This is a genomic window from Marivivens marinus (assembly GCF_035969385.1).
Taxonomy (GTDB): Bacteria; Pseudomonadota; Alphaproteobacteria; order Rhodobacterales; family Rhodobacteraceae; genus SELP01.
On record NZ_JAYKKJ010000002.1, the window covers coordinates 226864 to 439236 of the forward strand.

Annotated in this window: 202 protein-coding genes, 2 tRNA genes and 2 riboswitches (1 of these 206 only partly in view); of the genes, 99 read left to right on the forward strand and 105 right to left on the reverse strand. The window is 62.5% G+C overall.

What is annotated here, in order from left to right; translation table 11 throughout:
- The 4 genes in view from U3648_RS03750 to U3648_RS03765 are tightly spaced (at most 4 nt apart) and all read left to right on the forward strand, a layout consistent with a single transcriptional unit that may run on beyond the window.
- A protein-coding gene (locus tag U3648_RS03750) for a GNAT family N-acetyltransferase (protein WP_420857903.1) crosses the window boundary here: on the forward strand, window positions 1–353 show its end. 373 nt of this gene lie to the left of the window's left edge; the window shows 353 of its 726 coding nt (coding positions 374–726); its start codon lies off the left edge, out of view; the stop codon is at window positions 351–353.
- A 4-nt stretch (window positions 354–357) separates the two neighbouring features.
- Window positions 358–930 carry a peroxidase-related enzyme gene (locus U3648_RS03755; protein ID WP_420857904.1) on the forward strand — a complete coding sequence of 191 codons (573 nt, stop codon included), beginning with the start codon at window positions 358–360 and terminating at the stop codon, window positions 928–930.
- A complete protein-coding gene (locus U3648_RS03760; RefSeq protein ID WP_420857905.1) occupies window positions 927–1853 on the forward strand; it encodes an OmpA family protein in 927 nt (308 codons plus the stop codon). The genes U3648_RS03755 and U3648_RS03760 overlap by 4 nt, the downstream gene beginning before the upstream one ends.
- Window positions 1854–1856: 3 nt before the next feature.
- On the forward strand, window positions 1857–2027 hold the full coding sequence (locus U3648_RS03765; RefSeq protein ID WP_420857906.1) for a hypothetical protein: 171 nt from the start codon (window positions 1857–1859) through the stop codon (window positions 2025–2027).
- Window positions 2028–2072: 45 nt separating this feature from the next.
- On the opposite strand, the gene U3648_RS03770 is transcribed toward U3648_RS03765, so the two are convergent.
- On the reverse strand, window positions 2073–2726 hold the full coding sequence (locus U3648_RS03770; protein WP_420857907.1) for an outer membrane protein: 654 nt from the start codon (window positions 2724–2726) through the stop codon (window positions 2073–2075).
- 249 nt (window positions 2727–2975) lie between these two features.
- On the opposite strand from U3648_RS03770, the gene petA reads away from it, so the two are divergent.
- The 3 genes from petA to U3648_RS03785 are packed head-to-tail and all read left to right on the forward strand — an operon-like array spanning window position 2976 to window position 5749.
- Entirely contained in the window at window positions 2976–3536 is a 561-nt protein-coding gene (gene petA, locus U3648_RS03775; RefSeq protein WP_420857908.1) for a ubiquinol-cytochrome c reductase iron-sulfur subunit, read from the forward strand.
- 12 nt (window positions 3537–3548) lie between these two features.
- On the forward strand, window positions 3549–4880 hold the full coding sequence (locus tag U3648_RS03780) for a cytochrome b (protein WP_420857909.1): 1332 nt from the start codon (window positions 3549–3551) through the stop codon (window positions 4878–4880).
- Window positions 4881–4897: 17 nt separating this feature from the next.
- Window positions 4898–5749 carry a cytochrome c1 gene (locus U3648_RS03785; RefSeq protein ID WP_420857910.1) on the forward strand — a complete coding sequence of 284 codons (852 nt, stop codon included), beginning with the start codon at window positions 4898–4900 and terminating at the stop codon, window positions 5747–5749.
- A gap of 58 nt (window positions 5750–5807) precedes the next feature.
- Here U3648_RS03785 and U3648_RS03790 read toward each other — a convergent pair whose 3' ends face one another.
- From U3648_RS03790 to thiB, 3 genes are read right to left on the reverse strand one after another with little or no spacing between them, the layout of a single operon-like run.
- Window positions 5808–6494: a thiamine ABC transporter ATP-binding protein gene (locus tag U3648_RS03790; protein WP_420857911.1), complete on the reverse strand. Its 687-nt coding sequence runs from the start codon at window positions 6492–6494 to the stop codon at window positions 5808–5810.
- Window positions 6481–8022 (reverse strand): thiamine/thiamine pyrophosphate ABC transporter permease ThiP, encoded by a 1542-nt coding sequence (locus U3648_RS03795; protein ID WP_420857912.1) that lies wholly within the window; start codon window positions 8020–8022, stop codon window positions 6481–6483. Before U3648_RS03795 ends, U3648_RS03790 begins: the two co-directional genes overlap by 14 nt.
- Window positions 7998–8984: a thiamine ABC transporter substrate binding subunit gene (gene thiB / locus U3648_RS03800; protein WP_420857913.1), complete on the reverse strand. Its 987-nt coding sequence runs from the start codon at window positions 8982–8984 to the stop codon at window positions 7998–8000. Before thiB ends, U3648_RS03795 begins: the two co-directional genes overlap by 25 nt.
- A gap of 40 nt (window positions 8985–9024) precedes the next feature.
- A riboswitch (TPP riboswitch) is annotated at window positions 9025–9121 on the reverse strand.
- A gap of 90 nt (window positions 9122–9211) precedes the next feature.
- On the opposite strand from thiB, the gene aroC reads away from it, so the two are divergent.
- The gene (gene aroC, locus U3648_RS03805) at window positions 9212–10318 is read left to right on the forward strand and encodes a chorismate synthase (RefSeq protein ID WP_420857914.1); all 1107 of its coding nucleotides are present in this window, start codon (window positions 9212–9214) and stop codon (window positions 10316–10318) included.
- Here the strand turns inward: aroC and U3648_RS03810 are convergent.
- The 6 genes from U3648_RS03810 to U3648_RS03835 form a co-directional block, all read right to left on the reverse strand.
- The gene (locus U3648_RS03810; RefSeq protein ID WP_420857915.1) at window positions 10315–10728 is read right to left on the reverse strand and encodes a thioredoxin family protein; all 414 of its coding nucleotides are present in this window, start codon (window positions 10726–10728) and stop codon (window positions 10315–10317) included. The genes aroC and U3648_RS03810 overlap by 4 nt on opposite strands.
- 14 nt (window positions 10729–10742) lie before the next feature.
- Window positions 10743–11456: a cytochrome c biogenesis CcdA family protein gene (locus U3648_RS03815; RefSeq protein ID WP_420857916.1), complete on the reverse strand. Its 714-nt coding sequence runs from the start codon at window positions 11454–11456 to the stop codon at window positions 10743–10745.
- Between the two features lie 56 nt (window positions 11457–11512).
- Window positions 11513–12409 (reverse strand): DMT family transporter, encoded by an 897-nt coding sequence (locus U3648_RS03820; protein ID WP_420857917.1) that lies wholly within the window; start codon window positions 12407–12409, stop codon window positions 11513–11515.
- Window positions 12410–12488: 79 nt separating this feature from the next.
- On the reverse strand, window positions 12489–12776 hold the full coding sequence (locus tag U3648_RS03825; RefSeq protein ID WP_420857918.1) for an HU family DNA-binding protein: 288 nt from the start codon (window positions 12774–12776) through the stop codon (window positions 12489–12491).
- A 134-nt stretch (window positions 12777–12910) separates the two neighbouring features.
- Entirely contained in the window at window positions 12911–14392 is a 1482-nt protein-coding gene (locus tag U3648_RS03830; protein ID WP_420857919.1) for an AMP nucleosidase, read from the reverse strand.
- Between the two features lie 168 nt (window positions 14393–14560).
- The gene (locus tag U3648_RS03835) at window positions 14561–15514 is read right to left on the reverse strand and encodes a GlxA family transcriptional regulator (protein ID WP_420857920.1); all 954 of its coding nucleotides are present in this window, start codon (window positions 15512–15514) and stop codon (window positions 14561–14563) included.
- A gap of 73 nt (window positions 15515–15587) precedes the next feature.
- Between U3648_RS03835 and U3648_RS03840 the strand changes: the two genes are divergently transcribed.
- From U3648_RS03840 to U3648_RS03850, 3 genes are read left to right on the forward strand one after another with little or no spacing between them, the layout of a single operon-like run.
- Complete coding sequence (locus U3648_RS03840; protein WP_420857921.1) at window positions 15588–16748, forward strand: acyl-CoA dehydrogenase family protein; 1161 nt, start codon at window positions 15588–15590, stop codon at window positions 16746–16748.
- Window positions 16745–18754, forward strand: a complete 2010-nt coding sequence (locus U3648_RS03845; protein ID WP_420857922.1) for an acetate--CoA ligase family protein — start codon at window positions 16745–16747, stop codon at window positions 18752–18754. The genes U3648_RS03840 and U3648_RS03845 overlap by 4 nt, the downstream gene beginning before the upstream one ends.
- The gene (locus U3648_RS03850) at window positions 18755–19537 is read left to right on the forward strand and encodes a carnitinyl-CoA dehydratase (protein WP_420857923.1); all 783 of its coding nucleotides are present in this window, start codon (window positions 18755–18757) and stop codon (window positions 19535–19537) included. It begins immediately after the preceding gene.
- Here the strand turns inward: U3648_RS03850 and U3648_RS03855 are convergent.
- Complete coding sequence (locus U3648_RS03855; protein ID WP_420857924.1) at window positions 19534–20160, reverse strand: class I SAM-dependent DNA methyltransferase; 627 nt, start codon at window positions 20158–20160, stop codon at window positions 19534–19536. The genes U3648_RS03850 and U3648_RS03855 overlap by 4 nt on opposite strands.
- 64 nt (window positions 20161–20224) lie before the next feature.
- Here U3648_RS03855 and U3648_RS03860 point away from each other — a divergent pair, with 64 nt between their 5' ends.
- On the forward strand, window positions 20225–21085 hold the full coding sequence (locus U3648_RS03860) for an SDR family oxidoreductase (protein WP_420857925.1): 861 nt from the start codon (window positions 20225–20227) through the stop codon (window positions 21083–21085).
- On the opposite strand, the gene U3648_RS03865 is transcribed toward U3648_RS03860, so the two are convergent.
- Genes U3648_RS03865 through U3648_RS03885 form a run of 5 tightly spaced genes read right to left on the reverse strand, consistent with a single transcriptional unit; the run spans window position 21051 to window position 25646 of the window.
- The gene (locus tag U3648_RS03865; RefSeq protein ID WP_420857926.1) at window positions 21051–21689 is read right to left on the reverse strand and encodes an androgen-induced gene 1 family protein; all 639 of its coding nucleotides are present in this window, start codon (window positions 21687–21689) and stop codon (window positions 21051–21053) included. The genes U3648_RS03860 and U3648_RS03865 overlap by 35 nt on opposite strands.
- Entirely contained in the window at window positions 21686–23614 is a 1929-nt protein-coding gene (gene dxs, locus U3648_RS03870; protein WP_420857927.1) for a 1-deoxy-D-xylulose-5-phosphate synthase, read from the reverse strand. The genes U3648_RS03865 and dxs overlap by 4 nt, the downstream gene beginning before the upstream one ends.
- Window positions 23614–24471, reverse strand: a complete 858-nt coding sequence (locus U3648_RS03875; protein ID WP_420858100.1) for a polyprenyl synthetase family protein — start codon at window positions 24469–24471, stop codon at window positions 23614–23616. Before U3648_RS03875 ends, dxs begins: the two co-directional genes overlap by 1 nt.
- A 9-nt stretch (window positions 24472–24480) precedes the next feature.
- Window positions 24481–24723: an exodeoxyribonuclease VII small subunit gene (locus U3648_RS03880; RefSeq protein ID WP_129682010.1), complete on the reverse strand. Its 243-nt coding sequence runs from the start codon at window positions 24721–24723 to the stop codon at window positions 24481–24483.
- Window positions 24720–25646: a histone deacetylase family protein gene (locus tag U3648_RS03885; RefSeq protein ID WP_420857928.1), complete on the reverse strand. Its 927-nt coding sequence runs from the start codon at window positions 25644–25646 to the stop codon at window positions 24720–24722. The genes U3648_RS03880 and U3648_RS03885 overlap by 4 nt, the downstream gene beginning before the upstream one ends.
- A 47-nt stretch (window positions 25647–25693) precedes the next feature.
- On the opposite strand from U3648_RS03885, the gene U3648_RS03890 reads away from it, so the two are divergent.
- Window positions 25694–26245: a hypothetical protein gene (locus U3648_RS03890; RefSeq protein WP_420857929.1), complete on the forward strand. Its 552-nt coding sequence runs from the start codon at window positions 25694–25696 to the stop codon at window positions 26243–26245.
- A gap of 9 nt (window positions 26246–26254) precedes the next feature.
- Here U3648_RS03890 and U3648_RS03895 read toward each other — a convergent pair whose 3' ends face one another.
- Both U3648_RS03895 and U3648_RS03900 read right to left on the reverse strand, forming a co-directional pair.
- Window positions 26255–26956, reverse strand: a complete 702-nt coding sequence (locus U3648_RS03895) for a response regulator (RefSeq protein ID WP_129682004.1) — start codon at window positions 26954–26956, stop codon at window positions 26255–26257.
- Entirely contained in the window at window positions 26953–27459 is a 507-nt protein-coding gene (locus U3648_RS03900) for a MarR family winged helix-turn-helix transcriptional regulator (protein WP_420857930.1), read from the reverse strand. The genes U3648_RS03895 and U3648_RS03900 overlap by 4 nt, the downstream gene beginning before the upstream one ends.
- 152 nt (window positions 27460–27611) lie before the next feature.
- Here U3648_RS03900 and U3648_RS03905 point away from each other — a divergent pair, with 152 nt between their 5' ends.
- Window positions 27612–28481, forward strand: coding sequence for a branched-chain amino acid aminotransferase (locus U3648_RS03905; protein ID WP_420857931.1), 870 nt, complete (start codon window positions 27612–27614; stop codon window positions 28479–28481).
- A 25-nt stretch (window positions 28482–28506) separates the two neighbouring features.
- Here the strand turns inward: U3648_RS03905 and U3648_RS03910 are convergent, their stop codons facing one another.
- The 13 genes from U3648_RS03910 to U3648_RS03970 all read right to left on the reverse strand — a co-directional run bounded on the left by U3648_RS03910 (window position 28507) and on the right by U3648_RS03970 (window position 43600).
- Window positions 28507–29190, reverse strand: coding sequence for a hypothetical protein (locus tag U3648_RS03910; RefSeq protein ID WP_420857932.1), 684 nt, complete (start codon window positions 29188–29190; stop codon window positions 28507–28509).
- Window positions 29191–29243: 53 nt separating this feature from the next.
- Window positions 29244–29798, reverse strand: coding sequence for a hypothetical protein (locus U3648_RS03915; protein WP_420857933.1), 555 nt, complete (start codon window positions 29796–29798; stop codon window positions 29244–29246).
- 185 nt (window positions 29799–29983) lie between these two features.
- Window positions 29984–30907, reverse strand: a complete 924-nt coding sequence (locus U3648_RS03920; RefSeq protein ID WP_420857934.1) for a DMT family transporter — start codon at window positions 30905–30907, stop codon at window positions 29984–29986.
- A gap of 70 nt (window positions 30908–30977) precedes the next feature.
- Window positions 30978–31166 (reverse strand): hypothetical protein, encoded by a 189-nt coding sequence (locus tag U3648_RS03925; protein ID WP_129681993.1) that lies wholly within the window; start codon window positions 31164–31166, stop codon window positions 30978–30980.
- Window positions 31167–31220: 54 nt separating this feature from the next.
- Complete coding sequence (gene queG, locus U3648_RS03930) at window positions 31221–32255, reverse strand: tRNA epoxyqueuosine(34) reductase QueG (protein ID WP_420857935.1); 1035 nt, start codon at window positions 32253–32255, stop codon at window positions 31221–31223.
- A gap of 54 nt (window positions 32256–32309) precedes the next feature.
- Window positions 32310–32975, reverse strand: coding sequence for an FtsZ-binding protein FzlA (fzlA, locus tag U3648_RS03935; RefSeq protein ID WP_129682742.1), 666 nt, complete (start codon window positions 32973–32975; stop codon window positions 32310–32312).
- Between the two features lie 58 nt (window positions 32976–33033).
- Window positions 33034–33792, reverse strand: a complete 759-nt coding sequence (gene mtgA / locus U3648_RS03940; protein ID WP_420857936.1) for a monofunctional biosynthetic peptidoglycan transglycosylase — start codon at window positions 33790–33792, stop codon at window positions 33034–33036.
- Between the two features lie 41 nt (window positions 33793–33833).
- Complete coding sequence (locus tag U3648_RS03945) at window positions 33834–34754, reverse strand: Hint domain-containing protein (RefSeq protein ID WP_420857937.1); 921 nt, start codon at window positions 34752–34754, stop codon at window positions 33834–33836.
- Window positions 34755–34911: 157 nt separating this feature from the next.
- Window positions 34912–39450, reverse strand: coding sequence for a glutamate synthase large subunit (gene gltB / locus U3648_RS03950; RefSeq protein ID WP_420857938.1), 4539 nt, complete (start codon window positions 39448–39450; stop codon window positions 34912–34914).
- A complete protein-coding gene (locus U3648_RS03955) occupies window positions 39437–40180 on the reverse strand; it encodes a hypothetical protein (protein ID WP_420857939.1) in 744 nt (247 codons plus the stop codon). The genes gltB and U3648_RS03955 overlap by 14 nt, the downstream gene beginning before the upstream one ends.
- Before the next feature lie 20 nt (window positions 40181–40200).
- On the reverse strand, window positions 40201–41634 hold the full coding sequence (locus U3648_RS03960) for an NAD(P)-dependent oxidoreductase (RefSeq protein WP_420857940.1): 1434 nt from the start codon (window positions 41632–41634) through the stop codon (window positions 40201–40203).
- A gap of 154 nt (window positions 41635–41788) precedes the next feature.
- Complete coding sequence (locus U3648_RS03965) at window positions 41789–42592, reverse strand: undecaprenyl-diphosphate phosphatase (protein ID WP_420857941.1); 804 nt, start codon at window positions 42590–42592, stop codon at window positions 41789–41791.
- 24 nt (window positions 42593–42616) lie between these two features.
- On the reverse strand, window positions 42617–43600 hold the full coding sequence (locus tag U3648_RS03970) for a complex I NDUFA9 subunit family protein (protein ID WP_420857942.1): 984 nt from the start codon (window positions 43598–43600) through the stop codon (window positions 42617–42619).
- A 146-nt stretch (window positions 43601–43746) separates the two neighbouring features.
- Here U3648_RS03970 and U3648_RS03975 point away from each other — a divergent pair.
- The 9 genes from U3648_RS03975 (at window position 43747) to U3648_RS04015 (ending at window position 53080) form a co-directional block, all read left to right on the forward strand.
- Window positions 43747–43833, forward strand: a tRNA-Leu gene (locus tag U3648_RS03975).
- Window positions 43834–44007: 174 nt separating this feature from the next.
- Window positions 44008–45303 carry a tyrosine-type recombinase/integrase gene (locus tag U3648_RS03980; protein ID WP_420857943.1) on the forward strand — a complete coding sequence of 432 codons (1296 nt, stop codon included), beginning with the start codon at window positions 44008–44010 and terminating at the stop codon, window positions 45301–45303.
- A gap of 83 nt (window positions 45304–45386) precedes the next feature.
- On the forward strand, window positions 45387–46340 hold the full coding sequence (locus U3648_RS03985) for a beta/alpha barrel domain-containing protein (RefSeq protein ID WP_420857944.1): 954 nt from the start codon (window positions 45387–45389) through the stop codon (window positions 46338–46340).
- Window positions 46341–46753: 413 nt separating this feature from the next.
- The gene (locus U3648_RS03990) at window positions 46754–46957 is read left to right on the forward strand and encodes a hypothetical protein (RefSeq protein ID WP_420857945.1); all 204 of its coding nucleotides are present in this window, start codon (window positions 46754–46756) and stop codon (window positions 46955–46957) included.
- A 100-nt stretch (window positions 46958–47057) separates the two neighbouring features.
- On the forward strand, window positions 47058–48302 hold the full coding sequence (locus tag U3648_RS03995; protein ID WP_420857946.1) for a tyrosine-type recombinase/integrase: 1245 nt from the start codon (window positions 47058–47060) through the stop codon (window positions 48300–48302).
- Between the two features lie 422 nt (window positions 48303–48724).
- Window positions 48725–49183: a hypothetical protein gene (locus U3648_RS04000; RefSeq protein WP_420857947.1), complete on the forward strand. Its 459-nt coding sequence runs from the start codon at window positions 48725–48727 to the stop codon at window positions 49181–49183.
- A complete protein-coding gene (locus U3648_RS04005) occupies window positions 49180–50031 on the forward strand; it encodes a TerB family tellurite resistance protein (protein ID WP_420857948.1) in 852 nt (283 codons plus the stop codon). Before U3648_RS04000 ends, U3648_RS04005 begins: the two co-directional genes overlap by 4 nt.
- 236 nt (window positions 50032–50267) lie before the next feature.
- Window positions 50268–51683, forward strand: a complete 1416-nt coding sequence (locus U3648_RS04010) for a DUF6538 domain-containing protein (RefSeq protein WP_420857949.1) — start codon at window positions 50268–50270, stop codon at window positions 51681–51683.
- Window positions 51680–53080 carry a hypothetical protein gene (locus tag U3648_RS04015; RefSeq protein ID WP_420857950.1) on the forward strand — a complete coding sequence of 467 codons (1401 nt, stop codon included), beginning with the start codon at window positions 51680–51682 and terminating at the stop codon, window positions 53078–53080. Before U3648_RS04010 ends, U3648_RS04015 begins: the two co-directional genes overlap by 4 nt.
- A 393-nt stretch (window positions 53081–53473) precedes the next feature.
- On the opposite strand, the gene U3648_RS04020 is transcribed toward U3648_RS04015, so the two are convergent.
- Complete coding sequence (locus tag U3648_RS04020; RefSeq protein WP_420857951.1) at window positions 53474–54547, reverse strand: M48 family metalloprotease; 1074 nt, start codon at window positions 54545–54547, stop codon at window positions 53474–53476.
- Between the two features lie 310 nt (window positions 54548–54857).
- A complete protein-coding gene (locus U3648_RS04025; protein WP_420857952.1) occupies window positions 54858–57104 on the reverse strand; it encodes a hypothetical protein in 2247 nt (748 codons plus the stop codon).
- Between the two features lie 642 nt (window positions 57105–57746).
- Here U3648_RS04025 and U3648_RS04030 point away from each other — a divergent pair.
- The gene (locus U3648_RS04030; RefSeq protein ID WP_420857953.1) at window positions 57747–58352 is read left to right on the forward strand and encodes a recombinase family protein; all 606 of its coding nucleotides are present in this window, start codon (window positions 57747–57749) and stop codon (window positions 58350–58352) included.
- An 873-nt stretch (window positions 58353–59225) separates the two neighbouring features.
- Here the strand turns inward: U3648_RS04030 and U3648_RS04035 are convergent.
- Window positions 59226–59474, reverse strand: a complete 249-nt coding sequence (locus U3648_RS04035) for a hypothetical protein (protein ID WP_420857954.1) — start codon at window positions 59472–59474, stop codon at window positions 59226–59228.
- A gap of 218 nt (window positions 59475–59692) precedes the next feature.
- On the opposite strand from U3648_RS04035, the gene U3648_RS04040 reads away from it, so the two are divergent.
- Together U3648_RS04040 and U3648_RS04045 are read left to right on the forward strand one after the other, a co-directional pair.
- Window positions 59693–60778, forward strand: coding sequence for a PqqD family peptide modification chaperone (locus U3648_RS04040; protein WP_420857955.1), 1086 nt, complete (start codon window positions 59693–59695; stop codon window positions 60776–60778).
- A gap of 11 nt (window positions 60779–60789) precedes the next feature.
- Entirely contained in the window at window positions 60790–61374 is a 585-nt protein-coding gene (locus U3648_RS04045) for a PepSY domain-containing protein (RefSeq protein WP_420857956.1), read from the forward strand.
- Here the strand turns inward: U3648_RS04045 and U3648_RS04050 are convergent.
- From U3648_RS04050 to rbfA, 4 genes are all read right to left on the reverse strand, one after another.
- On the reverse strand, window positions 61371–62474 hold the full coding sequence (locus tag U3648_RS04050; protein ID WP_420857957.1) for a Gfo/Idh/MocA family protein: 1104 nt from the start codon (window positions 62472–62474) through the stop codon (window positions 61371–61373). The two genes, U3648_RS04045 and U3648_RS04050, sit on opposite strands and share 4 nt — an antisense overlap.
- The gene (locus U3648_RS04055) at window positions 62471–63526 is read right to left on the reverse strand and encodes a sugar phosphate isomerase/epimerase family protein (RefSeq protein WP_420857958.1); all 1056 of its coding nucleotides are present in this window, start codon (window positions 63524–63526) and stop codon (window positions 62471–62473) included. The genes U3648_RS04050 and U3648_RS04055 overlap by 4 nt, the downstream gene beginning before the upstream one ends.
- 146 nt (window positions 63527–63672) lie before the next feature.
- Complete coding sequence (truB, locus tag U3648_RS04060) at window positions 63673–64584, reverse strand: tRNA pseudouridine(55) synthase TruB (RefSeq protein ID WP_420857960.1); 912 nt, start codon at window positions 64582–64584, stop codon at window positions 63673–63675.
- Window positions 64585–64648: 64 nt separating this feature from the next.
- Window positions 64649–65044 (reverse strand): 30S ribosome-binding factor RbfA, encoded by a 396-nt coding sequence (gene rbfA / locus U3648_RS04065; protein WP_129681965.1) that lies wholly within the window; start codon window positions 65042–65044, stop codon window positions 64649–64651.
- A gap of 93 nt (window positions 65045–65137) precedes the next feature.
- Here rbfA and dapB point away from each other — a divergent pair, with 93 nt between their 5' ends.
- Both dapB and U3648_RS04075 read left to right on the forward strand, forming a co-directional pair.
- A complete protein-coding gene (dapB, locus tag U3648_RS04070; protein ID WP_420857961.1) occupies window positions 65138–65950 on the forward strand; it encodes a 4-hydroxy-tetrahydrodipicolinate reductase in 813 nt (270 codons plus the stop codon).
- 61 nt (window positions 65951–66011) lie between these two features.
- A complete protein-coding gene (locus tag U3648_RS04075) occupies window positions 66012–66365 on the forward strand; it encodes a dihydrodipicolinate reductase (protein ID WP_420857962.1) in 354 nt (117 codons plus the stop codon).
- On the opposite strand, the gene U3648_RS04080 is transcribed toward U3648_RS04075, so the two are convergent.
- Window positions 66362–66538 (reverse strand): DUF1674 domain-containing protein, encoded by a 177-nt coding sequence (locus tag U3648_RS04080; protein ID WP_420857963.1) that lies wholly within the window; start codon window positions 66536–66538, stop codon window positions 66362–66364. The two genes, U3648_RS04075 and U3648_RS04080, sit on opposite strands and share 4 nt — an antisense overlap.
- A gap of 68 nt (window positions 66539–66606) precedes the next feature.
- Here U3648_RS04080 and U3648_RS04085 point away from each other — a divergent pair, with 68 nt between their 5' ends.
- From U3648_RS04085 to U3648_RS04125, 9 genes are all read left to right on the forward strand, one after another.
- Complete coding sequence (locus U3648_RS04085; RefSeq protein ID WP_420857964.1) at window positions 66607–67893, forward strand: RsmB/NOP family class I SAM-dependent RNA methyltransferase; 1287 nt, start codon at window positions 66607–66609, stop codon at window positions 67891–67893.
- A 120-nt stretch (window positions 67894–68013) separates the two neighbouring features.
- A complete protein-coding gene (locus U3648_RS04090) occupies window positions 68014–69726 on the forward strand; it encodes a heparinase II/III family protein (RefSeq protein WP_420857965.1) in 1713 nt (570 codons plus the stop codon).
- A gap of 15 nt (window positions 69727–69741) precedes the next feature.
- Entirely contained in the window at window positions 69742–71331 is a 1590-nt protein-coding gene (gene purH / locus U3648_RS04095; RefSeq protein ID WP_420857967.1) for a bifunctional phosphoribosylaminoimidazolecarboxamide formyltransferase/IMP cyclohydrolase, read from the forward strand.
- Window positions 71332–71350: 19 nt separating this feature from the next.
- Entirely contained in the window at window positions 71351–71830 is a 480-nt protein-coding gene (lspA, locus tag U3648_RS04100; protein ID WP_420857968.1) for a signal peptidase II, read from the forward strand.
- Between the two features lie 64 nt (window positions 71831–71894).
- Window positions 71895–72407 (forward strand): DUF3035 domain-containing protein, encoded by a 513-nt coding sequence (locus U3648_RS04105; RefSeq protein ID WP_420857969.1) that lies wholly within the window; start codon window positions 71895–71897, stop codon window positions 72405–72407.
- Between the two features lie 90 nt (window positions 72408–72497).
- Window positions 72498–73829 (forward strand): M16 family metallopeptidase, encoded by a 1332-nt coding sequence (locus U3648_RS04110; RefSeq protein WP_420857970.1) that lies wholly within the window; start codon window positions 72498–72500, stop codon window positions 73827–73829.
- Window positions 73829–75136, forward strand: a complete 1308-nt coding sequence (locus tag U3648_RS04115; RefSeq protein WP_420857971.1) for a M16 family metallopeptidase — start codon at window positions 73829–73831, stop codon at window positions 75134–75136. Before U3648_RS04110 ends, U3648_RS04115 begins: the two co-directional genes overlap by 1 nt.
- 41 nt (window positions 75137–75177) lie before the next feature.
- On the forward strand, window positions 75178–77025 hold the full coding sequence (gene mutL, locus U3648_RS04120) for a DNA mismatch repair endonuclease MutL (protein WP_420857972.1): 1848 nt from the start codon (window positions 75178–75180) through the stop codon (window positions 77023–77025).
- Window positions 77022–78197 carry a DNA recombination protein RmuC gene (locus tag U3648_RS04125; protein WP_420857973.1) on the forward strand — a complete coding sequence of 392 codons (1176 nt, stop codon included), beginning with the start codon at window positions 77022–77024 and terminating at the stop codon, window positions 78195–78197. The genes mutL and U3648_RS04125 overlap by 4 nt, the downstream gene beginning before the upstream one ends.
- Before the next feature lie 9 nt (window positions 78198–78206).
- Here U3648_RS04125 and U3648_RS04130 read toward each other — a convergent pair whose 3' ends face one another.
- Both U3648_RS04130 and U3648_RS04135 read right to left on the reverse strand, forming a co-directional pair.
- On the reverse strand, window positions 78207–78860 hold the full coding sequence (locus tag U3648_RS04130; RefSeq protein ID WP_420857974.1) for a ChrR family anti-sigma-E factor: 654 nt from the start codon (window positions 78858–78860) through the stop codon (window positions 78207–78209).
- 8 nt (window positions 78861–78868) lie between these two features.
- Window positions 78869–79420 (reverse strand): sigma-70 family RNA polymerase sigma factor, encoded by a 552-nt coding sequence (locus tag U3648_RS04135; RefSeq protein ID WP_420857975.1) that lies wholly within the window; start codon window positions 79418–79420, stop codon window positions 78869–78871.
- A 218-nt stretch (window positions 79421–79638) separates the two neighbouring features.
- Between U3648_RS04135 and U3648_RS04140 the strand changes: the two genes are divergently transcribed.
- The 6 genes from U3648_RS04140 to U3648_RS04165 all read left to right on the forward strand — a co-directional run bounded on the left by U3648_RS04140 (window position 79639) and on the right by U3648_RS04165 (window position 84648).
- On the forward strand, window positions 79639–80940 hold the full coding sequence (locus U3648_RS04140; protein WP_420857976.1) for an NAD(P)/FAD-dependent oxidoreductase: 1302 nt from the start codon (window positions 79639–79641) through the stop codon (window positions 80938–80940).
- Window positions 80937–81695: a DUF1365 domain-containing protein gene (locus tag U3648_RS04145; RefSeq protein WP_420857978.1), complete on the forward strand. Its 759-nt coding sequence runs from the start codon at window positions 80937–80939 to the stop codon at window positions 81693–81695. The genes U3648_RS04140 and U3648_RS04145 overlap by 4 nt, the downstream gene beginning before the upstream one ends.
- Window positions 81692–82939: an MFS transporter gene (locus U3648_RS04150; RefSeq protein ID WP_420857979.1), complete on the forward strand. Its 1248-nt coding sequence runs from the start codon at window positions 81692–81694 to the stop codon at window positions 82937–82939. Before U3648_RS04145 ends, U3648_RS04150 begins: the two co-directional genes overlap by 4 nt.
- Entirely contained in the window at window positions 82936–83499 is a 564-nt protein-coding gene (locus U3648_RS04155; RefSeq protein ID WP_420857980.1) for a DUF3833 domain-containing protein, read from the forward strand. Before U3648_RS04150 ends, U3648_RS04155 begins: the two co-directional genes overlap by 4 nt.
- Window positions 83496–84233 carry an SDR family NAD(P)-dependent oxidoreductase gene (locus tag U3648_RS04160; protein WP_420858101.1) on the forward strand — a complete coding sequence of 246 codons (738 nt, stop codon included), beginning with the start codon at window positions 83496–83498 and terminating at the stop codon, window positions 84231–84233. Before U3648_RS04155 ends, U3648_RS04160 begins: the two co-directional genes overlap by 4 nt.
- A gap of 88 nt (window positions 84234–84321) precedes the next feature.
- Window positions 84322–84648: a DUF3775 domain-containing protein gene (locus U3648_RS04165; RefSeq protein ID WP_420857981.1), complete on the forward strand. Its 327-nt coding sequence runs from the start codon at window positions 84322–84324 to the stop codon at window positions 84646–84648.
- A 32-nt stretch (window positions 84649–84680) separates the two neighbouring features.
- Here U3648_RS04165 and U3648_RS04170 read toward each other — a convergent pair whose 3' ends face one another.
- Window positions 84681–85730 carry a saccharopine dehydrogenase gene (locus U3648_RS04170; protein ID WP_420857982.1) on the reverse strand — a complete coding sequence of 350 codons (1050 nt, stop codon included), beginning with the start codon at window positions 85728–85730 and terminating at the stop codon, window positions 84681–84683.
- Window positions 85731–85742: 12 nt separating this feature from the next.
- Window positions 85743–86387, reverse strand: a complete 645-nt coding sequence (locus U3648_RS04175; RefSeq protein WP_420857983.1) for a histidine phosphatase family protein — start codon at window positions 86385–86387, stop codon at window positions 85743–85745.
- A gap of 284 nt (window positions 86388–86671) precedes the next feature.
- Between U3648_RS04175 and U3648_RS04180 the strand changes: the two genes are divergently transcribed.
- From U3648_RS04180 to U3648_RS04190, 3 genes are all read left to right on the forward strand, one after another.
- A complete protein-coding gene (locus tag U3648_RS04180) occupies window positions 86672–88348 on the forward strand; it encodes a peptidoglycan-binding domain-containing protein (protein ID WP_420857984.1) in 1677 nt (558 codons plus the stop codon).
- Window positions 88345–88821 (forward strand): GNAT family N-acetyltransferase, encoded by a 477-nt coding sequence (locus U3648_RS04185; protein ID WP_420857985.1) that lies wholly within the window; start codon window positions 88345–88347, stop codon window positions 88819–88821. Before U3648_RS04180 ends, U3648_RS04185 begins: the two co-directional genes overlap by 4 nt.
- Window positions 88822–88891: 70 nt before the next feature.
- A complete protein-coding gene (locus U3648_RS04190) occupies window positions 88892–89362 on the forward strand; it encodes a GNAT family N-acetyltransferase (RefSeq protein WP_420857986.1) in 471 nt (156 codons plus the stop codon).
- Here U3648_RS04190 and U3648_RS04195 read toward each other — a convergent pair.
- Window positions 89359–91500 carry a transglycosylase domain-containing protein gene (locus U3648_RS04195; protein WP_420857987.1) on the reverse strand — a complete coding sequence of 714 codons (2142 nt, stop codon included), beginning with the start codon at window positions 91498–91500 and terminating at the stop codon, window positions 89359–89361. The two genes, U3648_RS04190 and U3648_RS04195, sit on opposite strands and share 4 nt — an antisense overlap.
- 281 nt (window positions 91501–91781) lie before the next feature.
- Here U3648_RS04195 and U3648_RS04200 point away from each other — a divergent pair, with 281 nt between their 5' ends.
- The gene (locus U3648_RS04200) at window positions 91782–92120 is read left to right on the forward strand and encodes a P-II family nitrogen regulator (RefSeq protein ID WP_129681914.1); all 339 of its coding nucleotides are present in this window, start codon (window positions 91782–91784) and stop codon (window positions 92118–92120) included.
- Window positions 92121–92145: 25 nt separating this feature from the next.
- Window positions 92146–93501: an ammonium transporter gene (locus U3648_RS04205; protein WP_420857988.1), complete on the forward strand. Its 1356-nt coding sequence runs from the start codon at window positions 92146–92148 to the stop codon at window positions 93499–93501.
- Between the two features lie 71 nt (window positions 93502–93572).
- On the opposite strand, the gene U3648_RS04210 is transcribed toward U3648_RS04205, so the two are convergent.
- The 8 genes from U3648_RS04210 to U3648_RS04245 all read right to left on the reverse strand — a co-directional run bounded on the left by U3648_RS04210 (window position 93573) and on the right by U3648_RS04245 (window position 99211).
- Entirely contained in the window at window positions 93573–93947 is a 375-nt protein-coding gene (locus U3648_RS04210) for a rhodanese-like domain-containing protein (protein ID WP_420857989.1), read from the reverse strand.
- 61 nt (window positions 93948–94008) lie between these two features.
- Entirely contained in the window at window positions 94009–94734 is a 726-nt protein-coding gene (arsH, locus tag U3648_RS04215; RefSeq protein WP_420857990.1) for an arsenical resistance protein ArsH, read from the reverse strand.
- A gap of 12 nt (window positions 94735–94746) precedes the next feature.
- Entirely contained in the window at window positions 94747–95076 is a 330-nt protein-coding gene (locus tag U3648_RS04220) for an ArsR/SmtB family transcription factor (RefSeq protein ID WP_420857991.1), read from the reverse strand.
- A 69-nt stretch (window positions 95077–95145) separates the two neighbouring features.
- Window positions 95146–96327, reverse strand: coding sequence for an amino acid aminotransferase (locus U3648_RS04225; RefSeq protein ID WP_420857992.1), 1182 nt, complete (start codon window positions 96325–96327; stop codon window positions 95146–95148).
- Window positions 96327–97193, reverse strand: a complete 867-nt coding sequence (gene sseA / locus U3648_RS04230) for a 3-mercaptopyruvate sulfurtransferase (protein WP_420857993.1) — start codon at window positions 97191–97193, stop codon at window positions 96327–96329. Before sseA ends, U3648_RS04225 begins: the two co-directional genes overlap by 1 nt.
- 130 nt (window positions 97194–97323) lie before the next feature.
- Window positions 97324–97605, reverse strand: coding sequence for a hypothetical protein (locus U3648_RS04235; RefSeq protein WP_420857994.1), 282 nt, complete (start codon window positions 97603–97605; stop codon window positions 97324–97326).
- A gap of 118 nt (window positions 97606–97723) precedes the next feature.
- A complete protein-coding gene (gene smpB / locus U3648_RS04240) occupies window positions 97724–98203 on the reverse strand; it encodes an SsrA-binding protein SmpB (RefSeq protein ID WP_420857995.1) in 480 nt (159 codons plus the stop codon).
- Between the two features lie 57 nt (window positions 98204–98260).
- Window positions 98261–99211, reverse strand: coding sequence for an asparaginase (locus tag U3648_RS04245; RefSeq protein ID WP_420857996.1), 951 nt, complete (start codon window positions 99209–99211; stop codon window positions 98261–98263).
- A gap of 105 nt (window positions 99212–99316) precedes the next feature.
- On the opposite strand from U3648_RS04245, the gene U3648_RS04250 reads away from it, so the two are divergent.
- Both U3648_RS04250 and U3648_RS04255 read left to right on the forward strand, forming a co-directional pair.
- Complete coding sequence (locus U3648_RS04250) at window positions 99317–100528, forward strand: winged helix-turn-helix domain-containing protein (RefSeq protein WP_420857997.1); 1212 nt, start codon at window positions 99317–99319, stop codon at window positions 100526–100528.
- Window positions 100529–100576: 48 nt separating this feature from the next.
- Window positions 100577–101185: a LysE family translocator gene (locus tag U3648_RS04255; RefSeq protein ID WP_420857998.1), complete on the forward strand. Its 609-nt coding sequence runs from the start codon at window positions 100577–100579 to the stop codon at window positions 101183–101185.
- A 3-nt stretch (window positions 101186–101188) separates the two neighbouring features.
- Here the strand turns inward: U3648_RS04255 and U3648_RS04260 are convergent, their stop codons facing one another.
- From U3648_RS04260 to dapA, 3 genes are read right to left on the reverse strand one after another with little or no spacing between them, the layout of a single operon-like run.
- Entirely contained in the window at window positions 101189–102049 is an 861-nt protein-coding gene (locus tag U3648_RS04260) for a DMT family transporter (protein ID WP_420857999.1), read from the reverse strand.
- A complete protein-coding gene (locus U3648_RS04265) occupies window positions 102039–103700 on the reverse strand; it encodes an amidohydrolase (RefSeq protein WP_420858000.1) in 1662 nt (553 codons plus the stop codon). Before U3648_RS04265 ends, U3648_RS04260 begins: the two co-directional genes overlap by 11 nt.
- Window position 103701: 1 nt before the next feature.
- Complete coding sequence (dapA, locus tag U3648_RS04270; protein WP_420858001.1) at window positions 103702–104574, reverse strand: 4-hydroxy-tetrahydrodipicolinate synthase; 873 nt, start codon at window positions 104572–104574, stop codon at window positions 103702–103704.
- Between the two features lie 151 nt (window positions 104575–104725).
- Here dapA and U3648_RS04275 point away from each other — a divergent pair, with 151 nt between their 5' ends.
- The gene (locus U3648_RS04275) at window positions 104726–106822 is read left to right on the forward strand and encodes a lytic transglycosylase domain-containing protein (RefSeq protein ID WP_420858002.1); all 2097 of its coding nucleotides are present in this window, start codon (window positions 104726–104728) and stop codon (window positions 106820–106822) included.
- On the opposite strand, the gene U3648_RS04280 is transcribed toward U3648_RS04275, so the two are convergent.
- Window positions 106819–107682 carry a DMT family transporter gene (locus U3648_RS04280; RefSeq protein WP_420858003.1) on the reverse strand — a complete coding sequence of 288 codons (864 nt, stop codon included), beginning with the start codon at window positions 107680–107682 and terminating at the stop codon, window positions 106819–106821. The genes U3648_RS04275 and U3648_RS04280 overlap by 4 nt on opposite strands.
- Entirely contained in the window at window positions 107682–108356 is a 675-nt protein-coding gene (gene mnmC2 / locus U3648_RS04285) for a tRNA (5-methylaminomethyl-2-thiouridine)(34)-methyltransferase MnmC2 (protein WP_420858004.1), read from the reverse strand. Before mnmC2 ends, U3648_RS04280 begins: the two co-directional genes overlap by 1 nt.
- A gap of 48 nt (window positions 108357–108404) precedes the next feature.
- Here mnmC2 and U3648_RS04290 point away from each other — a divergent pair, with 48 nt between their 5' ends.
- Window positions 108405–109454 carry an NAD(P)/FAD-dependent oxidoreductase gene (locus U3648_RS04290; RefSeq protein ID WP_420858005.1) on the forward strand — a complete coding sequence of 350 codons (1050 nt, stop codon included), beginning with the start codon at window positions 108405–108407 and terminating at the stop codon, window positions 109452–109454.
- On the opposite strand, the gene U3648_RS04295 is transcribed toward U3648_RS04290, so the two are convergent.
- Together U3648_RS04295 and U3648_RS04300 are read right to left on the reverse strand one after the other, a co-directional pair.
- Complete coding sequence (locus U3648_RS04295; RefSeq protein WP_420858006.1) at window positions 109451–110236, reverse strand: HTD2 family dehydratase; 786 nt, start codon at window positions 110234–110236, stop codon at window positions 109451–109453. The genes U3648_RS04290 and U3648_RS04295 overlap by 4 nt on opposite strands.
- 21 nt (window positions 110237–110257) lie before the next feature.
- A complete protein-coding gene (locus U3648_RS04300) occupies window positions 110258–110794 on the reverse strand; it encodes an NADPH-dependent FMN reductase (RefSeq protein WP_420858007.1) in 537 nt (178 codons plus the stop codon).
- A 132-nt stretch (window positions 110795–110926) separates the two neighbouring features.
- On the opposite strand from U3648_RS04300, the gene U3648_RS04305 reads away from it, so the two are divergent.
- The gene (locus tag U3648_RS04305) at window positions 110927–112585 is read left to right on the forward strand and encodes a thiamine pyrophosphate-binding protein (protein WP_420858008.1); all 1659 of its coding nucleotides are present in this window, start codon (window positions 110927–110929) and stop codon (window positions 112583–112585) included.
- 62 nt (window positions 112586–112647) lie between these two features.
- Entirely contained in the window at window positions 112648–113766 is a 1119-nt protein-coding gene (locus U3648_RS04310) for an endonuclease/exonuclease/phosphatase family protein (RefSeq protein ID WP_420858009.1), read from the forward strand.
- Window positions 113767–113819: 53 nt separating this feature from the next.
- Here U3648_RS04310 and U3648_RS04315 read toward each other — a convergent pair whose 3' ends face one another.
- The gene (locus U3648_RS04315; protein WP_420858010.1) at window positions 113820–115037 is read right to left on the reverse strand and encodes a TsoY family (seleno)protein; all 1218 of its coding nucleotides are present in this window, start codon (window positions 115035–115037) and stop codon (window positions 113820–113822) included.
- 276 nt (window positions 115038–115313) lie between these two features.
- Here U3648_RS04315 and U3648_RS04320 point away from each other — a divergent pair, with 276 nt between their 5' ends.
- The gene (locus tag U3648_RS04320; RefSeq protein WP_420858011.1) at window positions 115314–115919 is read left to right on the forward strand and encodes a DUF2585 family protein; all 606 of its coding nucleotides are present in this window, start codon (window positions 115314–115316) and stop codon (window positions 115917–115919) included.
- A gap of 67 nt (window positions 115920–115986) precedes the next feature.
- Entirely contained in the window at window positions 115987–117279 is a 1293-nt protein-coding gene (gene pncB, locus U3648_RS04325) for a nicotinate phosphoribosyltransferase (protein WP_420858012.1), read from the forward strand.
- Window positions 117280–117513: 234 nt separating this feature from the next.
- Here pncB and U3648_RS04330 read toward each other — a convergent pair whose 3' ends face one another.
- From U3648_RS04330 to U3648_RS04365, 8 genes are all read right to left on the reverse strand, one after another.
- Window positions 117514–118389: a hypothetical protein gene (locus U3648_RS04330; RefSeq protein WP_420858013.1), complete on the reverse strand. Its 876-nt coding sequence runs from the start codon at window positions 118387–118389 to the stop codon at window positions 117514–117516.
- Window positions 118390–118517: 128 nt separating this feature from the next.
- Window positions 118518–118859, reverse strand: a complete 342-nt coding sequence (locus U3648_RS04335) for a cupin domain-containing protein (protein ID WP_129681863.1) — start codon at window positions 118857–118859, stop codon at window positions 118518–118520.
- A gap of 9 nt (window positions 118860–118868) precedes the next feature.
- Window positions 118869–119300: an alternative ribosome rescue aminoacyl-tRNA hydrolase ArfB gene (gene arfB, locus U3648_RS04340; RefSeq protein ID WP_420858014.1), complete on the reverse strand. Its 432-nt coding sequence runs from the start codon at window positions 119298–119300 to the stop codon at window positions 118869–118871.
- A 322-nt stretch (window positions 119301–119622) separates the two neighbouring features.
- Complete coding sequence (locus U3648_RS04345) at window positions 119623–120258, reverse strand: queuosine precursor transporter (protein ID WP_420858015.1); 636 nt, start codon at window positions 120256–120258, stop codon at window positions 119623–119625.
- 85 nt (window positions 120259–120343) lie between these two features.
- Window positions 120344–121201 carry an esterase-like activity of phytase family protein gene (locus tag U3648_RS04350; protein WP_420858016.1) on the reverse strand — a complete coding sequence of 286 codons (858 nt, stop codon included), beginning with the start codon at window positions 121199–121201 and terminating at the stop codon, window positions 120344–120346.
- The gene (gene mepA / locus U3648_RS04355; protein ID WP_420858017.1) at window positions 121202–122110 is read right to left on the reverse strand and encodes a penicillin-insensitive murein endopeptidase; all 909 of its coding nucleotides are present in this window, start codon (window positions 122108–122110) and stop codon (window positions 121202–121204) included.
- Complete coding sequence (locus U3648_RS04360) at window positions 122089–123519, reverse strand: MFS transporter (RefSeq protein WP_420858018.1); 1431 nt, start codon at window positions 123517–123519, stop codon at window positions 122089–122091. The genes mepA and U3648_RS04360 overlap by 22 nt, the downstream gene beginning before the upstream one ends.
- A 96-nt stretch (window positions 123520–123615) precedes the next feature.
- A complete protein-coding gene (locus U3648_RS04365; protein ID WP_420858019.1) occupies window positions 123616–124152 on the reverse strand; it encodes an acyl-CoA thioesterase in 537 nt (178 codons plus the stop codon).
- A 133-nt stretch (window positions 124153–124285) separates the two neighbouring features.
- Between U3648_RS04365 and U3648_RS04370 the strand changes: the two genes are divergently transcribed.
- Window positions 124286–124567: a YggT family protein gene (locus U3648_RS04370; RefSeq protein WP_129681851.1), complete on the forward strand. Its 282-nt coding sequence runs from the start codon at window positions 124286–124288 to the stop codon at window positions 124565–124567.
- A gap of 84 nt (window positions 124568–124651) precedes the next feature.
- Window positions 124652–126691 (forward strand): DNA helicase RecQ, encoded by a 2040-nt coding sequence (recQ, locus tag U3648_RS04375; RefSeq protein WP_420858020.1) that lies wholly within the window; start codon window positions 124652–124654, stop codon window positions 126689–126691.
- Here the strand turns inward: recQ and pbpC are convergent.
- The 4 genes from pbpC to U3648_RS04395 all read right to left on the reverse strand — a co-directional run bounded on the left by pbpC (window position 126688) and on the right by U3648_RS04395 (window position 136280).
- Complete coding sequence (pbpC, locus tag U3648_RS04380) at window positions 126688–128724, reverse strand: penicillin-binding protein 1C (protein WP_420858021.1); 2037 nt, start codon at window positions 128722–128724, stop codon at window positions 126688–126690. The two genes, recQ and pbpC, sit on opposite strands and share 4 nt — an antisense overlap.
- The gene (locus U3648_RS04385) at window positions 128721–134153 is read right to left on the reverse strand and encodes an alpha-2-macroglobulin family protein (RefSeq protein ID WP_420858022.1); all 5433 of its coding nucleotides are present in this window, start codon (window positions 134151–134153) and stop codon (window positions 128721–128723) included. Before U3648_RS04385 ends, pbpC begins: the two co-directional genes overlap by 4 nt.
- A gap of 71 nt (window positions 134154–134224) precedes the next feature.
- On the reverse strand, window positions 134225–135007 hold the full coding sequence (gene yaaA / locus U3648_RS04390; RefSeq protein WP_420858023.1) for a peroxide stress protein YaaA: 783 nt from the start codon (window positions 135005–135007) through the stop codon (window positions 134225–134227).
- Window positions 135008–135104: 97 nt separating this feature from the next.
- Window positions 135105–136280: an acetyl-CoA C-acyltransferase family protein gene (locus U3648_RS04395; RefSeq protein WP_420858024.1), complete on the reverse strand. Its 1176-nt coding sequence runs from the start codon at window positions 136278–136280 to the stop codon at window positions 135105–135107.
- A 112-nt stretch (window positions 136281–136392) separates the two neighbouring features.
- Between U3648_RS04395 and U3648_RS04400 the strand changes: the two genes are divergently transcribed.
- From U3648_RS04400 to tdh, 3 genes are all read left to right on the forward strand, one after another.
- Window positions 136393–136962 carry a helix-turn-helix domain-containing protein gene (locus tag U3648_RS04400; RefSeq protein WP_129681839.1) on the forward strand — a complete coding sequence of 190 codons (570 nt, stop codon included), beginning with the start codon at window positions 136393–136395 and terminating at the stop codon, window positions 136960–136962.
- 91 nt (window positions 136963–137053) lie between these two features.
- Window positions 137054–138241 carry a glycine C-acetyltransferase gene (locus U3648_RS04405; protein ID WP_420858025.1) on the forward strand — a complete coding sequence of 396 codons (1188 nt, stop codon included), beginning with the start codon at window positions 137054–137056 and terminating at the stop codon, window positions 138239–138241.
- Window positions 138238–139275 (forward strand): L-threonine 3-dehydrogenase, encoded by a 1038-nt coding sequence (gene tdh, locus U3648_RS04410; protein WP_420858026.1) that lies wholly within the window; start codon window positions 138238–138240, stop codon window positions 139273–139275. Before U3648_RS04405 ends, tdh begins: the two co-directional genes overlap by 4 nt.
- Before the next feature lie 4 nt (window positions 139276–139279).
- Here the strand turns inward: tdh and U3648_RS04415 are convergent, their stop codons facing one another.
- The gene (locus U3648_RS04415; RefSeq protein WP_420858027.1) at window positions 139280–140026 is read right to left on the reverse strand and encodes a sulfite exporter TauE/SafE family protein; all 747 of its coding nucleotides are present in this window, start codon (window positions 140024–140026) and stop codon (window positions 139280–139282) included.
- 148 nt (window positions 140027–140174) lie between these two features.
- On the opposite strand from U3648_RS04415, the gene mdh reads away from it, so the two are divergent.
- Complete coding sequence (gene mdh / locus U3648_RS04420) at window positions 140175–141137, forward strand: malate dehydrogenase (protein ID WP_420858028.1); 963 nt, start codon at window positions 140175–140177, stop codon at window positions 141135–141137.
- 60 nt (window positions 141138–141197) lie between these two features.
- Here mdh and U3648_RS04425 read toward each other — a convergent pair whose 3' ends face one another.
- Window positions 141198–141833: an SGNH/GDSL hydrolase family protein gene (locus U3648_RS04425; RefSeq protein WP_420858029.1), complete on the reverse strand. Its 636-nt coding sequence runs from the start codon at window positions 141831–141833 to the stop codon at window positions 141198–141200.
- A 131-nt stretch (window positions 141834–141964) separates the two neighbouring features.
- Here U3648_RS04425 and U3648_RS04430 point away from each other — a divergent pair, with 131 nt between their 5' ends.
- The 3 genes from U3648_RS04430 to U3648_RS04440 are packed head-to-tail and all read left to right on the forward strand — an operon-like array spanning window position 141965 to window position 143723.
- On the forward strand, window positions 141965–142885 hold the full coding sequence (locus tag U3648_RS04430; RefSeq protein ID WP_420858030.1) for a tetratricopeptide repeat protein: 921 nt from the start codon (window positions 141965–141967) through the stop codon (window positions 142883–142885).
- 26 nt (window positions 142886–142911) lie between these two features.
- Window positions 142912–143544: an LON peptidase substrate-binding domain-containing protein gene (locus U3648_RS04435; protein WP_420858031.1), complete on the forward strand. Its 633-nt coding sequence runs from the start codon at window positions 142912–142914 to the stop codon at window positions 143542–143544.
- Window positions 143541–143723: a Trm112 family protein gene (locus U3648_RS04440; RefSeq protein ID WP_129681823.1), complete on the forward strand. Its 183-nt coding sequence runs from the start codon at window positions 143541–143543 to the stop codon at window positions 143721–143723. Before U3648_RS04435 ends, U3648_RS04440 begins: the two co-directional genes overlap by 4 nt.
- An 84-nt stretch (window positions 143724–143807) precedes the next feature.
- On the opposite strand, the gene U3648_RS04445 is transcribed toward U3648_RS04440, so the two are convergent.
- Window positions 143808–145058: a UbiH/UbiF/VisC/COQ6 family ubiquinone biosynthesis hydroxylase gene (locus U3648_RS04445; protein WP_420858032.1), complete on the reverse strand. Its 1251-nt coding sequence runs from the start codon at window positions 145056–145058 to the stop codon at window positions 143808–143810.
- A 48-nt stretch (window positions 145059–145106) separates the two neighbouring features.
- On the opposite strand from U3648_RS04445, the gene U3648_RS04450 reads away from it, so the two are divergent.
- The 5 genes from U3648_RS04450 (at window position 145107) to U3648_RS04470 (ending at window position 152077) form a co-directional block, all read left to right on the forward strand.
- Complete coding sequence (locus U3648_RS04450; RefSeq protein ID WP_420858033.1) at window positions 145107–146435, forward strand: amidase; 1329 nt, start codon at window positions 145107–145109, stop codon at window positions 146433–146435.
- A gap of 140 nt (window positions 146436–146575) precedes the next feature.
- Complete coding sequence (locus tag U3648_RS04455; protein WP_420858034.1) at window positions 146576–147757, forward strand: aminotransferase class I/II-fold pyridoxal phosphate-dependent enzyme; 1182 nt, start codon at window positions 146576–146578, stop codon at window positions 147755–147757.
- Between the two features lie 11 nt (window positions 147758–147768).
- Window positions 147769–150786, forward strand: a complete 3018-nt coding sequence (locus tag U3648_RS04460) for a DNA translocase FtsK (RefSeq protein WP_420858035.1) — start codon at window positions 147769–147771, stop codon at window positions 150784–150786.
- A 124-nt stretch (window positions 150787–150910) separates the two neighbouring features.
- Window positions 150911–151354 carry a GNAT family N-acetyltransferase gene (locus U3648_RS04465; protein ID WP_420858036.1) on the forward strand — a complete coding sequence of 148 codons (444 nt, stop codon included), beginning with the start codon at window positions 150911–150913 and terminating at the stop codon, window positions 151352–151354.
- 111 nt (window positions 151355–151465) lie between these two features.
- A complete protein-coding gene (locus U3648_RS04470) occupies window positions 151466–152077 on the forward strand; it encodes a LolA family protein (RefSeq protein ID WP_420858037.1) in 612 nt (203 codons plus the stop codon).
- Between the two features lie 46 nt (window positions 152078–152123).
- Here U3648_RS04470 and U3648_RS04475 read toward each other — a convergent pair whose 3' ends face one another.
- Window positions 152124–152714 (reverse strand): transglycosylase SLT domain-containing protein, encoded by a 591-nt coding sequence (locus U3648_RS04475; RefSeq protein WP_420858038.1) that lies wholly within the window; start codon window positions 152712–152714, stop codon window positions 152124–152126.
- A gap of 222 nt (window positions 152715–152936) precedes the next feature.
- Between U3648_RS04475 and hspQ the strand changes: the two genes are divergently transcribed.
- From hspQ to U3648_RS04515, 8 genes are all read left to right on the forward strand, one after another.
- Window positions 152937–153263: a heat shock protein HspQ gene (hspQ, locus tag U3648_RS04480; protein ID WP_420858039.1), complete on the forward strand. Its 327-nt coding sequence runs from the start codon at window positions 152937–152939 to the stop codon at window positions 153261–153263.
- Window positions 153264–153533: 270 nt separating this feature from the next.
- On the forward strand, window positions 153534–154688 hold the full coding sequence (locus U3648_RS04485; protein ID WP_420858040.1) for a thiolase family protein: 1155 nt from the start codon (window positions 153534–153536) through the stop codon (window positions 154686–154688).
- 4 nt (window positions 154689–154692) lie between these two features.
- Entirely contained in the window at window positions 154693–155145 is a 453-nt protein-coding gene (locus U3648_RS04490) for a GAF domain-containing protein (protein ID WP_420858041.1), read from the forward strand.
- 99 nt (window positions 155146–155244) lie between these two features.
- On the forward strand, window positions 155245–155805 hold the full coding sequence (locus U3648_RS04495; RefSeq protein WP_420858042.1) for a helix-turn-helix domain-containing protein: 561 nt from the start codon (window positions 155245–155247) through the stop codon (window positions 155803–155805).
- Between the two features lie 14 nt (window positions 155806–155819).
- Complete coding sequence (locus U3648_RS04500; protein WP_420858043.1) at window positions 155820–156206, forward strand: GFA family protein; 387 nt, start codon at window positions 155820–155822, stop codon at window positions 156204–156206.
- Between the two features lie 10 nt (window positions 156207–156216).
- Window positions 156217–158664: a GcvT family protein gene (locus tag U3648_RS04505; RefSeq protein WP_420858044.1), complete on the forward strand. Its 2448-nt coding sequence runs from the start codon at window positions 156217–156219 to the stop codon at window positions 158662–158664.
- Window positions 158665–158711: 47 nt separating this feature from the next.
- Window positions 158712–161159 carry a GcvT family protein gene (locus U3648_RS04510; RefSeq protein ID WP_420858045.1) on the forward strand — a complete coding sequence of 816 codons (2448 nt, stop codon included), beginning with the start codon at window positions 158712–158714 and terminating at the stop codon, window positions 161157–161159.
- 72 nt (window positions 161160–161231) lie between these two features.
- Window positions 161232–161879, forward strand: coding sequence for an RluA family pseudouridine synthase (locus U3648_RS04515; RefSeq protein WP_420858046.1), 648 nt, complete (start codon window positions 161232–161234; stop codon window positions 161877–161879).
- Window positions 161880–161918: 39 nt separating this feature from the next.
- Here U3648_RS04515 and U3648_RS04520 read toward each other — a convergent pair whose 3' ends face one another.
- Window positions 161919–163364 carry an aldehyde dehydrogenase family protein gene (locus U3648_RS04520; RefSeq protein ID WP_420858047.1) on the reverse strand — a complete coding sequence of 482 codons (1446 nt, stop codon included), beginning with the start codon at window positions 163362–163364 and terminating at the stop codon, window positions 161919–161921.
- Between the two features lie 124 nt (window positions 163365–163488).
- On the opposite strand from U3648_RS04520, the gene U3648_RS04525 reads away from it, so the two are divergent.
- Window positions 163489–164142, forward strand: a complete 654-nt coding sequence (locus tag U3648_RS04525) for a redoxin domain-containing protein (protein WP_420858048.1) — start codon at window positions 163489–163491, stop codon at window positions 164140–164142.
- Between the two features lie 68 nt (window positions 164143–164210).
- On the opposite strand, the gene pnp is transcribed toward U3648_RS04525, so the two are convergent.
- The 9 genes from pnp to U3648_RS04570 form a co-directional block, all read right to left on the reverse strand.
- Window positions 164211–166340 carry a polyribonucleotide nucleotidyltransferase gene (pnp, locus tag U3648_RS04530; RefSeq protein WP_420858049.1) on the reverse strand — a complete coding sequence of 710 codons (2130 nt, stop codon included), beginning with the start codon at window positions 166338–166340 and terminating at the stop codon, window positions 164211–164213.
- A 176-nt stretch (window positions 166341–166516) separates the two neighbouring features.
- Window positions 166517–168097, reverse strand: coding sequence for a thiamine pyrophosphate-binding protein (locus U3648_RS04535; RefSeq protein WP_420858050.1), 1581 nt, complete (start codon window positions 168095–168097; stop codon window positions 166517–166519).
- A 3-nt stretch (window positions 168098–168100) separates the two neighbouring features.
- Window positions 168101–169549 (reverse strand): TrkH family potassium uptake protein, encoded by a 1449-nt coding sequence (locus U3648_RS04540; protein ID WP_420858051.1) that lies wholly within the window; start codon window positions 169547–169549, stop codon window positions 168101–168103.
- 32 nt (window positions 169550–169581) lie between these two features.
- Window positions 169582–170061, reverse strand: coding sequence for a GNAT family N-acetyltransferase (locus U3648_RS04545; protein ID WP_420858052.1), 480 nt, complete (start codon window positions 170059–170061; stop codon window positions 169582–169584).
- Window positions 170054–171157: a GTP cyclohydrolase FolE2 gene (gene folE2 / locus U3648_RS04550; RefSeq protein ID WP_420858053.1), complete on the reverse strand. Its 1104-nt coding sequence runs from the start codon at window positions 171155–171157 to the stop codon at window positions 170054–170056. The genes U3648_RS04545 and folE2 overlap by 8 nt, the downstream gene beginning before the upstream one ends.
- Window positions 171158–171257: 100 nt before the next feature.
- Window positions 171258–172436, reverse strand: coding sequence for an O-succinylhomoserine sulfhydrylase (gene metZ, locus U3648_RS04555; protein WP_420858054.1), 1179 nt, complete (start codon window positions 172434–172436; stop codon window positions 171258–171260).
- Between the two features lie 53 nt (window positions 172437–172489).
- Window positions 172490–172566: riboswitch (SAM riboswitch) on the reverse strand.
- Between the two features lie 103 nt (window positions 172567–172669).
- Window positions 172670–172939 (reverse strand): 30S ribosomal protein S15, encoded by a 270-nt coding sequence (gene rpsO / locus U3648_RS04560; protein WP_420858055.1) that lies wholly within the window; start codon window positions 172937–172939, stop codon window positions 172670–172672.
- Window positions 172940–173097: 158 nt separating this feature from the next.
- A complete protein-coding gene (locus U3648_RS04565) occupies window positions 173098–173898 on the reverse strand; it encodes a calcium-binding protein (RefSeq protein ID WP_420858056.1) in 801 nt (266 codons plus the stop codon).
- Window positions 173899–174064: 166 nt separating this feature from the next.
- Entirely contained in the window at window positions 174065–174589 is a 525-nt protein-coding gene (locus U3648_RS04570) for a DUF1643 domain-containing protein (RefSeq protein ID WP_420858057.1), read from the reverse strand.
- Window positions 174590–174697: 108 nt separating this feature from the next.
- Between U3648_RS04570 and U3648_RS04575 the strand changes: the two genes are divergently transcribed.
- The 8 genes from U3648_RS04575 to U3648_RS04610 all read left to right on the forward strand — a co-directional run bounded on the left by U3648_RS04575 (window position 174698) and on the right by U3648_RS04610 (window position 182873).
- On the forward strand, window positions 174698–175366 hold the full coding sequence (locus tag U3648_RS04575) for an HAD family hydrolase (protein ID WP_420858058.1): 669 nt from the start codon (window positions 174698–174700) through the stop codon (window positions 175364–175366).
- Window positions 175363–176328, forward strand: a complete 966-nt coding sequence (locus U3648_RS04580; RefSeq protein WP_420858059.1) for a sugar-binding transcriptional regulator — start codon at window positions 175363–175365, stop codon at window positions 176326–176328. The genes U3648_RS04575 and U3648_RS04580 overlap by 4 nt, the downstream gene beginning before the upstream one ends.
- Before the next feature lie 136 nt (window positions 176329–176464).
- Entirely contained in the window at window positions 176465–177769 is a 1305-nt protein-coding gene (locus tag U3648_RS04585) for an ABC transporter substrate-binding protein (protein WP_420858060.1), read from the forward strand.
- A gap of 125 nt (window positions 177770–177894) precedes the next feature.
- Window positions 177895–178761 (forward strand): carbohydrate ABC transporter permease, encoded by an 867-nt coding sequence (locus tag U3648_RS04590; protein ID WP_420858061.1) that lies wholly within the window; start codon window positions 177895–177897, stop codon window positions 178759–178761.
- Window positions 178762–178763: 2 nt separating this feature from the next.
- Window positions 178764–179594, forward strand: a complete 831-nt coding sequence (locus U3648_RS04595) for a carbohydrate ABC transporter permease (protein ID WP_420858062.1) — start codon at window positions 178764–178766, stop codon at window positions 179592–179594.
- Between the two features lie 11 nt (window positions 179595–179605).
- Entirely contained in the window at window positions 179606–180610 is a 1005-nt protein-coding gene (locus U3648_RS04600; protein ID WP_420858063.1) for an ABC transporter ATP-binding protein, read from the forward strand.
- Window positions 180607–181380 (forward strand): L-iditol 2-dehydrogenase, encoded by a 774-nt coding sequence (locus U3648_RS04605; RefSeq protein ID WP_420858064.1) that lies wholly within the window; start codon window positions 180607–180609, stop codon window positions 181378–181380. Before U3648_RS04600 ends, U3648_RS04605 begins: the two co-directional genes overlap by 4 nt.
- Window positions 181380–182873, forward strand: coding sequence for a mannitol dehydrogenase family protein (locus U3648_RS04610; RefSeq protein WP_420858065.1), 1494 nt, complete (start codon window positions 181380–181382; stop codon window positions 182871–182873). Before U3648_RS04605 ends, U3648_RS04610 begins: the two co-directional genes overlap by 1 nt.
- Here U3648_RS04610 and U3648_RS04615 read toward each other — a convergent pair.
- From U3648_RS04615 to U3648_RS04630, 4 genes are all read right to left on the reverse strand, one after another.
- The gene (locus U3648_RS04615) at window positions 182861–183664 is read right to left on the reverse strand and encodes an inositol monophosphatase family protein (protein ID WP_420858066.1); all 804 of its coding nucleotides are present in this window, start codon (window positions 183662–183664) and stop codon (window positions 182861–182863) included. The two genes, U3648_RS04610 and U3648_RS04615, sit on opposite strands and share 13 nt — an antisense overlap.
- Window positions 183651–184997, reverse strand: coding sequence for a TldD/PmbA family protein (locus U3648_RS04620; RefSeq protein WP_420858067.1), 1347 nt, complete (start codon window positions 184995–184997; stop codon window positions 183651–183653). The genes U3648_RS04615 and U3648_RS04620 overlap by 14 nt, the downstream gene beginning before the upstream one ends.
- A 56-nt stretch (window positions 184998–185053) precedes the next feature.
- Entirely contained in the window at window positions 185054–186529 is a 1476-nt protein-coding gene (locus U3648_RS04625; RefSeq protein WP_420858068.1) for a DUF2125 domain-containing protein, read from the reverse strand.
- Window positions 186530–186647: 118 nt separating this feature from the next.
- Window positions 186648–188153 carry a DUF2125 domain-containing protein gene (locus tag U3648_RS04630; RefSeq protein WP_420858069.1) on the reverse strand — a complete coding sequence of 502 codons (1506 nt, stop codon included), beginning with the start codon at window positions 188151–188153 and terminating at the stop codon, window positions 186648–186650.
- 123 nt (window positions 188154–188276) lie between these two features.
- Here U3648_RS04630 and U3648_RS04635 point away from each other — a divergent pair, with 123 nt between their 5' ends.
- Both U3648_RS04635 and U3648_RS04640 read left to right on the forward strand, forming a co-directional pair.
- Window positions 188277–189026: an SDR family oxidoreductase gene (locus U3648_RS04635; protein ID WP_420858070.1), complete on the forward strand. Its 750-nt coding sequence runs from the start codon at window positions 188277–188279 to the stop codon at window positions 189024–189026.
- Window positions 189023–189628: an enoyl-CoA hydratase/isomerase family protein gene (locus tag U3648_RS04640; protein WP_420858071.1), complete on the forward strand. Its 606-nt coding sequence runs from the start codon at window positions 189023–189025 to the stop codon at window positions 189626–189628. Before U3648_RS04635 ends, U3648_RS04640 begins: the two co-directional genes overlap by 4 nt.
- On the opposite strand, the gene U3648_RS04645 is transcribed toward U3648_RS04640, so the two are convergent.
- Window positions 189625–189948 carry an HNH endonuclease gene (locus tag U3648_RS04645; RefSeq protein WP_420858072.1) on the reverse strand — a complete coding sequence of 108 codons (324 nt, stop codon included), beginning with the start codon at window positions 189946–189948 and terminating at the stop codon, window positions 189625–189627. The two genes, U3648_RS04640 and U3648_RS04645, sit on opposite strands and share 4 nt — an antisense overlap.
- Window positions 189949–189992: 44 nt before the next feature.
- On the opposite strand from U3648_RS04645, the gene U3648_RS04650 reads away from it, so the two are divergent.
- From U3648_RS04650 to lpxK, 4 genes are all read left to right on the forward strand, one after another.
- On the forward strand, window positions 189993–191303 hold the full coding sequence (locus U3648_RS04650; protein ID WP_420858073.1) for a mechanosensitive ion channel family protein: 1311 nt from the start codon (window positions 189993–189995) through the stop codon (window positions 191301–191303).
- Window positions 191300–192490 carry a TIGR03862 family flavoprotein gene (locus U3648_RS04655; RefSeq protein ID WP_420858074.1) on the forward strand — a complete coding sequence of 397 codons (1191 nt, stop codon included), beginning with the start codon at window positions 191300–191302 and terminating at the stop codon, window positions 192488–192490. The genes U3648_RS04650 and U3648_RS04655 overlap by 4 nt, the downstream gene beginning before the upstream one ends.
- Window positions 192491–192591: 101 nt before the next feature.
- Window positions 192592–193818 carry a 3-deoxy-D-manno-octulosonic acid transferase gene (locus tag U3648_RS04660; protein ID WP_420858075.1) on the forward strand — a complete coding sequence of 409 codons (1227 nt, stop codon included), beginning with the start codon at window positions 192592–192594 and terminating at the stop codon, window positions 193816–193818.
- On the forward strand, window positions 193815–194825 hold the full coding sequence (gene lpxK / locus U3648_RS04665) for a tetraacyldisaccharide 4'-kinase (RefSeq protein ID WP_420858076.1): 1011 nt from the start codon (window positions 193815–193817) through the stop codon (window positions 194823–194825). Before U3648_RS04660 ends, lpxK begins: the two co-directional genes overlap by 4 nt.
- On the opposite strand, the gene U3648_RS04670 is transcribed toward lpxK, so the two are convergent.
- The 3 genes from U3648_RS04670 to U3648_RS04680 are packed head-to-tail and all read right to left on the reverse strand — an operon-like array spanning window position 194822 to window position 197106.
- The gene (locus tag U3648_RS04670; RefSeq protein ID WP_420858077.1) at window positions 194822–195946 is read right to left on the reverse strand and encodes a CaiB/BaiF CoA transferase family protein; all 1125 of its coding nucleotides are present in this window, start codon (window positions 195944–195946) and stop codon (window positions 194822–194824) included. The genes lpxK and U3648_RS04670 overlap by 4 nt on opposite strands.
- Window positions 195943–196566: a thioredoxin domain-containing protein gene (locus U3648_RS04675; protein ID WP_420858078.1), complete on the reverse strand. Its 624-nt coding sequence runs from the start codon at window positions 196564–196566 to the stop codon at window positions 195943–195945. Before U3648_RS04675 ends, U3648_RS04670 begins: the two co-directional genes overlap by 4 nt.
- Before the next feature lie 9 nt (window positions 196567–196575).
- Complete coding sequence (locus U3648_RS04680; protein WP_420858079.1) at window positions 196576–197106, reverse strand: DUF721 domain-containing protein; 531 nt, start codon at window positions 197104–197106, stop codon at window positions 196576–196578.
- A 65-nt stretch (window positions 197107–197171) separates the two neighbouring features.
- On the opposite strand from U3648_RS04680, the gene mutY reads away from it, so the two are divergent.
- Together mutY and U3648_RS04690 are read left to right on the forward strand one after the other, a co-directional pair.
- The gene (gene mutY / locus U3648_RS04685; protein ID WP_420858080.1) at window positions 197172–198230 is read left to right on the forward strand and encodes an A/G-specific adenine glycosylase; all 1059 of its coding nucleotides are present in this window, start codon (window positions 197172–197174) and stop codon (window positions 198228–198230) included.
- 64 nt (window positions 198231–198294) lie between these two features.
- Window positions 198295–199431 carry an alkane 1-monooxygenase gene (locus tag U3648_RS04690; protein ID WP_420858081.1) on the forward strand — a complete coding sequence of 379 codons (1137 nt, stop codon included), beginning with the start codon at window positions 198295–198297 and terminating at the stop codon, window positions 199429–199431.
- Between the two features lie 94 nt (window positions 199432–199525).
- On the opposite strand, the gene U3648_RS04695 is transcribed toward U3648_RS04690, so the two are convergent.
- From U3648_RS04695 to U3648_RS04705, 3 genes are all read right to left on the reverse strand, one after another.
- The gene (locus U3648_RS04695; RefSeq protein ID WP_420858082.1) at window positions 199526–200635 is read right to left on the reverse strand and encodes a site-specific DNA-methyltransferase; all 1110 of its coding nucleotides are present in this window, start codon (window positions 200633–200635) and stop codon (window positions 199526–199528) included.
- Between the two features lie 89 nt (window positions 200636–200724).
- Window positions 200725–201363, reverse strand: coding sequence for a ribonuclease HII (locus U3648_RS04700; RefSeq protein WP_420858083.1), 639 nt, complete (start codon window positions 201361–201363; stop codon window positions 200725–200727).
- A 127-nt stretch (window positions 201364–201490) separates the two neighbouring features.
- On the reverse strand, window positions 201491–201940 hold the full coding sequence (locus tag U3648_RS04705) for a hypothetical protein (RefSeq protein WP_420858084.1): 450 nt from the start codon (window positions 201938–201940) through the stop codon (window positions 201491–201493).
- 169 nt (window positions 201941–202109) lie between these two features.
- Here U3648_RS04705 and U3648_RS04710 point away from each other — a divergent pair, with 169 nt between their 5' ends.
- Both U3648_RS04710 and U3648_RS04715 read left to right on the forward strand, forming a co-directional pair.
- Complete coding sequence (locus U3648_RS04710; protein ID WP_420858085.1) at window positions 202110–202391, forward strand: hypothetical protein; 282 nt, start codon at window positions 202110–202112, stop codon at window positions 202389–202391.
- Window positions 202363–203067, forward strand: coding sequence for a winged helix-turn-helix domain-containing protein (locus tag U3648_RS04715; protein ID WP_420858086.1), 705 nt, complete (start codon window positions 202363–202365; stop codon window positions 203065–203067). Before U3648_RS04710 ends, U3648_RS04715 begins: the two co-directional genes overlap by 29 nt.
- A 3-nt stretch (window positions 203068–203070) precedes the next feature.
- Here the strand turns inward: U3648_RS04715 and U3648_RS04720 are convergent, their stop codons facing one another.
- Window positions 203071–203526 carry a hypothetical protein gene (locus tag U3648_RS04720; protein WP_420858087.1) on the reverse strand — a complete coding sequence of 152 codons (456 nt, stop codon included), beginning with the start codon at window positions 203524–203526 and terminating at the stop codon, window positions 203071–203073.
- On the opposite strand from U3648_RS04720, the gene U3648_RS04725 reads away from it, so the two are divergent.
- Window positions 203516–204028 (forward strand): hypothetical protein, encoded by a 513-nt coding sequence (locus tag U3648_RS04725; protein WP_420858088.1) that lies wholly within the window; start codon window positions 203516–203518, stop codon window positions 204026–204028. The genes U3648_RS04720 and U3648_RS04725 overlap by 11 nt on opposite strands.
- A gap of 5 nt (window positions 204029–204033) precedes the next feature.
- On the opposite strand, the gene U3648_RS04730 is transcribed toward U3648_RS04725, so the two are convergent.
- Window positions 204034–204110, reverse strand: a tRNA-Arg gene (locus U3648_RS04730).
- 119 nt (window positions 204111–204229) lie between these two features.
- Between U3648_RS04730 and U3648_RS04735 the strand changes: the two genes are divergently transcribed.
- Window positions 204230–205255 carry a LacI family DNA-binding transcriptional regulator gene (locus tag U3648_RS04735; protein ID WP_420858089.1) on the forward strand — a complete coding sequence of 342 codons (1026 nt, stop codon included), beginning with the start codon at window positions 204230–204232 and terminating at the stop codon, window positions 205253–205255.
- Here U3648_RS04735 and U3648_RS04740 read toward each other — a convergent pair.
- Genes U3648_RS04740 through U3648_RS04765 form a run of 6 tightly spaced genes read right to left on the reverse strand, consistent with a single transcriptional unit; the run spans window position 205252 to window position 211813 of the window.
- Window positions 205252–206184, reverse strand: a complete 933-nt coding sequence (locus tag U3648_RS04740) for a 2-hydroxyacid dehydrogenase (RefSeq protein WP_420858090.1) — start codon at window positions 206182–206184, stop codon at window positions 205252–205254. The two genes, U3648_RS04735 and U3648_RS04740, sit on opposite strands and share 4 nt — an antisense overlap.
- 3 nt (window positions 206185–206187) lie before the next feature.
- On the reverse strand, window positions 206188–207327 hold the full coding sequence (rodA, locus tag U3648_RS04745; protein WP_129681670.1) for a rod shape-determining protein RodA: 1140 nt from the start codon (window positions 207325–207327) through the stop codon (window positions 206188–206190).
- A gap of 12 nt (window positions 207328–207339) precedes the next feature.
- Window positions 207340–209280 carry a penicillin-binding protein 2 gene (mrdA, locus tag U3648_RS04750; RefSeq protein ID WP_420858092.1) on the reverse strand — a complete coding sequence of 647 codons (1941 nt, stop codon included), beginning with the start codon at window positions 209278–209280 and terminating at the stop codon, window positions 207340–207342.
- Window positions 209277–209816 (reverse strand): rod shape-determining protein MreD, encoded by a 540-nt coding sequence (locus U3648_RS04755; protein ID WP_420858093.1) that lies wholly within the window; start codon window positions 209814–209816, stop codon window positions 209277–209279. Before U3648_RS04755 ends, mrdA begins: the two co-directional genes overlap by 4 nt.
- The gene (gene mreC, locus U3648_RS04760) at window positions 209809–210726 is read right to left on the reverse strand and encodes a rod shape-determining protein MreC (protein WP_420858094.1); all 918 of its coding nucleotides are present in this window, start codon (window positions 210724–210726) and stop codon (window positions 209809–209811) included. Before mreC ends, U3648_RS04755 begins: the two co-directional genes overlap by 8 nt.
- Window positions 210727–210775: 49 nt before the next feature.
- Window positions 210776–211813: a rod shape-determining protein gene (locus U3648_RS04765; RefSeq protein ID WP_420858095.1), complete on the reverse strand. Its 1038-nt coding sequence runs from the start codon at window positions 211811–211813 to the stop codon at window positions 210776–210778.
- Window positions 211814–212373: the final 560 nt, after the last annotated feature.

Sequence of the window (212373 nt, forward strand, 5' to 3'; positions counted from 1 at the left end):
CCGAGGTCTGGGCCGAAGGCGGGATCGGGCCGGGACGACTGGCGGTGATGGATCGCGCGCCCTTTCCCAAAACGACGATCCTTGGGCGGGTCGACAACAGCCCGACCGGGGCGGCCTATGCGGGCATATACGACGGCGTTGCCATGTTTCACGCGGTCGAGGTGTCAAACGCCTTTCGGCGGCGCGGATTGGGCGCCAACATGATCCGCGCCATTGCACGCTGGGCGTTGACCGAAGGCGCCGACTGGATCGCGCTGGTGGTGACGCAGGCGAATTCCGGCGCAAACGCGCTCTATGCTTCCATGGGCTTCCGGCTTGTGGGACAGTATCACTACCGCATCCTGCCAGAGTAAGACCATGACCCAGCCAGACACACCTACCGCCCTGAACCTGCCGATGGTGGACCCGCTACCCGAGGCGACGCAGAAATATTTCGACGTCTGTCAGGACAAGCTGGGGATGGTGCCGAATGTGCTGCGGGCCTACGCCTTCGACATCGAAAAGTTGAACGCCTTCACGGCGATGTACAACGACCTGATGCTGGGTGCCTCGGGCCTGACCAAGCTGGAGCGCGAGATGATCGCGGTCTGCGTCTCGTCGATCAACAAATGCTACTATTGCCTGACAGCCCACGGGGCAGCGGTTCGGCAGCTTTCAGGCGATCCGAAGCTGGGCGAAATGCTGGTGATGAACTGGAGGGTGGCCGATCTGGATGCCCGGCAAACGGCGATGCTGGAGTTTTCCGAAAAGCTGACAATCGCAAGCGCCAAGATCACCGAGGCTGACAGGAACGACCTTCGGGCGGTCGGGTTCAGCGACCGGGACATCTGGGACATCGCCTCGGTCGCGGCCTTCTACAACATGACCAACCGGGTTGCATCGGCAACGGATATGCGCCCGAACGATGGCTACCACACACAAGCACGATGATCCGCCGTTGGCTTCCCTTTCTGTTGGCGATCTGGCCGGGGGTTGGCGCGGCCATCACCCTTGATCTGCCTGCAAATGCGATCCTTCAGAAAGAGGAAGGGCCGGTGGGGTCAAGCCTTGACCTGCCGATCGGGTCCTGGGTGGAGGGATATATCCCAACGCGCCGGGCCGAAGGGCAGGTGATCCGGCAGGTCTGGCGCATCGATGGGTCCGGGCTGACAACCCTCCAGATCCTTGCGCCACTGCGCGAGCAGATTTCTGACGCCGGATACGACCTTTTGTACAACTGCCAGACCGAACAATGCGGCGGATTCGATTTCCGATTCGGGGTCGAAATTGCGCCGCCCCCAGCAATGCAGGTCGATCTGTCCGATTTCCGATACCTTGCGGCCCAGCGGGCCACCGATGGCGACCCTGAATTTGTCATGATCGTGGTCAGCCGGACAGCGCGTGCGGGGTTTGTCCAGATTACCCAGGTATCCGGTTCGCCGGATGCGGTGGTGCGGATGAACACCGTTGCGCCTATCCCGCAGTCAACACCGTTGTCGGATATCGGTCTGCAACTGGAACAGACCGGGCGGGTCGTTTTGTCTGACCTCAGCTTTGAAACCGGATCGGCGACGCTTGGCCCCGGGCCGTTCGACACGCTGGACCGGCTGGCGACCTACCTGCGCGATCACCCGGACCGCACGATCGCTCTGGTCGGTCACACCGATGCCTCTGGATCGTTGGAAACCAACGTGGCCTTGTCCCGCAGGCGTGCGGCATCGGTGCTGGAACGGTTGGTGTCCGACTATGGGGTTGACCGCGCCCAGACAGAGGCAGAAGGAATGGGATATCTTGCGCCGATTGCCAGCAACCTGACCGAGGAAGGCCGCGAAGCAAACCGCCGCGTCGAAGCCATCCTGACATCTACGGATTAGAACATGGACTACAGCAAATCCGGGGCGCCCAAGGGCCCCAAGAACAAGCCGCGCCACAAGGAACACAATCAAAAGGGTTCGACCAAGAATCCCTTTGGGGGAAAGTCTGACAAATCCGCCCTGCTTGAGCGGATGAAGGCCGCGGCACAGGCGAAGGACGACAAGTCGACCTAACGGAACCGCCGGGCCGGATCACCGGCCCGGTGTCCACATTGCCGATTAGAATTTGTATGCGACGCCGATGTTCAGGGCGTTCGTCGGGATATTCGTCTCGAACGTGCCGCCGGTATCCAGCTTGGCCGTGTTCATCGAGAAGGTGAATTTGTATTCCGCGAAGACCGACCAGGTGTCGTTGATATCATAGCTGGTCCCGGCCATCAGCGCGATCGCGGGCCCGGTGTACTGATAGCCCCAGGTCTCGGTGCCTTCGTCGATCAGTTCGAAATGCGGCACGGCAATGCCAAGGCCGGCCCCGACATAGGGGGTGAAATTGTTCCAGCGACCTGGCCAACGGCGGTAGGCGTTCACCGTCAGGATGTTCAGCCCGTCGCTGAATTCCAGATGGTCATAGCCGGTTTCCGCCAGCGTTTCGTCGTCGGCATAGACCTTGGCGTGGTTGATGTCGAAACCCCAGCCCCAGGTATCCGTCCGCCACCATGTCGCACGGACGCCATAGTAGGGTGGCATCGCCAATGACCGGCCATCCCAGCCTGCGGTGAATTCCAGATCGGGAAGGACACTATCGCCCGAGACCGTCACATTGGTATGCGGCGCACTTTGAGCACCACCGTAGAAGCTCAGTTCCATTTCGGCCGATGCGGCGGCCGGAAGGGTGGCAATTGCGATCGCGGAAAGAAGGCGGGACAGGGACATCTGGGTTACCATTCGGTTTGGGTTTTCGCCTCTATACGCCCGCGACGGCAGGCAAACAAGCGAGGCAGGATGACGCGACCTTTTGGGACCAAAGGGCAATTTGTTGGGTCTTCGATGCCCCTGCGCCCGATTGTCCGCTGGACGTAGGGGATTTTGATAGCTAAACAGCGCCCGAACGGACGGCGGGAAACCGCCGTCTGTCCCTGTTCGCATGGGCCATCTGGCCCGGAAATTTCGGAGATGCACCCCGTGTCACAAGCAGAAGAACACCAGGGCACCCGCCGCGACTTCATCTACTACGCCACCGCTGGGGCCGGCGCAGTGGTGACCGGCGCCGCTGTCTGGCCGCTCGTCAACCAGATGAACCCCTCCGCCGACGTGCAGGCGCTTGCCTCGATCCGCGTCGACGTCAGCGGGGTCACCCCCGGGTCGCAGCTGACTGTGCTGTGGCAGGGCAAACCGGTTTTCATCCGGGCCCGCACGCAAGATGAAATTGACGCGGCCCGCGCCGTGGACATTGCCGACCTGCCCGATCAGGGCGCTGAAAACCGCAACCTCACCGGCGAGGCCGATGCGTCCGACGAAAACCGCGCGTTGTCCGAAGACGGTGTCTGGCTGGTCCAGATGGGCGTCTGCACCCACCTCGGCTGTGTGCCGCTGGGAGAACAGGGCGATTTCGGCGGCTGGTACTGCCCGTGCCACGGGTCGCACTACGACACCGCAGGCCGGATCCGCAAAGGGCCCGCGCCGCGTAACCTCGAAGTCCCCGTCGCCGCCTTCGTCGACGAAACGACGATCAAGCTCGGTTAAGGAGAACGCCCGATGTCCGGTATTCCGCACGATCATTACGAGCCCAAAGGCGCGTTTACAAAGGGTCTGGAACGGCGCCTCCCGGTGCTTGGCCTTCTCTACGACACCCTGATGATCCCCACCCCGAAGAACCTCAACTGGATGTGGATCTGGGGGATCGTTCTGGTTTTCGCGCTGGTGCTGCAAATCGCAACCGGCGTTGTGCTGGTGATGCACTACACCCCGCATGTCGATCTGGCCTTTGCCAGCGTTGAACACATCATGCGTGACGTGAATGGCGGCCATATGATCCGCTATTTTCACATGAACGGCGCGTCGCTGTTCTTCATCGCCGTCTATGCCCACATCTTCCGGGGTCTCTACTACGGGTCGTACAAGGCCCCGCGCGAAGTGACCTGGATCATCGGCATGCTGATCTACCTGCTGATGATGGCAACCGGCTTCCTTGGCTACGTTCTGCCCTGGGGTCAGATGTCGTTCCACGGCACCGCGGTGATCACCGGCCTGTTCGGCGCCATCCCCTTTGTTGGTGACGAAATCCAGGTCTGGCTGCTTGGCACACCGAACGGCTCTGTTGGCCAGCCGGCGCTGAACCGCTTCTTCTCGCTGCACTACCTGCTGCCCTTCGTGATTGCGGGCCTTGTGATCGTCCACGTCTGGGCGTTCCACACCACCGGCAACAACAACCCGACCGGCGTCGAAGTGCGCCGCGGTTCGAAGGAAGAAGCCCAGAAAGACACCCTGCCCTTCTGGCCCTACTTCGTGATCAAGGACCTGTTCGCGCTGGCCGTGATCCTCGTGGTCTTCATGGCGATTGTCGGCTTCATGCCCAACTACCTTGGCCACCCGGACAACTACATCCCGGCCGACCCGCTGGTCACGCCGTCGCACATCGTGCCCGAATGGTACTTCCTGCCGTTCTACGCGATCCTGCGGTCGTTCACCGCCGACGTCTGGGCGGTTCAGTTCGCGAACTGGATTTCCTTCGGTATCATCGACGCGAAGTTCTTCGGCGTGCTGGCCATGTTCGGTGCGATCATCGTGATCGCCCTGGCACCCTGGCTGGATACCTCCTCGGTGCGCTCGGGCCGCTATCGTCCGATGTTCAAATGGTGGTTCGCCCTGCTCGTGGTCGACTTCTTCGTCCTGATGTGGGTCGGGGCCATGCCGGCAGAAGGGATCTACCCGATCATCGCTCTGATTGGCGCCTCCTACTGGTTCGCCTACTTCCTCATCATCCTGCCGCTGCTGGGCATTATCGAAAAGCCGCTGCCGCAGCCCGCGACGATCGAGGACGACTTTAACGCCCATTACGGCAAATCGTCCGGCACCCCGGCCGAGTGAGAAAGGAACGAAGAAAGATGCTCCGCAAACTCACCATTACCGCCGCGGTCGCCCTTGGCCTGAGCGCCACGGGTGCCCTTGCCGCCGGTGAAGCCCATGTCGAAGACTTCGCCTTCTCCTTCGAAGGCCCCTTCGGCGCCTATGACCAGATGCAGTTGCAGCGCGGTCTTCAGATCTACACCGAGGTCTGCTCTGCCTGCCACGGCATGGAACGCGTCCGTATCGGCACCCTGCATGACGAAGGCGGCCCGGCGCTTCCGGAAGATCAGGTGCGCGCCTATGCCGAAATGATCGAGGTCTACGACCCCGCGATCGAGGACTATCGCGCGGCGACCCCGGCGGACAAGTTCCCGCCGTCGGCCCTGCCCGAAGCCCCGGACCTGTCGCTGATGGCCAAGGCCCGCGCCGGGTTCCACGGCCCCTATGGCACCGGTCTGAACCAGTTGTTCCGGGGGATGGGCGGCGCCGAATACATCGCGTCGATCCTGACCGGCTATGAAGAAGCGCCCGAATGTGCACCCGAGGATTTCCCGGGTAGTTACAACACGGCCTTCGCTGCGGGCGGTTTCCCGGAAGAATGCATCGACGACCACGGGCATCACATGGTTCCGGGCTCCTGGATCGCCATGGGTCAGCCGCTGTGGGGCGACGACGTCGAATTCGCCGATGGCCATTCGACCGACCTGCACCACGAAGCCGAAGACGTTGCTGCCTTCCTGATGTGGGCCGCCGAGCCCAAGATGATGGCCCGCAAGCAGGCCGGTCTGACCGGCGTGATCTTCCTGACCATCCTTGCCGCGCTGCTTTACGCCACGAACAAGCGTCTGTGGGCACCGCACAAGGCCGCCGCCAAGCGCAAGGACGACTGATCAGGTTGGTCCGATAGAGCTTCCAGAAGGCCCGCCCCTCCGGCGGGCCTTTTGCGTTTCATCCCAGATAGCTGCGCAGGGCGTCTGGCGGGTTTTCAAAGACCGACAGGGTCGGTTGCGGTGACGTGGCCGTATGGTCCGCCACGACTGAAACCCTGTCGGCGATCCGCTTTGCATCGGACGGGTCATGGGTCACCATCAGGACCAATCGCCGCCCAAGCTTCTCTTTCACAAGGTCCAGCATCTCGGCCTTCAGGGCCGGCCCAAGGGCGGAAAAGGGTTCGTCCAGAAGGACAATCGGGCGGTCCTGCAACAAGACGCGCGCCAATGCTGCCCGACCCTGTTGTCCGCCGGACAGCTGGGCGGGCTTTCGGCCTTCCATCCCGTCCAGCCCGACGCTGTGAAGAACCTTTTCGACGCGCCGCGCCGTTTCCTGCTTGGCAAGGCGTTGTCCGTGCAGGGCAAGGGCGATGTTCTGGGATACCGTCAAATGGGGAAACAGGTTGTTGTCCTGAAACAGCGTTGCAGTTGGGCGCTGCCCCGGGGTGTGTGCGGTAATATCCTGACCGTCCCAGACGATACGCCCGGTTTCAGGGGTCAGGAACCCCCCAACCGCCGAAAGAAGGGTCGATTTTCCGGCTCCAGACGGCCCGATCAGGGCAATGATCCCCGGCCCTTGCGGCGCCCAGTCGGCGCAAATCTCAAACCCACCCTGGGCGACACGGATGTCTTCAATCGTCAGCACCGCTGCGACCTCCTTTGTCAAAGATCCAGAACACCGCAAGGCTGACCAGAAGAAGCAAAAGCGCGACACCGGCTGCGTCCGCCATCCGGTAGGCCCCCATCAGCCGATACATCAAGAGCGGCAGGGTCTGCCCGGTTTCGGTTGCAAACAGGGTTACGACCCCAAGGTCGCCAATGGAAAAGGCGGCGGTCAGCCCCGCCGCAAACCCAATTGCCGGCCGAAGTCGCGGCAGTAAGACCCAACGCAGGCGACGCCAGCCGGTTAGGCCGAGTTCATCCGCAAGGCGGCCATAGGCGGATTCGGTGGCCGCGATGGCAGGCCCAAGCGCCCGCAGCGCAAAGGGCACCCCGACCAGTGCATTCAGAAGGGCGGTTACAGGCAGCGCCACGGTGGCGGGGCTGACCACGGGATAGACCATCAAGAACAACCCCGTTCCCAGCACCATCCCCGAAACCGCAAGCGGGGCCGCACCGGACAGAAGTGCTGGCCAGCCGCCCCGTAGCGCGATGAACAACGACAGGACCACCGTCAACACCGACGCGGAAAGTGCGACAAAGACGGACCGGCCCAACGCGGGCCAGACCTCGGGCGGCAAGCCCGGCAGGGCAGGTATGCCGCGAAGGACGATCATGATGACCGGCAAGGCAAGAAGGACAAGCACGAGGCCGATCCATCCAGCATCCAGCATCCGGGGCAGGGTGCCCGTCGCGTCCCACCGGGGAACCACCCGATCCATCCCACCGCCAAACGTCGTAACCGCCGCCAGTCGCCATGCGAGGATCGCAGCACAGAGGCCCACTGCCAGTTGGACCAATGCAAGGGTTGCGGCCCGCCCCAGATCGAAATCGAACCGGACTGCCTGATAAATCGCCACTTCCAGCGTCGTGGCCCCGGGCCCTCCGCCCAGAGTCAGCGCTACAGCAAAGCTGGTCAGGCAAATAAGAAAGATCACGGCAAACGCGCCGGGCACCATGGCCCGCAGCATCGGCCATTCCAGAAGCCGCCAAATCGGAAGACCCATCGACGCGGCAAGGCGGAAAGGCTCCGCAGGGATCAGCGCCCAGCCTTGCACCAGAAGTCGGACGGCAAGGGGTAGGTTCAAAAAGACATGGGCAAGAACCACGCCCCAAAGCCCGTAGATCGAAATCACCGGCAGACCCAGCCCGCCCAGCACGGCGTTGACCAACCCATTCCTGCCAAAGACGGCCAGCAGCCCCATAACGGCCACGATCACCGGCAGGATGAACGGCGCCCCAAGAAGGGTGATCAGCGTCTGCCGACCCGGAAACCGGCGCCGCGCAAGGGCCCGTGCGACCGGGATCGCCAGTAGGACGCTGAACAGCGCCGACAGGGCGGCCTGCAGAACCGTAAACCACAGCGCGGCCCAGTCCGCCGCGCCGAACGACAGGTTGACCGACCCTGCACGAAACACAGCAATGACCGGCCCAAGAACGATGCCAAGGACGAGCACCGCACAAACGGTGCCCGCCCCGCGCATTGTCATTATCGGGACAGCGCCGCGCGCCATTCTTCAATCGCTTCGGCGCGGAGGGCCTCTGCCTCAGTCGCCTCCAAGAGCAGGCTCTGTTCAGGCTGAATCAGGGTCTCGAACCCTTGGGGAAGCCCCTCGGCAGGGAGCTTGGCAGGATACATCCAGTTCGTTGTGGGGATCACCGACTGGAACCCGTCGGACACCATGAACGCGAGGAATTGGTCAGCGAGGTCCCGCTGATCCGTGCCCGCAAGCTTGGCGGCCACTTCGATCTGCATGTAATGGCCCTCGGCAAATGGCCAAGCGACCTTGGAGCCGTCCTCCTCGGCGATCAGGTGGTAAGCGGGTGAGGTCGTGTAGGACAAAACCGCATCCGCCTCGCCCTCAAGGAACATGCCATAGGCTTCGGACCAGCCGGGGGTGACCGTGACGATATTGTCCGCCAGATCGGCCCAAAGCGCCGCCGCTTCCTCGCCATAGGCGGCCTTCACCCACATCAACAGGCCAAGGCCCGGCGTGGAGGACCGGGGATCCTGAATCACGATCTTGAGGTCACTATCGGCAAGAGCGCGCAGGGAGGTCGGGGCCTCTGCGCCCGCGTTCCCAACAAAGGCAAACCAGCCCCAATCGAATGGCACGAACGTCTCGTCGGTCCAGTCGATCGGCAGATCAAAATCCGCCTCTACCGAATGTGGCGCGAAAAGGCGCGAGTCGGTGGCCGCGGCCAGCAAGCTGGTATCGAGGCCGAGAACGATGTCGGCTTCGGTCCGGGTACCTTCCAACCGCAGGCGCGACAGAAGGGCGGCCCCATCACCGGTTCCGACGAATTGCAGGTCGCAGCCGCAGGTCTCCTCAAAGGCCGCCTCGACCGCCGGGCCGGGGCCCCATTCGCTGGTAAAACTGTCGTAGGTATAGACCGTCAACACGGGGGTATCCGCCATGGCCGCAGAGGCCAAAAGGGACAGTCCCGCGCTTTGGATCAGATGTCTTGCTTTCATCGTGTCATCCTTTCATGCGCCGGACGGATGGGGGCATTGAGGATGTTCTCACTACCTTCCCTCCGCCGGTTCTAACCGGTTCAGGTTCAACGGGTCCGCATTCGCGTCTCAGCCATCTGGCACCCCGAGGTAGGGCGGAACCTAGGGCGATGTCGCGGAAATGGCAAGGGAAAGCACTTGAGCCAGCCGCGACCCGCCGCTAGACGGATCAGGCAAAGGAGCCCGCCATGAGCCTGAACACCTTCGGACATCTGTTTCGCGTGACAACCTGGGGCGAAAGCCACGGTCCTGCCCTAGGCGCGACCGTTGATGGCTGCCCGCCGGGCGTGCCGCTGACCGAGGCGGATATTCAGCCGTGGCTGGACAAAAGACGCCCGGGCCAGAACAAGAACACGACCCAGCGGCAAGAGCCGGATCAGGTGGAAATCCTGTCGGGAGTTTTCGAAGGGCAGACCACCGGGACGCCGATCCAACTGATGATCCGCAACACCGACCAGCGGTCGAAGGATTATGGCGATATCGCCGCGACCTTCCGCCCCGGACATGCCGACATCACCTATCACCAGAAATACGGTCTGCGCGATTATCGCGGTGGCGGGCGGTCTTCGGCGCGGGAGACGGCGGCGCGCGTTGCCGCTGCCGGCGTGGCGCGGCAGGCGCTGTCAAAGCTGGCGCCGCTGGTCGAGATCAAAGGCTACATGGTCCAGATGGGGGAGAAGACCATCGACCGGAGCCGGTTCGACTGGAACGCCATCGACCAGAACGATTTCTGGTGCCCTGACGCGGGCGCGGTGCAGGAATGGGAAGACTACCTGCAGTGGCTGCGCAAAGACGATCACAACTCTGTCGGGGCGATGATTGAGGTGGTTGCACGTGGCGTGCCCGCTGGGCTGGGCGCCCCGATTTATGGTAAGCTAGACACTGATATCGCCGCCGCGATGATGTCGATCAATGCGGTTAAAGGCGTAGAGATCGGTGAAGGTATGGCCGCGGCCCGTCTGACCGGGCGCGAAAACGCCGACGAGATCTACATGGGGAACGACGGGCAGCCTGTCTATTCCTCCAACCATGCGGGCGGCATCCTTGGCGGGATCAGCAGCGGGCAGGACATTGTCTGCCGCTTCGCGGTCAAACCGACGTCGTCGATCCTGTCGCCGCGCAAATCAATCCGTATTGACGGCAGCCCGACCGAGGTGGTGACCAAGGGACGGCACGATCCTTGCGTCGGCATCCGTGCCGTTCCGGTGGGCGAGGCGATGATGGCCTGTGTAATCCTTGACCACCTGCTTTTGGATCGCGGCCAAACCGGCGGCATCCGCGGCCAGATCGGCTAGGCCCCGGTCGCGGCGGCAAGGGCCGCATCCAACAGCGCCTTGATGTCCGCCTCGGCGGTTCCGGCGACAATCCGGCCAAGCTGCATGTTTCCTTGCAGGACAACAAGTGTGGACCGGCGCGGAATTTCCAGCCGCCGCGACAGTTCCTCGTCCTTATAGGTGTCCCAATCCACCTGAATGAAGGTGATGTTCTCCTCGTAGGCCGGGTTTTCCGATTTCAGACGGTCGATCACGCGGCTTTGCGCCCGGCAGGTGGAACACCACGGCGCATAGAAATCCACGAAAACGGTCTCGCCGGCGGCCAGTCGGTCGTCCACAAGGCCGGGCGTGTAGGCGAGCGGCTCTGCCTTGAGCGACAGCGGCAGGACCGCGGCAGCTGCGGCGGCAATCATCAGGGTTCGGCGGTGCATGGAATGTCTCCTGTTCAGAAGCGGACCGAGAGGTCCTGTAGCCAATAGGGTAGGGTATCAAGAAGCCAGATTTCGGCCATGCGGAACCACCCGAGAAGGATGGCGAGGCCGGTGAGGATGAACACAGCGCCCATCAGTGGGCGGGCAGAGGTGGCGAAAGTCCGAAGCCTGTTGCGGCGGGCGAGAATGGCCTTTTGCGCACCATAGCCGAGCAGCACGATGACCGTGGAAATGCCAAGGGCAAAGCTGGCCATGGTCGCGGCGGCCCAGCCAAGGTTTTCGCCGGCCGAGGCAAGCGCAATCGCGCCGCCCAGCGTCGGCCCCACACAGGGCACCCAGACCGCGCCCAGCAGGGCGCCGCCCAAGAACTGACCCTTCACCGACCCGCGGTCGATCCGGTCAAAACCAGTGTCTGCATTAGCTGAAATGCCCGAAGTTGCCAGCGCAAATCGGGTCGAAAACCGGGGGACAAGAAGGACAATGCCAAACAGGATCATGGCCACAGCCCCGGCCGCGGCAATCGACTCGTCATCGATTCCCAATGCACGGCCGAAGACGGCAACGGACATTCCGACCGCGACGAAAGACGCTGACATGCCGGCCGCAAGGGCAAGCGGCCCCCAGCGGCTGGCTTGCAGGGCGGTGGCCAGAACGATCGGCAGCACCGGTAGAACGCAGGGGTTGATCAGGGTCAACAGCCCCGCAAGATATCCAAGGATCAGGTCCATGCTGCATCATTGCCGCAGAACCGGCGCGTGTCAGCGGGCAAAGCCCTGACGCGGGATCAAGCTTTCGTGGGGTTCGTTGCAGCGGCGCGGGATTGCACCCGGGACAATTGGACCGCCAGAATGCCCGCCGCGATGATCGCAACGCCGATCACATCGATCAGGCCAAGGCTTTCCCCCAGAAGCGCCGCCGCGATGGCGACCCCGAAAAACGGATTGAGGAAGTGGAAGGTTGCGGCGCGAACCGCGCCGATCCGACCAACCAGCACGAACCAGACCCATGTCGCCAAAAGGCCGGGAACCAGCGTGGTATAGGCAAAAGCCACAATCAGCTGCCAGTTCCATGTGATGTCGAAGCTTTCCAGTGTCAGCGCGGGCACCCAAAGGATCGCGCTGCCGATCAACATTTGAAGTCCGACGATCATCAGGACGTTTCCGCCCGACGATGCCCCACGCACGGCCAGCGTCGCGATGGCAAGGGACAGCACCCCAATCCCGCAGAAGACGACCCCCATCAAATCAACTCCGCCCGAAAACCGCGCGCCCATGATCAGCGTCACCCCGACCACCCCGGCCAACAGGCCCGCCATGGCCAGCGGGGCCAGCTTTTCGCGGAACACCAGCCAACCGGCCAGGGCCACGACCAATGGCATCGTCGAGGCGATGATCGCGGCGAGCGACGCCTCGATCCACTGCATGGCGACGAAGTTCAGACCAAGATAGAGTGCGTTCTGGCACAGCCCGAACAGAAGGGTCGCCTTCCACTGCGCCCGGCTGAGACGCGCCGACTGACCCAGCGCATAGGCAAGCGCGACACCGATCAGCCCGGAAATCAGGAAGCGCAGGGCAAGCGCCGTCATTGGTGGGGCGAATTCAACGATGACCCGCGCCGAGGTAAAGGCCGAAGACCACATCAGGGCAAAGGCCAGCCCCATCCCGATTGCGCGCAGGTCCATTGGTGTCTCCGTAAAATCAGAAAGGGCCGCCAGTGCGGCGACCCTTTCGAAAAACCTGTCGGGTGTAAACCCGAAAGCCTTAGCCGTTCACGCTGTCCTTCAGCGCTTTGGCGATGGTCATTTTCACGACCTTGTCGGCTTCTTTCTTGATCTGCTCGCCGGTGGCGGGGTTGCGGACCATGCGCTCGGGGCGCTCGCGGCAATAGATTTTGCCAACGCCGGGCAGGGTCACGGCGCCACCGCCGGTCACTTCGCGGGAAATGATCGCGGTCAGCGCGTCAAGCGCGGCACCAGCGGATTTCTTGTCGGCGCCGGTTTCTTCGGCGAGAGCAGCAACGAGTTGCGCTTTGGTCATCGGTTTTGCCATCTTCGTGGTCTCCCTTTTGTCTGCCCGTATTCTGGGCCTCATGTGGCGTCATTAAACGGTATGTTGTGCATCACCACAACGAATTGTGTGCATTTGCAAGAAGAAAACGCCCATTTTAGTCGATTTCCCGCACGTCAGAGGAAGGCGGTCTCTTCAAAGCTGCGCAATTTTCGGCTGTGGATGCGTTCAAGCGGCATTTCCCGCAGTGTTTCCATGGCGTGGATGCCGATCATCAGGTGCCGGGCAACCTGGGTCTTGTAAAAGTCTGAGGCCATGCCGGGCAGTTTCAGTTCGCCATGAAGCGGTTTGTCCGAAACACAGAGAAGCGTCCCATAGGGAACCCGGAACCGGAACCCGTTTGCCGCGATCGTGGCGCTTTCCATGTCCAGCGCGATGGCCCGCGATTGGGACAGGCGCTGGACCGGGCCGGACTGGTCGCGCAGTTCCCAGTTGCGGTTGTCGATGGTGGCCACGGTCCCCGTCCGCATGATCCGCTTGAGCTCGTATCCCTCCAGTTCGGTCACCTTGGCCACGGCGGTTTCAAGGGCAATCTGGATTTCCGCCAGCGCCGGGATCGGCACCCAGACGGGAAGATCGTCATCCAAGACGTGGTCTTCCCGCAGATAGCCGTGGGCCAGCACGAAATCGCCCAGCCGCTGCGAATTTCGAAGACCCGCGCAGTGTCCGACCATCAGCCAGGCATGGGGTCGCAGCACGGCGATGTGGTCCGTTGCGGTTTTTGCGTTGGACGGGCCGACCCCGATATTGACCAATGTGATCCCGCCGCCGCCCTTCCGCTTCAGGTGGTAGGTGGGCATCTGCGGCAATTTCTCCGGCACCGGCATCGGCGTGTCTGCGTCGGTGATCTCGATATTGCCGGGGCCGACAAAGGCGGTATAGCCGCTGCCTTCACTGGCCAGCATATGCCGGGCATAGCTTTCGAATTCCTCGACGTAGAACTGGTAGTTGGTGAACAGCACGTGGTTCTGGAAATGCTCGGCCCGCGTCGCGGTATAGTGGGACAGCCGCGCTAGCGAATAATCGACCCGCTGCGCCGTGAAGGGCGCAAGTGGCCGCGCCCCGTCGGCATAGGTGAACCCATAGCCGTTGACGATGTCGTCATGGGTCGTGGACAGGTCCGGCACGTCAAAGACATCGCGCAGGGTAAAATCGGTCGCGCCCTCTTGTGGGACGGTGACGGTTGAATCCCCCGACATGGCAAAGTGAACGGGCATCGGCGTCGCCGACGGGCCGACCCAGACGGAAACCCCATGGTTCTTGATCAGCAGACCGATCTGCTGTTCGAGGTATTGGGCAAACAGATCGGGCCGGGTGATGGTTGCCGCATAGGTTCCCGGCTCGGCCACATGGCCGAACGACAGGCGGCTGTCGATCGTTGCAAAGCTTGAGGTGGCGATCCGGACCTCGGGATAGACCGCGCGGTAGCGGACCGCCGGTGCGCCATCCGCCAGAATGCGCGAAAAGTTTTCCCGTAGAAAGCTGGTTGAAAGATCGTACAGCTCGTGCAGCCGGGCGACGGCGGCCGCCGGATCTGAAAAGGACTCGGACGCAGGATAATCCGGCGAAAGAACCGTGACCGGGTTTTGATCGTTCATCTATGCACCTCGTCGCGCCTGCAATTGCCCAAAATCATGGCCCAACACACCGCGGGCCGCTTCGGATCATTATCATTCGTTTGTGGGGCCGAGTGTGACATTGAAACCAACCCGGTCGCAAGCGGGATCGCCAAGTGTGAAACAGCCGCATTTATGCCAGAATAGACACTAGATGGGCGCATCCTTGCCCGAGCGCAGTTGGCGCGGTGTGACGCCGAACTCTTGTCGAAAGGCCCGGGTCAGCGCGCTTGGGTCTTCATATCCCGTGCGCAGGGCGACCTCTGATATGGCCAGTTCGGTTTCAAGGATGATCTTGCGGGCTTCGATCAGGCGCAGCCGACGATAGACGGTTTGCGGTGGCGCGCCGACCTCTGTCTGCATCCGTTTTTCAAGATCGCGCAGCGGCCGCCCGATCCGGCGCGCAAGGTCCGGCAGTCGAAGCGGCGCTTCAAGGTTTTCCTGCATCAGGGCAATCGCCCGCGCGACGCTGCGCGACCGGGCTGTCGGCGCGGCCTGTGGGCCGGTTGCCTGTGGTGACATGAAGAGGGTCGCAACCTCCAGCCGCAGCGCCGCGCCGTGCCGGTTCTCGATCAGTTCAAGGACAAGATCAAAGGCAGCCAGCGCCCCACCGCATGTGATCCTGTCCCTGTCGATGACATGACGCGCACGGGTTGCCTCCAGCTCTGGAAAGGTTTCGGAAAACGCGCCCAACTCCTCCCAATGGATCGTTGCGCGATAACCGTCCAGCAACCCCGCCGCCGCCATCAGCCAGCTTCCCGTGTCCAGACCCGCGAGAGTCGGAAACCGCCGTGTTGCACTGCGCAACGCCCGCGCGGTGTGATTGGTGGCGTGATCGCGAAACCGATAGCTAGGCAAAATGAACAGCACATCGCCACCGGCATCCGTCAGGGCGCCATGGACCCTGACCTCCAACCCGCTTGACGATGTCACCGATTGCCCATCCAGCGACAGGAACGACCAAACGTAAAGCTCGCGACCGGACAGGGTATTGGCGGCCCGAAAGGGCTCTACCGTGTTGGCGAGACAATGCATCGAGAAATCGTCAAAGAGCAGAAGCCCGATGCGCTGCGGCGCGGCGTTTGTATTCATCCAACTTCGCATGAAAAACACTAATCCTGCACGAATGCCCGGATCAACCCCCCTAAAGTTCCGGCCAATCAGACAGGGGACCGCCATGCAGTATGGGCTGAACGAAGAACAGGAAATGATCGCGGCGACCGTCCGCAGTTTCGTTGAAAAGGAAATCTATCCACACGAAGACTTCGTGGAACGAACCGGCGAAGTTCCCGAAGAGATCGCACAAGAGATCAAGCGCAAGACAATCGAACTTGGGTTCTATGCCTGCAATTTCCCTGAATCCGTCGGCTGTGCGGGTCTCAATCACCTTGAATTCGCTCTGGTCGAACGCGAACTTGGCCGGGGGTCGATGGCGCTCAACCATTTCTTTGGGCGGCCGCAGAATATCCTAATGGCTTGTGAGGGCGAGCAGGTCGAACGCTACCTGATGCCAGCGGTGCGCGGCGAGCGAATGGACGCGCTGGCCATGACGGAACCCGGTGCGGGGTCGGACGTGCGCGGCATGAAATGTGCCGCCCGCCGCGACGGCGGCGATTGGGTCGTGAACGGGACCAAGCATTTCATCTCGGGCGCCGATCATGCCGATTTCATCATCGTCTTCATCGCCACCGGCGAAGACCAGACCCCGAAAGGCCCGAAGAAACGGATCACCGCCTTCCTCGTGGATCGCGGGACGCCTGGGTTCACCATCCGCGACGGGTATAAATCGGTCAGTCATCGCGGCTACAAGAACATGATCCTTGAATTCGACGATTGCCGCCTGCCCGACGCGCAGGTTCTGGGCGAGGTCGATGGCGGGTTCGAAGTGATGAACACCTGGTTGTATGCAACCCGGATCACGGTTGCCACGATGAGCGTTGGCCGTGCCCGCCGTGTCTTCGACTATGCGCTGGACTATGCCGCGACCCGCGAACAGTTCGGCCAGAAGATCGGAAAATTCCAGGGCGTCAGCTTTCAGCTTGCCGATATGATCACCGAGATCGACGCGGCCGATCTGCTGACCCTCGCAGCCGCCGACCGGCTCGACAAAGGGCTGCCCGCGAACCGCGAGATTGCATCGGCCAAGCTCTACGCCTCTGAAATGCTGGGCCGGGTCACTGACGCCGCGATTCAGGTGCATGGTGGGATGGGCCTGATGGATGATTATCCGTTGGAACGGTTCTGGCGCGATGCGCGGGTCGAACGGATCTGGGACGGCACGTCCGAGATTCAGCGCCACATCATCAGCCGCGAAATGCTGCGTGCGCTGGGGGCATGATGCGGGATCTGTCGCGGCTGCTGCGGCCGGCATCGGTCGCCGTGATCGGGGGTGGTGCCTGGTGCCGCTCCGTTCTCGAACAACTTGACAAGGCGGGCTACGACGGACTGGTCTGGCCGGTTCATCCGAAAGGCGGCGAGATTGGAAAAAACAGGGTCTATACAAGCCTGAATGACCTTCCACAGCCCCCCGACGCCGCCTTTGTCGGGATCAACAGGGATGCCACGATCGATGCGGTCGGACAGCTTTCCGCGATGGCGGCGGGGGGCGCTGTGTGTTTTGCCAGCGGCTTTGCCGAGGTCGGGGATGGGGCAGGGCGGAACGCGGCGCTGCTTGCCGCTGCAGGGAATATGCCGATCCTTGGGCCCAACTGCTACGGGATGATCAATGCGGTGGACGGCGCGCTCCTCTGGCCGGATCAGCATGGCTGCACCCGCGTCGAAAGCGGCGTCGCCATCCTGACCCAGTCGTCGAACATCGCCATCAACCTGACCATGCAGAACCGGGGCCTGCCCATTGCCTATGTGGTGACATGCGGCAATCAGGCCCAGACGACGCAGGCCGAAATCGCCGCCGGGCTTCTGGACGATCCGCGCGTGACCGCCATCGGGCTGCATATCGAAGGGTTCGGCGATCTGCCTGCGTGGCAGGCCCTGGCGCAGAAGGCGCAGGCGCGGAATGTCCCGATTGTCGCGCTCAAGGTCGGCAGATCGGCCGAAGCGCAGGCGGCGACTGTCTCGCATACGGCGTCACTTGCAGGGAAAGACGCGGGGGCGCAGGCGCTTCTGGACCGGCTTGGCTTTGCGCGGGTCGATGAATTGCCTGTCCTGCTGGAAACGCTGAAGCTGCTGCATGTCGGGGGTCCGCTGACGGGAAGCCGCATCGCGACGATCAGCTGTTCGGGGGGAGAGGCAAGCCTTGCCGCCGATATGGCCTTGTCCACGTCTCTGGTCTTTCCACCCCTGAACCCGCGCCAAACCTCGGACCTCTTCGATGCGTTGGGGCCCCGGGTCGCCCTCGCCAATCCCTTGGATTATCACACTTATATCTGGCGTGATGTTGATGCGATGACCCGGGCCTTTTCGGCCATGGTCGATCCGAACCTTGATCTGACCCTTCTAATCGTGGACTTCCCGCGCTCCGACAGATGCGACCCGTCCGACTGGGACCACGTGGTTGAGGCCGCAATCCGCACCCGCTTGTCGACCGGTGGGCGGGTTGGAATGGTCGCCACCCTGCCGGAACTGATGCCCGAAGACGTGGCGCAAACGCTGATCGCCGGCGGGGTCATCCCCTTCAGTGGGCTGAGAGAAGCGCTTGCCGCCGCGGACGCCGCCCAGGTGCGGATGCCGGACCCCGAGGAACTTCTCTTGCCCGGGGCGGAAAGGCAGGCACAGACGGTGACCGAGGCCCAGGCAAAGGCCGAACTGTCGGCCTTTGGCCTGCCCAGCCCAAAGGCCGTCCCGACAACACGCGGGGGTATCGCGGACGTTGCCGGGGGACTGACCTATCCGGTCGTCCTCAAAGCCGTCGGCCTCGCCCACAAGTCCGACGCGGGCGGGGTCGTCCTTGGCCTGACCGACCCTGGCGAGCTGATCGAGGCGGCGGGCCGGATGCCAACCGAAGATCTGCTGATCGAAGAAATGATTACCGGAACGGTTGGAGAGCTTTTGGTCGGCGTCGTTCGCGATCCCGCCCATGGTTTCGTCCTGACATTGGGAGCTGGCGGTGTCCTGACGGAACTTCTTGAAGACAGCGCGTCAGTCCTCATCCCAGCCAGTCGTGGCGCGATAGAACAGATACTATCAAAGCTAAAATACCGGAAGATCCTCGAAGGATACCGGGGCGCCGCCACCGCCGACATGCCCAAGATCATCGACGCAGTCATAGCGGTTCAGGCCTATGTCCTTGCCAATGCCGACCGGGTCGAAGAGGTTGAGGTCAACCCGCTTATTTGCACACAGACTGCGGCGATTGCCGCCGACGCACTCATCCGGAGGGCCTGAATGACACAACCAATCAAGACACGCCGGGACGGCGCAATCCTAGAGGTGACACTGGACCGCCCCAAGGCGAATGCCATCGACCTGACAACCAGCCGGATCATGGGCGAGGTGTTCCGCGATTTCCGCGATGACCCGGACCTGCGGGTTGCGATCTTGACCGGTGGCGGCGAGAAATTCTTTTGCCCCGGCTGGGATCTGAAGGCCGCTGCGGACGGTGATGCGGTCGACGGGGACTATGGCGTCGGCGGGTTTGGCGGGTTGCAGGAGCTGCGGGACATGAACAAGCCCGTGATCGCCGCCGTCAACGGGATATGCTGTGGCGGCGGGCTCGAACTGGCGCTTTCTGCCGACATCATCCTCGCCGCTGAGCATGCGAGTTTTGCGCTGCCGGAAATCCGGTCCGGGACTGTCGCCGATGCGGCCAGCGTGAAGCTGCCCAAGCGGATACCTTATCACATCGCAATGGAGCTTTTGCTGACCGGCCGCTGGTTCGATGCGGAGGAGGCGCACCGCTGGGGCATCGTGAACCGGATCGTCCCCTCTAGCGACCTCATGGCGCAGGCTTGGGACATGGCGCGCCTTCTCGCCTCCGGCCCGCCACTTGTCTACGCAGCGATCAAGGAAATCGTGCGCGACGCGGAAGATTCCAAGTTTCAGGACGCGATGAACCGGATCACCAAACGGCAGTTGCGCTCGGTCGACGTGCTCTATTCCTCCGAGGATCAGCTCGAGGGGGCCAAGGCCTTTGCCGAGAAGCGGGATCCGGTCTGGAAGGGGCGTTAGCGTTTTCGAAAGGTGACAATCAGGGCGCGGTCCGTGGCGTGTTCCCCGGTCGCGCCCGGCCCGTAGATCGCGACCTCTGGCATGGCCAAATATTCGATTTGCGCCTTTATAGACTCTAGTTTCGCCGCAAATCCACTGCCGTCCCAGTGGCGCGCGCTAACTGAAATCACCATGACCCCGCCCGGCGCAAGCACGCGCAGCAATTCGTCAATCGCTTCGGGACCGACATGGCCAATGGTGAAGGTTCCCGCGCTGATCACGCCGCGATAGGCCGCGTCGGCAACGTCCAGCCTGTCCGTAACGTCGCCGGTGAACAGCCGGGAATAGAGCGCTTTTCCACGCGCGATCCCAAGCATTTCGGCGGAAATATCGGTGCCGTCAACCGGACCGACGCCCAGCTTGGACAGATGCAGGGCCACCGCCCCCGTGCCCGCACCGATATCCAGAACCGGCCCCTCGCCCCCGACCGTGGCAAACTGCCGGGCCACCTCGAACGGTAGCCGGTAGTCCATCTCGTCAACGAAATCGCTGTCGTAGGTCTCTGCCCAATCGGCATAGAGCCTGCGATTGTCGTCCTTCGATCGCAGCGCATAAGCGCTGTCCAGTCCGGGTTTCTCGGTCATGAAACGATGCTGGCCGATCCAACGCATTCTTGCAACTTCGGATCAGGCGGGCCATGTCAGGCGTATGACTGGAACACTTATTTCCTTCGGCCACGGCTACTCCGCCTCGGCGCTTGCCAATCTTCTGGGTCCAGAGGGCTGGCGTGTCATTGGCACGACCAGATCGGACGACCGGATCGGCAGCCTTCTGGCGCAGGGGGTGGAGCCGCGCCTTTGGCCGGGCGCAAACATGGGTCCGGCGCTGGATGCGGCGACCCATATCCTGATTTCGGCCGCCCCCGGTCCCGAGGGCGATCCGGTGCTGGCCGAACTGCGGGACGAGATTGCGGCCCGCGCCGACAGGTTGCGCTGGGTCGGCTATCTGTCCACCACTGGCGTCTATGGTGACCATCAGGGCGGCTGGGTTGATGAGACCACCCCATTGTCCCCCACGACGGAACGTGGACGGGCGCGGATGGAGGCAGAAGCCGCCTGGGCTGCCATTCCCGGACTGCCCCTGCACATTTTCCGTTTGGCTGGCATCTATGGGCCGAGGCGCGGACCCTTCGCCAAAGTCCGCAATGGCACGGCGCGTCGGATCATTAAACCGGGACAGGTGTTCAGCCGGACCCATGTCGACGATATCGCGCAGGTTTTGCGTGCCTCGATGCAGCGGCCAAACCCCGGGGCGATCTACAACGTCTGCGACGACGATCCCGCCCCGCCGGAAGAGGTGATCGGCTACGCGGCGGAATTGCTGGGTCTGCCTCTGCCTCCGGCAGAGGATTTCGACATGGTCGAAATGTCGCCAATGGCCCGCAGCTTCTACGCCGAATCGAAACGGGTCCGGAACGACCGGATCAAGGACGAGTTGGGCGTCACCCTGCGCTACCCGGATTACCGTGCGGGCCTCAGGGCTTTGCTTGCGGAAGAGACCGGCGAATAAGGGCGGCGATCAGGACGAACCCGGCCACGAAGATCAGCGCCACTACGAAATTCATCCCGTAGAAACTCGCCCGACCGGCAAACTCAAGATTGTTGAGGAAGGGGTAGGGCAGGCCGTTCGTCACCGTGCCCGACGGTTCGGTCGCGAAGCGTTGGACCAGAAGCTCCGCCCAGACGATATAGGCCGTCACGATTCCGGCCATCCACCCGACACTGCGCAGCGGCCGCCGGAACCCGCGATAGACGAACAGGGCGTTGATCCACAGGAAATGCGGCCCGACGGCGTGCAAGTAGAACTCCAGCCACCAGACGCCCAGCTGGCCATTGGCGGTGACAGAGGCCGGGTCCGCGAAAAACAATCGCCAATAGAGCAGGACAACCATCGCGTTTTGCACCGAGGCCGCGCCGATGAACCCGTCCCACCGGGCCGGATCACGGGAGAAGATGGTCAGGCCATGAGCAATGGTCGCAAGGAACAGCCCCCAGACCGTGAAGAACCGGAATGGGCCAGCGAACTGGGTATATTCGCTGAAGAACACCATCCGCAGGCAATACCCGACCGCGATGACGAATGCGGCGATCTGGAAGGCCCGGCCCAACGTCATGCGCGTTTGGTCGAGATGCTGGAGATGCCAAGCACGTCCAAAACCCGTTTTTCAATGGACTCCGCGTCCAGCGCGGCAACTTCGTACATTTGCGCCGGGCTGGCCTGATCGATGAAGATATCGGGCAGGACCATGCTGCGGAACTTCAGCCCGTGGTCGAACCGGCCTTCATCCGACAAAAGCTGGGCCACATGGCTGCCAAAGCCGCCAACCGCGCCCTCTTCGATCGTGATCAGCGCCTCGTGCCGGTCGGCAAGATCCAGGATCAGATCCCGGTCAAGCGGTTTGGCAAAGCGGGCATCGGCGACGGTGGGGGTGATACCGCGCGCAGAGAGTGCCTCGGCGGCCTTCAACGTTTCCTGAAGCCGTGTGCCAAAGGACAAAAGCGCGATGCCCTTGCCCTCCTGAATGATCCGACCTTTGCCGATCTCCAGCGGTTCAGCATCGGTCGGAATCTCAACACCGACCCCCTCGCCACGCGGGAACCGGAAGGCAATCGGCCCGTCGTCATGCCGGGCGGCGGTGACGACCATGCGCACCAGCTCTGCTTCGTCCGCGGCGGCCATCACTACAAAGCCGGGCAGGTTGGCAAGGAAGGCAATATCGTAGCTGCCGGCATGGGTGGCGCCGTCAGCCCCGACAAGGCCCGCGCGATCAATCGGAAAGCGGACCGGCAGACGCTGGATCGCCACGTCATGCACGACCTGATCATAGCCACGCTGAAGGAAGGTCGAATACAGCGCGCAGAAGGGGCGCAGCCCCCCGGCGGCAAGGCCCGCGCTGAAGGTCACGGCATGTTGTTCGGCAATGCCCACGTCGAAACAGCGGCTGGCATAGCGTTCCATGAACCGGTCAAGGCCGGTGCCATCCGGCATGGCGGCGGTGACGGCGCAAATCTTCGGATCCTTCGCCGCCTCGGCCAGCAGGGTTTCAGCAAAGACGCTGGTATAACTGGGGGCGTTCGATTTCGCCTTGGCCTGCTTGCCGGTCATCACGTCGAACTTGGCCGTGGCATGGCCCTTGTCGCGGGCCATCTCTGCCGGGGCATAGCCTTTGCCCTTTTTCGTGACCGCATGGATCAGAACCGGGCCGGTCGCGCGGGCCTTGACCGTGCGCAGGACCGACAAAAGCTGCTCCATGTCATGCCCGTCGATCGGACCGACGTAGGAAAACCCCAGTTCTTCAAACAGGGTGCCGCCCACGGTCATGTGCTTGAGCATGTCCTTGGCCCGCTTGGCCCCTTCGCGGAAGGGTTCCGGCAGCAGGCTGACCGCGCCTTTGGCGGCGGCCTTCAGCTCCTGAAATGGTTCGCCTGCATAAAGACGCGACAGGTACGACGACAGCGCTCCGACAGGCTCTGCAATCGACATTTCGTTGTCGTTCAGGATGACAAACAGGCGTTTTTTCAGGTGGCCCGCGTTGTTCATCGCCTCGAACGCCATCCCGGCACTCATCGCCCCGTCGCCGATCACGGCAATGGCGTCACCCAGGCCTTCGTCGGTCGTGCCACCCAGATCGCGGGCGACGGCAAACCCCAAGGCCGCGCTGATTGAGGTAGAGCTATGCGCCGCGCCGAATGGGTCGTAGGGGGATTCAGAGCGCTTGGTGAACCCCGAAAGCCCGTCTTTCTGGCGCAGGGTGCGGATACGGTCGCGCCGCCCGGTCAGGATCTTGTGCGGATAGCATTGGTGGGACACGTCCCAGATGATCTTGTCCTTCGGGGCATCGAACACGGCATGAAGCGCAACGGTCAGTTCCACAACACCCAGACCCGCGCCAAGATGCCCGCCGGTTTCGGATACAGCACTGATGGTTTCCGCCCGCAATTCGCCCGCCAATTGCGTCAATTGCCCATCCGACAGGCCCTTCATGTCGGCGGGCGTCTGGACCTTGTCCAGCAGCGGGGTATGGGGTGTCTGGCTCATCACTTGTCCCGGGCGATCACGAAGCGGGCAAGATCCCGCAGCAGTCGCGCGTCTTCACCATAGATAGATAGGGCATCGCAAGCCTCTGTCACCAGATTGGCGGCGCGGCGCTTGGCCTCATCCAGACCCAGAAGTGAAACAAAGGTCGCCTTTCCGGCCTCGGCATCCTTGCCGACGGCCTTGCCCACGGTGTCAGCATCGCCTTCCACATCCAACACATCATCCCAGATCTGAAAGGCCAGACCGATGGCCTTGCCGTAGCGGCCCATCGGGCCGGGATCGGCCTCGGCCATCCAGGGGCCCGCCATCGCCGCCCATTCAATCAGGGCGCCCGTTTTTTCGGCCTGAAGCGTCTCTATCTCGGCCAAAGTCAACGGTTTCTCGGAAGTCTCTGCCGCGATATCCAGCGCCTGACCGCCCACCATGCCGCGCACACCGGCGGCACGTGCCAAGGTCCGGGCAAGCGTCACCTGAGCATTCGCCGATACCCCGGACTGCAGAACCAGTTCAAAGGCGAGCGATTGCAGGGCATCGCCTGCCAGAACGGCCGTCGCCTCGTCCCACTTGCGATGCACCGTCGGCTGTCCCCGGCGCAGATCGTCGTCATCCATGCAAGGCAGATCATCGTGGATCAGGCTATAGGCATGGATCGCCTCGATCGCGGCGGCGGCTGGCGCGGCCTGTGATTCCCCATGCCCGTGAATGCGGGCGCCTTCAAGCACCAGAAACCCGCGCAGCCCCTTACCGCCCTGCGCCGCATAGCGCATCGCCTCGGCCACCGGCAGGTCGACCCCGGTTAGGGCCTCGGTGATCCGGGCCTCGACAATGCTGCGGGCCGTGGCAAGGGCGTCGTTCAGGGGCACGGGTCAGCCCGCGTCCAGCGGTGTCGTGCCCGTCGGTGCGCCGGTTTCGTCAAAGGTGATCTTGGCGACCTTCTCTTCGGCCTCTTTCAGCTTGGCGTCGCAGCGGGCTTTCAGCTTTGCGCCCCGTTCATACAGCGCGATGGAATCCTCCAGCGCCACGTCGCCCCGTTCAAGCTGGCCCACCACGGTTTCAAGCTCGCGGATCGCCTCTTCAAAGCTCATTTCTTCCACGGGTTTCCCGGTCATCGGCCTCTTTCCTTTAGAACATTCACATGGGCGAAGGCGCATGCCCCCAGTGCCTCCAGATCATAGCCGCCTTCCTGTGCAGATACCACGCGGCCAGCGCAGAGTTTTTCAGCAAGATCGCAGATACGGCCGGTGACCCAGGCAAAATCTTCGGTTTCCAGATTGATCCCGGCCAGCGGGTCGGCCCGATGCGCGTCAAACCCGGCAGATACAAGGATCAGCTCGGGCGCGAAGGCTTCGATCCTTGGGAAGATCTGCGTCTCGTAGATCTGGCGAAACTCCGGCCCCTCGGTCCCGTCGCGCAGCGCGATATTCAGCACCGTGTCATGGTCGCCCGTATCGGACGGATCGCCGGTGCCGGGATACAGCGGCATCTGGTGGGACGAGACGAACAGGATGCGCGGGTCTTCCTGCACAAGGTCTTGGGTTCCGTTGCCGTGGTGCACGTCGAAATCGACGATGGCGACGCGGGACAGCCCGTGATGGTCCAGCGCATATTTCGCGGCAATCGCGACATTCCCGAACAGGCAGAACCCCATCGGGGTTTCCTTTTCCGCGTGATGGCCCGGCGGGCGAATGGCGCAATAGGCGTTGGTCACCTCGCCGCCCAGAACCAAATCCACCGCGCGGGTAACGGCGCCCACGCCCCGCCATGCGGCGGCAAGCGACCCGGGGCTCATCCATGTGTCGGGATCAAGCTGAACGATCCCCTGCTCGGGGTCGGCGGCGCGCAGGGCGTCGAAATGGGCCTTCGGATGGGCGCGCAGCACGTCCGTCTCTGCCCCCATCGGGGCCGAAACCCGCAACAGGTCCAGCGGTTCAAGGGCGGTCAGGATCGCGTCCAGCCGCGCCACCTGTTCCGGGTGGCCGGGCGGCGTAATATGGCTTGTGCAGTCGGGGTGGGTGATCAAAGCGGTTGTCATGTCGCCAAGGAACAGAAATCCTGACCAAAGAACAAGAGAGGGAATTGATGCGCATCATCCTGTCGATCATGGCCGCCCTGCTGACCGGTGCCGCTGTCGCCCAAGAGGCGGCGGAAGACCCGCCGCTTCGCGAACTGTCGCACGACCTGAATGGTGACGGGCGGGCCGAGGTGTTCACCTTGATCGAGCAGGACGCCGGTTCAACCGATCTGCGGGTTTCGGGGACGGGCGGGCTGGATGTGACCGGCCCGGCGCTGGGCACATCGGGCGAAGGCGCGCAGGCCCCGATCCTGGCGCTGGATGGGCAGGGGCGGGTTCAGGTCACCTCTTTCCACGATGCCGAGGGCCAGACACGCTGGACCGTCACACTGACCATCGATTTTCCCGACGGCAGCTACCGGGTCGCGGGCTACCGGTTCGTCTGGTGGGATCAATATGATCCAACGATCTTCGGCTTCTGTGACCTCGACCTGCGGGCCGGGACAGGAACGATCCAGCAGGGGGCAGAGCGGACCCATCGGATCGACACGGAAATCCCGACCCTGCCGATCACCCTCTGGGCAGAGACCGACAAGATCTTTCCTGTCGACTGTTCTTAAAAACAGGCTCTAATCAGGCGCAAGCATGTATCCCGCGCCCCGCACGGTTTGCAGGTATCGCGGCTGCTTCGGGTCTTGTTCCAGCTTGCGGCGTAGCCGGGTGATCTGAACATCCACCGCCCGTTCCTGGGTCTGCCCGCCGGACCGGTTCAGCTCTTCCACCAGCTTTGCGCGCGAAATAGGTTCGCCCGGACGGGCCGAGAAAATGCGCATCAACTGGGCCTCGGTCGCGGTCAGGCGCACCAGATCCTCGCCCTGCCACATCTCTCCACGCTCGATGTCATAGCGGATCGGGCCAAGGGTCAGGGCCTTGGGGCGCACGATGGTCGGCTCGGACGCTGGAACCCGTCGCAGGATCGCGTTGATCCGCAGCAGCAACTCTTTCGGCTCGAAGGGTTTGGCAAGGTAGTCGTCCGCGCCCGCCTCCAGCCCGGCAATCCGGTCGGCGGTTTCCCCTTTTGCGGTCAAAAGCATGATCGGGGTGCCGATCTGCTGTCGCAGGTCGCGACACAGGCTGATCCCGTCCTCGCCCGGCATCATCACGTCCAGCACGATCAGGTCAAATTCCAGCCCCGACAGGATGCGGCGGGCATGGGCGGCATCACGCGCGGCGCTGACAAGGAACCCGTTGCGCACGAGAAACTTCTGCAACAAGCCGCGAATGCGTTCATCGTCATCGACGATCAGCAGATGGGCATCATCATTACTCATACTTGCCTGTCCTTCAGCGTCGCGTAGTGGCGCCGCATGTCTTCGTCCATCATCGCCTCAAGCACATGCCGAAAGCCGGCAACCGCGTCTGGCCCCGCCGCCCGATAGGCGGCCCGCATCCGCTCCCGCTGGGCGTCGGACAATTCGCGTTCCAACAGGGCGCCCTTTTCCGTCAGGAACAGATGGCGTTCGCGCTTGTCCTTCTTGCCCACGCGGGATTCCACCAGACCGTCCTCGATCAGGCTGCGCAACACACGATTAAGCGACTGTTTTGTAACACCAAGGATCGACAACAGGTTATTGACCGTGGTGCCCGGACTGCGGTTGATGAAATGGATGGCCCGGTGATGGGCCCGGCCATAGGCCATTCCCTCCAGAATCCTGTCCGGATCGGCGGTAAAACCGCGATAGGCAAAGAACATCGCTTCGATGCCCTTGCGCAGCTGGTCATCGGTGAGAAAAAGAAGCGCCTGTCCCCCTTGCCCACTCTGGCTGTCCACCATCCCGGTCTCCCTTGTTTTATTGGTTCAGGATAAGTCAGCCTTGTTGACATTCCAAGGCTTGACTGCTAGCCGATTCCGGAAATTTCGCAAGATTATGTCCGAACCGGACCTTCTTGCGAAACAAATGAAATCTTTCGGGAAAGGTCTTCAGGATGGCTGGGTCTTACGACGATCGCGACGGGAAAATCTGGCTGGATGGCAATCTGGTCGAATGGCGGGATGCCAAGGTGCATATCCTGACCCATGCGCTTCACTATGCCTCCAGCGTGTTCGAAGGCGAACGGGCCTATGGCGGCAAGATCTTCAAATCGGTCGAACATTCGCAGCGCTTGCTGAAGTCCGGCGAACTGCTGGACATGCCGATCCCCTATACCGTCGAGCAAATTGAAGAGGCGAAATACGCCGCCCTCAAGGCCAACAACCTCTCCGATGCCTATGTCCGCGCGGTCGCCTGGCGCGGCGCGGGCGAAGACATGGGCGTGGCCTCGGCCCGGAACCCGGTGCGGATGGCTGTCGCTGTCTGGGAATGGGGCGCTTACTACGGCGACGCCAAGATGAAGGGCGCCAAGCTCGATATCGCGAAATGGAAACGGCCAAGCCCGGAAACCATCCCGACCGCGGCGAAAGCGGCAGGCCTCTACATGATCTGCACCATGTCCAAGCACGCGGCCGAGGCGAAAGGCTGTTCCGACGCCATGTTCATGGATTACCGCGGCTACGTCGCCGAAGCGACCGGCGCCAACGTCTTCTTTGTCAAGGATGGCGAAGTGCACACCCCACTGGCCGATGCCTTCCTGAACGGGATCACCCGGCAGACCATCATTGCGATGCTGCGGGACAAGGGCATCACTGTGCACGAACGCCATATCATGCCGGAAGAGATGGAAGGCTTCGAACAGTGCTGGCTGACCGGCACCGCCGCCGAAGTGACCCCAGTTGGTCAGATCGGCGACTACACCTTCGAGGTTGGCGCGCTAACCCGCGATGTGGCGGAAAGCTACGAAAAGCTGGTGCGCGCCTGACAATCATCTTTGGGTTGAGCTTAACTTAGCCCGATCCGCCCCAGATCCTTGCCGGCAGCTGTGCCGGCAAGAGCCCCCCTTGCAGGTGGACAAGGGCCGTTTCCGAATACCCCGAGAACGGAATGGTCAGCCCGTCGTCGAAGATGATTGCGGTCGTCGGCACATAGACTGTTGCATCGGCCCCGTTCACAGATCCCTCGACCGAGATCGTGCCGTTCAAGGTTAGGGCCGTAACCTCTGCCCTGCGCACCGCATTCAGAACGGGAATCTGCTTGTCCGGTCCCGGGCTGGCGTGAAAACCGACATTCTCGCCGGTTGGGGCCTTGCCCCCGAAAAAGACCTCGCCGAACAGAACGCTGGCATAGGCGGCCATCTTGCTATCCGGCGGCGGTGGTGGTGCGGGGCCAATTCCGGCCCCGGCGGCGATCATGTCTTCGGGGATGTCGGATGGTAGCAGCACGGAAAGTGACTGTCGCAAGGCGGCGAAGGCAGAGGAGGACACGCTTGGCACCGACAGGTCGAAGGTCAGGTCGATCTTGCCCGGCGCGCCTGGGGCAATAGTTGCGGTCACGCTGGTATGGCCGTTGTGGATGACGCCGTTGAATTGCTGTGCCGGGCTTTGGACAACTGGCGAAGAACCCGATCCAAGGATTTCCAGATTTCTGGAGATTAGGCCGGGTGGCAGGGTGATCGGGTTTAGTTCAGCCATATTAGACACTGATATGTGCTGGCGGAGACGGGTGTCCCCGCCAGTAATCCGGCTTACAGCGTGATCGTGCTGTTGTTGTCCTGCGTCGGCAGGGCGGTTCCGCTGCCGTCCTGCGCACCGGTGTCCGCGGCCGGGTCGCCGTTCGACGCGATGTTGAACGTGTTGCCCTGGTCGTCCTCGACTTGCAGTACAAGGACATAGGCCGAGGCATCAACCTGAACGTTCGGATAGATGCCGCTGACCATCATATCGACGGCGACCGTCCCTTCGACCTTCTGGGTCTGGGTCACTTCCTTGAACACCTGTTGCAGTTGTTCCTTGTGGGTCGAGGCATGTGCGCCAAGGCCAAGCCAGCCCCAGAATCCGCTGACACCGCCGCCGATGTCATAGGACGACTTCATCTCGTTGTAGGTCTTCGAGGAGTTGAGCGAGTAGATCTCGAACGACATGCTTCCGTTCAGTTTCACCCAGGCCCCGGCGCCCGAAACACTGGCACCAACGCCGGAGATGGTTCCGCGCTTCTGGGTGACCTTATAGGTCGCGGCGCTGGAGCTGGACCCGGCGACGGCGATCTGGGCGTGCGGGGTGATTGCGGTCAATGCATTCATTTTCTTTCTCCTTGTCGAAATATGTTCTGGACCCGGCGAAACTGCCGAATGACGACAACTTGCGCCGATCCTGTGCAGCTTTCTGTGCGGATTCACACGCAATCACAGGTTGTTTTTTAACCCGTTGAATTCGGCAGAGACTTTCCTGCCTTCCCCCCTCCGATTGACCAGTAGAAGGCGCCGACTCAGGTCCCGACGTTGCCTGTCGCCTTGCGTTGCCGCGACCGTTCCAGCCCAAGTTGCCGCTCGCGCCAGATGATCAGGACCCCCGCCGCGATGATCAGCAGCGCCCCAAGAAGCATCACGCTGGTCGGCACCTCGTCAAAGATGAAGTAGCCGACGCCAAGCGCCAGCAACATGGAGGTGTATTCGAATGGCGCGATCAAGGATGCGTCCGCGTAGCGATAGCCGGAGGTCAGAAGAATCTGTCCGAAGCCGCCAAGGACCCCCGCAACGATCAGAAGCCCGGCATCGAGCGGTGATGGCACAACCCACCCCCAGGGCAGGGTGATCAGCGACAGGGTCGCGGCGGTGACGGAGAACCAGAACACGATTGCCGCAGTGCGTTCGGTCTGGACCAGCTTGCGCACAAAGACCTGCGCAAGGGCGGCAAAGACCGCGCCCCCAAGGACGACAACCGCGCCCAGCGTTTCCGACACGTCGATGGCCGCCGCATTGATCGACAATCGCGGGGACAGGACAATCAGCACGCCGACCAACCCGATGGCCACCGCCGTCAGACGGAACGCCCGGACGTTTTCACCGAGAAACATCGCGGCGAAGATGACCACAAGCAGCGGCGCGGCATAGCCGATCGCCGTAACCTCGGGCAGGGGCAGCAGCCCAAGCCCCGCAAATCCCAACCCCATGGCGGAGGTGCCGACCACACCGCGCCAGACATGGCCCATAGGATTGGCCGTGCGCAGGCCGGTCGACAGCTCGTGCCGCCACATCAGCCAGACAACGATGACGGGGATCGCAAAGAAGGACCGGAAAAAGACCGCCTCACCCGGCGGAATCCGCGGCGCGGTGGTCTTGATCAACGAAGCCATGCCCACGAAAACGCAGACCGACAGGATTTTCAAAAGGATGCCGCGCAAGGGGTGCATGGGGCCCTCGGGTCAGGAATACCCCATCGCTATACCGGTCCGGCGCCGACGGAAAGAGAGAAGCTCTGCCCTAGGCCGTCTGTCCACGCTCGATCCGAAGGAATTCCTTCACCTGACGCGCGGAGCGTTCGGCCCTTGGCTTCTGCTGAAGCGTGCGGCTCGCCGCGCTTGGGGCGGACTCCCGTTCCATCCGGACATATTCCCGCAGGCGCGGTCCGTCCTGTAGGTCGCGATGCTTGTCGATGATATGGCGTTCCATGGTCCATCCTCCTCCGACTGGACCTGTATCCTAGCACGGCCTCGCGCGATTTTCCTAATCCTGAAGGTCGGACAGGCGGGCAAGCGCCCATTCGGCCGCGTCAACCACCGTCGCATCCGTGTCTGACAGAAGTGGAAAAACAGTCTCTGACAAGGCCGGATCGCCGGAATTTCCAATCGCGTAAAGGACATTTCGGACAAAGCGGTTGCGCCCGATCCGTTTCATTGGACTGCCCGAGAATTTCTCTCGAAACCCGGCATCATCTAACGCGGCAAGCTCCGCCAGCTTGGGCTCCAACAGGTCCTCGCGCCCGGCATAGCGCATCTCACTCGCCGCCGCCGCGAACTTGTTCCACGGACAAATCGCAAGGCAATCATCGCAGCCGTAGATGCGGTTGCCCATCAAGGGCCGCAGCTCCTCTGCCACGGGGCCGTGATGTTCGATGGTGAGGTAGGAAATGCAGCGCCGCGCGTCGATCTGCCGGGGGGCTGGAAAGGCGCGGGTCGGGCAGATGTCCAGACAGGCGGTGCAACTGCCGCAGTGATCCCTTTCAGGGGCATCCGGCTCGATCTCCAGCGTGGTGAAGATCGCGCCCAAAAAGAACCAACTGCCCAGATCGCGCGACACAAGGTTGGTATGCTTGCCTTGCCAGCCAAGTCCCGCCGCCTCGGCCAGCGGCTTTTCCATTACCGGGGCGGTATCGACGAAAACCTTGATCTCATGCCCCGGTGCCTGCTCCAGCAGCCAGCGCCCGACCCGTTTCAGCCGCTTTTTGACGATATCGTGGTAGTCCCGGTTCTGGGCATAAACGGAAATCGCCGCCCGGTCGGGCCGGTCAAGGATCTCCAGCGGGTCATGGTCGGGGGTGTAGGGTTCGGCCAACATGATCACCGATCGCGCCTCGGGCCACAGCGCGGAAGGATTGCCGCGCCAGTGCATCCGTTCGGCCATCCAGCCCATCTGCCCATGCCGGCCCTTGTCGACAAAGTCCTGCAAGCGCCCGGCGATCTGCGGAACGGAATCGGGCCGGCAAATTCCCATTGCGGCAAACCCGGCCTCTCGGGCGTAGTCCTGAAGACGTGCTTTCATGGCGCCAGAAGACAGCAGACCGGCATCCTGTTGCAAGGTGCGACCCGGTCGCGCCTAGAAATCAAGGTCGGCGTAATGCGCGGGCTGGGGAAAGCCGGGGATCTGGTCGGCGAGAATTCCGCGGAACGCGGGGCGCGATTTGATCTTGGCATACCAATCCTTGACCACCTCGGACCGGTTCCAGTCCACGTCCGAGATATAGTCGAGGCAGCTCAGATGCGCGGCGGCTGCGAAATCCGCCAGTGTCATACTGTCCCCGGCCAGCCAGCGGCGCTTTTCCAGCAGCCAGTGCATATAGTCCAGGTGGAACTTGATCGCCTTGGCCCCGGATTTGACATTGGCACTGTCAGGATAACCAGTGCCCATCACCTTGCGGAACACCCGTTCGCCGACCAGCTTGGATGTCACCTCGGCGTTGAACTTGTCATCGAACCAGGCGCACAACCGGCGCACCTCATAGCGGCCTTCGGCATCGCGGGGCATCAGCGGCGGGGTCGGGACCGTCTCTTCGAAGAACTCGCAGATCGCCTGACTTTCCGACATCGTTTGGTTGCCGTGCCGCAGAACCGGCACCTTGCCCGCCGGGTTACGACGCATGAATTCCGGCGACTGGTCCCAATACCGCTCCTCAACCAGCTCGACCTCGACCTTCTTCTCGGCAAGAGTCAGGCGCACTTTGCGGGAAAAGGGAGAAAGCGGGTAATGGTAAAGGCGGTTCATTATTGTCTGGTCCAATGCGCGGCTGTGCGACACTCAATGCCGCAAGGGTGCAGGCGGATCAATCCCTGCCTTGTCGATCAAAGCAATCTGCGCGGCCATCCACCCGTATCGTCTCGGCCCCGTCCATGATCGAGGCCGTGCGGCTGCGGACGAAACTGCTGGGGTTCGAGGCGGACCGGCCTTTGGGATCGGGAAGGATCGCGGCAAGCCGGGCGGCTTGCGTCGGTGACAGCGCGTCGGCATCGACGCCGAAGTAATGCTGCGCCGCCGCCTGTACGCCAAAAACGCCCTCGTCGAACTCTGCGACGTTCAGATAGACCTCGATGATCCGCTCCTTGCTCCAGACCGCCTCGACCACCGGCGTCAGCATCGCTTCGAGCGATTTTCGAACCCAGCTGCGGCCATGCCAAAGATAGACGTTCTTCACCACTTGCTGTGAAATAGTGGAGGCGCCCCTGTTGCCCCCACTTTCCATGGCGGCGCGAATGGCGTTCAGGTCCAGCCCCCAATGCAGGCAGAAATTCGCGTCCTCCGCCGCAACGACAGAGCGGGCCATGACCGGCGCAATATCTTCCAGATCGCGCCAGTCTTGTTCGACCCCACCCAGACGCCGGGATTCGGCGAATATATAGGGGGTCGTCGGCGGGTTGAGGATTGCGAACAGCACCACCATGACCGCAACAAACGCCACGGCCAGAAGAACCGCCCGCACGACCCAGCGGCGTAGTCGCTGCCGCAGGGTCCGGTGGGGCGGGGCCTCTGTCTTTCGGGTTCGCCGTTTCTTGCTGCCCGGCGTCTTGCTGCTCTGTCTTGCCATGGGACAGCTATAAAGGTCGGGCGGCGCCCTGAAAAGCGGCTCTAGGCGACAAGGGCGAGCGCCTCATATCCCCGAATGACCGGGCGCGCGGTCTGTCCCCGGCGCCCCTTGTCCTGAATCAGGCCGGGATAGCGGGTCTCGACCTCGGCCTGGACGGTTGGATCATACAGGGCAAAGTCCCCGCCGGGATCAAAGCTTTCGGTCAGCGCGCCCTCGGACCAGATCAGGTGATGACCGTCCAGAAGCAGGTGGATGTATTCCACCGCTCGCCGCCGGTCGACATGCACCTGATCGTGGACACCGACCAGATGCTTCGCCGCGACAAGAACCTCGTCCTGGCCATAGAAAAGTTCTGCCCGCCAGCCGTCGATCAATACCCGGTGTTGGGGGCTGACGATCAGATCGCGGTCGTTCCCGATGACACCCTTGCCGATGCGGATCGGGGCATGATCTCCGTTTCCGTCGGCGTGACGGCGGCTGATCCACAGGATCGGCTGTGGCCCGGTATCGCGGGTGAGGACAAGGTCACCTTCGTTCAGGGTTTCGATCGGTTTCGGGCCGTGCGGGGTGTCGATCAGGGTTCCGGGTGTGAAACAGGCCGGGCCAAGGTCACTGACTGGCATCTGGGTGTTGGGGCTAACCCAGGTGGTGCTCAGAAGGACGGACCCGTTTTCCAGGATTGTGCCATCCTTTGGCGTAAAGACACGCTGTCCGTTCGCCAGATAAAAAGTAACGCCGCTAATGGTTACGACGGCCCCACTGGGAAGCTCGACCGTTACCGTGTCACCATTATAGGTGCCGGTGATGTCAACTCCATTGATCGTGTCATTGCCAGCAGTCCCGACATCTCCGTCATCGTCCTGATCGGTCAGGGTCATCACGGTGAAATTGAGAACCGTCCCAGACGGCGGAGGCGAATAGGGATCAATAAAGAAGAACTGGTCTGTATAGGTCGTCGGCATTGTTAAAGTCCCGAACTGCTCACTTGGAAACAGTTCGAAAAATGCACGTCGATTTGGGTTAAATTTTGAAACAAACCCCGGGAACCGTGTCGGCCCCGGGGTCTTTTTGTGGCGTATCTGTCAACAATACGGCAGGTTGGCCGTGGATTGGAAACAGTTACTCCGCAGGGATTGCCGCATCTTCGATCGAGAGCGGCTGCGGCAGGTGGACCAACATTTCCTTCGGGCAGACCTGAAGGAAATTGCCTTTTTCCATGTCCCAATGCTGCAGGATATCCGCGGCCTTGCGGCTTCCGGTCTCGGCAAGGTGCCGTTCGATCAGCCCTTTCAGCTCGGCTTCCCAATGGGCGACCGTGACGGGGCAGGTGACAAGGCTTTCCATGTTGATCAGCGGCGCAGAGGTGCCGTTCGGATCATAGAGGTAGGCCATGCCGCCGGTCATCCCGGCGCCAAAGTTGGCCCCGATCGCCCCGAGGATCACCGCGACACCGCCGGTCATGTATTCGCACCCGTTCGATCCGCAGCCCTCGACCACGACCTTCGCGCCAGAGTTCCGCACGGCAAACCGTTCACCCGCGCGACCGGCGGCGAACAGATAGCCATCGGTGGCCCCATAGAGAACCGTGTTGCCGACGATCGTATTCTCGGCAGCAACCAGCGGGCTGGCCATCGGCGGACGCACCACGATGGTCGCGCCCGACAGGCCCTTGCCGACATAGTCGTTGGCGTCGCCTGACACTTCGATCTTCAGGCCCGGCGCGCCAAAGGCGCCCAGTGACTGGCCGGCAGACCCCTTGAGCTTGACCGTCAGGTGATCGGGCTGCAGCGCGTTGCGCATCCCGAAGTTCTTGACGATATGGCTCGACGTGCGGGTGCCGATGGTCCGCAGCGTGTTCTGCACCGCGTATTCCAGCTGCATCTTTTCACCCTCTTCAAGGAAGCGGGCGGCGTCCTGCACGATCTGCGCATCCAGCGTATCGGGCACAACATTGCGCGGCTTGGACCGGTCATAGACGATGTCGCGGGCGCCATCGACAGTGATCAGAAGCGGGTTCAGGTCCAGATCGTCCAGATGGTCCGACCCACGGCTGACCTGGGTCAGAAGGTCGGCCCGGCCGATCACGTCATCCAGCGACCGCGCGCCGATTTCCGCAAGGATCTCGCGCACCTCGGTGGCGTAGAAGGTGATCAGATTAACGACCTTGTCCGCGTTGCCGGTGAACTTGGCCCGCAGGCGTTCATCCTGCGTGCAAACGCCGACGGGGCAGGTGTTCGACTGGCACTGACGCACCATGATACAGCCCATGGCGATCAGGGCGGCGGTGCCGATCCCGTATTCCTCGGCCCCCATCATCGCGGCCATGACAATGTCACGCCCGGTCCGCAGGCCGCCATCGGTCCGCAGGGTGATCCGGTCACGCAGGTTGTTCATCGCCAGAACCTGATGCGCCTCGGTCAGGCCCATTTCCCACGGCAGACCCGCGTACTTGATCGAGGTCGCGGGCGAGGCCCCGGTGCCACCGTTATGGCCCGAGATCAGGATGATGTCGGCCTTGGCCTTGGCCACACCGGCGGCAATCGTGCCGACGCCGCTGGAGGCCACCAGTTTCACCGTCACCTTGCAGCGCGGGTTGATCTGCTTGAGGTCATAGATCAGCTGCGCAAGGTCTTCGATCGAATAGATGTCGTGGTGCGGCGGCGGCGAGATCAGCGTCACGCCGGGCGTCGAATGCCGCAGCCGGGCGATCAGCTTGGTCACCTTCATGCCGGGCAGCTGGCCGCCTTCGCCGGGCTTGGCACCCTGCGCGACCTTGATCTCCAGTTCTTCGCACTGGTTCAGGTATTCGGCGGTGACACCGAAGCGGCCCGAGGCCACCTGCTTGATCTTGGCCGACGGGTTGTCGCCGTTCGGTTCCGGCACGAAGTGCGCCGGGTCTTCGCCACCTTCGCCACTGTCGGATTTCGCGCCGATCCGGTTCATCGCAACGTTCAGGGTCTTGTGCGCCTCGGGCGACAGGGCGCCCAGCGACATGCCCGGCGTCACGAACCGTTTGCGGATCGAGGTGATGCTTTCCACCTCTTCAATCGGAACCGGCTTGCCCAGCGGCTTGATCGCCAGAAGGTCGCGCAAGTGGATCGGCGGGTTTGCTTGCATCGCGCCCGAATACTGCTTCCACAGTTCATAGGACGCGCGGTCGCAGGCCGACTGCAACAGGTGCATGGTCTGCGCTTCCCAGGCGTGCTTTTCGCCGGACCGGCGGGCCTTGTAGAAGCCGCCGATGGGCAGGACGGTGCCGCCCTGCGCCCAGCCACGGGCATGCACCTCTTCCAGCTTGCGCTGAATGCCGTGCAGGCCGATGCCGGAAATCCGGCTGTGCATTCCAGGGAAATATTCGGCACACAGCGCGCGGGACAGGCCCACCGCTTCAAAGTTCAAACCGCCGCGATAGGAGGACAGGACCGAGATGCCCATCTTCGACATGATCTTCAGAAGGCCCGCGTCGATCGCATCGCGGTAGCGGCGCATCGCGTCGGTCAGGTTGCCTTCGATCAGCCCGCGTTCGATCCGGTCTGCAACCGAATCCTGCGCCAGATAGGCGTTCACCGTGGTCGCGCCACAGCCGATCAGCACCGCAAAGTAATGTGGGTCGATGCATTCGGCCGACCGCACGTTGACCGAACAGAAAGTACGAAGGCCCTTCTTGGTCAGCCCGCTGTGAACGGCGCTGGTGGCAAGGATCATCGGCATCGCGATCTTGTCAGCCGACTGATGTTCATCGGTCAGGACAAGGTGCCCGGCGCCAGACCGTACGGCATCTTCCGCCTCGGACCGGACCCGTTCCAGACCGCGCTGCAGCGCGTCCTGATCCTCGCCCGCCGGGAAGGTGCAGTCGATGAAGACCACGCTGTCGCCGAACTGCTTTACCATCTGGGTGAATTCGGCATTGGCGATGAACGGGCTTTCCAGAACTAGGATTTCAGTCTGGGAACTATCTTCGTCCAGCACGTTCTTCAGGTTGCCGAACCGGGTCTTGAGGCTCATCACCCGGCTTTCACGAAGCGAGTCAATGGGCGGGTTGGTCACCTGGCTGAAGTTCTGGCGGAAGAAATGCGACAGCGGGCGGTATTGCTTGGACAAGACGGCGCTGGGCGTGTCGTCGCCCATCGAAGCGAGCGTTTCCTTCCCGTCCTCGGCCATCGGCGACAGGATATGTTCCAGTTCTTCGATGCTGTATCCGGCTGCGGCCTGACGACGACGCAGGTCATCGCCCACAAACAGGGCGGTTTCCGGCACGTCGCGCATGACCTCGTTCAGGTCGACGACCTTCTCGATCCAGTCGCCGAAGGGCTGGCTGGCGGCCAGCTTGTCCTTCATCTCGGTGTCGTGGAACAGGCGGCCTTCGGCCATGTCGACGGCGATCATCTGGCCCGGGCCAAGCGCGCCCTTCTCGACAACGGTCTTTTCGTCGACAGCGACCATGCCTGCCTCGGACCCGGCGATCAGCAGGTTGTCCCCGGTCACGACATAGCGCAAAGGACGCAGCCCGTTGCGGTCCAGCCCGCCACAGACCCAGCGGCCATCAGTCATTGCCAGCGCGGCAGGGCCGTCCCACGGCTCCATGACAGAGTTGCAGTAGGCGTACATATCGCTCCAGGCCTTGGGCATTTCCACGGCCTGCTTGGACCAGCTTTCGGGAACCAGCATGGTCTTTGCCATCGGCGCGTTGCGCCCCGCACGAACCAGCACCTCGAACACCGAATCCAGCGCGGCAGAGTCCGACACGCCCGCCGGGACGATCGGCTTGATATCATCGGCCATGTCACCGAACGCGCCCGAGGCCATGCGGATCTCGTGGCTTTTCATCCAGTTGACGTTGCCCTTAAGCGTGTTGATCTCGCCGTTGTGGGCCAGCATGCGGAACGGCTGGGCCAGCGACCACTGCGGGAAGGTGTTAGTCGAATAGCGCTGGTGATAGATCGCAAAGGCGCTTTCAAACCGCTCGTCCATCAGGTCGGGATAAAAATCCGCAACCTGCTCGGCCAGCATCATGCCCTTGTAGATGATCGACCGGCAGGACAGGGACGCGAAATACAGGCTGCCGACCTGCGCGGCGATGGCCGCCTTCTCGATCCGGCGACGGATGATGTACAGCTCGCGCTCGAACTCTTCCTCGTTGATCCCCTTGTCGTTGCGGATCAGGATCTGTTCGATCTCGGGGCGGGTCGCGTTGGCCTTTTCGCCGAGCACCTCTGTGTTCACCGGAACATGACGCCAGCCATAAATGTAGTGGCCCATGCGCAGAACTTCGGTTTCCACGATTGTGCGGCAGCGTTCCTGCGCCCCGAAATCCGTGCGCGGCAGGAACACCTGACCCACCGCGATCAGCTTGGTCGGGTCGGGTTCGTGGCCGGTGCGACGAACTTGATCATAGAAGAAGCGAACCGGGATCTGCACGTGGATGCCCGCGCCATCGCCGGTTTTGCCATCGGCATCGACAGCGCCACGGTGCCAGACCGCCTTTAGCGCGTCGATCCCGTTTTCCACCACCTTGCGCGACGGGGTCCCGTCGATGGACACGACAAGGCCAACCCCGCAAGAGGCATGCTCATCATCCTCGCGGAACAGGCTGTTCTCGGCCATCCACTTGCGCTTGGCTTCCTCGGCGGCGGCCCATGCGGCGTCATAGGTGGTCATTGGCGGTCTCCTTCATGAAAGAGCGGGGCAGGCTGGACAACATCGCGCCACAACCGTGCTTGGGATTGATCGACATAAAGCCGGGCTCGCCCGGAAAGATAAACTCGACAGGGGTATCGTCGGTCTCGAACGCCCCGTCCGAGGTCACAAGTGTACCCGTGCCGGAAAGGAACATCCGCCAGTCGCGGTGGATGAATTCGTTCCCGGCGCTGCGCCACAGTTCGACGCCTTCGGCGCTATAGGCGGTGATCTGGTATTCGGTTTCGTCCAGCGTGACACCGTCGATGGTCACCTGACGGCCGGTCAGCCGGTCCTGACCCACGAAATGATAGATGCCCGACCGCTCGGTCTCGGTGCGAAAATCATAGGTATCGACGCCATCGGCCAGCAGGGCAGAGAAAGAGGCCGGATCGACCTCGCCCTGCAACAGGCGCTCGCCCTCTCCGGCCAGAACGTGAAAGCTCTCGATCCAACGGGTCTCTTCGTCGATCCGTCCGACATAGGTCATGCCGCGTTCGTCGAAATCGGCGCGGCGCTGGTGGCCCTGCGGGTCGAAGTCACAGGTGAAGTGGTTGCTGACGCTGCAATCGCGCTTCTGCACCGTCACGAACCCCTCGCAACCCTCGGGCAGCTGAAAGGACTGCGGCCCCGGCTCCTGCGCGGCCACGGGCAGGCCGCTGGTCAGGACCAGCAGCGCGGCTATGGCGGAAATCGCGGGGCGGAGGGGCATCGTAAACTCCTGGCGGCGGCCTATTCGGCGGCGACGGTTGCGGATTGGCCAAGATAGTCGAGCATTGCGGCGGCACAATCGCGGCCATCGCGGATCGCCCAGACGACAAGGCTGGCGCCGCGCACGATGTCACCCACGGCAAACACGCCATCAAGACTGGTCTGGCCGGTGCCAAACGCCGCCTTCACGGTGCCCCAGCGGGTCACTTCCAACCCGTCGGTGTTCCACAGCTTCGGCAGGTCCTCGGGTTCAAAGCCAAGCGCCTTGATGACAAGGTCGGCCTCTTCCACGTAATCCGCGCCCTCGATCAACTCGGGCATCTGGCGGCCCGTGGCATCCGGTGCGCCAAGGCGCATCTTCTGCACCTGAACGCCGGTGACGGCATCGCCTTCGAAACCCTTCGGGGCCGAAAGCCAGACAAATTCAACGCCCTCCTCCTCGGCGTTCTGCACTTCGCGCTGGGACCCCGGCATGTTGGCCCGGTCCCGGCGGTACAGACATTTGACGCTTTCAGCCCCTTGGCGGATGGCTGTGCGTACACAGTCCATCGCGGTATCCCCGCCGCCGATCACGACGACCTTCTTGCCAGCGGCGTTCAACTCGCCGCTGTCGTATTCCGGCACATCGTCGCCAAAGCTTTTGCGGTTCGACGCGGTCAGATAGTCGATGGCCCGGACGATCCCGTCGGCATCACCCCCCGGCGCGGCCAGATCGCGGGTCTTGTAGACCCCGGTGGCGATCAACACGGCATCATGCTTGCCCCGGATCGCGTCGAACGACAGGTCTTCGCCGACGTTGCAGTTCAGGACAAATTCGACCCCGCCCTTGGCGAGTTGGTCGATGCGGTTCATCACCACGTCCTTTTCCAGCTTGAACCCCGGAATGCCATAGGTCAGCAGGCCACCGGCGCGGTCATAGCGGTCATAGACGGTGACCTGCACCCCGGCGCGGCGCAGCACGTCCGCGGCGGCAAGCCCACCGGGCCCGGCACCGATGATGCCGACGCTTTCGCTCCGCTCGACCGCGGGGCGGATCGGCTGGACCCAGCCTTCTTCCCAGGCCGTGTCGGTGATGTATTTCTCGACCGAGCCGATGGTCACGGTGCCGTGGCCCGATTGTTCGATCACGCAGTTGCCTTCGCACAGGCGGTCCTGTGGGCAGATGCGGCCACAGATTTCCGGGAAGGTGTTGGTGGCTTGGCTGATCTCGTAGGCCTCCTTCAGGCGGCCCTCTGCGGTCAGGCGCAGCCAATCCGGAATGTTGTTGTGCAGCGGGCAATGGGACTGGCAATAGGGAACGCCGCATTGGCTGCACCGGCTGGCCTGTTCGGCTGCCTTCTCGGCCGCGAATTCCGCATAGATCTCGTTAAAGTCGGTGCGGCGCACATCGGCTGACCGCTTGCGCGGCATCTCCCGCGAGACATCGACGAATTTGAGCATCTTCTGAACAGCCATAGGTCCCTCCGCAGACTTTCGGAGCCCCCAATTACGCCGGGTCAGAAAAAATGAAAAGTCAATTATGCTGACCTAAATGTGCGAAAGTGAAGAAAACCCGCAGCGGAGTGCGAAAAATCACGCCAAATTAGGTCAGCATAATTTCCCTATTAGATCAAAACCCCAATGAAAGCGCGGCCAGCGCGGCAGAGCCGACAATGATTCGCCACCACCCAAACAGGGCGTAGCCATGCCGCGACACGTAGCCAAGCAGCCAGCGCACCACCAGAACGGCGGTGATGAAGGCAATGACAAAGCCCACAGCAATCTCGCCAAGGGCGCTCGTGTCCAGCACATCCCGGTTCTTCCACAGGTCATAGGCAAAGGCCCCGGCCATCGTCGGCATGGACAGGAAGAAGGAAAATTCCGCCGCTGCCCGCTTGGACGCACCTAGCGCCAGCGCCCCGACGATGGTCGCGCCCGACCGGCTGACACCGGGGATCATGGCAAGGCACTGAATCACCCCGATCTTGAACGACATTCCAAGCGGCAAACGCATCGCATCTTCGTGGCGCGGGTCCGGGGCAAGCCTGTCGATGAACAACAGGAAAAACCCACCAAGGATCAGCATCACGGCAATCAGGACCGGCGTTTCGAACAAAACCGTCTTGATGAAGTCATGCGCCAGAACACCCACCACCACGGCGGGGGCAAAGGCAACGAGGATGGAGACGATGAACCTGCGCGCCTCCGGGTCAGAGGGGGCGGCCCGCAGCACCCCGATAAGCTTTGCCGCGTAGACCGACAGGATCGCAAGGACCGCGCCAAGCTGGATCACCACCTCGAACGTCTTGCCCGCACTTTCGAAGCCAAGGAAATGCCCGGCCAGCAGGATATGACCCGTGGACGAGACCGGAATGAACTCGGTCAGCCCCTCAAGAAGTCCAAGAAAGGCGGCAACAAGGGTCGTATCGGCCATCCGCCGCCCTCCGCTGGGTCAGGATCAGGCCTTGCGCAGGTTCTTTGCGGATTCCTTGATCGCGTCATATTGGCCTGACGGGCGGAAGCGCCACAGGTAGTCCGGCAAGATCGCTTCCATCGCGACAGGCTCGATGCCAAGGTCGGCAAAGCCGCGCGCGCCCTCGGACACGACGTTCGGCACCTTCAGCGCTTCGATCTGATCTGCGCTGATCGGCTGCTTGACGATGCCGAGTGACAGGAACTCTGCCGCGCCGCCCAGCGTCGCGACGACGCGGGCAATCGGGTTTGGCAGGTTGATAATCAGGCGGCGGCGACGGATCACCACCAACATTTGTTCCATCAATTCGCGGAAGCTATGCACGTCCGGCCCGCCAAGCTCATAAACACCCGGCGCGGCGGTGCCCAGCACCCCGGCGACAGCGGCCTGCGCCACGTCGTCCACATGCACCGGCTGGAACATTGTTTCGGCGCCAACGACCGGCAGGACCGGGCTGAAGCGGGCCATCCCGGCGAAGCGGTTAAAGAACCCATCCTCGGACCCGAAAATCACCGACGGGCGCAGGATGACCGCAGCGGGGAAATGGGCCACGATACCGGCTTCACCTTCCGCCTTCGTGCGCAGGTAGTCGCTGGTCGATTCCGCATCCGCCCCGATGGCCGAGATATGGACAAGCCGTTCAACGCCCGTATCCGCGGCCAGCCGCGCAATCCGGGTCGCCCCTTCGGCCTGCACGGCGTCAAAGTTGTTCTTGCCCGACTTGTCGAAGGTGCCGACGCAGTTCACCGCCGCATCCGCGCCGCGCAGGGCGTTCGCAACACTGGCATCATCGCGGATATTGCAGAAGATCGGCTCCACCTGTCCGACAACGCCATAGGGCTTTACGTGCAACGCAAGGTTCGGATCGCGAACAGCCACGCGAACTCGCCAACCTTCCTTGGCCATGCGGCGGGCGATGTAGCGGCCGACGAATCCGGATCCGCCGAAAATGGTCACGAGTTTCGACATGAGGCGCCTCTGACTTCCTGAAAACTTGCCCCGGTTTACCCCCCGGTCCCCTGCCAGACAAGGCGAATTGCAGGAGAATGCAAATCGCCGCAGGAATCGCGTTGACACTGTCGCGCGGCGGCCTTAAACGCCCCGTCACGACACCTGCCCAGGTGGCGGAATTGGTAGACGCGCTGGTTTCAGGTACCAGTGACTTAACGGTCGTGGAGGTTCGAGTCCTCTCCTGGGCACCACAATCCCCCTCATATGTTGAAGAAAAGCCAAGAAGAATTGGCGATACGGGAATTGTGGGACCATTTTCGGGACCGCTTTCGGGACCACTTTCGTCAGTTTCCGTACGCAAATAGTCAGCTCTGGCGGGCCGTTTATGGTTGCGCCGGGCGATCCTCCACCTGAGATTACTCAGCATGGATCAGAAGATGCCCCTCAAGTTACCTCGCTATGTGTTCCGCAGGCCCAACGGCTCATTCCGGTATAAGAGGAACGTTCCCAAAGACCTACGTCCCGTGATTCAGAGGACCACTGTCTATCGGCAATTGGGACAGACCTACGACGAAGCGATGTCCGCCCTGCCAAAAGTCCATTCGGAAATAGAAGCACTCTTCAATCGCGAACGACGAACCACAGATGCCGACCGCGCTAGAGCACTCATACGCGAGCGTCTAGGTGACGTCGCTGAGTCGATGTTCATGGGCGACGGAGCAGATCCAGAGTGGCCTGACTACGATGACTTCCAAGAACTTGCTGAAGACATCGAATATTACGTGCCGAAAGGCGTCGCTGAGCAGATAAGAGCGACAAGATACAAAGCTCCACCCATGAACCTCGATCGCGTCCTCGACGAGTATGCGGCCTATAAGGATGTAGAAGGGGACGTTGGCCTTAGGACACGTCTGGAGCGCCTCCGCAAAGACCTCAAGACCAGTATGGGGAAGCACCGCTATGAGTGGACACCCCTTGCTGAAGTTACCCGTGCCGATGCCAATGCCTTCCGTGATCTACTCTTGGCGCGAATGTCGCCCAACTCGGTGCAGAGAAACCTTGGGGTGATCAAGGCCGCGATAAACCATGTGTTGCTCGAGCATGACCTCGATATCCGGAACGTGTTCCAAGCGGTGAAGATCAAAGGTGCGGGTAGTAGCAAGAATGACCGCCTGCCCATGTCTGAAGAGCAACTTGCTGAGATCATGCCTGCCTTCGAGACGAGCGAGATCGCCAAAACGATCTTCATCCTGTTGACCGATACCGGTGCCCGATTGGCAGAAATCACAGGTCTGGAAACAAGGGACGCAGACCTCGATCAGGGACTGCTCCATATACGCCCGAATGGCCGAAGAGGCCTCAAGACAAAAAACTCAACCCGTAGCATCCCGCTGTCACCCAGAGCCACGGAGTGCCTCAAGAAGCTAGCATCCGCCCGTTCCGATGGGGAACCTTTCTTCCCGCAATACGCCGCTCCTAGGGGTAGCGATAAGGCCTCTGCGATGCTCATGAAGCGACTAAGAAGCGTGATATCGGACAAGAAAATCACAATGCACTCCCTCCGTCACCGGATGAAGGACAAACTTCGCAATACCGGATGCCCAGAGGCAGTATCACAGGCGATTCTGGGTCATAGTTCGAATACTGTCGCTGCGAACTACGGGGTCGGCTACGCCCACAAAACGATGCGCGAGCACATGAAAAAGGTCTGGGATTTCTAGCCAGCTCGGGCCTCACCGTCCAAGACAGAAAATTACCGCCGCCTAGTGGTAGACGCATACAGTGCTTTCGCTGTGGCGAACCAATGTATGATGCAATCAACATGCAAGAAGGTTTGTCCCCCAAACCCTTATTTATTACTTCTTACTTATTATTAGTTGTTACTTATCAATACATTATACAGAGAAAGATCATAATGAAGATTTTTATCCACGAAGACTTTACCCTAGCCAAGTTGCCCTCCTTTGTTGGCTACCACTTGCAGATATTCACCTCTGGGCGTGTCAAGATCAGCCTTCAACACACCGGGACACGGAAGACAGACTATTTTGCCTCGGCACCGAAGCGAGATCGCGAAGGCTACCTCCGTCAGAAAGCTAGGTCGCAAGACTTGGCCCAACGCCACTTCGAGATTGTCGATAACTTGCTTGCCTCATTTCCCGACGCTCGGGTCTTCCGCGTCCACGGAAAGGGAGATGCGAACGACACAGCCGACAATGCGCATGTCGTCGCATCCATCAGAGAAGAAAGTGTGTGGGTTGTCATGTCGACCGTGGTCCATAAGTGGCGTGTCCCCAAGGACCACATTTGCGAGTTGCTGCAAGGAACAGGTCCAAGATCCGGACATCCGAGCGTCTTCAATCAATACATGTCCTGCATCGAGCATGACTGGGACGATGCCGAATTTGACCAATCGGACTATCGCACTCGCCCGAGAAGTTATTACCCAACAGAACGGCAAACGTCTCACCGCAACCGCCCTACATCCGTAGCTTCGCCAAGAGCGTTTCGAGCGCCGAGTCTTGGCCTATCTATTGCCGAAGACGACTGCGTAATTGACGATCTAGATGAAGATCCGTTGATGTTCACAGATCCTCCAGCCTCTGAACGCTTCGGCAAGCAGGATCTTGGGTTTCCAAGAGATGGCGACCAATTGCCTGTGAGCGTCAGTGATGAAGTGCCGTCGAGCCAGCCAACGGTGTCGATGGGAAAGAGCAGTTTGTATGGAAAGGAAGGTCTCTGGGCGCAATTGCAGTAACAAGGCTTGGGTCGTGAGGTCCTGCCCATATCTCCACGTAAATTCACATAATAACAATACATTACTGGATTATTCGAGGTTCGCGCTGGGCAAGACTTCGCTTCCCGACTGAAAAGCTATCCAGCGATAAACTGCGAAACTGAGCGCATCTATGATGGTAACAAACTATCATGGAGATCGACAATGTTTGCCAACTTCACGCTGCTCGTCTTTACGGGCGGCGCAATCCGATTTGGTGCAAACCATATCCTATACCGAAGATTTGGGGTTGTGCTCTCGGCACCGCAATTCTTGGCCGGTGTTCTGGTCTTGGTATCAGCGATGCCCGACTTCCTACAGCCGTTCCGTTTTCCATTACCAACTGGGCTGACGCTTGGGTTGTTCCTGCCTGACCTTCTACTTGCGAGGCAGAGATGACTGATCGGCACACACGCATTGCACCGGGCGACCTAGTCATCATTCGGGCGCTGGACGATATTCCGGAACACCTATTCCGGGTTGCAGTTGCCTACGAAGACTGTGTCGGAGGGTATGCAATTTCCGGACCGCTTGCCGGGGAATATGGCGAGCCTGAATACGAATTGATCCTTCGGGTCCATTCACCTTCGGATGAATAGGCGCATCAGGGAATAACTTAGTCCCTGCATCGCGCTGATTTTCCACACAAAACCACCCTTCCTTACAGAAAATGGGGCCTTTGCCCCTATTGGAGACGTTATGTCTACACACATCAAGTATGCCTACAAGCGGCACAACACATGGTTCTATCGTCGAGCCTATCCAGTAAAGCTTCAGCCACTTCTGGGATCGTCGCTCAAGCGGTCCCTCCACACCAACGAGGCGAGAGTCGCTGCCCAGAGAGTCGCAGACCTCAACGCGACTTTCACGGCCATCGTGACGGAGGCCAGCCACAAGATTGCTTCTGGCGATTCTGGTCAAGTGCCGATCGAGATTGCAGTCACACTGCCCAACTTCCATCGGGCAAGATTGTTGGGTGATCAGAAGGCGGCTGATGCGGCATCTGCGTATCTCTCTGAGGCCTCACAGCGCTTGCGTCCTGGAAGCTACAAGTCTGTCCGATATGCGTTGTCCCTACTCACCTCACACCTTGGGACACGGCAGCTCCGTGATCTCTCTGCCCCCATTGGTAAGGAGGTTCTGGGCTATGTGGGGCGGCTCTCACCCAATGTCCGCAAGTATAGCGATGCGGAAGGGGCGACACTGGCAGAGTTAGCGACCTTGGCAGAGAAGGCGGAAGGCATCACGCTGACCGCCCAGACGCAGAGACGGATCTGGCGACAAATGCTCCACTTCCTTGACTGGTGCGTTCAGTCAGGGCGTCTGAAGTGCAATCCTTGGGATGGTCTGCAAGTAAAGGAGCAGGTGGTGGTCAGCCCCCATCAGGTCCTGACTGACGATCAGGTCGTCCGACTTCTCAACTCGAAGGACAGGGTGCTTCACAGCGCCCTTCTTTTTTGCCTGCTCACAGGTCTGCGCTCAGGTGAGGTCTGTGGGCTTCTGGCGGAGGATATTCTCTCCAAGGGGAACCTCGGTCGCTTTGTCAGGGTCCAGCCCAACACGGTGCGACAGCTGAAGTCCCGGGCTGCTGAGCGGGAGGTGCCACTGCACCCAATTCTCGAGCAGCAGTTGGATCGCAATCAGAGTGCTGGGGGGAGGCTCTTTCCCTCCCTGAACGTGGATCGGGTTGTCAGGCGATATGCCTATCTGCGTAGTCAGCACCCGCAGCTCAGGGGCACCGTGTTCCATTCCACACGGAAGTGGTTCATCACCCAGTGTGAGCGCACAGGGGCGCCGGAGCACTTCACTGCCTCTCTGGTGGGGCATCAGTCAGCCCGGTCTCAGAACCGGTTGACCTATGGGCTCTACTCGGCTGGGATCAGTGACACCCAGAAACGGGAAATCATTGATCAGATCAGGTTGCCGCAGGGGGTGAAGCTATGACCTCCGTTCGTATCCCTGACATTGAGACGTTCGAGGAGCGCGCTGCAATAGCTGAGTATGACGGTGGGCTGACACGGCTGCAGGCTGAGAGCCTAGCTGCTCAGGAGCAGGGCTTCCCCTCCGCTGGGGAATACTGGCGGTGGCTTGCTGACTATGTGGTCAACAGGAAGATCGGCTAGTTCGCGATTGACTCCCCTGTCCGGCTGTCCTCAGTGGTGGTCGGGCGGGGGAATGAGGCTAGATATTTTTTGTTACCAAGTTCGGCATCACTTAACACAGCACCAAGCCGAACCCTGAGCAATTATGGGTTGCACTTACACGCAAAAGCCTCAAAATCAGTTAGTTGCTGCGACAGGAAAGCCCACTCTGGGAGGCACCGATGCTTGACGCTGTTCAGATACAACTGAAAGGATTGTTGCTGAATGAATATGACTAACCCACCAGTCTTCCAGACAAAAAACGACTTAGAGAGCGTCCTGGTGGCGGTCAACGACTCGCTTCCCTTACGAAAGATTGAGGCGATGCTGGAACGCACAGACCTTTCCGCTGATGCAAAGTCTATTGCTCTAGAAGTGGCAAGCCAAACAATCGTAGTGGCCGGGCAGATTGTCCAGATTGGGCGGAAAATAGTCAGCTTTGCGCTGGAACTAGCTAGAACGATTCCGAACACATTGTTTGGTGTTGCATTGGCACTTGTTATTACAGCGCTTGTTGCTGGAATTCCGGTTGTTGGAGCGCTTCTTGCGGGTCTCCTCAAGTCCATATTGCTCATCTTTGGTATTGCTCAAGGGGCGCTAGCAGACATGAGAAGCGGCGAACTTGGGGCCCGTCTTGAGAATTTGATAGCGCAGCTGATGCCCCTTAAAGACTTGAGTGCATGAGCAAACTCCACACAGATCAAGAACTGAGGTCCAGCTTCGGTAAGGTTGAACACGTCATAGCAGACAGTCTGCGGTTTAAGCGCAAGCTCTCGATTGGCGGCGATGCCTACAAGTCAATCAGGCTTGGAAAGAGCCTTCAGCAGCTTTGGGATGTTGGTGGCGTAGCAGCTACTGGTGGGACTTTTGCAGCTTCGTCTACTGTCGCCTCAACGTTCTTCAAAACAACTGGCTTCTTAGGGTGGGGAGCCACAGCGATAACTCCTGTTGGGTGGGTAATCACAGCGGCTGTCGGCTCTGGAGCTGCTTACTATGGGGTCACGCGACTATTCCGCAAATTTGGGCAAGACCGCGTAGAAGCCATCCCAAAGTTCATCAATACACCAATTGATTTGCTGGGTGCATCATTGATGGACTTGCTCGGAGCATTGGCATTCAAGGTTACGGCGATCGACGGCAATGTTGACCCGAGCGAGATCCAGGTCATTCAAGAATACTTCGTGACCGAGTGGGGCTATGACCCGCTATATACAGAAAAGGCGCTTACAGTTCTCTTAGAGAATTCAGAGCAGAGCCGAATAGCTGACATGATCGAGGAATTTGCATCCTTCATCCACTCAAACCCTGACTGCAACTCCGACGCAATCCACAAGGAGCTACTGTCCCTCGTTGTACAAGTGGCAGAAGCTGATGGTAAGCTCGACGAACGGGAACAACTGGCGATAGACAAGATGGAACTACTGCTCAAAGAGCATCGATCAGCGCTTTTGCCTGTAGGTCGGGTGGTCTCAGCTCCAACCAAGACGCTCAGATGGGTATTGCAAAAACTGTCTAGGCGGAACTCTCGTTAGGTAACGCCAAGCTAACCATTGGTCTACTTACGAAAACGCATTGACCATCCCAAAATCGGGACCACTTTTGGGACCAGTCCTGATCAATTGGCATGACGTAAGTAACTATTATTCAATGGTTATTCAGGTTGATAGATTGCCTCTCCTGGGCACCAAAAAACAGTAAGCATTCTGTATAAGATCAATGACTTACATGTTGCTCCGTTGCTGTAGAGGTAACACAAGGGGTAACACGTATGTCCGTTGTCGTGATGGAGCTAGGAGCTTTGAGGCTCGTGGCTAAATACGTCTTCCAGAAACAACCTGGTGGCACCTACTACTTTCGCCGCCGCATCCCTGACGATGTTCTCAAGCTTTACCCAGACAAACCGAACGGGATGTTGGTGTTTTCGCTCAAGACAAGGGATCTGAAGAAGGCGGCAAGGCTCGCAAACCAACACGCCACTCGACAAGATGCACTTTGGCTGTCCCATCGTGAAGGCACAGCAAAACATAGCCCGGACCAACTGAGGGCTGCAGAAGAGTTGCTGCGTGCTTACCACCTCAAGCCAGGTGACGGTCAAAGAAGCGATATTGAGTTCGCCATATCGCTCTTCGTCGATCACTTGCACGAGGTTGCAATCACACATGGCGCACCTTCAGATTCGTCTGAGGCCGAGCGTGATGACTCGCATTGGCGCGACTATCTTCCTCCCGTCCACAGGGCAGCAGGGGATATGCTCTATGGTTCTAAGCGTGTTCCCTTCCTCTCTGAGGCGTTGGTTGATTTCCAACTCCGTCGCCAAGAAGAACTCTCCTCGAAGGCGGGGAAGGACCGCGCTCGTGTGGTCAACACGTTCATCGAGGGGTTTGGAGACAGACCAATTGATCAATATTCCCGCCAAGACGCAAACGACTTTGTCGCCAAGCTACACGAGAGAGGGAACTCATCCGAGACCATAAGACGGAGACTCAACTCCATCCGCCCAGTCTTCAAAGATGCCGCGAGGGAGAGTGAGAGACCCGACAGAGGTATCTTTGAATCTTTGCTGATCCCCGAACGACCCGATGGCTACAAGGCACGTCTGCCGTTCACAGTCGACGAGATTCGGATGCTCCAAGAAGGTTGTCGTGAGAAAGATGACGATTTGAGATGGATCGTTGCCATACTCTCTGACACTGGGGCTCGCCTTGCCGAAATCATTGGTTTGCAGATGATCGATGTAGTTCTGGATGGGCCAGTCCCACACATCAAGATTCGGCCCAATCAGGCACGGTCACTGAAGACAAGTAGTTCAGTACGAGATGTCCCCCTCGTCGGAGAAAGCCTTTGGGGAGCTGCACGAGCGGTCAAGTATGCCCGCGGGGACTTCCTGTTCCCACGCTACATCGATTTGTCGAGCACTCCTCCGACCAACAAGGCAACACACGCCTCCAACACACTCGTCAAATGGATCAAGACGTTCCCGCTTGCAGACAAGGACAGGAAGGTCCCTCATTCCTTCAGACACAGCCTGAGAGATCGCTTGAGGGCGGTCGAGACTCCGAAAGAGATTTCAGACGCGATCGGCGGCTGGAAGACGAAGGGCGTCGGAGAAGGATATGGCATGGGCTATCAGCTTGAAGTCCTGAGCAAGTATATGAACATGATCGTCCTCGAGAGTGGTCAATGAACGAGAAGTCACAAACTAATCCCGGAGAACTGGACGGCATTTCCGTTGCAGAAGCAGCCAATCTTCATGGGCATCAGTCGACAGACCTCGGGACGATCTTGAGACAAGCACCAATGGCTACCCTCAATTGGCGTCCTAATTCGGAGGGTGCTCAGGCTCTCGAAGGAGCGCTACTCGAGAAAACATTGGAGATTGAGAAGCATCTGCAACCAAGACAGCGGGCAAGATCAAAGGATGCAATTACCAACCTCAAAGCGACTATCAGCGCCTTTGCAGCTGATCTTGTTCGATGGAGCACCTACGGGCCATCAGAAGGCTTCTGTTTCCACAGCAAGCGCATAGACAGCTTCAAGGATAGTTTGGTGCAGACTCGGCAGTTCAATGCAGTAGTCAAGTTCTGGCAGGCGGAGGAACTGATTGAGGTCGTCAACGGTTTCCAAGGCAAAACGGATTTCGACGGAGAAATGATCAATGCCAGAGGCTGGGCAACACGATACCGTGCCAAGTCCGGTTTACTCCTCTTGGCCTCCGAGAATGGGATCACGTCGGAGACCGTCGCCGACCATTATATCGAAGTCACAGAGGCGATGTTCCCCATCGTCCTTCGCGCCAAGAAGAAGTCCTCTGGAGGGCTAAGATCACAAGGCCGGAAGTTGAAGGTAGATCAGTCCTGCCCAGTGGTTCGACGACTTGCCTCTGAGGTGATGGAAATCAACGCGTTTCTGAGAGGATACAGCTTCAACCTCGAGGCGCAGCCAAGTTTTAGACGGATTTTCAACAACGGGGATCAGGAAGACTTCGCTTGGGACCAAGGTGGACGACTATATGCGAACGGCAAGGATAACTTTCAGCAGTTCCCCTCAGATGATCGAAGCAAGATCACGATCAACGGAGAGAGAACAGTTGAGCTCGACATCCGTTCCAGTCAACTCACGATAGCCTATGGATTGGCCAAAGAAGACCTGCCATCTGGCGACCTTTACGAGATCGAAGGAATGCCAAGAGAGGTCGTGAAAGGTCTTGTGACAGCTATGATCGGCAAAGGCTCACTCCCCCTCCGCTGGCCCAGCGCAATAGCCAAAGACTACCTGGAAGAACGAGGGCGAAAGATCAGCTCTGATTTCAAGCTGAAGCATTGTGTAGAACAGTTGCTCCGGAAACACCCTCTCCTTGCTCGCCTAGAAGCAACCGGATTGGACGTGTATCGTTTGCAGTATGTGGAGTGCGAAATACTCCTCAGGGCTATGCTGAGGCTATTGAGGGAACACCAGATCCCCTCCCTGCCAGTTCATGACTGTCTGATCGTTCGAGAGAAGGAGAGGTCCGAGGTATTGACGGTCTTGAAAGCAGAGTTCTTTGAGAGAGTTGGCATCAAGCCTACGGTCACCGAGAAGTAGCTTTGGCCTACTCTGGACTAATCCAAGGGAAAGCCATGGTTAGGCAATAGCTACCATCTCTACCCACCAACTCCATCAAGTTAACTCTAGTATCCTAAGTGATCTAGAGAGGCGGTCGAGAGCATTACTGTATACGATAAGTTCGATAAATGACAGGACGGCCCAAACCTGCCATTCCGATAACACATTCGTCGGTGCGGCGCGGCCCTCCAAAGCCGCCGTTCGCTGCCATCGCTGAATCTGAAGGACCATGGAGGACTGGACTGCGGGACAAAAGGTAAATTTGCTGCGGCTGCTCCAAGGTCCGCTTCGGTGCAACTGAAACCGGTAAGGACCCCCTCTCTAGCCCCCGCCGACAACATCGAGTTTTGTCGTTTCGATCAGCCCGCCTAACTAACTTTGCCGCCACTCAAGAAGACCATCTGTCAACCAAACGTTGGAGGAGCTCCGTTTAGCAATCTCCCTGCTTATGCCCGGTCTTAACTGCGCGAAGACCGCCATTGATTGAGCGGTCAAATTCTCAATAACCTTCTTAAAGTCCGATCCAAGCCATTCAATGAATTTTCCTGTACCTACTTCCAACGTAGCCTCTTCGAGAATATCATCAAATTTGGAGAGCAGGTGAGCCATGCGTCTTTGACAAGATGGGTGAGTGCTAGAATCTTCATTTCCCAGAAGCGAAATTATCGCCAACCCGAAAAATGGGCCTAATAGTGAGTATAAAGAGAAGTAATTATCATCGAGCGTTACACCACCGACCACAGACGTCCAGACACAACATCGAAACGCAAAATCATCGGCATCATATTCCATTCTATGATTGTGATCATGCGAGGCTGTGTATCCCTTGTGGTTATGAAAAATATGACCAATTTCATGAGCTAGTATGAACCTCATGACGGAATACGAAAGGAATTCGCTCAGCTCCCAAAATTCTTCCGTTCTTGGAAAAGCTTGAGGTCTATTCTGGAAATGCGAATCCGAGAACCAAACGGCCAAAAAATACCGCTCCATCTCCTTGTTCATTTCAGGAGGGACGCTTTTACCCTTGCTTGCCTGTTCTTGCGCAAAAAGCAGCCAATGTGAAAAGATCGCAACAACGTGTGTCAATGCTTCATGTATCACAACAATTCTATCGCCACGAGGGATTGTGCCTGCGTACGCGTTTATTTCGTTTGTTGGCATTAAGATGAACTGTTCCGCCAAAATACTAAAATCATCAACAAGCTTCCTTGGTATCACTAGGCTAGCAAGATACTGCATCATTTGTTCTTCGTGGATGTCAGAGAGAGGAGAGCCTATCCGGGTGCGCCACGTCTTTTCCGCCTCGTGTCTTTGACCCTGAGGCATGCTTGCAAGCAAGGTTGACATCGCCCGATCGTCCCATTCAAATGCGAGGTCCATTCCAAGATTTTCGCGTTGTTTTTGCGCCCACTGTTTGGGCGACAATTTACTTAGGTCCGTCACGTCTTATTCCAATATCTCAATGGCTCTAGCCTTGGCGTAATCTCAGTAGCATAGTTACAATTCTGGTCTGTTATGTCATCTTTCTTGTCACAACACAAAAAGCATCCGCTCGTACTTTGCACAGCATCGAACACAATGGGCTCACTCCAACCGTTAACAGCTTCGCGACATCATTGGGGATTGGCCCAGATACCGCCGACAGGGACAGCCCAAAGCCGCCTTTGACCACATTCACTGAATGCTGCATTCGCATCCGAGAAAGCAGACGGCGTACTAGCTGATCCAGGCAGTTTTATCCACTACAATCATATCAAACCTTCTGGAAGAATGATGAGTCTTCATATCTCTTGATGAAGTCCGACTGTAGCTGTGTGGATGCTTTGGCAAGAAGAACCTTGGCGCGTGATTCGTCAATGTTGTCATGCACTTCCCGGGCCTTCGAAATGATCTTTTTGAACGCGGTTTCATCCATACGGTTGCCAAGTTTTACACCGAGGATTGTCGGGAAAATGCTCTCAAAACTATCTTGAACCGCTTTGGCAGAGGGGACACTTGCAAGGAAGTGAAGAACGAATTCGGGACGCATCATGTACCTCGTTCCGTTCTTTGCGACTAGTTGACTGGTTGCGCTATGAACACGTGTTTGCTGAGTGAGCCACCAGGTTTTGAAGCCGTATGGATTCCCGCCGCTTCGTTCACCTTGTGATTTTCTGGCTTGATAGACCCGAAGAATGGTCAGTGCCGCGTTCCGGCAGAGAATTTCTTCACTGGCACTTTCTCGATCAACTTTGTTGCGGCTCTCCATAATCCTTTGCGTCAAAGTGACGAGGTCCTCGTCAACTATCCCTTCGAGCATTTGGTCTTCAGTCTCAAAACTGAACCCAAATTCGTTCACAAGGTATTCGCGTAACTCATCTCTGCCTGCGTCTCTCGCAATGTCGCTCAAAGAGATGAATTGACCTAGATAGTTGCCCCAGGTGAGCGGGCCTTTTTTCAAGGCTGACCTTTCAAGCTTAGCATAGAAATAGGCGGGGATCAGAATACGATCAATTTGCTTTGCCAACTCAAAAGTCATATAATTTTGGACATCTTGGTAGTTGTTCACAAACTCAAGGTGGGTGGTTCGAAAATGATGCCAGACTTCGTCCAGAGTCTTGTCGGTCAAGATAAGCTTTGATCCTGCCGCTTTGAGCAGTCGCAACGCATTCTTGGTCATTTGATCGTTCTTCGGCAACATGTGCTCAGAAAGAGACCTGACCACTAGATCGGCCCCAACATACAAGTTGAAGTTGGCGCTCATGCTTCGGAAATACTCGACCACTCGCGGCTCATTCTTGAGCATAAATAGTAGTACATATGTTCGCGAAAGTTTCCTAAGGTAACGGCGCTCGACCTTTGAACTCTTGTAGTACGTTCCCCGCAGGATTGACAAACACAACCGCGCCAACAATCCAGCGTCAGTTCCCGACATCCCTCGGTCGGAGATGGCCTGATCCAATGTGTCATTGATGGACGGGAGATTGGTATCGCTTCCGTTTTCGCTCTCTAAGAACATAGCCATCTCAAGGCCTTGAGCATGGAACGAACGGTGGATCACGTCATGGCAAGTATCGACCGCCAATTCGATCAAGGCAGAATTATCGTTCGCGGTCGATACATCCGTCGACGCCCGATTACGAAAGACCTCACTTACCTCGAGCTTCAGTGCTTCATCGGCCACATTCTCTTCGGCGATTTTTTTGCGCGTCTCGTACGGTAGGCAGTAGCCCCTACTCTTCTTGTGGAAGTTGACTTTTCGGCCGCCGTCACCTTTCGACACCAACTGATCCAACCGATGTTGTAGCACTCCCTTTATGAATGTTTTTGCTGTTGGGAGCGCGCTGATAACCTTTGCTTCGATTTCCTCGATGGTTAGGAACTTGTCTTTGGATGGATCAGTCCCTTCCAGGGACCACAAAATGAGGCTATCGGAAACTGCCTCAAGGAGATCGCTTTTGCCACGACGACGATCTAATTCCTGGCCGAGAAACACACAAAGTGTTTTTGCTGGTAACCCTTGAGATAGTTGCAAAGTGTCCGCGGCGCCTATCCCGCCCAGATAGGAAGCGGCACTTGCGACATACGCCTTGTATGACTGCAATGCACCAGGCGTGGCATTGATCTGGTGCTGGAAGTAGTGCGCGTCGCGAATGACGATCCTGCAGTCTAGCTCGTCGCTCAGTTCTTCCTGCAACTGATCGATCAAGGTCAGTTTTCGGCTGGTTGCGTACATCAGGCTGCGCGGTTCTCGTCCAAACTCCCGGAGCCGTCTGACTGTTTGCCGGATTTTTGGCTTGGGTTCACCTGTGATGGATGCTTGCATGAACTTCTGGGTGCCTGCTGCTTCATACACACGGTCATCTAATGCGCCATCAGCGCCACCGTCATGAAAGCCTCCCATCGGTACATAGTCGGCACCCAAAGTTGCTGCAAAAAAACCTTGTGAGAAATTCTCGAAGTCGGTTCCACCTACTCTGGATAGGGCTATTTCGATAATCCTGGGATCGACGGTTTCCATGAGTAACTCCGAGAAATGGGTGCTGTTCTTGAATGCGTCTAGACCAACGAAAACACATTGGTGCTTTGCCTGCAATCCTAGGGTAGCTGGCATTTTGCAGCCGGCAAAGTCCGCTTTCGGTTTGGTCAATGCTTCGGGCTGCGTTGCCGCGAAGTTCCGGAATCCGCCCTGAGGCTCGCGACAACCGGCAGGCTAATAACAACAATAACCCTTTACCGACTTTTTTGAACTGACTGCTCAGGACCCCCCACTCCCTTCCGAATGGCAAAGAGATTTTCAACACTGTCGCCTTCGATACGGACTGCCATTAGGCCTTGGTCCGACGTCAGGGGATGCCTCACCTACTGCCGCTACCGACGCCCTAACTGACTAAGCGCTTCCTTCAAATCGATTCTGGACCTAGTTCCTTGCTTTTCAAGGAGATGAAGCATGTTGGCTCCGTTTAGTAGTGCGATAGGTTTGTCGGCTGCAAACTTGTGTGCGTCTCCTTCCAGCCCGTGCTCGAAGACATGACACTAGACCACGGTCATGTGTCAGTCTCTGAGTCGTGGAGGAATTGCTGCCAGATGGATGGGTTTGGCCTTTTGGCAGACAGCCTGTCCCTGAGTCTTAAACTTCAATGGCAGACAGGAGGACACCAACATGCTCATTGGATATGCACGGACCTCAACTCTGGAACAGAAAGCGGGTCTGGAAGCGCAGATAGCGTCACTTAGGGCCGTCGGATGTGAGAAAGTCTATCAGGAGCAGACGAGCTCAGTTGCCTTCAGAAAGGCCCTGAGAGGCGCTCTAGAGTTCTCTCGCGACGGCGACATTGTTGTGGTCACGAAGCTCGACCGCTTGGCTCGCTCCGTGAGGAATCTCGGAGAGATAGTGGACGAGTTGGAAGGCAAAGGAGTTGGTCTCAGGGTCTTGGACCTTGGCCTGGACACCTCCAACGCCACGGGGAAGCTAATGCTGAACGTTCTGGGCTCCGTGGCACAGTTCGAACGAGAGATAATGTTGGAACGTCAGAGAGAGGGCATCGCCAAGGCGAAAGCCGAAGGCCGATACAAGGGAAGGAAACCCACAGCCAGAGCGAAGGCGTCAGAGGTGCACGAGCTGCTTGAGTTGGGGGTCAGCAAGCGAGAAGCTGCATTGCGCCTCGGGCTATCGGAAAGGTCCGTATATAGGATTGCGGCTTCCCAAAGAGCCGAGCCTACACTTCGACGGGGTCAGCAAGGTTTTCACTCCATGAGCAAGCGGTAGATGGCCAGAACCTTCATGGGATCGTGCTTCTAAAGTTGCATTGATCTCATGGATGGCGTGGCCGCTCCTCGAGGCATCCCGAAGTCACTTGCACCGAAGTTCAGTTGGAAGCATCGAAACCCCCAAAATCCAACAGACAAAGAGTCTTGTTTTCGGGATGCACCCTACACAGTCTTGGCGACGATGCACCATCGACACCGAGAACTAGGGTCATAAGACCCAAAGAAAGGTGACACAAAAGGTATCACGAGAAAATATCATCTTGAGATAAAGTATATTTTTCAATATCTTGTAGACTCAACTGGAGCTGCAACACACCTCTCCTGGGCACCAAAACTTTCGATAATGTATAGAAGTTTTGCCCGCAGACATCCTGACATGGTTGGACGCAAACGAGGGCGGATCGGATTGATCCGCCCTTGTTGCATTTCGGCATGGTCCGGTCGGTCGCCAACCGGGAATCGGGAGGGCAATAATGGCTCGGCAACCTCCGGTAGAGGCCATGCGAGCCAGCGGATGGCCGCCTCTCATGATAAACCGAAGACATAATCGCCCCATCCGGGTCACGATTGTGTCAGATTTTCATGAAATGGAAGGCCGCGCAGAATTGGTGCCAACCCCTTAAAAACAAGGCCTTCTGCCCATATGCCTGAGGTTTATGAAAAGGAAAATGCCGACCTAGACCCCGGGTTTATTTTCGAGGGAAACTTTTTGAACAATCCTGCGATCAGTCAACCGGGCCCAGTCCACCGGGCCAAATATCCGGAACAAGACTAAGAGAACCAGAAAGGAAGAAACCATGAGCAACACCGAAGAAAAGCGCCTGTCTCGCCGCGCTGCCCTTGCCCGCATCGGCACTGTCGCCGCTGCCGCCTACACCATCCCGGCCTTTACCACGATGTCGATGGCCCATGCCTCCAGCGGTGCAAGCGCGCCGAGCGCCCCCAGCGCGCCGAGCGCACCGAGCGCGCCCAGCGCCCCGAGCACGCCGAGCGCCGCAAGCGCGCCGAGCGCCGCAAGTGGCCCGAGCAGCTCCAGCAGCTCGACCGGCACCGGTGCTACGACCGAAGCCGACTGCACCACCGCGGGCGGGACTTGGGATGCCGTGAACAACGTCTGCATCCTGCCGTAAGTCGCGGTGCGAGTTTCCGGGCGGCGTTTCCTTTGCCGCCCGGAGCCAAGCAAGAAGGCCCAACATGGTCCCCAGCGGTCACATTCTGCGTTTTGCCGACCTTGACTCGGGGATGTGCCTTGAAGGACCCGACGTTTTGGACCTGGTCCAAAGTGTCATGCATGGCTGGCCGTATGCGCCATGCGACGCGGCGACCCAAAACCCCTTTGTGAATGTTGCACCGTCGGGTCCCAACGAATGGATCATCCGCGCGCCGCATGCCGCCGATCCAGAACAGATCCTCGACCCGGTCAACGCCGTCTGCGACCTGATCGTTGAAATATCCTGGGAACAGTTGCGCTCCCGGTCCGACCTTCTTTGCCTTCACGCCGCGGCGGTCGAATTCGGCGGGCGGCTTGTTGTCATGCCCAACGCCCGGCGGGCAGGCAAGTCGACCCTCGCGGTCGCACTTGCGCAGCTTGGGCACCGAATGTTCACCGATGATTTCCTTCCGATTTTCAGGGACGAAGACACCGGCGCCCTGTCAGGGCTTGCCAATGGCATAGCGCCTAGGTTGCGCGTGCCCCTGCCCGCGGGAGTGTCGGACAAGTTTCGGGGTTATGTCGACGCGGACAACGGCCCGCAGAACCGCCAATACAAATACCTGACCGATTGTCCGATTCCGGCGCACGGCACGGCGGCGCCGATTGGGGCGATCGTCCTTCTTGACCGACAGGAAACGCCACAGGTGTCCCGGCTGGAGCCGCTTGCCGACGCTGATGCGATTTCCTCGCTGATCCTGCAGAACTTCGCCAGGCACCTGAATGGCGGGGCAATTCTAAAGGCGCTTGCCGCCCTGGCGGAACAGTTGCCCTGCTATCGACTTGTCTATTCCGACGTTGAACAGGCCGCGGCGATGCTCTCCGCCAGCGATGAACTCGCATCCTTGCCAACTGCCACCGTAGGCGAGGCGCTGAATGGTCGACCGTCGCCCCTCGACGCCCCCGCCCCTATCGCCGGGCCGCTCGACGAACAGGCGGCCGCCCAGCGGGTCGAGGGCTGCGAAGAGGTGATCAGCGGAGCCGAGACATTCGTCGCCACACCGGACGGCGGGGCGATCCACCGGCTCAATCCGGGCCTGGGTCTGTACTGGCGGCTCTTGTCCGTGCCCACCACCCGCGCCGAGGCAACCGACATCCTGTCCGAGATCTATTCGGACGTTAATATCGCGCAATTGCGGGCCGATGCTGGCGCCGCCTTTGACCAGCTTCACCATCTGGGCCTGATCCGGCCCGCTGACACCCATCCCGACTGACGGAGCCCGCCATGACCAAGGCCCATGTTCTCAAGTATCTGCGGACCATCCACGGCTGGCTTGGCGTGATCATCGTGCCATGGATCATCATCATCGGGGCGACCGGGTTCTACCTGAACCATTCGCGCATGGTTCTGGGTTGGTTTCAGGGGCCGGACTACAGCGAAGAACAGCTGCTGACATGGGAGGGTGCGCATCAGGTCGATAGCGTCGCGGCAGCTGCGATCGCGGCGCAATATTGGCCGGACGAGCCGCTTCCCGCGCCCGAGGCTGTCACCTACCATGATTTCGTCGCTTATCAGTTCGACCGGCCTTCGGGGCTGGTGATCGTGGTGCGCGAAAGCGGCCACTACTACGTCAAGACGGACTATTCCCGCCGCACCTACGCGCCGGATGGCACCCTTGTCGACAATGAGCGGTATTGGTCGCGGATCTTCAAGGAATTGCACACGCGCGGCTGGCTTGGCGGCACGCTTGGCCGCTGGCTGGCCGACATCACCGCCCTGTCGATGGTGATGTTCGGAATGACCGGGATCGTGCTTTGGTGGTTGCCGCGCGCCCGAAAATTCAGGCGCGCGCTGGGCTTGGGGAATTAGGCGCGGGGAATCCAGGCGCCATCCTTGGCCGAAGACTCCTGACAGGCGCGGATGAACCACATTCCGTCCAGACCTTCACCGATTCCGGGCAGCAGCGCCCCGTCGGCCTTGCCCTCGATCAGGTCCGCAGCGTCGTCGTAGATCGTGGCAAACCCTTCAAGATATCCTTCCGGGTGGCCGGGCGGCACGCGGGTCCAATCGGCTCCGGTTCCGGCGCCGCCACGGGTCAGAATCTGCTTGGGCTCGCCAAAGCGGGCATAGGTCATCACGTTGGGGTTTTCCTGCCCCCATTCGATCCCGCCCTTGTCGCCATAGACCCGCAGTCGCAAGCCGTTTTCATGACCGATCGCAACCTGGCTGGCCCAGACCATGGCCCGGGCGCCCTGTTCCATCCGCAGAAGGATATGCGCGTTGTCATCGACAAGCCGGCCGTCGACCATGCTGTGCAATTCGGCCGACAGTGCCTCGGTCTTCAATCCGGTGACAAAGGACAGAAGGTTGAAGGCGTGGGTGCCGATATCGCCAATCGCACCGGCGCCCGATTGCTTGGGGTCGGTGCGCCAATCGGCCTGTTTGTTGTGAGTGTCCTCGGCCAGCCAATCCTGCGCGTATTCCGCCTGAACGATCCGGATCTTGCCCAGATCACCCCGGGCAATCATCGCGCGGGCCTGCCGCATCAGTGGATAGCCGGTGTAGTTGTGGGTTAGGATGAACTTGGCGTCAGCCGCCGCGACGGCGGCCTCGATCTCGGCGGCCTGTTCCTGCGTCGCGGCCAGCGGCTTGTCGCAGATCACGTGGATACCGGCCTTTAGGAAAGCAATCGCTGGCCCGGCGTGCATATGGTTCGGGGTGACGATGGCCACCGCCTGAATGCCGTCCTCGCGGGCCGCCTCGGTCACGGCCATATCCTCGTAAGAGGCATAGGACCGGTCCGCCGCGATCCCCAGATCGGCGGCGCTGGCCGCGGCCCGTTCCGGGTTTGACGACAAGGCGCCCGCGACCAGATCGAACCGGCCATCGATACGGGCGGCAATGCGATGCACGCCCCCGATGAACCCGCCTTGGCCGCCGCCGACCATTCCCAGCCTGATCCGTGTCATAGTCCCAACATCTCCTTGATGGCTTTGTCGTCGCGTTCCGCCCCTGCGAAATCGTCGAACGCCTTTTCTGTTACCTCGATAAGGTGGCTTTCAATGAAGGGGGCACCTTCCGCCGCGCCCTGTTCCGGCGATTTGATGCAGCATTCCCATTCCAGGACCGCCCAGCTGTCGTATCCATATTGGGTGAGTTTGGAAAAGATACCTGAAAAATCGACCTGCCCGTCACCCAGGCTACGGAATCGCCCGGCCCGGCTGGTCCAGCCCTGATAGCCGGAATAAACGCCCTGCCGCCCGTCGGGATTGAATTCGGCGTCCTTGACGTGGAAGGCGTTGATCCGGTCGTGGTAGAGGTCGATGAAGGCCAGATAATCGAGCTGCTGAAGCAGGAAGTGCGAGGGATCATAGTTGATCCGCGCCGCCTCGTGTTCTTTGACCCGGCCAAGGAACATCTCCCAGGTTGCGCCGTCGAACAGGTCCTCGCCCGGGTGCAGTTCAAACCCGATGTCCACCCCGTGATCCGCGTAATAATCGAAAATCGGCAGCCAGCGGCGCGCCAGTTCATCGAATGCCTCGTCGATCAGGCCAGCCGGGCGCTGCGGCCAGGGGTAGAGATAGGGGAAAGCGAGCGACCCCGAGAAGCTGACCGTGTGATCCAGCCCCAGCTTGCGGCTCGCAATCGCGGCCTTTTTCATCTGCTCCGTGGCCCACTCCTGCCGGGCCTTCGGGTTGCCATGCACCGCCGCCGGGGCGAATGCGTCAAAGGCGCGGTCATAGGCCGGGTTCACCGCCACCAGCTGCCCCTGCAGATGGGTGGACAGCTCGGTAATCGCAACGCCCGCGTCGGCACAGACACCCTTCACCTCGTCGCAATAGGTGTCGCTTTCGGCGGCCTTGTCCAGATCGAACAGGCGTCCGTCGAAGGTCGGGATCTGGACGCCCTTATAACCAAGGCCAGCGGCCCATTTGGTGATGTTCTCAAGACTGTCAAACGGGGCTGCATCCCCGGCAAACTGGGCAAGGAACAGCGCGGGGCCTTTGATCTGCGTGGGCATGGTCGGGTCTCCAATTATCTGGCAAAGATCACAACTCCGCTGACGATGGAACCCCGTCAAACGGTGTTTTCACCTTCCTAAATCGTTATAGTTAGCGCTACAATGGCAAAAATTCGCCGCACTTGCGAAGGCGCCGGGTGAGGGATTCAGGATTTCGCGGTGTTGAAAACGCGGGCGGGATGCAGTTCGCCGGCCTTGAAGACACCGACCGCGACCGCCTGCCCGTCATGGCTGGCCCAGCATTCCTCGCCATAGTCGACATCATGGGCGATCACCATCGCCGGATTGCCGTTCAACAGCCTCCCAAGGCTCTCGGGCGGGCAGTGGACCTCGGGCAGATCGGCAAGCCCTTCTTCCAGAGGACGCAGGTAAGCATCCAGCGCCGGGTCTTTCGCCAGCTTTTCGACTGTGTCCATGTCGATCCCGTCCTTCGCCTCGAACGGGCCGGACCAGATCCGGCGCAGCTTCAGGACATGGCCGTAGCAGCCCAGCGCCGCCCCCAGATCGCGGGCAATGGACCGGACATAGCCGCCCTTGCCACAGGTCATTTCCAGAACGACATGATCTGCATCCGGCCGGTCGACCAACAGAAGTTCTTCGACCCAAAGTGGCCGGGCGGCAATTTCAAAGTCCTCGTCATCGCGGGCACGTTTATAGGCGCGCTCCCCGTCGATCTTCACCGCTGAAAACTTCGGCGGAACCTGCATGATGTCGCCAATGAACCCCGACAGCGCGGCCTTGATCTCGTCATCCGTGGGGCGGGCGTCCGAGGTGGCGATCACCTCGCCCTCGGCGTCGTCGGTATTCGTGGCCGCGCCAAGACGAACCGTGAATTCATATGCCTTCAGACTGTCGGTGATATAAGGCACGGTCTTTGTCGCCTCGCCCAGCGCAACGGCCAGAACCCCGGTCGCCTCTGGGTCCAGCGTCCCGGCATGCCCGGCCTTCTGGGCGCCAAAGGCCCAGCGGACCTTGTTCACAACGGCGGTCGATGTGATCCCCGCCGGCTTGTCCACGACCAGCCACCCGGAAATGTCACGTCCCTTGCGCTTGCCCATCTGTGCCTCGCATCAATTCTGGAAGGGGCCTGCTAAAGGGCGCAGGCGGGGCGGTCAACCGGACCTAGTCCTCAAGATCCTTGCGCACCCGGTCCTCGGACAGCAGGCGGCGGGTCTCGTCCATCTGGTCAAAGGTTTCATCCGGGAAGAACGCCAGGTCCGGCGAATGCTTCATCTTGATTTCGCGGGTGACAAGACGGCGGATCTCGCCCTTGTTGCGGTTCAGGGCCTCCATCGCCTCGTCCTTGCCCTTGCCGCCCAGCGGCAGAACAAAGACGCGGGCCTGACGCAGGTCGGGGGTGACCCGGACCTCACCCACGGTGATGGACATGCGTTGCAGGTCGGGGTCATGGACCTCGCCCCGCATCAACAGGTCGGACAGCGCCCGGCGGATCAATTCGCCCACGCGAAGTTGCCGGTTCGACGGGCCGGCGCCCTGAAAGGAACGGTTCTTTGCCATGGGCCTGCACATAAGGGGCATCCGCCCCCTTGCCAAGCGGCGCTTTGATGTGCAGGCAAGAACCAACGCAGTCGCAAGGCCAAGGGGCAACGCATGATCGACATACCCGGAATCGTGATCACCGGCGGATCTGGCCGGATGGGGCAGATGCTGATCCAGACCGTTCTGGCCTCGGACGCTTGCAAACTGGTTGGCGTTCTCGAACGCGAAGGCCACGCCTGGATCGGCCGCGACGTGGGCGAGGCGATGGGCGGGCAGCCCGTCGGCGTGACCGTGTCCGACGACCCGCTGGATACCTTCGCCAAGGCACAGGCGATCATTGATTTCACCGCCCCCGCCGCCACCGTCGAATTTGCCGGTCTGGCCGCGCAGGCCCGCGCCGTTCATGTGATCGGCACCACCGGCTTGTCCAAGGAAGACCTTGCCGCGGTTTCCGCCGCCGCCCGCCACGCGACGATCGTCCGCGCCGGGAACATGTCGCTGGGTGTGAACCTTTTGGTGCAATTGACGAAAAAGGTTGCCGCCGCGCTGGACGAGGATTTCGACATCGAAGTGATCGAGGCGCACCACAACAAGAAGGTCGATGCCCCCTCGGGCACCGCGCTGATGCTGGGCGAGGCCGCCGCCGAAGGGCGCGGTGTGTCGCTGGACGATGTGAAGGACAGCGGCCGGGACGGGATCACCGGCGCGCGCAAGCGGGGCGACATCGGGTTCACCGCCATCCGGGGCGGCGACATCGTGGGCGAACATGACGTCCTCTTCGCTGCGCCGGGCGAACGGATCGTGCTGCGTCACGTGGCCACCGACCGGGCGATCTTCGCGCGCGGCGCGCTCAAGGCCGCGCTCTGGGGGCAGGGGAAAAAGCCGGGCGAATACGACATGATGGACGTGCTTGGCCTGTCCTGAGTGATCCGGCGGGGCCTTATGCGCGTATCAGGCAGGATTTCCGAAACAACGGAACCCTGTCATGCGCGCGCTTCTCTTCGCCCTCCTTCTCCCGACAACTGCTTTGGCCGATGGATTCGTCCCGATCACCGACCGGGAGACCTTCTTGTCCTATGTGCAGGATCGTGACCTTCGGCTTGGCGTCCTAGGCATTACCCTGAACGTGGACCCGGACGGGACAATTGCAGGCACCGCCGTTCGCTGGGAGGTGACCGGAACATGGGACTGGAAAGACGGCTTCTTCTGCCGCGAGATGGACTGGTCCGGGATGCCCATCGACTACAATTGCCAATTGGTCGAGGTGCGCGACGGGTCCGAGATGCGCTTTACCGTCGATCAGGGGGCAGGGGACAGCGCGACCTTCCGCCTGCGCTAGAAATCGACGGCGATCCCTTTCTTTTCCCAATCGCCAAACCGCACCGGTTCCGGTCCGTCGCGGCCACCCAGTTCAGTGGGTAGATCCTGCGCCTTGGCGGCCTTGCGGCGCTCTTCGGCCTCTTGCAGGGCGCGAACGGCGGCGGCGGGCAGGTCTTTCTTCGGGTCGGACATGGCGCGTTTCCTTGTGGGATTGCCTTTGGTGATATACGGGCCTTGGGCAATATCTCAAGAGGACCCCGATGACCAAGCCCGACAAATCCGGCCTTGCGCCGCGCTATGCGGCCTATCAACTGATCGAAGCGGTAACCGGCGAGGGCCGCCTTTTGCCGGAATTGATCGGGGCCGGAGCGTTGGCGCGGCTGGACCCGCAGGACCGCGCCCGTGCCCAGCGGATCGCGATGGAGACGCTGCGGGCGCTGGACCGGGCCGACCGGATGCTGAAACCCTTCATGGCCAAACGCCCGCCGCTGCCGGTGCGCAACGCGCTGCGCATGGGCACCGTGGAAATCTGGGCCTTTGGCGAGGCGCCGCATGGGGTCGTCAATGCCTGTGTCGAAATCATCGGCCGCGACCCGAAGCACCGGGGCATGAAGGGGCTGGTCAACGCGGTCCTGCGCAAGGTGGCCGAGGAACGGCCCGGCGCATGGGACAGGCTGCCCACCCCGCGCCTGCCCGATTGGCTGCGCGACCCGATGATCGCTGCCTGGGGCAAACCCGCCGTCGCCGCGATGGAAGAGGCGCATTACAAAGGGGCAGCCTTGGACCTGACCCCGAAGGGCGACGCCGAAACCCTTGCCGCGCAACTGGGCGGAGCCGTCCTGCCGACCGGTTCTGTCCGACTGGCCGACGCCGGGCAGGTGTCGCAGCTTCCCGGCTATGACGCGGGCCACTGGTGGGTGCAGGACGCTGCTGCCGCACTTCCGGCCCGTATTCTGAATGCAACACCGGGTGAAAAGGTGCTCGACCTTTGCGCCGCGCCGGGCGGCAAGACCATGCAACTGGCGGCAGCGGGCGCGGATGTGACCGCTGTTGATGTGTCGGACGGGCGGATGACGCGAGTCGGGCAGAACCTTGCACGCACCGGCCTTAATGCCCGCACGGTCGTGGCCGACGCCTTTGACTTTGACGAAGCGGGCTGGGACGCAATCCTCTTGGACGCGCCCTGTTCCGCCACTGGCACCATCCGCCGCCACCCGGACCTGCCCCGGGCCAAAGACGGGTCCGAATTCGGCGCCCTGATCGACCAGCAAGAGGCGCTGATCGACCACGCGCTGTCCCTGTTGAAACCGGGCGGGCGGCTGATGTTCTGCACCTGCTCGCTTCTGCCGGATGAAGGCGAGGTGCAGGTAGAAGAGGCGCTATCGAGGCATCCCGGCCTGACGGTCGAGGGTATCGACACCGGCGCGCTTGGGGTCGATCCGGCATGGATCACCGAAGAAGGCGGGCTGCGTCTGCGCCCCGACTACTGGCCCGAACTGGGTGGCATGGACGGGTTCTATATGGCGCTTCTGCGAAAGCCCGCGTGACTTGGCCCAGGATTGGCCCTATGCTGCCGCACGAAAACAAGACGCGACCTTTACGCGCAACACAGGCAGGGCACCCCAGTGGCCAAGGATCAGACATGGGCTTTCCGCCGAAAGCGTTTCATGCATCGTCTGCATGCACGTCTTGCCGCGCGCGCCCGTGTTCCCACCGGATTCGTTTCCCAGCCTGAGCCACGATCCATCGGGCGCTATGCCCGTGGTCGGCAGCTGACCGCCGGGAATTTCCTTTTCTCAGGTCATTTGTTCGAAGCGCCCGACAGCTCCATCTGGGACATCGGGCAGGACGAACCCCATATCGTCGAGGAACTGCAGGGTTGCACCTGGCTGGATGATCTGGCCGCCGTCGGCGACGCCAAGGCACGCGGCAAGGCCCAGGCCTGGGTTCATGACTGGATCGACCGCTTCGGCAACGGCAGCGGCCCGGGCTGGACCCCGGAACTAACCGGGCGGCGTCTGATCCGCTGGATCAACCACGGGTTCTTTCTGTTGCGGGGCCGGGACAAGGCCGCCTCGGATATCTACTACCGGTCGCTTGCGCGGCAGGCCTTGTTTCTGTCCCGGCGCTGGACCGCTGCCCGGCCCGGACTGCCCCGGGTCGAGGCGCTGACTGGCATGATCTATGCGGGGCTGTCGCTGGAAGGGATGGGCGACCATGTCGCCCCGGCGGTGCGGGCGCTGGCCCGCGATTGCAAGGCGCAGGTCGATGCCGAAGGCGGCATTCCCACCCGCAACCCGGAAGAGTTGCTGGAGGTCTTTACCCTGTTCACATGGGCGCGGCAGGCATTGGACGAATCCGAACACGCCGTCCCCGAGGAACTGGAAGCCGCCTTGGCCCGGATCGCGCCGACACTGCGGTTCCTGCGCCATTCCGATGGCGGGCTTGCCCGGTTCCACGGTGGCGGGCGCGGGATCGAAGGCCGGCTGGATCAGGCCCTGTCCGAATCCGGGATCAGCGACACCGCCGGGCCCGGCCGGCGCATGGGGTTCGCTCGGATGCAGGCGGGCCGGACCAGCGTCATCGTGGACGCCGCGCCGCCACCTTCGGGCGAGGCCTCCTATGACGCCCACGCCTCGACCCTTGCGTTCGAGCTGACTTCCGGCCGCCGGTCGGTCATCGTCAACTGCGGATCGGGCCGCGCCTTCGGGCCCGAATGGCGCCGGGCCGGGCGGGCCACGGCCAGCCATTCGACCTTGGGTCTGGACGGCTATTCCTCGTCCCGGCTTGGGGTGCCCAGCCGGTTGAACGGTCTGCGGCAAGAGCTTTTGGTCGATCTGCCTCAGGACGTGCCGATTGAACAGTCGGACCTTGACGACGGAATGCGGCTGGAAATGGGGCACGACGGCTATCGCAAGACCCACGGGCTGACACATGCCCGCACGCTGGACCTGACATGGGACGGGCGCGGGCTGGTAGGCGAGGATCTGATCACCACGCTCAGCGATGGGGACAAGGCCCGGTTCGACCGGGCGATGGACCGGGAAGGGCTGGACGGCATCCCCTATTCCGTCCGGTTTCACCTGCACCCCGAGGTCGATGCGAACGTGGATCTGGGCGGGGCAGCAATCAGCCTGACCCTCAAAAGCGGCGAGATCTGGGTCTTCCGGCATGACGGAGTTTCCGAAATGCGCCTTGAGCCCTCAGTTTACCTTGAAAACGGGCGATTGAAGCCGCGTGCGACACAACAAGTGGTTTTAACCGGGCGCGCAATGTCCTATGCGACGCGCGTCCGCTGGTCGCTGGCCAAGGCGCAGGAAACGCCGACCGCACTACGCGACTTTGTCGAGGATGGCATCGCGGACAAGGATCAAGACTGATTTCCGGGGGACCCGATGACCGACCTGCAGCCCATCCGCCGCGCACTGCTTTCCGTTTCCGACAAGACCGGGTTGATCGACCTGGCCCGGGCGCTTGCCGACCGCGGTGTCGAACTTCTGTCCACCGGCGGCTCTGCCAAGGCGCTGCGCGACGCTGGCCTGCCCGTGCGGGACGTGGCCGATGTGACGGGCTTTCCGGAAATGATGGATGGGCGGGTCAAAACGCTGCACCCCAAGGTGCATGGCGGGCTATTGGCGCTGCGCGACAATGCCGACCACCGCGCCGCGATGAAAACCCATGACATCGGCGGCATCGACCTGCTGGTGGTGAACCTCTACCCGTTCGAAGCGACCGTCGCCATGGGCGCCGCATATGATGACTGCATCGAAAACATCGACATCGGCGGCCCCGCGATGATCCGCGCCGCGGCCAAGAACCATGCCTTCGTCAACGTCGTGGTGGATGTCGAGGACTACGACGCGCTTTTGGCGGAACTTGCGGCGAACGACGGGCAGACCACCTATGCCTTCCGTCAGACGCTGGCCCAAACCGCCTATGCCCGCACCGCCGCCTATGATGCCGCGGTGTCCAGCTGGATGGCGGGCGCGATCGGTCAGGCCACGCCGCGCCGTCGCGCCTTTGCCGGGACGCTGGCGCAGGGGTTGCGCTATGGCGAAAACCCGCACCAGTCGGCGGCCTTCTACACCGATGGCAGCGGGCGTCAGGGCGTGGCCACCGCGACCCAGCATCAGGGCAAGGAACTGTCCTACAACAACATCAACGACACCGACGCCGCCTTTGAACTGGTCGCCGAATTCAACCCCGCCGATGGGGCCGCCTGCGCGATCATCAAGCACGCCAACCCCTGTGGTGTCGCCACCGGCGCGACCCTTCTGGACGCCTATAAGGCGGCCTTCGACTGTGACCGGACGAGCGCGTTCGGCGGCATCGTCGCCCTGAACCAGCCGCTGGATGCCGACACCGCCCGCGAAATCACCGGCATCTTCACCGAGGTCGTGATCGCCCCCGGTGCCTCGGATGAGGCCCGCGAGATTTTTGCCGCGAAAAAGAATCTGCGCCTTCTGACGACCGATGGCCTGCCCGATCCGAAATCCGGTGGGCTGACCTACCGGCAGGTCGCGGGCGGGATGCTGGTGCAGGACAAGGACAATGGCCACATCGCGCTGGACGATCTGAAGGTCGTCACGAAAAAGGCTCCGACGCCCGAGCAAATGACCGATCTTCTGTTCGCCTGGAAAGTCGCCAAACACGTCAAGTCCAACGCCATCGTCTATGTGAAGGACGGGGCCACCGTCGGTGTCGGCGCGGGCCAGATGAGCCGGGTCGACAGCGCCCTGATCGCCGCGAAAAAGGCGGAACGCATGGCCGAGGCGCTGGGCCTTCCGCAACCGCTGACCATCGGCTCCGCCGTGGCGTCCGACGCGTTCTTCCCTTTCCCTGACGGGCTGATGGAGGCCGCCGCTGCCGGGGCGACCTGCGTGATCCAGCCGGGCGGGTCGATGCGTGACGACGAGGTGATCGCCGCCGCCGATGAGGCCGGGCTTGCCATGGTGTTCACCGGCATGCGCCACTTCCGGCACTGACCTGACGAAAGGACCGCCCATGCGTCTGACACTCTGGACCAGCTTCTGGGTCTTCCTAGCGGACCAGCTTTCCAAATATGTCGTGGTGCATGGGATGGACCTGTTCACCCTACAACGGATCGTGGTCTGGCCCGGCTATCTGGAATTCCGCATGGCGTGGAACCGGGGGGTCAACTTCGGCCTGTTTTCCGGGCTGGACATGCGCTGGGCCCTGATCGGCATCGCTTTTGTCGTCAGCGGGTTCGTCCTGTGGTGGGTCCGCAAGGAAGGCGGCAGCCGGTGGATGGATCTGTCGGCAGGCCTGCTGGTTGGCGGGGCGCTGGGCAATGTGATTGACCGGGTGCTTTACGGCGCGGTTGCGGACTTTCTTAACATGTCCTGCTGCGGCATCGAAAACCCCTATGCCTTCAACATCGCGGATATCGCGATCTTCGTCGGGGCGCTGGGGCTTGTGGTCTTTGGCGGCGGGTCGGACAAGGCGAAACCCGCTAAAGGGTAACAACCCCCGTGACGACCGGCAAAACAGCGGTTAAAGATTGGCGGAACGACCGGAAGGGGAACCAATGCGCGGAACGATACTGGCAGTTCTGGCACTACTGACGCTCGCGGCCTGTGGCGGCGGCGACCGTGGCCTGCGGCAACTGGACAACCCCGGTGGTGGTCCGGATGAATTTTCGATTCTGCCCTCCCGTCCGCTCGAAATGCCCGAAACACTCGCTACGCTGCCGCAACCGACACCGGGCGGTGCCAACCGGACAGATCCCAACCCGCTGGGCGACGGGATCGCAGCCTTGGGCGGCAACCAGAACGCCGGTCGGGCTGGCGGCATTCCCGCCGCCGATGCCGGGCTGATCGGCGCGGTCAACCGCTATGGCACAGACCCTGCAATCCGCGACACGCTCGCGGCCGAGGACGAAGCGTTCCGCCGCCGCCGGGGACGGCTGTCGGCCTTCGGAATGGGGCGGGTGGACCGCTATTTCGCCGCCTATGCCGGAATGGCCTTGGACGCCTATGCCGAATTCATCCGGTTCCGGAACCTTGGTGTGCAGGTGCCGTCGGCCCCGCCGGCAAACTGATCCGCTCACAACACCGGGAACAGGGCTTGATACCCCCGAAACGCACCGTAGGTTGATCGTGACGGAACAACCGCCACAAAAGGATCACCCATGCGCCGACTGATCGCCGCGCTGTGCATTTCCGCAACGCCCTTTGCTGCATCCGCCGAAGAGGTGACGACCTACACGCTCGACAACGGAATGGATGTGGTCGTGATCGAAGACCACCGTGCCCCGGTGGTTGTGCACATGGTCTGGTATCGCAGCGGATCAGCCGATGAACCGCCCGGATCGTCGGGCGTGGCGCATTTCCTTGAACACCTGTTGTTTAAGGCAACCGATACGATGGAATCGGGCGAACTGTCCGAAGTCGTCGCCGCTAACGGGGGCAGCGACAACGCCTTCACCAGCTATGACTACACCGCATATTATCAGCGGGTCGCGGCAGACCGGCTCGAACTGATGATGCGGATGGAATCGGACCGCATGAACAACCTTCGGCTGACCGAAGAGGACATCGTCACCGAACGCAACGTGATCCTTGAAGAGCGCAACCAACGCACCGACAACAACGCCGGTGCGCTGGCGCGTGAACAACTCCGGGCGGCACAATACCTCAACCATCGCTACGGGGTTCCCATCATCGGCTGGCGGCACGAGATGGAAAGTCTCGACATGCAGGACGCGCTGTCCTTCTATGATCTCTACTATTCGCCCAACAACGCGATCCTCGTGGTCGCCGGGGATGTAGAGCCCGAAGAGGTTCTGGCCCTAGCCGAAACTTACTATGGCGTCATCCCGCCCGAAGAACACCTGCCCGAACGATTCCGGCCCGAAGAACCGCCGCAAACGGCGGAACGGCGGTTGACCTACGTCGATCCGCGAGTGTCGCAACCCTACCTGACCCGAAGCTATATCGCCCCTGAACGGGATTCTGGCGCACAGAAAGAGGCCGCCGCGCTGGTCTATCTTGCAGAGCTTCTGGGCGGCTCGCCCTTTACCTCCGCCCTAGGGATCGCCCTGCAATTCGACAGCCAGACGGCGGTCTATTCCGGCGCGGGCTATGACGCGATGAACCTAGACGACACGACCTTCGGGCTGACGGTCGTGCCCGCCCAAGGCGTCACCCTGTCCGAGGCCGAAGCCGCGATGGATCAGGTGATCGCCGATTTTCTGGCCAACCCCATCGACGCCGATCAAATGGAACGGCTCCGGACCCAGTTCCGGGCCTCTGAAATCTACGCCCGCGACGATGTCGAAGGGATCGCCAACCGCTATGGCGCGGCGCTGACACAGGGGCTGACCATCGAAGACGTTCAGGCCTGGCCCCAAATCCTGCAACAGGTCACCGCCGAGGACGTGAAGGCCGTGGCAGAAAAAGTCCTGCAACGGCAGCAGTCCGTCACCGGCTGGATCGTGCCTAGCCAAGAGGAGGCCCTCTGATGATCCGGTTTGCAATCGCCTTCGCGCTCGCCTTTGCCACCTCTGCGCGGGCCGAGGTTGAGATACAGGAAATCACCTCTCCCGGTGGGATCGACGCCTGGCTGGTCGAGGAACATTCGATCCCCTTCGTTGCCATCGAGATTCATTTCGAAGGCGGCAGCGCGCTGGACCTGCCGGGCAAACGCGGGGCAACCAACCTGATGACCGGCCTGATCGAGGAAGGATCGGGCGACATGGATGCCCGCGCCTTCCAATCCGCGCGCGAGGCGCTTGCCGCCAGCTACGAATTCGACGTCTACGATGACGGGCTGACCGTGTCGGCCCGGTTCCTGACCGAAAACCGGGATCAGGCGGTCGCGCTTCTCCGGCAGGCGCTGATCGATCCGCGGTTCGATCAGGACGCGCTGGACCGGGTCCGGGCGCAGGTTCTGTCCGGCATCGCGTCGGACGAAAAGAACCCCAACCGGATTGCAGGTCGGGCCTTCTACAGTGCGGCCTTTGGCGATCACCCCTATGGCACCGCCGACAGCGGCACGGTCGAAACCGTCACCGTCCTGACCCGCGAAGACATGTTCGATGCGCACCGCAATGTGCTCGTCCGCGACCGGGCGATGGTATCCGCTGTGGGTGACATCACCGCCGAGGAACTGGGCGCGTTGATTGACACGCTGCTGGGCGACCTGCCCGAAGGCGGCGCACCGTTGCCCGACCGGGTCGATTTTGGCCTGACCGGCGGGATAACCGTCGTGCCCTATGACACCCCGCAATCCGTCGCCCTGTTCGGCCACTCCGGAATGGAACGCGACGACGAGGACTTCTTCGCCGCCTACATCCTCAACACCATTCTGGGCGGCAATGGTCCCCAGTCGATCCTGATGGAGGAGGTTCGCGAAAAACGCGGGCTGACCTATGGGATCTACACCTACCTTGTCCCTAAGGATCACACCGAAATGTGGCTTGGCTCGGTCGCGTCGGCCAATGACCGGATGGCCGAAACCGTCGCGCTGGTGCAGGCGGAATGGCAGCGGATCGCCGAGGGCGGGATCACCCAGGACCAGCTCGATGCCGCCAAGACCTATCTGACCGGAGCCTATCCGCTGCGGTTCGATGGCAACGGGCCGATTGCCTCGATCATGGTGGGGATGCAGGTGCAGGGGCTGCCGACCGACTACGTCATCCACCGCAACGATTACATCAACGCGGTGACGCTTGAGGACGTGAACCGGGTTGCCGCCGAATACCTGCGGCCCGAGGCGCTGCATTTCACCATCGTGGGGCAGCCTGTGGGCCTTGAAAGCACGCAATAGCCCCTCGCAGAATCGGACATGGCCGTGCTATCCCTTGTGGCATGGCCATTCCTGACCCCAAGATAAGCGCAAATCGCCCTGTCATTCGCCAATTGGACGAGGCCGCGATCAACCGGATCGCGGCGGGCGAGGTCGTGGAGCGTCCCGCCAGCGCGGTCAAGGAATTGGTGGAAAACGCCATCGACGCCGGGGCCACCCGGATCGAGGTGACCATCGCCGACGGCGGCAAGACCCTGATCCGGGTCACCGACAATGGCTGCGGCATCGCCGCCGGCGACCTGCCGCTCGCCCTGTCCCGCCACGCCACCTCCAAGATCGACGGATCGGACCTTCTGAACATCCACTCCTTCGGTTTCCGGGGCGAGGCGCTGCCCTCGCTCGGCGCCGTGGGCCGCCTCACCATCACCAGCCGCGTCCCCGGCGAAGATGCCGCCAGCATCGCCGTCGCGGGTGGCCGGACAGACCCGGTCCGCCCCGCCGCCCTGTCTGGCGGCACCGTGGTCGAGCTGAAAGACCTGTTCTACGCCACCCCCGCGCGGTTGAAATTCCTGCGCACCGACCGCGCCGAAACCCAGGCCGTCACCGATGTGGTCAAACGGCTGGCCATGGCCGAACCCTTCATCGGATTTACCCTGCGGGACGCCTCAGGCGGGGACAGCCGCACCCTGTTCCGGGCCGACGCCGAAACCGGCGATATGTTCGACGCGCTGCATGGTCGGCTTGGGCAGGTTCTGGGCCGCGATTTTGCCGACAACGCACTCCAGATCGACGCCGAACGGGACGGGTTCCACCTCACCGGATATGCCGCCCTGCCGACCTATTCGCGCGGTTCGGCTGTTGCGCAGTTCCTCTTCGTCAACGGCCGCCCGGTCAAGGACAAGCTGCTGCTGGGCGCGCTGCGCGGCGCCTATATGGATTTCCTCAGCCGCGACAGGCACCCGGCGGCGGCGCTGTTCGTCGATTGCGACCCGCAGCTTGTCGATGTGAACGTCCACCCGGCCAAGTCCGAGGTCCGGTTCCGCGAACCCGGCGTGGTGCGCGGGCTGCTGGTGTCCGGCGTCCGGCACGCGCTGGCCAATGCGGGGCACCGGGCCTCGTCTACCGTGGCCTCGGCGACGCTTGGGGCCATGCGCCCGGAACCGTCAGGCCCCGCGCGCATCTACCAGATGGACCGCCCCTCGCAAAACGCACGCAGCCTGTCCTACCAGATGCAGACCCCGGCCCCGACGGGCCCCGGCTTTGCCGAAATGTCCATGCCGTCGGCCCGCGTGGAAGAGGTGATCGACCCGCCGGAAACCCCGGCAGAAGCGCTGCCCCTTGGCGCGGCCCGCGCGCAGGTCCATGAAAACTACATCATCGCCCAGACCGAAACCGGCATGGTCATCGTCGACCAGCACGCCGCCCACGAACGTCTGGTCTATGAGAAACTGAAACGGCAGATGGCCGAAAACGGGGTCGCGGCGCAGGCGCTTCTGATCCCCGAAATCGTGGAACTGTCATCGGGCGAAGCCGGGCGGCTGCTGGAGGTGGCGGATGACCTGTCCCGCCTCGGACTGACCATCGAACCCTTTGGTGGCGGCGCGGTCGCCGTGCGCGAAACCCCCGCGATTCTGGGAGAGGTGAACGCCGACACGATGATCCGCGACATCCTTGACGAACTGGCCGACCTTGGCGACAGCAGCACCCTTCAGGCCCGGATAGAGGCAATCCTGTCACGTGTTGCCTGCCACGGGTCGATCCGTTCGGGCCGCCGGATGCGCGGCGAAGAGATGAACGCGCTCCTGCGCGAGATGGAGGCCACGCCCCATTCCGGCCAGTGCAACCACGGGCGGCCAACCTATGTCGAATTGAAACTGTCGGATATCGAAAGACTGTTCGGGCGCACATGATCCAGATTGGCGAAACCAGCTATTCCTTGTCCGACCCGGCGGTTCTGTTGACCCTAGGTGCGGGCGCCCTCGTGTTGTTTGCCATGATCCTTCTGGTCGTGTCAGTGAAACGGGCCGGGCAATCGGCGGCGATGACCCAGATGCTTGCCAGCCAGATGGGTGGGGTGACACAGCGGGTGCAGATGCTGTCGGACGGGCAGCAGCAGCTGTTCGGCGGGTTGAATTCCGTGACCGAGGCGCAGGCCCAGCAGCAGGCCAAAACCCTGCACCTTATGGAACAGCGGCTGGCCGCCGTGACCGAGGCCATGAACCAGAATCTGTCGTCCTCGGCCCGCAACACTGCCCAAAGCCTTGGGGAATTGCAGCAGCGGCTCAAGACCATCGACAAGGCACAGGAAAACATCACCAAACTGTCCGGCGATGTGCTGTCGCTTCAGGACATCCTGTCGAACAAGCAGACCCGCGGCGCCTTCGGGGAAATTCAGCTCAATGATATCGTGTCCAAGGCCCTGCCATCGGACAGCTATGCGCTGCAGCATACCCTGTCGAACGGCAAACGGGCTGACTGCCTGATCCACCTGCCCAACCCGCCCGGGCCCATCGTGATCGACAGCAAATTCCCGCTGGAACCCTACGAACGGCTGCGCAACGCCACCACAGACTGGGAGGTGAACGAGGCCGCACGTCAATTGCGGACAGCGGTCAAGACCCACATCAAGGCCATATCAGACCGCTACATCATCGAGGGCGAAACCGCTGACGGCGCACTGATGTTCCTCCCGTCCGAGGCGGTCTATGCCGAATTGCACGCCAACTTCCCCGAACTGGTGCGCGAAGGCTTTGCCGCGCGGGTCTGGATCGTGTCGCCGACAACCTGCATGGCCACGCTGAACACCATGCGGGCGATCCTGAAAGACGCCCGGATGCGCGAACAGGCGGGGGCGATCCGCAAGGAACTGGCGATGCTTTATGCCGATGTGGACCGGCTTGGCACGCGGGTCGAAAACCTCGACCGGCACTTTGGCCAGGCGGCCAAGGACATCGCCGATATCAAGATCAGCGCCGACAAGGCCGGGCGGCGGGCCAAGCGGCTCGACAATTTCGATTTCGAAGAACTTGCGCCCGATGACGATGCCCCGCGCGTCGTTCCACTGACACGCGGTGATGGCTAGGGCCGTGCCCTAGATCCCGACGAACCGCTGCGCGATGCGCGGCAACAGGCCATTGAACCGCAAGGGCGCGTCCGTCGCGGCAAGGCAGATACAATCCTCACCCGGCTCCGCAACGGGTGTATGTTCCAGATCATCGTTCGCAACTTCGATGTCCCCTACGCCGAAACGGGCGGTTTCATCGCGGAACGCGCCTTGCAGGACAAGCGTCAGTTCGGTGCCGCTGTGGCCGTGGTCAGGCACCGCAACACCCGCCGGGATATGCAACAGGCGAACGGTCGACGCGCCATCGGTCTTCAGAACCATCTGCCTAACGCCACCGCCAACCCGGCGCCAGCGCACGGCCTCCTTGTCGCCACCGACATAATCGCGCAGCGGGGCAGGGAAGATCCCAGCCGTCCGGGCGGCCTTGCGCACCGGGGCGGCGGCGGGCATTCCCGCGATCAGGGCCAGCGTCGCCTCAAGGCTGCCGTCGGTCAATTCGGCCTCGCCCGCGTCCATCATCACCTCGCCGCCCAGCGCCTCGTATTCCGCCAGACGCGCGCGGCAGTCGTCGCACAGCGACACATGGGTGGCCACGACCAGCGAAAAGCCCTCGGGCAATGTGCCCGCGGCATAGCCCATCAAGAGGGCATCGGTCAGGTGATGTTTGATCTGTGTCGTCATTGTCTCGTTCACCGCATCTGATGGCGCAACCGTTCAAGCGCCAATCTAATCCTCGATTTGATCGTGCCCAGAGGCAGGCCGGTTTCTTCTGCAATCTCGCTATGGCTCAGATCGCCGAAATAGGCGCGTTCGATCAGTATTCTCTGTTTCTCGGGCAGGGCCTGAAGGGCTGCGCCCAGTTGTTCCGTTTCCTGTTGCAGGGCGATGGCATCATCCTGATCCGGTTCCGGCTCCGGCCCCCAGTCAAGCTCTTCCGGCTCTGGCCGGCGCTGTTTGCGGATCATGTCGATCTGGCGATTCCGGGCGATCGTGAAGATCCATGTCGATACGCTCGCTTTCGCCGGGTCGAACATTCCTGCCTTCCGCCACAGGGTCGCCATCACATCCTGCGTACATTCCTCTGCCATGTCGGGGCTGGCCCCGGATTTCATCAAGAATGCCTTCACGCGCGGGGCGAAATGCCGGAACACCGCGGCAAAGGCCGCCTGATCCGCATGGTCCCGGATGGCCGTAATTTCCGCCACCCATTCCGCACGTTTAGACACTGCTTCTTCGTTCATTCCTGCCCCGATCCGGGTCCCGTTCAATACCAGCCCCGCCCCAGCATACGCAGGTGCCGTGGGGGCTGCATCATCTTTTGGATCCGCCAAGGTTTCGATGAACATAAACCTACTACGTCCATCGGATGAAACTGGATCAGCGAAAAACTTTCCATCCGGTCGGCGCTGTCCCGCGTATCCCTTCCAGCAACAACGAATACGGCGGAGACGGACAGACAATGCCATTTGAAGCAAGCCGGGGACTACCCCGAAAGATCGCGGTAATCGGCGGGGGAATTTCCGGAATGGGCGCGGCCCATCTTCTGGCACAGGATCACCGGGTGGTCCTGTTTGAATCCGAACATCGGCTGGGCGGGCATGCCCGGACCCGGATGGCCGGGCCCTATGGCACCGATCCGGTTGATACCGGGTTCATCGTCTTCAACTATGCCAACTATCCGCACCTGACCAAGCTGTTCGAAGATTTGGATGTGCCGGTCGTGGAATCCGATATGTCTTTCGGTGCTTCGATTGACGGCGGGCGGGTCGAATACGGGCTGGCCAGCCTTGGCGCCCTCTTCGCGCAGCGGCGCAATCTGGCCCGGCCGCAGTTCCTGCGCATGGTCCGCGATCTGTTCCACTTCAACGCCAACGCGCTTGACGCCTCCCGTGATCCGTCACTGACCATCGGACAGTTGATGGACAAGCTGGGCATGGGGGACTGGTTCCGCAACTACTACCTTCTCCCGATCTCTGGCGCGATCTGGTCCACCCCGGTTCAGAAGATCATGGAATTTCCGGCCTATGCCATGATGACCTTCTTCGAAAATCACGCGCTTCTGCACCATACCGGTCAGCACCAGTGGTTCACGGTCGAGGGCGGATCGGTGGCCTATGTCTCGCGCCTTGCCAACGCCATGGAAAAACAGGGGGTCGATATCCGCTTGTCCGCGCCTGTCGCCGGTGTCCGGCGTGGCCCGCAGGGCGTGGAGGTTCGGGCGCAGGATGGCGAATGGGAACTGTTCGACGAAATCGTCATGGCGACCCATTCCGACGATACGCTGTCGATGCTGTCGGACGCCACGCCGCAGGAACGCGACGTGCTGTCCAACATCCGCTATCAACCCAACACCGCGATCCTGCATTCCGATCCGTCGATCATGCCAAAGCGGCGGCAGGTCTGGTCATCCTGGGTCTATACCGAGGCCACGGGCCAGCAGAAGGACCGGATCGACCTGACTTATTGGATGAATTCGCTTCAGCCCTGGCTGCGGGGCGGTACCGACTATTTCGTGACGCTCAACACGACCCACCCGATCCGTGAAGACCTGATCTGGGATCAGGCGACCTTCCGGCATCCGGTCTATGACCACGCCGCGCTCGAGGCGCAGCGCAAGGCCGTCGTGATGAACGGGTCGAACCGGACGTGGTTCTGCGGGGCATGGATGAAGAACGGCTTCCACGAAGACGGTCTGTCCAGCGCGGTCGATGTGGTCACCGCCCTGAACGCGGTCGAAGGGATGAAGCTGGCAGCGGAATGATGGCAACCGTCGATCATATCGCGGCCCAGACCTATCACGGGCGACGCGGCGGAACGAAGAACGCGTTCCGCTACTCGCTCGACTATGTCCTTCTGGATGCCGAGGCGGCGTTGAAAACGCCGCTTCTGTTCTCGCGGAACGGGCGCAACCTGATGTCCCTGTGGGATACTGACCACGGCGGCGCACCGGGGCAGGGCAGCGGCCCGGTCTGGGTGCGGCGGGTCCTGTCGGATCGGGGGCTCGACCTGCCCGGGCCGCTCCTCCTCCTCGCGCAGCCGCGTATCCTTGGGCATGTCTTCAACCCGGTCAGTTTCTGGCTCTGCCATGATGCAGGCGGCACCCTGCGCGCGGTGATCGCCGAGGTGACGAACACCTTCGGTGATCGGCATTCTTACCTGTGTCACCACGACGATCTGCGCCCGCTGGACTGGGACGAAACCGTCAGCGCCCGCAAGATCTTTCACGTCTCGCCATTTCAGGACGTGACCGGCGACTATGCCTTCCGGTTCCGGATCGACGACGACCGGATCGATGTCCGCATCGACTATCTTGCCGGGAACGGCGGGCTGGTCGCGACACTCACGGGGGAACGCGTCCCGGTGTCCAACCTGTCGATCCTGCGCAGTCTTCTGCGGCGACCCTTCGGGTCGCGGCGGGTGCTGGCGCTGATCCATTGGCAGGCCCTTAAACTCTGGTGGAAAGGGGTCGCCTACCGGACCCGACCCGAACCGCCGCATCAGGACGTCAGCCAGTGACCGTGCAAGCCGCATATGGGCAGCCTGCCCGGCTGCCGGCCTATGCGCTTTACGGCGCGGTCCTCTCTGGGGCCGGGCTGCCGATCTATATCTACGCGCCGAAATTCTTTGCCGAAACCTACGGGGTCAGCCTCGCCGCGCTGGGCGCGGTGCTGTTCGGGTTGCGGTTGTTCGATGTGGTCCAAGACCCTGTCCTTGGCTGGATCAGCGAACGGTTGCGGGGTCTGCGGGCAGTCGCGATGGCGCTTGCCGCTTTGCTGCTTGCCGTATCGATGCTGGGGCTGTTCGCAGCCACGCCGCCGGTCGGTCCACTTCTGTGGTTTGGTCTGACGATCACCGGGCTGTTTACCGCCTTCAGCTTTCTGTCGATCAACTTCTACGCCCGCGGCGTGACCAAGGCCGCCCACCTGCCCGGCGGACATGTGCAACTCGCGGCCTGGCGGGAAAGCGGCGCGCTTCTTGGCGTCTGCCTTGCCGCAATCGCGCCGACACTTCTCATGGGGCTGACCGACACGCCTTTCGGGGTCTTCGCGCTCGGCTTTGCGGTCGTGACGGCGCTTGCCGCCATCCTCATGGCGCCTGAATGGGGAAAGGACATCCATCACGACCCGACCCCGATCAGCGCGATCCTGTCCGACCCGCTGGCCCGGCGGCTTCTGCTTCTGGCGCTGGTCAATGCAACCCCGGTGGCCGTCTCTTCGACCCTGTTCCTGTTCTTCGTCGAAAGCAGACTGGAGGCGTCCGGCTGGGAAGGGCCTCTCCTAGTGCTGTTCTTCCTCTCGGCGGCCCTGTCCGCCCCCCTGTGGTCGCGGCTGGCCCAGACGTTTGGCACGCGGCGCGTGCTTCTCTCGGCCATGGGGCTGGCGATTGCCAGTTTCGGGGGCACGCTGCTTCTTGGGCCGGGCGATGCGCCCGCCTTCGGGCTGATCTGCATCCTGTCGGGGGCGACGATAGGCGCCGACCTGACCCTGCTTCCGGCGGCCTTTGCCCGGCGCATGGCGGCGATCTCGCCACGCGGCGGTCAGGGGTTCGGGCTTTGGTCGCTGGTCAACAAATTCACACTCGCTTTTGCGGCGGTGGCCTTGCTGCCGCTTCTTGAATGGTCCGGGTTTCAGGCGGGGGCATCGGCCCAGCCTGACGCGGCCCTTACCCTTCTGACGGTGCTCTACGCCCTTGTGCCGTCCTTGCTCAAACTTCTGGCCATCGCGCTTTTGCTGGCCACCAGACTGGAGGATACTCCATGACCCCACTTCTCGGTTTCATTCTTGGTGCGGGCCTCGTTCTTGCCCTCGTCCTTCTTGCCCAACGCAGCCTCTCATTCGTGGCGCAAAAGCCCGGCGATTACGCGGGCAGCGAACCGGCCTTCGACATCCGGCAGTTCCTGAACGGCCCGATGGACTGCGAAGGCGTGATCTACGGACCGACCGGTCGGGTCACCTCGCGCTTTGTCGCGGAAATGGATGCCACATGGACTGGCAACACCGGCCGCATGACCGAGGCGTTCCGCTATGCAACCGGCATGACGCAGGACAGGGAATGGACCCTGACGCTGGGCAATGACGGGTCGATCCGGGCCGAGGCGCCGGACCTTGTCGGCACCGGCCACGGCCAGCAGGAAGGCGCCTCTGTCCTGCTGCGCTATCGCATCCGCCTGCCGGAAGAGGCCGGGGGCCATGTCCTGAACGTCACCGACTGGCTCTACCTCGCCCCCAATGGGCACATCATCAACCGTAGCCAGTTCCGAAAATTCGGGATCAAGGTGGCCGAACTGGTCGCCACCATGCGGCCAAGGGCGGTCGCCTGATGGAGTGGCAGGGCAAACGATACTGGCTGGTCGGGGCGAGCGAGGGGCTGGGCCGCGCACTTGCCATGACACTCAGCCGGGCAGGGGCCGAGGTGATCGTCTCGGCCCGGTCGCAGGACCGGCTTGATGCTCTGGTGGAGGAGCTTCCGGGCAAGGCGCGGGCCGTGGCCGTGGACGTCACCGACCGTCAGGCCGTCGAACAGGCCGCGCAGGACATCGGCCCGATCGACGGCATGATCTACCTTGCCGGGGTCTACTGGCCCATGGCCGCACAGGACTGGAACCCCGAACAGGCCGAGGCGATGGCCGAGATCAACTTTCTGGGCGGTATCCGCGCGGTGGGCGCGGTCCTGCCCGGGATGATCGACCGGGGGCAGGGGCATATCGTACTGACCGGGTCGCTGTCAGGCTTCCGCGGGCTGCCGGGGGCCATCGGCTATTCCGCGTCCAAGGCGGGGCTGATCGCGCTGGGCGAATCCATGCAGGCGGACCTGCGCAAGACGCCGATCCGCGTGCAACTGGCCAACCCCGGCTTCATCAAGACCAGGCTGACCGAAAAGAACGACTTCCGGATGCCCTTCATCATGACCCCGGAAGAAGCGGCGCAGGACATGTTCGAACTGATGAACTCGGACGCCTTCAAACGGTCGTTCCCGATGCTGTTTTCATGGGTCTTCCGCCTGTCGCAATTCCTGCCCGACTGGGCCTACTACCGGCTGTTCGGCGCGCGCTGACGCGAAAATGACTTTGCGCAGGATCAAGGCGGGCGCATGATACCCCTGTCAGTCTGCCCTTAATCAAGACCGATCCGGAGCAAGAACGATGATCCATATTTCCGCAGACAAGGTGGCCGAGGTCATCATCATGGCCCGCGAGCTGGGCCGGGCCGAGGCCGAACTGGACGCCTTCATCGACCGGCTGAACGAGGAAGAGCAGGCGGCGCTGGTTGCGGTGTTCTGGATCGGACGCGGCAGTTTCGAACCCGAGGAATACGCCGACGCCTATCGGACCGCACAGGCCGAGGCGACGACGCCGACCGCCGAATACCTCAAAGGGTCGCCGCATCTGGCCGATCACCTCGAAAGCGGGCTTGATGCGCTGGGCATCTCTGCCTCGGACGAGGAGGACGAGCTGTATCGCGGCGGCTAAAGCGTCTGACGACATACCTCAAGCATGACGCCTTAACCTGGAAGCTGCGCCGCGAATTCCGCCCGTGCCCGCGCCCAGACCCCATCCGGGTCGGTTCCAAGCGCCAGAAGATGCGGCAAAAGCTGGCCCGCGAAATCCTCTGAACTTTCGCGCGGCAGAAGCGACGGCAAGTTGTCGATCGCCATGACATCCAGCACCGGATCGTCCTGCACCCGCAACACCGGGGCCTGCCAGTCGGTCGCCCGGTCATAGACCTTGATCGGGGAAAATTCGCTGTCCGGGTCACAGGCAATGTCCCCGATCACGCGCAGAGCGCGGGCCGAGGTTTTTGCATCGGCGGGCACGAAAACCGGCGTGCCAGGCCGGGCAAGGATGCAGTTCAGGAAGATCCCATGTTCCAGCACTTCGGGGAAGGGACCGCCATGGGCGGTTTCGGCCATATCCCATTTCGTCACGTCGATCCCGACGGCACTGCACAGGTCCGCCGCCCCGGTGCCGACGCGCCCCAGCGCCCCGATCACCAGCGCCGCGGGCCTGTCGCCGCCTGCGTCCAGCGCCCGGCGCACGTCGTCGGTCAAGGCCTCTGCGCTGGCATAGGTCGACACCGGGCCAAGCTGCCCACCCCCGGCCTGCGCCGCCCAGTCCAGCGCCGAAAGCGCGGCCCCCGCGAACCCGGCCCAATAGCCGAATGCGGCAACACGCCGCCCATCCGCGTGGGTCAGGTATTCAAGGTCCAGAAGCGTCCCGCCCCCTGCCTTGAATCGGGCCAGCAAACGCTGACCCGCCGGTTGCCCCTTGTAGGCGTGGCCAAACATGATGTGGGTATGGCCCAGCGGGGTGCCATCTTCGGGCAGCTCCTTCAGCCCGAAAATCACGGCATCCGCCGGGGCATCGGGCCAGCTTCCCTCGGGCGCGATCTCGCAGCCAGCCGCCCTGTATCCTGCCAATTCGATCATTCGCTGGCGGCTGTCCTCGACCGTCACGCGATAGCCCGCCGCGATCAGGGCGCCCGCGCCCTCCGGGGTCAGCCCGACCCGTTCCTCGTTTGGCCGCTGTTCGGCGCGAACCCAAAGATGCAGCATTGTATCGGTCCTTCAGAAATGGGTGCGGGCGTGGATGCGGTCCGCCGGATCAAGATGCGGGGTGGCGTTGAACCCGGCAAGGATCGGCCCGACCGGTGTCACATGCACCCGATGCAGCGAGGTATTGTGGATCGGCAAAAGGACATGGGCCATCCGGCGCGGATCAAGGTCCAGAAGGTGGCGCAGGATCATCCCGATCACCCCGCCCGAGGTCACGCACAGAACATGGCGGCCCGGCTGCGCGGCCTCTTGCAACACGGCGGCGACACGGGCCTCGAAGGCATCAAAGCTTTCGTTTCCCATGATCTCGGCGCGGTGCCAGGCCTCCATCAGAACCGGGATATGTTCGGCAAAGCCTTCGCCATCGGGGCGCGGGATGCCATGGACCTGTTCCAGCGCGTCGGACAGGTTGAAATAATCCAGCTCGTTCAGGCGCGGGTCCGTCACCGGATCGGGAAATCCCATCGCGGCGGCGGTCTGCTCATGGCGGGTCAGCGTGCCGCACAGGACGCTGTCAAACTGTTCGTCCTGATCGCGCAGCCAATCGCCCAGCCATTCCGCCTGCTGGAACCCAAGCGGCGACAGCCGGTCATAAGAATATTCGTCCGTAGCCGTCGAATTTGCCTGCCCGTGACGGACCAATGTGACCGTGCCCATGGTGTTCCCCCTGTTTGAACCAAAGGGGTAGGGGACGCGGACAGGAAAGACAACCGGCTGTGGCAAGCCCCCCGGAGACTGATCCCCGGGGGGGAAACCGCCGGCCGGATGGGGGCCGGAAATCGCAATCACACCGGCCCACAATCCACGATCTTCCTGAATCTTTCGTGAATGCCGAATGGGCGCATAAACGCCAGTTCATGGGCCCTTCCCAGCCTGCTATTGAATAACCCCGACCAAGCGGGCGTGATGGGTCCAAGACCGAAGTCAGGAAAGGCCCCGTCATGCGTCATGCTTTGTGTTTCGCCTCGCTATTCGCCCTTCTCGCCTCGCCCGCGCTGGCAGAGGATGCCGCGCTGATCCTCGGGTCTGAACGATACGAACGGCTCGACCGCGTGTCGCGCGCCGACGATCTGCTTCAGGCGCGCGCGGGTTTGGAAGACCTTGGGTTTGCCGTTTCGGCCCTGCGCAACGGTCGGTCGGGCCCGACCGCCGAGGCGGTTGCAGAGTTCGTCGATACCAGCGCCGATGCCGACCGGATTGTCGTGCTTCTGTCCGGTCACTTCGCGACCGACGGGGCGCGGACATGGTTCCTGACCGCCGACGCTAATGCCCCCGGCCTGATGAACGTTGACGCGGCCGGGGTCTCCGTCGACAGCCTGCTAAAGGTTCTGGCCCAGACCCCCGGTCAGGCCATTCTGGTCCTTGGACCAAGCAGCCTGTCCGGCCCGGACCTTGACCCTTGGCTACGGATCGGGGTCGGCGATCTGGACATTCCCCAAGGGGTCACCGTTCTGCGCGGGCTGCCCCGCGATGTGGCCGATTTCGCAGAAGACGCGCTTGTCACGCCGGGCCTTGATCTGGCCGAGGAGTTGCAGGATTTGACGGCAATCCGCGCCTCGGGCTACCTGCCCGCCACATGGACGCCAATGCCCGCCGACGAGGTCGCGGCACAGCCAGAACTGACGCCAGAGCCGGAACCCGCCACGGACCCAGCCCGCGAAGACAGCGCATGGCGCGCGGCGGCAGAGGCGGACACGCTGAACGCCTACCGCGCCTATCTCGCCGCCTATCCCGACGGGCGCTACACCGCCGAGGCCGAGGCGATGATTGAAGAAATCCTCACCGAACCGAACCGCGACGCCCGCAAGGCCGAAGAGGCGCTGTCCCTGACCCGCGACCAACGGCGCGAGATTCAGCGCGACCTGACCATCCTTGATTATGACACGCGCGGCATCGACGGGATCTTCGGACCGGGCACGCGGCGGGCCATCACCAACTGGCAACAGCAGACCGGCTATTCTCAGACTTCCTACATGACCCGCGAACAGATCAACCGGCTGGACGCACAGGCCGCCCGCCGCGCCGCTGAACTGGAAGCCGAGGCGGAACGCCAGCGGGAAGAAGAACTGCGCCTTGACCGGGCCTATTGGGAAGAAACCGGCGCCAAGGGGGACGAGGCGGGCTACCGCGCCTATCTCGGCCGTTATCCTGACGGGGTCTATTCCGAAATCGCGTCCAGCCGCCTTGCCCAGATTGAAGAGGAAAACCGCGCCGCGGCAGAGGCCGACGACCGCGAAGCTTGGGACCGGGCGGTTGCCGCCAACACGGTCGCCTCCTACCGTGACTACCTTGAAATTTGGCCCAACGGGGTCTTCCGGGACGAGGCGCAAGCCCGGATCAACGCGATGATCTCGCAACAAAACAGCGCCGCCGACGTGGAAGCCGCCGAGGCCGCGGAACGCCGCCTTGGGCTGAATCCAATCACCGCGCGTCTGGTCGAGGCGCGTCTGGCTCAGCTTGGCCTGAACCCGGGCGTTGTGGATGGCCGGTTTGACGATGACACCCGCAGGGCCTTGCGCCGCTATCAACGGGCACGCAATCTGACCGTGACCGGCTACCTGAACGAGGCGACGGTGGTCCGGCTTCTTGCAGACAACGTAAGAGTCGACAGCAGATGAGCCAATACTACCGCCTGATGCGGCTTGCCGAACGGCCCGATGCCATTGGTCCCCTGTCTGAGCTGATGGAACAGATCTGGCCGGACCATTATGGCGAGTCTGGCGAAGGGGATGCGCGGGCCGATCTGGAGCGGCGCTGCGGACAGGGGCAGGTGCCCTTTGGCGTCGTGGTGCTGGACGACCGGGATCAGCCGGTCGGCGGCGGCGCGGTCGAACCCACCTCTTTCGGGGCGCTGGATGACGAAGGCCCTTGGGTGGTCGGGCTGTGTGTCGACGGGCGGCACCGGGGCATCGGCCTTGCCAGCCAGATCGTCGCCATGCTCGAGGCCGAGGCCGCGCGCCTTGGCCTGACCCGGTTGCACACGACGGTCGCCGAGGCGCAGGGTCTGATGGCACGGCGCGGCTGGTGCGGGCTGCGCGACGTCGCGGACCAAACCAAAACCTGGAAGATCATGGTCAAGGACCTGGGCTAGGTTTCGGCTTGCACCCGCCGGGCCGGTTTCGCAGGATCGCGCCGACCGTACCATCCAGAAGGCGCCCAGCGTGCAAGACACCATGACATCGGCGGTGACCATCGAAAGATGCAGCCCCCGCGACCCCGAAGCCACCGCCCTGATCACGGCAAGCCACGCCTTTCTTCTGTCGAAATACCCGCCAGAGTTTTCCTTTGCCCTGTCCATCGACGACCTTTGCGTGCCGTCGATCCGGTTCTGGACCGCGCGGATTGGCGGGGCTGCACGGGGCTGCGTGGCCCTTGCCGACAAGGGCGACTATGGCGAATTGAAGTCGATGTATGTGGACCCCGCCGCGCGCGGGGCCGGGATCGGTGCGCTGCTGGTGTCGACGGTGATCGAGGCCGCGCGGGACGCGGGCCTGCCGATGCTGCGGCTGGAAACCGGCGATGACCTCTACGATGCGCACCGGCTGTATCGGCGGTCCGCTTTTGTCGATTGCGGACCGTTCGGCGACTACACCGAAGGCCCGCATTCGATCTTCATGGAGCGCCCGGTCTAGTTTCCGCCACCCAGAATCGCATTCAGCAGGTCGACGATCGGGTCGCTCTCCCGTTCGGGACGGACAGGCTCGGGCGGGGCCTGCATCGGCAACGGTATGGGCTGCATCCCCGCAAGGACCCGGGTCATTGTTTCATGCCAGATTTCGGCCGGAAGGCCCGATCCCGTCACATTTCTGAGTGGGGTATTGTTGTCGTTACCCATCCAGACCCCGACGACATAGTCGCCGGTAAAGCCGATGAACCAGGCGTCGCGGGCCGCTTGCGTGGTGCCGGTCTTGCCCGCGATCTGCCAGCCGTCGATCCGGGCGCGCTGCCCGGTGCCGTTTTCGACGACATTGTGCATCATCCACGTCAGCTGCCGGGCGGCATCTTCGCGGATCACGCGCTCGCCAATCCCGCCGCCTGTGCCCATAAGGGGCGCGTCGTCGCCCAACAGGCGCAGTTCCACCAGACCGTATGGGGTCACCGACGACCCGCCGTTTAGGATGCCGGCATAGGCGCCTGTCATCTCGATCAGGGTCGATTCCGACACCCCCAGCGCAAGCGACGGCCCAGCGGCCAGATCGCTTTCCACGCCAAACCCTTCGGCGATGGTCCGGACATTGTCGCGGCCCACCTGTTCGGACACCTTCACCGCCGGGATGTTCAGCGACCGGGTCAAAGCCTCGGTCAGGGTCACGGGGCCGGAATATTCGCGGCTGTAGTTTGCCGGGCACCATTCACCGGACCCGGGAACGGTCATGCAGAACGGTTCGTCCACCACCGTGTCATAGGGGGACATTCCCAGCTCCAGCGCGGTGGCAAAGACGAACGGCTTGAATAGTGACCCGGTCTGGCGCAGCGCGGTGGTCGCGCGGTTGAAGGCCCCCGTTGCCTGCGTGTTGCGGCCACCCACCATTGCGCGGACAGCGCCATCGGCGGACATCACGACAATCGCCGCCTGCGCTTCGGACCCTTCGCGGACCTTGTTTTCAAACACCCATGTCAGGGCCTCCTCGGCAGCGGTCTGGATGTCCTGGTCAAGCGTGGTGCGGATAATCACGTCTTCGGTGGTGTTCCGGGTGAAGAATTCCGGTCCGGACTCCATCACCCAATCGGCGAAATAGCCACCCGACCGCCGTCGTGCCGCCTCGGAAAGGGTTGCCGGGCTCGCCTGTGCCACGGCCTCTTCCTGGGGGCTCAGGTATCCCTGTTCGCGCATCAGGCGCAGAACGGTCGCGCCACGGTCCTGTGCCCGTTGCAGGTTGCTGGTCGGCGAAGTCGCGGACGGGGCCTGTAGAAGCCCGGCCAGCATGGCCGCCTGCGGCGCGGTCACTTCCGCCGCGGAAACACCGAAATACCGTTGCGCGGCGGCCTCGAACCCCCGGCTGCCAGCCCCCAAATAGGCGCGGTTCATATAGATCGTCAGGATCTCGTCCTTGGTATAGCGGGTCTCCATCGCCATGGCATAGGTCATCTCGACGATCTTCCGCCAAAGCGTCGTTTCGCGGCAGTCCTGCTCGTAGGCGGCCTCGCTTTCCCATTTGTCGGGGTCAAACGGGCGGCCGAAGCACAACAGCTTTGCCGTTTGTTGGGTGATCGAAGACCCCCCAGCCCCGGACAGCGGGTTGCCGTTGGTGCGATAGTTGCGGACCATCGCCGCGCCGGTCGCGTAGAAATCGACGCCGACGTGGTAGAACGCATAGAACCGTTTATCTTCCGTGGCGACAATCGCGTTGCGCAAATGCGGGCTGACCGTATCGGTCGTGACAACGCCGCCAAACTGGTCGCCCCGCCACGCAAAAACCTCCCCTTCGGAATCGAGAAGCGTGACAGAGCCGCGCATACGCCCATCGACAAGATCAGAGGCCGGGGGCAGGGTTGTCGCGGTATAGAGGACCGCCCCGCCGACGATCAGCCCGACAACCAGCGCGATCCGCCAGCCGATCCCCCAGATTACCCGGATGACCCAGCCCACCATCGCCCTCAGCCAGCCCAGCGGCCCGTGCGGTGCGGCCCGTTTGCGCGCGGGCCCGCGCTTGCGTCCGCCTCCGCCGCCCGACGGTTTGCGGCGGGGTTTCGGCGTCGCGGTCTTTGGCTGGCCGGAATAGCGTTTTTCGGCCACCAGCGTGGGTCTGGATCGGTTCGGTCCGGTCATCTGCTCTGCTCGTTTGGCATGTGTCTTTTGTCTGACCATACCCCCATTGAAACGGGATGTAGAGCGGATTGAGTCGCAGCTTGGCAGGGTATTTCGCTTAGCTGTTCGCACAAAAAATAACCAGACAGGGCATTTTGTGCAAAAATTGTGCACCTTGTCCTGAGTCTGCCATTTTGCAGGTGCAGCATTTCTTGTCTCCAGCGGGCTGTCGCGCACCCTTTGCCCTGTCAGGCGTCACCTGCCGTGGCGTCCGCAGCATCGAAATCTGCAAGGGGAAGACCGTGAAACTCATCATTGCGACAATCAAACCGTTCAAGCTCGAGGAGGTCCGCGAGGCGGTTACCGCCACGGGCGTGCGCGGCATGATGGTGTCCGAGATCAAGGGGTTCGGATCGCAGTCCGGCCATACCGAGATCTACCGTGGCGCCGAATACGCCGTGAACTTCGTGCCGAAGGTGCGGCTCGACATCGTCGTGCCGGATGCCATGGCCGACGAGGTCGTGGCGACCATCGCCAAAACCGCCCGCACCGAAAAGATCGGTGACGGCAAGATTTTCGTTCTCGACGTCGAAAGCGCCATGCGCGTTCGGACCGGTGAAACCGGCGACGACGCGCTCTAGGCAACCTCACAAGGGACAAGGACACATGAAACTGAACCGTATTCTCCCCCTCGCCGCCGCGGTTGCCGCGATCCCGGCGCTGGGCTTCGCGCAAGAGGCCGAAGTGGCCGTTGCCCCCGACATCAACCCCTATATCTTCACAACGCTACTGTTCCTGATCGGCGGGTTCCTCGTCTTCTGGATGGCAGCCGGCTTTGCCATGCTTGAGGCTGGTCTGGTGCGGTCCAAGAACGTGACCATGCAGCTGACCAAGAACATCGCGCTCTTCTCTATCGCCGCGATCATGTATTGGCTGGTGGGCTTCAACCTGATGTATCCGGGCGATGGCTGGACCATCGCCGGTTGGCTCGGCGCGTTCGGCACAACCTCGCTTGAACCGGTCGGTCTTGCCGCCGAAGATGCGGCGCTCGACTATGCTTCCGTCGGGTCGGACTTCTTCTTCCAGCTGATGTTCTGTGCCACCACCGCCTCCATCGTGTCCGGCACGCTGGCCGAACGGATCAAGCTGTGGCCATTCCTGATCTTCACTGTCGTGCTGACGGGTATCTTCTACCCGATCGAAGCCTCCTGGCAGTGGGGCGGCGGCTGGCTGTCGGACGCAGGGTTCTCCGACTTCGCCGGTTCGACCCTTGTGCACGCTGCCGGTGGCTTCGCCGCGCTGGCCGGTGCCCTGATCCTTGGGCCGCGGATTGGCAAATACAAGGACGGGCGCACCATCCCGATGCCGGGTTCGAACCTTGCCCTTGCCACACTTGGGACGTTCATCCTGTGGCTTGGCTGGTTCGGGTTCAATGGCGGTTCGCAGCTTGCCATGGGCACCGTGGGTGACGTGACCGACGTGTCCCGCATCTTCGCCAACACCAACATGGCCGCCGCGGCCGGGGCCGTCACCGCGCTGATCTTGACGCAGGTGATGTACAAGAAGCCGGACCTGACCATGGTACTGAACGGCGCGCTGGCTGGCCTCGTCTCGATCACCGCCGAACCGCTTGCCCCGTCGCTCTTTGGGGCGCTGTGGATCGGCGCCGTGGGCGGGCTTATCGTGGTCATCGCCGTCCCGATGCTCGACAAGTTCAAAATCGACGACGTCGTCGGTGCCATCCCGGTCCACCTGATTGCCGGTGTCTGGGGCACGCTCGTGGTTGCCGTTCACACCCGGACGGAAATCGCAGAAGGGATCGAACGGACCTTCATGCAGCAGCTTGGCGTGCAGGCGCTGGGTGTGCTGGCCATTGGCGCCTTCACCTTTGTCGCCTCGGCCGTGCTTTGGTTCATCCTGAAGGGGACCATGGGCATCCGGGTGTCCGAAGAGGACGAAATCAACGGGCTCGACATGGCCGAACTGGGGATGGAAGCCTACCCCGAATTCTCGAAAGGCTGACCATCCTTCCAGTCAGCTGATTAGGCAAACTGCCCGGGCGGGACACCGCCCGGGTTTTTTGTTGGCTGGGGCTATTCGACCCGCTTCGGCGCGCCGGTGGCCATGTCCGTCCCGATATAGGGCAGCTTCGCGGCCTTCCACGCGCCAAAGCCCCCGCCCATATGGGCCACGGTCTCCTGCCCGGCGGCCAGGGTTGCCCGCGCCACCCGCTCGGACCGCATCCCCGATCCGCAGTGGAACACGATCTTCTTCGGGCCGCCAAACGGGATCGTTTCAGGGCGGAAGAAGGACATCGGCATCAGCATCGCGCCGTGGATGTGTTCGAACATGAACTCCTGCGTCGTGCGCACGTCGATCAGGGCGATCTCGCCCGCCTCCAGCGCGGCGGCCACTTCCTCCGGCGTCCAGGTTTCAAGGGTTCCGGCGTCGGTCTGTTCGGTTTGCATGATGTTCTCCCATCTGTGTTCACCAAGGATGTGGCCGCTTGCCACGTGAATGCAAGGCCCGCTACAGCGCCTTGGTCAGAGAAACCCGTTTGGTCAGTTCGGCGGCGCTTTCCTTGCGTTCGGAATAGCGGTCGACCAGATGCTCGCGGATGTCGCGGGTCAGAAGGGTGAACCGGACCAGTTCCTCCATCACGTCGACGATCCGGTCATATAGTGCCGAAGGCTTCATCCGGTCGTCCGGGCCGAACTCTTGCCAGGCCTTCGGGACCGACGACTGGTTCGGGATCGTCAACAGCCGCATCCAACGGCCCAAAATGCGTAGCTGGCCCACCGTGTTGAAACTTTGTGACCCGCCAGACACCTGCATCACAGCCAGCGTCTTGCCCTGCGTCGGACGAACCGACCCCAGCGACAGCGGGATCCAGTCGATCTGCGCCTTCATGATCCCGGTCATTGCCCCGTGCCGTTCGGGCGAGGACCACACCATCCCGTCGCACCAGTTCACCAGATCGCGCAGTTCCGCGACCTTGGGGTGATCCGTGCCCGCCGAATTGGCCGGGTCATCGGGCAGCGGCAGGCCAGAGGGGTGAAAGAACCGCACGTCTGCCCCCAGCTTGGTCAGGATGCGCCCGGCCTCTTCGGCGGCAAGGCGGCTGAACGACCGATCCCGCAGCGACCCATACAGCAACAGGATGCGCGGCGGATCGCTGCGCCGTTCGCTGGGGAACAGGGCCCCCGGGTCGGGCAGGTGGAACAGATCATCGACAATATTCGGGGTATCGGACATGGGGCCGACCTTTCAGCAGCAGGTAACTTCGGAAATGACGGGATCGCACAGCGCCGGACTGGCGCCGCAGCAATCCTCCATCAGATAGGCCAGCAATGCGGCCATGCCGGACATATCCGCGCGATAGCGGATCGACCGGCCTTCGCGCGTGGCGGTGACAAGCCCCGCGCGGGCAAGGATTGACAGATTGGTGGACAGGGTGCTGGGCGGCATCTCCAGCCGCTCGGCGATGTCGCCCGCGGGCAGCCCGTCCGGCGCATGTTTGACCAGCAGACGAAAAGCGGCCAGCCGCCCCTCCTGGGCCAGGGCGGCAAGCGCCTCTATAGCATTCTTTGATTCCATATTTCGAGAAATATAGAAATAATGGGCAAAGTCAAGGCCCGCGCAATGGCGGGCCGAAACTTTGCCGGGTCAGACCCCGGCGTCGATGATCGCCTTGGCAAGGATCGGCACGGTCTCGCTGTTCAGACCGGCGATGTTCATCCGGCTGTCCGACACCATGTAAATCCCGCTGTCGGCCCGCATCTTTTCCACCTTCTCGGCGGTGGTGCCGATGCGGCTGAACATGCCCCGGTGATGGGCGATGAAATCGAACCGGTCGGAATTCGACAGGCGGCGCAGCTCATCGGCCAGTTGGGTCCGCAGGCCCAGCATGGTGTTGCGGACCTCTTCCAGTTCCGCCTCCCAATCGGCGCGCAGCGCAGCGTCATTCAGGATGGTCGACACGATCCGCGCCCCGTGGTCCGGCGGGAAGGAATAGTTCTGACGGTTCAGGAAATTCAGCGTGCCTTGCGTGGTCTTGCCCCGTGCGGCATCGCCAATCGCCATCAAGATACCGGTGCGTTCGCGGTAGATCCCGAAGTTCTTTGAACAGGAGGCCGCGATCAGGCATTCGTCCATCGCACCGGCCACCGCGCGGGTCGCTGCGGCATCGGCGGCCAGCCCGTCGCCAAAACCCTGATAGGCGATGTCGATCAGCGGCACCGCGCCCTTGGCCTTCAGGTGGGCGATGACCTCGGCCCACTGGTCACCGGTCAGGTTGGCGCCGGTCGGGTTGTGGCAGCAGCCGTGCAGCAGGACCACGTCGCCGGACTTAAGCCCGGCCAGATCGGACATCATGCCGCCGAAATCGACACCGCGGGTCGCCTCGTCGAAATAGCGGTATTCGGCCATCTTCATGCCGAGGTATTTGATGATCGACGGATGGTTGGGCCAGGTCGGGGCAGACAACCAGACGGTCGCCTCGGGCGCGGCCATACGGATCAGTTCCAGCGCCTGACGGATCGCGCCGGTGCCGCCCGGGGTGGCCACGGCCGACACGCGGTCGCGGGCCACGGCATCGCCCAGCACCAGACCGACCATCGCATCGGCATAGGCCGGATCGCCCGCCAGCCCGGTATAGGCCTTGCTGTCCTGGCTTTCCCAGATCCGCTGTTCGGCGGCCTTCACCGCCCGCATCACCGGGGTCAGCCCGGTCGGATCCTTGTAGACCCCGACCCCAAGGTCGATCTTGTCGGCCCGCGGGTCCTCGCGGTAGGCCTGCATCAGCATCAGGATCTTGTCAGCGGGTTGGTCTTTGAGATGCTCCAGCATCATGCGTCTCCGGTGGCTATGGGAAGATCGGGGTACATGCCCCATTCGGACCACGACCCGTCATAGATCGCATGGTCCCGCTTGCCCTGACGTTCCAGGGCCAGCGCGAGGATCGCGGCGGTAACGCCGGACCCACAAGAGGTGATCGCCGGTTTCGACAGGTCAACGCCCGCTGCCTCGAAAATGGCGCGGGTCTGGTCGGGCGATTTCATCGTGCCGTCCGCGTTCAGCAATTCCTTGAAGAACACGTTGCGCGCGCCGGGAATATGGCCCGACCGCAGCCCCTCGCGCGGTTCGGCCACCTCGCCCCGGAACCGTTCGGGCGCGCGGGCGTCGATGATGGCATAGTCGCCCAGCTTCGCGGCGCGGGCGACCTGGGTCACGTCCTTCACCATCTGGTTCTGGCGCATCACGGTCATATGGCGGTCGCGGATATGGGGCGGCTCGTCGGTCAGGGGGCGGCCCTCGGCCCTCCACTTGGGCAGGCCGCCGTCGAGAACAGCGATGTCGGTCTTGCCCATCAGGCGGAACAGCCACCAGACGCGGGCCGCCGAAAACAGGCCGGTGCCGTCATAAACGACAACCTGATGGCCATCGCCGATGCCCATCGCCCGCATCCGGGCCATGAACTTTTCCACCGGCGGCACCATATGCGGCAGGTCCGACCGCAGGTCGGCGATCTCGTCGATGTCAAAGAAACGGGCGCCGGGGATATGCGCGGCCTCGTATTCGGCCTTCGGGTCGCGGTTGTCGGCAGGCATATACCAGGATGCGTCCAGAATGCGCAGGTCCGGGTCTTTCAGGTGCGCCGCCAGCCATTCGGTGGACACCAGCGTTTTCGGGTCGTTTTCCAACTGCGCGGACATGGGCCTCTCCCCTTGATCTCTCGCCTGAAGGTCTAGGGGTGACTAACGCGCGGAACCCAGCCGTGCAAGGGCGTTGGCGCAAACGAAAAAGGGCGCCCAAAGGCGCCCCGTTACTCGTCAAGCAAACAGGCTACTTACCCATCGCACTCTTGACAGCACCAACAACGGCCAGCAGCACACCGCCACCAACACCACCACCGGCGACCTGGGTCAGGATGCCGCCGATGCCGCTTGCGGCCTCGCCGTCAATCGCGCCGCCGGTCAGCATTCCCAGAATCTGGCCACCGATGCCGCCACCCAGAATGCCGACAAGCGAGTTTCCAAGCGTCCCCAGCGACAGGTTCTTCAGCACGCCGCCAGCCACATTGCCGCCGATCGCACCCGACACCAGTTGAATAATCAGTTGTTCCATCGTCCCCAATCTCCCTATTTGCCCGACCATGGGTCAGGCGTTACCGGACCCTAGCCAAAGGGGCAGAGGTGGAAACAGAGGGAGAAATCAGTGGTTTTTCCCCGAAACAGGGCGCGGCTCAGCTGTTCTGCCGCAGCAACCGCTGCTTCTGGCGGTCCCAGTCGCGCTTGGCGTCGGTGGCCCGCTTGTCGTGCAGCTTCTTGCCCTTGGCCACGCCGATCTTCAGTTTCACAAGACCCTTGTGATTGAAATACATGACCATCGGGACAAGGGTCATGCCCTGCCGCTGGGTTGCATTCCACAACCGCGACAGTTCCTTGCGGCTCACAAGCAGCTTGCGCTTGCGCCGCTCCTCATGACCCCAGGTCTTGGCCTGTTCATAGGGCGCGATATAGGCGTTGGTCAGCCAAAGCTCCCCATTGTCGACCGAGGCATAGCTTTCCGCGATATTCGACTGCCCGGACCGCAGCGATTTCACCTCGGACCCCAAAAGGATGATCCCCACCTCAAGATCCGACTCGATGGCATAGTCGTACCGGGCACGCCGGTTCTCGGCGATCACCTTGTAGTTCGGGTCTGTCTTCGGTTTCTTGGCCATGGTCCGCCCGAGATAGGGGATCGGCCCATGCCACACAAGGGCATCAATGCCTTATGGCTACAGGCTTGCCTCGCCGCACTGCAGCCGCGTCAACTCGGCCCGGGACTGGTCCGGGGTCAATCCGCGCGACAGGACATGGGCCAGTTTCACATAGGCCGCCTCGACCGTGATATCGGCACCATCCACTACGCCCGCATCGACAAGAACCGCCCCGGCGGCATAGGTGCCAAGGGCAATCCGGCCTTCCGGGCATTGGCTGACCGCGATGACCAGCGTGCCCTTGTCGCGCGCCGCCGTCAGCGCGTCGCGCAACGCCGGGCTGTCCGGCACCGTCCCCGACCCATAGCAGCGCAGCACAACGCCGTCGCATTCGGTCAGGGCCGCGCGGATCACATGGGCCGACACCCCCGGCGCCACCGACAGGATCGCGATGTCGTGGGTGCCGAAATCATGCACCCGGCGCTGGGCGGACGCCACCCGTGGCGGGGTCGACTCCTCTGCCGCCTCAAAGGCATCCGGGGCCGAGGAATGGGATTTGCGCACCCGCGCCCCATGCAGGCGGTTGCCCGCAAATTTCACCCAGACTCCTGCCGGGGCCATCGTCGCGGCGTCCAGCGCATTCGACAGGTTGGCCCAGCCATCGCTGCCCGGCTGGGTCAGGGGCAGCATCGACCCGGTCAGGATCACCGGGCGGTTCAGCCCTTCAAGGGCAAAACACAGCGCCGCGGCGGTATAGGCCAGCGTGTCGGTGCCGTGGGTCACGACAAACCCGTCATAGGCATCAAGATTGTCGAAAACTGCCCGCGCCACGCGGGTCCAGTCGGCAGGCGTGGCATTGGCGCTGTCGATCAGCGGATCGAGGCGCAGGATATCCACCACTTCGCGCAGCTCGCCCTGCGCCCGCAACTCTGCGATGGCGTCTTCCACCACACCGGCGCGGGGGGCATAGCCCCTCTCGGTCCGGTCCATGCCAATCGTTCCACCCGTGTGAATCAGAAGTATGGGCATTTGACGCCACCTGTTCCGTTTGACCCTACCTGACCCAAGGATAGGGCAACCGCAAGGGGACTTGATCGGGCTGGCGCCCCTCCGCGCAGCTGCTAATGTGCCCGCATGACCGCCCGCCCGATCCTGTCCAATGACACCGCCCGCCGCCTGTTTCTGGACCGGCACGGGTTGCTGTCCACAATTGGCGGGCCGGGACGCGGGGCCGATCTGGCCGATGTGATCACCGACCTTGGCTTCGTTCAGGTGGACAGCGTCAACACGCTGGCCCGGGCGCATGACCTGATCCTATGGTCGCGGCGCGGGCAATATCGGCCCCCCGCCCTGCAATCGCTTCTGCACCGGGACCGGGCGGTCTTCGAACACTGGACCCACGATGCATCGGTCATCCCGGTCGCTTTCTTCCACCATTGGCGGCACCGGTTCGAAACCGACCGGCAACACCTGCACCGCCGCTGGCAGGAATGGCGGCGTGACGGGTTTCTGGACAAGATCGAAGAAGTCCGCCGCCAGATCGAAACCCAGGGTGAATGCACCTCCGGAACCGTCGGCGAAGGCGAAGAACGCAAATCCGGCGGCTGGTGGGATTGGCACCCGTCGAAAACCGCGCTCGAATACCTTTGGCGCACGGGCGAGGTGTCGGTGGTGCGCCGTGACGGGTTCCAGAAGGTCTATGACCTGACCGAACGGGTCATCCCCCCGGCGCATCTGTCCGCCCGGACCGACCGAGACGAAAGCGTCGATTGGGCGATGCGGGCCGCGCTGGACCGGCTGGGGTTCGCCACCAGCACCGAGCTTTCCGCCTTCTGGGAACTCGCCACCAAGGAAGAGGCCCGCGCGTGGTGCCAATCCGCCCTGTCACGCGGCGAGATCATCGAGGTCGAAGTGGAAGGTGCGACCGGCGAGCGGCGACGGGCCTTCGCCCGCCCCGGTGCTTGGGAAACCTCGCTGCCCGATCCATCGACCCGCGTACGCATCCTCTCCCCCTTCGACCCGGCGCTGCGCGACCGGGCCCGCGCCGAACGGCTGTTCGGCTTCCACTACCGGATCGAAATCTTCGTGCCCGCGCCAAAGCGAACCTATGGCTACTACGTCTTCCCGGTGATGGAAGGGACCCGGCTGATCGGCCGGATCGACATGAAGGCGGACCGGCCCGCCGGGGCTGTCGACATCACCGCCTTCTGGCCCGAGGCCGGGGTGCGGATGGGCAAGGGGCGGCTGGCCCGGCTCGAGGCCGAGATTGAACGGATCGCTCGGTTTGCCGGCTGTCCGGACCTTCGTTTCGCCCCCGGCTGGCTGCGTGATCCCATGGCGCGATAGCGCAGGTTCCGGGTCGCCTGCCGTCCAGCGCGGCTGGATACTGCCCGCATGACCCAGACTGTGCTGCCCCTTCTGATCTTCCTTTTCCCGCTGGCCTACAGCCCGGGACCCGGAAACCTATTCTTCGCCGCCAATGGCGCGCGCTTTGGTCTGCGGGCGACCCTGCCTGCGAATGCCGGGTACCACGTCGCGACCTGGGTGGTGACGGTCGGGATCGGTCTGGGCTTTTCAGCCATGTTAGACACTGTTCCGGCCCTGTTTCGGTGGATTGGGGTCTTCGGCGCTCTCTATGTCCTGTGGCTGGCGCTGGGCATCCTTCGGGCGGGGATTACGCCAGACAAGGTCGCGGCCCGGTCGGCGGGGTGGTGGGACGGGGCGATCCTGCTGCTGCTCAACCCCAAGGCCTATGTGATCATCGGCCTGATGTTCAGCCAGTTCCTCGCCTCCGACGCTGACCACCGGTTCGGGCTGGTCCTGCTCATCGCGAGTGTCTTTACACTCAACAACCTGCTGGCTTTTCTGCTTTGGACCATCGCGGGCGACAGGCTGGCGCGCGGCTTTCGCAACCCGGCGCAAGCGCGATGGCTGACACTCGCCATTGGCGGCGTGCTGGCCCTGGTCGGGGTCTGGATGTTGCGGAACGGTCTGGTGGGATAGATCTCACCCCACCTTTCTTGCCCGAAGCAGTGCAAAGACCCCGCTGCCCACCACCAGAACGGACCCCGCGATCATCAGCGTATCGGGGCGTTCCCCGAACACCGTCGCGCCCAGCACGATACCAAAGACCAGTCTTGTATAGCGCCACGGGGTCACCGCCCCCACCTCGCCCGTCCGCATGGCGATGGTTAGGCTGTTATAGGCGAAGACGCCGAAAACCGTGGCCGCCGCGATCAGCCCGGTGGTGGGCAGGTCCGGCAGGTGCAGCCCGCCTTCAACAGCGGCAAGGATCGCCCCGGCAAGTGTCAGCATCGCAAAGCCGCAGATGCCCAGTTGCGCATTCGACAGAACCGGTGGCGCGGCGCGGGTGGCCAGATCGCGCCCCGCGAACCCCAGCATCCCCAAAAGCGCCAGTACCGACAGCGGCTCGAACCCCTCCAGCCCCGGCCGTAGGATCAACAGCACCCCGGCAAGGCCGACCCCGATCGCGGTCCAGCGCCGCCAGCCGACCCGCTCGCCCAGAAACAGCGCCGCCCCCGCGACCACGACCAGCGGCGTTGCCTGCAGGATCGCCGTGGCGAATGTCAGCGGCGTCAGGACAAAGGCCAGCGTGTAGAACAGCCGCCCCGTCACCTCGAACCCCGACCGCACAAGGATCGGACGCGACAGATAGGCGGAGGACCAGATTTCCTGCCCGTTCCGCCTTGTCAGAGCCGCAAATGCCAGCAACCCGCCGATCCCGAACAGCATCAGAACCTCGCCCGTGGGCAGGTGCTGGGCGGCGGCCTTCAGGAACATGTCCTCGACGGCAAAGCCCGCCATCGCGGCGATCATGAACAGGCTGCCGCGCAGGTTATCCCCCATGGGTCACCCGCCCGCCCGCAATCGTCGCCCGAATACCAAGTGCGTCGATCTCTGCCTCTGGCACCGCCTCGATATCGCCGGTCAGGATCACAAGATCCCCGGAAAGGCCCGGACGGATCGTGCCGGTCAGCCGCTCCATATGCGCGGCCCATGCCCCCCGCGCAGTATAGGCGGCCAGCGTGTCGGACAGCGGCAGCCGCTGGTCGCCGGCACCGGGATAGGGGGTGCGGACCAACTGCGCCCGGATCCCGCGCAAGACAGAAATATCCGTCACCGGCCAGTCCGAGGAAAAACAAACCATGGCGCCCGCCGCCTGCAAATCGCGGCAAAGGAACGCATCGCGCAGGCGGTCCGCCCCGAACGGCTCCATCCCGTCCAGACCGAAATCTAGAACCCCCGGCCCGTGCACCGGCTGGATCGAACAGGTGACACCCAGCGTGGCAAAGCGGGGCAGGTCAGTCCGGTCCAGCAGTTCGATATGTTCGATCCGGTGGCGGCTGTCGCGGGGGCCGTTGGCCGCGCGGGCGGCGGCGTATCCGTCCAGCGTCCGGCGCACGGCGGCATCGCCGATGGCATGAACCGCAATCTGCAACCCGCGCCGGTCGGCCTCTGTCGCGATACGGGCAAATTCGTCCTGCCCGAACAACCCCGCGCCCCGGTGGCCCGGCTGACCGGGATAGTCGTCCAGCCGAAAGGCCGTCCGGCTGTCCATCACCCCATCCATGAACAGCTTGACCATGCCCGACGACAGCCAGTCATCCGCATAATCGGCGGTCAGCGCGCCGGCCTCGTCCAGCATGTCCGGCGCCATGTCCGGTTTGAAATGGAACGGCACCTTGACCCGCGCGGTCAGCCGCCCCTCCGCCCGCAACCCGTCCAGCAGGGCAAGGGTATAGCGGTTTCCGTCCATGTTGATGACGCTGGTAATCCCGTGGGCCGCGCAATGGGCCAGCCCGCGCGCGGCCTTTTCCCGGTCTACCGCCAACGCGGCGGCATCGGGCCAAGGCGACGGATCGCGGCCCGTGGCAATGCCAAGGTTCACTCGCTCGTCGCCGCCAAGGGCGATGACCTTCGCAAAGGCCTCGAATTCGCGCAATTCGCCCGTCGCGGTGCCGTCGTCGCCCATGACCACTTCGTGTCCCGGCGGCGTATCGGCCCCGTACAGCACCCCGGCGGCGCGCAGGGCGGCGGTATTGGCCCAGACGGTGTGATGATCCGGCGCGGTGATGGCGATGGGGCGGTCCGCGATCACCCGGTCAAGGTCATGGCGGGTCATCGGGCGCCCGATCAGCCCGTAATCGCCACCCTGTCCCATCAGCAGCGGGGCCTCGGGATTATCGTTGGCAAAGGCGCGGAACGCGCGGGTCAGCGTCGCCTCCCCCTCGATCCCGACAAGGGACAGGTGGGTCAGTTCCGATCCGCCCAACACAAGGTGCAGGTGGCTTTCGACAAAGCCGGGCAGGACGGTCGCGCCGCCCGCTTCGATCACGCGGGTCGACGGCCCGGCAAGTGGTTCAACCTCGGCCCGGTCGCCCACCGCGACGATCACGCCGTCGCAAATGGCCACGGCCCCGGCACGCGGCCGGTCCGCCCACATGGTCAGCACGCGCGCCCCGGTGACGATCAGGTCAGGGGCGCGGGTCGCTGTCATCTCAGTTCAGAAGGCCCGCGTGAACCATGGCGCCGCGCACCCGGTCCTTGGTCCCGTCGCTCAGACCGACCAGCGGCGAGCGGACCTCGTCCGAACACAGGCCCAGCAGGGACATGGCGTATTTCGCGCCCGCAACGCCCGGCTCGACAAAGATCGCCTGATGCAGCGGCATCAGCCGGTCGGCAAGGGTCAGTGCGGTGGCGTAGTCGCCCGCAAGCGTGGCTTCCTGCATCTCGGAACACAGTTTCGGCGCGACGTTGGCGGTGACCGAAATGCAGCCGATGCCGCCCATGGCGTTGAACCCATGCGCGGTGGCGTCCTCGCCGGACAGCTGGATGAAATCCGCGCCGCAAGTGATCCGCTGTGCGGCGACGCGGGCCAGATCGCCCGTCGCGTCCTTCACCCCGATGATCATCGGGTGCTTGGCCAGCTCGCCCATGGTCGCGGGCGACATGTCCACGACCGACCGGCCGGGGATGTTGTAGATCACGATCGGCAGGCCCACCTCGGCGGTGGCCATGAAATGCGCGAACAGCCCGGCTTGGGTCGGCTTGTTGTAATAGGGGGTGACGACTAGTGCCGCATCGGCCCCGGCGGTCTTGGCGGCTTCGACCAGACGGACGGCTTCGATCGTGTTGTTCGACCCGGCCCCGGCAATGACAGGCACCCGGCCCGCCGCCTGCGCGACAACGGTTTCGACCACCAGATCATGCTCTTCATGGCTCAGCGTCGGGCTTTCACCCGTGGTGCCGACCGGGACAAGCCCGTGGCTACCCTGATCGATGTGCCAATCGACAAGTTTCTTGAGCGTCTCAAGATCGACTTGGCCGTTCGCGAACGGCGTGACGAGGGCAGGCATGGACCCCTTGATCATGATACGCTTCCTTCAGGTTGGACGGGGCGGTCCATCCGCCCCTTGAAATGCGCGCGGAACCTAGACGGGTTTCCGCCGATTGCCAAGTTTGTGAGTTGCCTGTGCAGGGGGGTGCGTTACGATTTCTGTCAAAACGAGCAGAAAGACACACATGCGTTTCCTTGGTTTCCTCCTCCGCTCGGGTCCGGGCACCGTTTTGGCCTTGTTTCTGGGCCTCTCGGCCTTTGCCCAACAATCCGCGAATCCCTCGGTCGCGGCGGCGTTTCAGGCGGGGCGGGACGACAATTGGGACCTTGCCTTCGCGCTTTTGCCGCCCGGCGATGATCTGGCCCGTGACCTGCTGATCTGGACCCGGCTGCGGCAGGAAGACAGCGGCGCGCGTTTTGACGACTATCTTGATTTCCTGCCGCGCCGCCGGGATTGGCCGGGGATGGACCGGCTTCGCGCGCGGGGCGAACAGATCATGCCGCCCGACCTGAACCCCGACCGGGTGATCGCCTGGTTCGACGGGGACCTGCCCGAAACCGGGATCGGGGCCGTGCGTCTGGCCGCCGCGATGATCGCCCGTGGCAATGCCGCCGGGGCCGAGGCGATGCTGCGCGAGGTCTGGCTGACGCAAAGCCTGTCGGACGAGGGGCACGAGGCCCTGATCGCCGCCCATGCCGATACCCTGCGCCCGCTGCATGGACAGCGCACCGATGCGATGCTCTGGCGCTGGCGCAAGGAAGATGCGGCGCGGATGATCGACCTGCTGACCGGCGATGAACAGGCGCTCTATGCCGCGCGGCTGGCCTTTCTGACCAAGGCGCCCGACGCCACCCAGACCTTCAACGCCCTGCCAACCCGCCTGCGGGCAGATGTCGGGCTGGCCTATGACCGGTTCAACTGGCTGGCCGACCGGGGCGACTGGACCGAGGCGGTCGCGGTGCTGAAATCCCATTCCACCCGAGCCGAGGATATGGGCCAGCCGTTCCGCTGGTCGGGATGGCGGCGGACGCTGGCTCGCTGGGAAATGCGCGAAGGCCGCTACCAATCCGCCTATGACCTTGCCAGCCAGCATTTCCTGACCGCCGATGATGGCGAAAGCTATGCCGATCTGGAATGGCTGTCGGGTTACCTTGCCCTGCGCTGGCTGGACCGGCCCGGCGTCGCCCTGCGCCATTTCGAACGGATGGCCGCCGCCGTGGACGGGCCGATCTCCGAGGGCCGCGCCGGATACTGGATCGGCCGCACCCACGAGGCGCTGGGGAACGAGGCCGCCGCCGTCGCCGCCTATGCCCACGGGGCCCAGCACCAGACGAGCTTCTACGGCCTTCTCGCCGCCGAAAAGCTGGGCCAGTCGCTCGACCCCGCCCTGACCGGGTCCGAGGTCTTTCCCGACTGGCAGTCGGCCCCTTTTCTGGGCGAGGAAAAGACCCGCGCCGCCCTGACCCTTCTGTCCGCCGACGAACGGGTCGGCGCGGTCCTGTTCTTTGCCGATCTGGGGCGCGAGTTGGACCGGACCGAACTGGCGCAACTGGGCGAGATCCTTGTGGCGCTGGACGAAAGTTTCTACGCGGTGCTTCTGGGCAAGGCCGGGGTCGCGCGGGGGCTGATGGTCCCGGCGATCTACTACCCCGACCACCCCCTGTCCCGCAAAGACATCCCCGTCAGCGCCGAACTCGCCATGTCCATCGCCCGCCGCGAAAGCGAATTTCGCACCGATGCAGGCAGCGCCGTCGGGGCGCTTGGGCTGATGCAGGTCATGCCGGGCACCGCCGAGGACATGGCCGACGACCTGGGTCTCGACTACAATCGGTGGCGTCTGACCTCGGACTGGGACTACAACGCCATGCTCGGCGCCCGCTATCTGGAACTTCTGGAACAGGAATTCGGCCCCTCGCCGGTGTTCATCGCGGCGGGCTATAACGCCGGGCCGCGCCGTCCCCGCGACTGGATTGCCGAACGGGGCGACCCCCGAACTGGCGAAATCGACGTGATCGACTGGATCGAGATGATCCCCTTCCGCGAAACCCGCAACTACGTGCAGCGGGTCGCGGAATCGATTCCCGTCTACCGGGCGCGGCTGACCGGCCAGACCGGGCAGATCAGGTTCACTGCCATGCTGGTGGGGGAAAAGCCGGTGATCCGGCCCGTTGCGCGGCCTGCCGCCGGGAACCCCGCCGAAACGCCGGTTCCCGCCGCAACAGAAGTCCCGGCTACCAACCTTGCCCCTGCGATCAGCCTGCGGCCCGTTGCCCGGCCCTAACCCTTCACCCGCGCCCGCCACAGGGTAAACAGACCCGCCGCAACCACGATGGCGGTTCCGACCGCCACGTTGGTGCGCAGGGTTTCCCCGAACACCGCGATCCCAAGGGCCGAGGCGAAGACCAGTTGCAGATAGGCAAAGGGCTGCACGGCGCTGGCCTCTGCCACCTCGTAGGTCTTGATCAGTAGGTAATGCCCCACCGCCCCGGTCACGCACAACAGGCCCATCCAAGCCCAATCCGGCGTGGTCATCGGCTCCCAATTGAAGACGCCGACCACCGTCACCGCCGCCGCCCCCGTGACCCCGGTCCAGAAAAACGACGTCGCGGCGCTGTCTTTGCGGGCCGCATAGCGGGTCAGCAGCGCATAGAGCGCGAACATCAGCGCAGAGGCGACGGGGAACAAAGCGGCAGGAGAAAACACCGTGAACCCCGGTTCCAGAATGATCAGGACCCCGACAAACCCGACCCCGATCGCCGCCCAGCGGCGCCAGCCTACGGCCTCTCCCAGAATCGGGCCGGACAGGGCGGCGACCAGAAGCGGGTAGGCGGCAAAGATCGCATGGCTTTCCACCAGTCCCAGATAGGTGAACCCCGCGACCATCACGCAGATTTCCGCCACGAGCAGAACGCCGCGAAAGGTCTGCAACAGCGGTTGGCTGGTGGCCGCAGCGGCCCGGATCGACCCTTCCTTGCGGCTGGCAATCGCGATCACGAAGGCGGCAAAGAACCAGTATCGGATCATCACCACCATCAACACGTTGTATTCCGACGCAAGGTGGCGGCTGATCCCGTCCTGCATCGCAAAAACAAAGGTCGTCGCGGTCATCAACAGGATGCCAAGGCGGGTGTTGGTCTGCATCAGGTGGGCATCCTTGCGCGGGTCATATGCCGTTTGCGGCCGTAGCCGGGGGTGCGGGTGACGGCGAACCCCGCCGCCTCAAGCGACCGGCGCACATGGCCCGCTGCGGTATAGGTCGCGGCGGTGCCAGCCGGGGCCGTATGCCGGGCAACCTCTGCCATCAGGTCCGGCCCCCAAAGTTCGGGATTCTTGGCCGGGGAAAACCCGTCCAGAAACCACGCATCCGCAACGCCCTCCCAATCGGGCAGGGTCAGGCGGGCATCGCCGCGCCGGATGTCCAGCCGCACCTTGCCAAAGCCATAGGGGCCATCGTCCGCCCGGATCGCAGCCACAAGCGCCTCCGCCCGTTCCGCCAGCACCGGAAAGGCCGCCAGCGCGGTGGCCATATCCGCAGGCGTCATCGGATAGGCCTCGAAGGTGGTGAACGTCAGGGTGTCGGGCTGCCCCGCCGAGTCAAAGGCCCGCCAGGCCATCAGAAAGTTCAGCCCCGTCCCGAACCCCAGTTCCGCGATCCGGAAGCCGCCACCAAAGCGGGCGGGGAGGTCATTGCCGTCAAGAAACACATGCGCGGTTTCGGCCAGCCCGTCATCAAGGCTGAAATAGGGGTCGTCGAACCGGCGCGAGATCGGGATGCGCCCGTCGCGCCAGTCTAGATCTGCCGTCTGGTCTGCCATGTCGCCATGCCTTAAGGGTTGGCGCGACATTGGGCGAGGGAACGGGGAATGGCAACGGTCGACGTGACGATCCTGGGGGCGGGGGCGTTTGGCCTGTCAGTGGCCTGCGCCTGTGCCCTGCGCGGCGCGCGGGTCCGGGTGATCGACCCGAACGGTGTCGCCGCCGGATCGTCGGGCGGGCTGGTCGGGGCCTTGGCCCCGCATGTGCCGGACCAGTGGAACGCCAAGAAACAATTCCAGTTTGACAGCCTGATCGGCGCCGGGGCCTTCTGGGCCCGCATCGGTGAGCTTGCGGGCGAAGACACGGGCTATCTCCGGTCCGGTCGGCTGCAACCCCTTGCCGACGAGGCCGCCGTCGCGCTTGCCCAAGACCGGGCGCAGTCCGCCGCCGATCTGTGGCAGGGGCAGGCCATTTGGCAGGTGGTCGATGCCGGCGATCATGGCGACTGGACCCCAAAAAGCCCCTCGGGCAAGTTGGTATTCGACACGCTGACCGCCCGCATCCACCCCCGCCGCGCCACCCGCGCCCTGGCCCGCGCCCTTGTCGCGCTGGGCGGCGAGGTTACCGAAAACGGCAAGCCCGAGGGCAAGATCGTGCACGCCACCGGCTGGCAGGGGTTGCTGGATCTGTCCGCCGAAATCGGCGCCCCCGTGGGCAACGGGGTAAAGGGGCAGGCGGCGCTTCTGCACTTCGACGCCGCCGACCGGCCCCAGCTCTACGCCGATAGCCTGCACATCGTGCCGCACGCTGACGGGACGGTGGCCATCGGCTCTACCTCGGAACGGGACTTCACCGACCCCACCGGCACCGACAGTCAGCTGGACGACATCATCGCCCGCGCCCGCGCCGCCTTTCCGGTCCTGCGCGACGCCCCGGTGATCGAACGCTGGGCCGGGGTGCGGCCCCGCGCCCGCAGCCGGGCGCCGATGCTGGGCGCGCACCCAACGCGACCCGGTGAATTCATCGCGAATGGCGGGTTCAAGATCGGCTTCGGCATGGCGCCGGGTGTGGGCACCGTGATGGCGGACCTGATCCTGGATGGGCAGGACAGCATCCCCGAGGATTTCAAACCCGCCGCCAGCCTGCCCAAGGGTTAGCGCGCGACCGCCTCCATGCATTGCCGCTCATCCGCGCCGCGCACCCACAACGCCCCATCGGCCCAGCAGAACGCCGCCTCTTCGCCCGCGATCAGGGGCGAGGTGGCGCGATAGGTGAACTCGGTCAGGCCGCCCAACTGCGCCTCGGCCAGAAGCATCAGCATCTGCGCCAGAAGCGGCCCGTGCACCACCAACCCGGCATAGCCTTCGACCGCGCGGGCATAGTCCACGTCGTAGTGAATGCGGTGCCCGTTGAAGGTCAGCGCGGAATAACGAAACAGCGCGGTTTCATCGAACGACCGGACCCGCGCAATTTCCTCATCCGTCCGGGCCTGTGGCGGCACCGGCGGCGCGGCGTCCGGTCCGGGGTCCTCGCGATAGACCAGATCCTGCCATTCGGTCAGGCAGATCGACCCACGCTGCCAATAATCATGGCGCAGCCGGACAAAGGCCAGTGGGCCTGACCGGCCATCCTTGCGGGTGCTCGAGTCCACGCTTGACCGTTTTTCCGCGCGGATGCCCGCCAGTAGCGGGCTGTGAAACCGCAGCGACCCGCCCGCCCACATCCGGCGGGGCAGACCCATATCGGGGATCAGCCCGATGCCGGTGGCGGGATGGCCATCCCGGCCCAGCCGGGCCGGGGGCTGCGGGTCCCAGAAATACAACTGGTGGTAAAACGGCGGCAGCACATCGCCCTGCTCGAACGCGCGCGGATCGCCCAGCATCGCTTGCATGGCAGTGGCGCGGGCCGGATCAAGAACATCAGAGAAGGTCTGGGTCATGTGCCAAACCTGCCCCGCATTCTACGCGCCTGCAAGATCGCGCAACGCCTGCATCTGGGTCTCGACAGCGGCGCGATACCGGTCCGACGTCAGACGGCCCTCGGCGTTGAACTGGTCCTTGGCTTGCCCCACCAGAACCTCGCGTCCCGACAGAAGGCGCGGGGCAAAGGGGGAGAGGGCAAGACGCAGCGCATTCTGCGCCCGTTCGCCACCGGACCGGCCCGCCGCCGCGGACAGAATCGCCACCGGCTTGTCCTTCCACGGGCCGCCATCGGTGCGGCTGACCCAATCCAGCGCGTTCTTCAACACGCCAGACAGGGACTTGTTGTATTCCGGGGTTACGACGATCACCGCCTCGGCCCCGGCGATCTGGTCGGCCAGACGCTGCACCTCTGCCGGAATGCCGTCGCTGTCCTGCAAATCCCCGTCAAAGAGCGGAAACCGGATGTCACCGGCGATGAACTCCTCCGCGCCATAGGCACGCGCGGCCTCCAGCATCAGTTTCCGGTTCAGCGACCCCGCCCGCAGCGATCCGCAAATGCCCAGCAAATACCCCATATCAACCCTCTCAAAACACTTATCGTTGTCATGCCAACTACCTATCGGTGAAATCGCTGGCGGCAACCCCACCCCCTTGCACAGCCGCTGTGCACGGACCAATCTGCCGGGCAGATGAACAGGGGGCGCGACATGCGGCACGGCGGACAGATCCTTGCGGACCAGTTGAAAATTCACGGCGCGCGGCGCGTCTTTTCGGTGCCGGGGGAGAGCTTCCTTGCCGCCCTCGATGGGCTGTACGACAGCGGGATCGACAACGTGGTCTGTCGTCAGGAAGGCGGCGCCGCGATGATGGCCGAAGCCTATGGCAAGTTGACCGGCCAGCCGGGCATCTGTTTTGTCACCCGTGGACCGGGGGCGACCAATGCCAGCGCGGGCGTGCATATCGCGATGCAGGACAGCACCCCGATGATCCTGTTCATCGGCCAGATCGACAGGGGCCACCGCGACCGCGAAGTGTTTCAGGAAGTCGACTATCGCGCCATGTTCGGCCCGCTGGCCAAATGGGTCGCGGAAATAGACAGCACCGACCGTATCCCCGAATACATCCGCCGCGCCTTTGCCGTGGCCACCGCCGGGCGGCCCGGCCCGGTGGTTCTCGCTCTGCCCGAAGACATGCTGTCCGATAGCGCCGATGTCCCCGACAGCCCCGGCCCGCTGGTCGAACTGACGCCGACCTACAGCACCATCGCCGAAGACGCGCTGGACTGGCTGTCTGTGGCCCAAAGGCCGCTTGTCATCGTGGGCGGGCCGCATTGGTCGCCGCAGGCTGCGGCGGACCTTGCGCACTTCGCCAGCACCCAGAATGTGCCGGTTGCGCTGGGCTTTCGGCGGCAGGACTATCTGGACAACCGGCACCCCTGCTATGCGGGCGACCTGAACGTCGGGCCGAACCCCCGGCTTGCCGCGCGGCTGCGCGATGCGGACCGGCTTCTGGTCATCGGGTCGCGGCTGGGCGATATCGAAACCCAGGGCTTCACCAACGTCGACCCGATCCGGCAAAAGCCGCGCATCTGCCACATTCACGCCGACCCGAACGAACTGGGACGGGTCTGGGCGCCCGACCTCTGCGCCGTGGCCGATGCGGTCAATTTCACCCGCGCCCTGTCGCGGCTGCCCGCCTGCGGAACCGACTGGGCCGATTGGACCAAAGCCGCCCGGGCCGATTACGACGCATGGCTGACGCCAAAGGAAAGCCCCGGCGCGGTCAAACAAGAAGAGGTGATCCGCCACCTGTCCCAAACCTTGCCTGAAGACGCGATCCTGACCAACGGCGCCGGGAACTACGCCGCATGGCTGCACCGCTACTTCGTTTACAAGGGTTTCCGGACCCAGCTCGCTCCGACGTCCGGGTCGATGGGCTATGGCTTCCCGGCGGCGGTCTCTGCCAGCCTCGAACACCCCGACCGGGTCGTGGTCTGCCTTGCCGGGGACGGCTGCCTGCAAATGACCCTGAACGAGATGTCTACGGCCATCCAATACGGCGCCAAGCCGATTGTCATCGTCATGAACAACGGCCGCTACGGCACCATCCGGATGCATCAGGAAAAACACTATCCCGGGCGCGTCTCGGGCACGATGCTGGCCAATCCCGACTTTGCCGAACTGGCCCGCGCCTACGGCGGGCACGGTGAAACGGTCGAGGTGCAGGACCAATTCGCCGCCGCCTTCGACCGGGCGCAGGCATCTGGCACGCTTGCAGTGATAGAGGTCAAGATCGACCCCGAGGCGCTCTCGACCGGCATGACCCTGTCCGAGGCCCGCGCCGCGGGCGAGGCGGCGAAGGGGTAGGGAACTCCACACTTCGTGATTGCAGGCAGGCAATGCTAGGCTCTCCATAAGGGAGAGCCACCATGCCCAATTACCACGACCTGCGCACCGCCGCCGACTACGCCGAACGGGACTACGCCCGCGTCTTCCCGCAGATGACCGATGCGGAACGGGTCCGATGTATCACCGGGCTTATGCGGCTTAAGATCGGGCTCGCCTCGCAGATCCCGGCCCGGCGCACCGAAACCAACCTTCTGGTCGCCAGCTGGAACATCAAGGAATTCGGGCACACCACCCAGCGCCTGCCCGAGGCCTATTTCTACATCGCCGAAACCCTTGCGGCCTTCGATCTGATCGCCGTGCAAGAGGTAAAATCGACGCTCAAGGATCTTGAGATCGTCATGCGGCTTCTGGGCGAGGACTGGAAATACATCGTCAACGACATCACCGACGGGACGGACGGAAACGCCGAACGGTCGGCCTATATCTACAACACGCGGCGGGTGCGCCTATCCGGACTGGCCGGGGAAATCGCGCTTTGGGATGCGATCACCCACGACAGCCCTCTAGGCCTCAAGCAACTTAAACGGTCGCCCTACATGACCGGCTTCATCGCGGGCTGGAAGAAGTTCGCCTTGGTCAGCCTGCATTTGCACCCCGGCGACGACGACGAAGACGTCCTGCTGCGCGGGGAAGAGGTGCGGCTCCTGCTCAAGGCACTCAAGGCAAAACGCAAGGGGCTGTGGTCCGACAACCTGATCCTCTGCGGCGACATGAACCTTTATGACAGCAAGGATCAGGGGGTCATGGCGGCCATGGCGCAGGCGGGCTACCGCGAATGCGAAGGGCTGATCGGGAAGGACACAAACGCCACCCTGACCGAAGCCTACGACCGGATGTTCTTTACTCAGAACGATTACTTCCACATCGAAGAGGACGAAACCGGGACGGAACAGGGCGGGGTCTTCAACCCCTTCGGCTTTGTCTATCGGGATGCGGACGCCGACAAATACCTTGCCGAAATGGTCGCAGTCTACGGCGGCGACAAGGACCTTGCCGGCAACGCCGCCGACCGGCAGGCCTATTACGTGAACTATTGGCGCAAGAACCAGATTTCCGACCACTTCCCGATCTGGGCGGAACTGGTCACCGATGACAGCGGCGCGTTTCTGGCGGAAAAGCTGGTCGAACATCAAACCTGAAAGGGCGCCCCGTTGCCGGGGCGCCCTCCACAGGGTGCGGAACAGGGATTGGTCTATTCCGCGGGAACGACGTTGGTCGGAACGTGTCCGCCGTAGTGGCGCCGGTTCAGGTGCCAGACAAGGGCGACCATCGCCAGTTGGAAGGCAATCGCCACGGCGGTGAAGCCCCAGTAGGCGGCGCCGAATTTCTCGATCACCCCATTGGCCACAAGACCCTTGTTGATCCAGAATTTCAGCATCACGGACATCGCCACACCGGGACAAACCAAGGCGTAGGAGCCGGGGCTGTTCTTGTCGCCGGTCAGAAAGGTCTTGGCGTATCCCTGACGGGCCAGAACCAGCAGCCCCAGCAAGCCAAAGGTCAACTGAACAGCAAGCAGCTTGGTCATCAGCATCAGGTTGCCGGCATCCGTGGTGTGTTCATCAAACGTCGTGTGTAGGCCGTGGTTCTGACGCATCCACATGATCCCAAGGATGGTCATCAGCGGGACAATGATCATCAGGGTCGGGCCCGATTCTTTCGCGGTGCCATAGTGCAGCATGGAGTTAAAGGCGGTCACGGCGGCAACGATCGCATAGATCAGCGCCATGCTTCCAAGGATCGTCGACAGGATCAGGCTGGCGGCAACCACCGTCGGGCTGGTGGACATGGCGGCCGGGGCGGCAAGGCCCACTGCGGTCATGGCCAGTGCGAAGGACGGCAGCAGTTGCGCGAAAGAGTTATGCGCGGTCACATCGAAAATGCCCCCGTCCGACAGGACGCGGCCAAGGAAATGGCCGATCAACCGTAGCGCGAACAGCCCGTTCAGGGCAAAGGCAACCATCGCCAGCGGGAACAGATATTCAACAACGCCCCAAAGGCCCGGAACGAACACAAGTCCGACGATGAACAGCCCGTTGATCGACATCGCAATGGCCAAAGGCATAGCCAGAAGCTGGCTTTCGGCGTTCGAGGCGCGCAGCTTGGCATAGGCGGGCGTCTTCCGCCAGGCGGCGAAGCGGGACAGGTTCCAAACCAGGTATTTCAGGTTTAGAAAGGCGAAGACCGCGATCCCGATTAGGGCCACGGCGATGCCGACCTGCAGGGGCAGGCTGCCCCCGGCCCAGGCGCGGGCGATGTCCTCGAACACCGGAACCGGCTGCCCCGGGTGCTTTACCCAGAACATAAGGTACATGAAGAAGGTCACGGCAAGTCCGCCCGCCCCGACCGAGGTCAGGAAATAGAGCGGTGAATAGGTATCTGCCGGACGGCTGGTGGCGGGATTGGACATGTGCCCCTCCATACATTGCAAAAATATTATGTGTCACACATGAAGGTGCGGTAAAAACATGTCAAGAATGAAATATATCAGGTCAGACTGACAGACTGTCGCAGCCAAGGTCAGGAAATCCGGAGTATCGAACCTCTGTGCCTCCGGTTAACCTTACGGAAGCCATGCAAATTCCCCGTAACGGCCATTTTGGGGCCGGGGCGGCGGACTAGGGTGACCGCACGGCGGCAGTCAGATCGCCGGTCAACAGTTTTGAGGCGCAGGAAAGGTATCCCGATGTCCACGGCCAGTATCAGTGCGAACAAACCCCTCTATCTTGCCGCCCTGGCGGGCCTGCCCCTGATCGGGATTACCCTGTATCTCTGGGGGCAGCCGCCGATCTGCACCTGTGGCGAGGTCAAGCTGTGGATCGGGTCCATCTTCGACAGCGGCAATTCCCAGCACATCGCCGATTGGTACACGCTGTCGCATATCCTGCATGGGGTGCTGATCGCGCTGGTCGGGCGGCTGGTGTTTCCCCGGCTCGGGTTCGGCTGGTTGTTCGGGGCGGCCATTGTGACCGGCGTTGGTTGGGAATTGATCGAACACACCGATTGGGTTCTGGGCAAATTCCGCGCTACCACGATCAACCAAGGCTACCATGGCGACAGCGTGCTCAATGCCGTGTCCGACTACATCTGGATGATGGGCGGCTTCTTTGCTGCCTACAGCCTGCGGACCTGGATCGTCCTGTCGATGGTCGCAGCCCTTGAACTCAGCGCGGCCTTCATCGCCCGCGACAGCCTTGCGCTGTCCACCCTGTCGCTCGTCTACCCGATCCAATCCATCGAAGACTGGCAGCAGGCACTGAACCCCAACCGCGAAACCGCCGCCGTCCAATAGGGATTGACCCTTGTGCACCTGCCCCCCGCTTTGGTCTAACGGGATCACCTGAACCCGAGGACCGAACATGGTGGATATCGCGACCCGCGTCTGGAACCACAAGTGGAAGATCGACCCGATTATCCGGTCCCTGATCGACACGGATTTCTACAAGCTCCTGATGTGCCAGTCGGTGTTTCGCAACAAACCCGACACGCAGGTGACCTTCAGCCTGATCAACCGGGCCAGGCACATCCGGCTGGCCGACATGGTCGACGAAGGGGAGTTGCGCGAACAGCTTGACCACATCCGCTCCCTGTCACTCTCCCGCGGCGAAAGCACATGGCTGCGGGGCAACACCTTCTACGGCAAGCGGCAGATGTTCACCCCCGCCTTCATGGAATGGTTCGAAAACCTGCGGCTGCCGCCCTACCACCTCGAAAAACGGGACGGGCAGTATGAACTCACCTTCGAAGGGGCCTGGCCCGAGGTGATGATGTGGGAAATCCCGGCCCTTGCGGTGCTGATGGAACTGCGGGCGCGGGCCGTGCTGAACGACATGGGGCGGTTCGAGCTTCAAGTGCTCTACGCCCGCGCCATGACCAAGCTCTGGGAAAAGGTCGAAACGCTGCGCACCATCCCCGACCTGCGGCTCGCCGACTTCGGCACCCGGCGGCGGCACGGCTACCTCTGGCAGGACTGGTGCGTGCAGGCGATGATGGAAGGGTTGGGCGAGAAATTCGTCGGCACCTCCAACTGCCTCATCGCCATGAAGCGCGATATCGAGGCGATCGGCACCAACGCCCACGAACTGCCCATGGTCTACGCCGCGCTGGCCGAGGATGACGCCGCCCTCGCCCGCGCCCCCTATGACGTGCTCGCCGATTGGCACGAGGAGCACGACGGTAACCTGCGGATCATCCTGCCCGACACCTACGGCACCCCCGGCTTCCTGAAGAACGCGCCCGACTGGCTGGCCGGCTGGACCGGGATCCGGATCGACAGCGGCGACCCGGCTGAAGGCGCCGAAACCGCGATCCGCTGGTGGCAGGAGCGGGGCGAGGACCCGCGCCAGAAACTGGTGATCTTCTCGGACGGGCTGGACGTGGACAAGATCGCCGCGCTGTCGGCGCAGTTCCGGGGGCGGGTGCGGGTGTCCTTCGGCTGGGGGACGATGCTCACCAATGATTTCATCGGGCTGACGCCAGACGACAGCCTCGCCCCGTTCAGCCTTGTGTGCAAAGCCGTCTCGGCCAACGGGCGGCCCACCGTGAAACTGTCCGACAACCCCAACAAGGCGATGGGACCCACCGAGGAAATCGCCCGTTACAAACGGGTCTTCGGGGTCGGGGAACAGGACCGGGTGGAGGTGGTGGTCTAACCCGCCGCCCGATCAAGAGCGCCGCGCACGAACCGAGGGGCGGGAAGCAAAGCGCCCGCCCCGTGGGGGCGGTTCGGGCGCTGCCAAAGCGAAGCTTTGGCAAATCGGAATGGCTAGTATCAGCCCAAAGATTGGCCAAAAGAATCTAGATACTAGCAAAGAAAAGGGCTCTGATTTCTCGCAATGGGGTTTCAAGATTGGCGCCGAATTTCGGAAATCCTCCAAAATGACAACTCATTCGACTTCTTTTGCCTCCTCAATTACCCGATCGACCAATCCTCTCGAAATATCAGCCAACTCGCCCGCCATTAGACAACCGTCAGTTCGGGCATCGGCCATGCCGGAAAGCTTTGCAAAAGGTATCACCCTCTCTAGGCTTTCCCGGTATTCACTTCGCTTGCCGAAGTTCATGACGCCGGGATAGAAAGTGTTCGCTGCCGCGTCGACCACGTTTGCCACTGCTTCATCGTCAAACCTCGATGCAAAGCAGTGCTCCGCGCGTGCCATGTTGATTACCCAATTCTCGAATGCGGTGTCGAAAATCATGCGGTATTCCGCTCGAAAGTCAGTCTCGACTATCTCGCCTTCTTGAAGCCCCATTGCGGCAAATGAGCATGTGCGGAATTCTGCTAGCGCGCCAGATGTGCCAGCCAATGATACAAGTCCAAGTATTTCAAGGCCGTCATCTTCCATGGCATTTAATGCAGGTACCACGTTGTGCCGTTCTTCTATGCCGAAAATTCCAGCAGAATTATCGTCCAAGTCTTGGAGGCGAACCTCGAAAAGTGAAACGTCGCTTAGGTCAAATCTGTCCGCACCGATGCGAATCTCACCAAAGGCATCTTCGAAAGCGTCTTCATCACGCAAGCCTCTGTTGTCAAAGAAGCGTTGGTAGACCAATGAGCGATCGGAGATAATAAATCTGAGAGACCATATGTCCTTGTAGTCGGATAGCTGCAAAGTGACGCTCTTGTCAGCGTCCGTGTACAATGTGACAAAGCATGGATAACCCGCACGATCTTCAAAGAATTCACGACCGGTCACTGTTTCAGCAGTTGCCTCACATGCTACTAGTGTCAAAGCTGCAGAAATATTGAATGCTCGAAACATTTTGATTACTCCGTCATAATTCTACCCCAATATGCACCAACTGAGGCTGATTTCCACATTGCTCCTTCGAACCAGTGACAGGTTGTGGCCGCCGATCGACTGAATCTTCTTGGAAGAAAGACAATTCTTCAAACCCTAATCACATAATCCTTCACCGTCGTCTCAACCACTTCCCAGACCCCTTTGAACCCCGGTCGGATCACAAAGCTGTCCCCGGCTTCCAGACGGCGGCTGTCGCCGCCCTCTTCGTGCAGCACCGACACGCCCTCAAGGATGCGGCAGTATTCCCATTCGTCATAGCTCACCCGCCATGCCCCCGGCGTCGATTGCCAGATCCCGGCGTATAGCCCGTCGCGCTCCTCGATATCCCATGTGGTGAACACCGGGTCGCCCGAGACCAGCTTTTCCGGCGCGGGCCGGTCGGTGGTGGGCGTGACCGCCGCGCGGTCGATGGGTTGGAAATGGGTCATGCTTTCTCCTCAGCCTGTCTCGTCCGGGCGGGCGGTGCCGCGCAGGGCCTTCACCTCGCCCCGTTTCTTCTTGGCCTCCAGCCGCCGCCGCACGCTCCCCTTCGTGGGTTTCGTGGCGATCCGCCGTTTCGGGGTCTGCGTGGCTTTCAGCACCAGTTCCGCCAGCCGTTCCCGCGCGATCTCGCGGTTCCGCGCCTGGCTGCGGGTGTCCTGCACGAAGATCACCACCGTGCCCGCCTCGGTCCAGCGTTGCCCCGCCAGCCGCCGCAGCCGCGTCTTGACCGGCCCCGGCAGGTTGGGCGACCGCGCCGCCTCGAACCGCAGTTCGACCGCCGTGCTGACCTTGTTCACATTCTGCCCGCCCGGCCCCGAGGCGCGCACGAATTGCTCGGTCAGTTCCCAATCCGCGATCTCGATCTGATCGGTGATCCGAAGGCCCATGTCCTGCCCTGAAAAATCTGTACAAACCGGGCCACAGCCTGCCCCAAAATTGTACAAACCGCTACAATTTCCATTCAAAAGGGCCGCTCCGGCGACCAGAGCGACCCTTCGAAAGTTCCGGAGGTGGTTCGGTTAGGGTGAACCCACCTTGGTGGTCTCGTCAGCCAAGGGCTGCCCTAGCTGCGACTCCCCCAAAATGTCCCGACACCTTTCTCCAATCTCTTTCTTGACACTGGATCACCTCCTTTCGATGGGTTTCGCCTGTGCTCAGGTTTGCACAGATATTGTGTATGTCAAATGAAAATACACAATTTTCTGTAGATTAACCGAGACGCTGCAGCATCCGCCCAACGATGATGCGGAACGGGATCAGCGCGATCAGGGCGATGCCCAGCTTGACGCTCCAGTCCACGACGGCGGTGCCGACCCAGCGGGTGGCGTCAAAGCCGAAGGGGGTCGCGACGACCTCGTTGAAGAAATCCGTGTTGTGGTCCGCGCCCAGAATTCCGACGAAACCCGCCGAAAAAGCCAGCGAAAAGAATAGGATAGTGTCAAGGGTGGACCCGATCAGGGTCGACGCCAGAGGCGCGCGCCACCATGCCCCGGACCGAAGCCGGTCAAACACGAAGACATCCACCAGCTGCGCCACAAGGAACGCCGTGCCCGAGCCGATCGCGATCCGCGCGGTCACAGCGGGGGCCGAGAAATCGGGCGCGAGGTCGATCATCACGAAGGTCCCGATGTAGGAACAGATCAGCCCCACGATGAAGCCCGCGAAGACAACCTTGCGGGCGCTCGCCGCGCCATAGACCCGGTTCATAACGTCGGTCACAAGAAAGGCAAAGGGATAGGTGAATGCCCCCCAGGTCAGCCAGTCGCCGACGAAGAATTGGACAAGGATGTTCGAGGCCACGACGATGGCGGCCATGGCAAGGATGCCGGGAAGAATGCGGGTCATTTCGGGTGCTCCGTTTTTTACAAGGGTGCGGCGACTTGGCCCCCACCATGGGGACGCGCCCCTCTACGCCCCTTGGGTCAAACGGTCAATATGGCAGGACAAGCTCGACAATCAGCGTGCGCTGGATCGGAAGGAAGTTGTCGTCCGAAATCATCGAGGCGACGAGCCGCCCGCGGGCATCCCGCCAGATCGCGACCCCTTCAAGGTTGTCGTGGCTGCCGGACCAGAGTTCCACCCCGCCGGACCCGTCGAGATCGAAGCGGCGCAGGCGGCTCTGAAAGCCCAGCAGCCCGACCTTGCGTTCAAGGATATAAAGCCGCCCGTCGGGGCCGATGTCGGCGCCGGAAACAAGGTATTCGTCGGACCGGGGCAAAGAGAACGGGATGGACCATTTCCCACCGGAGTAGCGGTAGACGGAAAAGGGCCGGTCGAAGTCCCCGGATCGTTCAGGGATGGTGTAAAGCGTCCCATCCGGGCCGATTGCCAAGGCTTCGAGGCTGGAATTCACCTGCATGTCCCGGAAGTCCGGGTGCCGGGGCAGCCATGCGGCCTCGCCTGTCAGGGTCGCATAGGTCCAGACCCGCGCCTCGCCTTCAAAGCTGACGTAGATGCGCCCGTCATCCCGTATCGCCAGACCCTCTGCATCGGCCCGAAATCCGGTGGCAGGGGTGCCGTCGGTGTCATTCAGCGGACCCTGCGCGGTCAGGTCGATCCGGTCAATGGTGCCAGCATCGGACCGGCTAAATGTCCCACGCACCCAGATCCCGCTGTCAGAGATTGCGGTGAAACGCGCACCGTCGTCACTGACCTCGATCCCCGAAAACCCGCCCAGACCGGCGTCTTGGTGGGCCCAGTGGAAGACCGAAGGGCGGGGATCATCGGTCGCCCATGCCACTGGGGCAAGCCAGAAAAGGCCAGCAAACAAGGCAAAGGTTTTGCGCATTCAGTTGGCGGCGACCGCGGCGCATTGTCCGGGAAGCTGGGCCATGGTCAGCGGCCCGCGCGGCGGGGCGGGGTTCGGGTCGGGCGGCGGCGGGTTAAGGATATTGTCCACCCAGACCTGCGCATCGGCGCAGCCATCACCAGCGGGCGGCGGGGCCTGATCTTCGCAGCCCGGCGCGCCGGCGGGGCAGTTCAGCCGGACGTGGAAATGGTAATGATGCCCATGCCACGGCCGGATCTTGCGCAGCCAGTCGCGGTTGCCGGTTTCCCAGTTGCACATGTCGATCTTGGCGCCGGGGAACACGAAAATGCGGGCGACGCGGGGGTCGCGGGCTGCCTCGCGCAGAAGCCGCATATGTGCTTCGGTCCAATCACTGTTGGTATAGGCCCCGCCCGCGCGGCGCATGGAAATGGACGACAGGCTTTCGCGTTCGTCCCGGCTCAGGTTCAGGCGCTGCGGCGGAAGCATCCAGATATCCGCGTCAAGGCCGGTCTGGTGGCTGGCATGCCCGGTCAGCATCGGGCCGCCGCGTGGCTGCGACATGTCTCCGACATACAGGCCTTCCCACCCCGGCAGGGTGGCGGCAAAGCGCGACAGGTCCTGCACGAAATCGACGGTCTGCGGTTGCGCCCAGTTGCGGTTGCGGGACAGGCGCATCGCCTGCCACGTCGGGCCGGTTTCCGGCAGTTGGACCGCGCCCGCCTGGCAGCCCCGCGCATAGCCGCCGAAACTTTGCGATGGCTGGCTGGACGCGGTGGGGATGTAGCCGAACACCTCTTTCGCGACGCGGGCGTCATTGGCGTTCTGGCTGGACACCCGGGTTTCGACCGGGCCGTCGTAATCATCCCCCCCCTTGCAGGCGGCAAGCCCCAGAAGGGCACAAAAACCTAGGACTGCGACCCGGACCATTCTGCGCGATCTCCCTCTTTGTTGACCCAGCGTAGCAGGATCAATCCAAGGATGAAAAGAAGGATCAGCGGCGAGACCCCAAGACGAGCGGAGTTCAGCGAAGCGGTGAATATCCCGATCAGGCCGGGCGCCAGAAAGGCGGTGGCCTTGCCCGAAAGGGCGAAAAGCCCAAAGGCTTCGTTCGGTTTGTCGGGGTTGGTGTGACGCACCATCATCGACCGGCTGGCGGCATAAAGCGCTCCGCCGGTCCCGCCGATCGCCGCGCCTAGGATGTAGAAGATGATGTCCGCAGTCCCCAGCGTAGCTCCGATCATCGGGGCAAGCGCGGCGGGGGTGGGAATGTCATTGCGCAATGCGATCCCGAACAGCTCTTCCCGGGTCATCGACACGATCACCGTACAGACGACAATCAGCAGCCACACACAGACCCGGATCACCGGTTTCGGGCCGAACCGGCTGTCGCACAATCCGCCGACCCATGTGGCGACGGCGGCGGTGATGGCCCCAACGATCCCGAATAGGCCAACCATGGTGATGGACCAGTTCAGCACCAGCGTCGCATAGACACCGCCAAATCCGTAGAGCGCGTTCAACGCATCGCGATAAAACATCGACGCGCCAAGGAAGGCGAAAAGGCTTTTGCGTTCGGGAAGGGACAACACGGTGCTGACCACGTCATCAAAGGCCTTCATGACCGAGGCCTTGGGCGCGTTTGCATCCGGTTTGTCTTCGCGCACCCAGGCAAAGAAGGGCACCATGAATACAACGAACCAAAGCGCGATGAACGGTCCGACGGACCGGGTGCCTTCCCGCGCTTCGGCATCAAGCCCAAAGGCCGGGTCCATCCCGACAAGGGTCTTTCCCGTTTCGCTTTCGGCCAAGAAGATCAGCATGATGAACAGCGACAGCACACCGCCCCAATACCCCAGAGCGGCGCCAGAGCCGGAGATCCGCCCGACTTCCTTGTCATTGCCAAGTGACGGCAACATCGCGTTGACAAAGATTAGCAGGTATTCAGCGGCGACAAATCCTACTGAGAAGACCAGAAGCATCGTCCACATGGTCGATCCGTCGGGCATGGTCTGCCACAGCAGGGCCGCCATCACGACATAGATCGCGGAGAACACCCAGATCCACGGCATCCGCCTGCCGGTCTGGTCGGCATAGGCCCCGATGAAAGGCGCGGTAAAGGCGATCAGCAATCCGGCAAGCGTTTGCCCCAGCGACCACAGTGATTGCGCCTGTGCGTCCGCTGTGGCCTCGTCCAGCCCGGTTCCGGCGAAGTAGCCGGTAGCGACGGCTGCGAAATAGGGCCCGAAGATGAACGTCAGTCCCAGCGTGTAAAAGGGCTGTGTGGCCCAATCAAAGAACATCCATCCCCAGATGCGTTTCTTGTTCGCGCTTGCCATGCCTGTCCCCTGTTCCCTTTTGCCGGGATAAGACCCCGGCGCGGGGGTTCTGGCAAGCGTGGCGTTGCAGATGCCGCAGCGTCAGGCCGGTTTGCGTCACTCCTGCATCGGCGGCCAGGGGCGTTTGGCGTCCGCCGCGACCCATGCGGTGACCCAATCGGGCAGGGGCGGCGAGATCGGGTCCAGCCCCATCTCGGCGACGACCTCGGTGGGCGGGACGATCCCATTTGGCCCGGTGGCGGCCGACCGGATCAGGACGTGACCGGCGCAGTCCCCATTTGTCTTCCACATCGTCTGTTCGACGTAAAAGAACCTGTCGTCCCAACCGATTCCGCGCGACTTCATGGTGATCTTTTCGAAGGCCCGGATGCGGCGGCGGTAGCGCGGCGACGATCCGGCAACGGTCAGCCCCCAGCCCCGGCGGCGCAGCGCGTCGATCAACCCGGTCCGGTGGCCCAACGGGATGCGCCCAAGGTCATACAGCGTCAGGGTGCGCCCGTTGTTCAACTCCCAGAAGATATCCAGATCCCAGGGCAGGCAGTAATGGGTACTGATGTGGGTACCATCAAAGGGCAGTTTCGGGCTCTTGCGGGTTTTCCACATCTGCCAGGTCATGCGGATGACAGGATACATCGGGGCCTCCGTTCGTTGGGGCAGGCTTGGGGCGGGGTGACCTGCGCGTCAACCGTGACGTGAGGGCAGGGGCTTGCGCGGCGGGCGGCCACGACTTACCTGTCGGGGAACCCAAGAGAAAGAGACCGGAACGATGGTTGAACTTTATCGGCTGCTCGCCCTGCTTCTGGACGTCGCCTTCTGGATCATGCTGGTTTTCGTGATCATGAGCTGGCTGATCAATTTTCAGGTTCTGAACACGCGTCAGCCGATGGTCCAGCAGGTCTGGGTCGGGCTGAACCGTCTGTTGCAGCCGATCTTTGACCCGATCCGCCGCATTCTGCCGGATACGCGGCCCTTGGATCTGTCGCCGCTGGTCGTCTTCGTGGGGATTATCGCACTGCGTGACATCATCCTACCCGCGATCCTGCTTTAGCCTGATCGTCAGGGGGCCTTGCCCCTGATTCCCGCCTGTGGGATTGTGCCCTAAACGAGCACACACCCTTACAGGCACCCCCGCATGAGCGCTGCCACGCTTCTGAGGTCGGTCTTCGGATTCGACGCCTTCCGCCCCGGCCAGCAGGAGATCGTGGAAGCCGTGGTCGAGGGCCGCAATACGCTGGCCATCATGCCCACTGGGGGTGGGAAATCCCTGTGTTTCCAGCTTCCGGCCCTTGTCCGCGATGGGGTCACGGTCGTCATTTCGCCATTGATTGCCCTGATGCGCGATCAGGTGCGCGGGTTGCGCGAGGCCGGGGTAGAGGCGCATGCGCTGACATCGGGCAATACAGATGTCGAAACCGATGCGGCGTTTCAGGCGCTGACCGCGGGCACATGCAAGCTGCTTTACATGGCGCCGGAACGGCTTGCCTCGGGCGGGGCGCAGCGGCTGCTGCGGCAGGCGGGCGTGTCCCTGATTGCCGTGGACGAGGCCCATTGCGTCAGCCAATGGGGCCATGATTTCCGCCCCGACTACCTGCGGATTGGAGAGTTGCGGCGGGCGCTGAACGTGCCGCTGGCCGCCTTCACCGCCACGGCGGATGCCGAAACCCGTGTCGAGATTGTCGAAAAGCTGTTCGATGGGCAGGCCCCGGCGACATTCCTGCGTGGCTTTGACCGGCCCAACATCCACCTTGCCTTCGCGGTCAAGGACAGCCCGCGCCAGCAAATTCTGTCCTTTGCCGCCGCTCGCAAAGGCCAGTCCGGGATTGTCTACTGCGGCACCCGCGCCAAGACTGAAACCCTGTCCCGTGCGCTGGCAGAGGCCGGGCATGACACATGCCATTATCACGGCGGGATGGAGGCCGAGGACCGCCGCGTGGTCGAGGCGCGGTTTCAGCAGGACGACGGGTTGATCGTCTGCGCCACGGTGGCCTTTGGCATGGGGATCGACAAACCCGATATCCGCTGGGTTGCCCATGCGGACCTGCCCAAAAGTATCGAAGCCTATTATCAGGAAATCGGCCGCGCCGGACGCGATGGTGCCCCCGCCGAAACCCTGACCCTGTTCGGCCCCGATGACATCCGATTCCGCCGCCAGCAGATCGACGAAGGGCTGGCGCCGCCGGAACGCCGCGCCGCCGATCACGGCCGGCTGAATGCATTGTTGGGATTGGCAGAGGCGCTGAGCTGCCGCCGTCAGACCCTTCTGGGCTATTTCGGAGAGGAGGCCGCGCCTTGCGGCAATTGCGACCTGTGCGACCAGCCGCCCGAAGTGTTTGACGGCACGACCCCGGTCCGCATGGCCCTGTCCGCGGCGCTGCGCACCGGGGAAAGTTTCGGGGCCGGGCATCTGATCGAGATTTTGCTGGGGTCCGACACGGACAAGATCCGTCAGCGCGGTCACGACAGCCTGCCGACCTATGGCGTGGGCAAGGAATACGACCGGCGCCAATGGCAGGCGATCTTTCGGCAGATGATGGGGCACGACCTTCTGCGCCCGGACCCAGAACGCCACGGCGGATTGCGGATGACGGACCGCGCCCGCCCGATCCTGCGAGGCGAGGAAAGCATCGACTTGCGCCGCGACACCATCCGCGCCGCCAAGGGCAAGGGCCTGCGCGTCAAGATGCTGGTGAGCGAGGAAGACGCGCCGCTTCTGTCCGCGCTCAAGGCTAAGCGGCGGGCGCTGGCCGAGGCGGCAGGTGTTCCCGCCTATATCATCTTCAACGACCGGACCCTGATTGAGATGGCCGAAAAGCGCCCCGTGACTCTGGACGCCATGGCGCAGATCGGCGGGGTCGGGGCGAAAAAGCTGGAAAGCTACGGCGATGCCTTCCTGTCGGTGATCGCGGGCGCGGTGGATGAGGTGCACCCGGCCCGCCGCAAACTGGCCGGTCGGGCAGAGGGCACGGTCTATGACCGGCTACTGGCCGTTCAGGCCGATCTGGCGCGGGGAGAGACGGGATTGGACAAGCCCATGTCCTGCACCGCCGCGCAGCTGGCCAAGGTCGCCAAGGCCCGGCCGTCCGACCTTGGCGCGCTGGCCCGTTTGATCGGGGACAGGCATTCCGAACGGTTCGGCTCAGCCTTCCTGTCGGTTTTGCAGGACGACGGCTAGGGCGTCAGAAGCTCGATCTCGGCTCTGGCCGAGCGTCCTTCGGCATCGATCACCGTCAGGGCCGAAAACCCACGCCCAAGGGCGTCGATCTGAATCTCGCGCCGATGGGTCGTGCCGACGGGAACGCCGTTGGCCAGCCATGTGAAGGGGCCTGCTCCGTCGCTGACCCGCGCCACCAGACCGCCGCTGGCAATCCTTGCGCCATCTGGGGGAAAGGCGATGCGCGGCGCGCCCTCGTCCAGCTGTCCGCCTCTTGGCCGGAACCGTTGCAGGGGCAGCGGCAGTTGCGCGGTGGGCAGAAGCAGTGTGGCGGGGGGCGGTGGCGGGATCGGGTCGATCCGCGGTTTCAGCCGCTCAAAGGCTTCGAACATAATCGGTGCGGCAAGGTCGGCGCCAAAGGCCCCCGGAACCGGCGTTCCATCCGCCCGACCCATCCACACCGCCACCACATGCCGCCCGTCGAACCCCACCGCCAGCGCATCCCGATGCCCGTAGGAGGTGCCGGTCTTGAAGGCGATCCCAGCGCCCTGCACCCCGGCCGGGCGTGGCGCCTGCAACAGGATGTCGGCAACCTGCCAGGCCGCGACCTCTCCGACGATCCGTTGCGGCGCGAAACCGTCCGACGGGTCAGGCAGGGCCCGCAGATCGACGGCGACGCCGCCCTGCGCAAGGCCCGCGTAAAGCCGGACCAGATCGTCGAGCGTCATGCCCACACCGCCCAGTGAAACCGCAAGACCCGGCCGCCCTCCGGGCAAGACCGGATCGGCCCCGGCCCGGCGCAATCCGGCTAGAACATGCTCTGGCCCCAGCGCTTCGGTCAGGCTGACAACGGGGATGTTCAGCGACCATTGCAGCGCATCCCGCACCCGGATGTCGCCGCGATAGGCCCCGTCGAAGTTCTGCGGCCGATAGCCGTTGAAATCCATTGGCCGATCCGCGATCAGCGTTTCGGGATGGGCCAGCCCATTGTCAAAGGACAGCGCGTAGACCAGCGGCTTGAGCGTCGATCCGGGCGACCGAACCGCCTGTGTGAGGTCCAGAAATCCGCCCCGCCGATCCGCCGCATAGGCGCCCGACCCGACAGTGGCGAGGATCTCGCCGGTCTGGTGATCCGCGATCATCACGGCCACCTGCACCCGGTCCGTCCGCTGCGCAACGGCGGCCTGCGCAAGGTCTTCAATCCGGGCCTGAAGTCCGGCGTCGAGCGTGGTCCGGACAACGCGCGGCCCGCCCGCAGCGACCAGCCGGTCCGACAGGTGCGGCGCCAGCGTTGGAAAGGGGCGGCGGTCGTCGGGCATCGGTTCAGACATGGCAGCGCGGGCAGTTTCGGCCTCCAGCACCCCGTCCGAAACCATCCGAATTAGCACTCGGTTGCGGGCGGCCAGCGCGGTTTCCGGATGCCGGTCGGGCCGCCGCGACTCGGGTGATTGTGGCAGGGCGACCAGAAGCGCGGCCTCTGCCGGGGTCAGCCGCTCGGGCGGTTTGCCGAACCATGTGAAACTCGCGGCCCGCACCCCTTCGACATTGCCGCCGAATGGCGCGAGGTTCAGGTAAAGCGTCAGGATCTCGTCCTTGGACAGTTGACGTTCCAGCGCCAGCGCGACCCGGATCTGACGCAGTTTGCCGGACCAGCGCCCGGTGCCGCTGTCCTCAAGCAACCGGGCCACCTGCATGGTCAGTGTAGACCCGCCCGAGACGACCTCTTGCCGACCAAGCGCCTGCGCCGCCGCCCGCGCCATGGCCAGAGGATCGACGCCTGCGTGGCCGCGGAACCGCTTGTCCTCGTAGCGGATCAGCATGGCAAGGTAGGTTGGGTCGACGGACGCGGGATCGGTGCCCATCCGCCAGCGTCCATCCGCCACCGTATAGGCGCGCAACAGGGTTCCGTCCCGGTCCAGAACCTCGATCGATTGGGCGATTTCAAGCGTGGGCAGATCGGTCGCATCGATCCAGATATCGACCCTGTCCCGGCCCAAAGCCGCCGCCCAAAGGACGACGGCAAGGGTCAGGCAAAGATGCCCCGCGCGGATCATTGCAGGATCGTCACCTCGCCCGCGTTGGTCCATGCGCGGCGGTCGGGCCGATACATGTCTTCAACGCTGGCCGCCGGGTGGTGGAAGGTGCCCGGCGAAACCGCCCGCGCGATATAGGCCAGCCGGAACGGCTGATCCGACCGCCAGTCCACCGCCGCAAGGAACCTGTCGGACCGGAATTCGGCCGACTGGGTCGCGACGGGGTCCAGCCAGTCCAGCGCCCGGATATCCCCGGCGTTCAGCAGGTTGGGGTTGTCGATCTCGTAGCCCGCCGCCAGCGGATCGGACACCATCAGCCGCCCCTCCTGCCGCCCGAACGGCGTGACCGTCAGGACGGTGACAAGGCGGGTGCCGACGGACACATCCGATGGGGCGACCGGGTCGCCGTCCATCGTGTAATAGCTGCGCTCGATTGCATAGCCGTTGCCACCGGCGGGTTCGGGCGTTGCTGGAACACCAAAGGTGGTGACGGTCAGTTCCGTCGCCCGGTCACCGGTGTTCGACACTTGGATCGGGGCCGCATCGGTCTGCCCTTCAAGCACCCGGACCAGCGGGCCGGTGGCCGGTTCGCCGTCAAACTCGATTCCGGCGGTCGACAGGTCCGCGATCAGCGCGTTGGCGGCCATCAGGGTCCATGCGGCCTCTTGCGTGGACAGGTGGCGCCCGGAATTGGCAACCTGCCGCGCGATCATGTCCCGGTCCACCGCTGTGCTGCCCGCCTCGACCGCAAGTGCCAGAACGGCGGCGGCATCGCGATGGGTGGTGCCGAAATCGGCCCGCCAGATCGGGGCCTCGGACCCGTCGACAAACCGCGCGGCCAAAAGCACCCCGGCCCGGCGGAACAGGGCATCGGCGCGGGTCTGGTCGCCATACATCGCAAGTGCAGTCCCCAGCTGCGCCAGCGCCAGCGGGGTCGCGAACGCCTCGGCCCGTTGATCCGCGTAGTAGCGCAGATCGCCGACCGCAGCGGCCCCTTCGCGGGCCAGAACCATCAGCGCATAGGCCAGATCACCACCGCCGCTGTCGAAATCGGGGTAGTAGTTGACCCGGTTGCGCAGGTTGTCGATGGCATTGCGGAAGGCGATATCGGGGACATCGTGCCCCTGCGCCCGCGCCCTGCTCAGGAAGTCCGAGACATAGGCATCAAGCCAGAGATCGCCCGAGTAAGGCCCCCACAGCCCGAAGGCCCCGTTGGCGGATTGGTTGGCCAGAACCTGGGCCACGGCCTGATCAATCCGGTCAGATACGCGGTCCCGACCGGCAAGGCCCATCGCGGTTGCAACCTCGTCGAAATACAACAGCGGCATCGCCTGCGAGGTGACCTGTTCAGTGCAGCCATAGGGGTAGCGGTCCAGCGCGTTCAGCAGGCCCGGCGCATCGAACCGCGCGAGGGGGCCGACCGATAGCGTTGCGCTGCCGGTGCCATCGGCAAGACCGGCAAAGACGTTGCTGTCGAAGGTGAACACCTCGCCGGGGGCAAGGTTGAACCGGGACTGTCGGGTCATTTCCGGGTCATTGCGAACCACGGGGATTGTCAGGTGCCGTTCAAGGGTGGTGCCGTCCGGCGTGGTCAGGATGAGGGTCACCTCGTGGATGCCGGGGTCGACCGCTGCGACCGGCAGGCCAAAGCTGACCTTTTCACCTTCTTCAAGGGTGAACCGCGCGGGCACCTCCTGCGCGGCCAGTGCTACGCCATCGCCCTGCACTCGCAGCGCCATTTCACCGGCGGGTCCGTTCGCGTGGACGACCTCTAACAGGATGCGGCTTTGGTCACCGGGGGCAAAGAACCGTGGGGCAGAGGCCGTCAGAACCACAGGATCGCGCACCAAGACATCCGCCTCGGCCTGACCGACCCCGGTTTCGGACCAAGCGATTGCCATCAGTCGAACGGTGCCATTGAAGGCAGGCAGGTCAAAACGGATCTCGGCCCGCCCATCCGGGCCGACGGTGACGGGGCCTTCGAAGAAGGTGACCAGTTCCTCGGTCGGTGGGGGCGACTGCATGCCCATCTGAGCCATGGCATCGCCGCCCGACCGGACCGCGCCCATCGAGCCGTTCAGCCCGTCGATCAGCCGCCCGTAAAGATCGCGCAGTTCCACCCCAAGCCGCCGCTGGCCGAAGTAATGGCCGGACGGATCGGGGTTGTCGAAGCCGGTGATGTTGAGAATTCCAAGATCCACGGCGGCAAGGGTCACATGGGCGGTATCGCCCTCTGACAGGCCCGCGACGTCGATCCCCACGGTCATCGGCTGCCGGGGGCGCATCACCTCTGGCGCGTCCAGCCGAACCGAAAGCTGTTTTGGACCCGGATCAACCGATGCGTAGCCCAGCCCAAGCGCGCGCGCCGGATTGTGCCCGGCCTGCACGTCCATGGGTCGGATGACGCTCGCGGTGACATAGGCCCCCGCGCCCCAGTCGTCGGTCACTGTCAGCGGGATCAGGTTTTCGCCCTCGGTCACCGCGACCGCCTCCATATGGATCACGCGGTTCGACATGACCGTCACCAGTGCGGTCCCGGCATAGCGCGGCACGATCCGGAAGGTGGCCATGTCGCCGATCTGGTAGCTTTCGGCGTCAAGCGAGGCCTCCAGCAGGTCGGGCGTATCGCCCGCGTCCGCTGGGGCATACCAGCCCGCGTAGAACCCGGTCGAGGACGCCACATAGCTGCCATCGGTGCGTTCCACGACAATCTCGTAGCGGCCCCAGTCCACGTCGGCGGACACCTCGACCGGCTCGCCGCCAAGGGTGGCCGTGCCGCTTGCAACCTCGGTCCGGGTGGTGACGGCATCCCATTCCCAGCTGCCATAGAGCGAATACCACTGATAGCGCGTCCGGACCCGGTTAACGGTCCATTTCACCTGCATCTCTGCCGGGGACAGGTCCGGGCCAAGGCCGATCAGGGCGAACCGGGCGCGGCCGCCTTCGGGCACGACACCGTCGAACCGGGGGTTGATCCCGATCATCGGGCCATCGGGTAGAACTGGCGCGGTGATCTGCCGTTCCACCGGGCGGCCAGATCCTTCAGACACACGGGCCGTGACCCGCATTTCCAACGGCCGTCCCTCTGCCGAAACCTCGGGCAGGGGCACGGCAAGCCGCGCCTGTCCATCGCTGTCGGTCCTTGTGCCGGGCAGAACGTCGCGGCGCGCGTCGAACCCTTCGTCGTGGCGGCCAAAGCGGTAGCCTTCAAACCCTTCGACCGCGCTGGCAGCCCGAAGAAGCACATCGCCTTCCACCGCCAGATCGGCGGCGGGGGGGCCGAACAGATACCGCGCCGACAGGTCCAGCATCGGAACGTCGCCCAATCGGATCGCCCCGTCGGGCAGGGTCAGGTCGAAATCAATTCGCTCGGGCAGGAAATCCTCGACCAGAACGGTCGTGCTGGCCAGTGCCGGGGCATCCACATCCGCATGGACCGAAATCCGCCAGGGCCCGCGCGGGGCAGAGGCGGCGACCGGCAGGGCGAAGACATGGCCGCCCGCAATGTCCTCACCCGAGAAATGCCGCGAATATTCCACCCCGTCCGGACGGCGCAGGATCGCGGTCAGCGGCAGGCCCGGCAGCGCGGCGGCAGAGGCATCCCGCGCAAGGGCGGTCAGATGGATAACCTCGCCCGCGCGATAGGCGCCCCTGTCGGTCGCGATGAAGGCGTCGATCGCGCCAGCCGGGTCGCGGCCTTCGACGCCCCGGTCCGACAGGTCGAAGGCGGCGGCCGTCAACGACAGAAAGGCAAGGTCATCGCCCTTGCGCACCGTCACCATGGCCGGGGCGGCAGAGCCGGTGCCGCGTGTCAGGCCAGGATCGAAACGGGCCACCCCGTCGGCATCGGACAGGGCCGTGCCAAGAACGGCGTTTGCCTCGGACAAGAGCGTGACCTCTGCGCCGTCGGCAGCGGAGGCATCGGCCAGTGACCGTACCGCGACCGTCAAGCCGTCCGTGCCAAGGAAGGTCGCCATGCCAAGGTCCGACAGGACGAACCACTGGGTCGCGGGCGGGGTTTCATAGGGGTCGGCGCCGGGCACCCGTGCGACCAGTGCAAATATGCCGGGCTCCTGCCCCTCCAGCGGCTCTGCCAGGGGGACGCGGGTCAGCATGTCGCGGTTCAACTCAACCTGAAGCTCTGCGGTACCCGACCAGATTTCCGTGGCCATCTGGGCCGACAGATACCCTTCGCTCCAGCCGTAAAGCGGACTGCCAAGAAGGTCCTCCTGCATGGCGCGGACAAGGTTCCGGTCGGTCATCCGGTAAAGCGTCAGCTCTGCCTCTGGCAGATTGACCGACTGAAGCGGGATTGCCGCCTCGGACGTGCGGGGCAGGACGTAGCCATTGGTCAGCACACTGACCGACGGGGACCGATCCCGAACGTAAAGGGTCAGTTCCACCGGCCGAACCAGCGCTTCGCCACTCGCGGCGGGAAGGCCCTCGCGCAGGACGATGCGGGTGCGGCTACCATGGTCCACCCCAGCGATGCACAACCGGTCGCCCGAAGTTTCGACGGTCATCCGACTGTCGGGCAGTTGGACGAAGGGGGTGTAGTCGACGCCCGCCCGGATCAGCGGTTCCGAGAAGATCGCGCAAATGCGGGGGCTGGCGATTTCGGCCTCGACCTGCGTGTCGGCGACGCGGAACCCGTATTTGGCGATAGCGTCATCCAGTTGCGCCTCGATATCGCGGCGCGGCTGGATATCCAGTGCCAGTCGCAGCGCCGGGATCATGTCCCGCCCGCGCCCACCCGCCTCCAGTGCGATGGCCAGATCGCCAAGGGCGGTGGCGCGGGCGCCATCAGTTTGCGCCCGCAGGTAGGCTGCAACAGACGCGGGAACCGCACGCGCCCGAATGCGGTTCTGTTCGCCCCGGTCAGAGCTTGTTGCGATGCGCGCCAGACGCGCGTAATCGAGCCACGTTTCCGGCAGGTCCGAAACCGAAGCCGATGCCCCGGTCAGGCGGAAGGCGTTGAGAAGGTCCCCCGAGGCTTCGCGGGCTCGGGCGGCGGCCAGAAGCTCCGCCGCGCTGCGTTCGTCCGAGGAATGCAGCCGCCCAATATCCCGGGCCAGGTCATAGGCCGCCACCAGATCCGCATCGCGCAGGAAGGACAGATCGGTCGCCCGTGCCGTGGCATTGGCCAGAACTGCAGGGTCAGTTGGCAAAATGCGGCCTGAAATCGCACCGTCATAGGGCGAAAGCTCGGACACGCCCGCCTTTGGGAAACAGGCCCCGGACCGCTGATTGAAGGTAAAGGCCCGGCATTGGGAATTCGACAGGCACGCGGTCTGGCAGGCGTCCAGAGTGGTGTCGAAGATATTTGCAAGGTCCGAGCCGTAGAAATCGACATTGCGGGAAATCGCCACCCTGTTTTCCGGCACGTAATCCTCGGCCATCGAATGGGAGGGCAAGGTCAAGGCAATCAGCAAAAGGGAAAGCAGGCGCATCAATCGACTCCATCGGGCAACAATGCCCAAAGGGTCGCACCTGTCCGGCTGTCTGGCAATGATTCCCCGGATTATCCGGCGGTAGTAACCGGGTAGGGGCGGACGAAGGCGAGGGTGTTGCCCTCGCTCAGCTTTGGATCAAAGCGGTATCCGCCACTTTCGAAACCCTTGATGGCTTCGGCATCCGTCAGCCGGTTTTCGACGATAAAGCGGGCCATGGCGCCCCGTGCCCGCTTGGCAAAGAAGGATACGATCCGGGGTTTGCCGTCCTTGTCTTCGTAGAATTGCGGGGTCACGACCCGGAGTTTCAGCGCCTTTGTGTCGGCGGCGCCGAAATATTCCTGGCTGGCGCAGTTGACCAAGGTGTCGGTCCCAACGGCGGCGGCCTGCGCATTCAGGGCCTTGGCGATCGTATCGCCCCAGTAGTCATAGAGCGATTTCCCCCGCCGCGTCTTCAACCGGCTGCCCATCTCCAGCCGGTAGGGCTGGATTCCGTCCAGCGGTCGCAGCAGGCCATAAAGGCCGGACAGGATGCGCAAATGGTCTTGGGCCCAGCGCAGATCATCCTCGGACAGGGTCTTGGCCTCGAGCCCCTGATAGGTGTCGCCGTTGAAGATGAAGGCGGCCGGTTTCACCCGGTCCGGGGTCGGGTCGGCCATGAAATCGCGGAACCGGTCCCGGTTCAGTCGCGCCAGATCGTCCGAGATCGACATCAGCTTTTTCAGATCACCCAATGTGAGGTTGCGCGACGTCTTGGCCAGCCGTAGCGCGTCCTCGGCAAATTCAGGCTGGGTCGGGTCGATCCCGACCGGGTCAAGGTCAAGCGACTTCGCTGGGGAAATGACGGTCAGCATGGCGGGCTCCGTTGGGTTCGGTTTCGACGCCAGATAGGGCCGATTACACATTCGGCCAGACCATCCCGGTCTGACGCCGGGATTGCAAGAGGGGGGCTTAGATCCGTTCGATTGCCAGCGCGATACCCTGTCCGCCGCCGATACACATGGTGATCAGGGCACGGTGGCCGCCGGTTCGTTCCAGTGCATGTAGGGCCTTTACCGTCAGGATCGCGCCGGTGGCCCCGACCGGATGGCCAAGGGCGATGGCGCCGCCGTCGGGATTTACCTTGGCCGGATCAAGACCAAGCTCGCGGTTCACGGCGATGGCCTGCGCGGCAAAGGCCTCGTTCGATTCGATCCAGTCGAAATCGGCGGGGGACAGGCCCGTACGGTCGCACAGGTTGCGCACGGCGGGGATCGGGCCGATGCCCATCACCTCGGGCCGGACCCCGGCATGGGCATAACCGATGATGCGGGCGCGGGGGGTCAGCCCCGCCTGTTCCGCCGCCTCGGCGCGGGCAAGGACAAGGGCAGCCGCGCCGTCGTTGATGCCGCTGGCATTGCCCGCCGTGACGGTTCCGTCCTTTTCGAAGGCGGGGCGCAGGGCGGCAAGTCCTTCGGCGCTGGTCGCCTTGGGATGTTCGTCGGTGTCGAAATCGACCATCTCGCGTTTGACCCGGACCGGCACCGGCGCGATCTCGGCGGCGAAGTGACCGGCGGCGATGGCGGCTGCGGCGCGAGTCTGGCTTTGCAAGGCAAAGGCGTCCTGCGCGGCACGGTCGATCCCGTGTTCACGGGCAACATTTTCTGCGGTGATGCCCATATGCCCGGTGCCGAAGGGGCAATTCAGCGCCCCCAGCATCATGTCGAGCGTCCGGACATCGCCCATCTTCGCGCCCCAGCGCTGATCCGGGATGATGAAGGGCGACCGGCTCATGCATTCGGCACCACCGGCTAGGGCAAACTGGGCATCGCCCAGCATCAGCGACTGGGCGGCCGAAATGATGGCCTGCACCCCGGATCCGCACAGCCGGTTGACGTTCATCGCCGGGGTGCTTTCGGGCACACCCGCGTTCATGGCGGCGACCCGGGACAGATACATGTCTTTGGGTTCAGTATTGATGATATGGCCAAAGACCGAATGGCCGATCTGCGCTCCGTCGACCCCGGCCCGGTCAAGCGCTGCCTTCGAGACGACGGTGGCCAGATCGATGGGCGCGGTGCCCGCAAGGCTGCCGCCGAAGGTTCCGATTGCGGTGCGCGCGCCGGACAGGATCACGATGTCGGTCATTGGGCTCTCCATCTTGTTCGGCGCCACCCTAGCCAAGTTCAGGGTTGGGAAAAGAAGGACGTTCCGTCACAGGCAGCGTTGACTTGTGCCCCGCTGCGGGCAATGTCGGGGCATGTCCGAAGATCATGTCACCGATGTCCTGTCCCGTCTGCCGGGCCGCCTGAAGGAAGCCCGCCAGAGGCAGGGCCTGTCGCTGGATGCGGTGGCAAAACTGTCGGGCGTAAGCAAATCCATGGTCAGCCAGATTGAACGGGGGGAATCGTCGCCCACCGTCGCGACGCTCTGGAACCTGACCCGCGCGCTTCAGGTCGATTTTGCGGGCTTGCTGGACGATGGCGCCCCCCCGCCGGGGATCGAGGTGGTGACCGCCGCCCAGGCCCCGAAGATCGCGGGCCACGGCAAGGGGTGCCGGATCACCATCCTGTCCGCGCCGGAACAGGTGGGCGTGCACGAGGTGTATGACCTGCGCCTTGATGCGGGCGGGAACCTGCACAGCGACCCGCACGGAACCGGCGCCCGCGAACATCTGACGGTGCTGGAGGGGCGGGTGACGGTTCGGTCGGGCGACAACGTGCAAGACCTGAATTCCGGCGACACCGCCCGATATGCGGCGGACGTTCCCCATGCTATCATCGCGCTCGACGGCCCTGCGCGCGCCTTCCTGATCGTCGAGACGCCATAACGGATGAAATCCGTTATCTTGTATCTTTTATATTGACCGGCGATCCAAAATAACGGACAAGACTCGCGCAGCCACCAAAGGAAGCGCAGCGATGTCCGACTCTTTTCTTGCCCGTATCCGCGAAACGCTGACCGCGATCGAGGCGGACGGCCTGATGAAGGTTGAACGCGAGATCACCTCGCCCCAGTCGACCCATATCACCGTCGCGGGCGGGGATCGGATCAACCTGTGCGCCAACAATTACCTTGGGTTGGCCAATCACCCGGCGCTGGTCGCAGCGGCAAAGGCGGCGATGGACGATCACGGCTATGGTATGGCCTCGGTCCGGTTCATCTGTGGCACGCAAGACCTGCATCGACAGCTGGAACATCGGCTGGCCCGGTTCTTGGGGACCGAGGATTCGATCCTTTTCGCGGCATGTTTCGACGCCAACGGCGCCTTGTTCGAGCCCCTTTTAGGGCCGGAGGACGCGGTGATTTCCGACGCGCTGAACCACGCCTCGATCATCGACGGTATCCGGCTGTGCAAGGCAAAGCGCTATCGCTACGCCAACTCCGACATGGACGACCTTGAGGCGCTGTTGAAGCAGGCCCGTGCCGATGGGGCGCGGCACGTGATGATCGCCACCGACGGGGTATTCAGTATGGATGGCTACCTTGCCAAACTGCCGGAAATCCGGGCGCTGGCGGACCAATACGACGCGCTTCTGATGGTCGATGACTGCCACGCGACCGGTTTCATGGGGCCGAAAGGGGCGGGGACGCCCGCGCATTTTGGTGTCCGGTCTGACCTTTTGACCGGCACGCTGGGTAAGGCGCTTGGCGGCGCGCTGGGCGGCTATATCGCCGGGCCGCAGCCGGTTATCGACCTGTTGCGGCAACGTGCCCGGCCCTACCTGTTTTCCAACGCCTTGCCGCCTTCGGTCGTCGCGGCCGGGCTTGCAGCGCTGGACCTTGTCGAACATGGGGACGAACTGCGGGCAAAACTGTTCAACAACGCAGGCTACTGGCGCAAGGGGCTGGAACGCGCGGGGTTCGAACTGCTGCCCGGCGAGCACCCGATCATTCCGGTCATGCTTTATGACGCACGCAAGGCGCAGGCGATGGCGGCGCGACTGTTCGACCTTGGGGTCTATGTGTCGGGGTTCTTCTTTCCCGTGGTGCCCAAAGGCAAGGCCCGTATCCGGACTCAGATGAACGCGGCGCTAACCCATGCCGACCTTGATACCGCTCTTGCCGCCTTTGAACAGGCTGGCTGCGAAACCGGAGTGCTGTCATGAGCAACCAGATGAAGGCCCTTGAAAAATCCAAGCCTGAACCGGGCCTGTGGATGGTCAACGCCCCGGTGCCGGAAATCGGGCCGGATGATGTGCTGATCAAGGTCAACAAGACCGGCATTTGCGGCACCGACATCCACATCTGGAATTGGGACGACTGGGCCGCGCGGACCGTGCCTGTGCCGCTGATCACCGGCCATGAATTCGCGGGCGAGATCGTCGAGATCGGCCGCAATGTCGAAGGGCTGGAAATCGGGCAGCGCTGTTCCGGCGAGGGCCATCTGATCGGTAAGAAAAGCCGGCAGGCACGCGCGGGCAAGTTCCACCTTGATCCGGCGACGCGCGGGATTGGGGTGAATGAACAGGGGGCCTTTGCCCAATACCTGCGCCTGCCCGCTTTCAACGTGGTGCCCCTTCCGGACGCGATCGACGATGAAATCGGCGCGATCCTTGATCCGCTGGGCAATGCGGTCCACACGGCGCTGTCCTTTGATCTCGTGGGCGAGGACGTCCTGATCACCGGGGCCGGGCCCATCGGGATCATGGCCGCCGCCGTCGCCCGCCACGTCGGCGCGCGCCATGTGGTGATCACTGACGTCAATCAGGATCGGCTGGACCTTGCCGCGCGGGTCGCGGATGTGGTGCCGGTCAACGTGGCGAAACAGGATTTGCGCGACGTCGAAGGCGCGCTGCGGATGACCGAAGGCTTTGATGTCGGGCTGGAAATGTCGGGCAACCAGCAGGCGCTGGACCAGATGGTGGAAAACCTTGTCATGGGCGGGCGGATCGCCCTTCTGGGCATCCCGCCGGGCAAATCGCCGGTCGACTGGTCCCGCATCGTGTTCAAGGCGATCACGATCAAGGGCGTCTATGGCCGCGAGATTTTCGAGACCTGGTACAAGATGATCGCCATGCTGGAAAACGGGCTGAAGGTGCGGGAGGTGATCACCCACCGGTTCAAGGCCGATGATTTCCGGACCGGGTTCGAAACGATGAAAGGCGGTGCCTCGGGCAAGGTGGTGCTGGACTGGACCTGACCGGTCAAAGTCCAGTCGCCCCGTCCCAAATCAGTTTCAGCGACAGGATCAGCAGCGCCCAGGTTACGATCTCGAAGAACAGCTTTTCGGGCAGAATGCGCACCAGCCAGACACCGATCCAGACGGACGCCGCCGCCGGGGCCATCAGCAGGGCCGCGATCTTGAGGTTTTCAAGGTTCAACTGCCCGAGGAAGTAATAGGGCACCAGTTTGATCGCGTTCACATAGGAAAAGGCGATGACCGAAGTGCCGACAAAAGCCGCCTTGGACAGTTTCAAAGGCAGGACCCAGACCTGATAGGGTGGCCCGCCCGAATGGCTGACGAAACTGGTGAACCCGGTAATGGTCCCCCAGAACATGCCGCTGCCCCAACGCGGCTTGCGGGCAGGAGTGTCGGGCTTTTCCCGAAGGATCAGGTTCAGGGCGAAGATCGCGCCGATCAGGCCGACAACCAGCGTCACCACAGGTTCCGGCACGATATGTGCCAGTGCCCAGCCGATCCCGACGCCTACGGTCATGCCACAGATCATGATGGTCAGGACAGTTCGGTCAAAGTCCCGCCGATAGGCGATCAGCCCGAACATGTCCGACACCACGTAGACGGGCAACAACATGCCCGCCGCGGCGACGGGCGACATGACCAGCGCCAGTGCCGGAACGGCCAGCATGGCAATCACGGGCAATCCGCCCTTTCCCATGCCGACAAAGACCGAAGCCGCAATCGCGAGCGGCCAGAAATAGATGCTGTCCAAAGAAGGCTCTCCTCTGGTGCGACGTTTAGCGCAAACAAGGCATAATGCCAGCCCGGTTTCCCATGCCGCAGCGCAGCGGGCTTGCGCGAGCGGTCGCAAACGACTACCAGAAAGCCGATTTCAACCCGATCCAAGGACGGAACTTTCCATGGCCAGACCCAAGATCGCGCTTATCGGCGCCGGACAGATCGGCGGCACGCTCGCCCACCTCGCCGCAATCAAGGAACTTGGCGACGTCGTTCTTTTCGACATCGCCGAAGGCATTCCCCAGGGCAAGGCGCTCGACCTCGCCGAATCCGGACCTGCGGAGGGCTTTGACGGCTCTTTCAAGGGCACCAACGATTATGCCGACATTGCGGGCGCCGACGTCTGCATCGTCACCGCCGGTGTTCCGCGCAAGCCGGGGATGAGCCGTGACGACCTTCTGGGCATCAACCTGAAGGTTATGAAGTCCGTCGGCGAAGGCATCAAGGCGCACGCCCCGAACGCATTCGTCATCTGCATCACCAACCCGCTGGACGCGATGGTCTGGGCGCTGCGCGAATTTTCGGGCCTGCCCCACAACAAGGTCGTCGGCATGGCCGGCGTTCTGGACAGCGCGCGCTTCCGCCACTTCCTGAGCCTTGAATTCGGTGTGTCCATGCGCGACGTCACCGCATTCGTGCTGGGCGGCCACGGCGACACGATGGTGCCGCTGGCCCGCTACTCGACCGTTGCCGGTATCCCGCTGCCCGACCTGGTGTCGATGGGCTGGACCACGCAGGACAAGCTGGACGCCATCGTTCAGCGGACCCGTGACGGCGGCGCTGAAATCGTTGGCCTGCTGAAGACCGGGTCGGCCTTCTATGCCCCCGCGACCAGCGCGATTGAAATGGCCGAAGCCTACCTTCGGGACCAGAAGCGCGTTCTGCCCTGCGCCGCCTATGTGGACGGTGCCTATGGACTGAAAGGTCTTTATGTGGGCGTCCCGACCGTGATCGGCGCGGGCGGCATCGAAAAGGTCATCGACATCAAGCTCGACAAGGACGAACAGGCGATGTTCGACAAGTCGGTCGATGCGGTCAAAGGGTTGGTCGCTGCCTGCAAAGGGATCGACAGCACCCTCGCTTGATTGCCTGACAGCAAGAACTGAATTGGCCCCGCGTCCGGACAGGCGCGGGGCCTTTTTCATTCAAAACGACAGGATCTTGTCCGCCACCGCCAGTCCAAGCGTCCGATGGGCCGCGGCATCGAAATGCACCCCGTCCACCGGGCTGATCGCGATATGATCGCCCGCATTCATGAACTCAGCCCCATAGTCGCGGGCAAGCCGGGCATAAAGCGCTGGCAGGGCCTGCGATTTCGCTGCGCCCATGTGGAATTCGCGCCCGAAGGTGCCGACTTCTTCGACAGGCGGCGGGGCGATGACCAGCACCCGGAATCCGCCATGACGGGCCTGAAGATCGGGTCGGTTCGCAATCACCAAAAGCCGGGCAAGGCCTGCTGCGATCTGTTCGGCGGTCAGCCCATAGACGAACTGGCAGTCATTCGTGCCCAGCATGATGGTCAGCCAGTCAATCGGCCCGTGGCTGCGCAGTGCCATCGGCAGGGCCAGACCGCCGTTCATCAGCGGCCCGGTTTCGGGGTCGTCGAACACCGTCGTTCTGCCTCCCAATCCTTCCTCGACCAGCTCCCAACCAGCTCCCAGCGATTGCGCCATGACACGAGGCCACCGCTCTGTCGGGCCAAGCCGCAGGATGACATCGGCCGAGGGCATCGGCGGCGTCCCGTGGGTGTTGCTGTCGCCAAAGGTCAGGATGGTGGGCATGGGGTCGCCTCTCGTTGGGTTTCCACGGACGCTACGCCGCAGCCCGCCGACCTGTAAACAGGGATTGCCCCCTTCAACTTCGGCTTGCGCGGACGCATATAGGGGGCAACACGCAATGAAGGAGCCACAGGATGCTCGAACTAAACGGCGCGGCCGGAAACGCCCCGGCGCAAGGCGAACTGATTATCGACGGGTCTGACCAGACCTTCATGCAGGACGTTGTCGAGGCGTCCCAACAGGTGCCGGTGATCGTGGACTTTTGGGCCACATGGTGCGGCCCGTGCAAGACGCTTGGCCCGGCACTGGAAAGCGCGGTGACCAAGGCGGGTGGCAAGGTCCGGCTGGTGAAGATCGACGTGGACCGCAACCAGATGGTCGCGGGGCAGATGCGGGTGCAATCCATCCCGACGGTCTATGCTTTCTGGCAGGGTCAGCCGGTCGATGGGTTTCAGGGCGCGCTGCCGCCCAGCGAGGTCGAGGCATTTGTGAAGAAATTGGCCGACCTTGCCGGTGGCGAAGAAGATGAAAGCCTGGCCGAGGCGGTCGCTGCAGCCGAAACCATGCTGGAGGAAGGTGACGCCGAAGGGGCCGCCGAAACCTTTGCCGCGATCCTGCAGGAAGAGCCGGAAAACGCAGCCGCCTATGGCGGGCTTGTCCGCGCGACGCTTGCACTTGGACAGGTTGATGAGTCCGAGGCGATCCTGAATGGCGCCCCCGCCGAAATCGCCGACAAACCGGAACTGGAAGCCGCGCGCGCCCAGATCGCACTGGCGCGGCAGGCCGCCGATGCCGGACCCGTCACAGAATTGCAGGCAGCGGTCGAGGCCAGCCCGGACGATCTTCAGGCCCGGTTCGATCTTGCGACCGCCCTGCACGGAGCGGGCAAGACCGAACAGGCCGTCGCAGAGCTGTTGGAGCTGTTCCGGCGCGATCGGGAATGGAATGACGGGGCCGCAAAGGCGCAACTGTTCCAGATCTTCGACGCGCTGAAACCGACCGATCCGATCGTTCTGAACGGGCGGCGCAAACTGTCGTCGATGATATTTGCCTGATGCGGGCCGCGTGCTAGGTCTGGGCCATGATCCAGACTGCTGATCTGCCCGACATCATTCCGATCTTTCCTTTGCCGGGTGCGTTGCTGCTGCCGCGCGCCCGGCTGCCCCTGCATATCTTCGAGCCGCGTTATCTGGCGATGCTGGATGACACGCTGAAGACCTCGCACCGGCTAATCGGGATGATCCAGCCAATGGAAGGGCGGTCGGGGCAATTACACAAGATCGGCTGCGCCGGACGGCTGACCGCCTTTTCCGAAACCGAAGACGGCCGCTACATGATCACCCTGTCGGGCATATCACGGTTTCGGGTGACGGAAGAGGTGGAGGGATTCACCCCTTACCGCCGCGCCAAGGTCAGTTGGGACGGGTTCGAACGGGACCGTGGCCCGGTTGAAAAGGACCGCGGGTTTGACCGCGCCGAGTTTGTACGCCTGTTGGGTCGCTACTTCGAGGAACAGGGCCTGTCGACGGATTGGGACGCCATGCGCGAGGCGGAGGATGAGCTCCTGATCAATTCCCTGTCCATGCTCTGCCCGTTCGAGGTCGAGGACAAACAGGCCCTTCTTGAAGCCCCCTCGCTGGTCACCCGCCGCGAAACCCTTGTGACATTGATTGAATTCGCCCTTGCGGGCGGTGGAGACGAAACCATCCAATGACCGACCATGCCCCGTTTGACCGCAAGATGCTCGAGGCGCTGATCTGCCCGCAGACCCAAGGCGGGCTGCGCTATGATGCCGAGGCGCAAGAGCTGATTTCCGACAAGGCGAAGCTGGCCTACCCGATCCGCAACGGCATTCCGGTGATGCTGGTCGACGAGGCGCGGGTGATCGACTAGCCGCTAGACCGGTGGGTTGAAACCCACCATACATCCTGTCGAATCGCCGTAAGGTGGGTTTCAACCCACCCTTCCCAAGGCCAACTAACGCATTAGCCTTGGCAGATCGCCGGTCAGCCCTGCGGCCTCGCGGACGAACCCACGCCGCAGGCCGGGCAGGGCGTTGACGATCCCCATCCCAATATCCCGGATTGCCCGAAGTGCCGGATTGTCATTCGAAAACAGCCGGTTGAAGGCATCTGTCGACAAAGCGAGCGTGGCGGTGTCGAACCGCCGCCATTGCTGGTAGCGGGCCAGCACGATGGGGCTTCCGATGTCCTCGCCCCGGCTGCGAGCCTCTGACAGGACCTCGGCCAGCGCGCCAATGTCCCGCAGGCCTGCGTTCAGCCCCTGCCCGGCAATCGGGTGCATCCCGTGGGCCGCATCGCCGACAAGCGCCAGACGATCAGCAATAAAACTGTTCGCAAGGGTCAGGTTCAGCGGGTAGGTGAACCGCGCGCCCTCCAGCCGGATATCGCCAAGGAAGGAGCCGAAGGCGGGCTTCAGGACCTCAAGGAATTCTGCGTCGGACATGGCGGCGCATTTAGCGGCGCGCTGTTCGGTTTCACTCCAGACGATGGATGACCGGTTGCCCGTCAGGGGAAGAATGGCCAGCGGGCCGTTGGGCATGAAAAACTGATGTGCGATCCCGTCGTGGGGTTTGTCATGGGCCACGGCGCAGACAATCGCCGTTTGCCCATATCCCCAACCGGTGCGGCGGATACCGGCCCGTTCCGCGGTGCCCGACCGGCGGCCATCGCAGCCGATCAAGAGCGACGCGCCCAGCATCCGGCCCGAGGCGAGGGTGACTGTCACGCCAGCGGCATCCACAGTCTGCGCGGTGACGGTTTCCCCGGCATATTGGGTGATCCCGGGCGTGTCGGCCATGGCGTCAAGGAAGGCGCGGCGCAGGTGCCGGTCTTCGACCATGAAGCCCATCGGGCCTTCCTCGATCTCGGCATGGTCGAAATGCATCATCCATGGGCTGGGGCCTTCACCCGCGCGCCCGTCGGTGACCTTGATCTCCAGCATCGGTTGGGCATGGTCCGCGACCCGCGCCCAGACCCCGATTGCGGACAACAGCCGCTTGGAGGCCAGCGCCAGCGCATAGGCCCGCCCGTCAAACCCAGGATCCTTGCGGGTGTCGATGGGCAGCGCGTCGATCACGCCGACCCGGAACCCGGATTGGGCCAGCGCAAGGGCAAGCGCCGGGCCGTTCAGCCCGCCACCGACGATAAGGATGTCCTGATCCTGTGCCATGCCCTGACATATGCCGCCCCGCGCGGGATTGTCCATGTGTCCCGTCGCCGCTACCGTCTGTTGAAACCGAAACGGGGGGCGACCATGCGGGATTGGCTTTGGGCATCGGCGGCGGATCTTGGGCGCGGGATTGGCGCTGGGCAGATCGACCCGGTGGACCTGTGCGAAACCTATCTTGCCGAGATTGATGCCCATCCCCTGCGGGACCGGATCTATGCCCGCGTCACCCATGACCGCGCCCGGGTCGAGGCCAAGGCCGCGTCGAACCGCGCCAAGACCGGGCACCGGCTGTCCCCGCTGGATGGGGTGCCGATCAGCTGGAAAGACCTGTTCGATACCGCCGGCACCGCGACAGAGGCCGGGACCAGGTTGATGGAGGGGCGCATTCCCGACCGGGATGCAGAGGTTCTGCTCAATGCGACTGCCGCCGGGCTGGTCTGTCTTGGTAAGACCCACTTGTCGGAAATCGCCTTTTCCGGCCTCGGCTATAACCCGATGACCGCGACCCCGCCCTGCGTGAACGACCCGGATTCGGTTCCCGGTGGCTCATCGTCCGGGGCCGCGGCCTCTGTCGCCTTTGGATTGGCGGCGGCGGCGATCGGGTCCGACACCGGCGGGTCGGTGCGGGTGCCATCGGCGTGGAATGATCTGGTCGGGCTGAAAACGACCCATGGGCGGCTGTCGATTGAGGGCGTCGTGCCCCTGTGCGAAACCTTCGACACCGTGGGGCCCTTGTGCCGCTCGGTCGAGGACGCGAGCCTTCTGCTGGCGGTGCTTGAAGGCGGGCAAGCCGCGGACCTGAAAGGCGCCTCGCTGGACGGTGCCCGTTTGATGATTCTTGATACAGTCGCGATGGAAGGGCTGCGCGATGCCCCGCGCGCAGCGTTTCAAAGCGCGGTGGAACGGCTGCAAAACGCCGGGGCAGAGGTAGTTCATTGCGCGGTGCCAGAGTTGCCCCGTGCCTATGAGCTTGCCGGGATGCTTTATGCCGCCGACGCCTGGGCCGCGTGGCGCGACCTGATCGAACCGAACCCGGACAAGATGTTCCGCCAGATTTATGACCGGATCCTGCCCGGCGGAGACTACACGGCCTCTGACTACATCGCAGGTTGGCGCGAATTGAACACGATCCGGGCGGACTACCTTGCCGCCACGGCGGGATATGACGCGGTGATCATGCCGACGGTGCCCAGCCTGCCGCCCAATCTGGCCCGGCTGGAAACGGACGCGGATTACTATGTGACAGAGAACCTGCTGGCCCTGCGAAACACCCGCGTCGGCAACCTGATGGGGCTTTGTGGCCTGACCATTCCCACCGGCGTGCCGTCCTGCGGCATCCTGTTCAACAGCGCGCCGGGGCAGGAGGAAGCGCTGCTGCGGTTGGGGATCGCCGCCGAGGCGGCTCTGTCCTAGCGCCGCCACCAGCACAAAAAAGCAACAATCCGGGGCCGCAACCCCCGCGATTCGTTCCGTTTTTCTGGACAGCGCCGCGCCACGCGGGGTAAGGTCATGCCAAAGCAGGGCGACAATGATCCTGCAAACCTGAGGCAGTTATGGATTTTCCCGAGCGGTTTTCGAACCTTCCGGAATACGCGTTTCCGCGCCTGCGGACGCTTCTTGATCACCTTGAACCGGGTGGCGAACCGATTGTCATGACAATCGGCGAACCGCGGCATCCGATGCCGCCGTTCGTTGCTGATGTGCTTGCGGCCAATATCGGTGGTTTTGCCAAATACCCGCCGAACGATGGATCGCCCGAACTGCTGTCGGCCATCGCGGGGTGGATTTCGTTGCGCTACGGCGTGTCGGTGACGCCGGATCAGATCATGGCGCTGAATGGCACGCGCGAGGGGTTGATGAACGCGGCCATCGCCCTGTGCCCGGAACAGAAGAACGGCCAACGGCCGGTGATCCTGACGCCGAACCCGTTCTATCAGGTCTATGCGGTTGCCGCCCTGACCTGTGGGGCAGAGCCGGTCTATGTCGCCGCTGACGATGCCACCGGCCATTTGCCCGACTACACCGCCCTTCCCGGGGATGTTCTGGACCGAACCGCCATCGCCTATGTCTGTTCGCCCGCCAACCCGCAGGGGGCGGTGGCGACGGAAGACTACTGGCGCGACCTGATTGCCTTGGCGGAAAAGCACGATTTCCGCATCTTCGCCGATGAATGCTATTCCGAGATTTACCGCGATACGCCGCCGGTCGGCGCGTTGGAAGTCTCGTCGCGGATGGGCGCGGACCCCGAACGCGTGGTGATCTTTCATTCGCTGTCGAAGCGGTCGAACCTGCCGGGGCTGCGGTCGGGGTTCTGTGCGGGGGGCGTGAAGTCCATCGTGCGCATCCGGCAATTGCGGGCCTATGCGGGTGCGCCGCTGCCGCTGCCCCTGCAGCGGGTGGCGGAAAAGGTCTGGGCGGACGAGGTCCACGTGATCGAGAACCGAACGCTTTATCAGCAGAAATACCGCATGGCCGACCGCATCTTTGGAAATGTGCCCGGCTACATGGCCCCGCAAGCGGGGTTCTTCCTGTGGCTGCCCGTCGAGGACGGAGAAGCCGCGACGGCGAAACTTTGGACTGAAACCGGCGTGCGGGTCCTGCCCGGCGCCTACCTGAGCCGCGAGGTCGGGGGGCATAACCCCGGCAGGGGGTTCATCCGGGTCGCGATGGTGGCCGGGCAAGAAGAAATGCAGCGCGGGCTGACGGCGATCCGCGACTGCCTCTACGGTGATTGAGGACGACAGGCATGGCATCTTACACGACGCGACAGCGCGATCCGCTACTGGACAGCACCACGCAGGCGGCGCTTGAAAAGCGGGGCCGGGAACTGCTTGGGATCGGTCTGGTGGTTCTGGGCGTGATGGCCGGCATGATGATCGGAACCTATAGCCCGGAGGATCCGAACTGGATGCTGGCCACCGACGCGCCTGTCCAGAACTGGATGGGCCGGGCCGGGGCCTCCATCGCGGCGCCGTTGTTCATGATCGCGGGCTGGGCGACCTGGGGCATTGCCCTGTGCCTTACTGCCTGGGGTGTGCGAATGGTGATGCACAACGGGCAGGACCGGGCCCTTGGCCGGATCATTTTCGCCCCCATCGCCATCGCCGTTGCCGCGGTCTATGCGTCCACGTTGGCACCGGGGCAGGGCTGGACCCATAGCTTTGGTCTGGGCGGGCTGTTCGGGGATACGGCCCTGTCGATTGGTCTGACGATCCTGCCGGTCCCGGCGTCGATTGGGGTCAAGCTGTTCTCGTTGATCGCGGGCGTTTTGACCCTTGTTCTTGCGGCTTTCGTACTTGGGTTTACCCGACCGGAACTGCGGCAGGTGGGCCGTTTCCTGCTGATCGGGCTGATCGTTCTCTATACGCTGGTCTTGCGGGTGCTTGGCAAAGGGGCCTCGGCCTCGATGAAGGCCGCGACCGGGTTGCATGAAACGGTTCAGACGCGGCGGGAACAGGCCCGTGCAGAGCGCGCCCAACTGACCGAGGAATACGAGGCCGAACAGCGGTTTCCAGCCCCGCCGACCGCCGAAGAGCGCAGCCGAGTGGCTGCGGTCATTCGTGCGAACCCTGTTATGCCGACCCATCGTACGGAACCGCAGATGCACCGTGCCATGCCGCCCCTGCCACAGGATGCCGGTTGGGCCGACGAACCACTGGTTGCCCCGGTCAGGGCGCAGCCGGCCCCGACCGGCGGCTTGCGCGGCCTGATGCCGTCGTTGCTGCGCCGCCAACCGGACCCGATGCCCGCGCCGGAACTTGTTGATCCGGGCCTTGCGCCGGACCCGTCGATGCCCGTCGATGGCGACCGCATTCGCAGCCGCATCACCGAGGCCATCCGCGCCCGTCAAACCGCAACGGTGGCGCAGCCGCCGGTCACCCGCACCGAGGCTGGTCTTCGGATCGAACCGTCGCTGACCGCTGGCAAGGGCCCGCGCCCGCTGGTGTTTGCGCCGACCGCGCCGACACCGGTCGAGGCAGACTTCGCGCCGCAGGCTCCGGTTGTCGCGGACGAGGATGATCTGTTGGTGCTGGAAGACGAATGGATGGACGAAATGCCGCCGGTGGACAGCCGCGCGCCCCTGACCGCTGAACCCCTGTTCGACACGCAGGAGCAGGCTCAACCCCGCGTTCAGACCCCGACGGCAGAGCCGCGCAAGGTTGTCCAGCATCAGTTGAACCGCAAGGTCATCCCGTCCAAGCAGGCCCGGGCCGAGGCCCAGCCGAAACTGCAATTCGAAGACCGCCATGCGGACTATGAACATCCGCCTCTGTCGCTTCTGATGAATCCGATTGAAATCCAGCGGCACCACCTGTCCGACGAGGCGCTGGAAGAAAACGCCCGGATGCTGGAAAGCGTTCTGGACGACTATGGCGTCAAGGGCGAGATCGTAAGCGTCCGCCCCGGCCCCGTCGTGACCATGTACGAACTGGAACCGGCGCCGGGCCTGAAGGCAAGCCGCGTGATCGGCCTTGCCGACGATATCGCCCGGTCGATGTCGGCCCTGTCGGCCCGTGTGTCCACTGTGCCCGGCCGGTCGGTGATTGGGATCGAACTGCCCAATGCCGCCCGCGAAAAAGTGGTGCTGCGCGAGATTCTGGCGGCACGGGATTTCGGCGACAGCAACATGAAACTGCCGCTTGCGCTGGGTAAGGATATCGGCGGCGACCCGATTGTCGCCAACCTTGCCAAGATGCCCCACCTGCTGATCGCGGGGACCACGGGCTCGGGCAAGTCGGTTGCGATCAATACGATGATCTTGTCGCTTCTTTACAAGCTGACCCCGGACGAATGCCGGCTGATCATGATCGACCCGAAGATGCTGGAACTGTCGGTCTATGACGGCATCCCGCACCTTCTGTCGCCGGTGGTGACCGACCCGAAAAAGGCGGTCGTCGCCCTGAAATGGGTCGTCGGCGAGATGGAAGAACGCTATCGCAAGATGTCCAAGATGGGCGTGCGCAACATCGAAGGCTACAACGGCCGCGTTGCCGACGCGCTGGGCCGGAACGAGATGTTCAGCCGCACCGTCCAGACCGGGTTTGACGAGGAAACCGGCGATCCGATCTTCGAGACCGAGGAATTCGCGCCCGAGAAGATGCCCTATATCGTCGTCATCGTCGACGAGATGGCCGACCTGATGATGGTCGCGGGCAAAGAGATTGAGGCCTGCATCCAGCGCCTCGCCCAGATGGCGCGGGCGTCCGGTATCCACCTGATCATGGCCACCCAGCGCCCGTCGGTCGACGTGATCACCGGCACGATCAAGGCCAACTTCCCGACCCGGATTTCCTTCCAGGTGACGTCGAAGATCGACAGCCGCACGATCCTTGGAGAACAGGGGGCCGAACAGCTGCTTGGTATGGGCGACATGCTCTATATGGCCGGAGGCGGTCGGATCAGCCGCGTACACGGCCCCTTTGTCAGCGACGAAGAGGTCGAAGAGATCGTCAATTACCTCAAGGGCTTTGGCCCGCCGGAATACATGTCCGGCGTGGTCGACGGACCGGACGAGGAAAAAGGCGCGGATATCGACCTCGTCTTGGGGCTAGGCGGCAATACCGACGGCGAAGATGCGCTGTATGATCAGGCGGTCGCCATCGTGGCCAAGGACCGGAAGTGTTCCACGTCCTACATCCAGCGCAAGCTGGCTATCGGCTATAACAAGGCTGCCCGGCTGGTCGAACAGATGGAAGACGAGGGCGTTGTCAGCGCGGCCAACCACGTTGGCAAACGCGAAGTTCTGGTGCCCGAACAACACTAGCCAGAGTAGGCCATGTCACGATCGGCGACGCGATGAGCGTCGCCGTCACTACTTGTGATTGGGGTGGTGGCTGCTTCTAAGCCGGTTATTCTTGATGGCAATGAAGTTTTGCCAAGGATTCCCCATGCCCCTTCAAATTCGCCGCCCGACCGATACAGACCGGGAAAGCTGGAATGAACTCTACGCCGGTTACGCCGATTTCTATCAAGTGACCCAGACCCAAGACATGCGCGACAAGGTCTGGTCCTGGATTACCGATCCGGCGCATGAGGTTGACGGGCTTGTGGCGGACCTGAATGGAGCCGTTATCGGCCTGACCCATTTCCGGCCCTTCGCTCGGCCGCTTGCTGCGGCGACTGGCGGATTTCTTGACGATCTGTTCGTCGATCCCGCGGCAAGGGGCAGCGGGGCGGCACGGGCGCTGATCGAGGCGGTTTCGGCGGAAGGCAAAGCCCGGGGCTGGTCGGTGATCCGTTGGATCACCGCCGACAATAACTACCGGGCGCGCGGGCTTTATGATCAGCTTGCCGATCGGACTGGCTGGATCACCTATGACATCAAGATTTGAGGCGCAGCTATTCGCTGACGACCGGGTTGTTATCGATTATCGCTTGGGTTCCTGATCTGTAGGGCCCATCTGATAGGCAGGCAATGCCGCGTGTTTCCGGAAGGACCAGATATGAACAAGTTTCGCAGATTTCTTTTGACCGCGCCGATCGTGCTCGCGGCACTTGGGGGGCAGGCACTGGCCCAGTCGATCCCATTGTCGGACCTGTCGGCCTATCTGAATTCGCTTCAGACGGCAGAAGGGCAGTTCACCCAGATCAACGCTGATGGGACAATTTCGACCGGAACGATCTATATCAAGCGGCCCGGACGCATCCGGTTTGAATACGACCCGCCCGAACGGGCGCTGGTGATCGCGGGCGGCGGATCCCTTGCGGTTTTCGATCCAAGGTCCAACACCGGGCCGGATCGCTATCCGCTAAGCGAAACGCCCCTGTCCATCATCCTCGCCCGAGAGGTCAATCTGGACCGCGCCCGGATGGTCGTGGATCACGGGGATGAAGGCAACGCGACCTACGTCGTGGCGCAGGACCCCGACCACCCCGAGTACGGCAATATCAAGCTGGTGTTCACCGGATCGCCTGTTCAGCTGCGACAATGGGTGATCAGTGACAATGCTGGGGGGGAAACGACGGTCATCCTTGGCGACATGCAGGTTGGTGGGCGCATCCGTGACGCCCTGTTCAACATCATTGCCGAAGAACAACGGTGGTCATCCAACTGACCTGACCCTCGAAAAGAAAGGGCGCTGAGGGGCGCCCTTTTTCGTGTCAGATCCGGACACCCCGGCAACTGGCGATCTGCCGTTCATAGACGATCGCACGGGCCGCGACTTCGTCCGCGATACGGATAAGCCAGCTTTTGCCGCGATAGCTGCCGCGCAGGTATCCTGTCCGCCCTTCGTGATAAGCCAGATACTGGCCGCGGGTGTCATTCATGCCCAAACCCGTCTCTTCGACCGTCTGCGCCATGTACCAGCCCATGAAATCGGTCGCGTCGCCGAAATCGTCCCGCCGTGCGCCCATGCCACCGTGCTTGCGGCGGTATTCATCCCACGTGCCATCCAGCGCCTGCGCATAGCCAAAGGCCGAGGATTGGCGACCGACGGGGATAACGCCAAGCGCGTATTGATGCGGGGTCCGGTTATTGGAAATAAATTTGCTTTCCTGATAGATCATGGCCATCAGGACATGGGGTTCGACGCCCCAATTGCGTTCCGCCTGTCGTAGCTCGCGCACATATTCCGGCCGTTCACGCAGGATCGCGCAAGCGTTTTCAAGATCGCGCGGCGCGGACCCTTGACGCTCTCCGCAGCTACCCAAAGCCGCAACAACCATCAGTGCGAGGAAGAATCTGCTCATCTGCCTCTCGCTTTCTTTGTTTGGTCCAAGTCTAGCCGATCCCGCGCAAACAGGAAACTGGGATTTGGTACGATTTTCGGCGGTGATCTGCCGCCAAGGTGGATGTGCCGGGCGGACGGACTGTAAGCCTGTGTTCCACAGACTGTTTCCCGAGAATCAGGGCCGGATTCGTGGACAAACCGGGTGCGGAACAGTTAGGTTGGCTGTGGGGGCTATATTTTGATGCTGAAAACGCGCGCAAAATATCATCTTGGGCAGGTGGTTCGCCACCGCAAACACCCTTTTCGGGGTGTGGTGTTCGATGTTGATGCGATCTTTTCCAATACCGACGAATGGTACGAGGCGATCCCCGAGGACAGCCGCCCGGCCAAAGATCAGCCGTTCTATCATCTTTTGGCCGAAAACGACCAAAGCTACTACGTGGCCTATGTGTCGGAACAAAATCTGATCGCCGATTATTCCGGAGAACCGGTCAGCCATCCTGATCTGGACGATCTGTTTGGCCCCTTCGAAGACGGCCAGTACCCGCTCCATTTCCAACTGAACTAGAGCCTGCCCGGCACGGCATTGGCACGGACCTTGCGCCCGAATGCAACGGCATCCGAGGCAACGATTTGCGATGCTTGCTTGGATGAAGAACCTCGACGCCGCGCAACTGGGTGGGGGCTTAGACTACGCGGCGCCGAGGGAAGCTTTTTGCAGCTACATGCGCAAGATGGCCGGGATTCGGGGCGCACCCGTGGAACAATCTGGGCGTTTTCGGGGCGATTGCACATTCCCGAAGAACGGGCCAATCTGCGCCCAAACGGAGGATCAACCATGCGACCAGTCTATATTTGCGGCAGTGCGCGTACCCCGATGGGCGGGCTTCAGGGGGAGCTTGGTCAGGTGTCTGCCGCCGACCTGGGTGGAACGGCCATTCGCGCCGCCCTGAGCCGCAGCGGCAACCCGCAGGTGGACGAGTTGATCATGGGCTGTGTGCTGCCCGCGGGGCAGGGGCAGGCGCCTGCCCGGCAGGCCGGGTTCAAGGCGGGGTTAGGCGAAAGCGTTCCGGCAACCACCCTGAACAAGATGTGCGGATCGGGGATGAAGGCCGTGATGATGGGCAGTGACCAGATCGCGCTGGGCGGGGCCGAAACCATCGTCGCAGGCGGCATGGAAAGCATGTCGAACGCCCCTTACCTGTTGCCCAAGATGCGCGGCGGGGCCCGTCTGGGTCACGGTCAGGTGATTGACCACATGTTCCTGGACGGGCTGGAAGATGCCTATGATAAGGGCCGGCTGATGGGCACCTTTGCCGAGGATTGCGCCGAACATTTCCAGTTCACCCGCGAGGATCAGGACCAATACGCCATCGGGTCGCTGTCCAACGCGCTCGAGGCGGAGCGGACAGGGGCCTTCAAGGCCGAAATCGCCCCGGTCACCGTCCACTCCCGCACGGGCGAGCAGGTCATTTCGGTTGATGAACAGCCGGGAAAGGCGCGGCCGGAAAAGATCCCAACCTTGCGGCCCGCTTTCCGTGATGGCGGCACCGTCACGGCCGCCAATTCCAGTTCTATCTCCGATGGGGCTGCGGCGCTGGTCCTGTCGTCCGACGCGGGCCATGCCCGCGCCCGTATTCTTGGTCACGCCAGCCATGCGCAGGCGCCGGGCTGGTTCACGACCGCCCCGGTGCCCGCCGCGCGAAAACTGCTGGACCAGATCGGCTGGTCCGTGTCCGATGTGGACCTGTGGGAAGTGAACGAGGCCTTCGCCGTCGTCCCCATGGCCTTCATGCGCGAAATGGGGTTGCCGCGCGATGTGGTGAACGTCAACGGCGGAGCCTGTGCGCTGGGCCACCCGATTGGCGCGTCGGGGGCCCGGATCATCGTCACCTTGCTTCACGCACTTGAAACACGTGGGTTGAAGCGCGGGATCGCCGCGATCTGCATCGGCGGCGGCGAAGGCACGGCCATCGCGATCGAACGGGTCTGAACCGATGCGCATCGACTATGCCGAACGGACCAAGGCGATTGCGGCCCTAGTCGCGGGCGAGACGGACGAGGTCGCGCTGATGGCGACATTGGCCTGTGAATTGTATCACGCCGACGACCGGTTCGACTGGACCGGGTTCTACCGCGTGGTTGCGCCAGAGCTGCTGAAGATCGGGCCCTATCAGGGCGGGCACGGTTGCTTGACGATCCCGTTTTCGCGCGGGGTCTGTGGTGCATGTGCCCGCACCGGAGAGGTGCAGCTGGTCCCGGATGTGGATGCCTTTCCCGGTCACATCGCCTGCGCCTCCTCGACCCGGTCCGAGATCGTTCTGCCGGTTCGGGACGGCAATGGGCGGCTTCTGGCGGTCCTTGATATCGACAGTGACCAGCCCGACGCCTTTGATGTTGCGGACGTTGCCGGGCTGACTGCTATCCTGACAATGGTATTTGGCCGCTGATTCACCGGGCGCGTGAAATTTTGCTTTGATTTTTCATGCAGCCGTGGCAGCGTGAAAAACGAAGCGAATTTTTCACGCGAGTCGCCCGTGCAACATCAGGTGCCACCCAACAGCCGAACGCTCGGGGCCGATATTCGTGCCCTGCGCAAGGCGCGTGGGATCACCTTGCAGGCGCTGGCCGATACGCTGGGTCGGTCCGTCGGCTGGGTCAGTCAGGTGGAACGCGACTTGTCGCAGCCATCGGTTGACGACCTGCGCCGTATCGCCCGCGCCTTCGATGTGCCCATGTCGATCCTGTTTGGCCAATCCAACGCCCCGGCAGAAGAGGCGGGCGTGATCGTGCGCAAGGGCGCGCGCCGTCCGATCGGGTCGGGCGAGGCCGGGTTGATCGAAGAACTTCTGTCCCCCGACCTGACCGACGACTTCGAAATGGTCCATTCGACCTTTGCCCCACGGTCCAGCATTGGCGAGACCGTGACCCGCCCAACGCAAGAGGTGGCCTATATCATCTCGGGCCGGCTTGACGTGGTGATTGATGGGCGCCGCTTTTCCGTGGGTCCGGGCGACAGTTTCCGGATCCGGGGCGAACCGCATCGCTGGGAAAACCCCTATGACGAACCGGCTGTGGCGATCTGGGTGATCGCCCCACCGGTTTATTGAAAAAAGGAACAGCCATGAAGACGGGTTCATGCCTATGCGGATCGGTTTCATTTTCCTTCCCGGACGGGCCGGAGAAGGTCACGGCCTGCCATTGTTCCCAATGCCGTAAGACCAGCGGCCATGTCTGGGCGGCATTTCATGTCCCGCTCGCCCACCTGACATTCAGCCGCGATGGCGGGCTGTCGTGGTTCGAAAGCTCTGACTGGGCGAAGCGCGGGTTCTGCAACACCTGCGGGTCCAGCCTGTTCTACCAGATGAAGGGAGAGGCCACGATCAACATCGCGGCCGGGGCAGTCGATGAACCCACAGGACTGACCCTGACCCGGCACATCTTTGTCGCGGACAAGGGCGACTACTATTCCATCGGCGCGGATGGCGCCGACCAGATCGAGAAATACTAGGGAGACAGAGATGTCAGACTTTCCGACAAAAGCGCGCGTTGTCATCATCGGGGGCGGGGTCGTCGGCACCTCGTCGCTGTATCACCTTGCCAAGGCGGGTTGGACCGACTGTGTCCTGCTGGAAAAGAACGAACTGACAGCGGGGTCGACCTGGCACGCGGCGGGCAACGTGCCGACCTTTTCCACCTCCTGGGCCGTGATGAACATGCAGCGCTATTCGACCGAGCTTTATGCGCGGTTGGGGGCCGAGGTCGATTACCCGATGAACTACCACCAGACCGGATCGATCCGTCTGGCGCATTCAAAGGAACGGATGCAGGAATTCGAACGGGCCAAAGGCATGGGTCTGCAACAAGGCATGAACCTTGAGATCCTGACGCCGGACGAGGTCAAGGAACGCTATCCCTTCATCGAAACCCACGACATTGTCGGCGCCCTCTATGACCCGAATGACGGCGATATCGACCCGGCACAGCTGACACAAGCGCTGGCCAAGGGCGCGCGGGACATGGGCGCGAAAATTCTGCGCTTCTGTCCGGCAACCGGCGTCACCCAAAAGGATGACGACAGCTGGATCGTTCACACGGACAAGGGTGACATCGAATGTGACTATGTGGTCAACGCCGCGGGCTACTATGCCCAACGTGTTGGCGAGTGGTTCAAGCCCTATGGCGGGCGCACCGTGCCGATGATGGTGATGAGCCACCAGTACCTGCTGTCTGAGGAAATCCCCGAGATCGAGGCCCACACCAAGGCGACGGGCAAGAAGCTGCCGCTGCTGCGGGATGTGGACGTGTCCTATTACCTCCGGCAGGAAAAGCACGGGTTCAACCTTGGCCCTTATGAACCCAACTGCCGCGCTCATTGGACCGACGACAGCGATCCGATGCCGGATGACTTCAGTTTCCAACTTTGGAACGACGATCTGGACCGGATCGAGGATATCGTCACCGACGCGATGGAGCGGGTTCCGGCACTGGGCACCGCCGGTTTGTCCCGGGTCATCAACGGCCCGATCCCCTACGCCCCGGACGGGCTGCCCCTGATCGGGCCGATGCCCGGCGTCAAGAACGCGTTCGAGGCCTGCGTCTTTACCTTTGGCATCGCGCAGGGCGGCGGCGCGGGCAAGGTGTTGGCCGAATGGATCGTCGATGGTCACACCGAATGGGATATGTGGTCCTGTGATCCGCGCCGATACACCGATTACACCGACCACGAATACTGTGTGGAAAAGGGGATGGAGGTCTATGGCAACGAATACGCCATGCATTTCCCGTGGCACCGCTGGCCTGCCGCGCCCGACCGGAAACTGTCCCCGGTCCATGACAAGGTCAAGGCGTTGGGCGGCGTGATGGGCGCCTACAACGGGTGGGAACGCGCCAATTGGTTCGCTCAGCCCGGCGACGACACCAGCGAAGCGTCGACCCACACATGGGGCCGGTCCGGTCCGTGGGAACAGCGCATCAAGGAAGAATGCGAGGCGGTGCGCGACCACTGCGGCGTGTTGGACCTGCCGGGCTTTTCCCGGTTCTGGGTGCAGGGCGAAGGTGCAGATGAATGGTTGCGCGGTTTCGTGACCGGCGGCCTGCCCAAGGTCGGGCGGATGAACCTTGTCTATGTGGCCGATGTGCGCGGCCGCATCTTGACCGAACTGTCCTGCATCCGGCTGGAAGAAAACAGCTTTGTCCTGATCACTGCGGCGACCGCCCAATGGCACGATGGCGAATTGATCCGCCGGTCGGTTCCGGCGGGCGTCACCGTGCGCGAAACCACGACCGAACGGGATTGTCTGATCGTCGCGGGCCCGAAATCGCGCGAGATCCTGTCGGGGATCACTGACGCCGATCTGTCGATGGGCTGGCTGACGCATCAACACGCCACCGTGGCGGGCAAGAAGGCCTTTCTGATCCGGGTGTCCTTCACTGGTGAACTGGGTTGGGAAATCCATGCCGAGAACGAAGACATGCCCGCGATCTACGACGCGGTTCTGGCGGGCGGCGCGAAACCCTTTGGCATGTGGGCGCTCAACAGCCTGCGTCTGGAAAAGGGCTATCGCGCATGGAAGGGCGACCTGTCGACCGACTACACCCTGTTCGAAGGGGGGCTGGACCGCTTCGTGAAGCTGGACAAGCCGCAGGACTTCCCGGGCAAGGCCGCCCTGATGAACGAGGCGCAGCAAGGATCGAAAAAGCGGTTCGTGACCCTGGTCGTCGATGCGGGCGATTGCGACGCCCCGTACATGTCCACGCTGTGGCATGACGGGAAGATCGTCGGCGAAACTACGTCCGGTGGTTGGGGCTACCGCGTTGGTGCCTCGGTCGCGCTGGGGATGCTGCGCACCGATCTGGCCGTGCCTGGAACCGAGGTCGAGGTGGAAATCTATGGCGAACGCAGGCGCGCCGTGGTGCAGCCCGACGCGCCCCTGTGGGATCCCGAAAACGAAAGACTGCGGGCCTGACGGCCCCAGCCCCTCCTTCAAACCTGATCAAGAACGGATAACGTCAGATGGCTCTCCCTACGAATGCGCGTGTCGTCATCATCGGCGGTGGTGTGGTTGGCTGCTCGGTCGCCTATCACCTGACCAAGCTTGGCTGGACCGATGTGGTTCTGCTGGAGCGTAAACAGTTGACCAGCGGCACCACGTGGCACGCGGCGGGGCTGATCGGCCAGCTGCGGGCCTCGTCCAACATGACCAAGCTGGCCCGCTATTCCGCCGAACTATACACCGGGCTAGAGGCCGAAACCGGCGTTGCCACCGGGTTCCGTCAGGTTGGCTCGGTGTCGGCGGCACTGACGGGCGAGCGGCTGGAGGAGCTTTACCGCAACGCCGCCATGGCCCGTGCTTTCGGCGTCCCGGTCGAAGAACTGTCCCCGGCCGAGGTCAAGGACCGTTATCCGCATTTGAACATCGACGGGGTGACGGGGGGCGTCTGGCTTCCGACCGATGGACAGGCCGATCCGGCCAATATCGCGCTGGCGCTGGCCAAGGGTGCGCGGATGCGGGGCGCGGTGGTATCCGAACGGAGCAAGGTGACGGGCATCCGTAGGGAAGGCCGCCGGGTGACCGGGGTGGACTGGGTGTCGGACGATGGGTCGGATCAGGGCCATATCACCTGCGACATGATCGTGAACTGCGCCGGAATGTGGGGGCACGAGGTGGGCCGCATGGCCGGGATCAACGTGCCGCTGCACGCCTGCGAACACTTCTACATCGTGTCCGAACCCATCGAAGGGCTGACCCAGATGCCGGTGCTGCGGGTGCCGGATGAATGCGCCTATTACAAGGAAGACGCGGGCAAGATGATGCTGGGCGCGTTCGAACCGAATGCAAAGCCCTGGGGTATGGATGGCATCCCCGACAGTTTTGAATTCGACCAGCTGCCCGAAGATTTCGACCATTTCGAACCGATCCTAGAGGCGGCGGTCAACCGACTGCCGATGCTGGCAGAGGCGGGCATTCACACCTTCTTCAACGGCCCGGAAAGTTTCACGCCCGACGACGCCTATCACCTTGGCCTTGCGCCCGAGATGGACAACGTCTGGGTCGCGGCCGGGTTCAATTCGATCGGCATCCAGTCGGCGGGTGGGGCAGGGCATGCGCTGTCCCTTTGGATGGACAGTGGCGAAAAACCCTTTGATCTGGGCGATGTGGACATCAGCCGGATGCAGCCCTTTCAGGGCAACAAACATTACCTGTTTGAGCGGTCCAAGGAAACACTGGGCCTGCTCTATGCCGATCACTTCCCCTATCGGCAAAAGGCCACGGCACGCGGCGTCCGGCGGACCCCGTTCCACGCGCAACTGGCCGAGAAGGGCGCGGTCTTTGGCGAATTGTCGGGCTGGGAACGCGCAAACTGGTACGCCAATCCGGGGCAAGAGGCCGAGTATCGCTATAGCTGGCGGCGGCAGAACTTCTTTGACAACGTCGCCGCCGAACATGCGGCGATCCGCACCGGGGTGGGGATGTACGATATGTCGTCCTTCGGGAAGTTGCGCGTCGAAGGGCGCGATGCGGAACGGTTCCTGAACCGGATCTGCGGGGCGGATGTCGCCGTTCCGGTAGGCCGGATCGTTTATACCCAGTTCCTGAACTCCACCGCCGGGATCGAGGCGGATGTGACCGTGACCCGCCTGTCGGAAACCGCCTATCTGGTCGTCACCCCCGCCGCGACCCGACAGGCCGATCAGACCTGGATGCAGCGGCACCTGCGGGACGAACATGTCGTCATTACCGATGTGACCGCGGGCGAAGGCGTATTGGCTGTCATGGGCCCGAACGCCCGTGCGGTCCTGCAAGCCGTGTCGCCCAACGATTTCTCGAACGAGGCGAACCCGTTTGGCACCGCGCAGGAGATCGAGTTGGGCATGGGCCTCGCCCGGGTGCACCGCGTGTCCTATGTCGGTGAGTTGGGTTGGGAGATCTACGTCGGCGCAGACATGGCAGGCCACGCGTTTGAAACGCTTTGGCAAGCCGGACAGGACCACGGGCTAAAGCTGTGCGGGATGCATGTGATGGATTGCTGCCGGATCGAAAAGGCGTTCCGCCACTTCGGCCACGACATCACCTGCGAGGACCATGTACTCGAGGCCGGGCTTGGGTTCGCGGTGAAGACCGACAAGCCGGATTTCATCGGCCGCGATGCGGTCCTGGCGAAAAAGGAAAAGGGGCTGGAAAAGCGCCTTGTCCAGTTCCGCCTGACCGACCCTGAACCGCTGCTGTATCACAACGAACCGCTGATCCGGGATGGCGAGATCGTGGGCTATCTGTCGTCGGGGGCCTATGGTCATCATCTGGGCGGGGCGATCGGCATGGGCTATGTGCCCTGCGCCGGCGAAAGCGCGGCGGATGTTCTGGCTTCGACCTATGAGATCGACGTGATGGGCACCCGCGTCCGGGCCGAGGCATCGTTGAAACCGATGTACGACCCGACCGGCGCCCGCACCAAGGCGTGACAAGCCGGGTTGCGGCCCGGGCCGGGCTGTGGTGGTAAGGTGGGTCTTGACCCACCCCCACCGAGGCCCGGAATGAGCAGTGATTACAATCCGCCGACCGACCCGCTGGTTGTTCTGCATGACGACCACGAATTGCTGATCGTGGACAAGCCCGCGGGCCTTCTGTCGGTCCCCGGCAAGGGGGACCATCTGGCCGATTGCCTGTTGTCGCGGGTGCAGGCGGCCTTTCCGCAGGCGCTTTTGGTGCATCGGTTGGACCGGGATACTTCGGGCGTGATGGTCTTTGCCCTGACCCCCCATGCGCAGCGGCACCTTGGCCTGCAGTTTGAAAAACGACAGGCGAAAAAGACCTATGTCGCGCGGGTCTGGGGCGAGATGGCCGAAAAGGAAGGCACGGTGGACCTGCCCCTGATCGTCGATTGGCCGAACCGCCCGCTGCAGCATGTGGACCATGAGAATGGTAAGCCCGCCCATACCGACTGGAAACGGGTCAAGGTCGGGAATGGCGAAAGCCGGGTCCGGTTGTTCCCAAAGACCGGTCGGTCCCATCAGTTGCGAGTGCATATGAAAGAAATCGGTCATCCGATCCTTGGCGACCCATTCTATGCGACCGGCCCCGCCCGGGATTTCCCCCGGATGATGCTGCATTCCGAAACGCTGCAACTTCGGCACCCGGACGGAGGCCAGGGGGTGCGGTTCAAGGCCAAGGTGCCATTCTGAACGAAACCGGGGGCCCAAAGGCCCCCGTTCCTTTTCCGGTTATTCGGCAGAAGGGTCCCAGCCGGAAATCGCCTTGGCCTCCAGGAACTCCTCGATCCCCCAGACGCCGCCTTCGCGGGCGCGGCCGCTGGCCTTGACCCCGCCGAACGGCGATCCCGCGCCGCGGCTCTGGCCGTTCATCTCGACCATGCCGGACCGCAATTGACGGGCCAGACGGTTGCGCCGCGCGCCATCGCTGCTTTGGACATAGTTGGTCAGGCCATAGATCGTGTCGTTGGCGATCTGCACGGCCTCCTCCTCGGTGTCGAAGGGCATGATCGACAGGACCGGGCCAAAGATTTCCTCTTTTTCGAGGGTCATGCCGGGTTTGACATCTGCAAAGACGGTGGGCCGGACGTAGTAACCCTTGTTCATGCCTTCCGGCAGACCCAGACCACCGGCGACAAGCCGTGCGCCTTCGTCGATGCCCTTCTGGATATAGCCCTGGATCTGGTCCCATTGGCGTTTGTTCACGACCGGCCCGATGTGGCGGCCGGATTCAGAGGCCGGGCCGACCTTGGTCGCCTCGGCAACCTCGCGGGCGATCTCGACAGCCTCGTCATAGTAGGAGCGTTCCACCAGCATCCGGGTAGGCGCGTTGCAGGATTGGCCCGAGTTGTTGAAGCAGTGCAGGACGCCCCGCTTGACCGCCTTGGCATCGGCATCGGCAAAGACAAGGTTCGCGCCCTTGCCGCCCAGTTCCAGCGTCACCCGTTTCATCGTTTCCGCCGCCGCCTTGGAAATGGCGCGGCCTGCGCGGGTCGATCCGGTGAACGAGATCATTTCGACATCCGGGTGCGACGACAGTTGCGACCCGACCCCAACTCCGTCACCGTTGACAAGGTTGAAGACCCCGGCAGGCAGGCCCGCGTCGTGGCAGAACTCGGCAAAAAGCAGCGACGACAGCGGCGCTTCTTCCGACGGTTTCAGCACGCAGGGACAGCCCGCCAGAAGCGCCGGAATGACCTTCAGCGTCACCTGGTTCATCGGCCAGTTCCACGGGGTGATCAGGCCGACAACGCCGATCGGTTCCATCGAAATCCGGTCGTTCGGGGCGTGCGGGCCCAGCGGGCGGATCCATTCGATCTGATCGAAGGCGGTCAGGAAGTTTTCAAGGTGCCAGGGCAGGCAGGGGGCCTGACTGTCGCGGGACATGTCGATGGGCGCGCCCATCTCAAGGCTGATCGCCTGCGCCATCTCCTCTTTCCGGGCCTCGTATTGTTCGAGGATCTTTTCGACATAGGCCCGACGGGTCGCTGGCGGCGTCGCGGCCCAAGCGGGGAAGGCGGCCTTTGCGGCGGCAACTGCTGCGTCCGTGTCTGCCTGATCCCCCAGCGAGATGATCGCGCAGACCTCTTCGGTGGAGGGGTCGATCACATCGTGATCGCGGGGGGTGGCCGGGGCGACCCACTGGCCGTTGATATAGAAATCGCGCTTTTCGATCATGGTGCACCTGTCTGAATTTCGGGCCGAGACTGTCAGGGGTGCGACAGTTCCGCAAGGGGCCTAGCGACAGGGGAATGTCGCGAATATATCGGGCCCAACGAAACATTCACGAAGGAGCGCCCCTATGACCCTGCGCATCAACGATACCATCCCGAATCTGACAGTCGAAACCGATCAGGGCACCTTTGACCTGCACAACTGGATCGGCGACAGCTGGGCGATCCTGTTCAGCCACCCCAAGGATTTCACCCCGGTTTGCACCACCGAATTCGGGGCCGTCGCGCAGCTTGCCGACGAATGGGCCAAACGCGACACCAAGGTCATGGGCATTTCCGTCGACAGTGCGGAAGAGCACGTGAAGTGGAAGGCCGATATCGAAGGGTTCGCCGGGGCCAAGGCCGGGTTCCCGATCATCGCCGACACCGATCTTGCCGTGGCCAAGGCGTTCGACATGCTTCCGGCGGAGGCCTATCTGCCCGATGGCCGCACCCCGGCCCATACCGCGACTGTCCGGTCGGTCTTCATCATCTCGCCCGACAAGAAGCTGCAACTGACCATGACCTACCCGATGTCGGTTGGCCGCAACTTTGCCGAAGTGCTGCGCGCGTTGGACGGGTTGCAGCGGACCTGGGGCCAGCCGCTGGCCACGCCTGCCAACTGGACCAGCGTCGATGACGTGATCGTCGCGCTTGCACTGGACGATGCGGCGGCCGAAGCGAAATATGGCGCGCTGGACAAGCGCCTGCCCTACCTGCGGTTCGCAAAGAACCCGGGCTAGGCGACCCGAGAAAAGAAAAAAGGGCCCCGAAACCGGGGCCCTTTCCATTTGCAAAGGAAGCTGCCGGATTACTCGGCTTCTTCCTTCTTGATCTCTTCTCCGGTTTCCTGATCAACGATCTTCATCGACAGGCGGACCTTGCCGCGGTCGTCAAAGCCCAGAAGCTTGACCCAGACTTCCTGACCTTCCTTCAGAACATCCGACGGATGGTTCAGGCGGCGGTTTTCGATCTGGCTGACGTGCACCAGGCCGTCGCGCTTGCCGAAGAAGTTCACGAAGGCGCCGAAATCGACCAGCTTCACGACCTTGCCCTTGTAGATCCCGCCTTCTTCCGGCTCTGCCACGATCGCATAGATCATGTCATAGGCCTTCTGGATGGCTTCGCCGTTCGGGCTGGCGATCTTGATGATGCCGTCGTCGTTGATGTCGACCTTGGCACCGGACACTTCCACGATTTCGCGGATGACCTTGCCACCGGACCCGATCACTTCACGGATCTTGTCGGTCGGGATCTGCATCGTTTCGATGCGCGGGGCGTGGACGCTGAATTCGCCAGCGCCGGACAGGGCCTTGTTCATCTCGCCAAGGATATGCATCCGGCCTTCTTTCGCCTGGGCGAGGGCCTTCTTCATGATCTCGGGCGTGATCCCAGCAACCTTGATGTCCATCTGCAGCGAGGTGATCCCGTTTTCGGTCCCGGCCACTTTGAAGTCCATGTCGCCAAGGTGGTCTTCGTCACCAAGGATGTCGGTTAGAACGGCGTAGGAGCCGTCTTCTTCCAGCACGAGGCCCATGGCCACACCGGCAACCGCGGACTTCAGCGGAACGCCTGCATCCATCATCGACAGCGAGCCACCGCAGACGGACGCCATGGAGGACGACCCGTTCGATTCGGTGATCTCGGACACCAGACGGATGGTGTAGGGGAAGTCGGTCGCGGCGGGGAGAACGGCCTGAAGGGCGCGCCATGCCAGTTTGCCGTGGCCGATTTCACGACGACCGGGCGATCCAACGCGGCCAACTTCGCCAACCGAGTAGGGCGGGAAGTTGTAGTGCAGCAGGAAGTTGGACCGGAAGTTGCCGTGCAGTGCGTCGATGATCTGTTCGTCATCGCCGGTGCCGAGGGTGGTCACGACCAGACCCTGGGTTTCACCACGGGTGAACAGGGCCGACCCGTGGGTCCGGGGCAGAAGGCCAGTTTCGCAGACGATCGGGCGAACGGTGTCCAGCGCGCGGCCGTCAATACGGCGCCCGTGCTTGACAACATCGCCGCGCAGAACCTTCGATTCCAGTTTCTTCAGCGCGGTGCCAAGGTTGGCGTCGGCCAGCTGTTCTTCGGTCAGGGCGTCTTTGATTTCAGCCTTGGCGGCGGCAACGGCAGCAGTGCGTTCCTGCTTGTCGGTGATCGCATAAGCGGCGCGCATCTTCTCTTCGCCAGCGGCGGTCACGGCGGCAAGGATGTCGCTGTAGTCCGGCGGGGTGAAGTCGAAGGGCTCTTTCGCGGCGTCTTCGGCAAGGTCGATGATCAGGTCGATGACCGGCTGGATCTGTTCGTGCGCAAAGGTCACGGCACCCAGCATTTCATCTTCCGTCAACTCGTAGGCTTCGGATTCGACCATCATCACGGCGTCTTTGGTCCCGGCGACAACAAGGTCCAGACGCTGGTCGGGGTTGTTGCGCAGGCCCTGCATGTCATCGACAGTCGGGTTCAGGATGTAGTCGCCATCCTCGTAGCCCACGCGGCAACCGGCGATCGGGCCCATGAAGGGCGCGCCGGAAATCGTCAGCGCGGCCGAAGCGGCGATCATCGCGACGATATCGGGGTCGTTGACAAGGTCGTGGCTCAGCACGGTGCACATCACCAGAACTTCATTCTTGAAGCCTTCGACGAACAGCGGGCGGATCGGACGGTCGATCAGGCGGGCGGTCAGCGTTTCCTTTTCGGTCGGCCGCGCCTCGCGCTTGAAGAAGCCGCCCGGAACTTTACCGGCGGCATAGTATTTTTCCTGGTAGTGGACAGTCAGCGGAAAGAAGTCCTGACCTTCCTTTTGGGTCTTGGCAAAGGTCACGTTGGCCATGACCGAGGTTTCGCCAAGCGTGGCAATGACCGACCCGTCAGCCTGACGGGCAACCTTGCCGGTTTCCAGAGTCAGGGTTTCTTCACCCCACTGGATGGATTTTTTCACTTCGTTGAACATCTAGCGTATCCTGATTGGAGGCACTCCCGAGCCCTCTCGGGTCCTCCGTTTCAATGGCGGCCCCATTGCCGCCGACCCCTCTATCATCTCATGCGCCGGGGTCCCAAGCGTCACGTCTCAGATGGCGGGGCAATACAGGAAAACAAGGGCCTTGGAAAGAAGGGAGTTTTCGCCCCTCAGAGACCGCAATCAGGTGTCGTGTGGATCAGGGTCGGACCATCGGCAGAGAGTGCTTCGGCAATGGCTTTCTGGAAAGCGGCCTTGCTGCGGGGCGCGGCGGAGCGGGCGCCGTAGGCCTCGGCCAGTTTGCAGAAATCCGGGTTGCGCTGGATCACCGCGTTGGGCGCGATCTGTGCGGCAACCATGCTAGCCTCGATCTCTCCCAGCTTGCCGTTGTCCCAAAGGATGATTGGCAGGGTGAGGCCCAGTTCCACCGCGACGCCCAGTTCCTGAAGCGTGTATTGGAACCCGTAGTCGCCGGCGATGGCAATGACGGGCCGGTCCCCGACCCCGATCTTGCCGCCGATGGCCGCGGGCAACGCATAGCCCAGCGTGCCAAAGCCAAAGGGGTGGTGCCACAGCCCCGGCGCGGGCATCGGCCAGACCTCTTTCGCGGCATAGGCAAACTGGGTCATGTCCGAAAAGATCATCGTCTCGGCGGGCAGTGCCTCGCGCAGGGCGTCGGCCACGGGCAGGATGCCGGGGCGCTCGGCCTCGATTTCGGCCCGCCATTTGGCGCGGGTGGCGGCGATGTCAGCGCTGGACCATCCGGTCGCGGGCGCAGCAGGCTGATGCGCAAGCGCGCGGCAGAATTCCACCGCGCCGCAACGGACGCGGGCGTCTTGCGGGCTGGCATTGGCCAGAACCTCGGCGTCGATGTTCACAATCACCGCTTCACAGTCATGGCCCGGGGTGTCGCGCCAGATATCCACCTCGGCCAGATCGGTTCCGATGGCAATCAGCAGGTCCGCCTCGGCCAGAACCCTAGCGCTGTCGGGGCGGGCAAGGAAGGCGCCGAAATGCAGTGGATCATCGGCGTCGATGATCCCCCGCCCGGCATAGGTGGTGAAAGAGGCCGCGCCATACCGGCGAGTCAGTTCTCGCGCCGCCGGGGTCGCGGCTCGGGCACCGCCGCCAAAGATGAACATGGGCTTTTTCGCGGCTGCCAAAAGCTGCGCAACCATCGCCACATCCGCGGCATGCGGTTCGCGCAGATCAAAGGGCTGGGCGAAATGGCGGGCAAAGGTGGGCGCGTCCGCCTCGAGCAGCGGGATCGGAACCGACAGGTGCTTTGGCCGGGCCCGGTCCGTCCCGAACTCCGACAGCGCCCGGTCGATCAGGGCATAGGCGGCCTCGGCTGTTCGCGCCGTTTCGGACCAGTCGCAGACCGTGCGCGCCGCCCCTTCCTGATCCTTCATCTGGTGCAATTGCCCACGTCGGGCCGAGGTTTCCGCAAGACAGGACGAAATGACAAGCAACGGTACGCTATCCGAATAAGCCTGCCCCATCGGGGTCATGATGTTGCACAGCCCCGGCCCGGTGATGACATAGCAGACGCCGGGGCGCCCGGTGGCGCGGGCATAACCATCGGCCATGAACCCGGCCCCCTGTTCGTGGCGGGCCAGAACATGGGTCAGCCCGGCCTCTTCGATGCCGCGATACATTTCCTGATTGTGGACGCCCGGAATGCCAAAGATCACCTCGACCCCCCGATCCTTCAGCATATGGGAAAGTTGCGCGCCAAGCGGTCGTTGCATGGATCAGGCCCTCCAGAACCGGGGTAGAAGCAGAACAAAGACGGACACGATTTCAAGCCGCCCCAAGATCATTCCGCCAATCATCAGCCACTTGGCGGCATGGGGAAAGGTGTTGACCGCGCCCGATGGCCCGACCTCGGGTCCGAAGACCGGGCCGATGTTGAAAATGGATGTCCACGCCCCGGTGACAGCTCCGATGAACGACAAGCCGGTCATGCCCATCAACACGATCAGCACCCCAAAGCTGAGGATGAAGCAGGTGAACAGAAGCATGATGGAATCGAGCACCTCTGTTGACACCACGCGCCCTTCGTATTTGACCGAGACGACCCGGCTGGGGCTGTACATTCGCCGCACCTGCGCGGCGATGGCCCGCAGCATGATCTGGTAGCGGAACACCTTGACCGAACAGCCGGTCGACCCCGAACAAGCTCCGATAGCCCCGACGCAGAACAGGATGGCGAAGGGGAACGGACCCCAGGCCATTACATCCCCATCGCCGTAGCCCGTGCCGGAAAAGATCGACACGACATTGAACAGGGTGCTTCGGAAGGTTTCCTCCGAGAACTCTCCATTGGCGGACAGGCGGTAGACCACGATCAGCGCCACGGCATAGGCGGACCAAACGACGTAGGCCCGGACTTGCCCATCCTGAAACAGGGGTTTTGCCGTGCCGTGGGTCAGTTGCAGCAGCCGGATAAAGGGCACCCCGGCAAGGATCATGAAGACCACGGCCACATATTGCGGCGCGCCGGGGAAGGCCGCGAAGGACGCATCCGTTGTCGAAAACCCGCCCGTTGCGATGGTGGTGAAGGAATGGACGATGGAATCCTGTGCGTTCATTCCGGATGCGAAATAGGCCAGTGCGCAAATGACAGTCAGCGCCACATAGACCCCAAGCAGCCCCTTGGCGATGTCAATCGCACGGGGCAGCGATTTGCCGAAAGTGTCGAACCCCTCGGACTGAAAGAACTGCATCCCCCCAACTTTCATTTCCGGAAGGAAGATCAGGGCGACGATCACGATCCCAAGGCCGCCCAGCCATTGCAGGATCGCCCGCCACAGGTGGATGCCGTAGGAGTGTTCCTCCAGCCCGTGAATCGCTGTGGCGCCGGTGGTCGTCATGCCGGAAACCGCCTCGAACATCGCGTCGACTAGCGCGAGGTCGGTTTCCCCGAAAATGAACGGGAGTGCGCCAAAGGCGGGCAGGGCGATCCAGGCGCCAGTGGTAAGGATAAAGGACAGCCGGACGTTAAAGCCCGATGCGGCCCCATTCGCGCAGGACAGAGCCAGCGCCACACCCGCCATGAAGGTGATGACAGAGGTTTGCAGGAAGGTCTGCCATTCTGGATCGCCTTCGATCAGGTCGAAGACCAGCGGCGCCAGCATGGCCACGCCCATCACGGCCACCAGAAGGCCAATCACATATCCGACAGGGCGAAGGTCCAGCATGGGCGAAGGCTTGGCCGGGGGCGGCGCGGGTGTCAAGCGCGATGGCGGTCCAGACGGTGGTGGAGGAGCGGGATACGCCGCCCGGCAACCGTTTCGGACGCCACGTCGCCAACCCGTTCGGCGCCCATTCGTTCATAAAACGGGGCGGCGAACGGATCGCTTTCAATCCGCAGAAAGGGGGCCCCGGCGGCCCGCGCGGCCTCAAGCGCATCTTGGTAAAGCGCCGCGCCATGACCCTGCCCCAGCGCGTCGGGGTCCACGAACAGCCGTACCAATTCGGCGATACCGCTGCCGAAAGCCACCTGCGATACCGCGACCGGCACGCCATCGACCTCGGCCACGATCACGCGGCTGCCGTCGATGTCATCTTCGGTGACGATCAACTCGGGCAGACAGGCCGCCATAAAGGCCTGATCATAGCCCCAATGCGCCTTGGACCGGATGCACAGCGCCGAAAGGTCGTCCAGATCGTCAACCGTGGCCGGCCGAAGAACCCGCGTCGGATCAGCCAACGTGGAACAGGGTGTTGAACAGCTTCGGGTCAAGGCTTTGCGAGGCAAAGGTCTCGCCCTCGGTCAGAACGCTGACGGCATCGTGGCTATGCAGGCTTTCCTGATGGCTTGCGATCACCCGGAAATCCCCGATGCGCGGGTCTTTCTGAAGCTGTTCAGCAAACAGGCGCGCAGCGTCCTCGACAAAGATCGGGTTCGCTGCATTCAACTCGGCAAAGGCCTGTTCGTCCTCACGCTTGACCATAACCTGTGTTTCGGTCGGCACCGCGGCACGGGCCATGTCAATCAGGTCTTCGAACCAAAGGCACTTGCTGCCCGGTTCCAACGCGACCGAGACGCGCGCCACCGACCGCTGCGAATGGGGGGTCGCCAACTGGCCTCGGAACTGGCGGGCATGTTCGGACAGCTCGAGCGAACAGGGGCAGGTCGAGGAATAGACATAGTCCAGATGCACGATTTCCTTGCGCACCCCGTTCTGTTCCACCAGTTCCAACGCGATGTCGTAGTACTGGAACCCTTCCAGCCCCGACCGCAGCGATTTCACCTTCATCGGGAAGGAGAACCGCATCTGGATACGGGCATCGAAGCTGTCGAGGTCTTCCTTGTAGGCGTCCAGCGCCCGTTCCACGACCGCGAAGGAGAACGTCTCTTCTGCGTATTTGTAGAAGCTGCGCATGATCCGGGACATGTTGATGCCCTTCTTGCCCGCCTCAAGGCTGACGGTGCCAGTGACGCTGGTTTCCAGGGTCAGGTCGCCATTGTCGCGGGTGTGAAACCGGATCGGCAGGCGGAAGTTGGAAATACCAACGTGCTGGATCTGCCGCTTGGCGCCCTTGATCAGGCTTTCTGGCCCGTTCTGAAGGTCGGGCATCGACGCCTTGTAATCCTCGTCGACCACGAAATCTTCGGGGTAGGCGCGGGCAAGGGCCGGATAGTTCGACACTTCCTGTCCGGGGATCAGGCGGCTGACCAGCGGGTCCAGCGTTGCAACCTCTTCGGGGGTCACGCCCCCGGCCCAACGCCGAAGCAGCGCAAGCGCGGTTTCGGCTTCGTCCCGGGTGGGATCCCGGTCGAGGTCAACAGAATGGATATTCATGGCAGCCCCCTTCGGCGGTGCGACAGATGCCACTATATGGCGAACCGACGACAGTTTTCCAACAAAAGCGGAATCTTTACGCCGGAAAGCGCCGTTCGGATCAGTTTGCGGCGTCCAGTGCGCCCTTCAGATCGGCCAGCAGATCGTCCGCGTCCTCAAGGCCGACGCTGAACCGGATCAGGCCCGAGGTGATCCCGAGTGTCACCTTCTGGTCGTCGGACAGGCGCTGGTGGGTTGTCGTAGCCGGATGAGTCGCAATGGATTTCGCGTCACCAAGGTTGTTCGAGATCACGGCGATCTGAAGCGCGTTGAGGAATTTGAACGCCGCGTCCTTGCTGCCCACGTCGAAAGACAAGACCGTGCCGCCCGCGCCCATCTGCGATTGGGTCAGCCCATGCTGCGGGTGCCCCGGCAGGCCGGGATAAAGGACCGAGGTCAGACGACCATCGGCGGCAAGCGCCTCGGCCAGTTTCTGGGCTGTTGCGGCCTGCGCCCGGACCCGCAGATCCATTGTCTCAAGTCCCTTCAGCATCAGCCAGGCCGAAAACGGCGACAGCGCCCCGCCAGTGTGTTTGAGGTAGGGTTCAACTGTCTTGCGGATGAAGTCCTTGGTGCCAAGGATCACACCGCCCAGCGCGCGGCCCTGACCGTCGATATGCTTGGTTGCCGAATAGACGACGACATCGACGCCCAATTCGATCGCGCCGGAGAATACGGGCGTCGCAAAGACGTTGTCGACGATCACTGTCGCCCCGACCGCGTGGGCAAGGTTCGCGACCGCGCGAATGTCGATCACCTCAAGCGTCGGGTTGGACACGCTTTCAAAGAAGACGGCCTTGGTGTCTGGCCGGATTGCGGCCTTCCACTGGTCAAGATCTGTTCCGTCGACAAAGGTCACTTCGACCCCGTAGCGGCCAAGGATTTCTTCGAGGATGTAAAGGCACGAGCCGAACAGCGCTCGGGCCGACACGACATGGTCGCCTGCTTTCAGAAGGGACGTCAGTGCGCCATTGACGGCGGCCATGCCGCTGGCGGTGGCAAAGGCATCTTCGGCGCCTTCCAGTGCGGCAATGCGTTCTTCGAACATGCGCACGGTCGGGTTGCCATAGCGGGCATAGATGAATTCATCCGGCCCAGACTGCAGGAAACGGGCCTCGGCCTGTTCGGCGCTGTCGTAGACGAAGCCCTGTGTCAGGAAGATCGCCTCGCTGACTTCGTTATATTGGCTGCGGCGGGTGCCGCTGTGCACCGCCTTGGTGCGTTTGTTCCATTCTTCCATGTGCCCGGTTCCTTTCGGCCAACAAAAAACCCCGACACCGGCAAAGGTATCGGGGCGGGTGGCCCGTCTCCTCTTTAGCGGCATGTTTAACGTGGCCCGCAATCCGGTACAAATCGCCACATGGGCGAGATACGCCCGGCAGGGGGTTCTGGTCAAGCGTTTGGACGCCGAAGCCCCAAAAAGGAAACGCCCGCCGGGGTGCGGCGGGCGTTCCATCGGAAACCTTGTTTCCCTTAGCGGCGGATGCCGAGGCGCTGGATCAGCGACTGGTAGCGCGCTTCGTCCTTGGCCTTGGTGTAGTCCAGCAGCTTCCGGCGCTGGGCGACCATCATCAGAAGGCCACGGCGGCCGTGGTTGTCCTTCTTGTGGGTCTTGAAGTGTTCGGTCAGCGTGTTGATCCGCGAGGTCAGGATCGCAACCTGGACTTCCGGCGAACCGGTGTCGCCTTCCTTGGTGGCGAATTCCTTGATCAGGCGAGCCTTTTCTTCAGCCGTAATCGACATCGGGGTCTCCTTTCGAAAACAAAGGGTTATGGCACAAGCCGGGATGTCGTCCAGCAGGGCCCGTGGAGGGTATCGTCGCGACGGAATCGCGAAGATGGGTGCGGATAGTCGATATCCACAGGAAATGAAAGGGGTTTGTGCCGTTTGCCGGGCCGATGTCAGGTCTGGATCAGGGTCACGTTGGACAGATCAAACGAGTCGAGCCCGTTCAAATGGGCCAGTTCCGAACCGTCCGCATAAAGCACAAGCGCGCCCGGATCACCGCCGATGGTGATGACCGGCGCAGGCCCGTCGCCGTCAAAATAGATTTCGATGGAATCTTCGCCAACGGTAAAGTCCGCGATGATCGCCGCCGCCGAAGACCCGGCGGTCAGGGCAAAGGTGTCGTTCCCGCCGCCGCCGTGCAGTTGGTCGAAGGCGCCCCCGATCACGACGTCGTCGCCAAGTCCGCCGTTCACGAAATCCATTTCCTGGGTGGTCGTATCGCGGCCGTCCACGATGTCGTTCCCGGTTCCACCGAACATCTGGTCAAACCCGTCGCCGCCGATCAGCGTGTCATCGCCCAGGTTGCCCATCAGGTTGTCATTTCCGGCGCCGCCGTCGAGGAAATCGTCGCCATCGCCGGATGTCAGATCATCGGACCCACCCTCGCCATAGATCAGGTCGTCGTCGATATGACCGAACAGGTCGTCGTCGCCGTCGCCGCCCGTGATGGTGTCCCCGTTGCGACCGCCGTGAAGGTCGTCGTTGCCTGTGCCGCCGTCAACCGTGTCGGACCCGTCGGCGCCATCGACATAGTCGTCGCCATCCCCGCCAAGCAGGCTGTCGTCGCCGTCCCCGCCGCTGATCGTGTCATCCCCACCCGCACCGTCGACGAAATCGTCACCATCGCGCGCGTCGATGATTTCTCCGTCGTCGGTTCCAGTCAGTACGTCGTCGTCGTCGGTTCCTTCGATCATGGGCAGCATCGCCATCCCAACAAAGGCCACGCCCAAAAATGCAAGCAATGCAATCATAAGACCAACTCACCCATTGCGGTGTATCACAATGCACACCGGCGAAAGACTACCCCCGTTGCGACTGTTCTACCTCAAATTCTGTCCAAAAGGGTTAACGGCGCAGCATTCAGGCCGACCAATGCATTGGTTGGGTGTCATAGCCGATATATAGGGGGTGCTTGGGGTGCCCGGCCTTGGTCAGCCCAAGCGAAAACAGCGGCCGGTTCGTGGCCCGCAGCAGGGCTTCTACCGCCGCGCCGCGATCAAGGTGGTCGCCGTGCGCGCCCCAGGCGCAGATAATCCGGTCGTGATCGTTCCGGATCCAATCGGCCGCGCTGTCTTGGATCGCATCATCGTTCCCTGGCCCGATCGGGTCCGGCGCTGCGCGCATCTTGCGTGGGTCAGTGTCGCGCCAGGCGAAGATATTGGTCACCCGGAACGATCCAAACCCTAGCGTTCGGGCCCGCCGTTCACAGCGTTCCACGGTCGGATCGTTCTGAACCTCCGTCGCGGTGGACGGGTTCAGCATCACGAACAGCGCCCGCCCGCCATCGGCATCCCAGGTTCGGGTCAGGCTATAGCGGTAGCGTTCGCAGGGTGAATAGACGGCGACCGAATGCGCGTCGCCCTTCTGGTGGGTTCGGGTAATCATTGTGCGACACTATCGGCCTGCCGTCCCGCCGCAAGGCTGGATTGGTCGGTTTGTGCTTTTCATGGCTGTGCCCGCTGCTTAGATCAGACCCGACCAAGGAGGCCCGCGATGATCGACCTGATCATTTTTGATTGTGATGGCGTGCTGATCGACAGCGAAGTTCTGTCCGCCGACGCCATTATCGAAGAACTGGCCAAGGTCGGGATCGCGATCGACCGCGCCTATGTTCGCGAAAACTTCCTTGGCCGCAGTTGGCCCACGGTGGCCGCTACGATCCGCAGGGAGCACGCAATCCCGCTGCCCCAGGATTTCGAACAGCGCTATCGCGATATCCTTTTGGAGCGTTTCAAGACCGATTTGAAACCGACCGAGGGCGTCGCGGACCTTCTGCGGTCGCTGGACATACCCTATTGCGTGGCAACCTCGTCCAGCCCGACGCGTGTCGAACGGTCTTTGTCGATGACGGGACTGTCCAGGTTCTTCGACGAGCGCGTATTTACCGCGTCGCAGGTCGAACGCGGCAAGCCCGCGCCGGACCTTTTTCTGTTGGCAGCCGAGACTTTGGGGGTCGATCCCGCCCGGGCGCTGGTAATCGAGGACAGCCTGCCGGGGCTTCAGGCTGCGCGCGCTGCGGGGATGCGGATGCTGGCCTATTGTGGCGGCACGCATATGGCCGGACAGCCGCCCGCCGCAGAGTTTCCCGTCCGCTCCTTTGACAAATGGGAAGATTTACCGCACCTCATAGAAGAGATGATTAAACGAGGTGAGGCCCAGTGAGCGTCGGACGCTTTACCCCTGAAACAACCCGGTTGGATGATGCTGCCCGCGCCGGGTGGCTTTATTATGTCGCAGGCAACACGCAGGACGAGATTGCCCGAAAGCTGGGGGTCAGCCGACAATCGGCGCAGCGCCTTGTGGCGACGGCGGTGTCTGAACGGCTGGTGAAGGTGCGGATGGATCACCCCATCGCCTTGTGCATGGACCTTTCGGGCGCTTTGCGGGACCGGTTCGGGATCGACTTTTGCGAGGTGGTTCCCTCTGACCCGGATGCGCCGGGCCTGTTGACGGGGGTTGCGATTGCGGCGGCTGCCGAGATTGAACGGGTTCTCAAGCGGGAGGAACCACAGATCGTGGCACTGGGCACTGGCCGCGCGTTGAAAGCCACCGTGGAACAGGTGGGTCGGATGTCCTGCCCGGACCACAAGATCGTATCGCGGCTGGGCAACGTCATGGAGGACGGCGCCGCGACCGCGTATAACGCGACGATCCGGCTGGCCGAAAGGGTCGGCGCGCCGCATTACCCCTATCCGCTCCCAGTGCTTGCCGCCGATCCCGAAGAATTGGCCCGCCAGCACGCGCAGGCCGCGGTGCGCAATACGGTTGCCCTCGCGCAGCGGGCCGACCTGACTTTGGTGGGCATCGGCCAGATGGACAACACCGCGCCGATGTTCGTCGATGGCTTTCTGACGCCGCAACAGCACGCGGAACTTCTGGCGGCAGGAGCAGTCGGAGAGATCACATCCTGGGTCTATGACGCAGAGGGACGGGTCATTGAGCATGATGTGACGGCGCGGGTCACCTCTGTACCGTTCCCTCTTGCACCGGGTCACAGGGCGATCGGGGTTGCCGTCGGGGCGTCCAAGGTGCCTGCGATCATCGCCGCGCTACGGGGCGGGTTGATCAATGGTTTGATCACGAACGAAGCGACCGCCGAAGCGATCCTGGCGAAATCGGTCTGAATTAACTCCAAGAAATTCAACGCTATGGAAGGTCTTTTCGGGCGCCCGAAAGGCCCCCCTTGACACGACTCGGTCTTTTAATGAGTATTTGCCCACTGACTTAGCAAATGCCCAAGTCGGGCATATGGGAGGAAATATGACCAAGACATTCCGCGCCCTTCTGGGCGCCACCGCGCTGTGTTCCGTTGGTGCGATCGCCTCGGCCGAGACGATCACCATCGCCACCGTGAACAACGGCGACATGATCCGCATGCAGGGTTACACCGACCAGTTCACCGCACAGACCGGAATCGAGGTCGAGTGGGTGACGCTGGAAGAGAACACTCTGCGTCAGCGTGTAACCACCGACATCACCACCAACGGCGGCCAGTTCGACATCATGACCATCGGCATGTACGAAGCCCCGATCTGGGGGGCGAACGGCTGGCTGATCGCTCTTGATGATCTGAGCGAAGAATACGACGTCGATGACATCCTGCCGGCAATGGCCGGGGGTCTGTCGCACGACGGCACGCTCTACGCGGCCCCGTTCTATGGCGAATCTTCGATGGTCATGTATCGCACCGACCTGATGGAAGCTGCCGGCCTTGAAATGCCCGCGTCCCCGACCTGGGAATTCATTGCAGAAGCCGCTGCCGCGATGACCGACCGCGACAACGACATCAACGGCATCTGCCTGCGCGGCAAGGCCGGTTGGGGTGAGGGCGGTGCCTTCATCAACGCCATGGCAAACTCTTTCGGCGCCCGTGTCGTCGACGAGAACTGGGTCGCACAGCTTGACAGCGAAGCCTGGGCCAACACCCTGAACTTCTACAAGAACATGATGGACGCGTCCGGCCCGACCGGCTATGCCACCAACGGCTTTAACGAAAACCTGTCGCTGTTCAACCAGGGCAAGTGCGGCATGTGGATTGACGCCACCGTTGCTGCATCTTTCGTGACCAACCCCAATGACTCGGAAGTTGCGGACAGCGTTGGTTTTGCTTTGGCCCCGAACACCGGCCTTGGCAAGAACGGCAACTGGCTCTGGGCTTGGGCGCTTGCCATCCCGGCGGGCACCCAGCAGGAAGCAGCCGCCAAGCAGTTCATCGAATGGGCCACCTCGAAAGAGTATATCGAGCTGGTTGCTGCCAATGAAGGCTGGGCCAACGTGCCTCCGGGTGCGCGTCAGTCTCTCTATGACAATCCTGAGTATCAGGCCGTGCCGTTCGCGCAGATGACCTTGGACTCGATCCTGTCGGCTGACCCGAACAACCCGACCGTGGACCCTGTTCCCTACACCGGCATCCAGTTCATGGCCATCCCCGAGTTCGCCGGCTTCTGGACCGAAGTGAGCCAGGAATTCTCTGCCGCCTACGCAGGTCAGCAGACGGTAGAGGAGGCACTCGCCAAGGGCCAGGCCATCGTCAACGAAGCTCTCGAAGGCGCAGGTTACCAGTAAGCAGTCCTGACTGCAGAGGGGCGGCATATCCCGCCGCCCCTCACCCATGTTTCCATTTTTCACTTTTCAGGCGACCATCACGCCCGGCCGGAATGTGCGGTCAGGCAACGGAGGAGAAGCATCCCATGGCAACCAAGGCGTCCCGATCCGCGGCCCGCATGATGATGGCCCCGGCTGTTGTCCTGCTGCTTGGCTGGATGCTGGTCCCCCTCATCATGACTTTGTGGTTCTCGTTCCGAACCTATCTGCCGCTACGTGGTGGCGACCAGGGCTGGACCGGGTTCGACAACTACATTCGCTTCGTCAGTTCCAGTTCGTTCTGGCCCGCGGTCCAGACGACACTCGTCATCGTCCTGGGCGTTCTGATTATTACTGTCGTGCTGGGGATCCTGATCGCGATGTTGCTGGATCAGCCGATCTGGGGACAGGGCGTTGTCCGTATCCTTGTGATTGCTCCGTTCTTCGTCATGCCCACCGTTTCGGCACTGGTCTGGAAGAACATGTTCATGGACCCGGTGAATGGCCTTTTCGCACATCTGTGGCGGTTCTTCGGGGCTGATCCGGTCAGTTGGCTGTCGGATGCCGCTACGCCTTCGATCATCCTGATCGTCAGCTGGCAGTGGCTGCCGTTTGCCACGCTGATCCTCTTGACCGCGATCCAGTCTCTGGACAGCGAACAACTGGAAGCGGCCGAGATGGACGGTGCACCGCAGCTGAAGCGCTTCTTCTACATCATCCTGCCGCACCTTGCCCGCGCGATTACAATCGTGATCCTGATCCAAACAATCTTTCTTCTGGCCGTCTTCGCCGAGATTTTCGTGACCACAGGTGGTGCCTTTGGGACTCGCACCTTGTCCTACCTGATCTTCCAACGCGTGCTGGAAAGCCAGAACATCGGTTTGGGGTCCGCCGGTGGCGTCTATGCCATCATCCTTGCAAACATCGTCGCGATCTTCCTGATGCGGATCGTCGGCAAGAACCTGGACAACTGATCATGGCCCGTGCTGTTACCCCCCGCCGCAAGGCACTCAACACCACCGTTGCCTGGGGCATCGGATTGCTCATCTTCTTCCCGATCCTGTGGACGATTCTGACCTCTTTCAAGACCGAGGCGCAGGCGATCGCAAACCCGCCGATCTTCCTTGGTTTTGACTGGACACTGGAAAACTATGGCGTGGTGATGGAACGCTCGAATTATGCGCGTTTCCTGTGGAACTCGATCCTCATCGCGGGGGGATCGACGATCCTGGGCCTCATCGTCGCGGTCCCTGCCGCATGGTCGATGGCTTTCGTTCCGTCGAAGCGGACAAAGGACATCCTGCTCTGGATGCTGTCGACCAAGATGTTGCCAGCCGTTGGTGTGCTCTACCCGATCTACCTGCTTTGCATCAAACTTGGGGTGCTCGACAACCGGGCGGCACTGGTCGTTATCCTGATGCTGATCAACCTGCCGATCATCGTCTGGATGCTTTACACCTACTTCCGCGAAATTCCCGGCGAGATCCTTGAAGCCGCGCGAATGGACGGAGCGACCCTCAAGGAAGAAGTGCTCTACATCCTGACGCCCATGGCGATCCCCGGCATCGCGTCGACCCTTTTGCTGAACTTCATCCTGGCCTGGAACGAAGCGTTCTGGACGCTGAACCTGACTGCAGTCGACGCCGCGCCGCTGACGGCCTTCATCGCCAGCTACTCCAGCCCCGAGGGCCTATTCTTCGCGAAACTCAGCGCGGCCTCGACCATGGCCATCGCACCGATCCTGATCCTTGGCTGGTTCAGCCAGAAACAACTTGTCCGCGGCCTGACCTTCGGCGCGGTTAAATAAGAGGACCTGACATGGGACGCATTACACTTGAAAAAGTGACCAAGAGATTCGGCGATGTGCAGGTCATCCCGCCGCTAGACCTTGAAATCAACGATGGGGAGTTCGTGGTTTTCGTCGGGCCTTCGGGCTGCGGGAAATCGACCCTGCTGCGACTGATCGCCGGGCTGGAAGATGTCACCTCGGGCACGATCAGCATTGACGGCAACGACGCGACCTCCGTTCCCCCGGCAAAGCGGGGGCTGGCGATGGTGTTCCAGTCCTACGCGCTATACCCGCATATGACGGTGCGCAAGAACATCGCCTTCCCTATGCGGATGGCGGGGCTGGATCAGGCGGAACAGAACCGGCGGATCGAAAGCGCGGCCAAGGCACTGAACCTGACCGACTACCTTGATCGCCGGCCCGGCCAGCTTTCGGGTGGGCAGCGGCAGCGGGTCGCCATTGGCCGCGCCATTGTCCGGGAACCGGCTGCCTTCCTGTTCGACGAACCCCTGTCCAACCTTGATGCCGCGCTGCGCGTTGGGATGCGGTTGGAAATCTCGGAACTGCACAACCGGCTTGCGACCACCATGGTCTATGTGACCCACGACCAGGTCGAAGCGATGACGATGGCCGACAAGATCGTCGTGCTGCGGGCAGGTAATATCGAACAGGTCGGCAGCCCGCTGGAACTGTATCGTGAACCGCGCAACACCTTTGTCGCCGGTTTCATCGGCAGCCCGAAGATGAACCTGATCGAAGGGGCCGAAGCGGCAAAGCATGACGCGACCACAATCGGCGTGCGGCCTGAACATATCTCTGTTTCCGCGACCGAAGGGCTGTGGGAAGGGACCGTCGGCGTGTCCGAACACCTTGGGTCCGATACTTTCTTCCACGTGCATGGCACCGGACTTGCCGATGCGATGACGGTCCGCGCGGAAGGCGAGGTGCACATGCGTCATGGCGACAAGATTTTTCTGACCCCGGACCCGGAGAAGATCCATCGCTTCGACCAGAACGGGCTGCGCATCGGATGAAACGGCTGGACGGCAAGACGGCGCTGATCACCGGATCCGCGCGGGGGATCGGGCTTGAGTTTGCCCGGGCCTATGTTGCCGAGGGCGCGCGCGTCGCGATCTGCGACATCAACCTCGGCGCGGCACAGGCGGCCGCGACCGAACTGGGTGATGCGGCCATGGCCGTCCATCTGGACGTGACCGATCAGGCCTCCATCGACACCTGCGTCGCGGCAGTGGAAACTGCATTCGGCGGCATCGATATCCTGATCAACAACGCTGCGCTGTTCACCGCGGCCCCGATTGTCGAGATCAAGCGCCCCGACTACGACCGGGTGTTTTCGGTCAACGTGGCCGGAACCCTGTTCATGATGAAGGCAGTGGCAAAGGGCATGATCGCGCGGCAGCGCGGCGGCAAGATCATCAACATGGCCTCCCAGGCCGGGCGGCGGGGCGAAAGCCTCGTCGCCGTATATTGCGCGACCAAGGCGGCGGTCATCTCCATGACCCAATCCGCGGGCCTGAACCTGATCGAACATGGCATCAACGTGAACGCCATCGCCCCCGGCGTTGTCGACGGGGACCATTGGGACGGTGTCGATGCCTTCTTTGCCAAATACGAAGGCAAGGCCCCCGGCCAGAAGAGAAAAGAAGTCGGCGAAGCCGTGCCATTCGGGCGGATGGGCCGCGCCGATGACCTGACCGGAATGGCCATCTTCCTTGCCTCGAAAGAGGCCGACTACATCGTCGCCCAGACCTACAACGTCGACGGCGGAAACTGGATGAGCTGATGAAAGACTACGGTGGAAGCGAGGCCCGCATGAAACTCTGCAACGCGACACTGGGCCAATTGCCCGACGGGATCGACCGGCCCCGCTATGATCGTTCCGCGCTGACCGCCGGGATTGTCCATATCGGGCTTGGCAATTTCCACCGCGCCCATCAGTCGTGGTATCTGCACCGGCTGATGCAGCAGGGGGTGGCTCTGGACTGGGCCATCGTCGGCGCCGGGGTCCGCCCCTATGACGAAGCGATGCGCCAACGGCTTGCCGCGCAGGATTACCTGACCACGCTGATCGAACTGGACCCGTCAGGCCAGTCTGCCGAGGTCGTGGGATCGATGATCGACTATGTCCCGATCGTCGAAGGAAACGGCCCGCTGATCGACCGGATGTCGCAAGCCGATATTCGCATCGTGGCGCTGACCGTGACCGAGGGCGGCTACTACATTGATCCCGTGACCAAGGGGTTCGATGCGGCGCATCCTGATATCGTGCATGACGCGGCCAATCCGGACAGCCCCCGGACCGCCTTTGGCGCGATGGTGGCCGCGCTGCGCCGCCGCCGCGACGCGGGCACCGGCCCCTTCACTGGTCAAAGCTGTGACAATCTTCAGGGCAACGGCGCGATCCTGCGGCAGACCATCGTGTCACTCGCCCGGCTGAGCGATCCGGCGCTTGCCGATTGGATCGACGCGAACTGCAGTTTCCCCAACTCGATGGTCGATTGCATCGTGCCCGCCACCGGCCCAAAGGAACTGGACCTCGTCCGGGGTCTCGGGATCGAGGATGACGCCCCCGTCACCCACGAGAATTTCCGCCAATGGGTGATCGAGGATGATTTCTGCGCGGGCCGCCCGGATTGGGACAAGGCCGGGGCGACCTTCTCGGATCATGTGCACGACTACGAGACGATGAAGATCCGCATCCTGAACGCGGGCCATCAGGTGATCGCCAACCCCGGAGAGATCCTTTCGGTGGAAACCATCGCGGGCTGCATGGCGCATCCGCTGATCGGCGGGCTGTTCCGCAAGGTCGAAATGGAGTCGATCGTTCCCCATGTCCGGCCCGTGCCCGGCATGACGCCCGAAAGCTATGTTGATCTGATCGCGCGGCGGTTCTCCAACCCGTCCATCGTCGATACGACGCGCCGGGTCGCCTTTGACGGATCGTCGCGCCACACAGGATTCCTGCTGCCGCTGGTGCGTAGCGGACTTGCTGCGGGCGTTTCAATCGACGGGCTTGCCCTGGTCGAGGCCCTTTGGGCACGCATGTGCGAAGGGACGCGGGAAGACGGTAGCCGGATCGAGCCGAACGACCCCTTCTGGGACGCCCTGCACGCCAAGGCGACCGAGGCCAAGACCCGCCCCGCCGCATGGCTGGAACAGACGACGATCTACGGTGACCTTGCCGAGAGCGAGGTCTTCGCATCGGCTTTCACCCGCCACCTGTCCACGATCTGGGCGGAAGGGACCGAGGCCGCGATCCGCGCCTATCTGGGATAATCCGCGCCCGGCAGGCGCCGGGCCAGCCGATCCATCAGGCGGGGGTGCAGCGCCCCACCGGCGACAACCCCGTCGACCTTGGGAACGGGGTTGTTGAACCGCAGGGCATTGCCGGACCTGTCCGTGGCCCAGCCGCCTGCTTCTTCGATGATCAGGCTTCCGGCGGCGATGTCCCATTCCCAACTGGGGCGCAGGGTCAGCATCGCATCGAACCTGCCGTTGGCCACAAGACACAGACGATAGGCCAGTGACGACCGGAAACTGCGCTTGAAGTCCGGCGGTGTGCCGTCCTTCCAATGTTCCGGCGCGAGGTTTGGCCGGGTGGCCAGGACATCCGCCGATTCAATGGAACTCTGCGTTGAAACCTTGATGGCCAACCCGTTCCGGGTGGCCCCGCCGCCCCGAAAGGCAGCGAACATTTCATCCCGAACCGGCATGTAAACTGCCGCTGCCGTGACCCGCCTGTTCCGAACCACCGCCAGCGAATGCCCCCAATCCTTGCTGCCCTCGATAAAGGCGCGGGTTCCGTCAATCGGGTCGACGATGAACAGCGTGTCGGAATAGAGCCGCGCGCCATCGTCCTCGGTCTCTTCCGACAGCCAGCCATAGTCGGGACGCGCCGCGCACAGGTGTTCCCGCAACATGCGGTCAACGGCCAGATCGGCCTCGGTCACCGGGCCAGCGTTGTCGTCCTTTTCCCAGATCTCCGGATCGGACCGGAAATGACGCATTGCGATGTCGCCTGCCACGCGTGCTGCGCTGACCAGCAGATCAAGATCACTCTCCGGCAAGCGTCATCCCTTCGACCAGAAGCGAGGGAACGACCCGGCTCAGGTGTGGGCGGGCGTCATTGGCGGGGATGATCCGCAGCAGCATTTCCCGCAGGTTGCCGGCGATGGTGCATTCATTGACCGGATAGGCGATCTGGCCGTTTTCCACCCAGAAGCCCGATGCCCCGCGCGAATAGTCGCCGGTGTTGGGGTTGATGGTGGACCCGATCATCGAAGTGACCAATAGGCCGGTTCCCATATCCGCCAGGAGGTCCGCGCGCGACTTGTCCCCTTGGGTCAGGGCCACGTTCGTCACGGTCGGGGAGGGTGGGCCGGAGGTGCCGCGCGCCGCATTCGCAGTGCTGTCCATCCCCAGCTTGCGGGCCGTGGCAAGGTCGAGCGTCCACCCCGTCAGCACCCCGTCATCGACAATCGCCCGCCGGGTGGTGGGCAGCCCTTCGGCATCAAACAGGCGCGAGGCAGAGGCGCGGGGGCGGTGCGGATCTTCGATCAGTGACAGCCCCTTGGGAAGCACCTGTTCGCCCAAGGCATCGCGCAGCCAGCTTGATCCCCGCGCAATCATCGTGCCGTTGATCGCCTGCAACAGGTGCCCGACCAGCGAATTCGCGATCCGCTCATCAAACAGAACCGGATAGCTGCCGGTCTTGGGCCGTCGCGGGTTCATCCGCTCGACCGCCCTTTGCCCGGCGCTTTGGCCAATGTCTTCGGGGCTGCGCAGGTCGGCCTGAAAAATGCGGCTGTCAAAATCGTAGTCGCGTTCCATTCCGGTTCCGCTGCCGCTGATCGCGACGCAGGACAGACCCCGGTCGGACCGTTCGTAGCCCGCCGAAAACCCGTTTGACGCGGACAGATGCACCCGGCGGCGACCATAGCCGGCAGAGGCCGACTGCACCTGGGTGACCCCGTCAACGGCGCGCGCGGCGGCCTCTGCCCGCGCCGCGTCTTCCTGAAGCGTCGCGGGGTCCGGTTCCTCGGACGGATCGAACAGCTCAAGGCGCGCGGTATCCAGATCGGTCGCCAATTGGTCCGGGTCCGCGAGGCCAGAGTGGATATCCTCGGGCGCTTCACGGGCCATGGTGACGGCGCGTTCTGCCATCTGGGCGATGGTTTCGGGCCGCACGTCAGAGGCGGACACAACTGCCTGCCGCTTGCCCAGAAGAACCCGCAGGCCCAACTCGATCCCCTCGGACCGCTCTGCCTGCTCCAGCACCCCGTTGCGAACGTCGATGTTGATCGACGTGCCATCGACGGCAAGCGCATCAGCGCTGTCGGCGCCGGCCTTTCGGGCCGCTGTCAGAAGCTGGTCGGTCAGATCGGCAAGGGAACGGGTCATCGGCAATGTCCTTTCGTCGCGTCAGACCTAGTGCCTGCCCGCCCTGCCTGCAAGGTTCAGCGCAACCGCTGGCCGTTGACGATCACATGCCCCTCTGCATTGATCTCGACCTCGCTGCGATAGCTGTCGTCGCCCACCATGTCGGTGACCATGCCCAGACCCATGCGGGCGCCAAAGGCATCGTCCTGTGTCATAACACCCATCGACACAAGGGTTTCGATCAATCCTTCGATACCTGACGCCTCGAAATCTGCCCGACCTTCCGGGCGGGGCAACCCGTCAAAGCTTTCCATGTCGCTGTTGTCAAAGGTGAAGGCTCCGGACCCGGTGGTTTCGGTCCCGGCCCCGGTCATGATGAACCGTGACAGGGTCAGGGACAGCAATTCAGGTTCAGGAAGCCGCGAGACATCGCCCATGAATTGCCGGAAGTCCAAAAGGTCGACGCGGTTCAGGACCGTGCCGCTCAGGTCGATACCGAAAGTGGCGGGATCACGGGGGATCGCCTTGGCCGGATCGAACAGGGCCCACAGGCCCGCGCCCATTCGCAAACCTTCGGCATTGATCCGCAGGTCGAAGTCTTGCGGACTGTCCCGCCCGCTGACCGGAACGTCGATATGGACGCTGGCCGCTGCTGCCTCGAATGCAATGTCGACCGGTAGGTCAAGGTCGTTTTCACCCCTCATCATGATCGCCGTATCGGCTCCGGTCAGGTCGTAGATCAACCGATCCGCGTCCAGCGCCAGTCTGTTTTCGGTTCTGCCGGACCAGCGTTCTTCCTCGGAAAACGGTTGCCCGTACAGGAAGACTCGGGTGGAGTAGCTGTTGCTTTCCATGACGCTCGTCATGTCAAACAGCAGGCCCGCCCGAAGCGCCGCCGCGACGTCTAGCAGGTCGAACCCATCGGCGGGCAGACGGATTTCAAACTGACTGTTGGATGCGCCCACCTCGCCGGCCACGACCCCGGTGACATCCGGGCCCATTGCCATCTGTATGTCGAAAGTTGCGGGCGTGGCTGTCGATTGCCCGGCGATTGTCAACAGCGGCCCTTCTGTGACGCGGTATGAAAAATCCATGCCTCCACCCGCAAGGTCAAAGTCGAAACGGATCGGCCCCTCGTCTTCCGACGCGACCTGGAAATATCCGGACATGTCACTGGACATCTGCGCGCCATAGGAAATGTCCCCGGGATCGCCGCTGGCCGTGGTGACCGAAGCGGCGGTTTCCAACCCGACCTCGACAGATGCGCGTTCACCGTCAATCAGCATATCCAGCACATAGGATTGGGTCGTGGGATAAATGATCTGGACGGTGCCGTCGCCCTGTTCGATCATCGCATATCCCGGTGTGGTCAGCGTGACCTGCCCAATGCCTTCAGGGAGGGTCCAGTCAATCTGCACCCCGTCGACCGTCAGGGTTTCACCCGTGCGGGAGAGGGTCGCGTCCAGACTGCCGCCGGTCGCCCGCGCCTGCGCTTGCAAATTCGCCCAGACGTCATCCGCGGTCACATCTGCAAGGGCAGGGGACGCGAGCATCAGGGCAGAGGGAAGCACAAGACAAAGACAAGACCGGCAGGACATGACTGGAAACCTTCAAAAGTGGAAAAGCCCGCCCGGATCTGCATCAGGGCGGGCCGCAGTGTTTGGGACAGGGTTACTGGATGCGCTGTCCGTTCACGAGGACATGCGCCTCGGAGTTGACTTCGAGGGTCGAGGTCAGGTGGTCGTCGCCTACGACATTGGCAAACATCCCCATCATCATGCGGAAGCCCATGACCTGATCCTCGGGCATGTAGCCCATGGCGACCAGCGTATCCATCAGCCCGTTGATCCCCTTGGCTTCGAGGTCCAGTTTGCCTTCAGGGCGCGGCATTCCGCCAAAGGTCATCATGTCGCTGTTGTCGAAGTCAAAGCTGCCCTGTCCGGTCACCATGGCCCCGGCAATCGCCAGGTTCAGCTTGTTCAGGGTCAGCGAATGCAATTCGCCGGGAACCTCGGCGTTTTCCATCGCCATCGCCTGTTCCGGATCAAGGATGTCAAAGAACAGCTTTGTGGTGCCTGTCAGGTCGATCTGCGCTGTGGCCGGATCGTGCGGCAGCATGCTGCCCGGGTCCAGCATCATCCAGATCATGTCGTTCACCGCCAGATCGGTCAGGTTGATCGACATGGCAAAGGGCGCAGGCTCTTCCGTCCGGGTCAGCGGCATGTCGATGCTGGCACCATATTCCGTGAGGGCAAGATCGACCGGGAAGGGAACCTGTCCGCCCATGACGTTGACCGCAACATCCTTGGCCCCGAAGCTCATGCCGAAATTGTCAATGTCCATGGATAGGGCAAAGCTGCTGTCCATAGAGGTGGTGGCGATGTTCGTCGTGCCGGAATAATCCGTCACGGCCATGATGAAATTCGACGACCCGGCGGTGTAGTCGAGGTTCGTCGCAAACCCCATCATGAACATCTCTTCGGGGCGCGTCGGGTCATAGTCCATGGGCATCGTCGATCCGCCGGACAGCGCCATATTCGTTACCTGCCCGGACAGGTCGAAGTTCTCTGAACCGTCCTGCGCGGCGAGAAGGATATCGAAAGAGGCAGCCGTCATCTCGACATCGGTCGTGCGCATGCCGTCGGCTTCGGTCACCATCTGCCGCGACGACACATCGTTCATGTTGGCCTGAAGCGTCAGAGGCATGGGTTCGCCGCCTTCCAGCGCTTCATCAACGGTGATCGAATAGCGGTCGGCGCTGGTGTCGTATTGCATCGCGTCGGGGGTGCCAGAGACATTCATCTTGGCCCCGGCGGTCCGAATGGTCAGGACGATACGGTCGGTATCGACTTCGCCGGTGGGGTTGATGGTCATCGGCGTGACCTCGGGCATGACAACCGTCACGGTTCCGTCGCCGTTCTCGGTCAGGGTGATGTCATCGAAATTGGCCGAAACGGTCATTTCTTCGTTGACCATGTTCATTGACAGCCCGCTGATCGTCAGCACGCCACCCGAATAGGTTTGCGACCCGACCGAAATGCCGTCCTGACCGTAGACCTCCATCTGCGCCATCCAGTTGGCCCAGACCTCTTCCGCGGTGACATCGGCCATGGCCGATGTGCCCATCAGAAGGGCGGCAACACATGCGGAACTACGGATGAAATGATTTGGTGACATGGGGTAATCCTTTCCAATCTCTGTTGGACAAAGGTTCCTCTGCCTTGCTCCCGGGGTCAAGGTGGGGAATTCTGGACCCGGCCGCCCGAACCGGCCCGGACTGAAGCAACGGAGAAGTCACCCATGACCCTTGATGGAAAGATTGTCGCCATCACCGGCGCCAGCCGCGGTATCGGAGAGGCCGCCGCGCTTGCCTTTGCCGCAAGGGGGGCAAAGGTGGCGCTTCTTGCCCGCAGCACGGCAGCGATCGAATCGCTTGCCGCGCGGATCGGACCTTCGGCGCTGGCCATCCCCTGCGATGTGGCCGATCGGTCGGCGGTAAATCGCGCAGTGGACCAAACAGTTGAACGGTTTGGTGGCCTCAACATCCTGATCGGCAATGCCGGGATGATCGACCCCATGGCACCCATCGCCGACGCGGACCCGGACCAGTGGTCCCGCACGATTGATGTGAACCTCAAGGGTGTCTTCTACGGAATGCAGGCGGCCCTGCCGGTGATGCTGAAGGCCGGGGCCGGAACAATCCTGACCGTGTCGTCGGGGGCCGCCCATAGCCCCGTCGACAACTGGTCTGCCTACTGCGCGTCAAAGGCCGGGGCCTACATGCTGACCCGATCCTTGCACAAGGAATACGGGGCGCAGGGAATTCGCGCATTGGGTCTGTCGCCGGGTACCGTCGCCACGCAGATGCAGCGTGAGATCAAGGAGTCTGGCCTTGGTCCGGTCGCAAAACTGGATTGGTCCGAACATATCCCGCCCGAGTGGGCGGCCGAGGCGCTGGTCTGGATGTGCGGGGCCGAGGCCGATGGGTGGCTGGGCGATGACGTGTCCCTGCGTGACCCGGATATTCGGCGGAAGGTCGGTGTCGCATGATCCGGCTGGACAAGGACGGTGACCTTTGGGTTGCCAAGATCAACCGGCCGGACAAGGCCAATTCGCTGACCCGCGCAATGCTGGGCGACCTTGCCGATATCGCGGAGGAGGCGCAGGCGGCCAAGGTCCTGATTCTGACCGGCGCGGGCAAGGTGTTCAGTGCCGGGGCCGATTTGGACGAGGCCCGGGCCGGGTTGGCAACCGATCCGGTGTGGGAACGGTTGTCGGGCGCCATCGCCGCCTTGCCGGGCCTCACCATCGCCGCGCTGAATGGCACCCTAGCGGGCGGGGCATTCGGAATGACCCTCGCCTGCGATCTTCGGATCGCGGTTGCCGGGGCAAAGTTCTTCTACCCGGTCATGAAGCTGGGCTTTCTTCCGCAACCGTCAGACCCGGCCCGAATGGCGGCGCTTGTCGGACCGGCGCGGGCCAAACTGCTGCTGATGGGTGGGCAGAAGATTGATGCTGAAACAGCGCTGTCCTTCGGGTTGATCGACCGGATTGCCGACGACCCGCTGGCCGAGGCGCGGATCATCGCAACCGACGCCCTCGCCGCCGATCCGGTCCATATTGCGAGCATAAAAAGGTTGATCCAGCGCTAGCGTCGGCCGCCTGGCGTGCGCGACAGGAACCCCGGCGGGCGCTTGCGGACCCAACCGATGAAACGGGCCAACCGGGGATGTTCGCGCAGGGCCTCGGGCGTGTTGTAGTCGCGGGCCAATTCCGCCTCGGACAGGCTGGCATGTATTTCCTTGTGGCAGATGTGGTGTAACAGCACCGTCTCGCCCCCTTTGCCACCTTTCAACCGGGGCACGAGGTGGTGGCGGGATTGCGCAACACCTTCGGGAATAGGACGGCCGCACAGGGCGCAAATCGGGTCTGGCGTGGTCACGGGCTTGTCCTGACATGCGGGAACAGGCATGGAGGATGGCACGAATAGCTTGGTTGGCAAGTGGTGGGTGACCGATGATCGAACAGCTTCAGCAATATGCGATGGACGGGTGGGAGATCGCCAAGGCATGGCTTCTGTCGCCTGCGGCATGGTCGCAATTCGGGCTTTTGGTGGCGGCCTATGTGGCGGCGGTTCTGGTCAACAAGCACGTGACGCCGCAGGTCGAACGCATCCTGACGCCGAAGGACGATGACACTTCGATCATCGCCAAGGCGCGCCGCTTTGTCCTTATGTTCCTGCCGCTGGTCTTGCCGCTCGCGGCCTATGCGTTCACCGCAATCGGCGAAAGCGTCACCCGGTCGCTGTTTGGGTCCGGCGCGGTCATCGCCTTTGGCAAGCGGGTGTTCCTGTTCCTTGCGATCCGGGCCTTTGCCCGCGACATGCTATCGGACCCGTTTTTGCGGTTCCTTGGGCGTTACGTCCTGATTCCGGCTGGCGCGGCCTATGCGCTTGGGCTGTGGCCCTTCGTGACGGAGAAGCTGGAATCAACCGTTGTTCCACTTGGCAACCTGTCATTTGATCTTTGGTGGCTTTCGAAGTTTATCGTTGTCGGCGGCATCATCTTCTGGTTCGGGCGCTGGTCGAACGAACAATCGACCCAGATCTTGAAGCAACAGGAAGACATGCGGCCGGCGACCCGGCAACTGGCCATCAAGGCGGCAGAAATTGCGATCTTTGGCGCGGCCTTCCTTGTCCTGATGAATATCATGGGGGTCAGCCTCACCTCGCTTGCCGTTCTTGGCGGGGCCGTCGGTGTCGGGATCGGGTTCGGCCTGCAGCAGATCGCGTCGAACTTCATTTCGGGCATTATCCTTCTGCTCGAAGGGCAGGCGACGGTTGGCGATTACGTGGAACTTGATGGGGGCGAAGCCGGGACCATCGTCAAGATGACCATGCGGGTCACGATCCTTGAGACGTTTGATGGCCGCTGGATCGTCGTTCCGAACGAGCATTTCATCACGACACGGGTTGTCAACTATTCCGATCAGGGGTCTGCCAACCGCTACGAGGTGGAATTCTCGGTCTCCTACGACACCGATATCAACAAGGTGCCGGACATCATCGAAGCGGCAGTGGCCAAGCACCCCGCCGTCCTGACCGAACCTGATGCGCCCGATTGCGAACTGCGTGGGTTTGGGGATAGTGGCATCGACTTTGCAATCGAGTTCTGGGTCAACGGAATCGACGATGGCCGCAACAAATACACCAGCCAGATCCGGTTCATCGTCTGGAACGCGCTGAAAGACGCCGGAATCGAAATTCCCTATCCGCATCGTGTTGTCGAATTCCGGGGCGCTGTCCCGGACATGCCGAAGACCTCGTGACTCAGGGACTTGTGATCGGTGCGGGCCCCGCCGGTCTGGCCGCGGCCGAGGAGATGGCCAAGGCAGGGATGCGGGTCACGGTGACCGAGGCAATGCCCTCTGTCGCCCGAAAATTCCTGATGGCCGGGAAATCGGGACTGAACCTGACCAAATCTGAACCGATGGACCAGTTCATCGCCGCCTACGGGGTGATTGATCTGGCGATGATCCCAATCCTGCGATCCTTCGGGCCAGAACAGGTAATCGAGTTCGCCGAAAGTCTCGGGCAAGAGGTTTTCGTCGGTTCGACGGGCCGGGTCTTTCCGAGGGTCATGAAGGCGTCGCCGCTATTGCGGGCATGGCTGCGGCGGCTGGCCGATCTTGGAGTAGACCTGCGGACACGGTGGCGCTGGACCGGCTTTGACGGTGTGGCGCTGCGGTTCGACACTCCCGACGGTCCGGTGCAGCTGACGCCAGACGCAACGGTTTTGGCATTGGGCGGCGCAAGCTGGGCGCGGCTTGGATCACGGGGGGATTGGATTGAGCACTTGCCAGAGGGGTCCGTTGCCCCCTTCGCCCCGGCGAACATGGGGTTCATGGTGGAGTGGTCGGCACATATGGAACCGTTTTTCGGGGCGCCGGTGAAGGGCTGTGCCCTTCATGCCGGTCACGTGGTTGAACGGGGTGAGTTCGTCGTTTCAGCGAGGGGTATTGAAGGCGGTGGTATCTACGCGGTGTCGCGCGCTGTGCGTGACGGGGCCGATCTTTTCCTCGATCTCTGCCCCGATCTGACGGTCGCAGAGGTTCGGGCCGGTCTGGCACGTGCGCGCGGCAAGTCAAGCCTGTCAAATCACCTCCGCAAGGTGCTTGGGCTTCAGGGCGTGAAACTGGCCCTTCTCAACGAATTCGGGCGCCCGTTTCCCGATGACTTTGCCCCCGTGATCAAGGCGCTGACCCTGCGCCTTGACGGTCCCCGCCCCATGGACGAAGCGATCTCGACCGCGGGCGGTGTCCGGTTTTCGGCCCTGACCGAAGGGTTGATGCTGAAGAATCGCCCCGGCGTGTTCTGCGCGGGTGAAATGCTTGATTGGGAGGCTCCGACCGGGGGCTATCTGATCACCGGCTGCCTTGCCACCGGGCGCTGGGCCGGGCGGGCGGCGGCGGCTCATGCAGGGGCCTCTCTTGCCGATGCATCGGGCGGCGCATAGGTTGTCGCCCATGCCCACCGGGAAGGAGCTGACCGTGACAGCAACAGCGCGTGCCGACCATCGACGCCGGATGCTAATCTTGGTCTGTTGCGGCTGACATCATGGCACGGTCCCTGACACTTGCGGCCTTTCTGGCGCTGCGCGGGTCCGGCGAACGGACGGGCCGGGGCGGCGCAGATTGGCCCGATCGCCCGGCCGGTCGTGTGATCTGGTTTCGCCTGCAGCGGGCGGATCGTATCCCCGCCGCGGTCGCCCTTGCCGAAGCGATCCGTGCGGACGGCGACCCTTTCGCCTTTGTCGCGACCCTTCCCAGGGGAGAGGTCATTCAGGATGATGGAAGCCCGTCCCACATGCTGTTCCTCGAGGAACCCGCTCCGACGCCGGCGGGGGTGGCGCGGTTCATCGATCATTGGGCGCCCGATACACTCGTTTGGGTGGGTGGGGCGCTTGAACCTGGTCTGATTGTCGAAACCGATGATCGGATTGCACGGCGTCTTCTGCTGGATGCCCGCGATCAAAGCCTGGGCATGGGGATCGGGTCGTGGTGGTTTTCGCGGATCGCGGGGCCGGTTCTTGACCGGTTCGATCACATTCTTGCCGTCGATGCGGAAACCCGAAACCGGCTTGCCCGACTGACATCTGACAAGGGCGACCGGATCGAGGTCACAGGGCGGCTTGATGAAGGCGCGCCAATTCTCTCTTGCCGAGAGGATGACAGGGCCGATCTTGCCGCGGCCCTTGGGACCCGGCCGGTCTGGGTCGCGGCGTCAGCGACGCTGGCGGAGGTCAACCAGATCGCCGCCGCGCATCGTCAGGCCGCCCGCCGGGCGCACAGGTTGATGCTGGTGTTCGATGCCCGCCATCCCGAAGAAGGGGCCGAGATTGCGGAACGCTTCGAGGCGATGAGGTTTCAGGTCGTGCGCCGCAGCACCGGTGTCGACCTGACAGAGGGCACCCAAATTCTGGTGGCTGACGATGGGCCTGAACTTGGCCTTTGGTATCGGCTGGCCCCCATCGCCTATATGGGCAACACGCTTGTCGGTGGTGGCAGCCCGGATCCGTTTGCGGCGGCGGCGCTTGGATCGGCAACTATCCACGGCCCCCTGACAACGCCCCACCCCGGCCGTTTTGCGCAGTTGGATGCCGTGGGCGCGACCCGGGCCATTCGAACTGCGGAAGAGTTGGGACAGGCGGTGGAAACGCTTCTTGCCCCGGACAAGGCCGCCCTTGTCGCCCATGCGGCTTGGGAGGTGATTTCAAGCGGGGCCGGTGCCACAAACCGGGCCGCCCGGCTGATCGCCAGAGACTTGCCAGAGGAGGCCGCATGAAAACGCCGCTGTTCTGGTTCAGGCCACTGCACAGGCCCGGGCTATGGCCACGGGTGCTGGCGCCGCTTGGATGGCTTTATGGTTGGGCAACCGCACGGCGGTTGCGGCGCGGGCCGGGATACCGGGCCGGGGTTCCAGTCATTTGCATCGGAAACCTGAACGCGGGCGGCACGGGAAAGACGCCGACCACAATCGCCCTTGCACAACGACTAACCGGCTGGGGGCTGGCCGTGCACGTTGTGTCGCGCGGTCATGGCGGCCGGTTGGAAGGGCCGGTTCGGGTCGACGAACGCGGGCACAAGGCCGCCGACGTGGGGGACGAACCGCTCTTGCTGGCGGCCTTCACACCTACATGGATTGCGCGGGACCGCGCGGCGGGAATACGCGCCGCCGAGGACGCGGGCGCCGACGTGATCCTGATGGATGACGGGTTTCAGAACCCGGCGGTTCAAAAGGATCTGTCCATCATCGTCGTCGACGCACGAAAAGGGTTTGGCAACGGGCGATGCATTCCGGCGGGACCACTGCGCGAACCGGTGGCCGTCGGGCTGTCCCGGGGGGATTTGCTTCTGACCATTGGCAGCCCGTCAGATCAGGCCGGATTTCGCGACCGCTGTGGCAGCGCGGTTCCCGTGGCCATGCCGCATGTGACCGGCGCGTTGCGCCCATTGCAAACCGGGATGCATTGGCAGGGGATGCGCGTCCTCGCCTTTGCCGGGATCGGCCACCCCGAAAAATTCTTTGCCACTCTGCGCGACCTTGGGGCCGAGGTTATCCGGGCCGAGGCCCTGACCGATCACCAGCCCCTGACCGAAGCCCTGATGACCCGGCTGGAGGTCGAGGGGAAGGCCCGCGTGGCGCAACTTGTCACCACGGAAAAAGACGCGGTCCGTTTGCCCGACAGTTTTCGCCCCAAGGTGCTAAGCCTGCCGGTCCGGCTTGAACTGGACGATTGGTCGGCGCTTGATGCCGCGCTGGGCCAAATCGGGCTGACCCCCAAGACCTAGTCGTCCAGAAGGGCCTGATGTTCCCCCAGCTTGGGCGAGGCGTCGGCCAGCGACAACTGTGCCCCGGAAAAGGTGATCGGCGTCCGGACGCCCGGCAAGCCGTCCGGGGTGATTTGCATTCCCCGGTGCACGATCTGCGGATCGGCAAAGACCTCTCCCATGTCATTGATCGGCCCGGCGGGCACGCCAGCACCTTCACATCCGGCCAATAGCTCTGCCTTGGTCCAGCCCCGGGTTCTGACCATCAGCAGATCAATCAGGGCCGCCCGGTTTTCAAGGCGATCCGCGTTGGTCGCATAGGCCGGGTCGGTGGCGAGTTCAGGGCATCCCAACAACGAGCAAAGCTTGGCAAACTGCCCGTCATTGCCAACCGCGATGATGATGAACCCGTCCGAGCAATCGAACACCTGATAAGGCACGATGTTCGGGTGGGCGTTGCCCATGCGCATCGGCGGCGTGCCTGTGGACAGGTAGTTCATCGCCTGGTTCGCAGTGATCGAGGTCGCGACATCGAACAGTGACATGTCGATGTGCTGCCCCTTGCCGGTCTGTCCACGTTGATGCAGCGCGGCAAGGATGGCCGTGGCAGCATAGACCCCGGTGAAGATATCGGTGATCGCGACGCCGACCTTTTGCGGTTGGCCATCTGGTTCCCCGGTGATCGACATTAGCCCGGACATGCCCTGAATGATGTAATCGTATCCGGCCCGGTGGGCATAGGGGCCATCCTGACCGAACCCGGTGACCGAACAGTAGATCAGGCCGGGGTTGGTGGCGGAGAGACTGGCGAAGTCCAGACCATACTTGGACAGACCGCCAACCTTGAAATTCTCGATCACGACGTCGGCGTCAGCCACCAGCCTGCGCACCTGTTCCTGCCCTTCAGAGGTGCGGAAATCGACGCAGACGGATTTCTTGCCGCGATTGCAACAGTGGAAATAGGCGGCCGACTTGTCGCCGTCCCGTTCGATGAACGGAGGTCCCCAGGTTCGGGTGTCATCCCCCGCAGGGCTTTCGACCTTGATGACCTCGGCCCCCAGATCGGCAAGGGTCTGGCCAGCCCAAGGGCCGGCCAGAATCCGTGCCAGTTCGACGACCTTCAGGCCAGCAAGCGGGGTCATTCTGCGGGCAGGGCTGCGTCGATCGCGGCGGCAAAATCGGCATAGTTGGTCAGCCGCTGCCGTTCTCCGTTGATGAAGACCGTGGGCGTGCCGGTGATGTCGTCAGCCTCTGCATTCGCTTCGCTGGTGGCAAGGATCTCTTGCGCCAGTTCGGCATCGGTAAAACAGGCATCCAGATCGTCGGCGCTGTAGCCTGCGGCAAGACCGATCTTCTGCAACTCGTCCGCGATGGTCACAGGGTCGCCGGAGGACAGCCAGGTTTCCTGATTGTCGAACAGCAGGTCACTGACCCCGAAATAGCGCATCGGATCGCCGCAGCGCGCCAGCATCCCGGCCCAGATATCCACCCGGTTGCGGACCAGTTCGCGGTAGATGAAGCGGACTTTCCCGGTCTGGATGTAGTCGGTGTTCATCTGTTTGAAGAAATCCGCATGAAAGCTTGCGCAATGCGGGCAGGTGAACGACCCGTATTCCAGAACAGTCACCGGGGCGTCTTCAGCACCCATCGTCATTTCGATCACGCGCGATGCAGGCGCTTCCTCTGCTTCCTGGGCAAAGCTGGGGAGGGTGCCCAGCGCGAAAACGGCTGCGGTACTGGCAAGAAGGGTGCGACGGTTCATGGCTCGGCCTTACGTATTTTGATTGCGTTTCGATTTGGTCAGAACATTGGATGCCAGCCGTTCAAGTGCAAGTCGCAATTCCGTGCTGTCGATTCCAGTGGCGATTTCCGCCGCCTGCGCCGTGACCTCGGGGTCGGCTTCGGGCGGCGCGGTGCGTCTCGGGGCGGGCGTGAATTCGACGCGGCCCTCGGCAAAGCCGGTTGGTGCGGTCTGGGTCACCCGAATCCGGGCAATGGCGTTGTAGCCGTAGCAGGCGTTGACCTTTTCCCGAATGGCGTCCTTTTGCATGTCCAGCATGGGGGCCTGCGCGCCGGTCGTCAGTAGCGTCAGCGTCGCGCCAAGACCGCCCCGACCATAAGAAACCTCAACCGGGCGGGCGATGGCGGCGATCCCTTCGCCCACAACCTCGACCCAATGGGTCAACAGGCGGCTTTGCGCGAATCCACGGGTTTCCGACGCCTTGCGAATCCGCGACTGGGTCAGCGTTGCGACCCTCGAAAACCCGCGCGTGGTTCCTTTATGCCGTGGCGTTTTGTCCATCGCGCACTATTCTAGACCCCTTGGCGGAAGGTGCCAGCGAAACCATGCGGACAGGGGCATAAACATTGCGTGACGAGGTCAGGGCGCACAGCGCCGATCTTCTGGAATGGTACGACAGACATGCCCGCGTGATGCCGTGGCGGATCGGTCCGTCAGACCGCAAGGCGGGCATCCGGCCCGATCCCTATCGCGTCTGGTTGTCCGAGGTGATGTTGCAGCAAACCACCGTGGCCGCGGTGCGCGATTATTTTCACCGGTTCACGGCCCGTTGGCCCACAGTGGCCGATCTGGCCGCGGCGGCGGATGCCGATGTGATGGGCGAATGGGCGGGCCTTGGGTACTACGCCCGCGCCCGGAACCTTCTGAAATGTGCGCGGGTTGTCGTCGCGGATCATGGCGGCGTGTTTCCGGACACGCGCGCGGCGCTGCTCACGCTGCCCGGTATCGGCCCCTATACCGCGTCCGCCATCGCGGCGATCGCCTTTGACGAACCGGCGACCGTGGTGGATGGCAACGTTGAACGGGTGATGGCGCGACTGCATGATGTGCACACACCCTTACCTACCGCCAAAGCAGAACTGACGGACCTTGCCGCCGTCCTGACCCCCACGGACCGGCCCGGCGACTATGCCCAGGCGGTCATGGACCTTGGCGCGACGATCTGCACCCCGAAGAACCCTGCCTGCGGCATCTGCCCTTGGCGTGTTCCTTGCAAGGCACGGGCGCAGGGCACGGCATCGACCCTGCCCCGCAAGGAGCCGAAGAAGGCCAAGCCCGTTCGCCGGGGGATTGCCTATGTCGCCCGCCGCATCGACGGCGCCTATCTGCTGGAGCGGCGGCCCGACAGCGGGCTGCTTGGCGGGATGCTCGGCTGGCCCGGCACTGATTGGGCCGAGGTCCCGCCGGACCCGGCCCCACCGATCCGCGGCGAATGGCGCGAGATCGGGGCAGAGGTCCGGCACACATTCACCCATTTCCACCTGCGGCTGACAGTGATGAAGGCGACTGTTCCGTTGGATCGCACCCCGGCGCGCGGCGATTTCTTGGACCCGCCCGATTTTCGCCCCTCCGATCTGCCAACGGTCATGCGGAAGGTTTTTGACCTTGCGCAAGGCGGCAATTGACCGCTTGGGCAAGTCTGGCCTTTAGCGCTAGGCTATGGCGGTCGAAGGGTGTGGAGGTGTTCCAATGATCGTTCCCGCAGAGCAGATGTCCCGGATTACGCGGGCCCTGCCGTTCTGGCTGTCACTCGGGTTGATCCCGCTGGCATGGATCAGTGCGACGCAGGGCGGTTGGACCATCGCGCTCTTGCCACTGGCGACGTGGTATCTGTTCTCCGGGCTGGACGCGATCCTTGGCCGTTACTCTGACAACGCCGATCTGGATACCCCGCCCGAGGGCCTGTTCTGGTATCAATTGGTCACGCTGATTTGGGTGCCGCTGCAACTGCTGACCATATTTGGCATTCTCGCCTATGTTACCCGAACCGACCATCTGAACGGCATCAGCCAATGGGCCTTGTTCGCGGTTCTGGGCGTGGTGTCCGGCACCATCGGGATCAACTACAGCCACGAATTGATGCACCAGAGAAACCGGTTCGAACGCTGGCTGGGCGATATCCTTCTGGGGTCGGTCCTTTACGGGCATTTCCGGTCGGAACATCTCTTGGTGCATCACCGATATGTCGGCACCCCCCGCGATCCGGTGACCGCCCGCTATAACGAAGGGTTCCACCGGTTTTTCCCAAGGGTGCTTCGCGAAAGCCTTGTGTCTTCCTTTCGGGCCGAACAGGCGATGCTGGCCCGCAAATCCCTGCCGTGGTGGCATCCGACCAACCCGTTCTGGCGTTATTGGGCGCTTGAGGCCGGGTTTGTCATTCTGGCCCTTCTGATCGGCGGTTGGTGGGGCGTCTTCCTGTTCGCGACACAGGCCTTCTGGGCGGTGTTTCAGCTCGAACTGGTCAACTACGTCGAACACTACGGGCTGACGCGGAAGCATCTTGGCGAAGGGAAGTACGAACATGTTCTGCCGCGCCATTCGTGGAATGCGGATCACCGGGCGTCCAACTGGCTGCTGATCAACCTGCAACGTCATTCGGACCACCACTATAAACCCGACCGGCGGTTCCCGCTGCTGCAAACCTATGACGATGCCGATGCCCCGCAGCTGCCCTTCGGCTATCCGATCATGACGCTGGCCGCACTTGTTCCGCCCCTGTGGCGGCGGGTGATGAACCCGCGGGTTCGCAACTGGCGCGCGCGCTATTACCCCGAGATCACGGATTGGGAGCCCTACAAGGCGGGCACCACCCCGATGCCGCGCTGACGGAACAAAAAACCCCGCCGTAGAACACGGCGGGGAGTTCGTGCCGTGGTTTCACAGGCCACAGGCACCGGCGGTATTTCGGTAAACTTCTGGATCAGTGTTCGCGCATCTCGGCACGGATCTGCTGGCGCAGAAGATCAATCGGCACCCGCTGGCCATCGCGCCTGAAGTGCCAGTAGGTCCAGCCGTTGCAGCTTGGTGCGCCTTCGAGATGGGCGCCAACCTGATGGATCGACCCTTTGATGTCGGACCCGATCAGCGTCCCGTCGGCGCGTACCTTGGCCTTATGACGGCCATTGATGCTCCAGAGTTCTTCACCGGGGCGCAGCATCCCGCGTTCAACCAGCACACCAAAGGCAACGCGCGGTTCGGCCCGCTTGGAGGTGGAGACCTCCAGCGCTTCCTTGTCGAATTTGCGGACATTGGCGATGCGTTTTTCCGCGACCTTGCGGTAGGCGGCCTCGCGTTCGATCCCGATGAATTCGCGGCCCAGCATCTTGGCGACCGCACCGGTGGTGCCGGTGCCAAAGAAGGGGTCCAGAACCACGTCGCCGGGGTTCGTCGTGGCGACCATCACCCGGTGCAGCAGGGCCTCGGGCTTTTGCGTCGGGTGGGCCTTGTCGCCGTTGTCATCCTTCAGGCGCTCATGCCCGGTGCAGATCGGGATCACCCAATCGGACCGCATTTGCACGCCGTCGTTCATCGCCTTGAGGGCTTCATAATTGAACGTGTATTTCGCGCCTTCCGACTTGGACGCCCAGATCAGGGTTTCGTGGGCATTGGTCAGACGCTTGCCCCGGAAATTCGGCATCGGGTTCGATTTGCGCCAGACCACGTCGTTCAGGATCCAGAACCCCTGGTTCTGCAACTCGGCGCCCATGCGGAACACGTTGTGATAGCTGCCGATCACCCAGATTGCGCCATTGGGCTTCAGGATCCGGCGGGCAGCGGCGAGCCAGTCGCGGGTGAAGTTGTCGTAGACCTTGAAACTGTCGAACTGATCCCAGTGATCGTCGACCGCGTCCACCTTGGAATTGTCCGGGCGGTGCAGATCGCCGCGCAGCTGCAGGTTATAGGGCGGGTCGGCAAAGATCAGGTCGACCGAACACTCGGGCAGACTGTTCATCACCTCGATGCAGTCCCCGGAAAGAATCGTGTTTAGCGGGAGCGCGGCGGCGCCCTTTTCCTTGGTTTTCGTCGTCATTTTCTGCCTCTGATCCCGGCGGTTTGTCCGCTCGTTGATTGAGGCCAAGAATGAGTCAGACCCGATTCGCTGTCAAAAGCTTTTTTGAATCAAGGGGTTACTGTTTTGCCTTGATACAAGATATTGTGCACCGGTTTGAACGACCGTCTATGGTGTGGGGTCACACCAAGATTTTGAAGGGCCTCTTTATGGGCCGGGCTGGGGTATCCGGCGTTCTTTTCCCACCCGTAGCCGGGGAACTGTTGCGCCAATCCCACCATGAGCCTGTCGCGGCACACTTTTGCCACAATTGAGGCCGCCGAAATCGACAGGGATCGGGCATCACCCTTCACGATCGCTTCGGCGGATTGGGTCAGGCCGCGCGGGATCATGTTGCCGTCGATCAGCAGGTGATCGGGCGGCAAAGGCAGCCCGGCAACCGCGCGTTCCATGGCCAGATGCGAGGCTCGCAGGATGTTCAGGCTGTCGATCTCTTCAACGGTGGCGTGGGCGATGGACACCTCGGCATCGCGCAGGATGATGTCATATAGCGCCGCACGCCGCTTCTCGGTCAGGGCCTTGCTGTCGTTCAGGCCATCGGGAATCCGGTCCGCGTGCAGGATAACCGCCGCCGCAGTGACTGGCCCGGCCAGCGGGCCGCGGCCAACCTCGTCCACACCGGCGACGCGGGCCAGCCCGCGGGCCTGCGCGGCGGTTTCGAACGACATATCGGGGGCGGTTCTGGCCATGCCCCTGACTGCCCTGACCGAACGCGGTGCCGCAACCAAAAAGTTGGGGCGGAAGGCCATGCCCGACCCTTCCGCCCCGGGGGTGGCGCGGCAAGATGGGGATGCCGCGCCACTGCTCGACCTCGTGCTAGTTTGACCGGACGCGCCGTTGACCGATTTCGTATCCAGCGCGGCGCAGGCAATGGATGTTGTATCCGTTCCGGTCGTGCCGCCGGGTTTCCACGGTCATTTCGCACTGTTCCGGCAGTCGATTCACCCAGCGATAATTCCGTTCCATGCAGCGACGACCCAACATCGTGACATCGCGCCCCCGACGAGCGTCGACCTCGACAACGCATTGGGAGGGCAGGACGCGCTGGCGCGCCGGAATGGCGTGATGGTTCCAGTCCTGCCCGCCGTTGGTTTGCTGCGACTGGTCGCGCCGGTCGTTGGCGGCATCCGCGATAATGGCAATCGTCGCGATCCCGAGCAGGATTTTCAGAAGGTCTTCGTCGTTCCCGGCCCGCACGGGTGTGGCGGCAACCGAGGAAAACGCGATTGTGGCGGAGAGAAGCGAAGCGATCAGGGGCCGTTTCATGGCAGTTCCTTTCATCAGGTGAAGCAACGGATACAACCGCGCTGTTCGATGAAACGACGTTCGGCTGGGTTGGCGAGGTCAGGCAATAACCGGGCCTCGCTAGGCGATATCGCAGAGCGGACCCGATCCGATATTGAATATCAGCGCATCCCATGCACAGTGTGGGGCCATGAAAAACCTACTCGCCCTTACCCTGTTGCTTGGTGTGGCCGCGAACGGCGCGGCTGCCGCGTGCTATGCGGATTACAAGGCAAAACAGGACAGTCCGCTTCGGCTTCACTACGGTGTTGCCGAGATCAGCGGGGACTGCACCGTTGCCAATGCCGAGGCGCAATTGCAGGATCGGCTTGCCCAAGGCGGCTGGCAACTGTTGAATGTGCTGGACACCTTCGACGACAGCGGACTTGAGGAAAGGGAAGCGAGTGCAGGAGAATTCTACCTCCGCTATTGAGGCGCGCACGACTGGAAACCGGGTTGTCGTCGGCGGAATCGCGGCGATTGTCGGCGTTCTGGCGGTGGCGGCAGTCGTTCTGTTCAGTAACCTGCCGGACGCAAATGCCTTCAACGAACGGGTCGAACGCCTGTTCGTGGAAAATGACGACCTTACGGCGCAGGCGGAAATCAAGCTTTTGGAGATTCTTGCGCAGTCGGGCACCGCGTTTTCCGAAACGCTGGACAGCTACCGGTTCGTGATCTTCGTGCTTCTGGTCTTCTCGACCGCTCTTCTGATCGCGGCGGTTGCCTTTCTTGTCATGCTGATCGTGCTTAACCGGCGCATGGGCCAGATCGAACGCAAGGGGATCGAGGTGAATTCCCTGCTTATCAGCCGGGATCAGAATGTTGTGCTGCTGAATAACTTCGAGTTCAAGCTGACGGATGCGGCCATCGAAACCCTGTCCGTCCTGGCCGAGGCACGCATGGACGATGAGATCCTGACCGGAGCCCAGATCGAGGCGGTGATTTCGGGCCGATCCGAGGTGGATTGCGAAGAAGCGGCCGGGGCAACGCGGATCAAGCGGCTGCGCGACAGTCTGGGCAACCAGATGATGTCGGAACTGCTGGTCAAAAACATCGCGCGCCGTGGCTATGTCCTTGCCATCGACAAGGACGTGATCCGGATGGTCTGAGCGCTATTTCCGACCTTCGGGGTGCAAAAAGTAGGGATCGACCCTTTTCCAGTAGATCAAAAGGTCTCGCGCGCGGGCCGGGGCCAGCCCCATCGCCTCGATCGCTAGAATATCCGCCGCAACCAGGGCCGCCATTTTGTAGGCTTTCGCAGCGGCATCCTGCATGCGTCCCGTCGGGCGCATCAGGTCCTCGAAATGGGAGGCGGCGGCAGTCAGGGCAAAACAAAGTGTCAGCGCCTTCTCTTCCGGCCACCCCTTGGCGAGTTTCTGCACCACCAGCCGGATCCTGTGCGGATCGCCCGTTGCGATCTCTGCGATCGCGACTTCCTGCATTTGGTCGATGGCGGGCTTTGTCATGGCACTCGGAACAGGTAACTTGGACAAGACTTTGCCCGGAAACCGGTCTGATGCAACCGGGCGGACAAAACCATTGAGCGGGGGTAACACATTGGCGCGCATTTTCTGGAGTAGCCTCTTCGTCTGCCTGAGCCTCTTTTCCCCGCTGCGGGCAGAGGTTTTGTTACCAACCGAACCGCGGGTCCGGGATGTGCCGCGCCAGAACTATCTAGGCGAGCGGGTCGGCGGCATTGCGCTGTTCGCGACCACCGTCTTCCGGTTGGAAGATGGCGAGATCATCGTGCTTTACGGATTTATTGTCGGGCGCCCAAACGGGGATTCGAATTTCTTCTACTGGAACGACCGGCTTTCGATGGATTGCGAAGGCAAGACGGTCCGCAACGAAGATGGGTCCGGGGTTGGGCAGTTTCTATGTGATCGGGATGGCCGCCAATTCCTGTCTGACAGTTTCGGAGTGGTCGCCGAAAAATACATGCGGTTCCGCGGCGACATCTCGGGCAGTTTTATCGGGGTGAACGGCCAGCCGATCGAGGTGCTGATGCAATGGCAGGGGCGCGAACGCTTTCCCGACCCAACCCCGATGATCGAGGCGCTGTCCAGATAGCGACTTGGTGACCCCGACAGGATTCGAACCTGTAACCTGCCCCTTAGGAGGGGGCTGCTCTATCCAGTTGAGCCACGGGGCCACGGGCCCTTCATTGCCCGCCTTTTTTTCCAAGGTCAACGTTGGCGGTCGAAGGGCTTTTACAATGCCGTCAACAGGGGCTAACTAGGAACAGAGGGACAAGATACGGGAAATCCTGACGTGAAACCGCCAAGCAAGCGCCCGCTGACGCTCCGGGATGTGTCGGAAGCATCCGGTGTCAGTGAAATGACGGTGAGCCGCGTTCTGCGCAATAAAGGGGATGTCAGCGAGACGACCCGGACCAAGGTTCAGGAAGCGGCGAAACGGTTGGGCTATGTCCCCAACAAGATCGCCGGGGCATTGGCCAGCCAGCGCGTGAACCTTGTCGCCGTCATCATTCCCAGCCTTGGCAACATGGTTTTTCCCGAGGTTCTCGCAGGGGTCTCGGAGGTGCTGGAGGGCACCCCGCTGCAGCCCGTCGTCGGCGTGACCGACTATCTTCCCGAAAAGGAAGAAAAGGTGCTGTTCGAGATGCTGTCCTGGCGACCGTCCGGGGTCATCATTGCGGGCCTTGAGCATTCCGAAGCGTCGCGCGCGATGCTGGCGCAGGCCGGGTGCCCGGTGGTCGAGATCATGGATGTGGACGGCGAGCCGGTCGACAGCTGCGTCGGCATTTCCCATCGCCGCGCGGGCCGGAAGATGGCCGAGGCCATTATCGACGCAGGCTACCGCCGGATCGGGTTTATGGGCACCAAGATGCCGCTAGACCACCGCGCACGGAAACGGTTCGAGGGTTTCACCCGGACGTTGGCCAAAGCGGGGATCGAGATTGCGGATCAGGAATTCTATTCCGGCGGGTCCGCCTTGGCCAAAGGCCGCGAGATGACAGAGGCGATGCTGTCACGCACGCCGGACCTCGATTTTCTGTATTATTCCAATGATATGATTGGGGCCGGCGGGCTTCTGTATCTGTTGGAGAAGGGTATCGACGTGCCCGGCCAGATCGGGCTTGCCGGGTTCAACGGTGTCGAGCTTTTGGAAGGTCTGCCGCGGCACCTTGCCACAATGGACGCCTGCCGACGCGAGATCGGTCAGGCCGCCGCCCGAATTATCGCGAACCGGCAGGACGCCAGTGGCGAGGTCGAAGGCGAGCGGATCGAGCTTTCGCCGACCCTCTCCTTCGGCGATACGCTGCGCCGGGGTTAGTAACCCGCCCCGCGGTCCACGACGAATAGAAACGGCTCCCCCGCCTCACCTCGCCGGATGTTTTCCGCAACCACCTGTGATGACGTATCGGCCCGGGTTTCCGAGGCGATATGCGGCGTGACCGTCACCCGTGGGTGCGCCCAATAGGGGTGTTCGGCAGGCAGCGGTTCGACCCGGAACACATCCAGCGTTGCATGGCCGACCTGCCCACTGTCCAGAGCGGCCAGCAGGGCTGCGTCGTCTATCAGCGGGCCGCGCCCGGGGTTCAATATGAAGGCCCCCGGTGCGAGGCAGGCAAGCGTCCGGTCATTCAGGATGTTCTCGGTCGCCGGGGTTGCGGGCAGCAGCAGAACGACGCCCTGCGCCCCGGTCAGTGCCTTGGTCAGCCCGCTCTTGCCATGGAAGCAGTCGATCCCCGGGCGGGTCTTTTCCGACCGGCTCCATCCCCGAACCGGGAAATTGAGCGCGCGCAAGGCGTCGGCGCAGGCCAGCCCCAGTTCACCGATCCCCAGAATGGTGATCGGGCGATCCTTGGCCAGCGGCGGGGCCTCGGGCCGCCATTCACCATTCTGTCCAAGGATGTGACGATCCATTCCAAGGTGATGGCGCAGAACATGGCCAGTGACCCATTCAACCATCCCCTGCTTCAACCCATCGTCGACCATCCGGCACAACGGCTGGGTCAGTGTCTGATTGCCGACAACAGTCTCTACACCGGCCCAAAGCGACAGGACCGCCTTACAGCGGGTGTAGGGCGCGAAGTCCTTGACCGGGCCATTCGGTGCAAACACGATGTAGTCCACATCCGACGGTGGCAGGTCGCGCGACAGGGTCACGTTTTCGATCCCCGCCTCGGCAAGGGCCATGGGCAGGGCTGTCTTATAGACCTCCCACCGGTCATCGTGGGCAGAGAACAGGATATTGACCATCTGTTACCTCGGTCTATGGACATGAGCGGACTGAACCAATCCAAACCCCAATAGAAGAATAAGCATGGCCGATCCGCCATAGCTGACCAGCGGCAGCGGCACGCCCACAACCGGGGCAAGCCCCATCACCATGGCCATGTTGACCGCGAAGAACAGGAAGAATGTGACCGCGATCCCAAGGGTCAGAAGCGACGCGAACCGGTCCCTGTTCCGCAGGGCGGAGGCCACGCAAAACCCGATGATCAACGCATAAAGAACCAAGAGCGCGAATGCCCCGACAAACCCGAATTCCTCGGCCAGGGTGGTGAAAATGAAGTCGGTGTGTTTCTCGGGCAAAAAGTTCAGCCGTGATTGCGTGCCTTGCATGAAGCCGCGACCGGTCCACCCGCCGGAGCCAAGCGCGATCTTGGCCTGCGTGATGTGATAGCCCGCCCCCAGCGGGTCTGCGGCGGGATCCAGAAAGGTGTCGATCCGGCGAAACTGATAGTCCTTCAAAAGTTGCCAACTTGTGCCGCGGCTTTGGAACACGGCCACGATCACGCCGACGCCTGCGCTGATGACCGTCAGGAAATAGGCCCAGTGGACCCCGGCCAACCACATGATCGCCCCGCCCCCCATCAACAATAGAAGCGAGGTGCCAAGGTCGGGTTGTTTCAGGACCAGCGCGGTGGGGATCAGGATGATTGCCACCGGCAGAAGCACCCAGATCGGGCGGGATACTTTGTTCATCGGCAACCAGTCGTAATAGGCGGCCAGAATCATCACCAGCGCGATCTTCATCAATTCCGAGGGCTGCAATCGCAACGGGCCGATGTCGATCCATCGTTGGGCACCCATGCCGACCTCGCCGAAGAATTCGACCATCACCAGAAGGACAAGCGCCACGACATAGCCAAGCGCGGCGACGTTTCGCCAGAACCAGATCGGGATCATCCCCACGATCACCATCGCGACCATGCCGACCGCAAATCGTTTCATTTGGGCGTCCATCCACGGTTCCGCAGACCCACCGGCCACGGAATAGAGCATCAGGAACCCGGCAGAGGCGACCGCCGTCAGCAGGATCACCAGCGCCCAGTTCAGGTAGAGAATCTTGCGCGGTCCTGTGGGGACGTATTTGGCGTTATACTCAAGATAGCTCATCGCATATCCCCGTCAGGCCCGGTCTGCCGGGATCGCGCCGGGCGGCACGCGGCTCTCCAGCGCGTCCTGCTGGGCACGGATGCGGCTGCGCACGTTCGACGGATAGGCAGACAGCGGGGGCGGGCCTTCGTAGAGGGCCTGAAGCATAATATCGCGCGCGATGGGGGCCGCGGCCGTGGACCCGCCGCCGCCATGCTCAACCACGACCGAAACCGCGAAGCGCGGATTATCTGCCGGGGCAAAGCCCACGAACAGGGCGTGATCCCTGCGTTCCCACGGAAGATCTTCGTTTCGGGTGACGCCGCGGGCCCGTTCTTCGGCGGTGATCCGGCGCACCTGGCTGGTGCCGGTCTTCCCGGCCATGCGCATGTCGGCCTCTATGATCCGGCTGCCATAGGCAGTGCCCCGGCTATGGTTGCCGACCGCATCCATGGCTTGCCGGACACGGCGCAGGGTATTTTCATTCAGGCCGAGCGAGTCCCCCGCGCCAGAAGGCTGTTCGATCCCGTCGATTGCCAAGACCAGTCGCGGGGAAATAGAGCGTCCGGTGGCAATCCGAGCAGTCATGACCGCAAGTTGCAAAGGAGATGCCAGAACGTACCCTTGCCCGATCGAAGCATTGACCGTGTCGCCGATGCGCCAGTCTTCGCCACGGGTGCGTGCCTTCCATTCCTTGTCCGGGGCCAGCCCGGCCTGAACCGCAGACAGCGGCAGGTCATGTTCGATCCCAAGCCCCAGCCGCCGGGCCATTTCGGCGATCTTGTCGATCCCGACCCGCTGACAGATTTCGTAGTAGTAGCAGTCGCAGCTCTGCTTAAGGCTTTCATGCAGGTTTACGTTGCCGTGCCCGGCCCGTTTCCAACAGTGGAACCGGGTGCCCGCCACTTCGGTATAGCCCCGACAGAATACCGTTTCTTCGGGGTCCAGCTGCCCGTCTTCGATCGCGGCCAGTGCGGTCACCATCTTGAACGTCGATCCTGGCGGATAGGTCCCCTGATAGGCCTTTGCGGCAAGCGGGCGATAGATGTTTTCGTTTAGGGCGTTCCAGTCGCGGACGCTGATCCCGCGGACGAACAGGTTTGGGTCAAACCCCGGGGCGGACCCGATTGCGCGCAGATCGCCGTTTTCAAGGTCGATGACCACCGCGCCGGCGCTTTCGCCTTCCAGCCGTCCTTCGACATAGGTCTGAAGGCGCGCGTCGATGGTCAGTTGTATATCCTTGCCGGGGATGCCTTCCTGCCGGTCCAGTTCGCGCATGACCCGGCCAAGCGCGTTGACCTCGATCCGGCGTGTGCCTGCGCTGCCACGCAGGGTGTGTTCCAGTTTGTTTTCGATCCCGGTCTTGCCGATCTGGAACCGGGGGATCTGCAACAGCGGATCCTGATCGTCGATCCGGGACAGGTCATAGTCCGACACCGGACCGACATAGCCGACCACATGCGAAAAATCGGCGCCTAGTGGATAGACGCGGCTCAGACCCACCTCGGGGATGACACCAGGCAGGGCAGGCGCGTTCACAGTGACACGCGCGATATCTTCCCACGACAGCCGGTCGGCCACCGTCACCGGGACGAAGGGCGACCGGCGCATCATTTCTTCCTTGGCGCGTTCCATATCCTCGGGGGACAGGGGCACCAGCCTGCGCAGGCGCGACAGGACATCGTCGATGTCGCCTGCATCCTCCCGCACCATGACGATGCGGTAATTCTGTTCGTTGTCGGCAAGCGGCACGCCCGTGCGGTCAAAGATCAGCCCGCGCGCGGGGGGCAGCAGGCGGATGTTGATCCGGTTCTCATCGGCAAGCAGGCGATATTGATCGGCCTGTTCAATCTGCATCGACCGCATCCGCAGCCCAAGCGCGCCAACGACGCCAAGCTGGATCCCCCCAAGGACCAGCGTCCGTCGGGCGATCTTGCGGTTGCTTTCCGCCGTGTCCCGCGTCGGGCGTCTCATACCGGCCTCCCGAAGGCGTCCACCTCGCCCTGCGCAGGGCGGTGCACACCAAAGATAAGATAGGACAGCGCGACCACAAGCGGGTAGGCGAGTATTGTCATCACCATCTGAATGACCGTCGGGGTCAGGGGCGCCCGGTCCGCCATGACGATCAGAAGGGCGGCCCGGTTCAGGAACACAAGCCCCACGATGGCGAAACTGACCGTCAGCCATTCAAGTGGAAAGGGCAGCGTCCGCATTGACGCCGATCGCGCCCGCAGCCCCTCGGTCACCAGAAGAACCAGCGCTGTCATCAGACCCGGTGGGCGTTGGAACAGCATGTCGGTGAGAAAAAAGACGACCGCCACCGATCCGACGGGAACAAGATCCGGCCGGCGCACGGTCCAGGCAAGGGTCAGGGCCAGAAGGAAATCTGGCGGGGCCCAGCGGGGCGGCATGGTCGACAGCGGCAGAAGGTGAAAGAACACCAGCGCAAAGCACAACAGCAGAAAGCTGCCACGACCGATCCAGCGCTGACGGGTCGGGGTATCAACCATCCGTTGCCTCCGCCTCAGTCGCTCCCTCGGCAAGGGGAAGTGGCGGCGGGGTCACCGGGGCCAGAAGGCCGCCAGGATCGGAAATGGATTCGCGCGGGTGGTTGCGCAGCACGCGCAAAAACTCCAGCCGCTCGTAATCGGCCGACAAACGAACCCGCAACCGCCGATCAGACCCCAGCGCGACCTGCCCGACAAGGATATCAGCGGGAAAGACACCGCCATCACCCGAAGAAACGACCCTGTCACCGGGGCGCACCTGATCGGGGTCTTCCAGAAATTCGATCGGCGGGGTGATTGTGTTGTCCCCGACCAGAACCGCCCGCTGCCCGGACGGCTGGATGATGACCGGGATCCGGCTGGATGTATCGGTAAGCAGGATAACCCGGCTCGTCGTATTGCCCACGCCCGAAATCCGCCCGACCAGCCCGATGCCGTCCATCGTGGCCCAACCATCGATGATCCCGTCGCGCGCGCCCACGTTCAGAAGGACGGACTGGCGGAACGGCGATCCGCTGTCGACAAGCACAACGCCGGTCACGGCGGTCAGTTGTGGGTCCAGCCGCACGTTGTTCAGATCACGCAGCTTGGCGTTTTCTTCTTCCAGCTGGATCGCTGCCTCGCGCCAGGCCTTCATGTCCTGCAATTCGCGCCGCAGTTCCTGATTCTGTTCGGCAAGCCGTTGGTAGCTTTGGAAATCGGAAATCAGATGGGCCACGCCATTCACCGGCGCCATGGCCCAGTCGAACGAGGGCACAACCCGGTCGATCACCGTCGCGCGGAACCGTTCCACGCGCGGGCTGTCGATCCGCCAGATCAGGAAGACGGCAAGCATGAACAGTACAAGCACACCGACCAGCAATCGCCGGATCGGGCGGACATATACCTCGTCGCTGTTGCGGTCGCGTGCCAAGGGGTGCGTCTTTCCCTGCCTGGGTTCTGGTCCCCGAACCGGCCGGGGATCAGCTGTCGTAGTCTATGACATGCCGAAGCTGTTTTTCATACTCCAGCGCCTTGCCGGTCCCAAGTGCCACACAGTTGAGCGATTCATCGGCGACGGAAATCGCAAGGCCGGTCTGTTCGCGCAGCGCCAGATCCAGCTCGCCCAGCAGGGCGCCGCCCCCGGTGAGCATTACGCCCCGGTCCACGATATCGGCGGCCAGATCGGGCGGGGTCGCTTCTAGCGCCGTCATCACGGCCTCGCAGATCTGCTGAACCGGTTCGGCCAGCGCTTCGGCCACCTGGGCCTGGCTGATCTCGGTTTCCTTGGGAACCCCATTCAACAGGTCACGACCCCGGATCTGCATCGACGCGCCGCGCCCGTCGTCGGGCATCCGCGCGGTTCCGATGGATGTCTTGATGCGTTCGGCCGTCGATTCCCCGATCAGCAGGTTATGCTGGCGGCGCAGGTAGTTGATGATCGCCTCATCCATGCGGTCGCCACCAACGCGGACGGAACGGGCATAGACGATATCGCCCAGCGACAGGACAGCCACCTCGGTGGTGCCGCCGCCGATGTCGACAACCATGCTGCCGGTCGGGTCGGTGATGGGCATGCCCGCGCCGATTGCTGCGGCGATCGGCTCTGCGATCAGCCCGGCCCGGCGGGCCCCGGCGGACAGGACCGACTGACGGATGGCCCGTTTCTCGACCGGAGTCGCGCCATGCGGGACGCAGACGATGATTTTTGGTTTCGAGAAGGTCGTGCGTTTGTGAACCTTGCGAATGAAATGCTTGATCATCTCTTCGGCCACGTCGAAGTCCGCGATGACCCCGTCGCGCATCGGCCGAATTGCTTCGATGCTGCCCGGGGTTCGGCCCAGCATCAGCTTGGCGTCTTCACCAACGGCCAGAACCTTCTTCACGCCATCCTTGACGTGATAGGCCACAACCGAGGGCTCGGACAGGATGATCCCCTTGCCCTTCACGTAGACGAGGGTGTTCGCCGTCCCCAGGTCAATCGCCATATCCGACGAAAACAAGCCTCCGAAACCAGCCATTATGGGGTCTTCCTATTCTACCATGCCAAGACAGCCCCGCGACTCGGCACCGGCCCGGGACGGTGATCCTTATATGGGCCACCCGGCGCTGACGAAAGGGCGGAAACGGGGCTGACTCGGCACCAATCCGCTGTCCCGACTCGGGTGTGGCCGCAGATAAGGGGTAACGGCAAAACTCCATGCCCTGAGAGTGGGTATATATATAATGTAAGCGCACTGACCACCGACCCGCATGGGAAGACGCTCGAAGCCCTTTAAAACAAGGCGCTTCGAAAAAAGTGACAGAAAAACGAAAATTCTTGCTCGAATCCTCTTGCGGCCCCCCACGGTAATCCGTAGATACCCCCTCACCGGCGGCGCTGAGGTGCCAACGGGACGCGGAACCGGACGCTAGACGGAAGGAACGCGGATCACACAGAGGTCAGAACGGGCGGTGCGCGCCAAGTAAGTAAGGCGCGGGTCGGTTGGTTTTTTCTGTGTGGTTGCTTTTTGACAATTTATGATTTGAAGAGATACGTGGGCGGTTTGGTCTGTTTATCGACGGATTGAATGTCTGTGTA

Excerpts from the sequence above, each read along its gene's own strand:
- U3648_RS03830 (WP_420857919.1), bottom strand. The coding sequence starts at position 14,392 with ATGAACGATCAAAACCCGGTCACGGTTCTTTCGCCGGATTATCCTGCG.
- lspA (WP_420857968.1), top strand. The coding sequence starts at position 71,351 with ATGCGTCTGACACTCTGGACCAGCTTCTGGGTCTTCCTAGCGGACCAG.
- dapA (WP_420858001.1), bottom strand. The coding sequence starts at position 104,574 with ATGATCAAGGGGTCCATGCCTGCCCTCGTCACGCCGTTCGCGAACGGC.
- U3648_RS04485 (WP_420858040.1), top strand. The coding sequence starts at position 153,534 with ATGCGACCAGTCTATATTTGCGGCAGTGCGCGTACCCCGATGGGCGGG.
- U3648_RS04430 (WP_420858030.1), top strand. The coding sequence starts at position 141,965 with ATGCTCGAACTAAACGGCGCGGCCGGAAACGCCCCGGCGCAAGGCGAA.
- U3648_RS03980 (WP_420857943.1), top strand. The coding sequence starts at position 44,008 with ATGGATCAGAAGATGCCCCTCAAGTTACCTCGCTATGTGTTCCGCAGG.
- U3648_RS04210 (WP_420857989.1), bottom strand. The coding sequence starts at position 93,947 with ATGCAAACCGAACAGACCGACGCCGGAACCCTTGAAACCTGGACGCCG.
- U3648_RS04055 (WP_420857958.1), bottom strand. The coding sequence starts at position 63,526 with ATGCCCACGCAGATCAAAGGCCCCGCGCTGTTCCTTGCCCAGTTTGCC.
- U3648_RS04605 (WP_420858064.1), top strand. The coding sequence starts at position 180,607 with ATGAAACGGCTGGACGGCAAGACGGCGCTGATCACCGGATCCGCGCGG.
- U3648_RS04440 (WP_129681823.1), top strand. The coding sequence starts at position 143,541 with ATGACCGACCATGCCCCGTTTGACCGCAAGATGCTCGAGGCGCTGATC.
- U3648_RS03755 (WP_420857904.1), top strand. The coding sequence starts at position 358 with ATGACCCAGCCAGACACACCTACCGCCCTGAACCTGCCGATGGTGGAC.
- U3648_RS04490 (WP_420858041.1), top strand. The coding sequence starts at position 154,693 with ATGCGCATCGACTATGCCGAACGGACCAAGGCGATTGCGGCCCTAGTC.
- U3648_RS04310 (WP_420858009.1), top strand. The coding sequence starts at position 112,648 with ATGCCCAATTACCACGACCTGCGCACCGCCGCCGACTACGCCGAACGG.
- U3648_RS04450 (WP_420858033.1), top strand. The coding sequence starts at position 145,107 with ATGCGGGATTGGCTTTGGGCATCGGCGGCGGATCTTGGGCGCGGGATT.
- U3648_RS03905 (WP_420857931.1), top strand. The coding sequence starts at position 27,612 with ATGGCTGGGTCTTACGACGATCGCGACGGGAAAATCTGGCTGGATGGC.
- mutL (WP_420857972.1), top strand. The coding sequence starts at position 75,178 with ATGGCCATTCCTGACCCCAAGATAAGCGCAAATCGCCCTGTCATTCGC.
- lpxK (WP_420858076.1), top strand. The coding sequence starts at position 193,815 with ATGAAAACGCCGCTGTTCTGGTTCAGGCCACTGCACAGGCCCGGGCTA.
- U3648_RS04255 (WP_420857998.1), top strand. The coding sequence starts at position 100,577 with ATGACCCAGACTGTGCTGCCCCTTCTGATCTTCCTTTTCCCGCTGGCC.
- U3648_RS03890 (WP_420857929.1), top strand. The coding sequence starts at position 25,694 with ATGCGCATCATCCTGTCGATCATGGCCGCCCTGCTGACCGGTGCCGCT.
- U3648_RS03990 (WP_420857945.1), top strand. The coding sequence starts at position 46,754 with ATGACTGATCGGCACACACGCATTGCACCGGGCGACCTAGTCATCATT.
- U3648_RS04475 (WP_420858038.1), bottom strand. The coding sequence starts at position 152,714 with ATGAGCAGATTCTTCCTCGCACTGATGGTTGTTGCGGCTTTGGGTAGC.
- U3648_RS04350 (WP_420858016.1), bottom strand. The coding sequence starts at position 121,201 with ATGCGCAAAACCTTTGCCTTGTTTGCTGGCCTTTTCTGGCTTGCCCCA.
- U3648_RS04620 (WP_420858067.1), bottom strand. The coding sequence starts at position 184,997 with ATGACCCGTTCCCTTGCCGATCTGACCGACCAGCTTCTGACAGCGGCC.
- U3648_RS04155 (WP_420857980.1), top strand. The coding sequence starts at position 82,936 with ATGACCCCACTTCTCGGTTTCATTCTTGGTGCGGGCCTCGTTCTTGCC.
- smpB (WP_420857995.1), bottom strand. The coding sequence starts at position 98,203 with ATGGCCAAGAAACCGAAGACAGACCCGAACTACAAGGTGATCGCCGAG.
- U3648_RS04540 (WP_420858051.1), bottom strand. The coding sequence starts at position 169,549 with ATGCTGGACCTTCGCCCTGTCGGATATGTGATTGGCCTTCTGGTGGCC.
- U3648_RS03860 (WP_420857925.1), top strand. The coding sequence starts at position 20,225 with ATGACTGGAACACTTATTTCCTTCGGCCACGGCTACTCCGCCTCGGCG.
- U3648_RS04520 (WP_420858047.1), bottom strand. The coding sequence starts at position 163,364 with ATGATCGAAAAGCGCGATTTCTATATCAACGGCCAGTGGGTCGCCCCG.
- U3648_RS04650 (WP_420858073.1), top strand. The coding sequence starts at position 189,993 with ATGATCGAACAGCTTCAGCAATATGCGATGGACGGGTGGGAGATCGCC.
- U3648_RS04510 (WP_420858045.1), top strand. The coding sequence starts at position 158,712 with ATGGCTCTCCCTACGAATGCGCGTGTCGTCATCATCGGCGGTGGTGTG.
- mtgA (WP_420857936.1), bottom strand. The coding sequence starts at position 33,792 with ATGGCAAGACAGAGCAGCAAGACGCCGGGCAGCAAGAAACGGCGAACC.
- U3648_RS04220 (WP_420857991.1), bottom strand. The coding sequence starts at position 95,076 with ATGGAATCAAAGAATGCTATAGAGGCGCTTGCCGCCCTGGCCCAGGAG.
- mrdA (WP_420858092.1), bottom strand. The coding sequence starts at position 209,280 with ATGAGACGCCCGACGCGGGACACGGCGGAAAGCAACCGCAAGATCGCC.
- U3648_RS04710 (WP_420858085.1), top strand. The coding sequence starts at position 202,110 with ATGAAAAACCTACTCGCCCTTACCCTGTTGCTTGGTGTGGCCGCGAAC.
- dapB (WP_420857961.1), top strand. The coding sequence starts at position 65,138 with ATGATCGACATACCCGGAATCGTGATCACCGGCGGATCTGGCCGGATG.
- rodA (WP_129681670.1), bottom strand. The coding sequence starts at position 207,327 with ATGAGCTATCTTGAGTATAACGCCAAATACGTCCCCACAGGACCGCGC.
- U3648_RS04400 (WP_129681839.1), top strand. The coding sequence starts at position 136,393 with ATGTCCGAAGATCATGTCACCGATGTCCTGTCCCGTCTGCCGGGCCGC.
- U3648_RS04000 (WP_420857947.1), top strand. The coding sequence starts at position 48,725 with ATGAATATGACTAACCCACCAGTCTTCCAGACAAAAAACGACTTAGAG.
- U3648_RS04170 (WP_420857982.1), bottom strand. The coding sequence starts at position 85,730 with ATGCTGCATCTTTGGGTTCGCGCCGAACAGCGGCCAAACGAGGAACGG.
- U3648_RS04435 (WP_420858031.1), top strand. The coding sequence starts at position 142,912 with ATGATCCAGACTGCTGATCTGCCCGACATCATTCCGATCTTTCCTTTG.
- U3648_RS04660 (WP_420858075.1), top strand. The coding sequence starts at position 192,592 with ATGGCACGGTCCCTGACACTTGCGGCCTTTCTGGCGCTGCGCGGGTCC.
- U3648_RS04370 (WP_129681851.1), top strand. The coding sequence starts at position 124,286 with ATGGTTGAACTTTATCGGCTGCTCGCCCTGCTTCTGGACGTCGCCTTC.
- U3648_RS04265 (WP_420858000.1), bottom strand. The coding sequence starts at position 103,700 with ATGACAGCGACCCGCGCCCCTGACCTGATCGTCACCGGGGCGCGCGTG.
- U3648_RS04425 (WP_420858029.1), bottom strand. The coding sequence starts at position 141,833 with ATGCCCACCATCCTGACCTTTGGCGACAGCAACACCCACGGGACGCCG.
- U3648_RS04165 (WP_420857981.1), top strand. The coding sequence starts at position 84,322 with ATGATCCATATTTCCGCAGACAAGGTGGCCGAGGTCATCATCATGGCC.
- U3648_RS04535 (WP_420858050.1), bottom strand. The coding sequence starts at position 168,097 with ATGCAACGACCGCTTGGCGCGCAACTTTCCCATATGCTGAAGGATCGG.
- U3648_RS04705 (WP_420858084.1), bottom strand. The coding sequence starts at position 201,940 with ATGAAACGGCCCCTGATCGCTTCGCTTCTCTCCGCCACAATCGCGTTT.
- U3648_RS03770 (WP_420857907.1), bottom strand. The coding sequence starts at position 2,726 with ATGTCCCTGTCCCGCCTTCTTTCCGCGATCGCAATTGCCACCCTTCCG.
- U3648_RS04010 (WP_420857949.1), top strand. The coding sequence starts at position 50,268 with ATGTCCGTTGTCGTGATGGAGCTAGGAGCTTTGAGGCTCGTGGCTAAA.
- U3648_RS04695 (WP_420858082.1), bottom strand. The coding sequence starts at position 200,635 with ATGACGACGAAAACCAAGGAAAAGGGCGCCGCCGCGCTCCCGCTAAAC.
- U3648_RS03895 (WP_129682004.1), bottom strand. The coding sequence starts at position 26,956 with ATGAGTAATGATGATGCCCATCTGCTGATCGTCGATGACGATGAACGC.
- U3648_RS04315 (WP_420858010.1), bottom strand. The coding sequence starts at position 115,037 with ATGTCCAATCCCGCCACCAGCCGTCCGGCAGATACCTATTCACCGCTC.
- recQ (WP_420858020.1), top strand. The coding sequence starts at position 124,652 with ATGAGCGCTGCCACGCTTCTGAGGTCGGTCTTCGGATTCGACGCCTTC.
- U3648_RS04675 (WP_420858078.1), bottom strand. The coding sequence starts at position 196,566 with ATGAACCGTCGCACCCTTCTTGCCAGTACCGCAGCCGTTTTCGCGCTG.
- U3648_RS04565 (WP_420858056.1), bottom strand. The coding sequence starts at position 173,898 with ATGATCGAAGGAACCGACGACGACGACGTACTGACTGGAACCGACGAC.
- U3648_RS04625 (WP_420858068.1), bottom strand. The coding sequence starts at position 186,529 with ATGCTCGCGTCCCCTGCCCTTGCAGATGTGACCGCGGATGACGTCTGG.
- U3648_RS04245 (WP_420857996.1), bottom strand. The coding sequence starts at position 99,211 with ATGCCCATACTTCTGATTCACACGGGTGGAACGATTGGCATGGACCGG.
- U3648_RS04470 (WP_420858037.1), top strand. The coding sequence starts at position 151,466 with ATGAACAAGTTTCGCAGATTTCTTTTGACCGCGCCGATCGTGCTCGCG.
- U3648_RS04610 (WP_420858065.1), top strand. The coding sequence starts at position 181,380 with ATGAAAGACTACGGTGGAAGCGAGGCCCGCATGAAACTCTGCAACGCG.
- U3648_RS03820 (WP_420857917.1), bottom strand. The coding sequence starts at position 12,409 with ATGGACCTGCGCGCAATCGGGATGGGGCTGGCCTTTGCCCTGATGTGG.
- U3648_RS04765 (WP_420858095.1), bottom strand. The coding sequence starts at position 211,813 with ATGGCTGGTTTCGGAGGCTTGTTTTCGTCGGATATGGCGATTGACCTG.
- U3648_RS04640 (WP_420858071.1), top strand. The coding sequence starts at position 189,023 with ATGATCCGGCTGGACAAGGACGGTGACCTTTGGGTTGCCAAGATCAAC.
- U3648_RS03780 (WP_420857909.1), top strand. The coding sequence starts at position 3,549 with ATGTCCGGTATTCCGCACGATCATTACGAGCCCAAAGGCGCGTTTACA.
- U3648_RS04590 (WP_420858061.1), top strand. The coding sequence starts at position 177,895 with ATGGCAACCAAGGCGTCCCGATCCGCGGCCCGCATGATGATGGCCCCG.
- U3648_RS04500 (WP_420858043.1), top strand. The coding sequence starts at position 155,820 with ATGAAGACGGGTTCATGCCTATGCGGATCGGTTTCATTTTCCTTCCCG.
- U3648_RS03815 (WP_420857916.1), bottom strand. The coding sequence starts at position 11,456 with ATGGACCTGATCCTTGGATATCTTGCGGGGCTGTTGACCCTGATCAAC.
- rbfA (WP_129681965.1), bottom strand. The coding sequence starts at position 65,044 with ATGGCAAAGAACCGTTCCTTTCAGGGCGCCGGCCCGTCGAACCGGCAA.
- U3648_RS04075 (WP_420857962.1), top strand. The coding sequence starts at position 66,012 with ATGCGCGCGCTTCTCTTCGCCCTCCTTCTCCCGACAACTGCTTTGGCC.
- truB (WP_420857960.1), bottom strand. The coding sequence starts at position 64,584 with ATGGGCAAGCGCAAGGGACGTGACATTTCCGGGTGGCTGGTCGTGGAC.
- gltB (WP_420857938.1), bottom strand. The coding sequence starts at position 39,450 with ATGACCACCTATGACGCCGCATGGGCCGCCGCCGAGGAAGCCAAGCGC.
- U3648_RS04115 (WP_420857971.1), top strand. The coding sequence starts at position 73,829 with ATGATCCGGTTTGCAATCGCCTTCGCGCTCGCCTTTGCCACCTCTGCG.
- U3648_RS03810 (WP_420857915.1), bottom strand. The coding sequence starts at position 10,728 with ATGCACCGCCGAACCCTGATGATTGCCGCCGCAGCTGCCGCGGTCCTG.
- U3648_RS03885 (WP_420857928.1), bottom strand. The coding sequence starts at position 25,646 with ATGACAACCGCTTTGATCACCCACCCCGACTGCACAAGCCATATTACG.
- U3648_RS03855 (WP_420857924.1), bottom strand. The coding sequence starts at position 20,160 with ATGACCGAGAAACCCGGACTGGACAGCGCTTATGCGCTGCGATCGAAG.
- U3648_RS04005 (WP_420857948.1), top strand. The coding sequence starts at position 49,180 with ATGAGCAAACTCCACACAGATCAAGAACTGAGGTCCAGCTTCGGTAAG.
- U3648_RS04035 (WP_420857954.1), bottom strand. The coding sequence starts at position 59,474 with ATGCAGACGTTGTTCACGGCATCCCAAGTCCCGCCCGCGGTGGTGCAG.
- U3648_RS03945 (WP_420857937.1), bottom strand. The coding sequence starts at position 34,754 with ATGCCGACGACCTATACAGACCAGTTCTTCTTTATTGATCCCTATTCG.
- rpsO (WP_420858055.1), bottom strand. The coding sequence starts at position 172,939 with ATGTCGATTACGGCTGAAGAAAAGGCTCGCCTGATCAAGGAATTCGCC.
- U3648_RS04320 (WP_420858011.1), top strand. The coding sequence starts at position 115,314 with ATGTCCACGGCCAGTATCAGTGCGAACAAACCCCTCTATCTTGCCGCC.
- U3648_RS04635 (WP_420858070.1), top strand. The coding sequence starts at position 188,277 with ATGACCCTTGATGGAAAGATTGTCGCCATCACCGGCGCCAGCCGCGGT.
- U3648_RS04085 (WP_420857964.1), top strand. The coding sequence starts at position 66,607 with ATGACCAAGCCCGACAAATCCGGCCTTGCGCCGCGCTATGCGGCCTAT.
- queG (WP_420857935.1), bottom strand. The coding sequence starts at position 32,255 with ATGAAAGCACGTCTTCAGGACTACGCCCGAGAGGCCGGGTTTGCCGCA.
- U3648_RS04030 (WP_420857953.1), top strand. The coding sequence starts at position 57,747 with ATGCTCATTGGATATGCACGGACCTCAACTCTGGAACAGAAAGCGGGT.
- U3648_RS03900 (WP_420857930.1), bottom strand. The coding sequence starts at position 27,459 with ATGGTGGACAGCCAGAGTGGGCAAGGGGGACAGGCGCTTCTTTTTCTC.
- U3648_RS04455 (WP_420858034.1), top strand. The coding sequence starts at position 146,576 with ATGGATTTTCCCGAGCGGTTTTCGAACCTTCCGGAATACGCGTTTCCG.
- U3648_RS04250 (WP_420857997.1), top strand. The coding sequence starts at position 99,317 with ATGACCGCCCGCCCGATCCTGTCCAATGACACCGCCCGCCGCCTGTTT.
- U3648_RS04515 (WP_420858046.1), top strand. The coding sequence starts at position 161,232 with ATGAGCAGTGATTACAATCCGCCGACCGACCCGCTGGTTGTTCTGCAT.
- yaaA (WP_420858023.1), bottom strand. The coding sequence starts at position 135,007 with ATGCTGACCGTCATTTCCCCAGCGAAGTCGCTTGACCTTGACCCGGTC.
- U3648_RS03880 (WP_129682010.1), bottom strand. The coding sequence starts at position 24,723 with ATGACCGGGAAACCCGTGGAAGAAATGAGCTTTGAAGAGGCGATCCGC.
- mdh (WP_420858028.1), top strand. The coding sequence starts at position 140,175 with ATGGCCAGACCCAAGATCGCGCTTATCGGCGCCGGACAGATCGGCGGC.
- U3648_RS04585 (WP_420858060.1), top strand. The coding sequence starts at position 176,465 with ATGACCAAGACATTCCGCGCCCTTCTGGGCGCCACCGCGCTGTGTTCC.
- U3648_RS04050 (WP_420857957.1), bottom strand. The coding sequence starts at position 62,474 with ATGACACGGATCAGGCTGGGAATGGTCGGCGGCGGCCAAGGCGGGTTC.
- pncB (WP_420858012.1), top strand. The coding sequence starts at position 115,987 with ATGGTGGATATCGCGACCCGCGTCTGGAACCACAAGTGGAAGATCGAC.
- U3648_RS03955 (WP_420857939.1), bottom strand. The coding sequence starts at position 40,180 with ATGCCCCTCCGCCCCGCGATTTCCGCCATAGCCGCGCTGCTGGTCCTG.
- sseA (WP_420857993.1), bottom strand. The coding sequence starts at position 97,193 with ATGTCCGCGCAGTTGGAAAACGACCCGAAAACGCTGGTGTCCACCGAA.
- mnmC2 (WP_420858004.1), bottom strand. The coding sequence starts at position 108,356 with ATGGCAGACCAGACGGCAGATCTAGACTGGCGCGACGGGCGCATCCCG.
- U3648_RS03840 (WP_420857921.1), top strand. The coding sequence starts at position 15,588 with ATGCAGTATGGGCTGAACGAAGAACAGGAAATGATCGCGGCGACCGTC.
- U3648_RS04330 (WP_420858013.1), bottom strand. The coding sequence starts at position 118,389 with ATGTTTCGAGCATTCAATATTTCTGCAGCTTTGACACTAGTAGCATGT.
- U3648_RS04385 (WP_420858022.1), bottom strand. The coding sequence starts at position 134,153 with ATGCGCCTGCTTTCCCTTTTGCTGATTGCCTTGACCTTGCCCTCCCAT.
- purH (WP_420857967.1), top strand. The coding sequence starts at position 69,742 with ATGACCGACCTGCAGCCCATCCGCCGCGCACTGCTTTCCGTTTCCGAC.
- U3648_RS04345 (WP_420858015.1), bottom strand. The coding sequence starts at position 120,258 with ATGACCCGCATTCTTCCCGGCATCCTTGCCATGGCCGCCATCGTCGTG.
- U3648_RS03850 (WP_420857923.1), top strand. The coding sequence starts at position 18,755 with ATGACACAACCAATCAAGACACGCCGGGACGGCGCAATCCTAGAGGTG.
- U3648_RS04305 (WP_420858008.1), top strand. The coding sequence starts at position 110,927 with ATGCGGCACGGCGGACAGATCCTTGCGGACCAGTTGAAAATTCACGGC.
- arfB (WP_420858014.1), bottom strand. The coding sequence starts at position 119,300 with ATGGGCCTTCGGATCACCGATCAGATCGAGATCGCGGATTGGGAACTG.
- U3648_RS04505 (WP_420858044.1), top strand. The coding sequence starts at position 156,217 with ATGTCAGACTTTCCGACAAAAGCGCGCGTTGTCATCATCGGGGGCGGG.
- U3648_RS04260 (WP_420857999.1), bottom strand. The coding sequence starts at position 102,049 with ATGGGGGATAACCTGCGCGGCAGCCTGTTCATGATCGCCGCGATGGCG.
- U3648_RS04575 (WP_420858058.1), top strand. The coding sequence starts at position 174,698 with ATGATCGACCTGATCATTTTTGATTGTGATGGCGTGCTGATCGACAGC.
- U3648_RS04235 (WP_420857994.1), bottom strand. The coding sequence starts at position 97,605 with ATGGAACAACTGATTATTCAACTGGTGTCGGGTGCGATCGGCGGCAAT.
- U3648_RS04460 (WP_420858035.1), top strand. The coding sequence starts at position 147,769 with ATGGCATCTTACACGACGCGACAGCGCGATCCGCTACTGGACAGCACC.
- U3648_RS04280 (WP_420858003.1), bottom strand. The coding sequence starts at position 107,682 with ATGCAGACCAACACCCGCCTTGGCATCCTGTTGATGACCGCGACGACC.
- U3648_RS04110 (WP_420857970.1), top strand. The coding sequence starts at position 72,498 with ATGCGCCGACTGATCGCCGCGCTGTGCATTTCCGCAACGCCCTTTGCT.
- U3648_RS03925 (WP_129681993.1), bottom strand. The coding sequence starts at position 31,166 with ATGGAACGCCATATCATCGACAAGCATCGCGACCTACAGGACGGACCG.
- U3648_RS04445 (WP_420858032.1), bottom strand. The coding sequence starts at position 145,058 with ATGGACAATCCCGCGCGGGGCGGCATATGTCAGGGCATGGCACAGGAT.
- U3648_RS04690 (WP_420858081.1), top strand. The coding sequence starts at position 198,295 with ATGATCGTTCCCGCAGAGCAGATGTCCCGGATTACGCGGGCCCTGCCG.
- U3648_RS04080 (WP_420857963.1), bottom strand. The coding sequence starts at position 66,538 with ATGTCCGACCCGAAGAAAGACCTGCCCGCCGCCGCCGTTCGCGCCCTG.
- U3648_RS03995 (WP_420857946.1), top strand. The coding sequence starts at position 47,058 with ATGTCTACACACATCAAGTATGCCTACAAGCGGCACAACACATGGTTC.
- U3648_RS04205 (WP_420857988.1), top strand. The coding sequence starts at position 92,146 with ATGAAACTGAACCGTATTCTCCCCCTCGCCGCCGCGGTTGCCGCGATC.
- thiB (WP_420857913.1), bottom strand. The coding sequence starts at position 8,984 with ATGAAAGCAAGACATCTGATCCAAAGCGCGGGACTGTCCCTTTTGGCC.
- U3648_RS04175 (WP_420857983.1), bottom strand. The coding sequence starts at position 86,387 with ATGGGCACGGTCACATTGGTCCGTCACGGGCAGGCAAATTCGACGGCT.
- U3648_RS04395 (WP_420858024.1), bottom strand. The coding sequence starts at position 136,280 with ATGACCGACATCGTGATCCTGTCCGGCGCGCGCACCGCAATCGGAACC.
- U3648_RS04465 (WP_420858036.1), top strand. The coding sequence starts at position 150,911 with ATGCCCCTTCAAATTCGCCGCCCGACCGATACAGACCGGGAAAGCTGG.
- U3648_RS03835 (WP_420857920.1), bottom strand. The coding sequence starts at position 15,514 with ATGCGAAGTTGGATGAATACAAACGCCGCGCCGCAGCGCATCGGGCTT.
- U3648_RS04180 (WP_420857984.1), top strand. The coding sequence starts at position 86,672 with ATGCGTCATGCTTTGTGTTTCGCCTCGCTATTCGCCCTTCTCGCCTCG.
- U3648_RS04335 (WP_129681863.1), bottom strand. The coding sequence starts at position 118,859 with ATGACCCATTTCCAACCCATCGACCGCGCGGCGGTCACGCCCACCACC.
- U3648_RS04595 (WP_420858062.1), top strand. The coding sequence starts at position 178,764 with ATGGCCCGTGCTGTTACCCCCCGCCGCAAGGCACTCAACACCACCGTT.
- U3648_RS04720 (WP_420858087.1), bottom strand. The coding sequence starts at position 203,526 with ATGCGCGCCAATGTGTTACCCCCGCTCAATGGTTTTGTCCGCCCGGTT.
- U3648_RS04360 (WP_420858018.1), bottom strand. The coding sequence starts at position 123,519 with ATGGCAAGCGCGAACAAGAAACGCATCTGGGGATGGATGTTCTTTGAT.
- folE2 (WP_420858053.1), bottom strand. The coding sequence starts at position 171,157 with ATGAATATCCATTCTGTTGACCTCGACCGGGATCCCACCCGGGACGAA.
- U3648_RS04300 (WP_420858007.1), bottom strand. The coding sequence starts at position 110,794 with ATGGGGTATTTGCTGGGCATTTGCGGATCGCTGCGGGCGGGGTCGCTG.
- arsH (WP_420857990.1), bottom strand. The coding sequence starts at position 94,734 with ATGTCCGATACCCCGAATATTGTCGATGATCTGTTCCACCTGCCCGAC.
- fzlA (WP_129682742.1), bottom strand. The coding sequence starts at position 32,975 with ATGAACCGCCTTTACCATTACCCGCTTTCTCCCTTTTCCCGCAAAGTG.
- U3648_RS04365 (WP_420858019.1), bottom strand. The coding sequence starts at position 124,152 with ATGTATCCTGTCATCCGCATGACCTGGCAGATGTGGAAAACCCGCAAG.
- U3648_RS03795 (WP_420857912.1), bottom strand. The coding sequence starts at position 8,022 with ATGGCGCGCGGCGCTGTCCCGATAATGACAATGCGCGGGGCGGGCACC.
- U3648_RS03910 (WP_420857932.1), bottom strand. The coding sequence starts at position 29,190 with ATGGCTGAACTAAACCCGATCACCCTGCCACCCGGCCTAATCTCCAGA.
- U3648_RS03915 (WP_420857933.1), bottom strand. The coding sequence starts at position 29,798 with ATGAATGCATTGACCGCAATCACCCCGCACGCCCAGATCGCCGTCGCC.
- U3648_RS04185 (WP_420857985.1), top strand. The coding sequence starts at position 88,345 with ATGAGCCAATACTACCGCCTGATGCGGCTTGCCGAACGGCCCGATGCC.
- U3648_RS04600 (WP_420858063.1), top strand. The coding sequence starts at position 179,606 with ATGGGACGCATTACACTTGAAAAAGTGACCAAGAGATTCGGCGATGTG.
- mepA (WP_420858017.1), bottom strand. The coding sequence starts at position 122,110 with ATGGTCCGGGTCGCAGTCCTAGGTTTTTGTGCCCTTCTGGGGCTTGCC.
- U3648_RS04525 (WP_420858048.1), top strand. The coding sequence starts at position 163,489 with ATGACCCTGCGCATCAACGATACCATCCCGAATCTGACAGTCGAAACC.
- aroC (WP_420857914.1), top strand. The coding sequence starts at position 9,212 with ATGAGCCTGAACACCTTCGGACATCTGTTTCGCGTGACAACCTGGGGC.
- U3648_RS04645 (WP_420858072.1), bottom strand. The coding sequence starts at position 189,948 with ATGCCTGTTCCCGCATGTCAGGACAAGCCCGTGACCACGCCAGACCCG.
- metZ (WP_420858054.1), bottom strand. The coding sequence starts at position 172,436 with ATGGAAGAATGGAACAAACGCACCAAGGCGGTGCACAGCGGCACCCGC.
- U3648_RS04670 (WP_420858077.1), bottom strand. The coding sequence starts at position 195,946 with ATGACCCCGCTTGCTGGCCTGAAGGTCGTCGAACTGGCACGGATTCTG.
- U3648_RS04135 (WP_420857975.1), bottom strand. The coding sequence starts at position 79,420 with ATGAACGAAGAAGCAGTGTCTAAACGTGCGGAATGGGTGGCGGAAATT.
- U3648_RS04105 (WP_420857969.1), top strand. The coding sequence starts at position 71,895 with ATGCGCGGAACGATACTGGCAGTTCTGGCACTACTGACGCTCGCGGCC.
- U3648_RS03785 (WP_420857910.1), top strand. The coding sequence starts at position 4,898 with ATGCTCCGCAAACTCACCATTACCGCCGCGGTCGCCCTTGGCCTGAGC.
- U3648_RS04045 (WP_420857956.1), top strand. The coding sequence starts at position 60,790 with ATGACCAAGGCCCATGTTCTCAAGTATCTGCGGACCATCCACGGCTGG.
- U3648_RS04140 (WP_420857976.1), top strand. The coding sequence starts at position 79,639 with ATGCCATTTGAAGCAAGCCGGGGACTACCCCGAAAGATCGCGGTAATC.
- U3648_RS04145 (WP_420857978.1), top strand. The coding sequence starts at position 80,937 with ATGATGGCAACCGTCGATCATATCGCGGCCCAGACCTATCACGGGCGA.
- U3648_RS04755 (WP_420858093.1), bottom strand. The coding sequence starts at position 209,816 with ATGGTTGATACCCCGACCCGTCAGCGCTGGATCGGTCGTGGCAGCTTT.
- U3648_RS04570 (WP_420858057.1), bottom strand. The coding sequence starts at position 174,589 with ATGATTACCCGAACCCACCAGAAGGGCGACGCGCATTCGGTCGCCGTC.
- U3648_RS03985 (WP_420857944.1), top strand. The coding sequence starts at position 45,387 with ATGTATGATGCAATCAACATGCAAGAAGGTTTGTCCCCCAAACCCTTA.
- pnp (WP_420858049.1), bottom strand. The coding sequence starts at position 166,340 with ATGTTCAACGAAGTGAAAAAATCCATCCAGTGGGGTGAAGAAACCCTG.
- U3648_RS04225 (WP_420857992.1), bottom strand. The coding sequence starts at position 96,327 with ATGCTGGAGCATCTCAAAGACCAACCCGCTGACAAGATCCTGATGCTG.
- U3648_RS04125 (WP_420857973.1), top strand. The coding sequence starts at position 77,022 with ATGATCCAGATTGGCGAAACCAGCTATTCCTTGTCCGACCCGGCGGTT.
- U3648_RS04015 (WP_420857950.1), top strand. The coding sequence starts at position 51,680 with ATGAACGAGAAGTCACAAACTAATCCCGGAGAACTGGACGGCATTTCC.
- U3648_RS04025 (WP_420857952.1), bottom strand. The coding sequence starts at position 57,104 with ATGGAAACCGTCGATCCCAGGATTATCGAAATAGCCCTATCCAGAGTA.
- U3648_RS04630 (WP_420858069.1), bottom strand. The coding sequence starts at position 188,153 with ATGTCACCAAATCATTTCATCCGTAGTTCCGCATGTGTTGCCGCCCTT.
- pbpC (WP_420858021.1), bottom strand. The coding sequence starts at position 128,724 with ATGATCCGCGCGGGGCATCTTTGCCTGACCCTTGCCGTCGTCCTTTGG.
- U3648_RS04090 (WP_420857965.1), top strand. The coding sequence starts at position 68,014 with ATGCATCGTCTGCATGCACGTCTTGCCGCGCGCGCCCGTGTTCCCACC.
- U3648_RS03825 (WP_420857918.1), bottom strand. The coding sequence starts at position 12,776 with ATGGCAAAACCGATGACCAAAGCGCAACTCGTTGCTGCTCTCGCCGAA.
- U3648_RS03970 (WP_420857942.1), bottom strand. The coding sequence starts at position 43,600 with ATGTCGAAACTCGTGACCATTTTCGGCGGATCCGGATTCGTCGGCCGC.
- U3648_RS04700 (WP_420858083.1), bottom strand. The coding sequence starts at position 201,363 with ATGGCCAGAACCGCCCCCGATATGTCGTTCGAAACCGCCGCGCAGGCC.
- U3648_RS04295 (WP_420858006.1), bottom strand. The coding sequence starts at position 110,236 with ATGACCCAGACCTTCTCTGATGTTCTTGATCCGGCCCGCGCCACTGCC.
- U3648_RS04740 (WP_420858090.1), bottom strand. The coding sequence starts at position 206,184 with ATGGTCAATATCCTGTTCTCTGCCCACGATGACCGGTGGGAGGTCTAT.
- U3648_RS04275 (WP_420858002.1), top strand. The coding sequence starts at position 104,726 with ATGCGTTTCCTTGGTTTCCTCCTCCGCTCGGGTCCGGGCACCGTTTTG.
- U3648_RS03865 (WP_420857926.1), bottom strand. The coding sequence starts at position 21,689 with ATGACGTTGGGCCGGGCCTTCCAGATCGCCGCATTCGTCATCGCGGTC.
- U3648_RS04405 (WP_420858025.1), top strand. The coding sequence starts at position 137,054 with ATGTCCGACTCTTTTCTTGCCCGTATCCGCGAAACGCTGACCGCGATC.
- U3648_RS04290 (WP_420858005.1), top strand. The coding sequence starts at position 108,405 with ATGGCAACGGTCGACGTGACGATCCTGGGGGCGGGGGCGTTTGGCCTG.
- U3648_RS03965 (WP_420857941.1), bottom strand. The coding sequence starts at position 42,592 with ATGGCCGATACGACCCTTGTTGCCGCCTTTCTTGGACTTCTTGAGGGG.
- U3648_RS04680 (WP_420858079.1), bottom strand. The coding sequence starts at position 197,106 with ATGGACAAAACGCCACGGCATAAAGGAACCACGCGCGGGTTTTCGAGG.
- U3648_RS03960 (WP_420857940.1), bottom strand. The coding sequence starts at position 41,634 with ATGGCTGTTCAGAAGATGCTCAAATTCGTCGATGTCTCGCGGGAGATG.
- U3648_RS03765 (WP_420857906.1), top strand. The coding sequence starts at position 1,857 with ATGGACTACAGCAAATCCGGGGCGCCCAAGGGCCCCAAGAACAAGCCG.
- U3648_RS03920 (WP_420857934.1), bottom strand. The coding sequence starts at position 30,907 with ATGCACCCCTTGCGCGGCATCCTTTTGAAAATCCTGTCGGTCTGCGTT.
- dxs (WP_420857927.1), bottom strand. The coding sequence starts at position 23,614 with ATGAGCCAGACACCCCATACCCCGCTGCTGGACAAGGTCCAGACGCCC.
- U3648_RS04195 (WP_420857987.1), bottom strand. The coding sequence starts at position 91,500 with ATGACCGGACCGAACCGATCCAGACCCACGCTGGTGGCCGAAAAACGC.
- U3648_RS03845 (WP_420857922.1), top strand. The coding sequence starts at position 16,745 with ATGATGCGGGATCTGTCGCGGCTGCTGCGGCCGGCATCGGTCGCCGTG.
- hspQ (WP_420858039.1), top strand. The coding sequence starts at position 152,937 with ATGCTGAAAACGCGCGCAAAATATCATCTTGGGCAGGTGGTTCGCCAC.
- U3648_RS03760 (WP_420857905.1), top strand. The coding sequence starts at position 927 with ATGATCCGCCGTTGGCTTCCCTTTCTGTTGGCGATCTGGCCGGGGGTT.
- tdh (WP_420858026.1), top strand. The coding sequence starts at position 138,238 with ATGAGCAACCAGATGAAGGCCCTTGAAAAATCCAAGCCTGAACCGGGC.
- U3648_RS04130 (WP_420857974.1), bottom strand. The coding sequence starts at position 78,860 with ATGACGACACAGATCAAACATCACCTGACCGATGCCCTCTTGATGGGC.